Source organism: Streptococcus sp. OMI750, from assembly GCF_047463895.1.
In the GTDB taxonomy this organism is placed as follows: Bacteria; Bacillota; Bacilli; order Lactobacillales; family Streptococcaceae; genus Streptococcus.
This window is the reverse complement of the sequence record NZ_JASHCZ010000003.1, coordinates 1-230,686: the sequence shown is the minus strand read 5'-3', so window position 1 is coordinate 230,686 and position 230,686 is coordinate 1. Positions and strand designations below refer to the sequence as shown.

The 230,686-nt window shown below is 42.6% G+C and carries 223 protein-coding genes, 3 tRNA genes, 1 other RNA gene and 6 pseudogenes (1 of these 233 cut by a window edge); 201 read left to right on the top strand and 32 right to left on the bottom strand.

The features are described from left to right. From QM830_RS07765 to QM830_RS07690, 16 genes are all read left to right on the top strand, one after another. Positions 1 to 209: the 3' portion of a DUF1033 family protein gene (locus QM830_RS07765; protein WP_414326344.1), read on the top strand. The gene continues 184 nt to the left of window position 1, outside the view; only the last 209 of its 393 coding nucleotides appear in the window; its start codon lies off the left edge, out of view; it ends in the stop codon at positions 207 to 209. Positions 210 to 296: 87 nt separating this feature from the next. Continuing rightward, on the top strand, positions 297 to 1,238 hold the full coding sequence (comGA, locus tag QM830_RS07760) for a competence type IV pilus ATPase ComGA (RefSeq protein WP_414326342.1): 942 nt from the start codon (positions 297 to 299) through the stop codon (positions 1,236 to 1,238). Beyond that, positions 1,171 to 2,202: a competence type IV pilus assembly protein ComGB gene (comGB, locus tag QM830_RS07755; protein WP_414326390.1), complete on the top strand. Its 1,032-nt coding sequence runs from the start codon at positions 1,171 to 1,173 to the stop codon at positions 2,200 to 2,202. Before comGA ends, comGB begins: the two co-directional genes overlap by 68 nt. Beyond that, entirely contained in the window at positions 2,199 to 2,516 is a 318-nt protein-coding gene (comGC, locus tag QM830_RS07750; RefSeq protein WP_414326341.1) for a competence type IV pilus major pilin ComGC, read from the top strand. The genes comGB and comGC overlap by 4 nt, the downstream gene beginning before the upstream one ends. Next, the gene (comGD, locus tag QM830_RS07745) at positions 2,506 to 2,910 is read left to right on the top strand and encodes a competence type IV pilus minor pilin ComGD (RefSeq protein WP_037614176.1); all 405 of its coding nucleotides are present in this window, start codon (positions 2,506 to 2,508) and stop codon (positions 2,908 to 2,910) included. The genes comGC and comGD overlap by 11 nt, the downstream gene beginning before the upstream one ends. Continuing rightward, entirely contained in the window at positions 2,876 to 3,163 is a 288-nt protein-coding gene (gene comGE, locus QM830_RS07740) for a competence type IV pilus minor pilin ComGE (protein ID WP_414326339.1), read from the top strand. Before comGD ends, comGE begins: the two co-directional genes overlap by 35 nt. Beyond that, positions 3,153 to 3,605 carry a competence type IV pilus minor pilin ComGF gene (gene comGF / locus QM830_RS07735; RefSeq protein ID WP_414326337.1) on the top strand — a complete coding sequence of 151 codons (453 nt, stop codon included), beginning with the start codon at positions 3,153 to 3,155 and terminating at the stop codon, positions 3,603 to 3,605. Before comGE ends, comGF begins: the two co-directional genes overlap by 11 nt. Next, complete coding sequence (gene comGG, locus QM830_RS07730; protein ID WP_009732074.1) at positions 3,571 to 4,029, top strand: competence type IV pilus minor pilin ComGG; 459 nt, start codon at positions 3,571 to 3,573, stop codon at positions 4,027 to 4,029. The genes comGF and comGG overlap by 35 nt, the downstream gene beginning before the upstream one ends. 30 nt (positions 4,030 to 4,059) lie before the next feature. Continuing rightward, entirely contained in the window at positions 4,060 to 5,013 is a 954-nt protein-coding gene (locus QM830_RS07725; protein ID WP_009732075.1) for a class I SAM-dependent methyltransferase, read from the top strand. Between the two features lie 51 nt (positions 5,014 to 5,064). Further along, positions 5,065 to 6,258, top strand: coding sequence for an acetate kinase (locus tag QM830_RS07720; RefSeq protein WP_009732076.1), 1,194 nt, complete (start codon positions 5,065 to 5,067; stop codon positions 6,256 to 6,258). A gap of 68 nt (positions 6,259 to 6,326) precedes the next feature. Beyond that, the gene (locus tag QM830_RS07715; RefSeq protein ID WP_009732077.1) at positions 6,327 to 7,058 is read left to right on the top strand and encodes a CPBP family intramembrane glutamic endopeptidase; all 732 of its coding nucleotides are present in this window, start codon (positions 6,327 to 6,329) and stop codon (positions 7,056 to 7,058) included. Positions 7,059 to 7,225: 167 nt separating this feature from the next. Next, complete coding sequence (folP, locus tag QM830_RS07710) at positions 7,226 to 8,185, top strand: dihydropteroate synthase (protein ID WP_009732078.1); 960 nt, start codon at positions 7,226 to 7,228, stop codon at positions 8,183 to 8,185. Beyond that, on the top strand, positions 8,186 to 9,496 hold the full coding sequence (locus tag QM830_RS07705; protein WP_414326333.1) for a bifunctional folylpolyglutamate synthase/dihydrofolate synthase: 1,311 nt from the start codon (positions 8,186 to 8,188) through the stop codon (positions 9,494 to 9,496). A gap of 8 nt (positions 9,497 to 9,504) precedes the next feature. Then, positions 9,505 to 10,059 carry a GTP cyclohydrolase I FolE gene (folE, locus tag QM830_RS07700; protein ID WP_009732080.1) on the top strand — a complete coding sequence of 185 codons (555 nt, stop codon included), beginning with the start codon at positions 9,505 to 9,507 and terminating at the stop codon, positions 10,057 to 10,059. 25 nt (positions 10,060 to 10,084) lie between these two features. After that, positions 10,085 to 10,909 (top strand): 2-amino-4-hydroxy-6-hydroxymethyldihydropteridine diphosphokinase, encoded by an 825-nt coding sequence (folK, locus tag QM830_RS07695; protein ID WP_414326332.1) that lies wholly within the window; start codon positions 10,085 to 10,087, stop codon positions 10,907 to 10,909. Between the two features lie 86 nt (positions 10,910 to 10,995). Continuing rightward, entirely contained in the window at positions 10,996 to 11,151 is a 156-nt protein-coding gene (locus QM830_RS07690) for a hypothetical protein (protein ID WP_414326330.1), read from the top strand. A gap of 109 nt (positions 11,152 to 11,260) precedes the next feature. Here QM830_RS07690 and QM830_RS07685 read toward each other — a convergent pair whose 3' ends face one another. Continuing rightward, entirely contained in the window at positions 11,261 to 12,745 is a 1,485-nt protein-coding gene (locus QM830_RS07685; RefSeq protein WP_414326328.1) for a DUF1846 domain-containing protein, read from the bottom strand. 245 nt (positions 12,746 to 12,990) lie between these two features. After that, positions 12,991 to 14,055: a glutamyl aminopeptidase gene (gene pepA / locus QM830_RS07680; RefSeq protein WP_414326327.1), complete on the bottom strand. Its 1,065-nt coding sequence runs from the start codon at positions 14,053 to 14,055 to the stop codon at positions 12,991 to 12,993. Between the two features lie 143 nt (positions 14,056 to 14,198). Here pepA and QM830_RS07675 point away from each other — a divergent pair, with 143 nt between their 5' ends. The 19 genes from QM830_RS07675 (at position 14,199) to QM830_RS07585 (ending at position 30,798) form a co-directional block, all read left to right on the top strand. Beyond that, entirely contained in the window at positions 14,199 to 14,489 is a 291-nt protein-coding gene (locus QM830_RS07675; RefSeq protein ID WP_037614134.1) for a DUF4651 domain-containing protein, read from the top strand. Then, a complete protein-coding gene (locus QM830_RS07670; protein ID WP_414326325.1) occupies positions 14,486 to 14,803 on the top strand; it encodes a thioredoxin family protein in 318 nt (105 codons plus the stop codon). Before QM830_RS07675 ends, QM830_RS07670 begins: the two co-directional genes overlap by 4 nt. Positions 14,804 to 14,812: 9 nt before the next feature. Then, complete coding sequence (ytpR, locus tag QM830_RS07665) at positions 14,813 to 15,439, top strand: YtpR family tRNA-binding protein (protein WP_414326324.1); 627 nt, start codon at positions 14,813 to 14,815, stop codon at positions 15,437 to 15,439. Positions 15,440 to 15,826: 387 nt separating this feature from the next. Then, complete coding sequence (locus QM830_RS07660; RefSeq protein ID WP_003004675.1) at positions 15,827 to 16,222, top strand: single-stranded DNA-binding protein; 396 nt, start codon at positions 15,827 to 15,829, stop codon at positions 16,220 to 16,222. Between the two features lie 188 nt (positions 16,223 to 16,410). Next, positions 16,411 to 17,394 (top strand): substrate-binding domain-containing protein, encoded by a 984-nt coding sequence (locus QM830_RS07655; protein WP_009732088.1) that lies wholly within the window; start codon positions 16,411 to 16,413, stop codon positions 17,392 to 17,394. Further along, entirely contained in the window at positions 17,394 to 18,710 is a 1,317-nt protein-coding gene (locus QM830_RS07650; protein ID WP_414326321.1) for a sensor histidine kinase, read from the top strand. The genes QM830_RS07655 and QM830_RS07650 overlap by 1 nt, the downstream gene beginning before the upstream one ends. Positions 18,711 to 18,715: 5 nt before the next feature. Beyond that, positions 18,716 to 19,399: a response regulator transcription factor gene (locus QM830_RS07645; protein WP_037614177.1), complete on the top strand. Its 684-nt coding sequence runs from the start codon at positions 18,716 to 18,718 to the stop codon at positions 19,397 to 19,399. After that, complete coding sequence (locus QM830_RS07640) at positions 19,396 to 20,694, top strand: ABC transporter substrate-binding protein (protein WP_009732090.1); 1,299 nt, start codon at positions 19,396 to 19,398, stop codon at positions 20,692 to 20,694. Before QM830_RS07645 ends, QM830_RS07640 begins: the two co-directional genes overlap by 4 nt. Before the next feature lie 140 nt (positions 20,695 to 20,834). Next, positions 20,835 to 21,272, top strand: coding sequence for a PTS sugar transporter subunit IIA (locus tag QM830_RS07635; RefSeq protein ID WP_195423857.1), 438 nt, complete (start codon positions 20,835 to 20,837; stop codon positions 21,270 to 21,272). Positions 21,273 to 21,286: 14 nt separating this feature from the next. Then, a complete protein-coding gene (locus QM830_RS07630) occupies positions 21,287 to 21,781 on the top strand; it encodes a PTS system mannose/fructose/N-acetylgalactosamine-transporter subunit IIB (RefSeq protein ID WP_000261775.1) in 495 nt (164 codons plus the stop codon). A gap of 56 nt (positions 21,782 to 21,837) precedes the next feature. Then, complete coding sequence (locus QM830_RS07625; RefSeq protein WP_009732092.1) at positions 21,838 to 22,680, top strand: PTS mannose/fructose/sorbose/N-acetylgalactosamine transporter subunit IIC; 843 nt, start codon at positions 21,838 to 21,840, stop codon at positions 22,678 to 22,680. After that, on the top strand, positions 22,664 to 23,518 hold the full coding sequence (locus QM830_RS07620; RefSeq protein WP_195423977.1) for a PTS system mannose/fructose/sorbose family transporter subunit IID: 855 nt from the start codon (positions 22,664 to 22,666) through the stop codon (positions 23,516 to 23,518). Before QM830_RS07625 ends, QM830_RS07620 begins: the two co-directional genes overlap by 17 nt. 97 nt (positions 23,519 to 23,615) lie before the next feature. Continuing rightward, positions 23,616 to 23,909 carry a DUF202 domain-containing protein gene (locus tag QM830_RS07615; protein ID WP_414326319.1) on the top strand — a complete coding sequence of 98 codons (294 nt, stop codon included), beginning with the start codon at positions 23,616 to 23,618 and terminating at the stop codon, positions 23,907 to 23,909. A 130-nt stretch (positions 23,910 to 24,039) separates the two neighbouring features. Continuing rightward, a complete protein-coding gene (gene groES, locus QM830_RS07610; protein ID WP_414326317.1) occupies positions 24,040 to 24,321 on the top strand; it encodes a co-chaperone GroES in 282 nt (93 codons plus the stop codon). 18 nt (positions 24,322 to 24,339) lie between these two features. Beyond that, positions 24,340 to 25,965 (top strand): chaperonin GroEL, encoded by a 1,626-nt coding sequence (groL, locus tag QM830_RS07605; protein WP_414326315.1) that lies wholly within the window; start codon positions 24,340 to 24,342, stop codon positions 25,963 to 25,965. Between the two features lie 1,048 nt (positions 25,966 to 27,013). After that, positions 27,014 to 27,748: a response regulator transcription factor gene (locus QM830_RS07600; protein ID WP_414326314.1), complete on the top strand. Its 735-nt coding sequence runs from the start codon at positions 27,014 to 27,016 to the stop codon at positions 27,746 to 27,748. Positions 27,749 to 27,779: 31 nt separating this feature from the next. Continuing rightward, the gene (locus tag QM830_RS07595; protein ID WP_414326312.1) at positions 27,780 to 29,066 is read left to right on the top strand and encodes a sensor histidine kinase; all 1,287 of its coding nucleotides are present in this window, start codon (positions 27,780 to 27,782) and stop codon (positions 29,064 to 29,066) included. Between the two features lie 347 nt (positions 29,067 to 29,413). Beyond that, positions 29,414 to 30,094 (top strand): ABC transporter ATP-binding protein, encoded by a 681-nt coding sequence (locus tag QM830_RS07590; RefSeq protein ID WP_414326311.1) that lies wholly within the window; start codon positions 29,414 to 29,416, stop codon positions 30,092 to 30,094. Beyond that, entirely contained in the window at positions 30,091 to 30,798 is a 708-nt protein-coding gene (locus QM830_RS07585) for an ABC transporter (protein WP_414326309.1), read from the top strand. The genes QM830_RS07590 and QM830_RS07585 overlap by 4 nt, the downstream gene beginning before the upstream one ends. Before the next feature lie 486 nt (positions 30,799 to 31,284). Here the strand turns inward: QM830_RS07585 and QM830_RS07580 are convergent, their stop codons facing one another. The 7 genes from QM830_RS07580 to QM830_RS07550 form a co-directional block, all read right to left on the bottom strand. Next, positions 31,285 to 32,295 carry a YeiH family protein gene (locus QM830_RS07580; RefSeq protein ID WP_003009857.1) on the bottom strand — a complete coding sequence of 337 codons (1,011 nt, stop codon included), beginning with the start codon at positions 32,293 to 32,295 and terminating at the stop codon, positions 31,285 to 31,287. Positions 32,296 to 32,608: 313 nt separating this feature from the next. Further along, a complete protein-coding gene (locus QM830_RS07575; protein ID WP_414326389.1) occupies positions 32,609 to 33,010 on the bottom strand; it encodes an XRE family transcriptional regulator in 402 nt (133 codons plus the stop codon). Between the two features lie 456 nt (positions 33,011 to 33,466). Then, positions 33,467 to 33,982: an HdeD family acid-resistance protein gene (locus tag QM830_RS07570; RefSeq protein WP_003004261.1), complete on the bottom strand. Its 516-nt coding sequence runs from the start codon at positions 33,980 to 33,982 to the stop codon at positions 33,467 to 33,469. 217 nt (positions 33,983 to 34,199) lie between these two features. Continuing rightward, positions 34,200 to 34,616, bottom strand: a complete 417-nt coding sequence (locus QM830_RS07565) for a helix-turn-helix domain-containing protein (protein ID WP_225305933.1) — start codon at positions 34,614 to 34,616, stop codon at positions 34,200 to 34,202. 95 nt (positions 34,617 to 34,711) lie between these two features. Then, positions 34,712 to 34,784, bottom strand: a tRNA-Lys gene (locus tag QM830_RS07560). A 5-nt stretch (positions 34,785 to 34,789) separates the two neighbouring features. Further along, positions 34,790 to 34,982, bottom strand: a non-coding RNA gene (gene ssrS / locus QM830_RS07555) — 6S RNA. Positions 34,983 to 35,048: 66 nt separating this feature from the next. Beyond that, positions 35,049 to 36,320: a replication-associated recombination protein A gene (locus tag QM830_RS07550; RefSeq protein WP_368402992.1), complete on the bottom strand. Its 1,272-nt coding sequence runs from the start codon at positions 36,318 to 36,320 to the stop codon at positions 35,049 to 35,051. 114 nt (positions 36,321 to 36,434) lie between these two features. Here QM830_RS07550 and QM830_RS07545 point away from each other — a divergent pair, with 114 nt between their 5' ends. The 6 genes from QM830_RS07545 (at position 36,435) to QM830_RS07520 (ending at position 40,296) form a co-directional block, all read left to right on the top strand. Beyond that, positions 36,435 to 36,905 (top strand): DUF3013 family protein, encoded by a 471-nt coding sequence (locus QM830_RS07545; protein ID WP_414326307.1) that lies wholly within the window; start codon positions 36,435 to 36,437, stop codon positions 36,903 to 36,905. 55 nt (positions 36,906 to 36,960) lie between these two features. Beyond that, the gene (locus QM830_RS07540; RefSeq protein WP_414326306.1) at positions 36,961 to 37,503 is read left to right on the top strand and encodes a hypothetical protein; all 543 of its coding nucleotides are present in this window, start codon (positions 36,961 to 36,963) and stop codon (positions 37,501 to 37,503) included. A gap of 49 nt (positions 37,504 to 37,552) precedes the next feature. Beyond that, positions 37,553 to 37,987: an NUDIX hydrolase gene (locus QM830_RS07535; RefSeq protein WP_031574864.1), complete on the top strand. Its 435-nt coding sequence runs from the start codon at positions 37,553 to 37,555 to the stop codon at positions 37,985 to 37,987. Further along, positions 37,984 to 38,457, top strand: coding sequence for a GNAT family N-acetyltransferase (locus QM830_RS07530; protein ID WP_414326304.1), 474 nt, complete (start codon positions 37,984 to 37,986; stop codon positions 38,455 to 38,457). The genes QM830_RS07535 and QM830_RS07530 overlap by 4 nt, the downstream gene beginning before the upstream one ends. A gap of 137 nt (positions 38,458 to 38,594) precedes the next feature. Next, positions 38,595 to 39,545, top strand: a complete 951-nt coding sequence (gene prmA / locus QM830_RS07525) for a 50S ribosomal protein L11 methyltransferase (RefSeq protein WP_049486462.1) — start codon at positions 38,595 to 38,597, stop codon at positions 39,543 to 39,545. Between the two features lies 1 nt (position 39,546). Beyond that, positions 39,547 to 40,296 carry a 16S rRNA (uracil(1498)-N(3))-methyltransferase gene (locus QM830_RS07520; protein ID WP_414326303.1) on the top strand — a complete coding sequence of 250 codons (750 nt, stop codon included), beginning with the start codon at positions 39,547 to 39,549 and terminating at the stop codon, positions 40,294 to 40,296. A 41-nt stretch (positions 40,297 to 40,337) separates the two neighbouring features. Here QM830_RS07520 and QM830_RS07515 read toward each other — a convergent pair whose 3' ends face one another. Beyond that, positions 40,338 to 42,800, bottom strand: coding sequence for a bifunctional 2',3'-cyclic-nucleotide 2'-phosphodiesterase/3'-nucleotidase (locus tag QM830_RS07515; protein WP_414326301.1), 2,463 nt, complete (start codon positions 42,798 to 42,800; stop codon positions 40,338 to 40,340). A 165-nt stretch (positions 42,801 to 42,965) separates the two neighbouring features. On the opposite strand from QM830_RS07515, the gene QM830_RS07510 reads away from it, so the two are divergent. From QM830_RS07510 to dtd, 7 genes are all read left to right on the top strand, one after another. Further along, entirely contained in the window at positions 42,966 to 43,343 is a 378-nt protein-coding gene (locus QM830_RS07510; protein ID WP_414326299.1) for a DUF1310 family protein, read from the top strand. Between the two features lie 212 nt (positions 43,344 to 43,555). Next, positions 43,556 to 43,948, top strand: a complete 393-nt coding sequence (locus tag QM830_RS07505) for a DUF1310 family protein (protein WP_414326297.1) — start codon at positions 43,556 to 43,558, stop codon at positions 43,946 to 43,948. A 5-nt stretch (positions 43,949 to 43,953) separates the two neighbouring features. Then, a complete protein-coding gene (locus tag QM830_RS07500; protein WP_414326295.1) occupies positions 43,954 to 45,270 on the top strand; it encodes a hypothetical protein in 1,317 nt (438 codons plus the stop codon). Between the two features lie 3 nt (positions 45,271 to 45,273). Next, positions 45,274 to 45,663, top strand: a complete 390-nt coding sequence (locus QM830_RS07495) for a hypothetical protein (RefSeq protein ID WP_414326293.1) — start codon at positions 45,274 to 45,276, stop codon at positions 45,661 to 45,663. After that, positions 45,650 to 45,943, top strand: a complete 294-nt coding sequence (locus tag QM830_RS07490; RefSeq protein ID WP_009732116.1) for a hypothetical protein — start codon at positions 45,650 to 45,652, stop codon at positions 45,941 to 45,943. The genes QM830_RS07495 and QM830_RS07490 overlap by 14 nt, the downstream gene beginning before the upstream one ends. A gap of 83 nt (positions 45,944 to 46,026) precedes the next feature. Then, complete coding sequence (locus QM830_RS07485) at positions 46,027 to 48,246, top strand: RelA/SpoT family protein (protein WP_414326291.1); 2,220 nt, start codon at positions 46,027 to 46,029, stop codon at positions 48,244 to 48,246. A 371-nt stretch (positions 48,247 to 48,617) separates the two neighbouring features. Continuing rightward, positions 48,618 to 49,061 carry a D-aminoacyl-tRNA deacylase gene (dtd, locus tag QM830_RS07480; RefSeq protein ID WP_414326290.1) on the top strand — a complete coding sequence of 148 codons (444 nt, stop codon included), beginning with the start codon at positions 48,618 to 48,620 and terminating at the stop codon, positions 49,059 to 49,061. Between the two features lie 22 nt (positions 49,062 to 49,083). On the opposite strand, the gene QM830_RS07475 is transcribed toward dtd, so the two are convergent. Then, positions 49,084 to 49,737 carry a metal-dependent transcriptional regulator gene (locus QM830_RS07475; protein ID WP_414326289.1) on the bottom strand — a complete coding sequence of 218 codons (654 nt, stop codon included), beginning with the start codon at positions 49,735 to 49,737 and terminating at the stop codon, positions 49,084 to 49,086. A 124-nt stretch (positions 49,738 to 49,861) separates the two neighbouring features. Here QM830_RS07475 and QM830_RS07470 point away from each other — a divergent pair, with 124 nt between their 5' ends. Beyond that, complete coding sequence (locus QM830_RS07470) at positions 49,862 to 50,887, top strand: DUF3114 domain-containing protein (protein ID WP_414326287.1); 1,026 nt, start codon at positions 49,862 to 49,864, stop codon at positions 50,885 to 50,887. A gap of 108 nt (positions 50,888 to 50,995) precedes the next feature. Here the strand turns inward: QM830_RS07470 and tpx are convergent, their stop codons facing one another. From tpx to QM830_RS07450, 4 genes are all read right to left on the bottom strand, one after another. Next, positions 50,996 to 51,490 carry a thiol peroxidase gene (tpx, locus tag QM830_RS07465; RefSeq protein WP_023027611.1) on the bottom strand — a complete coding sequence of 165 codons (495 nt, stop codon included), beginning with the start codon at positions 51,488 to 51,490 and terminating at the stop codon, positions 50,996 to 50,998. A gap of 87 nt (positions 51,491 to 51,577) precedes the next feature. Continuing rightward, positions 51,578 to 52,510: a metal ABC transporter substrate-binding lipoprotein gene (locus tag QM830_RS07460; RefSeq protein WP_414326285.1), complete on the bottom strand. Its 933-nt coding sequence runs from the start codon at positions 52,508 to 52,510 to the stop codon at positions 51,578 to 51,580. A gap of 11 nt (positions 52,511 to 52,521) precedes the next feature. Beyond that, positions 52,522 to 53,364, bottom strand: a complete 843-nt coding sequence (locus QM830_RS07455) for a metal ABC transporter permease subunit (RefSeq protein ID WP_414326283.1) — start codon at positions 53,362 to 53,364, stop codon at positions 52,522 to 52,524. Continuing rightward, entirely contained in the window at positions 53,361 to 54,083 is a 723-nt protein-coding gene (locus QM830_RS07450) for a metal ABC transporter ATP-binding protein (protein WP_414326281.1), read from the bottom strand. The genes QM830_RS07455 and QM830_RS07450 overlap by 4 nt, the downstream gene beginning before the upstream one ends. A 148-nt stretch (positions 54,084 to 54,231) precedes the next feature. Here QM830_RS07450 and QM830_RS07445 point away from each other — a divergent pair, with 148 nt between their 5' ends. Continuing rightward, positions 54,232 to 56,127 (top strand): M13 family metallopeptidase, encoded by a 1,896-nt coding sequence (locus QM830_RS07445; protein WP_414326280.1) that lies wholly within the window; start codon positions 54,232 to 54,234, stop codon positions 56,125 to 56,127. A 271-nt stretch (positions 56,128 to 56,398) separates the two neighbouring features. Here the strand turns inward: QM830_RS07445 and QM830_RS07440 are convergent, their stop codons facing one another. Further along, a complete protein-coding gene (locus tag QM830_RS07440) occupies positions 56,399 to 57,721 on the bottom strand; it encodes a DUF1958 domain-containing protein (protein WP_414326278.1) in 1,323 nt (440 codons plus the stop codon). Between the two features lie 144 nt (positions 57,722 to 57,865). Between QM830_RS07440 and QM830_RS07435 the strand changes: the two genes are divergently transcribed. The 23 genes from QM830_RS07435 (at position 57,866) to QM830_RS07325 (ending at position 85,498) form a co-directional block, all read left to right on the top strand. Continuing rightward, positions 57,866 to 59,842 (top strand): peptide ABC transporter substrate-binding protein, encoded by a 1,977-nt coding sequence (locus QM830_RS07435; protein WP_414326276.1) that lies wholly within the window; start codon positions 57,866 to 57,868, stop codon positions 59,840 to 59,842. A 123-nt stretch (positions 59,843 to 59,965) separates the two neighbouring features. Then, entirely contained in the window at positions 59,966 to 62,467 is a 2,502-nt protein-coding gene (gene leuS, locus QM830_RS07430) for a leucine--tRNA ligase (protein ID WP_414326274.1), read from the top strand. Between the two features lie 313 nt (positions 62,468 to 62,780). Beyond that, positions 62,781 to 63,230, top strand: a complete 450-nt coding sequence (locus QM830_RS07425) for a MarR family winged helix-turn-helix transcriptional regulator (protein ID WP_414326272.1) — start codon at positions 62,781 to 62,783, stop codon at positions 63,228 to 63,230. Between the two features lie 18 nt (positions 63,231 to 63,248). Further along, positions 63,249 to 64,094 (top strand): SDR family oxidoreductase, encoded by an 846-nt coding sequence (locus QM830_RS07420; protein WP_414326270.1) that lies wholly within the window; start codon positions 63,249 to 63,251, stop codon positions 64,092 to 64,094. Position 64,095: 1 nt separating this feature from the next. Beyond that, positions 64,096 to 64,824 carry an ABC transporter ATP-binding protein gene (locus QM830_RS07415; RefSeq protein ID WP_414326268.1) on the top strand — a complete coding sequence of 243 codons (729 nt, stop codon included), beginning with the start codon at positions 64,096 to 64,098 and terminating at the stop codon, positions 64,822 to 64,824. Beyond that, entirely contained in the window at positions 64,817 to 66,337 is a 1,521-nt protein-coding gene (locus tag QM830_RS07410; protein WP_414326267.1) for an ABC transporter permease/substrate-binding protein, read from the top strand. Before QM830_RS07415 ends, QM830_RS07410 begins: the two co-directional genes overlap by 8 nt. A gap of 178 nt (positions 66,338 to 66,515) precedes the next feature. Beyond that, positions 66,516 to 67,211, top strand: coding sequence for a gamma-glutamyl-gamma-aminobutyrate hydrolase family protein (locus QM830_RS07405; protein ID WP_414326265.1), 696 nt, complete (start codon positions 66,516 to 66,518; stop codon positions 67,209 to 67,211). A gap of 134 nt (positions 67,212 to 67,345) precedes the next feature. Next, on the top strand, positions 67,346 to 68,731 hold the full coding sequence (locus QM830_RS07400) for a glycoside hydrolase family 1 protein (protein WP_414326263.1): 1,386 nt from the start codon (positions 67,346 to 67,348) through the stop codon (positions 68,729 to 68,731). A gap of 231 nt (positions 68,732 to 68,962) precedes the next feature. Continuing rightward, entirely contained in the window at positions 68,963 to 70,771 is a 1,809-nt protein-coding gene (gene glmS, locus QM830_RS07395; protein ID WP_414326261.1) for a glutamine--fructose-6-phosphate transaminase (isomerizing), read from the top strand. 427 nt (positions 70,772 to 71,198) lie between these two features. Continuing rightward, on the top strand, positions 71,199 to 72,200 hold the full coding sequence (locus tag QM830_RS07390; RefSeq protein WP_414326260.1) for a uroporphyrinogen decarboxylase family protein: 1,002 nt from the start codon (positions 71,199 to 71,201) through the stop codon (positions 72,198 to 72,200). An 18-nt stretch (positions 72,201 to 72,218) separates the two neighbouring features. Continuing rightward, positions 72,219 to 72,419 carry a hypothetical protein gene (locus QM830_RS07385; RefSeq protein ID WP_254728303.1) on the top strand — a complete coding sequence of 67 codons (201 nt, stop codon included), beginning with the start codon at positions 72,219 to 72,221 and terminating at the stop codon, positions 72,417 to 72,419. Positions 72,420 to 72,518: 99 nt separating this feature from the next. Continuing rightward, positions 72,519 to 73,520 (top strand): uroporphyrinogen decarboxylase family protein, encoded by a 1,002-nt coding sequence (locus QM830_RS07380; RefSeq protein ID WP_009732139.1) that lies wholly within the window; start codon positions 72,519 to 72,521, stop codon positions 73,518 to 73,520. Positions 73,521 to 73,547: 27 nt separating this feature from the next. Next, positions 73,548 to 74,426: a transporter substrate-binding domain-containing protein gene (locus QM830_RS07375; protein ID WP_009732140.1), complete on the top strand. Its 879-nt coding sequence runs from the start codon at positions 73,548 to 73,550 to the stop codon at positions 74,424 to 74,426. Positions 74,427 to 74,492: 66 nt separating this feature from the next. Beyond that, positions 74,493 to 75,185, top strand: a complete 693-nt coding sequence (locus QM830_RS07370; RefSeq protein WP_009732141.1) for an amino acid ABC transporter permease — start codon at positions 74,493 to 74,495, stop codon at positions 75,183 to 75,185. Positions 75,186 to 75,188: 3 nt separating this feature from the next. Further along, positions 75,189 to 75,875, top strand: a complete 687-nt coding sequence (locus tag QM830_RS07365; RefSeq protein WP_009732142.1) for an amino acid ABC transporter permease — start codon at positions 75,189 to 75,191, stop codon at positions 75,873 to 75,875. A gap of 19 nt (positions 75,876 to 75,894) precedes the next feature. After that, complete coding sequence (locus QM830_RS07360; protein WP_009732143.1) at positions 75,895 to 76,659, top strand: amino acid ABC transporter ATP-binding protein; 765 nt, start codon at positions 75,895 to 75,897, stop codon at positions 76,657 to 76,659. 875 nt (positions 76,660 to 77,534) lie between these two features. Next, positions 77,535 to 79,655, top strand: coding sequence for an ATP-dependent Clp protease ATP-binding subunit (locus QM830_RS07355; RefSeq protein WP_414326256.1), 2,121 nt, complete (start codon positions 77,535 to 77,537; stop codon positions 79,653 to 79,655). 235 nt (positions 79,656 to 79,890) lie between these two features. Beyond that, positions 79,891 to 80,136, top strand: a complete 246-nt coding sequence (locus tag QM830_RS07350) for a hypothetical protein (protein ID WP_009732145.1) — start codon at positions 79,891 to 79,893, stop codon at positions 80,134 to 80,136. Positions 80,137 to 80,292: 156 nt separating this feature from the next. Next, a complete protein-coding gene (gene yajC, locus QM830_RS07345) occupies positions 80,293 to 80,619 on the top strand; it encodes a preprotein translocase subunit YajC (protein ID WP_414326254.1) in 327 nt (108 codons plus the stop codon). Positions 80,620 to 80,773: 154 nt separating this feature from the next. Continuing rightward, a complete protein-coding gene (locus QM830_RS07340) occupies positions 80,774 to 81,523 on the top strand; it encodes an isoprenyl transferase (RefSeq protein WP_414326252.1) in 750 nt (249 codons plus the stop codon). A 9-nt stretch (positions 81,524 to 81,532) separates the two neighbouring features. After that, entirely contained in the window at positions 81,533 to 82,336 is an 804-nt protein-coding gene (locus QM830_RS07335; RefSeq protein ID WP_414326250.1) for a phosphatidate cytidylyltransferase, read from the top strand. 36 nt (positions 82,337 to 82,372) lie between these two features. Beyond that, a complete protein-coding gene (gene rseP, locus QM830_RS07330; protein WP_414326248.1) occupies positions 82,373 to 83,632 on the top strand; it encodes an RIP metalloprotease RseP in 1,260 nt (419 codons plus the stop codon). Between the two features lie 15 nt (positions 83,633 to 83,647). After that, a complete protein-coding gene (locus tag QM830_RS07325) occupies positions 83,648 to 85,498 on the top strand; it encodes a proline--tRNA ligase (RefSeq protein WP_414326246.1) in 1,851 nt (616 codons plus the stop codon). Positions 85,499 to 85,550: 52 nt separating this feature from the next. Here QM830_RS07325 and QM830_RS07320 read toward each other — a convergent pair whose 3' ends face one another. Continuing rightward, on the bottom strand, positions 85,551 to 86,111 hold the full coding sequence (locus tag QM830_RS07320) for a hypothetical protein (protein ID WP_414326244.1): 561 nt from the start codon (positions 86,109 to 86,111) through the stop codon (positions 85,551 to 85,553). Positions 86,112 to 86,589: 478 nt separating this feature from the next. Here QM830_RS07320 and QM830_RS07315 point away from each other — a divergent pair, with 478 nt between their 5' ends. From QM830_RS07315 to QM830_RS07235, 17 genes are all read left to right on the top strand, one after another. Continuing rightward, on the top strand, positions 86,590 to 86,877 hold the full coding sequence (locus tag QM830_RS07315) for a WXG100 family type VII secretion target (RefSeq protein ID WP_368403568.1): 288 nt from the start codon (positions 86,590 to 86,592) through the stop codon (positions 86,875 to 86,877). 131 nt (positions 86,878 to 87,008) lie between these two features. Continuing rightward, positions 87,009 to 90,032, top strand: a complete 3,024-nt coding sequence (esaA, locus tag QM830_RS07310; RefSeq protein WP_414326388.1) for a type VII secretion protein EsaA — start codon at positions 87,009 to 87,011, stop codon at positions 90,030 to 90,032. Further along, complete coding sequence (essA, locus tag QM830_RS07305) at positions 90,029 to 90,484, top strand: type VII secretion protein EssA (RefSeq protein ID WP_414326242.1); 456 nt, start codon at positions 90,029 to 90,031, stop codon at positions 90,482 to 90,484. Before esaA ends, essA begins: the two co-directional genes overlap by 4 nt. Beyond that, complete coding sequence (locus QM830_RS07300; protein ID WP_003013697.1) at positions 90,485 to 90,727, top strand: EsaB/YukD family protein; 243 nt, start codon at positions 90,485 to 90,487, stop codon at positions 90,725 to 90,727. It begins immediately after the preceding gene. Position 90,728: 1 nt separating this feature from the next. Beyond that, entirely contained in the window at positions 90,729 to 92,018 is a 1,290-nt protein-coding gene (gene essB, locus QM830_RS07295) for a type VII secretion protein EssB (RefSeq protein ID WP_009732154.1), read from the top strand. A gap of 3 nt (positions 92,019 to 92,021) precedes the next feature. Next, the gene (essC, locus tag QM830_RS07290) at positions 92,022 to 96,422 is read left to right on the top strand and encodes a type VII secretion protein EssC (protein ID WP_414326240.1); all 4,401 of its coding nucleotides are present in this window, start codon (positions 92,022 to 92,024) and stop codon (positions 96,420 to 96,422) included. A gap of 13 nt (positions 96,423 to 96,435) precedes the next feature. Then, a complete protein-coding gene (locus QM830_RS07285; RefSeq protein WP_049515705.1) occupies positions 96,436 to 96,798 on the top strand; it encodes a hypothetical protein in 363 nt (120 codons plus the stop codon). A gap of 13 nt (positions 96,799 to 96,811) precedes the next feature. Further along, the gene (locus QM830_RS07280; protein WP_414326239.1) at positions 96,812 to 98,998 is read left to right on the top strand and encodes a hypothetical protein; all 2,187 of its coding nucleotides are present in this window, start codon (positions 96,812 to 96,814) and stop codon (positions 98,996 to 98,998) included. A gap of 8 nt (positions 98,999 to 99,006) precedes the next feature. Then, complete coding sequence (locus tag QM830_RS07275; RefSeq protein WP_414326237.1) at positions 99,007 to 100,095, top strand: hypothetical protein; 1,089 nt, start codon at positions 99,007 to 99,009, stop codon at positions 100,093 to 100,095. 1 nt (position 100,096) lies between these two features. Further along, complete coding sequence (locus QM830_RS07270) at positions 100,097 to 100,501, top strand: hypothetical protein (protein WP_414326235.1); 405 nt, start codon at positions 100,097 to 100,099, stop codon at positions 100,499 to 100,501. 220 nt (positions 100,502 to 100,721) lie between these two features. Next, positions 100,722 to 101,276 carry a hypothetical protein gene (locus QM830_RS07265; protein ID WP_414326234.1) on the top strand — a complete coding sequence of 185 codons (555 nt, stop codon included), beginning with the start codon at positions 100,722 to 100,724 and terminating at the stop codon, positions 101,274 to 101,276. Positions 101,277 to 101,285: 9 nt separating this feature from the next. Continuing rightward, entirely contained in the window at positions 101,286 to 101,825 is a 540-nt protein-coding gene (locus QM830_RS07260; RefSeq protein WP_414326232.1) for a DUF3592 domain-containing protein, read from the top strand. Positions 101,826 to 102,023: 198 nt separating this feature from the next. Beyond that, positions 102,024 to 106,418, top strand: coding sequence for a PolC-type DNA polymerase III (locus tag QM830_RS07255; protein WP_414326231.1), 4,395 nt, complete (start codon positions 102,024 to 102,026; stop codon positions 106,416 to 106,418). 37 nt (positions 106,419 to 106,455) lie between these two features. After that, positions 106,456 to 107,133: a hypothetical protein gene (locus QM830_RS07250; RefSeq protein ID WP_414326229.1), complete on the top strand. Its 678-nt coding sequence runs from the start codon at positions 106,456 to 106,458 to the stop codon at positions 107,131 to 107,133. A gap of 14 nt (positions 107,134 to 107,147) precedes the next feature. After that, on the top strand, positions 107,148 to 107,297 hold the full coding sequence (locus QM830_RS07245) for a hypothetical protein (protein ID WP_009732168.1): 150 nt from the start codon (positions 107,148 to 107,150) through the stop codon (positions 107,295 to 107,297). A 172-nt stretch (positions 107,298 to 107,469) separates the two neighbouring features. Then, complete coding sequence (locus QM830_RS07240; RefSeq protein WP_414326227.1) at positions 107,470 to 110,322, top strand: AAA family ATPase; 2,853 nt, start codon at positions 107,470 to 107,472, stop codon at positions 110,320 to 110,322. A 98-nt stretch (positions 110,323 to 110,420) separates the two neighbouring features. Further along, a complete protein-coding gene (locus QM830_RS07235) occupies positions 110,421 to 111,662 on the top strand; it encodes an aminopeptidase (RefSeq protein ID WP_414326226.1) in 1,242 nt (413 codons plus the stop codon). A 220-nt stretch (positions 111,663 to 111,882) separates the two neighbouring features. Here the strand turns inward: QM830_RS07235 and def are convergent, their stop codons facing one another. Together def and QM830_RS07225 are read right to left on the bottom strand one after the other, a co-directional pair. Then, positions 111,883 to 112,497, bottom strand: a complete 615-nt coding sequence (def, locus tag QM830_RS07230; RefSeq protein WP_003004253.1) for a peptide deformylase — start codon at positions 112,495 to 112,497, stop codon at positions 111,883 to 111,885. A 60-nt stretch (positions 112,498 to 112,557) separates the two neighbouring features. Further along, on the bottom strand, positions 112,558 to 113,244 hold the full coding sequence (locus QM830_RS07225; protein WP_414326224.1) for a cyclic nucleotide-binding domain-containing protein: 687 nt from the start codon (positions 113,242 to 113,244) through the stop codon (positions 112,558 to 112,560). A 145-nt stretch (positions 113,245 to 113,389) separates the two neighbouring features. On the opposite strand from QM830_RS07225, the gene QM830_RS07220 reads away from it, so the two are divergent. The 8 genes from QM830_RS07220 (at position 113,390) to trxA (ending at position 121,214) form a co-directional block, all read left to right on the top strand. Continuing rightward, positions 113,390 to 114,553: an MFS transporter gene (locus QM830_RS07220; RefSeq protein WP_414326222.1), complete on the top strand. Its 1,164-nt coding sequence runs from the start codon at positions 113,390 to 113,392 to the stop codon at positions 114,551 to 114,553. A 104-nt stretch (positions 114,554 to 114,657) separates the two neighbouring features. After that, complete coding sequence (locus tag QM830_RS07215) at positions 114,658 to 115,821, top strand: MFS transporter (RefSeq protein ID WP_414326220.1); 1,164 nt, start codon at positions 114,658 to 114,660, stop codon at positions 115,819 to 115,821. Next, the gene (locus QM830_RS07210) at positions 115,812 to 116,540 is read left to right on the top strand and encodes a pseudouridine synthase (protein ID WP_414326218.1); all 729 of its coding nucleotides are present in this window, start codon (positions 115,812 to 115,814) and stop codon (positions 116,538 to 116,540) included. Before QM830_RS07215 ends, QM830_RS07210 begins: the two co-directional genes overlap by 10 nt. A gap of 220 nt (positions 116,541 to 116,760) precedes the next feature. Next, complete coding sequence (locus tag QM830_RS07205) at positions 116,761 to 118,842, top strand: Cna B-type domain-containing protein (protein ID WP_414326217.1); 2,082 nt, start codon at positions 116,761 to 116,763, stop codon at positions 118,840 to 118,842. Between the two features lie 296 nt (positions 118,843 to 119,138). After that, a complete protein-coding gene (gene rpsO, locus QM830_RS07200; protein WP_009732177.1) occupies positions 119,139 to 119,408 on the top strand; it encodes a 30S ribosomal protein S15 in 270 nt (89 codons plus the stop codon). 422 nt (positions 119,409 to 119,830) lie between these two features. Continuing rightward, positions 119,831 to 120,475, top strand: a complete 645-nt coding sequence (locus QM830_RS07195) for a CadD family cadmium resistance transporter (RefSeq protein WP_125374551.1) — start codon at positions 119,831 to 119,833, stop codon at positions 120,473 to 120,475. 187 nt (positions 120,476 to 120,662) lie between these two features. Next, positions 120,663 to 120,887, top strand: coding sequence for a DUF4649 family protein (locus QM830_RS07190; RefSeq protein WP_003010037.1), 225 nt, complete (start codon positions 120,663 to 120,665; stop codon positions 120,885 to 120,887). A gap of 12 nt (positions 120,888 to 120,899) precedes the next feature. Further along, positions 120,900 to 121,214: a thioredoxin gene (gene trxA / locus QM830_RS07185; protein WP_009732179.1), complete on the top strand. Its 315-nt coding sequence runs from the start codon at positions 120,900 to 120,902 to the stop codon at positions 121,212 to 121,214. A 68-nt stretch (positions 121,215 to 121,282) separates the two neighbouring features. Here trxA and QM830_RS07180 read toward each other — a convergent pair whose 3' ends face one another. The 3 genes from QM830_RS07180 to pepF all read right to left on the bottom strand — a co-directional run bounded on the left by QM830_RS07180 (position 121,283) and on the right by pepF (position 124,579). Then, entirely contained in the window at positions 121,283 to 121,612 is a 330-nt protein-coding gene (locus QM830_RS07180; protein ID WP_232198440.1) for a thioredoxin domain-containing protein, read from the bottom strand. Between the two features lie 109 nt (positions 121,613 to 121,721). Continuing rightward, on the bottom strand, positions 121,722 to 122,654 hold the full coding sequence (locus tag QM830_RS07175; RefSeq protein ID WP_414326215.1) for an excalibur calcium-binding domain-containing protein: 933 nt from the start codon (positions 122,652 to 122,654) through the stop codon (positions 121,722 to 121,724). Positions 122,655 to 122,782: 128 nt separating this feature from the next. Beyond that, positions 122,783 to 124,579 (bottom strand): oligoendopeptidase F, encoded by a 1,797-nt coding sequence (gene pepF, locus QM830_RS07170; protein WP_041818432.1) that lies wholly within the window; start codon positions 124,577 to 124,579, stop codon positions 122,783 to 122,785. A 155-nt stretch (positions 124,580 to 124,734) separates the two neighbouring features. Here pepF and QM830_RS07165 point away from each other — a divergent pair, with 155 nt between their 5' ends. The 12 genes from QM830_RS07165 to QM830_RS07110 all read left to right on the top strand — a co-directional run bounded on the left by QM830_RS07165 (position 124,735) and on the right by QM830_RS07110 (position 138,458). Then, entirely contained in the window at positions 124,735 to 126,057 is a 1,323-nt protein-coding gene (locus tag QM830_RS07165) for a DUF6287 domain-containing protein (RefSeq protein WP_414326213.1), read from the top strand. Between the two features lie 12 nt (positions 126,058 to 126,069). After that, positions 126,070 to 127,338 (top strand): DUF6287 domain-containing protein, encoded by a 1,269-nt coding sequence (locus QM830_RS07160; RefSeq protein ID WP_414326211.1) that lies wholly within the window; start codon positions 126,070 to 126,072, stop codon positions 127,336 to 127,338. 17 nt (positions 127,339 to 127,355) lie between these two features. Continuing rightward, positions 127,356 to 128,093, top strand: coding sequence for a hypothetical protein (locus QM830_RS07155; RefSeq protein ID WP_414326210.1), 738 nt, complete (start codon positions 127,356 to 127,358; stop codon positions 128,091 to 128,093). Positions 128,094 to 128,573: 480 nt separating this feature from the next. After that, complete coding sequence (gene pnp, locus QM830_RS07150; protein WP_414326208.1) at positions 128,574 to 130,796, top strand: polyribonucleotide nucleotidyltransferase; 2,223 nt, start codon at positions 128,574 to 128,576, stop codon at positions 130,794 to 130,796. A 24-nt stretch (positions 130,797 to 130,820) separates the two neighbouring features. Continuing rightward, the gene (gene cysE / locus QM830_RS07145; RefSeq protein WP_414326206.1) at positions 130,821 to 131,438 is read left to right on the top strand and encodes a serine O-acetyltransferase; all 618 of its coding nucleotides are present in this window, start codon (positions 130,821 to 130,823) and stop codon (positions 131,436 to 131,438) included. Positions 131,439 to 131,450: 12 nt separating this feature from the next. Next, positions 131,451 to 132,317, top strand: a complete 867-nt coding sequence (locus tag QM830_RS07140; RefSeq protein ID WP_414326204.1) for a GNAT family N-acetyltransferase — start codon at positions 131,451 to 131,453, stop codon at positions 132,315 to 132,317. A gap of 22 nt (positions 132,318 to 132,339) precedes the next feature. Continuing rightward, the gene (locus tag QM830_RS07135) at positions 132,340 to 132,861 is read left to right on the top strand and encodes a dihydrofolate reductase family protein (protein ID WP_000301974.1); all 522 of its coding nucleotides are present in this window, start codon (positions 132,340 to 132,342) and stop codon (positions 132,859 to 132,861) included. A gap of 17 nt (positions 132,862 to 132,878) precedes the next feature. Then, the gene (cysS, locus tag QM830_RS07130; RefSeq protein ID WP_195214175.1) at positions 132,879 to 134,222 is read left to right on the top strand and encodes a cysteine--tRNA ligase; all 1,344 of its coding nucleotides are present in this window, start codon (positions 132,879 to 132,881) and stop codon (positions 134,220 to 134,222) included. Further along, positions 134,215 to 134,610, top strand: a complete 396-nt coding sequence (locus tag QM830_RS07125; protein WP_023024384.1) for a Mini-ribonuclease 3 — start codon at positions 134,215 to 134,217, stop codon at positions 134,608 to 134,610. Before cysS ends, QM830_RS07125 begins: the two co-directional genes overlap by 8 nt. Continuing rightward, positions 134,610 to 135,470, top strand: coding sequence for a helix-turn-helix domain-containing protein (locus QM830_RS07120; RefSeq protein ID WP_414326201.1), 861 nt, complete (start codon positions 134,610 to 134,612; stop codon positions 135,468 to 135,470). The genes QM830_RS07125 and QM830_RS07120 overlap by 1 nt, the downstream gene beginning before the upstream one ends. Positions 135,471 to 135,593: 123 nt before the next feature. Then, on the top strand, positions 135,594 to 136,724 hold the full coding sequence (locus QM830_RS07115) for an ABC transporter ATP-binding protein (protein ID WP_009732191.1): 1,131 nt from the start codon (positions 135,594 to 135,596) through the stop codon (positions 136,722 to 136,724). A gap of 66 nt (positions 136,725 to 136,790) precedes the next feature. Next, positions 136,791 to 138,458, top strand: a complete 1,668-nt coding sequence (locus QM830_RS07110; RefSeq protein WP_414326199.1) for an alpha-glucosidase — start codon at positions 136,791 to 136,793, stop codon at positions 138,456 to 138,458. A gap of 478 nt (positions 138,459 to 138,936) precedes the next feature. Here QM830_RS07110 and QM830_RS07105 read toward each other — a convergent pair whose 3' ends face one another. Both QM830_RS07105 and QM830_RS07100 read right to left on the bottom strand, forming a co-directional pair. After that, positions 138,937 to 142,155 (bottom strand): LPXTG-anchored zinc carboxypeptidase, encoded by a 3,219-nt coding sequence (locus tag QM830_RS07105; RefSeq protein WP_414326198.1) that lies wholly within the window; start codon positions 142,153 to 142,155, stop codon positions 138,937 to 138,939. A gap of 114 nt (positions 142,156 to 142,269) precedes the next feature. After that, a complete protein-coding gene (locus QM830_RS07100) occupies positions 142,270 to 143,232 on the bottom strand; it encodes an aromatic acid exporter family protein (protein ID WP_414326197.1) in 963 nt (320 codons plus the stop codon). 96 nt (positions 143,233 to 143,328) lie between these two features. On the opposite strand from QM830_RS07100, the gene rlmB reads away from it, so the two are divergent. From rlmB to rpsI, 5 genes are all read left to right on the top strand, one after another. Next, positions 143,329 to 144,057: a 23S rRNA (guanosine(2251)-2'-O)-methyltransferase RlmB gene (gene rlmB / locus QM830_RS07095; RefSeq protein WP_414326195.1), complete on the top strand. Its 729-nt coding sequence runs from the start codon at positions 143,329 to 143,331 to the stop codon at positions 144,055 to 144,057. Positions 144,058 to 144,075: 18 nt separating this feature from the next. Further along, complete coding sequence (locus tag QM830_RS07090; protein ID WP_003004212.1) at positions 144,076 to 144,588, top strand: NYN domain-containing protein; 513 nt, start codon at positions 144,076 to 144,078, stop codon at positions 144,586 to 144,588. Continuing rightward, positions 144,588 to 145,451 carry a DegV family protein gene (locus tag QM830_RS07085; protein ID WP_298619968.1) on the top strand — a complete coding sequence of 288 codons (864 nt, stop codon included), beginning with the start codon at positions 144,588 to 144,590 and terminating at the stop codon, positions 145,449 to 145,451. Before QM830_RS07090 ends, QM830_RS07085 begins: the two co-directional genes overlap by 1 nt. A 152-nt stretch (positions 145,452 to 145,603) precedes the next feature. Beyond that, entirely contained in the window at positions 145,604 to 146,050 is a 447-nt protein-coding gene (gene rplM / locus QM830_RS07080; RefSeq protein WP_002876943.1) for a 50S ribosomal protein L13, read from the top strand. 18 nt (positions 146,051 to 146,068) lie between these two features. Then, positions 146,069 to 146,461 carry a 30S ribosomal protein S9 gene (gene rpsI, locus QM830_RS07075; protein ID WP_000075973.1) on the top strand — a complete coding sequence of 131 codons (393 nt, stop codon included), beginning with the start codon at positions 146,069 to 146,071 and terminating at the stop codon, positions 146,459 to 146,461. A gap of 109 nt (positions 146,462 to 146,570) precedes the next feature. Here rpsI and QM830_RS07070 read toward each other — a convergent pair whose 3' ends face one another. Together QM830_RS07070 and QM830_RS07065 are read right to left on the bottom strand one after the other, a co-directional pair. Beyond that, the gene (locus QM830_RS07070) at positions 146,571 to 146,792 is read right to left on the bottom strand and encodes a tyrosine-type recombinase/integrase (protein WP_002893762.1); all 222 of its coding nucleotides are present in this window, start codon (positions 146,790 to 146,792) and stop codon (positions 146,571 to 146,573) included. 244 nt (positions 146,793 to 147,036) lie between these two features. Continuing rightward, entirely contained in the window at positions 147,037 to 147,645 is a 609-nt protein-coding gene (locus tag QM830_RS07065; protein WP_238656912.1) for a DUF1269 domain-containing protein, read from the bottom strand. Positions 147,646 to 147,996: 351 nt separating this feature from the next. On the opposite strand from QM830_RS07065, the pseudogene QM830_RS07060 reads away from it, so the two are divergent. The 13 genes and pseudogenes from QM830_RS07060 to QM830_RS07000 all read left to right on the top strand — a co-directional run. Beyond that, positions 147,997 to 148,140, top strand: a pseudogene (locus tag QM830_RS07060) (IS982 family transposase); the annotation flags it as partial. Positions 148,141 to 148,143: 3 nt separating this feature from the next. Next, positions 148,144 to 148,477 (top strand): annotated as a pseudogene (locus QM830_RS07055) (diacylglycerol kinase family lipid kinase); the annotation flags it as partial. 148 nt (positions 148,478 to 148,625) lie between these two features. Further along, positions 148,626 to 149,216, top strand: a pseudogene (locus QM830_RS07050) (transposase); the annotation flags it as partial. A 180-nt stretch (positions 149,217 to 149,396) separates the two neighbouring features. After that, a complete protein-coding gene (locus tag QM830_RS07045) occupies positions 149,397 to 149,675 on the top strand; it encodes a DUF6110 family protein (RefSeq protein ID WP_002893755.1) in 279 nt (92 codons plus the stop codon). Between the two features lies 1 nt (position 149,676). After that, positions 149,677 to 151,740 carry a heavy metal translocating P-type ATPase gene (locus QM830_RS07040; RefSeq protein ID WP_002893754.1) on the top strand — a complete coding sequence of 688 codons (2,064 nt, stop codon included), beginning with the start codon at positions 149,677 to 149,679 and terminating at the stop codon, positions 151,738 to 151,740. A gap of 299 nt (positions 151,741 to 152,039) precedes the next feature. Beyond that, positions 152,040 to 152,654: a CadD family cadmium resistance transporter gene (locus QM830_RS07035; protein ID WP_002911684.1), complete on the top strand. Its 615-nt coding sequence runs from the start codon at positions 152,040 to 152,042 to the stop codon at positions 152,652 to 152,654. An 11-nt stretch (positions 152,655 to 152,665) separates the two neighbouring features. Beyond that, positions 152,666 to 153,004 carry a Cd(II)/Zn(II)-sensing metalloregulatory transcriptional regulator CadX gene (gene cadX / locus QM830_RS07030; RefSeq protein ID WP_000711078.1) on the top strand — a complete coding sequence of 113 codons (339 nt, stop codon included), beginning with the start codon at positions 152,666 to 152,668 and terminating at the stop codon, positions 153,002 to 153,004. 898 nt (positions 153,005 to 153,902) lie between these two features. Beyond that, a complete protein-coding gene (locus QM830_RS07025) occupies positions 153,903 to 154,415 on the top strand; it encodes a GNAT family N-acetyltransferase (RefSeq protein ID WP_049473333.1) in 513 nt (170 codons plus the stop codon). Between the two features lie 183 nt (positions 154,416 to 154,598). Then, positions 154,599 to 155,189, top strand: a complete 591-nt coding sequence (locus QM830_RS07020) for a hypothetical protein (RefSeq protein ID WP_021154426.1) — start codon at positions 154,599 to 154,601, stop codon at positions 155,187 to 155,189. Between the two features lie 559 nt (positions 155,190 to 155,748). Next, positions 155,749 to 156,051 carry a TMEM175 family protein gene (locus QM830_RS07015; RefSeq protein ID WP_004240734.1) on the top strand — a complete coding sequence of 101 codons (303 nt, stop codon included), beginning with the start codon at positions 155,749 to 155,751 and terminating at the stop codon, positions 156,049 to 156,051. Continuing rightward, the gene (locus QM830_RS07010) at positions 155,976 to 156,317 is read left to right on the top strand and encodes a hypothetical protein (protein ID WP_000397556.1); all 342 of its coding nucleotides are present in this window, start codon (positions 155,976 to 155,978) and stop codon (positions 156,315 to 156,317) included. The genes QM830_RS07015 and QM830_RS07010 overlap by 76 nt, the downstream gene beginning before the upstream one ends. Positions 156,318 to 156,330: 13 nt before the next feature. Next, positions 156,331 to 156,654 carry a potassium channel family protein gene (locus QM830_RS07005; RefSeq protein ID WP_001253404.1) on the top strand — a complete coding sequence of 108 codons (324 nt, stop codon included), beginning with the start codon at positions 156,331 to 156,333 and terminating at the stop codon, positions 156,652 to 156,654. Then, positions 156,651 to 157,700, top strand: coding sequence for a DUF389 domain-containing protein (locus QM830_RS07000; protein ID WP_414326185.1), 1,050 nt, complete (start codon positions 156,651 to 156,653; stop codon positions 157,698 to 157,700). Before QM830_RS07005 ends, QM830_RS07000 begins: the two co-directional genes overlap by 4 nt. A gap of 771 nt (positions 157,701 to 158,471) precedes the next feature. On the opposite strand, the gene QM830_RS06995 is transcribed toward QM830_RS07000, so the two are convergent. After that, positions 158,472 to 159,350 (bottom strand): LysR family transcriptional regulator, encoded by an 879-nt coding sequence (locus QM830_RS06995; protein ID WP_414326183.1) that lies wholly within the window; start codon positions 159,348 to 159,350, stop codon positions 158,472 to 158,474. Between the two features lie 125 nt (positions 159,351 to 159,475). Beyond that, the gene (locus QM830_RS06990; RefSeq protein WP_042766682.1) at positions 159,476 to 159,826 is read right to left on the bottom strand and encodes a helix-turn-helix domain-containing protein; all 351 of its coding nucleotides are present in this window, start codon (positions 159,824 to 159,826) and stop codon (positions 159,476 to 159,478) included. A gap of 358 nt (positions 159,827 to 160,184) precedes the next feature. On the opposite strand from QM830_RS06990, the gene QM830_RS06985 reads away from it, so the two are divergent. From QM830_RS06985 to QM830_RS06940, 10 genes and pseudogenes are all read left to right on the top strand, one after another. After that, positions 160,185 to 161,810 carry a malolactic enzyme gene (locus QM830_RS06985; protein ID WP_414297557.1) on the top strand — a complete coding sequence of 542 codons (1,626 nt, stop codon included), beginning with the start codon at positions 160,185 to 160,187 and terminating at the stop codon, positions 161,808 to 161,810. A gap of 77 nt (positions 161,811 to 161,887) precedes the next feature. Next, positions 161,888 to 162,835, top strand: coding sequence for an AEC family transporter (locus QM830_RS06980; RefSeq protein WP_414326182.1), 948 nt, complete (start codon positions 161,888 to 161,890; stop codon positions 162,833 to 162,835). A gap of 352 nt (positions 162,836 to 163,187) precedes the next feature. Continuing rightward, complete coding sequence (locus tag QM830_RS06975; protein WP_155125217.1) at positions 163,188 to 163,778, top strand: hypothetical protein; 591 nt, start codon at positions 163,188 to 163,190, stop codon at positions 163,776 to 163,778. Positions 163,779 to 163,926: 148 nt separating this feature from the next. Then, entirely contained in the window at positions 163,927 to 164,514 is a 588-nt protein-coding gene (locus QM830_RS06970) for an SMI1/KNR4 family protein (RefSeq protein ID WP_414326181.1), read from the top strand. 44 nt (positions 164,515 to 164,558) lie between these two features. After that, positions 164,559 to 164,663 (top strand): annotated as a pseudogene (locus tag QM830_RS06965) (toxin PezT); the annotation flags it as partial. 80 nt (positions 164,664 to 164,743) lie between these two features. After that, entirely contained in the window at positions 164,744 to 166,000 is a 1,257-nt protein-coding gene (locus QM830_RS06960; protein ID WP_414326180.1) for a lantibiotic transporter, read from the top strand. 570 nt (positions 166,001 to 166,570) lie between these two features. Then, the gene (locus QM830_RS06955; RefSeq protein WP_155125239.1) at positions 166,571 to 166,780 is read left to right on the top strand and encodes a helix-turn-helix transcriptional regulator; all 210 of its coding nucleotides are present in this window, start codon (positions 166,571 to 166,573) and stop codon (positions 166,778 to 166,780) included. Continuing rightward, positions 166,777 to 166,959: a hypothetical protein gene (locus QM830_RS06950; protein WP_314068711.1), complete on the top strand. Its 183-nt coding sequence runs from the start codon at positions 166,777 to 166,779 to the stop codon at positions 166,957 to 166,959. The genes QM830_RS06955 and QM830_RS06950 overlap by 4 nt, the downstream gene beginning before the upstream one ends. 13 nt (positions 166,960 to 166,972) lie before the next feature. After that, the gene (locus tag QM830_RS06945) at positions 166,973 to 167,323 is read left to right on the top strand and encodes a PspC domain-containing protein (protein ID WP_414326179.1); all 351 of its coding nucleotides are present in this window, start codon (positions 166,973 to 166,975) and stop codon (positions 167,321 to 167,323) included. Positions 167,324 to 167,337: 14 nt separating this feature from the next. Beyond that, positions 167,338 to 168,039 carry a DUF3169 family protein gene (locus QM830_RS06940; RefSeq protein WP_414326178.1) on the top strand — a complete coding sequence of 234 codons (702 nt, stop codon included), beginning with the start codon at positions 167,338 to 167,340 and terminating at the stop codon, positions 168,037 to 168,039. A gap of 436 nt (positions 168,040 to 168,475) precedes the next feature. Here the strand turns inward: QM830_RS06940 and QM830_RS06935 are convergent, their stop codons facing one another. After that, positions 168,476 to 168,679: a CsbD family protein gene (locus QM830_RS06935; protein ID WP_061564347.1), complete on the bottom strand. Its 204-nt coding sequence runs from the start codon at positions 168,677 to 168,679 to the stop codon at positions 168,476 to 168,478. 325 nt (positions 168,680 to 169,004) lie between these two features. Here QM830_RS06935 and QM830_RS06930 point away from each other — a divergent pair, with 325 nt between their 5' ends. The 49 genes and pseudogenes from QM830_RS06930 (at position 169,005) to QM830_RS06690 (ending at position 209,795) form a co-directional block, all read left to right on the top strand. Then, the gene (locus tag QM830_RS06930; RefSeq protein ID WP_414326176.1) at positions 169,005 to 169,613 is read left to right on the top strand and encodes a rhomboid family intramembrane serine protease; all 609 of its coding nucleotides are present in this window, start codon (positions 169,005 to 169,007) and stop codon (positions 169,611 to 169,613) included. A 124-nt stretch (positions 169,614 to 169,737) separates the two neighbouring features. Continuing rightward, positions 169,738 to 170,850, top strand: a complete 1,113-nt coding sequence (locus QM830_RS06925) for a VanZ family protein (RefSeq protein WP_414326174.1) — start codon at positions 169,738 to 169,740, stop codon at positions 170,848 to 170,850. A 138-nt stretch (positions 170,851 to 170,988) separates the two neighbouring features. Continuing rightward, on the top strand, positions 170,989 to 171,255 hold the full coding sequence (locus QM830_RS06920) for an ACT domain-containing protein (protein WP_003017242.1): 267 nt from the start codon (positions 170,989 to 170,991) through the stop codon (positions 171,253 to 171,255). 17 nt (positions 171,256 to 171,272) lie between these two features. Continuing rightward, a complete protein-coding gene (locus tag QM830_RS06915) occupies positions 171,273 to 172,610 on the top strand; it encodes a PFL family protein (RefSeq protein WP_414326171.1) in 1,338 nt (445 codons plus the stop codon). An 81-nt stretch (positions 172,611 to 172,691) separates the two neighbouring features. Next, complete coding sequence (locus QM830_RS06910; RefSeq protein ID WP_414326169.1) at positions 172,692 to 173,381, top strand: histidine phosphatase family protein; 690 nt, start codon at positions 172,692 to 172,694, stop codon at positions 173,379 to 173,381. A gap of 123 nt (positions 173,382 to 173,504) precedes the next feature. Then, entirely contained in the window at positions 173,505 to 174,206 is a 702-nt protein-coding gene (locus QM830_RS06905; protein WP_414326167.1) for a histidine phosphatase family protein, read from the top strand. Then, positions 174,196 to 174,969 (top strand): M15 family metallopeptidase, encoded by a 774-nt coding sequence (locus QM830_RS06900; RefSeq protein ID WP_009732217.1) that lies wholly within the window; start codon positions 174,196 to 174,198, stop codon positions 174,967 to 174,969. Before QM830_RS06905 ends, QM830_RS06900 begins: the two co-directional genes overlap by 11 nt. 167 nt (positions 174,970 to 175,136) lie before the next feature. Further along, complete coding sequence (hrcA, locus tag QM830_RS06895; protein ID WP_003004578.1) at positions 175,137 to 176,171, top strand: heat-inducible transcriptional repressor HrcA; 1,035 nt, start codon at positions 175,137 to 175,139, stop codon at positions 176,169 to 176,171. Between the two features lie 24 nt (positions 176,172 to 176,195). Next, a complete protein-coding gene (gene grpE, locus QM830_RS06890) occupies positions 176,196 to 176,720 on the top strand; it encodes a nucleotide exchange factor GrpE (protein WP_332251639.1) in 525 nt (174 codons plus the stop codon). A gap of 240 nt (positions 176,721 to 176,960) precedes the next feature. Next, positions 176,961 to 178,784 carry a molecular chaperone DnaK gene (gene dnaK / locus QM830_RS06885; protein WP_009732219.1) on the top strand — a complete coding sequence of 608 codons (1,824 nt, stop codon included), beginning with the start codon at positions 176,961 to 176,963 and terminating at the stop codon, positions 178,782 to 178,784. Positions 178,785 to 179,029: 245 nt separating this feature from the next. Beyond that, positions 179,030 to 179,662 carry a DJ-1/PfpI family protein gene (locus QM830_RS06880; protein ID WP_414326165.1) on the top strand — a complete coding sequence of 211 codons (633 nt, stop codon included), beginning with the start codon at positions 179,030 to 179,032 and terminating at the stop codon, positions 179,660 to 179,662. A gap of 199 nt (positions 179,663 to 179,861) precedes the next feature. Next, positions 179,862 to 180,995, top strand: a complete 1,134-nt coding sequence (dnaJ, locus tag QM830_RS06875) for a molecular chaperone DnaJ (RefSeq protein ID WP_414326163.1) — start codon at positions 179,862 to 179,864, stop codon at positions 180,993 to 180,995. A gap of 142 nt (positions 180,996 to 181,137) precedes the next feature. Further along, positions 181,138 to 181,884, top strand: a complete 747-nt coding sequence (truA, locus tag QM830_RS06870; RefSeq protein ID WP_414326162.1) for a tRNA pseudouridine(38-40) synthase TruA — start codon at positions 181,138 to 181,140, stop codon at positions 181,882 to 181,884. Continuing rightward, the gene (locus tag QM830_RS06865; RefSeq protein WP_414326160.1) at positions 181,877 to 182,638 is read left to right on the top strand and encodes a bifunctional hydroxymethylpyrimidine kinase/phosphomethylpyrimidine kinase; all 762 of its coding nucleotides are present in this window, start codon (positions 181,877 to 181,879) and stop codon (positions 182,636 to 182,638) included. Before truA ends, QM830_RS06865 begins: the two co-directional genes overlap by 8 nt. Next, positions 182,628 to 183,098, top strand: coding sequence for an ECF transporter S component (locus QM830_RS06860; protein WP_414326158.1), 471 nt, complete (start codon positions 182,628 to 182,630; stop codon positions 183,096 to 183,098). Before QM830_RS06865 ends, QM830_RS06860 begins: the two co-directional genes overlap by 11 nt. Before the next feature lie 3 nt (positions 183,099 to 183,101). Continuing rightward, positions 183,102 to 183,665, top strand: coding sequence for a TIGR01440 family protein (locus QM830_RS06855; RefSeq protein ID WP_414326156.1), 564 nt, complete (start codon positions 183,102 to 183,104; stop codon positions 183,663 to 183,665). 128 nt (positions 183,666 to 183,793) lie between these two features. Further along, the gene (gene tig, locus QM830_RS06850) at positions 183,794 to 185,077 is read left to right on the top strand and encodes a trigger factor (RefSeq protein WP_414326154.1); all 1,284 of its coding nucleotides are present in this window, start codon (positions 183,794 to 183,796) and stop codon (positions 185,075 to 185,077) included. 225 nt (positions 185,078 to 185,302) lie between these two features. Next, positions 185,303 to 185,884, top strand: coding sequence for a DNA-directed RNA polymerase subunit delta (gene rpoE / locus QM830_RS06845; RefSeq protein ID WP_414326152.1), 582 nt, complete (start codon positions 185,303 to 185,305; stop codon positions 185,882 to 185,884). Positions 185,885 to 185,994: 110 nt separating this feature from the next. Beyond that, positions 185,995 to 186,690: a B3/4 domain-containing protein gene (locus QM830_RS06840; RefSeq protein WP_414326150.1), complete on the top strand. Its 696-nt coding sequence runs from the start codon at positions 185,995 to 185,997 to the stop codon at positions 186,688 to 186,690. A 172-nt stretch (positions 186,691 to 186,862) separates the two neighbouring features. Then, positions 186,863 to 188,476 (top strand): CTP synthase, encoded by a 1,614-nt coding sequence (locus tag QM830_RS06835; RefSeq protein ID WP_414326148.1) that lies wholly within the window; start codon positions 186,863 to 186,865, stop codon positions 188,474 to 188,476. Between the two features lie 122 nt (positions 188,477 to 188,598). Continuing rightward, positions 188,599 to 188,684: transfer RNA gene (locus QM830_RS06830), tRNA-Leu, on the top strand. 81 nt (positions 188,685 to 188,765) lie between these two features. Next, on the top strand, positions 188,766 to 189,218 hold the full coding sequence (locus tag QM830_RS06825; protein WP_414326147.1) for a hypothetical protein: 453 nt from the start codon (positions 188,766 to 188,768) through the stop codon (positions 189,216 to 189,218). 195 nt (positions 189,219 to 189,413) lie between these two features. Continuing rightward, positions 189,414 to 190,295, top strand: coding sequence for a class II fructose-bisphosphate aldolase (locus QM830_RS06820; RefSeq protein WP_009732231.1), 882 nt, complete (start codon positions 189,414 to 189,416; stop codon positions 190,293 to 190,295). Positions 190,296 to 190,574: 279 nt separating this feature from the next. Continuing rightward, positions 190,575 to 191,567, top strand: a complete 993-nt coding sequence (locus QM830_RS06815) for an ABC transporter ATP-binding protein (protein WP_414326145.1) — start codon at positions 190,575 to 190,577, stop codon at positions 191,565 to 191,567. Position 191,568: 1 nt separating this feature from the next. Then, complete coding sequence (locus tag QM830_RS06810; protein WP_414281170.1) at positions 191,569 to 192,387, top strand: ABC transporter permease; 819 nt, start codon at positions 191,569 to 191,571, stop codon at positions 192,385 to 192,387. A 1-nt stretch (position 192,388) separates the two neighbouring features. Continuing rightward, positions 192,389 to 193,174, top strand: a complete 786-nt coding sequence (locus tag QM830_RS06805; RefSeq protein ID WP_414326142.1) for an ABC transporter permease — start codon at positions 192,389 to 192,391, stop codon at positions 193,172 to 193,174. Positions 193,175 to 193,274: 100 nt separating this feature from the next. Then, positions 193,275 to 193,347, top strand: a tRNA-Thr gene (locus QM830_RS06800). 199 nt (positions 193,348 to 193,546) lie between these two features. Continuing rightward, a complete protein-coding gene (locus QM830_RS06795) occupies positions 193,547 to 193,858 on the top strand; it encodes a LiaF transmembrane domain-containing protein (protein WP_414326385.1) in 312 nt (103 codons plus the stop codon). A gap of 299 nt (positions 193,859 to 194,157) precedes the next feature. Continuing rightward, entirely contained in the window at positions 194,158 to 194,604 is a 447-nt protein-coding gene (locus tag QM830_RS06790) for a LytTR family DNA-binding domain-containing protein (RefSeq protein ID WP_414326141.1), read from the top strand. A 4-nt stretch (positions 194,605 to 194,608) separates the two neighbouring features. Continuing rightward, positions 194,609 to 195,304, top strand: a complete 696-nt coding sequence (locus tag QM830_RS06785; protein WP_414326139.1) for a LiaF transmembrane domain-containing protein — start codon at positions 194,609 to 194,611, stop codon at positions 195,302 to 195,304. A 118-nt stretch (positions 195,305 to 195,422) separates the two neighbouring features. After that, entirely contained in the window at positions 195,423 to 195,611 is a 189-nt protein-coding gene (rpmB, locus tag QM830_RS06780; protein ID WP_001140948.1) for a 50S ribosomal protein L28, read from the top strand. A gap of 290 nt (positions 195,612 to 195,901) precedes the next feature. Continuing rightward, positions 195,902 to 196,267, top strand: a complete 366-nt coding sequence (locus QM830_RS06775) for an Asp23/Gls24 family envelope stress response protein (RefSeq protein ID WP_003004393.1) — start codon at positions 195,902 to 195,904, stop codon at positions 196,265 to 196,267. 2 nt (positions 196,268 to 196,269) lie between these two features. Continuing rightward, positions 196,270 to 197,934 (top strand): DAK2 domain-containing protein, encoded by a 1,665-nt coding sequence (locus QM830_RS06770; RefSeq protein WP_414326131.1) that lies wholly within the window; start codon positions 196,270 to 196,272, stop codon positions 197,932 to 197,934. A 284-nt stretch (positions 197,935 to 198,218) separates the two neighbouring features. Further along, a complete protein-coding gene (locus QM830_RS06765) occupies positions 198,219 to 198,773 on the top strand; it encodes an SP0191 family lipoprotein (protein ID WP_414326129.1) in 555 nt (184 codons plus the stop codon). A gap of 130 nt (positions 198,774 to 198,903) precedes the next feature. Beyond that, positions 198,904 to 199,095 (top strand): hypothetical protein, encoded by a 192-nt coding sequence (locus QM830_RS06760; RefSeq protein WP_414326127.1) that lies wholly within the window; start codon positions 198,904 to 198,906, stop codon positions 199,093 to 199,095. Next, positions 199,092 to 199,289 carry a hypothetical protein gene (locus tag QM830_RS06755; RefSeq protein ID WP_414326126.1) on the top strand — a complete coding sequence of 66 codons (198 nt, stop codon included), beginning with the start codon at positions 199,092 to 199,094 and terminating at the stop codon, positions 199,287 to 199,289. The genes QM830_RS06760 and QM830_RS06755 overlap by 4 nt, the downstream gene beginning before the upstream one ends. Continuing rightward, complete coding sequence (locus QM830_RS06750; RefSeq protein WP_414326124.1) at positions 199,276 to 200,193, top strand: ABC transporter ATP-binding protein; 918 nt, start codon at positions 199,276 to 199,278, stop codon at positions 200,191 to 200,193. The genes QM830_RS06755 and QM830_RS06750 overlap by 14 nt, the downstream gene beginning before the upstream one ends. After that, positions 200,162 to 200,902: an ABC transporter permease gene (locus QM830_RS06745; protein WP_414326122.1), complete on the top strand. Its 741-nt coding sequence runs from the start codon at positions 200,162 to 200,164 to the stop codon at positions 200,900 to 200,902. The genes QM830_RS06750 and QM830_RS06745 overlap by 32 nt, the downstream gene beginning before the upstream one ends. Then, positions 200,899 to 201,996 (top strand): histidine kinase, encoded by a 1,098-nt coding sequence (locus tag QM830_RS06740; protein ID WP_414326120.1) that lies wholly within the window; start codon positions 200,899 to 200,901, stop codon positions 201,994 to 201,996. The genes QM830_RS06745 and QM830_RS06740 overlap by 4 nt, the downstream gene beginning before the upstream one ends. A 1-nt stretch (position 201,997) precedes the next feature. Then, positions 201,998 to 202,597, top strand: coding sequence for a response regulator (locus QM830_RS06735; RefSeq protein ID WP_414326118.1), 600 nt, complete (start codon positions 201,998 to 202,000; stop codon positions 202,595 to 202,597). 175 nt (positions 202,598 to 202,772) lie between these two features. After that, a pseudogene (locus QM830_RS06730) lies at positions 202,773 to 202,817 on the top strand (hypothetical protein); the annotation flags it as partial. A gap of 17 nt (positions 202,818 to 202,834) precedes the next feature. Continuing rightward, positions 202,835 to 202,915, top strand: a pseudogene (locus tag QM830_RS06725) (DNA-3-methyladenine glycosylase I); the annotation flags it as partial. Beyond that, positions 202,916 to 203,599, top strand: coding sequence for a lysostaphin resistance A-like protein (locus tag QM830_RS06720; RefSeq protein ID WP_414326117.1), 684 nt, complete (start codon positions 202,916 to 202,918; stop codon positions 203,597 to 203,599). Positions 203,600 to 203,882: 283 nt separating this feature from the next. Continuing rightward, a complete protein-coding gene (locus QM830_RS06715) occupies positions 203,883 to 205,583 on the top strand; it encodes an acetolactate synthase large subunit (protein ID WP_414326115.1) in 1,701 nt (566 codons plus the stop codon). Continuing rightward, positions 205,576 to 206,052 (top strand): acetolactate synthase small subunit, encoded by a 477-nt coding sequence (gene ilvN, locus QM830_RS06710; RefSeq protein WP_003010242.1) that lies wholly within the window; start codon positions 205,576 to 205,578, stop codon positions 206,050 to 206,052. The genes QM830_RS06715 and ilvN overlap by 8 nt, the downstream gene beginning before the upstream one ends. Positions 206,053 to 206,117: 65 nt before the next feature. Beyond that, positions 206,118 to 207,140 (top strand): ketol-acid reductoisomerase, encoded by a 1,023-nt coding sequence (ilvC, locus tag QM830_RS06705; protein WP_070660840.1) that lies wholly within the window; start codon positions 206,118 to 206,120, stop codon positions 207,138 to 207,140. 76 nt (positions 207,141 to 207,216) lie between these two features. Continuing rightward, a complete protein-coding gene (ilvA, locus tag QM830_RS06700; RefSeq protein WP_414326113.1) occupies positions 207,217 to 208,467 on the top strand; it encodes a threonine ammonia-lyase IlvA in 1,251 nt (416 codons plus the stop codon). Between the two features lie 110 nt (positions 208,468 to 208,577). Then, positions 208,578 to 209,471 (top strand): SPFH domain-containing protein, encoded by an 894-nt coding sequence (locus QM830_RS06695; RefSeq protein WP_414326111.1) that lies wholly within the window; start codon positions 208,578 to 208,580, stop codon positions 209,469 to 209,471. Between the two features lie 108 nt (positions 209,472 to 209,579). Next, positions 209,580 to 209,795 (top strand): hypothetical protein, encoded by a 216-nt coding sequence (locus QM830_RS06690; RefSeq protein ID WP_003004771.1) that lies wholly within the window; start codon positions 209,580 to 209,582, stop codon positions 209,793 to 209,795. A gap of 122 nt (positions 209,796 to 209,917) precedes the next feature. Here the strand turns inward: QM830_RS06690 and QM830_RS06685 are convergent, their stop codons facing one another. Both QM830_RS06685 and QM830_RS06680 read right to left on the bottom strand, forming a co-directional pair. Beyond that, entirely contained in the window at positions 209,918 to 210,658 is a 741-nt protein-coding gene (locus tag QM830_RS06685) for an amino acid ABC transporter ATP-binding protein (RefSeq protein WP_414326109.1), read from the bottom strand. Next, the gene (locus QM830_RS06680) at positions 210,658 to 212,220 is read right to left on the bottom strand and encodes an ABC transporter substrate-binding protein/permease (RefSeq protein WP_414326107.1); all 1,563 of its coding nucleotides are present in this window, start codon (positions 212,218 to 212,220) and stop codon (positions 210,658 to 210,660) included. Before QM830_RS06680 ends, QM830_RS06685 begins: the two co-directional genes overlap by 1 nt. A 117-nt stretch (positions 212,221 to 212,337) precedes the next feature. Here QM830_RS06680 and QM830_RS06675 point away from each other — a divergent pair, with 117 nt between their 5' ends. The 9 genes from QM830_RS06675 (at position 212,338) to sufB (ending at position 222,507) form a co-directional block, all read left to right on the top strand. Beyond that, on the top strand, positions 212,338 to 214,245 hold the full coding sequence (locus tag QM830_RS06675; protein ID WP_414326105.1) for a DUF2207 family protein: 1,908 nt from the start codon (positions 212,338 to 212,340) through the stop codon (positions 214,243 to 214,245). Positions 214,246 to 214,319: 74 nt separating this feature from the next. Beyond that, positions 214,320 to 215,156 carry an undecaprenyl-diphosphate phosphatase gene (locus QM830_RS06670; protein WP_009732261.1) on the top strand — a complete coding sequence of 279 codons (837 nt, stop codon included), beginning with the start codon at positions 214,320 to 214,322 and terminating at the stop codon, positions 215,154 to 215,156. A gap of 125 nt (positions 215,157 to 215,281) precedes the next feature. Beyond that, positions 215,282 to 216,019 carry an adaptor protein MecA gene (mecA, locus tag QM830_RS06665; RefSeq protein ID WP_414326103.1) on the top strand — a complete coding sequence of 246 codons (738 nt, stop codon included), beginning with the start codon at positions 215,282 to 215,284 and terminating at the stop codon, positions 216,017 to 216,019. Further along, a complete protein-coding gene (locus QM830_RS06660; protein WP_414326101.1) occupies positions 216,016 to 217,173 on the top strand; it encodes a glycosyltransferase family 4 protein in 1,158 nt (385 codons plus the stop codon). The genes mecA and QM830_RS06660 overlap by 4 nt, the downstream gene beginning before the upstream one ends. A 133-nt stretch (positions 217,174 to 217,306) precedes the next feature. Further along, on the top strand, positions 217,307 to 218,077 hold the full coding sequence (gene sufC / locus QM830_RS06655; RefSeq protein WP_414326100.1) for a Fe-S cluster assembly ATPase SufC: 771 nt from the start codon (positions 217,307 to 217,309) through the stop codon (positions 218,075 to 218,077). Between the two features lie 65 nt (positions 218,078 to 218,142). Then, complete coding sequence (gene sufD / locus QM830_RS06650; RefSeq protein ID WP_414326098.1) at positions 218,143 to 219,405, top strand: Fe-S cluster assembly protein SufD; 1,263 nt, start codon at positions 218,143 to 218,145, stop codon at positions 219,403 to 219,405. A gap of 9 nt (positions 219,406 to 219,414) precedes the next feature. Further along, positions 219,415 to 220,641, top strand: a complete 1,227-nt coding sequence (locus QM830_RS06645; RefSeq protein ID WP_414326096.1) for a cysteine desulfurase — start codon at positions 219,415 to 219,417, stop codon at positions 220,639 to 220,641. Further along, the gene (gene sufU, locus QM830_RS06640; RefSeq protein ID WP_414326094.1) at positions 220,628 to 221,062 is read left to right on the top strand and encodes a Fe-S cluster assembly sulfur transfer protein SufU; all 435 of its coding nucleotides are present in this window, start codon (positions 220,628 to 220,630) and stop codon (positions 221,060 to 221,062) included. Before QM830_RS06645 ends, sufU begins: the two co-directional genes overlap by 14 nt. Positions 221,063 to 221,094: 32 nt before the next feature. Next, positions 221,095 to 222,507 (top strand): Fe-S cluster assembly protein SufB, encoded by a 1,413-nt coding sequence (gene sufB / locus QM830_RS06635; protein ID WP_414326092.1) that lies wholly within the window; start codon positions 221,095 to 221,097, stop codon positions 222,505 to 222,507. Positions 222,508 to 222,566: 59 nt separating this feature from the next. On the opposite strand, the gene QM830_RS06630 is transcribed toward sufB, so the two are convergent. Beyond that, positions 222,567 to 223,808 (bottom strand): serine hydrolase, encoded by a 1,242-nt coding sequence (locus tag QM830_RS06630; RefSeq protein WP_414326090.1) that lies wholly within the window; start codon positions 223,806 to 223,808, stop codon positions 222,567 to 222,569. A gap of 205 nt (positions 223,809 to 224,013) precedes the next feature. On the opposite strand from QM830_RS06630, the gene QM830_RS06625 reads away from it, so the two are divergent. From QM830_RS06625 to QM830_RS06605, 5 genes are all read left to right on the top strand, one after another. Beyond that, the gene (locus QM830_RS06625; RefSeq protein WP_414326088.1) at positions 224,014 to 226,005 is read left to right on the top strand and encodes a peptide ABC transporter substrate-binding protein; all 1,992 of its coding nucleotides are present in this window, start codon (positions 224,014 to 224,016) and stop codon (positions 226,003 to 226,005) included. 73 nt (positions 226,006 to 226,078) lie between these two features. Continuing rightward, complete coding sequence (locus QM830_RS06620) at positions 226,079 to 227,578, top strand: ABC transporter permease (protein ID WP_414326086.1); 1,500 nt, start codon at positions 226,079 to 226,081, stop codon at positions 227,576 to 227,578. Then, the gene (oppC, locus tag QM830_RS06615; RefSeq protein WP_414326084.1) at positions 227,578 to 228,504 is read left to right on the top strand and encodes an oligopeptide ABC transporter permease OppC; all 927 of its coding nucleotides are present in this window, start codon (positions 227,578 to 227,580) and stop codon (positions 228,502 to 228,504) included. The genes QM830_RS06620 and oppC overlap by 1 nt, the downstream gene beginning before the upstream one ends. 11 nt (positions 228,505 to 228,515) lie before the next feature. After that, a complete protein-coding gene (locus tag QM830_RS06610) occupies positions 228,516 to 229,583 on the top strand; it encodes an ABC transporter ATP-binding protein (protein ID WP_414326082.1) in 1,068 nt (355 codons plus the stop codon). Between the two features lie 10 nt (positions 229,584 to 229,593). Next, the gene (locus tag QM830_RS06605; RefSeq protein ID WP_414326080.1) at positions 229,594 to 230,520 is read left to right on the top strand and encodes an ATP-binding cassette domain-containing protein; all 927 of its coding nucleotides are present in this window, start codon (positions 229,594 to 229,596) and stop codon (positions 230,518 to 230,520) included. The last annotated feature ends 166 nt before the right edge of the window (positions 230,521 to 230,686 follow it).

Below are 230,686 nucleotides of genomic sequence, written 5' to 3'. Positions count from 1 at the left end.
CGATCTTTTGGGATTCCAAAGAACAAGAATGGTGTGAGGACTGCAATGAAGATGTGCAGTTATTCCATTCGATCGTTCTCTTGGAGGATGAACAAAAAATTCCTAAAAGCAAACTCCGTCCTGGTTACGAAAAGGAAAAAGGAAGTCGGAAACACCGTTCTTGCCAATATAGTCCTGATCCCCAAAAAGGTGCAAAAACCCTGTTATAAGTAAAAATTAGAAGATTTTTTAGAGCGATCTAGAAAGTCTTCTTTTTTTCTTTTCTTTTTCGAATAGTATAAGTGAGAGGAGGAATTATGGTTCAAGAAATTGCTAAACAATTGATCCGTATGGGTAGAAATGAAGAGGCCCAGGATCTCTACTTCATCCCTCGGAGGGAAGAGTATCAAGTCTTTATGAGGGTAGGAGATGAACGGCGCTTTGTGCAGGCTTTCCCTTTTGAGGAGATGACGGCTATGATTAGCCATTTTAAGTTCGTGGCAGGGATGAATGTGGGAGAAAAAAGGCGTAGCCAGTTAGGATCGTGCGATTACCCTTTGGAGGATGGAATGGTTTCGATGCGTTTGTCGACGGTGGGGGATTATCGTGGCTATGAAAGCTTAGTTATTCGACTCCTGCATGATGAGGAACGAGAATTGCGTTTTTGGTTTGATCAGTTGCCGGAATTACAGAAAAATTTAGCTGGCCGTGGTCTCTACCTTTTTGCGGGACCAGTTGGTTCGGGGAAAACTACCCTCATGCATGCTTTAGCCCAAGAGTGTTTTGCGGGCCAGCAAGTTATGTCCATTGAAGATCCGGTCGAAATCAAGCAGGACAATATGCTGCAGCTTCAGCTGAATGACCAGATTGGTATGACCTATGACAACTTGATCAAACTCTCTTTACGTCATCGGCCGGATCTTCTCATTATTGGAGAAATCCGAGATAAGGAAACAGCTCGTGCAGTTGTACGAGCTAGTTTGACAGGTGTGACAGTCTTCTCTACTATCCATGCCAAGAGCGTTCGAGGTGTTTATGAACGTCTCTTGGAACTAGGGGTCAGTGAGGAAGAGCTCAAGATTGTTTTACAAGGTATTTGTTACCAACGATTAATTGCAGGAGGAGGGGTTGTTGATTTTGCAACAGAAAACTACCAAGAGCATTCAGCCAGCCGCTGGAACCAACAAATGGATCTCTTGGCTCAATCGGGATATATCCAGCTGGCTCAGGCACAAGCCGAAAAAATTATCTACCGCTAAACAAAAGCAAATCATTGAATTGTTTTTGAATCTTTACTCGAGTGGTTTTCACCTATCTGAAATTGTCGATTTTTTGGACCGTTCCCACCTAGTGGAGAGTCGCTTGGTTTCCCAGATGCGAGAGGATCTCTCTCGAGGGCTGAGTTTTTCAGAGATGATGGCGGGGATCGGTTTTTCAGATGCGGTCACGACACAGCTCTCTCTTTCTGAGCTCCATGGAAATCTTGCCTTGAGCTTGGAGAAAATTAGTGCTTATCTGGAGAATATGCGAAAGGTCAAGAAAAAGCTGATCGAGGTGAGTACCTATCCTCTTATCTTACTTGGGTTTTTAGTTCTGATTATGCTAGGCTTGCGCAATTACTTGCTTCCGCAAATGGATGCTCAAAATATCGGTACCCAACTGATCAGCTCTTTTCCCCAGCTCTTTTTTGCGCTAGTAGCGGGACTGGTAGCTTTCGTCTTACTCGGCTTTCTCTATTATAGACAGTCTAGTAAGATCAAAGTTTTTAGAAGCTTGTCCCATCTGCCTTTCGGGAAAGGCATGATTCAAGCTTACTTGACAGCCTATTATGCCAGAGAATGGGGCAATCTGATTGGACAAGGATTGGAGCTGTCTCAGATTTTTACCATGATGCAGGAGCAAAAATCCCAACTTTTTCAAGAGATTGGGAGGGATTTAGCTCTTTCTTTAGATCGTGGCCAGTCTTTCTCAGATACAGTTGGACGGTATTCCTTTTTCAAAAAAGAATTACCCCTTATGATTGAATATGGTGAGGTTAAATCAAAGCTCGGAAGTGAGTTAGAAATCTACGCTGAAAAAACCTGGGAAGATTTCTTTCGCCGGGTTCACAAGGCTATGAATGTGATACAACCTTTGGTCTTTGTCTTTGTAGCTCTTGTGATTGTCTTACTCTATGCAGCCATGTTGCTGCCGATTTATCAAAATATGGAGGTTCATTTATGAAAAAACTAAAAATATATAAGGTAAAAGCCTTTACCCTTATTGAAATGTTGGTGGTCTTATTGATCATCAGTGTACTCTTATTGCTCTTTGTGCCAAATTTGACCAAACAAAAAGATTCTGTGAAAGAGACAGGAAATGCAGCGGTTGTCAAGGTGGTCGAAAGCCAGGCAGAATTGTATGAACTTAATCATACCAATGATCAAGCCACTTTAGCAAAACTGATTGCTGATGGAAATATTACCAACAAACAAGCAGAATCCTACCGTGCCTATTATGCAAAAAATAGTGGAGAAACTCGTGCGGTTGCAGATTAAGGCCTTCACCTTGGTGGAGACCCTTCTGACCTTGATGATCGTCAGCTTCATCTATTTGGGCTTGTCGGGATCGATCAAGACGAGTTTTCAACAAGTGGAAGAAAAAGTATTTTTTGCAGAGTTTGAACACCTCTATCAAGAAAGCCAGAAGATAGCACTGGCAAGGCAAAAGGAATTGGATGTTGAAGTGACTGCAAGGAAGATTCAAACGCCTTACCAGACGGTGGAAATTCCTGATTCTGTCACGTTGCAAGATCCTAAAACTATTCGCTTGGACCGAGCAGGTGGCAATTCATCCCTGGCCAATGTTCACTTTCAGACACAGAGAGGAGTGGTGACCTATCAACTGTCGCTTGGAAATGGGAAAATTAAAAAGAGCATTCGTTCCCGCTAGTATTCTCTTAGAATCCTTAGTTGCCTTGAGTTTATTTGCCATGATTACAACCTTATTACTAGGGGAGATCCGGCGTTCGCGCAAGGAGCGACTAGCAGATTTCAAGGAAGTAGAAGTCTTGTCTGTCGCCCAAATGGCTCTTCAGGCAGGACAAAATGATCTTGAGGCCAATGGCATTCAGGTTCATGTCGAAAAAGATGCTGATCAAATCACGGTCTATCATCAAGGGAAGGTGGTGCTGCATGTGGAATAAAAGGAGGGTCAAAGCCTTTACCTTGCTCGAAGCCTTGGTTGCTCTCTTAGTGCTGAGTGGAGGTGTGTTGGTCTTTCAAGGCTTGACCAAGCTCCTGCATGCTGAGTTGGACTACCAAGCACAGCAAAAGCAGGAAGAATGGATCTTATTTCAGCAACAATTGCAGGTGGAATTGGATCGGAGTCATTTTGAAAAAGTGGAGAACGACCATATCTACTTGGTTCAGGATCAAAAACCGATTGCCATTGGCCAATCTAAAGGAGATGATATCCGAAAAACAGATGATAAGGGCAGGGGCTATCAGCCTATGATTTCAGGTATTCACTCCAGTCAGATTTGGCAGGAGGGGGAGTTGATTCATCTGCGTTTGAATTTTGAAGAAGGTCTAGAAAGGGAGTACGTCTACCATGTGGTACCAGCGATACAAAATGAAAAAAGTTAAGGCTGGTGTCTTGCTCTACGCCCTCTTGATGGCAGCAATTTTCAGTCTCTTGCTTCAGTTTTACCTTCACCGTCAGGTTGCGGAGAGACGGATCTTAAAGGCGAGTCAAGATCGCCTTCGAGCCTACGCTTTGGTACAGTTGGCTCTTGAAAAAGGAAAGAGTGATGAGAAGGCATCAGAGATTCACTTAAAGTCTGGCACCGTTCAGCTACAGCAGGACACTGGTTTTCTTCATGCTCAGGCCGAGATGGATGGAGAAAACTATGAGTTTGTCCTTCCGGTAAATGAAGAAAGAGAACGTAAGCAAGTCGAAAAAGCAAAGAAGAAGACACAGAAAGATAAAGAGAAGAACAAAACAGAAAAGCCTTTGGAAGAGACGCCCGAAGAGACGAAGGAGCCATCAGAAAATAGCGAAAAAGACTAATTTTTGGTATGATAGGGTGCGGAGGAAATCATGAATTTCGAAAAAATTGAACAAGCCTATACCTATCTATTGGAAAACACTCAAAGTATTCAAAATGAATTGTCGACCAACTTTTATGACGCCTTGATTGAACAAAATGCCATGTATTTAGAGGGCAAGACAGATCTAGACATTGTCAAAAACAATAGCCAAAAATTAAAAGAGCTAGGTTTAAGTAAGGAAGAATGGCGCAGAGCCTACCAATTCCTTTTTATGAAAGCTGCTCAAACAGAGCCTTTGCAAGCGAATCACCAGTTCACCCCAGATGCGATTGGTTTTATCATTACCTTTTTGATCGATCAGCTGTCCTCAAAAGAAGAACTGGATATTTTAGAAGTGGGAAGTGGAACAGGGAATCTCGCTGAGACCATTGTCAACAATAGTCGCCTCAAGATCAATTACTTAGGATTGGAGTTGGATGACCTCTTGATTGATCTATCTGCTAGTATCGCTGATGTAATGGAGTCTAGTGTGGTTTTTGCGCAAGGAGATGCCGTTCGTCCACAAGTTTTGAAAGAAAGTGACTTGATTGTCAGCGATCTTCCAATTGGATATTATCCAGATGATGCCATTGCCCAGCGCTATCAGGTAGCCAGTGCAGAAGAACATACCTATGCCCATCATCTCATGATGGAACAAGCATTGAAATACTTGAAACCTCAAGGGGTAGCCATCTTTTTAGCTCCCAACAACCTCTTGACGAGTCCTCAGAGCGATCTTTTAAAAGCTTGGTTGAAAGACAAGGCTCAGATCCTTGCCATGCTCACCTTGCCGGAATCCCTCTTTTCAAACCCAGCCTATGCGAAGACGGTTTTCGTCCTACGAAAACAAGAAGAAGAGTCTGTTCAACCTTTTGTTTATCCTTTCACGAATCTACAGGATCAAGATCAAGTGCTCCACTTTATGGAAAGTTTCCAAAACTGGTTAATGGATAGTGAAATTTGATCAAAGATCTGATATAATAGAAAAAGTGAAAACGCTTAATGAGGTGAATATATGTCGAAAACAATTTCTATTAATGCAGGAAGCTCTAGTTTGAAATGGCAATTGTACCAAATGCCAGAAGAAACAGTTCTTGCAAAAGGATTGATTGAACGGATTGGTTTGAAAGATTCTATTTCAACTGTTAAATTTGATGGACGTTCAGAAAAACAAGTATTAGATATCCACGACCATACACAAGCTGTAAAAATTTTGTTGGATGATTTGATTCGCTTTGATATTATCAAATCCTACGATGAGATTACAGGGGTGGGTCACCGCGTCGTTGCTGGTGGAGAATATTTCAAGGATTCTGCCTTGGTAGATGATGAAGTTCTTCAAAAAGTGGAAGAGTTATCTTTGCTAGCTCCACTTCATAATCCTGCAAATGCGGCTGGCATTCGTGCCTTCAGAGAGATCTGTCCAGATATTACCAGTGTTGTGGTATTTGATACTTCTTTCCATACAACCATGCCAGAAAAAGCTTATCGTTACCCTCTTCCAACTAAATATTACACAGAAAACAAGGTTCGGAAATACGGTGCCCATGGAACAAGCCATCAGTACGTAGCTGGTGAGGCGGCTAAAGTTCTTGGGAAACCATTGGAAGAGTTGAAATTGATCACCTGCCATGTCGGAAATGGTGTATCTGTCACTGCAGTTGATAAAGGAATCTCTGTCGATACCTCAATGGGCTTCACCCCTCTAGGTGGAGTGATGATGGGAACTCGAACAGGAGATATTGATCCAGCAATAATTGCCTACTTAATGGAACACACAGAGGATTTCAATACGCCTGAAGATATCAGTCGGATCCTCAACCGTGAGTCAGGTCTTCTTGGTGTTTCAGAAACTTCTAGCGATATGCGCGATATCCATACAGCGATGCACAATGGCGATGAAAAGGCTCAGTTAGCTTTTGACATTTTTGTAGATCGTTTGAAAAAATACATTGGTCAGTACTTTGCTGTCTTGAATGGTGCAGACGCTATTATCTTCACAGCTGGAATTGGTGAAAATGCAGCGAATGTTCGCTCTGCGATCATCAATGGTCTCAGCTGGTTTGGTTGCAAGGTCGATCCTGAAAAGAACGTCTTTGGAGCTGTAGGAGATATTTCCACAGCTGATTCGAGTGTGAAAGTCTTGGTAGTACCAACAGATGAAGAGTTGGTCATTGCACGTGATGTTGAACGTTTCAAAAATAAGTAGACTGAAATGAGATAGGTTGGAGGCGAAAGTCCCAACCTTCTTATTTTATGCTAGAAAGAGGTTCTTGATTGAAAAAAATACAGTCTTTTGTTCGAGAGCACCAATTATGGAGGAATGCCCTCTGGCTCCTTCTTTTTGTACCCCTGTTTTTCCTTTCGCAATTGCCACTTGTTTCCATGCTCTTTTCCATACGGAATGGGCTTGATGCAAGGATAGTCACCATTCTCACTGTGTTGGCTACAGTTGTAATACTCTTTGTTTTTTATGTGGTCATTAAAAAGAGTCCTCTAGAGAACCTAGATGTTCGTGTGATTACCTGGCCAGCTTTGGGAAGAAATTTCCTTTTTTTCCTCTTGTTGATAGCCAATAACATGCTAGCCTATCCCCTATTGCAACAAGAGGGGAGTGATACGACGAAAAATCAAATGGCTCTGATGGAACTTCAAGCCCATGCTCCTTTTCTTGCCATGGGGATGGTCGTGATCCTTGTTGCCCCGATTCTAGAAGAGTTGCTCTGTCGAGCCATCATCCCCCGCTTGATTTTTCGAGGGGCAGAACCGATCGGTTACTTAGCTGGAGCCCTCTTTTTCACCTTCTTGCATGGGCCTAGCACCTTAGGAGAATGGGTAGCTTATGGAGGAATGTCCTTGATCATAACTTGGGTGGCTTATCGCTACAAGCGGATCGAGTACAGCATCTGTCTCCATATGACCTTGAATGCGTTGGCTTATTATTCTCCGGCTGTCTTACTCCTCTGTTTATTGCCGGTATCGAGAGTTTTCTTCCCGGATAAATTATGATAAAATGGTAGGTACCAATGAGTTTTAATGCACACCCAAAGTCGATAGGCTAAGGGCAACTAGAAAGCTGATACAGTCCATCAGGAGAGCTAACTCGGAGGTTTGAACTCTTGTTCTAGCCTCTTTCTCATCTCGTTGCTCTCTAGTTCAAGGAAAAGGAGTTGAAAATGGGGAGAAGAGTAGATAGGAAATGGCTGAGTGCCCAAGGGACGCTTCTTTGTGGCATCTTAAATGTCACTCCTGATTCATTTTCTGATGGCGGCAAGTATACAAGTATAGATACAGCCTTGCAGCAGGCTAGAAAACTGATCCAAGAAGGGGCTCAGATCTTGGATATCGGAGGGGAATCAACCAGACCAGGTAGTCATTATGTGGAGATTCAAGAAGAGATTGACCGTGTGGTTCCGGTGATTGAAGCCATTCGGAAAGAAAGTGATGTCTTGATCTCAGTGGATACCTGGAAGTCCCAAGTGGCAGCCGCAGCGCTGGAAGCTGGAGCCGATATTGTCAATGATATTACTGGTCTTCTTGGAGATCCTAAGATGGCCACTGTGGTTGCTCAGCATGAAGCTAGCGCGATTCTCATGTTTAATCCCGTCATGGCTAGACCGAGTCATCCAAGTTCCACTATTTTTCCAAGTTTTGGATTTGAACCGGCTTTTTCAGAGCAAGAGCTTCAAGAGATGGCTCAAGAACCTATTCAAGACTTGATGTGGACCTTCTTAGAACGTTCGCTTGCGGTAGCAAAAGAAGCTGGTATCCAGAAGGATCATATCCTGCTGGATCCTGGGATTGGTTTTGGTTTGACCAAGCGCGAGAACTTACTCTTATTGCAAGAGCTAGAGACGATTCACCAAAAGGGCTATCCAATCTTCCTTGGAGTCTCTCGGAAACGCTTTGTGGTCAATATTATTGAGGAAGCTGGATTTGAGACAGATCCTACTACTGAGACTGGTTTTTGGAACCGGGACTTGGCTTCGAGCCATTTGACGAGCATTGCAGCTAGCCAAGGGGTTGAAGTGGTGCGGGTGCATGATATTCCCCTTCACAAGATGGCAGCTAGTCTGGGCCAAGCTATTTTCCAAGCCCAAGAGGCAGCAGATACGAATTTAAAACAATACAAGTAAATGAAGACAAAAGGACATCAGTTGGATCTTCGTTGGCTAGAAGCCTATCGGTCCCAAGATCCACATTTCGGTTTGGAGCGCATGGAAGCTCTCTTGGCTTTGAGAGGGAATCCTCACCTAGACTGTCGGGTCATTCATGTTGCGGGGACCAATGGCAAAGGGTCTACCATTGCCATTTTATCCCAACTCTTGAGACAGGCAGGTTTACGTGTTGGAGTCTTTACCTCTCCTTATCTGATCCATTACAATGACCAAATGACCATTAATGTCGAAGCCATCTCCGATCAAGACCTGCAAACCTATCTGGATAGCTACCAACAGCTCTTGGAAGCTGAAGAATCAAGAGACATCTTTCAAGGTTTGACGGAATTTGAAGTGATGACGGCGATCGCCTATGATTATTTTGCTCATGAGGAGCTGGATTATGTGATTATGGAAGTCGGTATGGGGGGACGACTAGACAGTACCAACGTCTGCCAGCCGGTGCTGACCGCGATCACGTCGATTGGCTTGGACCATGTTGCTCTTCTTGGGCCAGATTTGGCTTCCATTGCCCGTGAAAAGGCTGGTATCATTAAGCCAGGAATTCCTCTGGTTCTAGGGAAATTAGAAGTAGAAGCTAGCCAAGTCATAGAAGACATTGCGAATAGTCAGCAGGCTCCAATGTTTACCTATGGCAGAGATTATCAGGTTGAACTAGAAGCCTCTTGTCTATCGGGCCAATCCTTTTCTTATCACAGTTTAAAAAGAGAAAAGGCCTCCTATCAAGTGGCGCTCTTAGGTTATCACCAGGCTAGAAATGCAGCTCTTGCTATCAGTATCTGTGATGTACTTTTTGAAAGAGAAGGGCGTGAACTCTTGTCAAGAGAGTTAGTGGATGAGGCCTTGCATCAAGTCGTCTGGCCTGGTCGGATGGAAGTTATCTCTCAAAAACCCATGATCTTGCTAGATGGGGCCCATAACCCCCACGCCGTTGCACCTTTGATTGCAAGTCTTCAGGATCTCTTTCCAAGACAAAAAAAGACCATCCTTTTTACCTGCATCCGAACCAAAGCCTTAGAAGAGATGTTGCGTCAATGGCAGGACCTTGAAAATAGTCGCTTGATCCTCACGACTTTTGAAGATCCAAGAGCTTATTCTCAGGAAGAGATGGCAACTGTTGCTAGAAAACACCAGCTGAAAAAGGTTAACTGGCAAGAGTTTCTACAAAATTGGCAAGCTGAAGGAGATGAGCTCCTTGTTGTAACAGGATCGCTTTACTTTCTCAGCCAAGTTCGACCTTATTTATTAAAAAAAGAAAAATCCAATTAGGAGATGATATGGATACAAAGAAAATTGAAGAAGCAGTAAAAATGATCATCGAGGCAGTCGGTGAAGATGAGAACCGTGAAGGGCTTCAAGAAACCCCGTCCCGCATTGCAAAGATGTACCAAGAAATCTTTTCAGGACTAGGACAGACGGCAGAAGAGCACCTGTCTAAATCATTTGAAATCATTGATAACAATATGGTGGTTGAGAAGGATATTTTCTTCCATTCCATGTGTGAGCATCACTTTTTGCCGTTTTATGGAAAAGTGCACATTGCCTACATCCCAAATGGCCGTGTTGCTGGGCTTTCAAAACTGGCTCGTACGGTTGAAGTTTATGCTAAAAAACCACAGATTCAGGAACGTTTGACGGTAGAAATCGCAGATGCCTTGATTGAATATCTTGGAGCACAAGGAGCACTTGTCTGGGTAGAAGCAGAGCATATGTGTATGAACATGCGTGGTGTCCGTAAACCCGGGACTGCTACAGTGACAACTGCTGCGCGTGGACTGCTTGCGACAGATAAAGACTTGAAAAATGAAGCCTATAAACTCATGGGCCACTAATGGCCGGCTATAAGAGGTGAAGAGAGTGGATCAATTACGGATCAAGGACTTAGAGATATACGCCTATCATGGTGTTTTTCCGGCAGAAAAAGAATTGGGACAACGCTTTGTCCTAGACCTATGGGTGGATTATGAGATGACTCGTGCTGCCCGTACAGGTGATTTGGAAGCTTCGATCCATTATGGGATCTTGGCGGAACAGTTGACCGAGTGGATGCAGGCAGAAAAGATCGATCTGATTGAAACGGTTGCCTTCCAATTGGTGCAAAAGATTTTCGAAAGCTATGCCTTTGTAGAAAAAGTTCGTCTGGAGTTGAAAAAACCTTGGGCTCCTGTTCCCTTGCCCCTCGAGACTTGTTCGGTGACAATCGAACGAGAGAAAAAACGAGCCTTTATTGGCCTTGGTACCAATATGGGAGATAAACAACTGCAGCTAGAGACGGCGCTAGAAAAAATCAAGGATCGAGGCATTCACCTTCTTCAAACGTCCACAAGGATTGAAACGGAACCTTGGGGAGGAGTGGAGCAAGACGCCTTTTTGAATCAGGTGGCAGAGGTTGAAACCTGGATGACCCCAGAGGATTTACTAGAGACCTTACTTGCCATCGAGCAGGAAATGGGGCGTGTCCGTGAGATCAAGTGGGGACCGCGTGTAATTGATTTAGATCTGCTTTATATGAAGGACACGATTTGTTACAGCCCTAGCTTGATCTTGCCACATCCCTATGTGGCAGAACGAGCCTTTGTATTAGAATCTTTAAATGAAATTGCCCCTCATTTTGTGGATCCTGTTCAAAGAAAACAGATCCGACAACTGTGGGAGGCTGTAAAAAAAACAAAAGGTAGTTGATCCAAGGGTCAACTATTTTTTTACCTTGACAGGTTAATTGAGCAGAAGTATACTAAGCTTAATTAGACGAAGAGTAGGAGGGCGTCATGAAATCTTATCTTGTAAAATGGTTGATCGCGATTATTTTGGCTATTCTTTTCCTTTGGTTGAGTTTGGAAACGAACTTACTTCCAAAAGAAGTGTATCCCCTTCTCCTTGTCCCGATGCTGGTTGTGGGTCTCTATCTTTTTAAGGAGAGGTAATTCTCCATCCAACTAAACTATGAAAAATCCCCTGAGTGCTAACTGTTTCAAGAACTCAGGGGATTTTCTGTATATGGAGCTAGAACCAACAGTCTAGCCTTGCTTTTCTTTATTTCCGATACAAGCGATCGTATTGGTAGATGGGGTCCATGGTGACGTTGATGCCGAGTTTGCGAAGGACATTTTTATCTTCGTCTGTCAGCATAACCGTTGAGTGGGCTTCGCTACCTTTCAATTTGCCTAATTCTTGCATGGCAAGGTTAGCATCTTCATTGCTCATAGCCGTAATGGCAAGGGCAATAAGGATCTCGTTCGAGTGAAGGCGAGGATTTCGACTACCCAAATGATTGATCTTCAAGCCTTGGATCGGTTGAACATACTCAGGCTCGATTAATTTGGTTTCTTTGTCAATATGAGCCAATTTCTTGATGGCATTGATCAAGAGGGCTGCCGTTGGGCCAAAAAGGTCAGAAGTTTTCCCTGTTACCATTTCTCCGTTTGGTAATTCAAGCGCCATTGCTGGTTCGCCTGTTTCTTCTTCTTTTTGACGGGCCAGGACGGTTACTTTTCGGTCATTTGGTGTAATGCCAAGATCATTCATCAAGAGTTTTATCTTCTTAACTGCCCCTTCACCGACGCGTTCAGCTTTGACGTCCAAAATAGTTTGGTAATAACGACGGATGATTTCTTGTTGAGAGGCTTCGATCGCAGCATCATTGTCCACAATGGCAAAACCGACCATATTGACACCCATATCTGTTGGGGAAGCGTAAGGAGATTCTCCGAGGATGCGTTCCAACATCCGCTTCAGTACAGGGAAGATTTCGATGTCGCGGTTGTAGTTGACCGTTGTTTTCCCGTAAGTTTGGAGGTGGAAGGGATCGATCATATTGACATCGTCTAGATCTGCAGTCGCTGCCTCATAAGCCAAGTTGACTGGGTGATGCAAAGGAAGATTCCACACAGGGAAGGTTTCAAACTTAGCATAACCAGATTTGATTCCATTCAATTGGTCATGGTACATATTGGACATACAAGTTGCCAGTTTACCAGAACCAGGTCCAGGAGCTGTTACCACAACCAAATTGCGACTGGTCTTGATGTAGTCATTTTTCCCCATCCCCTCAGGAGAGATGATATGGTCCATATCCGTTGGGTAGCCCTTGATCGGATAGTGGAGGTAAGAGGCGATACCACTCTTCTCTAGTTGCTTGCGAAAGGCGTCTGCGGCAGCTTGTCCAGCATATTGGGTGATAACAACGGACCCAACGTAGATTCCTAATTCATTGAATTTGTCGATCAAGCGAAGCACTTCTTGGTCATAAGAAATTCCTAGATCCCCACGAGCTTTTGAGTGTTCAATGTTGTTAGCGTTAATAGCAATGACAATTTCCACTTGTTCGCGTAATTCTTGGAGTAGTTTGATCTTATTGTCTGGTTCGTATCCAGGGAGGACACGAGCGGCATGGAAGTCCTCTAACATCTTACCACCAAATTCAAGGTAGAGCTTGCCATCAAATTGGTTAATTCGCTCAATAATGTGGTCACGTTGCAAGTTCAAATACTGTTCAGAACTAAAAGCTTGTTTTTTCATGTAAAACTCCTGTATATAAGGGAAGTGTCTGTCACACGTACACTTGGCTTTGTACGACAGTCCACTATTATTTCATTCTTTCATATTATATCAGAAAACAGATGGAAGATAAAATATTCTAAGATACTTTCCTTAGATAAGCGTAGATGCCAAGGGGTTCAATGGATACTCATGGTAGAAGGTTTCCAAGAGGACTTTGTTTCCCTCCTAAAAAAGCCTCTTACGAGGCTTCTGATTGGATTTTCTTAATACTGTTTGATCAGATCAACTGTAGAGCGATCCAATTTCTTAACCAATGCTTGCAGAAAGGCTTGCGCTTGCAAGAAATCATCCATAGCATAGAGGGTTTGATGAGAATGAATGTAACGTGCGCAGACACCAATGGTTGTTGATGGCACTCCACCGTTCTTCAAGTGTGCTGCACCTGCATCAGTACCACCTTTAGCACAATAGTATTGGAATTTAATGCCTGCTTCTTCAGCAGTTGTGAGCAAGAAGTCTTTCATATTTGGTAGCATGATGTGACCTGGATCGTAGAAGCGAAGCAAGGTTCCTTCCCCAATCGCGCCCTGATCCCCAAAGACATCGGCTGCTGGCGAACAGTCTACAGCAAGGAAGATCTCAGGATCAAATTTAGTAGTTGAGGTGTGGGCTCCACGAAGTCCCACTTCCTCTTGAACGTTGGCCCCTACATAGAGTTCGTTGTTTAAGGCTTGTCCAGAAAAGCTCTTGGCTAATTCGCTGACCATCAAGACGCCGTAGCGGTTATCCCATGCTTTAGAGATGACGTTTTTACCATTCGCAGTGAGAATCGCAGAGCTATCTGGGACCAAGGTATCCCCAGGACGGATGCCATAACTTTCAGCTTCGGCTTTAGAGCTAAATCCTGCATCAAAGACAATGTCGCTAATAGCAGGTACGGTTGGCCCACCTGTACCACGTGTCAAATGTGGAGGAACAGATCCGGAAATAGCAGGGTATTCACGTCCATCGCGTGTAAAGAGTTTGAAACGTTGGCTGCTGACCACCATCGGGTTCCAACCTCCGATTGGAACAACACGGAAAGTTCCATCAGCTTTGATTTCACTGATCATGAAGCCAACTTCATCCATGTGGGCAGCTACTAAGATACGAGGAGCATCGGCTGCTGTTGAGTGTTTTACCCCGAAGATCCCACCGAGACCATCTGTCACGATTTCGTCCACATGAGGGGTCAATTGTTGGCGCAAATAATCCCGAACAGGGGCTTCATGACCTGAGATGGCAGGGATTTCAGTTACTTCTTTGATTTTCGAAAATAAATCAGTCATAGGATACCTTCTTTCTGATGCTATTTTATCACTTTTTTTACAAGGATGGTAGCGTTATTATAGAAATCGGTCCCGAAAAACTGAAGGAGGAGATCCAGCCTAGACCATTGTCCCTCTGCTTATTTTGTGTTACAATAGGCACTATGAAAGCTAAAAAAATTATTTTGTCTAGTCTGGCTCTAGCAAGTGCAGGAGCTCTTGCGGCCGGTGTTTATAAAATTGCCAAAGATCAAAAGCGTCTCCGTACCCAAGAAGAGTTGGTAGCAGAAGTACGGGAGCAAATGGAAGCCATGGGGACGATTGCGACTCTGTATGTGGAACTCTACGAGTCTAGTGAAGAGCGCTTAGTAGGAGGCGTTATTTTTGAAGATGAGCGCCATTACCGCTTTGTTTATGAGGATAGCCTCTTGCGCTATGAAGAGGAAAAACTATGATCACACCGAGTTCTCTAGAAGAAATTACTTCTTATGTAGAGCAAGAGGGCAAGAAAGTCTTTGTCTTTTCAGCTGACTGGTGTGGGGATTGCCGTTATCTCAAGCCTTTTTTGCCGGAGATTGAGGCTGAAAATCCCGAATTTATCTTTATCTTAATTGACCGAGATGCCTATATGGATCTGGCGAAAGTCTGGGATGTTTATGGGATCCCTAGTTTGGTGGTTCTGGAAAAGGATAAGGAAATCGGACGGTTTGTCAATCGGGATCGGAAAACTAAAGCCCAGATTACAGCATTCTTAGCAGGATTAAAATAGGAGAAGAACATGATTGTAACATACAACAAAGAACAAGTCGGCGATGTATTGATGCTGACCTTGAAAAATAGTGGAGAAGCCAAGCTAGCGGTGGAGAGAAAAGGAAAGATAGCTCGCGTTTACCGTGAGGACAACCAAGAAACGGTTGCCTGGAATATTTTTGATGCCTCATCTTTCTTCGCCATCGAAGGCAAGGGCCAAGTTTTTTTGACAGATGAGCAAGTAGCTCGTTTGAATCAAGAATTGGAAGCAGAAGGCTTCACAGAACGATTGGTCAACGATCAAGAACCAAAATTTGTGGTCGGAGAAATCCTTGAAATGGTGGCCCATCCAGATAGTGACCACTTGAATATCTGCCAAGTAGCAGTTGGGGCAGATAAGACAGTTCAGATCGTAGCAGGGGCTCCAAATGCGCGGGTGGGTCTAAAAACCATTGTTGCTCTTCCAGGTGCCATGATGCCGGATGGCAGCTTGATTTTCCCAGGGGCACTTCGTGGTGAAAAAAGTTATGGCATGATGTGCAGTCCTCGCGAATTGCACTTGCCAAATGCTCCTCAAAAACGAGGCATTATTGAATTGAACGACGCAGAAGTAGCAGGGACACCATTTGATCCAGCTCGTCACTGGTATGAATAAGGAAAGAATCTAGGATGTTTTGAATCCTGGATTCAGATTGAAGACAAAGCCATATAAAAAACTTTCCTTAGGTGAGTACGGACGTCAGCGAACTTCTTCGAAGTTCCAAGACTTAGTTTTGAGCCTAGGGTCTCAAAACTCCCGAGTGCCTGAAACGTTATTGTTTCAGGCACTTTTCTCACAGCGGAAAGTTTCGGTATTTTCTTGAATCGATTTAAAAATTGGAACTAATTTTTATTTTTTTGCAAAATCGCTTAACTTATTTTACTTTAAAGTAGTTTGTCTACATTCTAAATCTAGGATTTTTTGAATCCTAGATTTTTTTGATTTTGGTTTGCCACCTCCATTTTTTGAAATTTTTTCGAATAAATAGATAGGAGGTAAATGATGTATAATAAAGTTATTTTAATCGGTCGCCTAGTAGCGGCTCCAGAATTGCATAAAACCAGCACAGACAAATCCGTTGCCCGAGTGACCGTTGCGGTCAATCGTCGCTACAAGGACCAAAACGGGGAGCGAGAGACTGATTTTGTCAATGTCGTTGTCTGGGGGAAATTGGCTGAAACCATGGCTAGTTATGCCAGTAAAGGGAGCCTGATCTCTTTGGATGGAGAGATTCGGACGCGCCGCTACGAGAAAAATGGGGTCATGCAGTATGTGACAGAGGTCCTCTGCCAAAGTTTTCAGTTGCTAGAGAGCCGCGCTCAGCGAGCAATGCGCGAAAATGGTGGAACAGGAGATTTAGCCGATATTATCTTAGAAGAGGAAGATCTTCCCTTTTAGAAGTAAAAAAGAAAGCTAGTTCGTCCATAGACTAGCTTTTTTGATACTTATGAGGGATTTTATTCGGGAACGACTCTTTTTAAAATGAATCAAATAAATGCATCTGTACAATAAAAACCAGCACTTTTCTTGAAAAAGTAGTAAAATAAAGTAATATATATTCAAAATTTTCAGAAAAGGAACGGAGTTTGAAGGGGAAAGAAGAAAGAAAAGAATTATTGAAATGGCTGATAAAACGGGTTCTACTGCTGATTCCAGTTGCCTGCATCCTCTTGTGGATCTATGCTGCTTGTCAAACCAGTAGCATCAAGGATCAGACCAAGATCGGTGTCACCTATATGACCATGAACAATGAGTTCTATAAAAGTATTCATTCGGAAATAAGTCGAATTGCCGATGAGAAAGGGGCTCTTGTTTATGTCCGAGATCCAGAATTGGACGAAAAAAGGCAGAGCCAGCAGATCGATGATTTTTGTGCCCAAAAAGTAAATGTGATTGTGATTAATCCGGTCAAAGGGGATAGTCAGCCGATTCTAAGGGCTCTTAAAAAAGCTAGAAAACAAGGAATTAAGATCATTGCAGTTGATACCCAGCTGAAGTATTTTAAACCGGACGCCAGTATTGTATCTGATAATTATCAAGCAGGGGTCTTGATTGCAAAAGAGTTGATGAAACGCTCTTCTAGTGCTCGGATCCTTCTCTTGGAACATAAGGGGACTGTTTCAGCAGATACACGGATTCAGGGATTTAAGGATACCATTAAAGGGCATGGAGCTTATCAGATCGTATCGGAACTAGAAACCAAGGGGCAGACGGAGATCGCCATGCCAGCTGTTCGAGACTTCTTGCGATCTGAGACTGACATAGATTCCTTGGTTGCCTTAAACGACCGCTCGGCTATAGGAGCTTTAGCGGCGATCAAGGAGCAAGGAATCACCCATCCTATTGCGATCTATGGGATTGATGGCTCACCAGATATGAAAGCCTTGCTGCACTCGACAGATGATGTCGTGGGAACCGTTGCCCAGTCTCCGTTGAAGATGGGAGATCGCGTGATGGAGGTCATCCAAGATATGACGGCTGGGAAGAGCTACCAAAAAGAAATAACCATTCCGGTTCAAATGATGACAAAGGAAAACATCGATCAATTTGATGTGAATGGGTGGCAGTAATGAGAAAATTTAGAGGTGTGAGGTACAGTTTGGCCATTCTGATGGTCGTGAATTTTATCGCTGTTATGCTCAACAGTATCATCTATCTTCAAGCAACCAACTATATCATTGCCCAACGGCAAGCCTCCTTATTATTGGAGCGTTTGGAGCGTATTCCTTTTGCGCCCTCTACGACTTTTTGGTTGTCTGCGGTCTTATTTGCTGGGATTGCCTTGATTTCCATGAGTCGTTATCGGTCTCAAACGAGTCGATGGTCTATGTTTGATCAGTGGAACATTCTGGAGATCCTCCTGATGTTGCTTTTGATGTGGGTCCAAAATGTAGCTTATAACGGGCTAATTCTCTTGGTTTTTGCGGATATCTTCTATGGTTCCAAAGAGTTGAATACCAAGCGAGACCGCAAGTATTGGTTTGCTTTTATCCTAGTAAGTTTCTTGATGCTCCTTGTGACCAATTCAGACGTCTTTTCGCTTTTCTTTCCGATTCCTTCTCTTGATGTCTATATTCATTTTTACCCTGCCTCCATCCGGATTCTGGCCTTTTTCTTGAAGAATTCCCTCTATGCCTTGAATATGGTGCTCTTTATTATTTCGCTTTTGTTCTATATTATGAATGTTCTTGCGGAAAACCACGAAGTAGAAGAAGAGTTGGCTATGGTTTCGAAGGTCAATACGGAGTTGAACAACTATATGGCCTTGTCTGAGAAGATTGCAGAAGATCGGGAGCGTAAGCGGATTGCTCGGGAAATTCACGATACCTTGGGGCACGCGCTAACAGGGATCTCAGCAGGTTTAGATGCTGTTGGGGTCTTGATTGATATCGATCCCAATCGGGCAAAAGAGCAGGTGAAAAGTGTATCAGAAGTGGTTCGTGAAGGGATCCAGGATGTGAGGGGCTCTCTCAACCGCCTCCGTCCAGGTGCCCTTGAGGGACGAACCCTCAAAGATGCTTTAGAAAAGATGATCCGCGAGTACCAGACGCTTTCCAACTTGCAGGTTGATTTACACTATGAATGGGTCGATGTCGATATGGACGTCATGATTGAAGATACGATTTTTCGTGTGATCCAGGAGTCTATGACCAATGCGGTTCGCCATGGTCATGCCAGCCGGATGACCCTTCATTTTTTTGAGGATGAAGAAGATTACCTGATCGAGTTGCAGGACAATGGGGTTGGGTTTGAAACCTTAACCTATGGCTATGGGCTCAAGCAGATGATGGAGCGTATTTCCATCCTAGGAGGACAGCTTCAATTTGAAAGTCGCGATGGATTTTTCACGCGCGTTAGTTTACCGAAATATAAAGAAGGGAGATAGAAATGGTGATAAAAGTAATGGTGGCAGATGACCAGGCCTTGATTCGAGAATCTCTAAAAATTATTTTGTCGGCCCACCCTGATATCGAAGTGGTGGCCACAGTGGAAGATGGGAATCACGTCTTGTCTAGCATTCCACAGACACATCCTGACCTGATCTTGATGGATATTCGGATGCCAGGCATGGATGGGGTTTTGGCGACAAAAGAAGTAAAAGAACACTATCCGGATATCAAAATTATTATTTTAACGACCTTTGACGATGATGAATTTATCTATAGTGCACTCAAGTATGGTGCTTCAGGTTATCTTTTAAAAGGAGCCTCGACAGAGGAGCTCTATGAAGCGATTAAGGTGGTATACCAGGGAGGAGCCATGATCAACCCGAATATCGCTAGCAAGGTCTTTCAAATTTTCTCTCAAATGGCCAAATCCAACTTCTCTATTGCTGTGGATGAAGACAATGTCAAGGATTTGAGCACGACGGAATGGCGCATTATCCAAGAGGTCGGCTATGGGGAGTCCAATAAAGAAATTGCGGCCAAACTTTTCTTATCAGAAGGAACCGTGCGCAATTACTTATCAACGATTTTGGCGAAATTAAACCTAAGAGATCGAACGCAATTAGCGATCTGGTCTGTCCAAACAGGAGTGACCAGACGTGATTTTTCTAAAGGAAATACAGAATGAAATTGAAGCGAAAGCATCTTTGTTGGGGGCTTGGTCTCCTTTTAGCGCTCTGTGCGAGCGCTGGTTTTTATTGGTGGAAACAGCAACCGACCGTGCTTCATATTGGCGTGTATGCAGGTTCTAGTTGGGACGTGCCGACCAGTCAACGTTCCCATGCCTTGGATCGTGCGATTGAAAAATTTGAAAAATCCCACCCCCATGTCCGTGTAGAGTATGAAAACGGGATTCCGCAGTCAGATTATTCAGACTGGCTCTCTGAAAAGATTGTCTCAGGAAAAACGCCAGATGTGTTTATGGTCTCTGAGCAAGATCTTTCCTTATTAGCGGCGCGGGGGGTACTAGAAAAGTTAAACGGCTATATGGATCGAAAAGACCAAGCTGCCTTTTATCCCGTTGCCTTTGAATCGGGTGTCTATCAGGGCCAAACCTATGCCTTGCCTTATGAAAGCAATCCTATTTTGATGTGTGTCAATAAAGATCTCTTGGATAAAGAAGGCATCGCGGTTCCCAAAGAAGGTTGGACCCTTGAAGAGTTCTATACGATTTGCAAGAAACTAACCAAAGATACCAATGGAGATGGCCAATTGGACCAATTTGGAAGTACAGAATACACCTGGAAAGAAGCCTTAGCAGCAAATGGTGGTCAACTCTTTCAAGGAGGGATGCTTAAGCTGACAGCTCCAGAAGTCAAAGAGTCCTTGACTTTCCTACAAAAATTGGAAGATCTAAATAAAAATTACAAGGTGAGTTCCAAAGATTTTGACCAGGGGAAAGTCGCCTTCTATCCCATGACTTTGGCCCAATATCGGACCTATAAACCTTATCCCTACCACGTTTCTAAATATTCAAACTTTACCTGGACCTGTATCCCGATGCCGGCTAAGTCAAAAACGACCAAGGCGACCTTAGTCACAACGACTTCTTTTGCTATGTCCGCTCGGACTTCTCATTCTAAGTTGGCTTGGGAGTTGATGCAGGTTTTGACAGAGGATCCAGACATTCAACAAACCCTTTTTGCCCAATCTCAAGGGATCTCTGTCATGCCACAGGTCGTCAAGAGTCGCTCCAGTAAAGACCTTCTGCAGGTGGATGATTTTGGGACGGACTCCTTGACCAATCAGACCTTGAACCGCATCATGGAACAAGCTGTTGAAAGCAGCCCTAAAAATGTCTCAAAAGAGGTGCTAGAAAAGCTAGACTATTTGATCGGCAATGCCTTGCGCGATCAGGATGTCGAGAACCGCTTGCCTCAAATTCAGAGGGAGATGGAAAGCAGTCTACAGGTAGGAGCTTAGAGTGAAATAAGATGGCATTTTGTCAAGTGACAGATGTCATTTTTTTATTGCTAAATGTCATATTTGAAATGTGACATTTGACAATGTAAAAGCGCTTTCAAATGATCTACAATAGAGACAAATAAAGGAGGCGCAAAAAAATGAAATACCTCGTTTTGGTCAGTCATGGTGGGCTGGCAGAAGGTCTAAAAACATCACTGGCCATGTTTGCTGGTGACAAGATGGATCAGGTCATCGCAGTTGGACTCAAAGAAGGAAAATCGGTTGATGACTTCGCAGTTGATTTTAGAGAGAGCATTTCAGGATTGACAGCTGATGATTCTGTTTTGGTCTTGGCAGATATTGTAGGGGGGAGTCCATTAACCACTGCAGCCACTGTTCTAGAAGAAGCTGGAAAGCTCGATGGAGCCTTGATCCTTGGGGGAATGAACCTCACAATGGCTTTGACGGCGGTTGTGATGAAGGATGTGTTGGAGGGAGACGATTTGTCAGCCACCATCTTATCAGAAGCACGATCTGCGCTACAGCCTTTTGAAGTTTCAGCCACTAGTGCTGAAGAAGATGATGACGATATTTAATAGGGAGGTACCTTATGGTAGTAACATTTGTACGGATTGATGACCGCATGATTCACGGTCAAACAGTCACACGCTGGGCAAAAGAAAAACCATGTGATGGTTTGATTGCCGTAAACGATGCTGCAGCATCAAACAAGGTTTTGATTCAAGCTTACAAAGGCGCATCAGACAAGAAAACTTTTGTATGGACAAAGGAAGCCTTTAAGGAAAAATCAGCAAAAGTAACGGAATCAGATAGTCGTTACTTCTTGATCACCAAGAATCCAATCGATATGAAGGAAATTTTGGTTGACCAAGGGTTTGTCCCAGGTGATGTCAAAGAAATCATTGTTGGCCCTGCAAATGATCGTCCTGGAGCTGTGAAATTGGGAAATAACCAATCCATCACTCAGGAAGAAGCAGAAGCCTTCCAAGCCATTCAAGCAGCAGGCTACAAGGTGAAATTCCAGTTGTTGCCAGATGTTTCCATCGGTTATTGGGATGATTTCAAATCAAAATTTGGTTTTTAAAACTAACAGTCTTATCTGTTAGGTAAGTAAATTTACAAACAAAAGGAGCGTTTGTTATGACAATTTCATGGATTCAAGCAATCTTGCTTGGTATTTTCGCCAGCTTGTCTTCAATGCCTGGTATGGGAGGTACCAGTATCGGGAACTATACACTCGGTCGTCCCTTGATCGGTGGGTTGATTTCAGGTTTAATTCTTGGAGATGTGACAACTGGTATTATGGTCGGGGTTGCCCTTCAAGTCGTTTATATCGCCTTGGTAACACCTGGTGGTACCGTATCTGCCGATGTGCGTGCCATCTCTTACATCGGTATTCCTCTTGCTATCTTGTTTGTGCATGCCAATCACATCACAGATGAAGCTGGAATCGCTGCAGCTGCAGCTCCAATCGGTGCAGCCGTTGGGACAATCGGTACAGTTCTTTTCTACGGTACCGCTACTATGAACTTGGTATGGCAACATATTGGTTGGAAAGCCGTTGCAGAAGGAAACTTCAAAAAACTCTACGCAGTAGACTGGGTTTACCCTTGGATCTCTCACTTCCTCTTCTCTTTCCTTCCAACAATGATTATCACCAAATATGGTGAAAACATGGTTGATTTGATGAAACAATACCTTCCTATGGATGGTTACTGGATGAAAGCCCTCTTTACAGTTGGTGCTCTCCTCCCATGTGTCGGTATTGCCATCTTGTTGAAACAAATTGTTACAGAAGCAACTGACTTCATTCCATTCTTTGTTGGATTTACCTTGGCGAAATCTCTCGGTTTGAACTTGGTAGCTAGTGCCGTTGTTTCATTAATCTTTGCAGTAATCTACTATGAACTTGAAGTGATCAAATCGATGAAAGCTGCTCCAGCCGGAGTGGTGGACCTAGACGATGATGAGGAGGATATTTAAAATGGCTGATAGAAAGAAAATTTCAAAGAAAACATTAGCAAAAGCATTCCATCATTGGTATTATGGTCATTTGACTTGTTTCTCTCAAGAACATATGCAAACCTTCGGTTACTTGACTTCTATGCTTCCAATCGTAGAAGAAATGTATGACACAAAAGAAGAACAAAAAGATGCGATGCAAACCTATACGGCCTTCTTCAACACTGAACCACAACTTGGATCTCTTGTTGTAGGGATAACAGCTGGTTTGGAAGAAGCGCGTGCAAACGGAGATGCAGTGGATGGCGAAACCATCAACGGTATGCGTGCCGGTTTGATGGGACCAATCGCTGGTATTGGTGACTCATTGGTCGTTGGTACCTTGATTCCCGTTCTTTTAGGGATTGCCCTTGGCCTTTCTAAGGGTGGGAACATCGCTGGTGCTCTCTTCTACATCGTCGTATGGAATCTCTTGGTTTACTTTGGTATGCGCTTTGCCTTCTTCAAAGGTTACCAATTAGGGGATAAAGCCGTTGAATTCCTTGTAGGACCAAAAGGACAAGCTCTTCGTAAAGCGATCAGCGTTGTCGGTGGTATGGTTATAGGTGCCGTAGCAGCTACTTGGGTATCTGTTACAACAGCCCTTCAATTCAAGAATTCTGAAGGAAAAGTCTTCTTGAACATCCAAGAAAAGATCGATGGTGTTTATCCAGGTCTCTTGACAGCAGCCGTCATCACTCTTTGCTGGTGGTTGATGTCTAAGAAAAAAATTTCACCAAACAAAGTTATGTTACTTCTCGTTGTAGTTGCTTTGATCGGTGTTGCCCTTGGTATCTTTGACCCACATCTTAAATACTAAGGTAAAAAAAGAATTTGCTAGTAGGAGTTTTTGAGAATGAAGTGAATGGACCTCCTTTACTTGCACTTCATTCTCAATTTTTATCAGGAGGAATCCCATGGTTACAAAACAAGAACTTGTCAATGGATATGAAACAGAAATCAAGTACCAACGTCACATGCTTGAAAACCTTGGTCGTTGGTTTAGCTTACTCTTTATCATTGCCAGTATTGGTGTGGTATTGATCTATCTCTTTCACAAAAGTTTCCTCCCACTCTTGATCCTCGGGATTTTACTAGCCTTGGTTGGAATTTTAGGCATGATTGTTTTTGGATATGGTATCTACCGCGGGCGGATCAATCTTCAAAAAGTGATCGAAGATTTCAATCAAAAATTGACAATTTTAAATTGAAATTTGAGAAACATCTCATCTATTTTTGAGGTGTTTTTTTCTTGACTATTTCTGACCAAGTGATACAATAGAAACATAGGTTAGCACTTGAGTGACTAGAGTGCTAAAATACAAGTATGGAGGAACGACAATGTTAAAACCATTAGGAGACCGCGTGGTCTTAAAAGTAGAAGAAAAAGAACAGACTGTTGGAGGTTTTGTTCTCGCTGGTGCGAGCAAGTCCGATACAAAAACAGCTGAAGTAGTAGCCGTTGGTGAAGGTGTGCGTACCCTTAGTGGTGAACTCATCGCCCCAGCTGTAAAAGCAGGAGATCAAGTTTTGGTGGAAAGCCATGCAGGGATTGATGTTAAAGATGGGGACGAAAACTACATCATTGTCGGAACTTCAAGTATTCTAGCAATTGTAGACTAAGAGAAGAGAGGTAAAAAAATGGCAAAAGATATTAAATTTTCATCTGATGCACGTTCTGCAATGGTCCGTGGTGTCGATGTCTTAGCAGATACAGTGAAAGTTACTTTGGGCCCTAAAGGACGCAATGTGGTTCTTGAAAAATCATTTGGTTCTCCATTGATCACAAATGACGGGGTGACCATCGCCAAAGAAATCGAATTGGAAGACCATTTCGAAAATATGGGTGCCAAATTGGTATCAGAAGTTGCTTCTAAGACCAATGATATCGCAGGTGACGGTACAACAACTGCAACAGTCTTGACCCAAGCTATCGTCCGTGAAGGGATCAAGAACGTTACAGCAGGGGCGAATCCAATCGGTATCCGTCGTGGGATTGAGACTGCTGTTGCAACAGCAGTAGAAGCTTTGAAAAATACTGCGATTCCAGTATCGAGCAAGGAAGCCATTGCTCAAGTAGCTGCCGTGTCTTCGCGTTCTGAAAAAGTCGGTGAGTACATCTCTGAAGCCATGGAAAAAGTTGGCAAAGATGGGGTGATCACCATTGAAGAGTCTCGTGGAATGGAAACCGAGCTTGAAGTGGTTGAAGGAATGCAGTTTGACCGTGGTTACCTCTCACAATACATGGTTACTGACAATGAAAAAATGGTAGCCGATCTTGAAAATCCATACATTTTGATTACGGACAAGAAGATCTCAAATATCCAAGAAATCTTGCCATTGTTGGAAAGCATTCTTCAAAGCAACCGTCCGCTCTTGATCATCGCAGATGACGTAGATGGGGAAGCACTTCCAACACTTGTCTTGAACAAGATCCGCGGTACCTTTAATGTTGTAGCTGTTAAAGCTCCTGGATTTGGAGATCGTCGTAAAGCTATGCTAGAAGATATCGCCATCTTGACAGGTGGTACAGTCATTACAGATGATCTTGGTTTGGAATTGAAAGATGCAACCATTGAAGCCCTTGGTCAAGCAGCGAAGGTAACAGTAGACAAGGACACTACCGTCATTGTAGAAGGGGCAGGTAACCCAGAAACAATTGCCAACCGTATTGCTATCATCAAGTCACAAATTGAGACATCTACGTCTGAGTTTGACCGTGAAAAAATGCAAGAACGCTTGGCCAAATTATCAGGCGGGGTAGCAGTTATCAAGGTCGGTGCTGCAACAGAAACAGAATTGAAAGAAATGAAACTCCGTATCGAAGATGCCCTCAATGCGACTCGTGCAGCTGTTGAAGAAGGGATCGTTGCCGGAGGTGGTACAGCTCTTGTCAATGTTATCTCTGCAGTCGCAGGCCTTGAATTGGAAGGAGATGAAGCGACAGGACGCAATATCGTTCTTCGTGCCTTGGAAGAGCCAGTACGCCAAATTGCTCACAATGCTGGTTATGAAGGATCTATTGTGATTGATCGCTTGAAACATGCAGAAGTCGGAACAGGTTTCAATGCTGCGACAGGTGAATGGGTAAATATGATTGATGCAGGAATCATCGACCCTGTTAAAGTCAGTCGTTCAGCCCTTCAAAATGCAGCTTCCGTTGCTAGTCTCATTTTGACAACCGAAGCAGTCGTAGCCAACAAACCAGAACCAGCAGCCCCAGCAGGACCAGGAATGGATCCAAGTATGATGGGGGGAATGATGTAACCTGATACCAATGATTGGTGCTAAAGCACCGAATCATTGGACGGTAGCCGCTATATTGCGGTCTACCTAATCATCTTACTAGCTCAAAGGGAGGAAAGTATCGTTCCTCCCTTTTCCGCGTCGTAACTCCTTGGTTAATTTATCAGGTGCATTTATTGTTATGGCAAGCACTATGGTGCCTTGCCGAAGTGTCTTACTAAGAAAACAAAGAAGGCATTATTGGCCTTCTTTATTTTCTGTCGTAACCGGTACATGATTGAGGCTTTGCCTCTCATCATTTGACGCCAACCGCTATTGTGATGTCTGGCTAATCGTCTTACTAGATCAAAGGGAGGAAAGTATCGTTTCTCCCTTTTCACGTCGTAACCTATGTAAAATAAAGAAGGCAAGATCGGCCTTCTTTATTTTCTGTCGTAACTGGTACACGATTGAGGTTTGCCTCTCATCATTTGACGCCAACCGCTATTGTGATGTCTGGCTAATCGTCTGACTAGCTCAAAGGGAGGAAAGTATTGTTCCTCCTTTTTTATCGTACTTAGGGAATTTCATTTGTCATGGAATAATATTTTTATTTTAAATTTTGTAACAGAAATGATAAATACTAGTTAAAGAGGATTTGTGTAAATACCTGGGAATCAAGCGTTTGCGGTATTTTTTTGTGGAGGAGCATTTGCCAACAAATTGCAATACAAATTAACTGATTTTGTAATAATTCTAGTGTATACTATTAAGAGTAGATCACAAGTCTACATTGTTGCAAGGGGAGAACTTCCCACATACATGTCTATTGACAATAAAACTTGATCGTAATATCGCTGTTAGTAAAATGAGAGTTTGAACATAGTGTAGATTTTATCGACCTTTTTCATATTAAAAAATATTTTTCAAATTCCCCTTGCGCAAGCTCTTCCGGATTCCTCCGGGAGAGTTTTTTCTTGTTAAGGAGAAAAAGATAGAATGCCTTTTGAGTCTACTTTGAAAGGGTGGCTCAGCAGCCATCATTTATGGTAAAATAGAACATATTCGTCGAGGGGAAGGAGCGAGGACTTTGTTGAAGATTTTTGTGTTAGAAGATGAATGGATCCAACAATCGCGTATCGAAGCAGTCTTGCAGGATCTCATCCGTCAAAAATCCTTGCAATGCAAAGCGCCAGAAGTGTTTGGAAAGTCCAGTCAGTTGCTGGATGCTATCACAGAGAGAGGCGCTCATCACCTATTCTTTTTAGATATCGAGATTAAAGGTGAGGAGAAAAAGGGTCTAGAGATCGCAAAAGAGATTCGTAAGAAAGATCCCCATGCGACCATTGTCTTTGTCACCACTCACTCTGAATTCATGCCCATTACCTTTCAGTACAAAGTAGCCGCCTTGGATTTTATTGATAAAACGCTGAGCGAAGAAGAGTTCAGAAAAAGAATCAACTCGGCCATCGACTATACCTTGGAGCAAGCTGGGACCACGATTGCGCAAGATGCTTTTACATTTGAGAGTGCGATGGCGCGTGTACAAGTTCCCTTTAATAAGATTTTGTATGTTGAAACGTCTCCAACCATTCACAAGGTTATTTTACACACCCAGGATGAGCGATTAGAATTTTATGCCAGTATTACCGATATCGAAAAAGCAGATCCCCGCTTGTATCGGTGCCACCGCTCCTTTGTGGTGAATCCACAAAATATTACGAAGATTGATAAAGAAGCCAAGAAAGCTTTTTTTGAAAATGGGGACAATTGCTTGATCTCACGGACCAAGTATAGAGGCTTACTAGAAGCTTTGAAAAAATAGAAGGGAGAAGAAATTGCTGTTAGATATTCTAATGTCTTACCTAAAGTTCTTCGTCAGCATGCTGATCTATCGTCATATCAGTAGACAAGAGTTCGCCTTGCGCTGGCTCTTTTTGTGCCCCTTCCTCTTTGCAATTATCTTTACCCTTGTGCCACCGGTAGGCTTTTTTGGCTATTTCTTAGTATTTATTGCCTATAGTTTCTATCGAAATCGTAACATACGACACCTTTTGAATATTTTTTACGGGCTCTATCCGGTTGTCATGGAGAGTCTCATTGGGCGTCTCTTAGCCTTTTATGTCTTTCCAATGCTAGGGATTGTACTTGTTCATGAGGCATCTGTCAGCTGGTACGATGCTCTACTTGAATTGCTGGTCTTTCCTGTCTATTTAGGGCTTACTAAATTGTTAAAACTAGATTTTACAGATTTAAAAGTAGGGTTTCAACGGCAGTTTTTTAATCGTTTCTTACTCCCAATGGATCTTTCTATGTTTGTGTATTTAGTCAGTGTTGTAGGTCTGGTGGTTTTTGAGGATGCTATTCCGCATGCAGATGCTTTACGGGAACATTTAAATAGTATTTATTTGATTTTGTTTTTTGTGATGCTCTTGTATTTCAATGCAGTGTCCAAAGAACGATTGAAACAAGAGATTCTAGAGCAAAAAGATAGGCAACTGCAGGAGTTAGCCACCTATAGTCAACACGTCGAAATGCTCTACGGGGAGATTCGTGCCTTTCGTCATGATTACCTGAATATTTTAACCAGTCTCAAGTTAAGTATTGAGCATGAAGATCTCAATGCGATCAGGGAAGTCTATGAGAATGTTCTTCGAGAGAGTGGCCAACAATTTTACGATAGCAAGTTTGATATTGCCAAACTCAGTCACATCGAGAATCCAGCTGTAAAAAGTGTTCTGTCCGCAAAATTGTTGGAGGCTCAAAACAAAGGGATTGGGATCTCTGTCGAGATCGATGAACCTGTTCGTGATTTATTCATCGAGGTTTTAGATTTCATCACCTTCTTATCCATCCTTTGTGACAATGCTATTGAAGCGAGTCTTGAATCAGATGACCCACAGCTGACTCTTGCCATGCTCCAGGAGGGAAACTCCCTCATCTTAATAGTTGAAAATAGTACAAAAGCTGAAAAAATAGATCTGGCGAGAATTTTTGAAAAGGACTACTCAAGTAAAGGAGATGGTCGCGGTCTTGGCTTGTACAAGATCCAACAATTACTGGAAAAGTATCCCAAAACGATAGTGTCTACCAAGAGTTCAAACTACCGATTTACCCAGAGCCTGACCTTTTGGAAGGAATAATGGAAGAGAGAGTGGGACAGCTTCAACAGTCTGGGAGACTGTTGAAGGTTTGCAGATAAAGGAAACATAGTTTCCGTCAACATAGGGCATCTTTGAAGCTTAAAAAGCGAACAAAGACTTAGGATACTTGCTTCGCAAGATCTATCCGCCACCTCAAAGCAGTGCTTTGAGCACTCAACCACTGCATCTTGCTCGACAATCCAAAAATAATTGAGAGGCTAGGACTTTTGTCCCAGCCTCTTTTTTGACCATTCACGACGATTTTTTGACCGATTCTGACAGAGAGCCTCCAAGGCTTTCTCTTTGACGTATAATGGACACAAGATCAATAAGAAAAGAGGGATCGTATGTTTCAGGTAGCATCTATTACAAAATCATTTAAGGAGAAAGCTGTATTAAAGGGGGTGTCTTTTTCGATAGAAGAAGGAGATAAAATTGCCTTGCTGGGAAATAATGGAGCAGGTAAAAGCACCCTGTTCAACATTATCGCTGGAAAGCTCCAGGCTGATTCGGGGACGATAAAGACTTCGCTTGATTTCCAAAAAGAAATTGGGATGATGCCTCAGGGGGATCTGCTCATCGAGGATCTAACCCTTGCTGAATTCGTCGAATTAAAAAGCCTGATGAATCAGCAGAAGCAGGCTGATATCAATGGACTCTTAGAAATGGTTGAATTGGGAGAATCAAGAGAGCAGATGGTGGGAAGTCTTTCTGGTGGTCAAAAGAGACGCTTGTCCTTGCTGTTAACTATTTTGAATCGTCCAAAGTTGATTTTTTTAGATGAGCCAACGACTGGCATGGACTTGGAAGCAGTGGATAATTTTTGGAAATTACTGGAGCAGCAAGAGTTTACATCTGTTGTGGTGACCCATGATTTTAACCAAATCGATGCCTTTTTTACAAAAGTCCTGATTTTAAAAGAGGGTCGAATTGCTGCAACAAAGGCTGTTGAGGACATTCACCAGGCTGGTCAAACCATTGAGCAGTATTTCCGAGAAGAGATGAATAAAGGAAGGGAACAAGCATGAAAAAGATTCAATTAAAACAAGTTTTACGAAATAAGCGCTTCGTATTATTCACCATTATTTTACCCATAGGCTGGTATATCTTCTTTTATCAGCTTCAAAAAGGGGTTTCGCCAAGTATTTTATTGGGCATTGCCGTATTTATCGGGATCATTGGCAATAGTCTTGCAACTTTTAGTAAGCGAATCGCCTCAGATATCGGGTTTTATTCTTTTGAATCCCACTTTACAAGCTATAGTGTCAAGAACTATTTATGGGATCAAAGCATCGTACAACTGATTCTGAACAGCTTGATCTTTTTAGCAGTACTAGTAGTTGCTGTTCTAGGTTTTCACTTTCCAGTGACGACTAGCCTTTTGGTACAATTTTTCCTCATATCCTTGATGGGGATCTATTTTAGCGTGATTGGCTTTGTACTTGGGGTCAGAGTAGATGCCAAGACGATTGATACCATTGGCTTTCCTGTTATTATTTTGGCAGCCATGACCATTATTCCCTTTGATACGCTTGGCGCAAGTGGAGGATTTATGGACTTGGTTGGCAAGCTACAACGGGTATTCCCAGGCTATTATTATACAAAGTTGATCCAAGATTTGACTGAGAAACAAACAATTGATGCCACCCAATTAGCGCTCTTTGTTGCCGTATTTGGATTGAATTTGCTGTTTTTCTATCTGCTCGTACCCAAAGGGGAAATGGGGAACTAGGAGCAGTTAAAAAAGCCTTGAGTTGTTCTCAAGGCTTTTTGTGCATAAAAAATGCCCCCTACATGGATTTTGGAGGCTTTTTCATCTTGAAAGAAATTAAAAATATTGAAATATAAGTGATTTTCGGAAGATAATTAAAGAGAATTTAAATGCAATTATTTCAAAATGGGGCAAAAGTGGGGCAAAAACGAATAACTCTCATTTGGTTTGAAAACCTATAATATCTAATGATTATGCTATACTAGAAATATAGTGTTGTTATCAATAAATATCAGTGCGAGACTAATCGGAGGATAAAATGGAAAAACAAATTAATGAAAAAATTATCGAAATGGATAGGGAATATCCCTTTTTATTTTGCTTTAAATCAGATTTTTGGATGGAATAGTAGATGATAAGACAAAATATCTTTGAAGATACAAAAAGACAAACGCCAAAAATGACGTTTGTCTACGTTCTGAGGTAGCCTTTAGGCCCCCTTTTTTCTTAGAAAATACCGATGAGTAATTGCATGCCAAGACTAGTCAGGATGATAGCGATCCAGCAAAGGGCTCCAAGAAGAATGGATTTTCCACTGGATTTGATCATAGCAACGAGGTTAGTTTTGAGACCAATAGCACTCATAGCCATGATGATGAGGAATTTGGAGAGCTGTTTGAGAGGTGAAAAGAAGCTATTGCTAACACCAAAAGAAGTAAGGACGGTAGTTAGCAGAGAAGCTAGGATGAAGTAGAGAATGAAAACGGGGAAGATTTTTTTAAGCTTTACTCCTTGGTTGTTGTCTTGTTGACGGCTTTGCCAATAGGAGAGGAAGAGAGTAATAGGGATAATAGCTAAGGTACGAGTCAGTTTGACAATGGTTGCAGATTCTAGAGTATTGGTATGATACAGACTATCCCAGGCGCTAGCTGTGGCTGTTACAGAGGAAGTATCGTTGACCGCAGTACCCGCAAAGAGAGCAAAACCTTCGTTGGAGAGATGGAGCCAAGAACCTAGAGTTGGAAAGATAAGAGCTGCCAAGACATTGAAGAAAAAGATAACAGAAATGGCTTGGGCTACTTCTTTTTCCTTGGCGTGAATAACAGGAGCAGTCGCTGCAATGGCAGAACCGCCACAGATAGAAGAGCCTACCCCAATCAAGGTAGCTAGCTTTGTATCCATGTTAAAAAATCGTTGGAAAAAGAAAGCAATAATTAAAGCGATAGAAATAGTCGAAAGGATGACAGGAAGGGAAGATTTTCCAACTGCGAAAACTTGAGAGATATTGAGTCCAAAACCAAGTAAGATAACAGCATACTGAAGCAATTTTTTGGAGCTATAAGTCAAACCAGCATCCAGTTGTTTATAGGGAGTGAGAAAGGGGTAGAGAATCATTCCGATAAAAATGGCGAAAACAGGTGCTCCCACAACAGGCAGAAAGCCTCCTAAAACCCAAGAGATGATAGAAATGATCAGACAGACTAACAGTCCTGCCCAATTTTTTGATAGAAATGACATAAAAACCTCCGAAAATAAATACTTCTTATTATAATCTTATCTGTCAGAAAAGTAAAATAGAAAGTAGGAATAAGGTTGTAAATTAACGGAATTTTGCGGTCAGAGAGCTTTTGTAGTTTAATAGATATATGTTCTTTGATCAATAAGGATGCAAATGTGGCATATGTTATTGAAAAAAATGAATTTGATGAGCCTGGATATGTGAAGTAATTATGTGAGATAAGAAAATAAATAAGAGAGTTGAAAATGTACTGATCCCAAAAGTTAGACAGAAAAAATCTAACTTTTGGGATCAGTACATATCCTCGCTTTTTTAATCTAATAGCTCCTTATTTTCAATTAAGAGTTCGAGTGGAGATTTCTCTCTTGCTACAATAAAACCAGGTTCATATTGGTTATGAAATGTTCTTTTCTGAGAAGTTGGATCAATATACAACTCATCTCCATCTTCTGTGTATAGTTGTTTGCCTCTTGTTAGGTAAAGTAAATCTTCTAAGTGCTGTCCATTAGTATGTAGGAAATGCTCGATGTATTTGACAGCTTTTAAGATCTCACTTACTTTATCAGAGTATTCATTCGATTCAAGAACACTCTTTTCTAATTCAATCTCTTTACTAGTTCCAAAAAGTTGAGTTGGAGTTGCATTAAAATATTCTGCTATCTTATCCAAATTTGCAAAGGTAGGATAGCTTTTTTGTTTTTCATAATCAGAGATGTCTGGAAAGGCAGTTCATAAAAAAATGGGGGATAAACCTACTTTAGAACAACAAAAAAGCCTTGATTTCAAGGCTTTTTCCTGTTGTTTATATGCCCCCTGCATGGATTTGTAAGAACTTTTCATATTGAAAATAAACAAAAATGTTGAAATATAGCTGATTTTAGGGAAATACTTTTAGGTATTTTCAATGTCAGGATTTAAAAATGGGGCAAAAGCGGGGCAAAAACGAATGACTCGTATTTTGTTTGAAAACCTATAATACCTAATGATTATGCTATTCTAGATATATAGTTTTGTTATAAATAAATGTCAGTGCGAGATCAAATTGGAGAATAAAATGGAAAAACAAATTTCTACGTAGAATGGAATGCGAAAAAGTGATAATTAAAGAGACGAAAAAGCTGAGAATATGATTTCCCAGCTTTTTTGAATGCGATAGAAATAGCAACTAGACTATTTACGAAAGGCCTCAATAATGTAGGTGAAGCCAGTAACTAAAAATGAAAAGGCAATGACATAAACGACAAAGACACCTGTAGCCACTGGATTGAACAGAATCACTAGACCTAGTAAAAATTCAAGCAAGGCTACCCACATGATATTGCTACCAATAATAGGGAAAATCAATCTTAGACGATTGCCTTTAAAGAAAGCAATAATGGCTTCTACAATTAACCAAATTCCTACAATGGTCGGAATGACGACCGGCAGGGTCACAAAGCCATAAGCAACGAGGTAAAGAGCTAAGAGAAGACTAACAAATCCTTGGAAAAGATAAACAGGTGAGCGAAGCTCTTTTGGTGCAGAGAAATAGCCTAAAATAGCTGCTATAGAAGAAACCAGTAAACCAAATGAAATCCACCAGCTGTAAGCAACAAGATTAGCTACTGGGTTTGTAAATAGGAAAAGTCCTAAAAGGACAAAAACAACTCCTGCAAGGAATAGCAGTAAACGATTAGAAAATTTCATTTCAATACCCCCTATATAGTATAGTTTCTAATAAAACTATTGTACTTATTTTTATAGAAAATGTCAATAAAATAAATAAACAATTTGGAAGTTTCAGTCTGACTTACAAAAAGAAAAGGAGTTTTCACTCCTTTTCACAGATTGAAGACAAAGTCCTTATAAAAGTGTCTTCTAAAGATTTTAACTTCAATCTGAAGCGAGGTTATCCTCGCTTTTTCTATTTATCAAACAATTCCTTATTTTCAATTAAGAGTTCTAGTGGAGATTTATCCCTTGCTTCAATAAAACCAGGTTCATATTGGTTATGAAGTGTTCTTTTCTGAGAAGTTGGATCAATATACAACTCATCTCCATCTTCTGTGTATAGTTGGTTGCCTCTTGTTAAGTAAAGTAAATCCTCTAAGTACTGTCCATCAGTTTCTAGAAAATCTTCGATGTATTTGACAGCTTTTAAAATCTCACTTACTTTATCAGAGTATTCATTAGATTCAAGAACACTCTTTTCTAACTCAATCTCTTTACTCGTTCCAAATAGTTGGGTTGGAGTTGCATTAAAATATTCTGCTATCTTATCCAAATTTGCAAAGGTAGGATAGCTTTTTTGTTTTTCGTAATCAGAGATGTCTGGAAAGATTGCTCATAAAAAAATGTGGGGCAAATGATGGGGCAAATGCTCTTAAGACAAGCAAAAAAGCCTTGGTTATCAAGGCTTTTACTGTTGAAGTTTGATGCCCCCTACAGGGCTCGAACCTGTGACCCATAGATTAAGAGTCTACTGCTCTACCAACTGAGCTAAGGAGGCAAATATAAAAAGCTGTATTGGTGCCGAAACTTCACGATTTGTATTGAACCCGCGCAATTAAGCAGGTGGGCAACTCGCTCTGACTTAGCTGCTTCCGCGTGAAACGGCCTGCATACTGCCAGAAGTCTTTTGTTTCCCTAATAATACAAAAAATAGTCGGTCAACACTTAAGTGTGAAGTCGTACACCACAGCGTTTCTATATGTATATGATACCACATTTTGAAAATATTTCAAGGGAAAATCTTAATTTTTTGAAACCGATGTCACTTTTTCTTGAATTGGTCAATCTTCTCCTTGGTAGCTCCGAGAGCACGTTCGTACTTGCCATTTTCATTGGGAATAAAGTAGGATGCGTGTTTGAGCTTGTCTGGCAGGTAGTCTTGATTGACCCAGTTGCCGGGGTAGTTGTGGGGATATTTATAGTTTTGTGCATTTCCCAGTTCCTTGCTTCCAGCATAATGACCATCGCGGAGGTGGCGAGGAATGGGAAGGTTGCCAGATGTCCTCAGATCAGACAGGGCCTTATCCATGGCGACGTAGGCTGAGTTGGACTTCGGCGAAAGGGCTAGATCGATGACAATGTTGGCGATGAGAATGCGTGCCTCAGGAAATCCGATACGCTCAGCTGCTTGCAACGCCGTCACGGTATGAATCTGCGCATCTGGATTGGCCAGGCCGATATCCTCATAAGCAATCACAGTCAAACGACGAGCTAGGCTGGGTAGGTCACCAGCTTCTATCAAGCGAGCAGCATAGTGGAGACTAGCATCGACATCGGATCCACGGATGGATTTTTGCAGGGCAGAGAGCACATCGTAGTGGCCGTCTCCATCTTTGTCCATGGTGATGTAGCTGCGCTGGAGGCTGTTTTCCATGATCTCTAACGAAATATGGCGGATGCCTTCTGCATTTTCAGAGGTCGACAGCACAGCCAGATCGAGAGAGTTAAAGGCGGAACGAAGATCTCCATTGGTCGAAGTAGCGATAAAATCCAAAGCGTCCTCATCGAGAATGACAGGAAAGTCAAAGCCACGATCGGGATCATCTAGCGCCGTTTTTAGAGCTTGCTTGACCTCCTCCGTCGTCAAAGGTTCCAGCTCAAAGATCTGTACGCGGCTACGAATAGCAGGTGTTACAGAGAAAAAGGGATTTTCAGTCGTTGCACCGATCATGATGACCAGACCGCTTTCGAGCAAAGGCAAAAGAAAATCTTGCTTGGTTTTATCAAGGCGATGGATCTCGTCTAAAAGCAGGACCAAGCCACCTGAAAACTTGGCTTCCTCTGCGATTTCTTGGAGGCGTTTTTTACTGTCGACGGTTGCATTAAAGGTCCGAAAGGCATACTTGGTCGTTCCTGCGATGGCAGAAGCAATACTGGTCTTTCCGATCCCCGGAGGTCCATAGAGAATCATGGAAGACAGACGATTGGCCTCGACCATGCGGCGGATGATTTTGCCTTCTCCGACCAGGTGTTGTTGACCAATGACTTGATCGATCGTCCGTGGGCGCATACGGAGTGCGAGATTGTCGGGCATTTCCTTCTCCTTTCTAGCTTTGTCTCCTTTCAAAGAGGCGTTTTTTATGGTAAGATTGTAGTAACTATTGTATCATATTCCGCTCTAAGAGTGGGAAATTAGAAAGAGGACGCTATGTCTAAATATGGATTTTTGGATATTTTAGAAGAGGAGATGGACAAGGTTTTTCCTTTTGATTTTGAGATCAATTGGGATAAGAAAAACCATGCGGTAGAAGTGGCTTTCCTCTTGGAAGCACAGAATACAGGAGGGGTTGCCTTGGTTGATGAAGCGGGTGAAGAGTCTGATGAGGATATTTTCTTTGAAGAAGCCGTGCTCTTTTACAATCCAGCCAAGTCGCATGTGGAAGAAGATGCCTATTTAACGGCGATTCCTTATGAGCCTAAAAAAGGATTGTCTCGTGAATTTCTAGCCTATTTTGCGACTTTCCTTCGGGATACAGCTGAGTTGGCCTTGGATGAGCTCATGGATTTCTTAGCAGACGAAGAAGCAGAGAGCTTTGAGATCATCTGGAACCAAGAAGTATTTGAAGAAGGGAAAGTTGGCTTAGAAGAAAGTACTTTTTACCCTTATCCGAGATATTAGAAAAGATTCTAAGTGGACATTTTTAAATAATGAATTCAAGGAGAAGGGGGAGATTATGCTAGAAAAAGTCAAACAGTTTTTCAGGAGAAGGTCAGCTAAAACTGAGCCGTCAGTTGATATTCTTCCCCGCAATCGCTTTGCGGATCTAGATTTCGAGCGAATATTGAAGTCAGGAACTCGTCGCCTTGTTAATGAGGAAGGACGCTATGCTGAGGATGGGAAAATCACAGAACTTGAATTTCCTGAAGATTTTGCGGAATTTGAATTTCTAGTTGGTTTTAATACGGAAGAGGAAGACCAGTTTCAGCAACTATTAGCTCGTTTAAATAGTATTGATAATGCCATTCAGTCCCATTTGGAAAGCGAGTTGCAACAACCCATCCCTCAGTATGCTAAGGATCTAGGCTATACTCAGAAGAGGTGGGAGAAAACCTTTTACTTCCATCCTTGGATATTAAGTTTTGAGGAAAACCCGCCTAATCTTCGCTATGTTGCCGATTATGTAAATGATGAGTTTACGGTTTATTTTGCTAAAAAACATGGCAGATGGCAAGCATACTGGGATGCAGAGTGCCAAAAAGTAATCGAAGAAAGCTAGCTCGTATTTTCCTAGAGAGTAATTGTTATCATAGAAAAGAGTAAATATCATGGAATTATTGGATAGCAGAATGGATTTCCAAGGTTGCAAGATTGCCTTGATTTGTGGGGATAAGGTCTTGACTATCTTACGTGATGACAAGGACGATATCCCTTGTCCCAACATGTGGGAGTTGCCAGGTGGTGGTCGTGAAGGAAACGAAAGCCCTTTCGAGTGCGCAGCGCGTGAAGTTTATGAGGAATTGGGAATTCATTTAGATGAAGACTGTCTGCTTTGGAGCAAGATTTATCCTAGCGTAATCTTTAAAGACAAGCAATCGGTCTTTATGGTTGGTCAGCTAAGACAAGAACAATTTGACAATATTACCTTTGGGAATGAAGGACAGGCCTATAAACTGATGCCTATTGAGGAATTTTTGAAGTCTAAACAGGCAGTGCCTCAGCTACAGGGGAGATTGAGGGATTATTTGGAGGAAGGTTTATGATAACACTTGTTCGAGCGGGAGCAGAGGATTTAGAAACTATTATTGCCATTCAAAGAGCTAGCTTTAAGGCTGTTTATGACAAATACCAAGATGAATATGACCCTTATCTCGAGGACCGTGAACGAATCAAATGGAAACTAGTCGAACGTCCCAATAGCTATTACTACTTTGTAAAAGAAGATGAAGAAAACATCGGATTTTTACGAGTTCAGACTAATGCCGAGTTAACGAAAGCTTGGTTGGGAACGGCAGCGATTTTGCCCCAGTATCAAGGAAAAGGGTATGGTTCTGAGGGACTGAGATTGCTAGAAGAGGAATTGTCAACCATCACACAATGGGATTTGTGTACGGTGTTACAGGATGCAGGCATGGTCGCGTTCTACGAGAAGAATGGCTACCATCAAACCCATATCGAGCCTGAAAAAGAAGGCATGGATATGGTCTACATGAAAAAATTGATAGAGAAATAGAAAGGACGGTTCGGTTAAATTTCTAAACTGAACCCGCCCTAAACACTATGCCAAAAAGATAAACTTCTCTTAGACAAAAACGTCTTCAGAGAGTTTCCTATTTTGGCTTTGTGTTTTACGGGCTTGGTATCTTAATGATGGAAACATGGCAAGAGTTAAAAGTTACAGTGAAGCGTGAGGGAGAGGAGTTGGTTTCCAATCTCTTGATAGAGTTAGGTGCCCAGGGTGTTGCGATTGAAGACAGCATGGACTATGTGGGCAATGTGGACCGCTTCGGTGAGATTTTTCCTGATGTCGAGCAGCAAGAAGAAATCGTGGTGACGGCCTACTACCCGGAAACGGTTGATGTAGCAGCGGTTGAAGCGGACTTGCAGGCTCGCTTAGCAGAATTGACGGATTTTATGGATTTAGGAGAGGTCAAGATGGGTACGACTGCCTTGGCTGAGGAAGATTGGGCGGACAACTGGAAGAAATACTATGAACCAGCTCGCATTACCCATGATTTGACCATCGTGCCGTCATGGACAGACTATGAGGCGACGGCTGGAGAAAAGATTATCAAGCTAGATCCTGGTATGGCCTTCGGAACTGGAACGCACCCAACAACCAAGATGAGCCTCTTTGCCTTGGAGCAGGTTCTTCGTGGTGGCGAAACAGTGCTAGATGTAGGGACTGGTTCAGGGGTCCTTTCTATTGCCAGCTCACTTCTAGGTGCCAAGGAAATCTTCGCCTATGACTTGGATGATGTGGCCGTTCGTGTCGCTCAGGAAAATATTGAACTCAACCCGGGCATGGAAAACATCCATGTAGCCCCAGGCGATTTGCTTAAAGGGGTGGAGATTGAAGCAGATGTTATCGTGGCCAATATCTTGGCGGATATCCTTATCCATCTGACGGACGATGCTTATCGCTTGGTCAAGGACGAAGGCTACCTCATCATGAGTGGCATTATCAAGGACAAGTGGGACATGGTGCGTGAGTCGGCTGAGTCAGCTGGATTTTTCCTTGAAACTCACATGATCCAAGGGGAGTGGAATGCCTGTGTCTTCAAAAAAACTAAGGATATCTCTGGTGTGATTGGAGGCTAGCATGCAACAGTATTTTGTAAAAAGTTTGGCTAGCTCACCTGTCACTATCGAGGATAAGGAAACCAGCAAGCACATGTTTCAGGTCATGCGCTTGAAAGAAGATGACCAGGTGACCCTAGTCTTTGATGATGGGATCAAGCGTTTGGCACGCGTGCTAGATGTGGAGGCTCGTCAGTTTGAATTGGTTGAAGAACTTGATGACAATGTGGAACTGCCAATCCAAGTGACCATCGCATCAGGCTTTCCCAAGGGAGACAAGCTGGAGTTTATCACTCAAAAGGTGACGGAACTGGGTGCTAGTCATATCTGGGCCTTCCCTGCTGACTGGTCAGTCGCCAAGTGGGACGGCAAGAAATTGGTCAAAAAGGTTGAAAAACTAGAAAAAATTGCCCTTGGAGCAGCAGAGCAAAGCAAGCGGAATCTTGTCCCAGGTATTACCCTTTTTGAGAAAAAGGCAGACTTTCTAGCCCAACTCGACCAGTTTGATCGCATCGTGGTGGCTTACGAAGAGTCAGCCAAAGAAGGCGAAAGCGCTGCTCTTGTACAAGCTGTAAGTGGTCTTGAAAAAGGGAGCAAGGTTCTCTTTATCTTTGGACCGGAGGGTGGTCTTTCACCTTCTGAAATTGAAAGTTTTGAAGCCAAGGGAGCTGTTTTGGCAGGACTTGGTCCTCGGATTCTCCGTGCAGAAACCGCCCCACTCTATGCCCTTAGCGCAGTGAGTGTTGTCACAGAATTAATGAAAAACGCGTGAAGGTAGATCTTCACGCGTTTCTTTATGAGAACAAGAAAGAATTAGTTTTCTTCTTTCTTACGAGATGGGAGAAGGAAGCCAAGTCCGGTCATCACTAAACCGACAAGGGCTAAGATGGAAGCACGTTCTCCTGTTTCAGGCAAGGTTTTTTCGCTGATAGAAGAAGCAACTACTGGCTTAGCAGTTTCTTGGCGAGCTCCTGCAGGGCGAGCTCCTTCTTGACTTGGAGCAGGAAGAGTAACGGTTTGTTGGCTATGAGACAGGGTGATGGTTTCATCTTGTGCCGGTTTCTGATGGTTCGGTACAAAGATAAATGAAGGGTTTCCTGTTTCTGGTTTTGTTGGTTCTTCTGGTTTTGTTTCAGGTTCTACTTTTGGTTCCACATAAACAAAGCGGAATTCTCCAAATCCTTCTTGTTTAGATGGTTCAAGGTAGACAACATCTCCGTCTTTACCAACCAGATCCTTAGCTTTGTCAGCGGTTAAGAAGCGGACATCTACCCCCTTGATGCTGTCTGTAAAGCGCCAGTTACCGTCTGCACTTGGGTTGATATTCTTTTCTTCCAAGATGTAGTTAATGATAGCTTGGCGGTTTTCCAATCCAAGGAGTTGATTCAAGCTAGCATCGCGAACACCTGGGAATTTTCCGTTTGCCCGGTAGTTGTTGGTCACAACGATAAATTCTTGATCCGCAGCTACTTCTTTGCCTTGGTATTTCAAGTTGCGGACACGGCTAGCATCTGGGTTAACCGTTTTTCCTTCGCGGTCGTATTTATTTGGTTGGGTTACGTCGAACTCATAGGTCACCCCGTCGATAACGTCAAAGTTGTAGGTCCGGTAGTTAGGGTTGACAAGCTGTTGAGGCTCTTTGCTCATTGGGTCGATCGTGTTGAATTGTCCGGCAGACATTTCCAACCATTCCTTGAGTTGAGCACCAGTCACCTTAAGGATGGCAGTGACATTATCATATAGATAAAGGTCAGCGACGTTCTTGATGGCGATTGGTCCAGCTGGGATATCTGTGTAGGCAGTAGCATCTCCACGGGTACCTGCCTTAAATGGCGCCGCAGCAGAGAGGATTGGAAGGTTAGCTTCAGGAGTTCCTGCCAATTCCTTCTTAGCATACCAAATTTGTGCGTTGTTCACGATTTGGACAGATGGATCATCTTTCACAAGGGCAAAGTAGCTGGTGATTGGAGCAGAAGTAGTTCCGACTTGTTGGCGGACATATTTAACTGTACCTTCGTGGGATTCCTTCGCGATAGCGGTGATGCGCTCATCGGCTGCTTGTGATTTGGTGTCGATCTTGCGGATAGCAGCCTTGCTTCCAACAACAGACCATTTGCCGTCTGTGTAGCGCAGGTTGAGGTCGATAACCCCAAGGTGGTCGCCGTATTTTCCAGCCATGGTAACCGGTGTTCCGTTGATTTTACCGTTTACCCCGTCAACGCCAGCATATTTTTCGTAGAAGCCAGTTCCATTTCCGCTTGGGAATTCAGCGTGTGAGTGACCAGTTACAACTGCATCAACACCTGGGAGGCTGGCAATTTGGTAACCTTCGTTTTCTTCGCCTTTTTCGTACTTATCGTCTCCGATACCAGAGTGAGAAAGGACGAGGACGACGTCCGCTCCGGCTTTGCGCATTTCTGGGATGATGGCTTGGATGGCTTCGACGGAGTCATTGACCTTGACCTTGCCTTCGAGGTTGGCCTTGTCCCAGCTGAGGATTTGTGGAGGGACGATTCCTGTTACCCCGATATTGACATCGACTGGACGACCGTTTTTGTCAGTATAGGTCTTTTTGATAATCTTATAGGGATCGTAGACAAAGGCACCAGTCTTTGGATCCACGACGTTGGCATTGACGATCGGCATGCCGGCAGTAGAGATGACCTTTTTAAGGTAATCTAGTCCGTAGTTGAATTCGTGGTTTCCAAGGGTTCCTGCATCAAAGCCTAATTTTTGAAGAGCCGCATACATAGGGTGTTGCTCACCATCTTTGATGGGATTGACGATGGCCTTATAGGTACCAAGAGGAGTTCCTTGGATAGTATCTCCGTTATCAACGAGGAGGACGTTGCTATTTTCTTTCTTCGCATCTTCGATCAAGACAGCTGTTTTTGCTAGACCAACGTTTTGCGCTGGTTTGTCTTGGTAGTAGTCATAGTTGACCAAGTTGGTATGAAGGTCCGTTGTCGCAAGGATGCGGACGTCGACTTCTTGCCCCTCAACTGGAGTGTTCGCTTTTGCGTCACTGGCGCTATTTTGAGGTGCTGCTGGAGTCGCTTCGGTTGCTGTAGCAGTGGCTTCTCCGCTAGCAGTCGGAGTGTTATTGCTAGTGGATGCTTCAGAGCTAGTCGCGGGAGACGCAGGAGTTGCGGCCTCTGTGACAGCAGTTGCTGACGAATCAGTTGAGCTCGTCGCTTCATCTGCTTGAGCAGTTGTCGTTGCCAAGAAAGCAGCAGCAAGGCTGAATAGGGCAGCCTGTTTACGGAATGATGACATGGTTGTCCTCCTAAATAAAATGATGTCTTTCTATTATATCTTATTTTGTTCGGAATGGATTCGTTTTCGTATCCTTTCTATATGATAAATTGATAAAAATTTTTCCAAAATAAAGGCTCAGTTTTCAAAAAAATTACGAATGATAAAAGTGAGGAGGCGATACAGATGAACAAAAAAAGAAAAGGATGCCGTTTGATATTTTCTTTGATGATTCTTGGACTCGTAGTATGGATTGGGTTGAAAGTCAAGGACTATCTGGAATTCCAACAAGAAATGGTTCGAATTGTACATAGTCAAGAAGTGAAAAAGTTAATTGTAGATGATTTGAAACAGAAAGACTCGGCTGCGTTTACAGAAACAGGCAAGATCCAATCGTATGAAATTGATGACGAAACGATTGAACACAATCCGATGGGAGGAATTATGTTTGAGGTGATACTAAATGGAAATAAAGAGATAACTGGAAGTATGGGATTAAGGAAATATAGTGAGGATGGGCCGATTGAATCTGTGGGAATGGATGAATCTGAAGGCCTTCAATAACTGATGGAAGAGTAAGCTTTCGGTTTGCTGGTAAACAATCATCAATCTGAGAAAGTAACTCATACGGTTTGATATCTGTTCCAAAATTTTAAAAAAATTTAGAAATTGATGTTACGTTTTCGAAAATTTTTACGAATTATTAAAGTGAGAGTAATAAATTTGAAAACTTAATAGTGTAAAGTGATACTACTAGCACTTTATGGAGGATGAAAATGAAACAAAAAAGAAAAATTGGTCGTTATATATTTGGAGTGTTGCTACTAGGAGTCTTGATATGGGGAGGCATGCTTGTAAAAAACCATCTTGATTTTCAAAATGAAATGGTTCAGATCGTGCATAGTAAGGAAGTGGAAAAGCTGATTGTACATGATCTGAAATTGAAAGATCCTAATGCATTTACAGAAAAAGGAAAGATTCAATCGTATGAAATTGATGACAAAACGATTGAACACAATCCAATGGGGGGAATTATGTTTGATGTGATCATAAATGGAGATAAAGAGATAACTGGTAGCCTAGGCTTGTGGAAGACTAGTAAAGATGGCCCGATTGAGTCGGTGGGAATGGATGCCTCTATAGGTCTTCAAAAACTGATGAAGGAGTAAGAGAGATGTATACTGATCAAGAAAAAAATAGGATTGCGTGGAAAGAGTACTCAAAGTTCAATGTTGGGAAAGAGGTTGATATTGAAAGTGATGGGAAAAAAGAAAAAAGGATAGGCTATGTTTCTGAAATTTTTGGACAGGCACCAGAAAAGGATATGGTCTCCTCTCTCGAAGACTTAGAAGCACGGTTGCAAGGAGCCCTAACTGGTTTAAATGGCTACATTGTGACGGATAAAGAAATCACTCAGGAAACCAGACCAGAGGATGTGCAAAAAGTAACCATTTTGTTTGAGGGCTCGGAAGCAAAATTTGATCAAAATTTCAGGGGAGCTGTAGAAGATTGGGTGCTCACCGATGCTCCAACTGCAATACAAATATCAATGGCCAAGAGACTTGGGATCAAAACGGGAAAAATTTCCCAGCTTGACGCGGCTTCGAAAGAAGTAAAAGCAGCAATGGATAGATATCCGAATGCGCGTTTCAAATTTTATGCTCATTCTTTAGGAGGCTTAAATCTCCAAGCTTCACTTGGATCTTTGGAAGATAAGTATTTAAATAGAGTGGATGGGGCTTATATATATGAAGCACCCAATCTTTATCCACTTTTAAGCGATGAGGAAAAGAAACAGGTCGATAAGATTAAATATAAAATATATAATTATATAGACAAGCGAGACATTGTTACATGGGAACATTCTAAAGAAGGGAACGAGGGTGTTGTTGGGACACTTGTTCGAATTGACAGTAAGGATGTAGGCGATTTAGGAAAACAACACATGTGGGGAGGTTACGACTACAAGGCTGGCTACTTGAACGTCAAAGAAGAAAGTTTAGATGACTATCGATTAGCTCGAGTAAAGCAGGCGAAAGAACAACTGCAGTTAAAGAAACAAGCATTGGAATCTTGGAAAAAGAGAGGGCTTTCCGGACGTGATCTCATTTCCATGGACACAATTCAGGCCATAAGAATAGTGGAATCGTTGAAGGAGTTTGCTCTCATTGCCTCAGATTATATTTTAGCTGTCTGTGATTTCGGTATTGCGGATGTGAAAGGGACTTGGGATACATTATTAGCCTCTTGCCGTTCAACTGTATCCGGAAGCCGATGTACAGAGAGTGATATCGTCAATGCACTTGCTCAAGTTGGTGCAACAAAAGAAACGATTGAGATCAATCGCATCACAGAATTAGAGAAAATTAAAAAAGATACTCTAAAAATAAAGGATAGTATTTTTAGTCTATCAACAGACATAGCGAAAGGGATTGCAACTGTTGCAGCTACAGATATTGCTCTAGCAAGCCAACTTCAATTGCAATGGTAAAGAATGGGAAACAACGAGTTTAAATGTATTAATGCGATTAGAAAAGTGGAAGAAAAATGGAATAGGACTGAAGAAGAATTGAAAATGGAGATGAAAAAACTGGAAAATAGAATGCATCAGATCCATGACCAGTTCTGCTTTACAAAACAGAACATCGAAATGATGGAAGAGGAAGTTACATATTTCTCTAAAACGATGGAAAGTACGGACAGCCTATCGGATTATTTTCAGGAATTATCAGATGTTTATGAGGAATTAAATTCGGACTACTATGGAGAACTAGCTCATATTGAGGAAATACATCAGCTGAAACAAAAGGAACTACAGCTGGTTTCTGAAAAATATGCCAAGGATATTGAAAGATTGAGAAAGGAACTGTATGTCGAAAATTGATGTTTTAAATGATCTTACTTATGAAGATAAGCGTTACATGGCGGCTATCATTAGTGTTAGATTTATGGGGAAATTTGCATTAACCAAGGGAGCAATTGATCAACAAGGTATAAAAAGTAGAATTTCATCGAGTTTAACAGAACTTGAAAGTTCTCTAGATCAGGTCATTGGAAGTATTGATAAGGATTTGGCTGGAAAATTTTCAAACTCTGTTAAAGAAGGCGTTGGAAGAAAGAAAGCTGAGTTACATTCTTTGAAAGAGTTTTGCCAGGCTAAGTAAGATCCGTATATTAAAGTAACTTCATTGGTTCCCATCTGCTTCTAAAAGTGTTAAAATAGTATCCAAGAAACTGGAGAAAACGAATGCCAAAAGAAGAGAATTTAACTGGGGACCAAGTCGTTGCCCTTACAAAAAAATATTTATCACCTGAGGATGTTGCTTTTGTGCAAAAGGCTTTGGTCTATGCATTTGATTGCCATAGTGGTCAATTTCGTCAGTCTGGTGAACCTTACATCATTCATCCCATTCAAGTGGCAGGAATTCTTGCCAAGCTGAAACTGGATGCTGTAACGGTGGCCTGTGGTTTTTTGCATGATGTCGTGGAAGATACGAATGCAAGCTTAGATGATTTAGAACGCGAATTTGGTCATGATGTGCGCGTGATTGTCGATGGGGTGACCAAGCTCGGGAAGGTCAAGTACAAGTCCCACGAAGAGCAATTGGCGGAAAATCATCGCAAGATGCTTATGGCCATGTCTCAAGATATTCGCGTGATTTTGGTTAAATTAGCTGACCGCCTGCATAATATGCGCACCTTGAAGCATTTGCGCAAGGATAAGCAAGAACGCATTTCTCGCGAAACCATGGAGATCTATGCGCCACTAGCCCATCGTCTCGGGATTTCCAGTGTCAAGTGGGAGCTTGAGGATTTGTCTTTCCGTTATTTGAATGAGACAGAATTCTACAAGATTTCTCACATGATGAAGGAAAAGCGTCGTGAGCGAGAAGAGTTGGTGGAAGAAGTCGTCCACAAGATTGAGACCTATGCAGGGGAACGCCATTTGCATGGAAAAATTTATGGCCGACCAAAGCATATCTACTCCATCTACCGCAAGATGCAGGATAAAAAGAAACGCTTTGATGAAATTTACGACTTGATTGCCATTCGCTGTATCCTGGATACTCCAAGTGATGTCTATGCCATGCTGGGTTATATCCATGAACTTTGGAAACCGATGCCGGGGCGTTTTAAGGACTATATTGCCAACCGGAAGGCCAATGGCTACCAGTCCATCCATACGACGGTCTACGGCCCTAAAGGACCGATTGAGTTCCAGATCCGTACCAAGGAGATGCACGAGGTTGCCGAGTACGGGGTTGCCGCTCACTGGGCTTACAAAAAAGGGATCAAAGGTCAGGTTAACGGCAAGGAATCTGCCATTGGGATGAACTGGATCAAAGAGATGATGGAGCTCCAAGACCAATCAGGTGATGCCAAAGAATTTGTTGAAAATGTAAAAGAAGATATTCTAGCGGAAGAAATTTATGTCTTCACACCAGACGGAACCGTGCGCTCGCTTCCCAAAGATTCTGGACCGATCGATTTTGCCTATGAGATCCATACCAAGGTTGGAGAAAAAGCCATAGGTGCCAAGGTCAATGGCCGGATGGTACCTCTTAATACTAAACTTCGGACTGGGGATCAGGTGGAGATTATCACCAATGCCAATTCCTTTGGTCCGAGTCGTGACTGGCTAACTATTGTCAAGACCAGCAAGGCGCGCAACAAGATCCGTCAATTCTTTAAGAACCAAGACAAGGAATTGTCTATTAACCGTGGTCGTGACCTCTTGATGGCACAATTCCACGAGCATGACTTGGTAGCCAACAAGTTCATGGATAAGAAGCACATGGACAAGGTTTTGCAAAAGACCAGCTACAAGACCGAAGAGGCCTTGTTTGCGGCCATCGGTTTTGGAGAAATCGGAGCCATCTCTGTCTTTAATCGTTTGACGGAGGAAGAGCGTCGAGAAGAGGAAAAGGCCAAGGCGCGTGCAGAAGCTGAAGAGCTGGTCAAAGGCGGCGAAGTCAAGGTTGAAAACAAAAAAGACACCCTCAAGGTCCGCCATGAAGGTGGCGTGGTCATCCAAGGGGCTTCTGGTCTCTTGATCCGGATTGCTAAGTGTTGCAATCCCGTCCCAGGAGATACAATTGTCGGTTACATTACCAAAGGACGTGGGGTTGCCATTCACCGTCAAGACTGTATGAATCTGCGGGCCCAAGACAACTACGAGCAACGCTTGATCGACGTCGAGTGGGAAGACAATAACACGACCAAGGATTACATCGCCCATATCGATATCTACGGCCTCAACCGTGCAGGCCTTCTCAATGATGTCCTTCAAGTCCTCTCTAATACGGCTAAGATGATCTCAACTGTCAATGCCCAACCAACCAAAGATATGAAATTTGCCAATATCCACATTTCCTTCGGGATTCCAAACCTGTCTATGTTGACAACGGTTGTGGATAAGATTAAGAGTGTGCCGGAGGTATACTCTGTTAAGCGTACCAACGGCTAGTCGGCTGCTCAGTTATCTTTTATTGCTTCGTTAGCTCGCCTCGCCGTACTTCAGTACTGTCTTCGTCTCGCTGCCTTGCTCTAAAAGTAACTGAATAGCCTCTGTTTTTCAAGATAGTTGCCTGCTTTTCACTGCCTTGTTTGAAGTCGATGTTCTTTGAAGATTGAGGAGCGTGGTCAGAACTCTTTTATTGCTTGGTAGCTCTCCTTGCCGTACTTCAGTGCTGTCTTCGTCTCGCTGCCTTGCCCTAAAAGCAACGGAACAGCCCCTGTTTTTCAAAATAGTTGCCTGCTTTTCATCGCCTTATTTGAAGTCGATGTTCTTTGAAGCTTAGTGGTGAGCCCAATAGATTGTATAAATAGGATAATAAGATGAAATTAGTAATTCAACGGGTCAAAAGGGCCTCGGTTTCTATTGACGGTCAAGTTTATAGTCAGATTCAAGAAGGACTTCTTCTCTTGGTGGGAGTGGGTCCTGAGGATGACCAAAAGGACCTGGAATACGCAGTACGAAAGGTCACGCAAATGCGAATTTTCTCGGATGAAGATGGGAAGATGAATTTATCTGTTAAGGATATTCAAGGAGAAATCCTCTCGATCTCTCAATTTACCCTCTTTGCCCAGACAAAAAAAGGCAATCGTCCAGCCTTTATTGGGGCAGCCAATCCAGAGATGGCCAGCCAGCTCTATGATGATTTTAATGATTTGTTGGAAAAGGAAGTCCCTGTCAAACGAGGGATCTTCGCTGCAGATATGGCAATTGAACTCATCAATGATGGCCCAGTGACCATCATCCTCGATACGAAAAATCCATAGAAAGAAAAAAACATGCCCTTCATCAAAGGGCATGTTTTTCTATGTAAAGTTGTTGGGCAATCAGGTGATTGATTTGGATGTCTTGGTCTTTGATCTGGAGCTGATAGAGGCCGGTGTAATCATCATAGCCTTTGAAGAGAATGTCATCTCCAATGGTCAGCTGGATCTGGTCTAAAAAATTCAGCAATTCAAAGCTATCCTGGACTCTTCGCAAACGATAGGTTCCCGGTTCGCTGACATCACTCAAACGGTCCTGGTAAGCCTCGATGAGAAGTTGTCCTTTGGGTGGAATTGTCCCACCGTGAGGACAGGTTTTAGGATTTCCAAGCATGTAATCAAGCTTGTCAATGAAATGTTCAGAAACGGTATGTTCGAGGACTTCTGCCTCTTCGTGGACTTCCTCGGTGGTATAGTCAAGGTTCTTCAGAAGGAATACTTCGATTAAGCGGTGCTTGCGGTAGAGATCAGAGACCAATTGCGAGCCTAGATCTGTTAGCAAATACCCACGAGACTTGTCCTTCACCAAGAGACCCTCAGAGATCATGCGCTTAATCATCTCGGTCACAGCGGGTGGAGAGACCTGCATGCGACTGGCAATTTCTTTATTACTGATTTTTTCTACTTCTGTGCCAATTTCGTAAATGCACTTGAGGTAATCTTCTTTGTTTGGTGTCATGCTTTCCTCTTTTCTTCGCTCACTTCTAGTATATCAAAAAAATCCTCAAAAACGCTAGCGGAGTAATGAGAATTGTCTCAAGCTCCAAAAGATGGTAGTATAGTAGCATAGAAAGGACGGCATTATGAACAGACAGGACTTGGCGAGACTAGGGTGGAGGGAGAATAGTTTAGCCTATTTAGAGAAATATTTGCAGGAATACAAAGATGTACAAGCCTACCAAGAACAATACCAGTCTGTCTTTTTCTTTGCTAGTCCTCTATTTCAAAAAATGTGGTTTCACGAACTTCAGAATATGGATGAAGCTGTTGCTCAAGACTTGCTGAGGGGAGTCATGAAAATTCTTCTCATGCCAAGTGACTTGTCTGGAACTTGTGAAGAGACAGCTTTTCTTCTAAGTAGAATGGCTCCAGCTTGCCCACCTCATTCACCTTTTTGGTCCTCTTTCTCAAGAGTGGTCCAAGTAGCTTTTGCTCAGGATCCATTAGCTAGCAAAGAGGGAGACCAGCTCTTAAAACGCCAGATCCACCAGTTCCGCTATTTGCTCTCTGCCTACCAGGCCCAGTGGATTCGGGAGCATTATGCCAGAGCGGGGCAGACGGATGAAGAAGCGCTACAAGCTTACTTGCAGGAGACAAAAGGGATCAAAATCGATGCTTATGCAGCGGCTCGTCTCCACAATAAGGTTTATGTGGATCAAGACGGCCAACTCGCCTTCCCATCTCGTGCTCAGGCCCAATTGAATTTTAAGGTCTTGCTCAACTTTCATACAGAGTATATCCTGGATCAGGGTGGCCAGTTTCTCAACGAAGTGGATCCGAATCAGATTTCTGAAAATGGCATTGTCAATGGAGCCAGTTTCAACTATGGCTTAGCTAGAGGACATACCCATAAGGACTTGGATATCGATCCCGTTAAACCGTGGGATCCAGCTTTTCGCAAGAAGGTCCTCTATCAGCAGGGGATTCGCTATCTAGCTCCGAAGAATGACCGCGGAGAGCAGGGCTATTGGAGCCGGAAGGGAACCTTTGCACAAGGTGGTAAGAGCTACAAGCAACAGGTAGCACGGCGCGTGCGGAGTTTCCTCAGAGGCATCCCACGCCTACGCTGGCGAGTCCTCCTCCAGAATGGACTCCATCGGATTTTATAGTAGTCCTCTTTCGGATTGAAGACAAAGGCCTCTTAGAAACTCACCTAAGGAAAGTCTCTGAACAGATTTTATAGATAAAGTAAAAAGAGGTCTAGACCTCTTTTTACTTTATCCAAGTGCTTTGACGGCTTCGATTGCAGCGTCGTAATTTGGTTCACTGTTGATGTTGTCGAGGTATTCAACGTATGTGACCTTGTTATCTGCATCTAGGACCAAGACAGCGCGTGCGAGCAAATGCCATTCATTGATCAAGAGGCCATAAGCCTTCCCAAAGGAATGGTCGAAGTAGTCTGAGAGCATGATGGCATTTTCGATCCCTTCAGCAGCACACCATTTGCCTTGAGCGAAAGGAAGGTCGACAGAGACGGTCAAGACCACAGTGTCTTCCATGTCAGAGAGGGCCTGGTTGAAGTGACGTGTTTGGGTGGAACAGATACCTGTGTCAATAGATGGGATCACGCTGAGGACTTTTTTCTTCCCGGCAAAATCAGCCAAAGATTTTTTCTCCAAGTTTGGTGTAGTCAGTGAAAAGTCGTGAGCAGTATCGCCAACTTGAAGTTGAGATCCAGTGAAGGTAACAGGGTTTCCTAAAAATGTTGTCATAGCAAAGACTCCTTTTTTCTTTTCATTGTACATCAATGAAGGGGGAAGAGCCACTGATTTGTTTGAGAATCTAATGAGTTTGAAACCTTATTTGTTCAAACCTTCTGCGATTTTCTCTAAATTCCATTTCATCATGCTGTAGTAGCTGTCGCCTTCTTCCCCTTCTTTAGCAATCGAGTCAGTAAAGATCTTTGCAAAGATAGGGATATTGGTATCCTTAGACACAGTTTTCATAGGACGCTCATCGACACTGGATTCGACAAAGAGGGACGGTACTTTGGTTTGACGCAATTTCTCCATCAGTGTTTTGATTTGTTCAGGTGTCCCTTCTTCTTCAGTGTTGATTTCCCAGATATAGGCAGATGGGACGCCGTAGGCTTTGGAGAAGTACTTGAAGCAGCCTTCACTGGTTACGATCATCTTCTTATCCTCTGGGATGTTCTTGAATGCTTGCTTGGCTTCTTGGTCTAGCTTACCGAGTTTTTCAGTATAGGCTGCTAGATTTTTTTCGTAGAAGTCCTTGTTTTTTGGATCTTTGGCGATCAATTGTTTGGCAATGTTTTTAGCGTAGATGATTCCATTTTCGAGATTGAGCCAAGCGTGAGGGTCTTCTTTTCCAGCTTGGTTTTGGCCTTCCAGATAGATGATCTCTACGCCATCGCTAGCAGCGAAATAATCCTTGTTTTCTACTTTATTGGCATTTTTGACCAATTTAGTAAACCAAGCATTACCACCCGTTTCGAGGTTGATCCCATTGTAGAAGATCAGGTCTGCTTGTGAAGTTTTTTTGACATCTTCTGGGAGTGGTTCGTACTCGTGGGGATCTTGACCGACAGGGACAATACTGTGTAGCTCGATTTTATCCCCCGCGATATTTTTGGTCATATCGGCAAGGATGGAGTTGGTGGTAACCACCTTCAATTTATCGGATGAGGACTTGGAAGAAGAGTCTTTGCTACAGGCCATAAGACCAAATAAGAGTGCCACAAAGAGGGCGAGGACAGAAGTGATTTTTTTCATGTGTTTCTCCTTTAATGAGGCGAAAGAGCGTGCTTGTTCTTTCTCTGCTTAGGAGCGATAAAGAAGCTGATGAGAAAGAATATTGCAGAAGTGAGGACAATACAAGACCCAACGGCGATGTTGAAGCTATAGCCAATAAAGAGTCCCAGGATGGATGCAAGAGCACCTAATCCCGATGAAAGGAGCATCATGGACCAGAGGCTATTGGCATAGAGATAGGCTGTCGCAGCGGGTGTGATGAGCATGGCGACGATGAGAATGGTCCCGACACTCTGCATAGCAGTGACAGAAACCAAGGTCAAGAGCACCATGAGGAGGTAGTGATAGATCTTGACCCGGACGCCCATGGATTGAGCCAGAACAGGATCAAAAGATGTGAGCAGTAAGGGACGAAAGAGCAGGCAAATCACCAGTAATACGGTTACCCCAACACCAATGGTCATCCACATATCCTGGTCTTGCACGGCCAAGATATTCCCAAAGAGGATGTGGAAGAGGTCGGTGGAACTTTTAGCGACTCCGATCAGAATGACTCCTAAGGCGAGGAAAGAAGAAAAGGTAATCCCAATCGCAGTGTCGCTCTTGATGATGGAGTTGCTCTTGATATAGGTGATCAGGATGGAAGCTAAAAGCCCGAAGGCAATGGCGCCAATAAAGAAATTGATGCCCAGGATAAAGGAAAGGGCCACACCTGGAAGGACCGCGTGTGAGATGGCATCTCCCATGAGAGACATGCCTCGCAAAATAATGAAGCATCCGACAGCGCCAGCGACGATCCCGATGGCAATAGCTGTAATGAGAGCGTTTTGGAGGAAATGAAATTGTTGTAATCCATCGATAAATTCTGCAATCATCTGATTTCACCTCCTATAAAAAGTTCATGACCGTAGGCTGCGTGAAGATTCTCTTTGGTAAAGGTTTCCTCTGTTTTCCCAAAAGCAATCAGTTTGCGATGAAGGAGCAGGATCTGGTCAAAATAAGCTGGGACCTTGCTCAGATCGTGATGGACAATCAGGATGGTCTTGCCTTCCTTTTTCAAGGTTTGGAGTGTCTGCATGATGATGTCTTCGCTAACGGAGTCAATCCCAGCAAAGGGCTCATCCAAAAAGATGACCTCTGCTTCTTGAACCAAGCAGCGGGCGATTAGGACCCGTTGGAATTGCCCTCCTGAAAGTTGGCCAATCTGGCGATCCGCTAGATCAAGAAGATTGACAAGTTTCAAGGCATTTTCCACTTTTTTCAGATCCTCTTTGCTTTTTCGCTTGAAGATCGAAAGATGGGGATAGAGTCCTAGTGAGACACACTCCCGCACCGTGATGGGGAAGTGGAAATCAATAGCTGTCTTTTGTTCGACGTAGGCCACTCGTTGAAGAGCTTGGCCGATATCTTTTTGATTGAGCAGGACCTTTCCCGAATGAGGGAGAAGTCCTAGCATGGCCTTGATCAGGGTTGATTTTCCAGCTCCGTTGGGTCCAAGAATGCCTAGGATGGTTGGACCCTGGATGGTGAGGGAAAGATCCTCCAAGGCCAGTGTTTGCTGGTAAGCAACACTTAGATGTTCAATTTGAATCATGATTTTTCTCCTTTAACATTAATATACATGAATGAAAAAATTAAGTCAAGTTAATTTTTGAAATAATTTAGATTAACTCGCTTGTAATCATTGAAAAATAGACCTATTTTTGATAAGGTTAATAGAAAAGAATGAAAGTGAGAAGATCATGGTACGTTTACAAGATGATTTTTATGATTATGTCAATGGGAAATGGGCTGAGGCAGCTGTGGTTCCAGATGACAAACCGTCAACCGGTGGTTTTATGGACTTGATCCAAGATATCGAAAACTTGATGTTGGATATTACCGGAAAATGGCAAAGAGGAGAAGAATTGCCAGAAGACAGTATTCTGCAAAATTTTGTCAAATACCACAAAATGGTGGCAGATTTTGATGCACGGGAAGTAGCTGGTGTTGCCCCAGTCATGCCCCTGATCAACGAAATCAAGGCCTTATCTTCCTTTGAAGACTATACCAGCAAGTTGGGTACCTATGAGCTAGCTGGCAAACCAAATCTCATGCCATTTAGCGTGTCACCAGACTTTATGAATGCCCAAATGAATGTCTTGTGGGGAGAAGCGCCGGCTCATATCTTGCCAGATACGACCTACTATGAAGAAGGTAACGAAAAAGGCCCAGAATTACTGGCTATCTGGCGCCAAATGATGGAAAAACTTTTACCTAAATTTGAATTCTCAGAGGCAGAAATCAAAGATATCCTGGATAAGGTCATTGCGTCGGATGCAGAATTGGCCAAATATATCTTGTCAAATGAAGAAAGATCCGAGTACAATAAACTCTACCATCCTTATGAGTGGGCAGATTTCAAGGCCTTGGTTCCAGAATTGCCACTCGATACTTTCTTTACAGAAGTGATCGGACAAACTCCGGATAAAATCATCGTTCCAGAAGAGCGTTTCTGGAAGGAATTCGCACCAACATTCTATTCAGCAGCCAACTGGGAAACTATTCATGCAAGATTGAAACTCAGTGCAGCCGTAGATTGGACTTTATTCTTGACCGAAGAAATCCGTGTCTTGGCTGGTGAATATGGTCGTACGATTGCAGGTATTCCAGAACCTCGTCCAAAAGAAAAGGCGGCCTTGTCATTAGCAGAAGTACCATATAGCCAAGCGCTTGGACTCTGGTATGCGGGTGAAAAATTCTCACCAGAAGCGAAAGCAGACGTAGAGCATAAAGTAGCGACCATGATTGAGGTCTACAAGGATCGTCTTGAAAAAGCAGACTGGCTCGCTCCTGAAACTCGCGAAAAAGCTATTGTCAAGCTCAATGTCATCACACCGCATATCGGCTACCCTGAAAAATTACCAGAAACATACGCCAAGAAGATCATCGACGAGAGCAAGACCTTGGTGGAAAATGCTCAAGCCCTTTACGAAATTTCCATTGCCCATACTTGGAGCAAGTGGAACCAACCAGTTGATCGGAGCGAATGGCATATGCCAGCTAATATGGTCAATGCTTACTATGATCCGCAACAAAACCAAATTGTCTTCCCAGCAGCGATTTTACAAGCACCTTTCTATGACCTTCACCAATCATCATCAGCCAACTACGGCGGAATCGGTGCGGTCATTGCCCATGAAATCTCCCACGCCTTTGACACCAATGGTGCTTCCTTTGACGAGCACGGTAGCTTGAAAGACTGGTGGAAGCCAGAAGATTACGAAGCCTTTACCGCTCGCACGCAAAAGGTCATCGATCAGTTTGAAGGGCAAGACTCTTATGGTGCTAAGATTAACGGGAAATTGACCGTTTCTGAAAACGTGGCAGATCTAGGAGGAATTGCTGCAGCCCTTGAAGCCGCTAAGAAAGAAGCAGACTTCTCAGCAGAAGAATTCTTCACCAACTTTGCTCGCATCTGGCGCATGAAAGCTCGGACAGAGTACATGCAACTCCTCGCAAGTGTTGATGTCCACGCACCAGGAAAACTCCGTACCAATGTTCAATTGCCAAACTTTGACGAATTCTTTGAAACCTTTGATGTCAAAGAAGGAGATGGCATGTGGAGAAAACCAGAAGATCGTGTGATTATTTGGTAATGTAAGATAAGAGAGACGATTCGGTTTACCGAAACTTCCTGCAGAAAAATAGGAAATCAATGCCGCATTCCATGAATGCCAGTTGATTTATCTTTTTTCCAAAGGAAGTAGTCTCGACTTCAGTTAAAAACTATTCGAGAATGAAAGTGACTGATTACATGATCAGAGTTGTGAGGATGATATGGAAACCTAGGTTCCCATATCATCTTGTCTGCATTATAAAAGAGTTGAGACTGTTTTTCTGTCTCAACTCTTTTTCATATTAGAATCATTAGTTTCTTCTTTTTGGATCGGTTTGTTTAAAGATCAGGTATAAGATTCCGGCTGGCAAGAAGCAGAAGAGCCACATGGCATCTAGTCCCTTCTGTTTACTGCTAGAGTTCGTTGCTTTAGAATCGCTTACGGCCATTCCCGCCTTAATGCTTGGAGATACCTGTTGCAAGCCGTTCTGGACGACCAGGCGGTTGTTTTCCAGTTTAATGGCTGGATTCGTGCCTTTCTTAACGGTAGCATAGAAGTCTTGCTTCAGTTGAATGGTCTTCCCGTCGATGGTGTGTTGGCCTGCAGAAAGGACTTTTTTATACTGGTAGTCCGCAAACATTTTCTCGGCTAAGGTATTTCCGATTTGATTGCGGTAGCTTTCGGCGATCTCGACATCGTAGTTTCCAACGCCTAGGATGACTTCGATAATCCGCTGTTTACCCCGTTTGGTTGTTGCGGTGTAGTTGTAGTCGGCAGTTGGGCTGGATCCTGTCTTAAGGCCATCTGTCCCCTTGAGGGAGAATTTTCCACCTTCGAGGGAAGTGTTGTAATTATCATAGCTTTGCTCGTAGGGGGTTCCTTCCATGATGGTGGTGTGGGCTTGCTTGGTGTATTCCAACATCTCTGGCAGATCGTTTACGATGTGATAAGCCAGAATAGACATGTCCCGCGCCGTAATTTCGTTGTTGGCATGGACATCATAGCGCTGTGGATTGTAGTGGCCCTGGAGCACCGAAATCATCGCTCCATTTGGATTGTGCCATCTGGTATTGGTCATTCCCATTTCTTGCGCGTACTGATTCATTAGATCCAAAAACTTATCGGGATCATTGTCAGTGACAGCGTTGGCGAGCATAATTACAGCTGCGCTGGAAGAGGGAACAAAGAGCATCTTGATCAATTCCGATACTTTGTAGTCTACGCCAGCCACAATCGGTGAGTTGCTTAACAGATTGTTTTCCGAAATGGCTTGGTCCGACGCAGTTGCTGTAACCACGGTATCGTACTTGATCTTGCCTTCTTTGAGGGCCCGAAAGACCACATAGGCACTCATGAGCTTGGCCATGCTACCTGAGTCCCGGACCGTGTCGATATTGTCTCCGTACAAAATGGCTCCAGTATTGGCATCGATGACGATATCGGCCTTAGGCTTGTAAAAATCATCCAATACCAGTCCAGCATCGGCTGCGATTTTCATGACATCTTCTTGTTGGTAGAGATCGTCCGCAAAAGCAGTAGAGATAGGGCCTAATGTCAAGACTCCTACAAGGAGGGACAAGAGGCAGTGTTTTAGTCGTTTGTGTAAATGTCTCTCGTTATTCATAAATTCCATTATATCATACAGGTCAGGGATTAAAACGGAAAAAATTCTAGAAAAAGAAGAAAGAGAATAATTTCGCAGTAAAAGCGTTTACATTTCCCTAGAAAGTGCTATAATTTAAATTGAGTATAACATTTTTACAATGAGGTGAATCATATGAACAAAGGGAAGGTACTCTTAGCGACCAGCGCTCTGCTTTTATCAGCTGGTGTCCTAGTGGCTTGCTCAGGTGGAAAATCTGGAAGTTCTGGCGAACAGACGTTTAGCTATGTCTATACCACGGATCCAGATACTCTTGACTATTCGATTTCCAATAAAAAATCGACTTCCGAGTTTACAGGAAATGCGGTAGATGGCTTATTGGAAGTGGACAAGTATGGGAATTTGATCCCATCGCTTGCTAAAGACTGGGCTGTTTCCAAGGACGGTTTGACCTATACCTATAAACTCCGCGAAGGGGTCAAATGGATGACTTCTGAAGGGGAAGAATATGGGGAAGTCAAGGCGCAAGACTTTGTGACAGGTCTTCAGCACGCGGCGGATAAGAAATCTTCGGCCCTCTATCTCGTCCAAAAATCTGTCAAAGGCTTGGATGATTATGTCTCAGGAAAAACCAAAGACTTCTCAACGGTTGGTATCAAAGCCATTGATGATTATACCGTTCAATATACCTTGAGCCAGCCTGAAAGCTTCTGGAATTCTAAGACCACGATGGGGATCCTGATGCCGGTCAACGAAGAATTCTTGAAATCCAAGGGAGATGATTACGGTCAAGGAACCTCTCCGTCTAGTATCCTCTACTGCGGACCTTATTTGATCAAATCCATCACTTCGAAATCTTCTGCGATATTAGAAAAAAATCCAACCTACTGGGATGCGGAAAATGTCAAGATCAGTAAAGTCAAACTGACCTATTATGATGGTCAAGACTCCGAGTCTCTGATCCGTGGATTTGATAACGGTGACTATACAGTTGCCCGTGTTTTCCCAAATGGTTCCAACTATAAGAGTGTAGAGAAGAAGCATAAGGACGACATCGTCTATACTGACCAAGGTTCCTCGACCTATAACCTTTCCTTCAACATTGACCGTCAGGCCTATGAAATCACAAAGAAGACCACGGATGCTCAAAAGGCCTCTACCAAGAAAGCAATCTTGAACAAGGACTTCCGTCAAGCTATTATGTTTGCCTTCAACCGCAAGGCTTATGTAGCGCAAACTAACGGGGAAGCGGGTGCCAATAAGGTGATCCGTAATACCTTTACGCCACCAAACTTTGTCCAAATCGATGGCAAACAATTTGGGGATGCAGTAGAAAAAGACTTAGAAGCTTATGGGGATGAATGGAAAGGGGTCTCTGTCGCAGATGGAAAAGACACCCTCTACAATCCAAGCAAGGCCAAAGAAGAGTTTGCCAAAGCTAAGGCAGACTTGCAGGCTCAAGGAGTTGAATTCCCAATTCATTTAGACCTTCCAACTTCTTCGACTTATACGGAAGGAATCAAACAAGCCCAATCCTTCAAACAGTCGATTGAATCTACATTGGGAGCAGAAAATGTTGTCATCGATCTGAATATGGTTTCTGAGGATGATCTTCAACGAGTGACTTACTTTGCTGAAAATGCTTCCCAACAAGACTGGGATCTAAACAATAACTTGGGCTGGGGACCAGACTATACGGACCCATCTTCTTACATCGACATCACCAGTGGTAAATCTGGTGAAAATGCCAATTCTTACTTTGGATTCGATGCTGGTACGGATAATGCGGCCGCAAAAGCAGCCGGCTTTGATGAGTACGATCAATTAATTGAAGACGCTCAAAAAGAAAACACAGATGTCAACAAGCGTTATGAAAAATATGCTGCGGCTCAAGCTTGGTTGACCGATAGTGCCCTCTTGATTCCGATTCATTCGGATGGAGCTTCTCCAGTCGTTCGTAAGACTGTACCATACTCTGCAGCCTTTGCTTGGACCGGCCACAAGGGTCAAACCTTTAACTATAAGTATTTAGAAGTTCAAGACAAGGTCGTAGCGGCGAAAGACTACGAAAAAGCGCGTGAACAATGGAAGAAAGAAAAAGAAAAATCCAATAAAAAAGCGCAAAAAGAACTTGAAAAGCATGTGAAATAGACTTTTCTTAGCGAAAACAGGATGGACAGGTCCCGTATGGGACCTGTCTTTTTCTTTGTCTGATCCTTTAAAAATCCCCTAAAAATGGTATAATAGGAGCATCACGAAAATTGGAGAGACGCTATGAGTTTTTACGATCATAAAGAAATCGAGCCTAAGTGGCAAAAATACTGGGCTGACCATCATACTTTTAAGACAGGAACAGATGCTTCAAAACCGAAGTTTTATGCATTGGACATGTTCCCTTACCCATCTGGAGCGGGTCTACACGTAGGACACCCAGAAGGCTACACAGCGACCGATATCCTCAGCCGTTTCAAACGTGCACAAGGCTACAACGTCCTTCACCCAATGGGATGGGATGCTTTTGGTTTGCCTGCAGAGCAATATGCGATGGATACAGGGAATGACCCAGCGGAATTTACAGCGGAAAACATTGCTAACTTCAAACGTCAAATCAATGCGCTTGGATTCTCTTACGACTGGGACCGTGAAGTCAATACGACAGATCCGAACTACTACAAGTGGACGCAATGGATTTTCACCAAGCTTTACGAAAAAGGCTTGGCCTATGAAGCGGAAGTGCCAGTAAACTGGGTTGAGGAACTCGGAACAGCTATCGCCAACGAAGAAGTCCTTCCTGACGGAACTTCTGAGCGTGGAGGCTATCCAGTTGTCCGCAAACCAATGCGCCAATGGATGCTTAAAATCACGGCCTATGCAGAGCGCTTGCTCAACGATTTGGATGACCTAGATTGGCCAGAGTCTATCAAGGACATGCAACGCAACTGGATTGGGAAATCAACTGGTGCCAATGTCACTTTTAAAGTGAAAGGGACTGATAAGGAATTCACCGTCTTTACCACTCGTCCTGATACCCTTTTTGGGGCGACCTTCACTGTTTTGGCGCCTGAGCATGACTTGGTAGATGCTATCACAAGTCCTGAACAAGCTGAGGCTGTAGCTGATTACAAACAACAAGCTAGCCTCAAATCAGACTTGGCTCGTACTGACCTTGCCAAGGAAAAAACAGGGGTTTGGACGGGTGCTTATGCTATCAACCCTGTCAATGGCAAAGAAATTCCAATCTGGATTGCGGACTATGTTCTTTCTAGCTATGGAACAGGTGCTGTTATGGCCGTACCTGCCCACGACCAACGTGACTGGGAATTTGCTAAACAATTCGGCCTTCCAATCGTAGAAGTGCTGGAAGGTGGAAACGTAGCAGAAGCTGCCTACACAGAAGATGGCCTTCACGTCAACTCTGACTTCTTGAACGGGCTTAACAAAGAAGAAGCGATTGCTAAAATTGTGACTTGGTTGGAAGAAAAAGGTTGTGGTCAAGAGAAGGTGACTTACCGCCTTCGTGACTGGCTCTTTAGCCGTCAACGTTACTGGGGTGAGCCAATCCCAATTATTCATTGGGAAGATGGAACTTCAACAGCTGTTCCTGAAAATGAACTTCCACTTGTCTTGCCAGTGACTAAGGATATCCGCCCTTCAGGTACTGGTGAAAGCCCATTGGCTAACTTGACAGACTGGCTGGAAGTGACTCGTGAAGATGGCGTCAAAGGTCGTCGTGAGACCAATACCATGCCACAATGGGCAGGTTCAAGCTGGTACTACCTCCGCTATATCGATCCACACAATACTGAGAAATTGGCTGACCAGGATCTCCTCAAACAATGGTTACCAGTCGATATCTACGTGGGTGGGGCAGAACACGCCGTGCTCCACTTGCTTTACGCTCGTTTCTGGCATAAATTCCTTTATGATATCGGTGTTGTTCCAACCAAAGAACCATTCCAAAAACTCTTTAACCAAGGAATGATCTTGGGAACCAGCTACCGTGACCACCGTGGTGCTCTTGTGGCGACTGACAAGGTTGAAAAACGTGACGGTTCCTTCTTCCATGTGGAAACAGGGGAAGAATTGGAGCAAGCACCAGCTAAAATGTCGAAATCCCTCAAGAACGTGGTCAACCCAGACGATGTGGTGGAACAATACGGTGCAGATACCCTTCGTGTCTATGAAATGTTCATGGGACCACTCGATGCTTCTATCGCTTGGTCTGAAGAAGGCTTGGAAGGAAGCCGTAAATTCCTTGACCGTGTGTACCGTTTGATTACAAGTAAAGAAATCGTTGCAGACAACAATGGTGCTCTTGACAAGGTTTATAACGAAACCGTTAAGGCTGTCACAGAGCAAATCGAGTCGATGAAATTCAACACAGCCATTGCCCAACTCATGGTCTTTGTTAACGCTGCTAATAAGGAAGACAAACTCTATGCGGACTACGCCAAAGGATTTATCCAATTGATTGCCCCATTTGCCCCTCACTTGGCTGAAGAACTCTGGCAAACAGTCGCAGCAACAGGTGAGTCTATCTCTTACGTAGCTTGGCCAACATGGGACGAAAGCAAATTGGTTGAAGACGAAATTGAAATCGTCGTTCAAATCAAAGGAAAAGTCCGTGCTAAACTCATGGTCGCTAAAGATCTTTCACGCGAAGAATTGCAAGAAGTCGCTCTAGCTGATGACAAAGTCAAAGCAGAGATTGATGGCAAGGACATCGTGAAAGTGATTAGTGTACCTAACAAGCTTGTCAACATTGTTGTGAAATAAGAAATGAGTCCTTCGGAGCTAAGCTCTGGAGGATTTTTGTATAAAATCGAAAGAATCAGTTTTAAGATAGATGTTGATTGTCTTTACGATATTAAAAAAGCTTCGGTAGGAAGAAACTATCGAGGCTTTTTAATAAATTTCATTCTGCATGATAGTGAACAGATGTAAAACTCAGTGTTGTTTTACAAGGTGTTTAAATGTTGCTCTTCTTCCAAGGAAAATGGTATTTCGATATCGAAATAGTTGACAGATGTAATTAAAAATATTACAATAAACGATAGAAAGTTCGATATAGAAGAAAAAAGGAGACGAAATGGACAAGATGCAAGGGGGCTACCAAGCTTTACAAATACGCTTGTTAAATGGGCGTATCTTTCAAAAACTGCTGAGCAAGGAACCAGATGCCCAATACCGAAGTGAACAGGGGAAAATTTTAACAGTCTTATGGCAAAAAGAGCAAGGAAGGGCAACTGCAACAGATATCGCTCTTGCGACGGGTCTAGCCAATAATACATTGACCAGTATGGTTAAGAAATTGGAAGCACAAGGCTTGGTTACGATTCAACCTTGCACGCAGGATAAAAGGAGAAAATATATTTCTTTGACAGACCTCGGTTGGGCGCAAAAAGAAATTGGAGATCGTGTCAGCAAGGAACTGGGAGAGATTTTCTATCAAGGCTTTTCGGATCAAGAAATCCGAGAATTTGAGGAGTATCAAGAGCGCATTATCTCAAATCTAAAAGCTAAAGAGAATGACATCTAGGAAAAGGAAGTAGCAGTTATGATTGGTATTACAGGGGTAACAGGGAAATTAGGTTCTTATGTGGCTAATCTTGTCGATAAGAAGGGAATTGCTTCAGTCCATCTAGCACGAAGCCCAGAGCGTGCAAAACTCTATGCGTCAGCGGAAATTCGTAAAATAGTGTATGCCAATACACCAGAGGTGGTTGAGGCCTTGAAGGGAATCGATATCTTGTTGATGGTTTCTGCTCGGGAGAATCCAGAGCGTGTTAAGGAACACAAGGGCTTTTTAGATGCTGCAAAGCTAGCAGGAGTAGAGCATATTGTCTATACCTCCTTTTATGGGGCAGATGAGAAGGCAACGTTCACCTTGTCTCGAGATCATGCCCAGACGGAAGCCTATATCAAGGAGTTAGGGTTCACCTACACTTTTTTGAGAGATAATTTTTACTTGGACTTCCTGATTGATATGGCGCTTGAAAACGGAGAGATTCGTGGTCCGGCAGGCAGTGGTCTTGTGTCAGCTGTTGCCCGTAAGGACACATCTAGGGTTGCAGCAGAGATTCTTTTAAATCCTAAGGAGTGGGAAAATCAAACCTTGAATTTGACAGGGCCAGAGGATCTTTCCATGGAAGAAATCGTAGCGCTTCTCTCAAAAGAGACCGGTGACTCCATCGTGTATGTGGATGAATCAGTAGAAGAAGCCTATGAGTCACGTAAAAAATGGCCAGCACAAACTTGGGAGTACGATGCCTGGGTCAGCACCTATACAGCGATTAAAGCTGGGGAACAAGCTGGGGTTTCTACAGATGTCGAAAAAGTCCTAGGTCATCCAGCAAGTAGCCTATTGGATATTCTTAGAGACAGAAAACTCATTGAGGAATAATATGATTGAATACAAACATGTAGCCTTGCGCTACACGGATAAGGACATTTTAAAAGATGTCAATCTCAGTATTGAAGATGGAGAATTTATGGTCTTGGTAGGCCCTTCAGGATCTGGAAAAACCACCATGCTCAAGATGATCAATCGTCTTTTGGAGCCGACAGATGGCAATATTTATATGGACGGAAAACGCATCAAGGACTATGATGAACGAGAGTTACGTCTTTCTACTGGTTATGTTTTGCAGGCCATTGCTCTCTTTCCAAATCTGACTGTCGCTGAGAATATTGCTTTAATTCCAGAGATGAAAGGGTGGACTAAAAGCCAAATAGCCTCTAAAACCGAAGAACTCTTGGACAAGGTAGGTCTGCCTGCTGCAGAGTATGCAAATCGCAAGCCAAGTGAGTTATCTGGTGGGGAGCAACAACGGATTGGGATTGTGCGGGCCATCATTGCAGAGCCAAAGATTCTATTGATGGACGAGCCCTTTTCAGCCTTGGATGCCATTTCCCGCAAACAGTTGCAGGCTCTCACCAAAGACTTGCACAAAGAATTTGGTATGACGACTATTTTCGTGACTCATGATACGGACGAGGCCTTGAAATTAGGCGATCGGATTGCGGTGCTACAAGAAGGAGAGATTGTGCAGGTGGCGGATTCTGAGACCATTCTAGCCCAACCAGCCAACGACTTTGTTGCGGATTTATTTGGAGGTGCTCACCATGTCTAAACTACTTGCAACCTTTCAAGAACGCTTTGGAGACTGGCTCACTGCACTGGGGCAACATGTGCAACTGTCATTACTGACCTTGCTCCTTGCGATTTTTCTGGCGGTCCCTCTGGCTATTTATTTAAGTACACGCAAGAGAGCCAGCAACTGGGTTTTACAGATAGCTGGGATCTTCCAGACTATTCCTTCCATGGCCCTTTTGGGGCTCTTCATTCCCATCATGGGAATCGGGACGCTTCCGGCCTTGACAGCTCTCGTCATCTATGCCATTTTCCCCATCCTTCAAAATACCATCACCGGTTTACAAGGGATTGATCCAAGCCTTGAAGAAGCGGGAACCGCCTTTGGGATGACCAAGTGGGAGCGCTTGAAGAAGTTTGAGATTCCCTTGGCCATGCCCGTCATCATGTCTGGAATTCGGACAGCAGCTGTGATGATTATCGGGACGGCTACCCTAGCTGCCTTGATTGGAGCAGGGGGACTCGGTTCCTTTATCCTTCTAGGAATTGACCGCAATAATGCCAGTCTGATTTTAATCGGTGCCCTGTCTTCTGCCTTCTTAGCCATCGCCTTTAACCTTCTTCTCAAATGGATGGAAAAGGCCAAATTGCGGACCATCTTTGCGGCTTTTGCGGTAATGGTTATCGGATTGGGAGCTAGCTATACACCAAGTCTTCTTCCCAAACCGGAAAAAGAAAACCTGATCATCGCTGGGAAGTTGGGTCCTGAACCGGAAATTCTAGCCAATATGTATAAGATTTTGATCGAAGAAAACACGGACATGACAGTGACCGTCAAACCGAATTTTGGCAAGACCACCTTCCTCTATGAAGCTCTGAAAAAAGGGGATATTGCTATCTATCCAGAGTTTACAGGGACCGTGACTGAAAGTCTCCTCAAGCCGGCGCCGCAAGTCGACCATGATCCAGAAGCAGTCTATCAAGCGGCTCGAGATGGGATCAAGAAACAAGACAACCTGGCCTTGCTCAAACCCATGGCTTATCAGAATACCTATGCTGTTGCAGTCCCTAAGAAAATTGCCCAAGAGTATGGTCTCAAGACCATTTCAGATTTGAAAAAGGTGGAAGGACAACTCAAGGCAGGCTTTACCTTGGAGTTTAATGACCGAGAGGATGGGAACAAGGGCTTGCAGAAGGTTTACGGACTCCATCTACAAGTCTCCACCATGGAGCCAGCCCTTCGTTACCAAGCCATCCAGTCCGGTGACATCCAGATCACAGATGCTTACTCAACGGATGCCGAGCTGGCTCGCTATGACCTGGTGGTCCTTGAAGATGATAAGCAACTCTTCCCACCTTATCAAGGGGCTCCCCTCATGAAAGCTGCATTACTCGAAAAACATCCGGAGTTGGAAGCTATTCTAAATAAACTAGCTGGAAAAATCACAGCAGAGCAAATGAGCCAGATGAACTACCAAGTCGGAGTAGAAGGTAAGTCAGCTAATCAAGTGGCGCGTGACTTTTTGGCAAAAGAAGGGGTTATCAAAAATTAACAAAAAATTCTCAAGTCTTCGCACTTGAGGATTTTTTGATAAAAAGCAATTTTAACTCCTTTCAGCAAGCTTTTGTTATAGAGGGAGTGACCTTCTCTTCAAAAACTCTCCATTGAGTCTGGCTTAAAAATGTGTTACAATAAGCCTTGAAAACGAATGAAAGTATATGGAAACAAGTATGAAAAAAAGACCAGTGATTGGAATTACAGGAAATGAGAGACCCTTCCCAGATGATCCAGACGCGAACATGAGTTATGCGGCGACTGGTTTTGTCGAAGCGGTCAAAGAGGCGGGAGGAATTCCCTTGATCTTGCCAATTGGAGATGCGGACATGGCCAAAGACTATATATCGATGATTGATAAGCTCATCATTACTGGTGGTCAAAATGTCTTGCCCAAGTTTTATGGAGAAGAAATCGCCATTGATAGCGATGACTACCTCTTAAAACGTGATCTTTTTGAGTTGGCCTTGATTGAGGAAGCGCGTGCGGCTAAAAAAGCTATCTTTACCGTCTGTCGTGGGACCCAACTCTACAATGTTGCATTGGGTGGAACTTTGCATCAAGATATTGAGGATCATTGGCAGGACAATCCAGGTCAGTACACCAGCCAAGAGCTGGTGACCAAGGATCAGACGATCTTGCAAGAAATCTATGGCAAGACCAGTCGCATCAATTCCTTTCACCATCAAAGTATCAAAGACTTGGCAGATGGCTTAGAAGTAATCGCGCAGGATCCCAAAGACGACGTCATAGAGGCGGTTCAATCCACAGATGAGAGTCGTTTTCTCGGCGTTCAATGGCATCCGGAACTGCGTTTTGACAAGAGTCCAGCAGACCATAAACTCTTTGAATATGTTGTGAATGACTTATAATGAGGACCAGCTCCCTTAGGAATTTTTCTAAGGGAGCTTTTTCTTTAATCTGCGTAAGAAAGACTGTAAATTGTGCCTAGGTTTTGGGGGAGGATTCGCTACAATAGAGCTAGTAGAATGAGGAGGATTAGGACATGTTTCAATTTCCAAAGGATTTTTTATGGGGGAGTTCGACCTCGGGTCCACAGACAGAAGGGCGTCTAGATCAGGATGGAAAAGGTGACAATCTCTGGGATTACTGGTATAGGATCGAACCCAATCGCTTTTATCAAGGGCAGGGACCGGAGAAAACATCGACTTTTTATGAACACTGGGAAGACGATCTGGATCTCTTGTTAGAAACGGGCCACACCGCCTTTCGGACGTCTATTCAGTGGTCCCGCATTTTCCCGGAAGGTCGAGGGGAGATCAATCAAGCGGGTGTCGATTTCTACCGTCGTGTCTTTGAAAAGATTAAGGAAAAAGGGATTCACCTCTTGGTCAACCTCTATCATTTTGATTTGCCGATGGCTCTCCAAGAGCAGGGCGATGGTTGGGAAAACAAGGAAACCGCCTATGCTTATCAAGAATATGCGCGTTTTTGTTTCAAGACCTATGGAGATCTGGTCGACCAGTGGATCACCTTTAATGAACCCATTGTCCCTGTGGAGTTTGGTTATTTTTATGATGCCCATTTTCCTCATAAGGTAGATGCAGCTGCAGCTGTAAAAGTAGCCTACCACACCCAGTTAGCAAGCTCTCTAGCGGTCAAGGCCTGTCACGAGGTGGATCCTAACTATCGTATTGGGATTGTGCTCAATCTAACACCAGCCTACCCTCGGAGCCAGCATCCAGAAGATGTTAAAGCCGCCCGTATCGCCGAGCTCTTTCAAGCTAAATCTTTTTTAGATCCTTCTGTTCTTGGCTATTATCCTCAAGAATTAGTGGAGATCTTGAGGGAGCGTGATCTCTTGCCAGATTATGATCCATTTGAGTTGCGCTTGATGGAGGAAAATACCGTCGACTATCTAGGTGTTAACTATTACCAACCACTCCGTGTGGCAGCTCCTCGTTATGCTCCAAATCCAGCTTCTCCCCTACTCTTTGAGCAATTTTATGAACCCTATGTCATGCCAGGCCGCAAGATTAATCCCCACCGTGGTTGGGAAATCTATGAGCAAGGTCTGTATGACATTGCTCAAAATATTAAGGAAAATTATGGCAATATCGAGTGGATTTTGACAGAAAATGGGATGGGAGTCGAAGGTGAGGAAAAATTCCGTGAAGATGGGGTGATCCAAGATGACTACCGGATTGACTTTGTCAAAGACCATCTCCGTGAGCTCCACCGGGCTATTCAAGATGGCGCCAACTGTAAAGGCTATTTGATCTGGACCTTTATTGACTGCTGGTCTTGGCTCAATGGTTACAAGAATCGCTATGGTTTAGTTGAGTTGGATCTCGAAAGTCAAGAACGCACCCTCAAAAAATCCGGTCATTGGTTCCGTGAGTTGAGCCAGCAGAATGGATTTGAAGAGTAGAAAAAGCAACCTATCAACCAAGATGTTGATAGGTTTTTCTTAACTCTCCCTTAACTAGACCAATTTTCTTATATTTCCTAGTTGACAAACTGGAAGAAGCATTGTATACTGACTCCGCTGGTTACTTTTTTGGTAAATTAGACTAGACCAATTTACAGTAACTGAGAAATTGACCATAGGTCGTTTGACTAAGTAAAGGGGAAAGTATAGCAAGGCTATATCGTAAAGACTATGTGTGGAATCGTTGGTGTTGTAGGAAATACAAATGCTACGGATATTTTGATTCAAGGACTTGAAAAACTCGAATACCGAGGCTATGACTCTGCGGGTGTTTTTCTGGCTAGTGAAGGCAAGAGCCAATTGGTGAAGGCCGTCGGTCGTATTGCAGAATTATCAGCTAAGGCAGAAGGTGTCGAAGGGGATGCCGGAATTGGACATACCCGTTGGGCCACTCATGGAAAACCAACTGAGGACAATGCCCACCCACACCATTCGGAGACAGGTCGCTTTGTTTTGGTCCACAATGGAGTGATTGAAAACTATCTTGAAATCAAGGAAGAATACCTAGCCGGTCACCATTTCAAGGGGCAAACCGATACAGAAATCGCAGCCCACTTGATCGGAAAATTCGCTGAAGAAGAGGGCTTGTCTACGCTTGAAGCCTTCAAAAAAGCTCTCCACATCATCCGTGGGGCCTATGCTTTTGCTTTGATGGACGCGGAAGATCCAAGCACCATCTATGTGGCAAAAAATAAATCACCACTCTTGATCGGTCTTGGAGATGGTTACAATATGGTCTGCTCTGATGCCATGGCCATGATTCGTGAGACCAACCAATATATGGAAATCCATGACAAAGAGTTGGTCATCGTCAAAGCAGACAGCGTTGAAGTCCAAGACTACGACGGAAATCGTCGTGAGCGCGCTAGCTACACGGCTGAACTCGATCTTTCTGATATCGGCAAGGGAACTTATCCTTACTACATGCTCAAGGAAATTGACGAGCAACCAACCGTGATGCGTAAACTCATCCAAGCCTATACAGATGAGGCAGGTCAAGTAGTGGTAGAGCCAGCTATCATCAAAGCGGTTCAAGAAGCAGACCGCATCTATATCCTTGCGGCTGGTACCTCTTACCACGCAGGATTTGCTTCTAAGAAGATGTTGGAAGAATTGACAGATACCCCAGTAGAACTCGGTATCTCCTCTGAGTGGGGCTACGGCATGCCACTTCTCAGCAAGAAACCACTCTTCATCTTTATCAGTCAATCTGGTGAAACAGCTGATAGTCGCCAGGTATTGGTCAAAGCCAATGAAATGGGCATTCCAAGCTTGACAGTGACTAATGTGCCAGGTTCAACTCTTTCACGTGAAGCAGACATGACTATGTTGCTCTATGCAGGTCCTGAAATTGCGGTCGCTTCTACTAAGGCTTATACGGCTCAAATCGCAGCCCTTGCTTTTCTTGCCAAAGCTGTTGGGGAAGCCAATGGCAATGAAAAGGCCAAAGCCTTTGATTTGGTGCACGAATTGTCTATCGTTGCCCAATCGATCGAATCAACCCTTTCAGAAAAAGAAGTGATCGACGAAAAAGTTCGTGGCTTATTGGAAACAACCCGCAATGCTTTCTATATTGGACGTGGCCAAGATTACTATGTTGCCATGGAAGCCAGTCTGAAACTAAAAGAAATTTCTTACATCCAATGTGAAGGCTTCGCAGCGGGTGAGTTGAAACACGGGACCATTGCTTTGATTGAAGATGGTACACCAGTCATTGCCCTCTTGTCGGATCCAGTCCTAGCTAGCCACACTCGTGGGAACATCCAAGAAGTCGCAGCACGTGGGGCTCATGTCTTAACCATTGCAGAAGAAAATGTTGCGAAAGAGACAGATGATTTAGTCTTGACAGCGGTTCACCCTTACCTCTCTCCAATCTCAATGGTGGTGCCAACCCAATTGATTGCTTACTTTGCAACCCTTCATCGTGGGCTCGATGTTGATAAACCACGGAACCTTGCTAAGTCTGTAACGGTTGAATAAATTTGTCTATAGAAAAAAATATCCTCGTTAGGTTTCTCCTAACGAGGATGTTTGCTTTTAAGAGGCAAAGACGAATCCACAGCCCATGATTGGTTAGAGGATGGGGAAAAAGTGATTATTGGCCTCAAAATAAGCCAATCTTCCCCTAAAAGGAAGGGGTATAGTTGATTTTTATAACAGGGTCAAGAAAAGATCAAAGGGATCCATTTCTTCTAAAATGAAAGAATAGATAAGAATGCACGCAAGTCTTTGTTTTCAAGGACTTGCGTGTTTTTTGATACCTGCCTCCATAAAGAAATGTTAAGGCTTTGATAGGGAAAATATATTAGTCAGCTAGTTTTCGAGGTGATATCATGGTTACAAATTTCAGAAAGGAAGCGGTCAGTCAGTCTTCCTTTTGGAGAAGATATTGAGGAGGTTTCACGGTATGAGTAAAAAAGAATTGGTTCTTCGTGCCATTCGAGGTGAAAAAGTTGAGCGAATCCCTGTAGGATTTTGGCTCCATTATGTGACCCAAGAAGAAAAAGAATTGGGGCTAGACAATCCAGCTGTACTTGAAAAGAGTATCAAAGGACACCAACACTATGTTGAAGAAAGTTCCCCTGATTTTGTCAAGATCATGAGCGATGGCTTCTTCCGCTATCCGAGTGCTCTTTATTCGAGAGAGATCACATCGATCCGAGAACTGAAGGATATTCAACCCATTGGAGAGCATCATCCTTGGATTGAAAAACAAATTGAAGTGGTCAAGGGGATTCGTTCCCATTTCCATGAAGAGATTGCTTCTTTCTACAATATCTTCTCGCCCATTTCTTATTTGAAACGCTGGTTCCGTACGGATCAATCCCGTGGAGACCAAGTGATTGCAGACTTTATCAAGGAAGATCCAGAAACTTTGGCTCATGTCCTTGAGGTCATTGCAGGAGACATTTCTACTTTAAGTCGCCGGTTGATCCAAGAAGCGGGTGTTGAAGGGATTTACTTCTCAACCCAGCAGGTCCAAGATGAGCGTGTGACAGAGGAAGAATACCGCAAGTTCATTGAGCCAAGCAACATTGCTGTCCTAGAAGCTGCCAATGAAGCGGGGGGCATCAATATCCTTCATATTTGTGGTTTTGAAGGAGCCAGCAATGAAGTGGAACTCTTCAAGGATTATCCAGCTCAAGTCATTAACTGGGCGACCCATCATGAAGGTCTGAGCCTAGCAGCAGGGCGCAAACTCTTTGGTGATCGTGCTGTCTTGGGTGGCTTTGTCAATGGTAAGAAAGGATTACTCTACCAAGGGGAACGAGCAGCGATTGAGCAAGAAACTCGCCGCTTGGTGGCAGAAGCTGGAAGTCGCGGTTTGATCCTTGGGGCAGACTGTACCGTACCAGACGATTTCCAATTGGAACGCTTAGACTGGGTGCGTCAAGCAGCCGTCTTGTAAAAAAGAAAGGAGAGGGAGATGAAAAAGATCAATGTATGGTGTATCGTAGTAACCGTTTTGTTTTTGCTTCTAGGGCTAAGTAAAGTCGCTTTAGCAAGCAGTCATGGGATTGCACGGAAAGATCCGGACATCGAAAAATTGGAGAAAATTCCAGCCCATAGTCTCTCCCTCATGCGCCCATCTGATCTAGCTGGACTTCTACTTCTAGACGGACAGTGATAAAAAAAGATGAAGAACTTGATAAAAAATATATATTAGTCAAAGAATGATTGAAGTGTTAAGATAACAAACAAGAAAAGAATAGAACGAGGTAAGAACATGTCAGCAAAAAGAGAATTAGTCTTAAAAGCATTCAAAGGAGAAAAAGTTGACCGTGTGCCAGTTGGATTTTGGCACCATTTTACAACAGAAGAAGAATGGTTGAAAGGATTTTCCAATCCGGAAATTATTGAAAAAAACCTGAAGGGTCATCAAAACTTCCTTCACAAGGTTCAACCAGACTTTGTTAAACTTATGAGCGATGGTTACTTTGCTTATCCAAACCCATCCATTCACAAAGGCCTTGAAAACATCTCTGACTTAGCAGGGATTGAACCGCTCGGAGCCGATCATCCATGGATCACAGAGCAGGTAGAGCTTGTGAAAAAAATCCGTGCCGGTTTTGAAGAGGACATTGTAGCCATCTACAACATCTTTGCTCCGGTGACCTACTTCAAATGGTTGGTCGGAGAAGTGTCAGGTGGAGATGACTTGATCGCAAACTTTATCGATCAAGATGCAGCAACTCTTAAAAAAGTTTTGGATACCATTGGGCAAGATATTGCAAGTTTGAGCCAACGAATTATTAAGGAAGCTGGAGCAGACGGGATCTACCTCAGTGTTCAAAGCATCCAAGATGCGCGTGTCAGTCAGGAAGTTTACAAACAAGTCATCGCACCGAGTGAACTCCATGTCTTAGAGACAGCTAAGGAAGCCGGTGGGGTAAATATCCTTCATATCTGTGGCTACGAAGGAGCTCGCAATGATATCCATCTCTTCACAGACTACCCAGCTCAAGTCATTAACTGGGCAGTCGGACCAGAAGGGATTAGCCTGGCAGAAGGACGTGAAATATTCGGCGGGCGCACGGTTCTGGGTGGTTTTGAAAATGGTAAAAATGGTCTTCTCTACACAGGAGACAAGGCAGCTATCCAAGCAGAAACCAAACGCATCATCGCAGAAACAGGAACCACAGGCTTGGTCATCGGTGCGGATTGTACCATCCCAAGTGACATTGATGAAGAACGAATCGAATGGGTTCGTGAAGCTGCAGCAGAATAAGGAAAAGAGAAAGAGAGAAAAGAGAGTATGAGTAAAAAAACATGGATTATCGGTGGGGTAGCCGTTCTTGCCCTTGCAGGTGCAACGATTATTGGTCGAAGCTTGAACCACGCAAACGACAGCAAAGGATCAACAGGATCTAATAAAGTAACAACCTTGAAAGTAGCCCACACGCAAAACTATGTGCCGTATGATTTCGTTGATGAAAAAGGAGAATCAGACGGCTATGAAGTAGCTGTGCTCAAAGCCATTGACGAAAAATTACCAGACTACAAGTTTGAGTACACTGGAACAAGTGATGACGACCTTTTGATCGGTCTAGAATCTGGTAAGTATGATATCGGAACTAAAGGAGCTTGGTATACCGAAGAACGCGCCAAGAAATTTATCATTCCAAAAGAACCAATCGGAGCAAGTATCATCGGATTTACCGTACGAAAAGAAGATGCGGATAAATACAAGAACATCGATGACTTTGCGAAAGAAAAAGGAAAATTGGTTCCAATTTCACCACAAAATGCGCAATGGAATGTTATTAAAGAATACAATGAAAAGCATAAGGACCAACCAATCGAATTAACAGCTGCCGAATCGTTCAAAGTCGCAGATGCTTATGCTTGGGTACTTGAAGGTCGTTACGATGCCTTCTTTGACATCAAACTTTCCTTTGAAAAAGCTGTCACAGATAAAGATGGTTCTTACCACCAATATGCAGACAAACTCAGCTGGTTTGCCTACAAAGGAATTCCAACTTATCCATTGATCCATAAGGATAAGAAAAACGAAAAATTTGCGGAAGCCTACAGCAAGGCTATCAAAGAATTGGAAAAAGATGGAACGCTTGCCAAACTATCCGAAAAATATTTCGGTGAAGATGTCTTCAGTTATGTAGATAAAGAGAAATAAGATGGAACTGGGTGCGTATTGCCCCAGCTTCCTTATTTCTATCCGGATACAGAAAGGAAAAGAAACATGGTCTCATACGACATTTCCAAGGTCTGGTCATTTCTTCCAACCTTGGTCCAAGCTCTACCAGCGACCCTAGCTTTGATGGTGTTAACGACGCTTCTCGGTTCTGCATTTGGCTTGGTTTTGACCTGGGCACAAGTATCAGAAGATAAGGTAGGAGCAGGTCTGGCAAAAGGCTATGTCTTTACTTTGCGTTGTACCCCTCCGATTGTCTTGCTCTTCTTGGTCTTTTATGGACTGCCACAATTTTTGAACTGGTGGTTGGGCATTGACATTGACCACTGGTCCAAGTTTGTCTTTGTCCTGGTTGCCATGTTTCTTCTCTTTGCCGCGATGATTTCTGAGGTCTTTAAGGCAGCCTATTTGGCCATTCCCAAAGGTCAGATGGAGGCTGGCTTGAGTATCGGCTTGACGCCAGCTCAAACCATTTGGCGGATTGTCCTTCCCCAAGCCTTTCGCGTGGCTCTTCCAAATATGACGACGGCTATCTTGAACCTCATGCGCGACGCCGCTTTGGCTTATACTATTGGCTTTATCGATATCATGGGAGCAGGAAATAACTTGATCAGCCGCAATCTCGGAAATTATTCCCTTGAGACTTATACAGCCGTAGCAGTGATTTACTGGGGCATTGCCCTTGTGATCTCCTTCTCCGCTCAATTCCTTGAAAAACGACTCAGCGTAACAGAAAGGTAGCTTATGGATTTCAATTTTATTAGTAAAACATTTCTAGCCACCTTGGGTGGTGTTCCAGTAACCCTTCTGATCATGGTCGTATCCATCCTCTTGAGTTTTTTTCCAGCCCTCTTTTTGGCGCTCGGTCAGATCTATAAGGTCAAAGGGGTTCGCAGTTTCTCAGTGGTTTACTTGGCCTTTATCCGGGCGACGCCTCCGATTCTCTTGATTCTCTTCTTTTATAGTCTCTTTCCTAGTCTCTTAAATAGCTTTTTTAAGAGCATGGGCAGTCACTTTAATGTCTTTGAGATCAATCCCATTTACTATGCCTTTATCATCTTTAGCTTGATGACAACAGGAAGTCTAGCTGAAATTCTCCGGTCAGCTATTCTGACGGTGGATAAGGGTCAACTAGAAGCAGCGCAAGCCATCGGTTTGACCAATCGCCAAGCCTATATCCGCATTGTTTTTCCCCAAGCCCTACGTGCAGCCCTGCCCAATCTATGTAACCTGGTCATCAACTTGGTCAAAGGAACTTCCCTTGTCTTTGTCATGACCATCAAGGATATCACTGCCATTGCCAAGGTCGAAGCCTCTTATGGCTATCAATATTTTGAATCCTATCTCGTGATTTTTATTCTTTATATTGTCATTTGTGGGGTGATTCAGTGGGGATTCAATCGCTTAGAAAAACGCCTGACACTCGCATAGAAGAAGGAGAATTGAAAAGATGTTAGAAGTAGAACACGTATCGAAAAAATTTAAGGACCACCAAGTCCTGGTAGATGTTAATCTCAAGGTCAACCAAGGGGATGTCGTCGTTATTTTGGGTCCATCTGGATCAGGAAAAACAACCTTCCTTCGCTGCCTTAATCACTTGGAAAAGGCGGATACAGGCCGTTTGACTTTGGGTGGAAAAGAGTATGACCTCTCAAAGCTCAGTAAAAAAGAAATTCTAGAAATCCGCCAAAAGACAGCCTTTGTCTTCCAGCATTACAATCTCTTTGCCAATAAAACAGCCCTTGAAAATATCTTGGAAGGCCTGATTGTAGCCCGCAAGATTCCAAAAGAAGAAGCTCTTCAACGGGCAGAGTCCGCCCTTGAAAAAGTCGGTCTCCTCGCTTATAAGGATTACTATCCTTCTCAATTGTCAGGGGGTCAGCAGCAGCGGATCGGAATCGCACGTGCTATCGCAGTAAAACCCGACGTGATCTTGCTGGATGAGCCGACCTCAGCGCTGGACCCAGAGTTGGTCGGGGATGTACTAGCTGTTATGAAGCAACTAGCCCAAGAAGGAGTGACCATGGTTGTGGTAACCCATGAGATGAGCTTTGCGCGTGATGTAGCCAACCACGTCATCTTTATGGATGGTGGACACATCATCGAAGAAAACGAACCCCATGAATTCTTCAACAGTCCAAAAGAAGAACGAACCAAACAATTCCTTTCACGGATTCTATCCGACGCCACCTACAGCGTCGAATACATGATTTGATAAGAGGCACACCCTGGTAAGGGTGTAGCAGATTAAAGACAAAGTCATCTTAGAAACTTTCCTTAGGTGAGTACGGACGTCAGCGAACTTCGAAGAAGTTCCATGACTAAATTAAGATACAAAGGGCGTCTGCGGATAAAGTCAAAATAGGGAGCAGGACAGAAGCACTTTTGTATGGAATTACTTCGTTGTCCTGCCCCCACAAGGCTGATTAGGATTCTTCCGAGCTAAAAGGTGAGAGAAGAATTCAATCAGCTACTGTGTCTTGGATTTAGTACTAATGTATTTTATGCTTTTGACACAATCCGCAGCCCGTGTTCAATTCGTTTTGAGCCCCTTCGCTTTTCAATTTTAGGCTCAGGCTAAAACAGTTCCCCGAACTGTTTTACTCTCAAAACTCCCGAGTGCTAGAAACAACAGTGTTTCTAGCACTTTTCTCACGGCGGAAAGTTTCAGTGTATGCTTGAATGAGCCTAACGAACTCAGTGTTTATCATTTTTTTAGCATCACTGAGGTTGCTGGATATAATACAGTTTGTCTACATTCTAACCTCCAGTTTTTTTAGCTTGGAATTTTTTTAAAAAATTATGTAAAAAACTGTTGACAAAAAAATCATCTTGCTTTATAATAATTTATGTAAACAAAAAGAGGTTGGAAAATCTCAAGAGTTTACAGGATCAATAGTGGAAAGGAGATGGTGAGATGCTATTTCCAAAATATAGAAAACTAATTGATAAAAGAAGGAATATAAGATCTTAGCCCTCGAGGCTATTCATTTAAAAGAAAAATAAAATTATGTAAACAAACGTTAAGTAGCCAATTCGGCTACTCATTTTCAAGAATGAATTAAAATTATGTAAAACGAGGTAATAACTATGAACAACAACTTTAACAATATGGATGATCTTTTCAATCAACTAATGGGAAATATGGGTGGTTTTCGTTCTGAAAGCCGTCGCTACATGATCAATGGTCGTGAAGTAACACCTGAAGAATTCGCTATTTACCGTCAAACGGGTCAACTTCCAACCGAAGGAAGTGAGCCAGTGCAACACCAACAAGGCAAAGGCATGAAACAAGATGGAATTCTTGCGAAGCTGGGTCGTAACTTGACTGAAGAAGCTCGTGAAGGAAAATTGGATCCGGTCATCGGACGCAATAAAGAAATTCAAGAAACAGCTGAAATCTTGTCTCGTCGTACCAAGAACAATCCGGTCCTTGTAGGGGATGCAGGTGTTGGTAAGACAGCTGTTGTAGAAGGCTTGGCCCAAGCTATCGTGAATGGTGATGTTCCAGCAGCCATCAAGAACAAAGAAATCATCTCCATCGATATTTCTGGTCTAGAAGCTGGTACGCAATACCGTGGTAGCTTTGAAGAAAATATCCAAAATATGATCCAAGAAGTCAAAGCGATGGGCAATGTCATCCTTTTCTTTGACGAAATTCACCAAATCCTTGGTGCGGGTAGCACAGGGGATGGTCAAGGATCTAAAGGTCTTGCGGATATCTTGAAACCAGCTCTTTCTCGTGGTGAATTGACCGTGATTGGGGCAACCACTCAAGATGAATACCGCAATACCATCTTGAAAAACGCAGCTCTTGCACGTCGTTTCAACGAAGTCAAGGTCAATGCTCCATCTGCTGAAGATACTTTCAAGATTCTTCAAGGGATCCGTGATCTTTACGAAAAACACCACAATGTTGTCTTGCCAGATGAAGTCTTGAAAGCAGCCGTTGATTACTCTGTTCAATACATTCCACAACGTAGCTTGCCTGATAAGGCCATTGACTTGGTCGATGTGACAGCTGCTCACTTGGCAGCTCAACACCCTGTAACAGATGTCCATGCGGTTGAGCACGAAATTCAAGCGGAAAAAACTAAACAAGAAGAAGCTGCGGCTAAAGAAGATTACGAAGCAGCTCTAAATGCAAAAGTCCGTATCGAAGAGCTTGAAAAGAAAATTGCTAACCATACAGAGGATCACAAGGTAACTGCAACTGTCAATGACGTAGCTGAGTCTGTCGAACGGATGACTGGTATTCCAGTATCTCAAATGGGGGCTACGGACATCGAACGCTTGAAAGATATGGGTCACCGTTTGCAGACGAAAGTTATCGGTCAAGACAAAGCCGTTGAAGCTGTTTCAAAAGCGATCCGTCGGAACCGTGCAGGCTTTGACGAAGGAAACCGTCCAATCGGTAGCTTCCTCTTTGTAGGTCCTACTGGTGTTGGTAAGACTGAGTTGGCAAAACAATTAGCCCTTGATATGTTCGGAACTAAAGATGCTATCATCCGTTTGGACATGTCAGAATACAGCGACCGCACAGCCGTATCTAAATTGATCGGTACCACTGCCGGTTATGTTGGTTATGATGACAACAACAATACCTTGACAGAACGCGTCCGTCGTAATCCATACTCAATCGTACTTTTGGACGAGATTGAAAAGGCAGATCCTCAAGTGATTACCCTTCTCCTTCAAGTATTGGATGATGGTCGTTTGACAGACGGTCAAGGAAACACTGTTAACTTCAAGAATACCGTAATTATTGCTACTTCAAATGCTGGCTTTGGTTACGAAGCCAACTTGACAGAAGATGCGGACAAACCAGAACTCATGGATCGTTTGAAACCATTCTTCCGTCCGGAATTCTTGAACCGCTTTAATGCAGTGATCGAGTTCTCACACTTGAGCAAGGAAGACCTTTCTAAGATTGTTGACTTGATGTTAGAAGAAGTGAACAAAACTCTTGCTAAGAAAGATATCGACTTGACAGTGAGCGATGCTGCCAAAGAATACATGACTGAAGAAGGATATGATGAAGTTATGGGTGTTCGTCCACTCCGTCGTGTGGTTGAACAACAAATCCGAGATAAAGTGACAGATTTCCACTTGGATAATCTTGATGCTAAACACTTGCTAGCAGATATGGAAGATGGAGAATTGGTCATCAGAGAAAAAGACACAAAGAAAGAAGAAAACATTGATAAATAAGGTAGATAAGAAGTGATCACTTTGTGAAAAATGGAGGCTGCTATAATATAGCAGTCTTTATTTTTTCTTCCCACCCAGGGGAAATTATTCGCCGGATAAGGCCAAAATCCCCCTATTTGGGCTAAAAAAACATCAATAATTAGTGAAATTAATCCAATTTGAGCAAAATTATTAATAAATAAAGAAAATAAGTATATAATTTATACAAGAAAAAAATATGAGGAATGGAAGTACGATGAACAATACAATTGATATCTACTCGACTCCCGAATACAGAAAGGTTGAAGCCGTTGTTCAGCTGATGGTCGATGGTCGCTTGACAAGCTACCGTGTTGCAACTGAAACCAACATTAGCAAAATGAGCTTGGCAACTTTGACCAAGGGAACGAGTAAAATAAAAAATATTACCTATCAAACGGCCTTGGCCTTGATTGATTGGTATGATGAGAATCATGAAAAGTATGGCATTACGATTGACTAGTTAGTAGCCCACTTTTCGTGGTTTTTTTCTTTTTTCTGGGAAGGCGCTAGCCCCTTAGGAAGGAAGTCCGATTTTGCTTGAAAAGGATGGAGAAACTTGAAAAGACGGGCGAAATTTGATATAGTATAGCATATATGAAATTTAAAGGAGAAACATATGCCAAATGCAAGTTTTTTAATTGTATTAGCTGCTATGGTCGGTTTGATGTTCTTCACCAGCCGTAACCAAAAGAAACAGTACCAAAAACGGATGGAAAGTTTGAATAAACTTCAAAAAGGAAATGAAGTCATTACATATGGTGGCTTGTACGGAACCATCGATGAAGTCGATAAAGAACGCAAGATTGTTGTCTTGGATGTTGATGGTGTCTACCTGACCTTTGAATTGGGAGCGATCAAAACAGTTCTTCCTGTATCAGAAGGGATCACAGCAGCTGCAACAGAAGGTGTTAGCTCAGAAGTCGATTCAGCCATCGAAGAATAATCATCAGGAAAGAGGCGAAGGCCTCTTTTTTAGTGGGAAAAAGGGACAGTAGGGTCAAGGAAAGCTCTGCTAGTTCAAAAAAGAGGCCAGCGTCCCTATTTTATGGGGATTTATGGTATAATGAAGCGATAAATATTGAAATAGGTAGAAAAACATGTTTCGTTTTAAGAAAAAAGAAAACATCGAGACTCCTTTAGAAGTCCCAAAACATATTGGCATCATTATGGATGGCAATGGTCGCTGGGCTAAGAAGAGGATGCAACCGCGTGTCTTTGGCCATAAGGCAGGGATGGAAGCTCTCCAAGAAGTGACGATTGCGGCAAAAAATATGGGTGTTCAGGTCTTGACGGTCTATGCCTTTTCGACGGAAAACTGGACACGCCCTGAAGATGAAGTCAAGTTTATCATGCACTTGCCAGTTGAGTTTTATGACCGCTTCGTCCCCGAGTTGCATCGCAATAATGTCAAGATTCAAATGATCGGTGATACCAAGAAATTACCCAAAGAAACGCTAGAGGCTTTGGAACGAGCAGAAGAGATGACCCAGCTCAATACGGGCCTGATCCTGAATTTCGCACTCAACTACGGGGGACGTGCAGAAATTACCCAGGCTGTGAAGCAGATTGCGCAAGAAGTCTTGGATGCTGACTTGAGCCCTGAAGATATCACTGAAGAGATGATTGCAGGTCATCTCTATACCGAAAGTTTGCCACGCGATCTAAGGGATCCGGATTTGATTATCCGTACCAGCGGAGAAATTCGTTTGAGTAACTTCCTTCCTTGGCAGGCCGCCTACAGTGAGTTGTATTTCACAGATGTCATGTGGCCAGATTTTGGAGAAGAGGCACTAAGAAGTGCCGTAGTAGAATATAGCCATCGCCACCGGAGATTTGGCGGTGTTTAGGAGAAGATGATGACGAAAGATTTACAAAAACGTGTAATTTTTGGAGGAATTGCCCTGCTCTTTTTCATTCCAACAGTAATGGTTGGAGGGATGTTCTTCCAGATTGTGATTGGTTTGATCGCCATGTTAGGGGTACATGAACTGCTCAAGATGAAGGGGCTTGAAACAGCGACCTTTGAAGGAGCGCTAGCCATGTTGGCGGCCTTTGTCTTAACCTTGCCGATTGAGGACTATCTGCCTTACCTTCCAGCAGATGGCAACATGATTGCCTATGGTTTGGTTGTCTTGATCCTCATGGGAACAACGGTTCTTGCTCAGAATTACAATTATGAAGATGTGGTTTACCCCATTGCTTCTAGCTTCTATGTGGGACTCGGTTTCCACTCCCTAGTAGATGCACGAATCGCTGGTATTGACAAGGTTTTATTAGCTCTCTTTATTGTCTGGGCTACGGATTCCGGTGCTTATCTGGTAGGAAGTCAGTTTGGAAAACGCAAGCTCATGCCTACGGTCTCTCCCAATAAAACGATTGAAGGCAGCCTTGGAGGCATCTTATCTGCAGTTGCAGTAACCGTGATCTATATGATCGTGGATCGCTCTGTGGCCAGTGGACATGGGTTGATCGCCATGATCTTCTTTACCATCCTTTTTAGTATTGCAGGTCAGTTTGGAGACCTGGTAGAGAGTGCGATCAAACGCCACTTTGGTGTCAAGGATTCAGGGAAATTTATCCCAGGACATGGTGGTGTCTTAGACCGCTTTGATAGTTTGATTTTTGTTTTCCCCTTGATGCATTTCTTGGGCTTGTTCTAAGACAGAAGAGATAGAAAGGAAACTACGTATAAAACGATGCAGTTAGTTGCTTTTATTGTTATTTTTGGAGTGATCGTACTCGTCCACGAGTTTGGTCATTTCTATTTTGCGAAAAAATCGGGCATCTTGGTGCGAGAATTCTCGATCGGGATGGGGCCGAAAATCTTTGCCCATATTGGGCAGGATGGGACAGCTTATACCATTCGGATCCTACCTTTAGGTGGTTATGTCCGTATGGCTGGTTGGGGTGAGGATACCACGGAGATTAAGACCGGGACTCCTGTCAGCTTGACGCTCAATGAGGCTGGTAAGGTCGTCCGGATTAATCTTTCTGGAAAGAATCTGGATCAGACAGCCCTTCCCATGAATGTCACCCAGTTTGACTTTGAAGACAAACTGGAAATTACCGGCTTGGTTCTTGACGAGGCAAAGACCTATGCTGTCGATCATGATGCGACCATCGTTGAAGAAGATGGAACCGAAGTGCGGATTGCACCGAGAGATGTTCAATACCAAAATGCCAGCATTTGGGGACGCTTGATCACCAACTTTGCAGGTCCGATGAACAACTTTATTCTCAGTATTGTGGTCTATTCCCTCTTAGCCTTTATGCGCGGTGGTGCGATTGACTACTACAGTAACAATGTTCAAGTGGCACCCGATGGGGCCCTTGCCAAGGTCGGTGTCAAAAGCAATGTTCAGATCCTTCAGGTCAATAACGACACCGTTAGCAACTGGGATGAGTTGACAGACGCTGTAGAAAAAGCAACAAAGGACAGCAAGACTGCTCCGGAGTTGACCCTGAAAGTCAAGACAGATGGTCAAGAAAAAGAAGTCAAAGTGAAGCCAACCAAATCAGGCGATCGTTACTATCTGGGTGTGACAAATGGGATCAAGACTGGATTTATGGACAAGCTCTTGTCTGGTTTTACAGATACCTGGAATACAGCGACCCGGATCCTGGGAGCCCTGAAAGATATCATTTTCCACTTTAGTCTCAATAAACTGGGTGGTCCGGTTGCCATCTATAATGCCAGCTCACAAGCTGCTCAATTAGGGATTCCAGCTGTGCTATCTCTTATGGCCATGCTTTCCATCAATATTGGGATTTTCAATTTGATCCCGATTCCGGCCCTGGATGGTGGAAAAATCTTGATCAATTTGATTGAAGTGGTCCGGAGAAAACCGCTAAAACAAGAAGTAGAAACTTATATGACACTTGCAGGTGTAGCCCTAATGGTGATTTTAATGATTGCTGTCACCTGGAATGATATTATGAAATTATTTTTGAAATAGAAAAGGATGTTGTCCATGAAACAAAGTAAAATGTTGATTCCAACCCTTCGTGAAATGCCAAGCGATGCTCAAGTGATTAGCCATGCTTTGATGTTGCGTGCGGGTTATGTTCGCCAAGTATCAGCTGGTGTCTATTCTTATCTGCCACTTGCTAATCGTGTGATTGAAAAAGCAAAAGGCATCATGCGCCAAGAATTTGAAAAAATCGGAGCAGTAGAAATGTTGGCTCCAGCCCTTTTGAGTGCGGATCTCTGGCGTGAATCTGGCCGTTATGAAACCTACGGGGAAGACTTGTACAAATTGAAAAACCGTGAAGGTTCTGACTTTATCTTGGGTCCAACTCACGAAGAAACCTTTACAGCTATTGTGCGTGATTCTGTCAAGTCTTACAAGCAATTGCCACTGAACTTGTACCAAATCCAACCGAAGTACCGCGATGAAAAACGCCCACGGAACGGTCTTCTACGGACCCGTGAGTTCATCATGAAAGACGGTTACAGTTTCCATGCTAACTATGATAGCTTGGATGAAACGTATGATGAGTACAAGGCAGCTTATGAGCGGATCTTCACCCGCAGTGGTATCGACTACAAGGCAATCATTGGCGATGGTGGTGCCATGGGTGGAAAAGATAGCCAAGAGTTTATGGCTGTTACACCTGCTCGTACTGACTTGGATCGTTGGGTTGTTCTAGACAAATCAGTAGCATCATTTGACGAAATTCCTGCAGAAGTTCAAGAAGAAATCAAGGCAGAATTGCTCAAATGGATGGTCTCTGGAGAAGATACCATTGCCTATTCAAGTGAATCAAGCTATGCAGCCAACTTGGAAATGGCTACCAATGAATACAAGCCAAGCAACCGTGTGGTTGCTGAAGAAGAATTGAAACGCGTGGAAACACCAGGTGTCAAATCGATTGATGAAGTGGCAGCCTTCTTGAATGTTCCGGAAGAAGCAACGATCAAGACTTTGGTGTATATTGCGGACGATGAGCCAGTTGTGGCCCTTCTCGTTGGCAATGATCAACTCAATGAAGTGAAATTGAAAAACCACCTCGGAGCAGACTTCTTTGAACCTGCAACCGAAGTGGAAGTGAAAGAATTGTTGGGAGCGGACTTTGGTTCTCTTGGACCAGTTAATCTTCCAGAAAATGTCAAAATCATTGCAGACCGTAAGGTCCAAGATAGTCGCAATGCAGTTGTAGGGGCAAATGAAACAGGCTACCACTTGACTGGCGTCAACCCAGGTCGTGACTTCACTGCAGAATTTGTGGATATCCGTGAAGTTCGGGAAGGCGAAATTTCACCGGATGGAAAAGGTGTCTTGAACTTTGCACGCGGGATCGAAATCGGTCATATTTTCAAACTGGGCACACGTTATTCAGCTAGCATGGGAGCGGATGTCTTGGACGAAAACGGACGTGCTGTGCCGATTATCATGGGTTGCTACGGGATCGGTGTTAGTCGCCTTCTCTCAGCTGTCATGGAGCAGCATGCTCGCCTCTTTGTCAATAAGACGCCAAAAGGGGAATACCGCTATGCTTGGGGCGTTAACTTCCCTAAAGAATTAGCTCCATTTGATGTGCATTTGATTCCAGTCAATGTTAAGGATGAAGCCAGCCTTGCTTTGACCGATCGGATCGAAGAAGCCTTGGTGAATAAAGGTTACGAAGTTCTGGTCGATGATCGAAACGAACGTGCTGGTGTGAAATTCAGCGATAGTGATTTGATTGGCCTTCCAATCCGTGTCACAGTTGGTAAAAAAGCAGCTGAAGGCATCGTTGAAGTGAAAATCAAAGCGACAGGAGATACCATCGAAGTGCATGCGGATAATCTCCTTGAAACCCTATCAATCTTGAACAAATAAGAAAAAAGCTTTCTGAGCCTTAACCAGGTGTTAAGGAACTCAGAGAGCTCTTTTATTTTTCTTCTTTGAGGCCTTGATTTTCTAGATAGGTGAAGAAATCTTGAGGCTTACCATTGAGGTATTTCTTAAATTCGGCAGTTTCTTCCTCCCCTTGATCTCCGTAGATGGTGGCAAACTCATCTTTCTTGATCTTTGAGAAGTCAGCCTGAAGGACCTTGGCATAGGCTTGTTTATCGTTTGAAATTTGAATCCGAAAGCTAAGTCCAGGTTTGTCATTTAAGGCTTTATAGATATCGCTGTGCTCCAATTCTTCTTGGTAGAGTTCCTTCAATTCAGCAAGATCCATTTTTTGTGAATCTGGCGAAATAGGTTCAAAACTTAGGAAGGTAAAAGATACAATTTCATCTTTTTTGTAACCGATTTGAATTTTATTTTGATGGTGATCACTCAATTCTGTAGCGAAGGTTTTGGTTCGAACCTTTTCTTCTTTTTCTTTTTTCACTTGGGAAGTGCTTTGGCTGGATGTTGTTTCTGTTTTTCCTTTTTCTGCTTGGCCTTGGCTACAAGCGGTAAGGGCTAGTAGGCAGAGAGAGGTGAATACTATTTTTTTCATAGAGTCTCCTTTTAGGGGTTAGTAGTGTTCGATCTTGCCTTAAACAAGTTCTATACAGTCTTTATTATATCATAAACCTCAGAAATATGAAAAAATATACAGTAAATATACAGAAAAGCCACTAAGGAGATATAAAATCAACAATTTTTATTTATGTGTTCAGTTAATATAGAAGGATAAACTCCTTCCATTTCGTTCTAGAATTAATACTAAATAAAGACTACTGGGGCAAGGATTTTCAAAAATATATTACAATTTTATGACAAAATATTTCAACATTGTAACAAAGTTACAATGTTTTATCAGTTGGGGCTCAAAACTTGACTTTCTTGCGATATTTCATTAAGATATCTTTAAGTAAATAATACAAATAGGGAGTAAAAAGGTAAATATACAGTTTTTTGGATTTTTACTAATTCGTACTAAATGTATTGTTTATGAAAAAAATATAAGGGTATCAGCCCAAAAGGAGAAACATATGGCTCAAATTAAATTAACTCCAGAAGAACTACGTCAATCAGCACAACGCTATGCACAAGGTTCTCAAGAAATCGATCAAATCCTTAACACTTTGACTCACGAACAACAAGTCATCGATGCAAACTGGGATGGATCTGCATTTGATAGCTTTGAAGCACAATTTAACGAATTGTCTCCAAAAATCAAACAGTTCGCTCAATTGTTGGAAGACATCAACGCTCAATTGATCAAAGTAGCTGATATCGTTGAACAAACTGACCAAGATATCGCTTCACAAATCCACTAAGATGGTCTCGAAGGTGATCTTACTTCTTGTAGGTAGATCACCCTTTTGTCTTTTGATATATAGAAAATAGGGGTTAGGTAGATAATTCCTAACTCCTATTTTGTATCTATGAATTAGAAAAAGGAAAAGGTATAGAAGTGAAAAAGAAAAAATGGTTAAAATACATCGGTCAGAGTGCAGTTGTGCTCCTTTTGATGGGATCTGTAGTGGGTCTTTATACAAGTGTTCAAAAGGACCAAAAACAAAATGAAGCCAAGACCGTGCAAACGACGGAAAACACCAAGCTGAATATTGCGGTGGTTAATGAAGATAAGGCAGTTAAGCTGAATGACAAAGAATACAACCTCGGTGCCAGCTATGTAAAGAACATCGAGCGGGACAATTCGCAAAACTGGTCTGTCCTCCCACGTGGAGCTGCTGAATCAGGACTTGCCGATGGCAAGTACCAGTTGATGATCGTGATTCCAAGTGACTTCTCAGAAAAAGTTCTGGAAGTGAATGCTGTGAATGCAGAGAAGACAACTATTACCTATAAGGTCAATGCTGCAGGGAATTCTCAAGTGGAAAATGAGGCCAATAAGGTAGCGAAAGATATTGTTTCAGACTTGAATAGTCAACTGGTTGATATGTATATGGTCAGCATTTTGAGCAACCTCTATACGGCGCAGAAAAATGTGGAGACCAGTAACAAAATCCAATCGACCAATATCGGTTCTTATCGAAGCAATTTGCTGGAGTCAGCCTTAGATTCCAAGAATATCTTCCCAGGTCTCTATAGCTTGTCTACCTCATCTGTTGAGTCCAACAATGCCCTGAAGACGCTTCTTGAGTCTTATACACAGGCCTTTGACCAATTGTCTCAAACTCAGGATCAGTATGGTCAAAACTTTGACTTGCTGATCAAGCAACGCTCAGCAGATAAGATCAGTCATGAAGAATTCATGAGCCAATTGATGGCCATGAACCAATCTGTAGTCAACGAAAAAACTCAAGACTTGTACAAGAGATTGCAACAAAACCAAGAAGCAATCACCAAACAATTGAGCCAGCCAGCTGAAAGTGAAGGAGATCCTTCAGCTACCAAGACGTATGCAGGCTTGACCAAGGATGTAAATGATCGTATTGCGGAGCTTGAAAAAGGGATCAAAGCAGAACGCGATAAATTAGATGAACATGAGAAGAACATTGATGCTTCTGTAAAATCCAAGGTCTTGGACTATTATGGTCTCAAAGAAGGAGACAAGGTGACCCTTCGTACCCTACTTGGAAAGACAAGTATCACGACGCTAAGTGAGGCACGTGCTAAAGCAGATGCTGAAATTCATCAAGCGATTGAAAAATTGCCGTCTCTCGATCCAAGTAGTCTTAATCTCAATAAATATGGCAACCTCAATACAGCAATTCATTTTGATAGTACGTTTGCTGGGACGATGGCGAAAGCAAATGGAAATGCCGATGACTTGAAAGGCTTGGCTGCAGAAGTAGATGCCAAATTAACTGCAGTTGCCGATGTCCTCAATGCTAGATCTGGAAAACAGAAGGTTAGCATCCAAGTACCAGCAGGAGTCAAGGTTGATACTTGGACCTATGATGGACAGACTTATGCAGGAAGCGGCGAGCAGGAAGTCGAACTGAAAGATGGTAAACAAATCCAAATTCACCTGGCTGAAGATGGGGGTACCATGCCAAGTACGATTGATGTTGAAGTTCTTGTGAATGGGGTTTCTTCAACCAGTGTGACGGTATCAGCAGAAGATTTGAAAACAGCTGTCGCTAACTATGCATCGAAAGCCAGTGAAATTGCTTTGGATTATCAACGCGCAGGGGCTTTGATCGATGCTTACTATCCAAAAGATGACAAGGGAGATCGTCATTCGCTCTATGATCCAATCGAGGATATGGATTTGACGGTTGCCTTGGTGGATATCGTGAAGGCTGCAGTTGAAAGTAACATTAAAGACTACCGTAAGAGTATTGAAACAGATGAAAAAGGCGATGCAACGAATAGTGTGAAAGCTAAGCTAGATGACACGCTCAAACAGTTGCAAGTCTTGGGGCCAGAATTACAGGCCAACCTTACAGCCATCGAAAATACCAACAAAGACCTAACTCAGAATATCAATGATCAATTGACACAGTATGCAGACCTTCAAAAACGCTTAGAAGAGATCTCAACTGCACAAGCAACCGTTACCGAAGCTCAAACTAAGACGGATGCAGACTTGTCAGCTCTTGGTTCTGAATACACGTCCTTGTTGACTTCGACAGAAGGCGTTAAGAGTTCATCTCGTAGCAATGTGGACGCTGCCAACTCTACCAACGAAATCTTTAACCAATTGAACAAAGAATTGGAAAGAGCCCAAAGCAATACAGAGAAATTGTCTAGCAATGCAGAAAGCTTGATGGGTGAATTCGATAAGGAATTGTCTGAAAACGGGAACTTCGTTGAAGCCTTCCGCAAAGTCTTCAACAATGCCTATGAAAATGGTGTGCCAAATGAAGTCTTGCTCGACTTCTTGTCAAATCCAGTTGCAGAGAAATCTTCTTCTGTGAAAGCGACCATCAACGTTTACCGTCCATTTATCTGGATCTTTATGTTGGAAGTCTTGAGCCTCTTTACCGCTTATCTCTTTGCGACGCAACCAATCATCTGCAAGGTCAAAAACCGCTTTAAACTGAATCGTTTGCAAGAATCAGATTTCTTATCTGTTGGTGTCCTTGTGGGACTCTCTCTTGTCCTTGGATTGGTGATCGGAATGATTTCAAGTATCCAACTCTCTGTTGGTCGTGAATATGTTCCTTCATGGGTATTCCTAGCAGTGCTAGCAAGCTTTGTCTTGGTACAATTGCAATACCTCCTCTTAAAATACTTCCGTGTCCTTGGAATGGGACTGGCCTTCTTCATGTTGATCAGCTATGTCTACCTTTCAAGCGCGATCGGGACAACAGCAACCTTATCAGGTCTTCCAGCACATGTGAAAAATGTTAACCTTCTTTCTATTTTAGAAGGACAGTTTGCGGGTTACTTTGATGGACAAACAGCCGGCATCGGCCTTATCTTTGGATTGTTGGTCTTCTTCGGACTGTTGGTGCTTGCCAATACCTTCATTCCAAAGAAGTATACTCAAACAAAGGAAATTGAATCAAGCTTATGAAAAAAATGATGTATCTTCTCTTTGTCTTTAGTCTCTTACCAGTGGTTGTTGTGTCTGCAGATGATTTTATCGATAATCGTCTGCAGGTCAACAACTCACGCCTGGAGACAGAAGAGGAAAAGACACTCGGTGGGCAATTGGATGCCACTGAGTCTCTTTTCAATGAGAAGGATCAGAAAAAAATAGCAGATGAAAAACGCAAGCAAGAGAAACAATTGACCGATTCAGACGGCCAGTTGTTTTCTGCTATAAAGGGAAAGAAAAAAACAGGGCCGGAAGCAGACCTATTCCAACAAAAAAATCAAAAATTATCCAAATTTGAGTCCAATGTAGAGGACAATTCGGCTAGTTTGTCGGATTTTATTCCAGCTTTGCAAATGCTGGCTTGGAGTGCTCTGCTCTTTGGAATTGCTGGCTATATTTCCTATCGAATCTACAGAAAAGAGGCCTAAATGGACCAACATATCAATGTCACCTTCCGCATGAATGGGGCAAGCCATGACCTCCGGATTCCGACGCGGATGGAGGTGCGACGCTTGATTCGGGAATTGGATCAGATCTTTGGGTCTGCCATGGAGCCTAGAAGCAAGTATCAGTTGCGCGTGGTAAATAAAGGCATCTTGCTGGATGAAGGCAAGGTGGTACAAGAGTATCCGATCACGAGTGGTGATTTGATCGAGATTGAGGAGTGGTAAGGTGAAAGAAGAACAATTTACACTGGAAGAACAAGTCTTCCGTTTTGAAAAAGAAGAAACCAGCTGGCGACTGGACCTCAAGCGTTCAGAAGTGGATAGCCAGGATTTACGCAATTTATGGATTTTGGATCTCCATCATCCCCTGTTTTTAGAGCAAAGTATGACGGCTGATCAAGACCAGATTCATCTGACCTATCAGACAGATGCTCTGGGCTTGAGTGCAGAAGAAATCAAGGAATTACCCGTATCAGACCGTCTGCGTTTGGCTATGAATGTCTTAGATTTGGCGCCTGCCTTGGAGCTTCCTGTGACCTTCATGGTGCATCCTGTTAATTTGTTTGTCACTAAGGATGCGCAAGTCAAGATTGCCTACCGCGGGGTTCCAGGGATGATGGTGCCGCGCAAGTGGGATCAGGTAGAATTCTTGCGCCAGGCTAAGTGTTATGCAGTCACTCTTTTTGGTGACTGGGACTTCATGGAGCTCTATCAAGGCACACTTGAATTAGAAGATCTACCAGATTTCTTGGTGGAAATTCGTGATGCAGCTAGCCTAGAAGAAATGAAGATGCTCTTAGAAAAAGCCTATCAAGAGCGTAAGGAAGAAGAAGAAAAGACCTTGACCTTGGTATCAAGCCGTCAACATCGCATCTTTAAGTTGGCAACCGTCTGGCTTTCAGCTGTGGTCGCTCTCTTACTCTTGCCGTTGATCTATTTGGTCTTTTTCCAAGCACCCTTTAAAGAAAGGTTGCTCCAAGCAGATACTGCCTTTCTCAAGGTGGACTACACTGGCGTCATCGATGAGTTGGATGGGGTCGCACCAAGCAGTCTTCCGATGACGCAGAAATATGAGTTGGCGACTTCTTATTTGCAAGGCTTGAATTTTTCAGAGGACCAAAAGAAGGTCATCCTTAACAACGTCACGCTCAAGTCAGACAGTCTCTATCTCCACTACTGGATTTATATCGGCCGTCATGACTTTACCCAAGCCTTGGATACAGCTAAGCGGATCGACGATTCAGACTTGATCATCTATGCTCTTCGCAAAGAAATCAAGGCGACACGTGATAGCGAAAAACTCTCTGGTGAACAACGCGAGAAGAAACTCTCTGAGTTAGAAGGCGAATATAAGAAATACTGGGATGCTCGCTCAGAACTCTTGGAAGCAGAAACGGATGAAACCAAAGCATCCACTAGCCACTCAGGAACTCCTGCGTCTACAGAAAGCTCCTCTACAGAGACCTCGTCTTCTACAACCGCAAGCTCAAGTGAGTCTGGCGAACACAAGGAGTAGTCTATGAAAAAACGTATCATACTCTATAAAAAAGGTTTTCGCTATGAGCTAGCGCTAGAAGAGGGTAAAACAGCGACCGTATCGAATCAAGAAACGGCTCAGTTGACCATTTCTTCTCAAGAAAATCCCCTTCATTTCCAATGGAGTCAGGGAGAAATCTTCTACCAATATGGGGAAGACAAGGGCGTGCTAGAAAATAGCAAGATCCTTGGAGATGTGGTCTGCTACTTGGCGACAGGGGAAGTCCATACCTATGAGCTGCTCGACAAGGAAGAGATCCTCGTAGCAGATGAACAGGGTGCGGATGTGCGCGTGCATTATCCAGTGCGCTTTCTCCTTGTAAAAAAAGACCAGACCTGGACTTGCCAGCTCTTATCTGGAAACCTCTACCATAACCACAAACTCATTACTGAAGCGACTGTTCCACTGACTTTTGGAGATGAGCTGGCAATTGGAGATGTGACCTTTAAGCTCTACCCGGAAGAATTTGGCGTGGAAGGATCGGTCGAAGTGAGTCCTTATCTGGTGCCGCGCTTGCATTCGCGCTATGACTTCTACAAGGACTACCCAGAGTACCACCGGTCTCCTCGGATCATCTATCGGAGCTCGGAAGACAAGATCCTGATCAATCCTCCAGGAGCGGAGCCTCAAAAACCATCCGATGAACTCTTGAAGTTGATCATGCCACCCCTTATCATGGTTGGGGTGACCCTCTTGATCACCATTTTCCAACCGCGGGGACTCTATATCATCGCGACGGTATCCATGTCTGTGGTCAGTGTGATCTTTTCGGTACAAGGATTTTTCAAGAATCGTAAGAAATACAAAGAAGATAAGAAAGAGCGCGTGGAGCTCTACCATCTCTATCTCAAGGACAAGGCTAAGGACTTGGAACAGCTCTCTAGTAAGCAGCGAGAAGGAATGTTTTACCATTTCCCAGCCATCGAAGACTTGACCAAGATGGTCAAACGCTATGACTCACGGATCTACGAAAAAACACCGCTTCATTTTGACTTTTTGGCCTATCGCTTGGGCTTGGGCAAGGTTCCAACCAGTTATGAGCTCAAATATGGTCAGGAAGAACGCAGTGGGAAGAAAGATGCCTTGGAAGAAGAAGGCTATGCCCTTTTCCAAGCACATCAGAAGATCGACAATCTTCCAATTGTAGCCAGCCTCAATCGGGGACCGGTCGGATATGTCGGCCCTCGTCCCATCGTGCTCGAGCAGTTGCAGCTTCTGGTTGCCCAATTGGCTGTCTTTCACTCTTACCATGATCTGACCATTATTCCGATCATTCCAGAAGAGGAAAAAGAAAGCTGGGATTGGATGCGCTGGTTACCTCATGCGACCTTGCAAGACATGAATGTCCGTAGTTTTGTTTACAATCAGCGGACACGCGATCAGGTCTTGAACAGTCTCAACCAAATCCTCAAGCTCCGCAAGGCGCAAAAAGAGGAAGAAAAAGCCAATGACACCAAGATCTTCCACCCTCATTATGTGGTCCTCATCACCGATGAAACCTTGATTTTAGACCATGTCATCATGGAGTTCTTCCGTGAGGATCCGACAGAGCTGGGCTGCTCCATCATCTATGTGGCAGATGTGCTCTCATCTCTTTCTGAAAATATCCAAACGGTTATCTCCATCAAGGACCGCAACCAAGGGCAATTGCTCTTGCAAGAAGGGATTCTTCGGGAGCTCGACTTCCAATTGGACCACTTCCCTGAAGGCTATGACAAGGAAGCTATCTCGCGTGGCCTTGCCCCCCTCAAGCATATTCAACAACTCAAGAGCTCAATTCCAGACTCGGTAACCTTCCTTGAAATGTATCAGGCGGAAACGTTCAATGACCTCAAGGTTTTGAGTCGTTGGGAGAATCATGCCCCTTACCAAAGTTTGGCCGTACCGATCGGTCTGCGCGGGAAGGACGATTTGGTCTACCTCAATCTCCATGAAAAAGCTCATGGACCACACGGTTTGATCGCAGGGACGACAGGATCTGGTAAGTCTGAAACCATTCAGTCTTATATCCTGAGCCTTGCCGTCAACTTCCACCCACATGATGTGGCTTTCCTCCTCATCGACTACAAGGGTGGGGGAATGGCCAACCTCTTCAAGGATCTGCCTCACTTGCTGGGGACCATCACCAACTTAGATGGTGCTCAGTCCATGCGGGCCCTAGCCTCTATCAATGCGGAGATCCATCGTCGGGAGCGGCTCTTTGGCCAATATGGGGTCAACCATATCAACCAATACCAAAAGAAATTTAAACTCGGTGAAGCGACCGAACCGCTGCCTCACCTCTTCTTGATCAGTGATGAGTTCGCCGAGCTCAAGGTCAACCAACCAGACTTCATCAAGGAGCTGGTCTCTATCGCGCGTGTTGGGCGTTCCCTCGGGGTGCACTTGATCCTTGCGACGCAGAAACCTTCTGGGGTCGTGGATGACCAGATCTGGTCCAACTCCCGCTTCAAGCTAGCCCTCAAGGTGGCAGACCGTGGTGACTCCATGGAGATGCTGCGGACAGCAGATGCGGCTGAGATCACGCAAACCGGTCGGGCTTATCTCCAAGTCGGAAACAACGAAGTCTATGAACTCTTCCAAACCGCCTGGTCTGGAGCAGACTACCAGCCTGAGAAGGACCAGCTAGGGATCGAAGACCATACCATCTACTTGATCAATGAACTGGGCCAATACGAAGTCCTCAACCAGGATCTATCCGGTCTGGATATGGCAGAAGAAATCAAGGAAGTGCCAACAGAACTGGATGTCATCGTGCAGGAAATCAACCACTTGCACCAAGAAGAAGGCATCGCAGCTGTGGCCCAACCATGGTTGCCACCACTCAAAGAGCGGATCACGCTGGATGAGTTGGACAAGGTCGTGCCGATCGAGGCTTGGCAAAAACGGACAGCTCCAAGCGTCCTAATCGGGGTCGCCGATATCCCGCAAGCGCAAAAGCAAGAAGCTGTCGCTATTGATCTATCAAAAGACGGGAACATCCTCCTTTACGGAAGTCCAGGGACAGGAAAGACGACTTTCCTTCAGACAGTCGCAATGGATCTGGCTCGCAAGCAGAGTCCAGAAAATTTGACCATGTACCTGCTTGATTTCGGAACCAATGGTCTAGCACCCTTGACGCAACTGCCACATGTGGCCGATAGCCTCTTGCTCGATCAGACGGAGAAAATCCAGAAATTCATCCGGATTATCAACCGAGAGTTGGATCGTCGCAAGAAGCTCCTCTCTGAGCATGGAGTCGGCACCATCGCCCTCTACCGTGAAGTGACAGGTAAGCAAGAGCCAACCATGGTCATCCTCATGGATAGCTATGAGTCCATGAAGGACGAGCCTTATGAGACAGACCTCTTCAAGCTCTTCATGCGGATCTCTCGTGAAGGTCTCAGCATCGGAGTGCACTTGATTATCACAGCTAGCCGTCAGAACAACCTACGGGCTCAGCTCTATTCAAACTTCAAGCACCAGCTGACCTTGCCACAAAATGATATCTCTGAAGTCCGCGGTATCGTGGGAGCAACCCCACTGGCGTCTACCATGGAAGACATCAAGGGACGGGCCCTCATGAAGCGTGATGAAGTCGATGTCGTCCAGTTCGCCCTACCAGTCGCAGGGGACAATGATATCCAAATCATCAACAACCTCCGCGACCAAGTCCAAAGTCTCAAAGAGATGTGGACAGGCCGCACCCCAGCAGGCATCCCAATGGTGCCAGATGAGTTGACAGAAGCAGCCTTCTATGGCCGTGAGGATGTAGCAACTTTGCTGGATGAAGGAAAAGTGCCACTCGGATTGGATCTGGAGACAGTTGAACCGGTAACATGGGATCTCAAGAAAGGCAACCTTCTCTATCTGACAGACAAAGAAGAGCAGATGACACAATTCGTCAAACAAATCGCTCGTAGCAAGCAAAAGGTAATTGTATTGGCACCAGCCTACAATGAATTGCCAGAGATGGAAGGTGTGACGATTCTCTCTACGAAGGAAGACTATGTAGCTGGAATCAAGAAAATGGAAGAAAATATCCAATTGAGATTGGAACAGCAGAAATCACAACATGAAGCAACGATTGTACTATACAATCAACTAGAACTTATGAATGATCTAGGTATGGATCTTCAATCTAGTCTGAATTATGTCCTTGAAAAAGGAGCGCGTGCAGGCTATGCTACAGTAGCCATGAGTGGTAGTCAGTTGAATCGAAAAATTGACGAAGTATCAAAATCTATCAAACTCTATAAACAAGCGATCGTGGCCATGCGGATTACAGACCAAAGTGTCCTAAATGTTATCAATCGACCAGTCCGTGAAGAACCACTTAATAGCCAGGTGAACTACTATGTAGAAGATGGATTTGTAAGAAAAGTGAAAGTATTAATGAAATAGAAGGGGATGAATTATGGCTAATCAAGCGACATTAAATGCCTTAACAAGAGCATCTATTGAAGCAAGTATTGAAGTTACTAGATTATCAGGGGAAGTTTCAAAGTTGAGGGCTATTCATACAAAATTGAACAAACAGTCAACAACTATAAAGTATGAGGTGACACTTTCTGAAAATATTGCAGGTGATAAGTACGACGATGAAGAGCACCAAGAAAAAGCAGATTTAACCGCCTTAGAAAAAGTATTAGTGACAAAAAAAGAGGAAATTCTAGGATTACTGAGTGCCAAAATTAAACAGGTAGAAGCAGATTTAGCAACAGCTAATACGAAGGCGGCGAATGCTCAGAGTGCTTTGATAGCAGCTATGAACTCATAAAGGAAGTGAATGTATGACAGTAAAAGTAAAGAATATTTCTGGTTTAGAGAATTATGCAACTAGCATCCAGGGGTTCGCTGGTAAATTCGAACTAGCTGCTAACGATACAGTTCGTGAATTCAATACGAGTCTAGAAGGTGAAAAAGCAGAGGCTATTAATGCATTCTTTAGTGTATTAAATAATATCCAAACGACCATATTTTCTACAGCTCCTGAGGCTATTCGAACTTACGGGCGTCATATATCCACTTTCACAGATGCGATTAAGGGGTTGGGGTTCTCAAGTTTAGCATACACAGATGATGATGCAATGACTACTCTATTGAATTCTCTTACTACACCTCAACGTAATGAGATTACAATTGTTAAGGATAATTTAGTTACTGTGCTGGATGAAGCTGTTGAAGCTATGGGAGAAGGAGATTCTAGTTTAGGAAGCTTTGATCTTGTAGCAGACATGTATATAACAACTGAGGTTCTTGCCCGATCAGGGACTCATACTGGAATTATACTGGCAGATTCGGCACTATCAGATAACGTTAACGGTTCGGCCGATTTGTTTACATCTTTGACAGCGCAAACTCAGAATGCAAAAGCTGTGACAAAAGTATCTATTCCAGATCTTTTAGGAGCGATCAAGAGTGGTAATCTCAATAAAGATAAAATGGTTTACCTTTATAGAGTTAGTACAGATGCCGATGTTAAGATTCTAAATGCACAATTAAATGGGAATATAGCAGAAATTGCTAATATAATGGCGCAAGATCCGGCTAAAGTTTCTGATGGGGCATATAAAAATGTAGCAGAAGATATGACTTCTTGGCTGGATAGAAGCGAGTCAGGAATTAACAAAATGCAGTCATTTTTATATGCACTTGAAAAAGCTGATCAATCCAAAGTAAAAGACATTGTAACGAATCTTGGGAATATTCATGCTGTTTTGAAAAAGATTCATGTTGCAGAAATGAAAAAATTTGAAAAATCCTCTGATTATAATGAAGTACAATGGAACCAATATACAAAAGAACTACAACAAATGAATGATTTATCAGGTTTATTGGCTTCAATACGAGTGTTAAAAATTGGGACAGAGCATAAGAGAGACAGCATAATAGAGAGTACTCCTTCCCACAAAGTAAGGGATAGTTATGTTCGTCGTGGACTACGTATTGGATTGAATAATGCTGCTGATGCGGAATGGTACCTATCTGTTTCAACAGCCAGCAAGGTGGTTATCAGAAATGAAAGTGCTCCTATTCAGAGATATGACAAGGTCGAAGGAGATATTGTAACAACTTATAATAACTATACTTCTCACTTTGAGAATGGAATTGTTGGTTCGCTTGACTCTCAGTTCCAGGTAGAACTAGAGCAAATTGCTCAGGAACAACGGAAAGCTGAAGAAGACTTTTATTTATCTGTAGCAAAAAATGGTATGAAAGCTGTTATAGAATTTGTTGGGGGTCCAGTAGCATCAGGTACGTTTAGTATACTGACTAATTCAATAAAACCTGATGTTGGAGAAGGTGTAGAAAATACACAGAATATTTTAGAAGAGATGACATCGGGACGTATAAAAACAATTGTTAAAAATACAGGGAATGTACTTTCTCCTATTGCTGATAGTTTACAGGAGTTTATAGAATTGGATGAACAAGTTGAAGGTGTTAAAGCGAAAAAAGATAAATTAGAAAAGAAAATATATAATCTTCTTGTTGGTCAGGGAGGATGGGCTTTATATAGTAGAGATAGTAAAAACCTAAGGGGATCAAAACCAATTACAGAGAGTTCAGATATCTATACGGATTATGGGGCTTATAAACGAATAGAGGAGCTGAATCAAAAAGGGATAATGGGATTTGTAGAAGATCAGCAGTTAAAACATCCAGAAAAAGTATCGGTTACGACGGTTAAGGAGACGATAAATGAAGCATATCATGATGATCCTCGTATGAGAGATTTTCTTTTAGGAGAACATTCTGATGAAGATAGTTTCAATGCGGAAAACGCATCTCCAGAAGAACGTGTCTTTCATACAATGACAGGAGCAATAGGTGAATTATTTAATGATAAACCATTAACCGTACAGGATATGACTCCAGAACAAATTTCCCAAATACATGCTGTATTAATAGATACTGTAGGTGAAGGTGCTGTCACAAATTTTGATAAATATTTTAGCGAAAAGTATGGTTCTTAGGAGGAGAAATGAAAAGAAAATTAATTTTATGTGGTTCCTTGCTTCTAGCTATTGCAGTCGCTGTTTTTGGCTTACTTACCTTTCTGGATCACCAAAAACAAGAAAAAGCTAAGCAGGAACGTGAAAAATATGAGAATTATTTTTATTATACCGGACAATGGGAAATTGATTCCTATCAATTTTTAGAGGATGATCGAGGAGTTGTTGTCCATTGGAAGTCTTTAACTCCTGAGGAAGATAAGTTATTTGCAAAGTACTACCCACATTCAAGTGAGAACCTTTTAAATGCCCATGGTGCATCAAATCAGAAATATATTGTTAGAAAATTTCTCAAAAAATTAAAGGATGTTCCTGACTATCAGTGGCCAAAAGATGAATCAGAGGGATATTATAAACTTTCGATTAATACAATTCAAAATAAGCATATAAAAAAGGAGGAAGTAGACCTTTATCGGCTTGTAAAAAATTATAATAAAAATTATTTTCCGGTAGAGACAGGTGGTATCCAAGAAATCAATGGGAAAGATTATTTCCCAATAAAGATCTATACAACTACTGATAACAAACGTGTTAGTAAAAATTTATGGCTCAATCTTGAAACGAAGAAAATCGAATGGGAGGACTCAAAAGAACAGAGAGGAGTGGAAACTCCTTTAGTTGATTTAGGGAAATTAAAAGTTATTCTTGAAAATCATGGCCCAGTAGGAATCACTAATATATATGATGATATGAATCAGAATCAAATAACTTTCTTTCCTAATAATTTAAAGGGAAGTGTTCTAGAAAAGTCTGATCCAAAAGCCTATCAATTACTTCGTAAAAAAGATTCCCAATTATATATTTTGCTTGATGCCGAATTATATTACAATGTTGTCTTCGGCAATGTCCAAGAGTTTATCAACTTGTACCAACTATTTGTCCCAGCGAACACCAATCTTTATGAAGGAATTACAATTCCGGCAGAATTGAGTAAGGATGGACAGGTCCATCAAGTGAATACTAAAGAAGAGTTTGAAGCTTATTTTGATGTAGAAAAAGGTATCGCCTTAAATAAAGGAAGCCAAGTATTGGTTGAAGAAGATAACAAGGGGGGATAAAATGGATAAGAATCTAAAGAATATTAATCCTGATAATTTAAACAGGGTGAATGGTGCTTTTCGGGATTTGAGCTCTGAATTAGAAAATAATGCTTCTGATTACATTGAGTCTAGTGCCACAGAACAAATTCAAAATGCAACAGATAGTTTAAAAAAATTATCTTCTGAAATGAAGGAGACAATTGGATCTTTGGATGAATTCTTGTGTAATGTTGGTGAATCTTTCAGAGTAGCAGATGACTCTATGGCTAATTCAATTGGTCAGACTATGTATACGAAAGCGCCAGAGACTGGATTGCAACGTCAAGAACGTTTTATCCAAGAAGGGAAAACGACCTCTGATCAGCATTTTCGTCGAAAAATGGTGGAGAATACCAATTCACAATTCAACGATTTCCCTGCGTAGCGCATTCTTTTAATGAAAGTAGCTATACCAACTCTTAAATGAACTAGCTGAAAAAGAAGAGAAGCAAAATAGATTTTAGAGAGGATCACCTGATTCTCTCTTTTTCATCCCCTCAACTCTCTCCACCTAGTGACGAACTTGCTCTTCATACTAATTTCCGATATGATAGTAGAAACTGTTTTTTTAATTCAACTCAATCATAAAAGAAGGAAAATAATCCATGAAAAAGATGCTACTATTACTGGCGAGTGTACTTGTTTTAACAGCCTGCACTCAGCCGAAAAAAGAGGCCAAGGAGGCGACCGCAAACAAAACGGAACAAACTACAAAAGCAACCTCGTCTGCTCAAGAGGAAAAGAGTTTGAAATTTGTAGTGGCACCTCAATATGAAGGAAAAACATCTGATTTGATAGAGCAGGGTAAGAAGTTGGTTAAGGAGCATCCAGAGGCTGGTAAGCAAGGTGAGATCACTTTGTATTATACAGGGAGTACCTATACTTTGAACCAACAAGAATATGTAGTATTTATGTTGGTCAACAAAACGACAACGAATATTGATCATGATGCAGAGTTTAAGCTCAATTGGAGTTATGATGGGCAATCGATATATCAAAATCAGTTAGTAGAGTATAGTATTTCTGAAAATGGCACATTACCAACGCAATCGGCAACGATCTTTTTGCTTCCTTTGACTAAGGAGCAACAATCAATTGTTGAAAGTATAACAGATGGAACGAAGATGAGTCTGAGTATGTCAGATTTGATGATGAAGTAGGTGTTGGACATGACTGATATCAGCATACTTATAGTAATTGGTATGGTCGCTATTGGATTTCCTTTGTTTGCTGTACTCTTTTTTGGACATTTTTATAAAAGAGAAATTAGGATTAAAAACCTCTCTTCAAAGAGTGTTGAGGGAGTGGTAGTTGGTTATAAGCGAACACAAATTGTAGATGCTCCAATTGTAGAATATAGAGTGGATGGTCAGACCTATCGAAATAGCCTGAAATATTATTGGGTGGTGCGGGCAACACTTCCTTGGAAAACGAATCAAGCGGCTAGTGACATCGATTTGATGGCGCAAAGGATAACTATCTACACCAATTCTACAGTCTCAAAGGGAAATCTTTTTCAAGATGCTTTTCCACTGGGATCGAGCATGACGGTTTGGTATAATCCAGCCTGTCCTAAAGAATCATACGTCGAACGCTATAGTGGACTAGACAAATCTTATAAGCGGGAAATGTGGATTGGAATCTGGATGTTAATTTTATTGCCTATTTTAGCAGCTGTGGCCATCGTCATGGGGATGCATTATAAGTGATGGATCAGCCCTAACTGAATAAATGAAAGATGAAAAGAAATCACCGTCATATCGGTGATTTTTTCGTTTCTACTTCTCCCTCGAATTAATCCTTAAATTGTGATAAAATAAGGGTTACGAATGTTTTTGAATGGTCTGTTTTGCTTAGAATAAGGCTAGTCAAAAGCGAGCAAAAGAATCAAGATCAAGGGAGAAACAATGTCCAACACCTTTGAAATTTTAATGGATCAGCTGGATATGCCGCTGGAGATGCGATCTTCCAGTGCCTTTTTGCATGCGGAGATTCAAGAAGTCGTGGTGCACAAGGTCAGCCGGGTCTGGGAGTTCCGCTTTGCCTTTGCGGAAGTCTTGCCGATTGCTTTGTTTAAGGAATTGCGCCAGCGCTTGAAGGATGAATTTTCAAAGACGGGAAACCAGGCGACCTTTACCATCCAAGTGGCCAATCAGGACTTTTCTGATGATTTATTGCAGGCCTACTATCGTGAGGTCTTTGAGGATGGCCCTTGCGCGAGTCAAGGCTTTAAGGGGCTTTACCAAGACTTGCAGGTGCGTGCACAAGGGCAGGAATTGATCATCTCAGGGCCTTCTTCGGTTGATACGGAGCATTTTCGTAAAAATCATTTGCCCAACCTTGCCAAGCAGTTAGAAGCCTTTGGTTTTCCCCATTTCACCTGTCGGGTGGAGTCTGATGATACGCTGACAGAGCAAGAAGTGGCGCGCTTTGAGGAGGAAAATGAAAAGATCTTCCAAGCGGCCAATGAAGAGACCTTGCGGGCTATGGAATCCTTGGTCCAGATGGCTCCGCCACCAGCGATTGACGAAAAGCCAGCCTTTGACTTCAAGGCTAAGAAAGCAGCGGCTAAACCTAAGCTAGACAAGGCTGAGATCACTCCGATGATCGAGATCACAACAGAAGAGAACCGGATTGTCTTTGAGGGAGTGGTCTTTGATGTGGAGCACAAGGTGACGCGGACCGGTCGGGTCTTGATCAGCTTTAAGATGACCGACTATACTTCTAGTTTTTCCATTCAGAAATGGGTCAAAAATGAGGAAGAAGCCCAGAAGTTCGACATGATCAAGAAGAACAGCTGGCTACGGGTACGGGGAAATATCGAAATGAACAATTTCACCCGCGATTTGACCATGAATGTCCAAGACATCCAAGAAGTCGTCCATTATACACGCAAGGACCTGATGCCAGAAGGTGAGCGTCGGGTGGAATTCCACGCCCATACCAATATGTCGACCATGGATGCCCTGCCGGAAGTCGAAGAGCTGGTTGCCAAGGCAGCTGAGTGGGGCCACAAGGCGGTGGCCATCACCGACCATGGCAATGTGCAGAGCTTCCCACATGGCTTTAAAGCAGCCAAGAAAGCTGGGATCCAGCTGATCTATGGGATGGAAGCCAATATCGTAGAGGACAAGGTGCCGATCACCTATAATGAGGTGGATCTAGACCTCAATGAAGCGACTTATGTAGTCTTTGACGTGGAAACGACGGGACTTTCAGCTATTTACAATGACTTGATCCAGGTCGCTGCTTCTAAGATGTACAAGGGCAATGTCATTGAGGAGTTTGACGAGTTTATCGATCCGGGCCATCCTCTGTCGGCCTTTACGACCCAATTAACAGGCATCACCAACGAACATGTCCGGGGAGCCAAACCCTTGGTGCAGGTCTTGAAGGAATTTCAGGCCTTCTGTGAGGGGACGGTTCTCGTCGCCCACAATGCCACCTTTGACGTGGGCTTCATGAATGCTAACTATGAACGTCATGGTTTACCGAAGATTACCCAGCCAGTCATCGATACGCTGGAATTTGCCCGCAACCTCTACCCAGATTTTAAACGGCATGGCTTGGGACCTTTGACCAAACGCTTTGGGGTCGCTTTGGAGCACCACCACATGGCCAACTACGATGCGGAAGCGACGGGGCGCCTGCTCTTTATCTTTATCAAAGAAGTCGCTGAAAAGCATGGGGTGACCAATCTCAAGGATCTGAATATCGATTTGATCGATGAGAATTCTTATAAGAAGGCGCGGGTCAAGCATGCCACGATCTATGTCAAGAACCAGACCGGCCTTAAGAATATGTTTAAACTGGTTTCGCTTTCTGGGACCAAGTATTTCGAAGGAGTTCCACGGATTCCCAAGACCGTGCTGGATGCCCACCGCGAGGGCTTGATCCTTGGATCGGCCTGCTCAGAAGGGGAAGTCTTTGATGCGGTGATGTCGCAAGGTGTGGATGCGGCAGTCGAAGTGGCCAAGTACTACGACTTTATCGAGGTCATGCCACCGGCTATCTATGCGCCTCTCATTGCCAAGGAGCAGGTCAAGGACATGGACGAGCTCCAGACCATTATCAAGAGCTTGATCGAAGTGGGAGATCGCCTAGGTAAGCCCGTTCTTGCCACAGGGAATGTCCACTATCTGGAACCGGAAGATGAGATCTATCGGGAGATCATTGTCCGCAGTCTCGGCCAAGGGGCCATGATCAACTGGACCATCGGGCATGGAGAAGATGCCCAGCCAGCGCCGCTTCCTAAAGCGCATTTCAGAACCACCAATGAAATGCTGGATGAATTTGCCTTTTTGGGAGAAGACTTGGCGCGCAAGATTGTTATTGAAAATACCAATGCGCTTGCAGAGACCTTTGAGCCGGTCGAAGTGGTCAAGGGCGACCTCTATACGCCATTTATCGACAAGGCCGAAGAGACGGTTGCGGAATTGACCTATCAGCGAGCCTTTGAGATCTATGGTAATCCACTCCCTGATATTGTCGATCTGCGGATTGAAAAGGAATTGACCTCCATCTTGGGGAATGGGTTTGCCGTGATTTATCTGGCCTCGCAAATGCTGGTGCACCGTTCCAATGAGCGGGGCTACCTGGTTGGATCGCGTGGATCCGTTGGATCCAGCTTTGTGGCGACCATGATTGGGATCACCGAGGTTAATCCGCTCTCGCCTCACTATGTCTGCAGCCAGTGCCAATACAGTGAGTTCATTACCGATGGTTCTTACGGTTCAGGCTTTGATATGCCAAATAAAGACTGTCCAAACTGTGGCCATAAGCTCAGCAAAAACGGCCAAGACATTCCCTTTGAGACCTTCCTTGGTTTCGATGGGGATAAGGTACCCGATATCGATTTGAACTTCTCTGGGGAAGACCAGCCGAGCGCCCACTTGGATGTTCGGGATATCTTTGGGGAAGAATATGCCTTCCGGGCAGGAACGGTAGGTACCGTCGCAGCCAAGACTGCCTATGGTTTTGTCAAGGGTTATGAGCGTGATTTTGGCAAGTACTATCGAGATGCCGAGGTCGAACGCTTAGCTCTCGGTGCCGCTGGGGTGAAGCGGACGACCGGTCAGCACCCGGGGGGGATCGTTGTTATTCCAAACTATATGGATGTCTATGACTTTACTCCGGTCCAGTATCCAGCAGATGATGTGACAGCTGAATGGCAGACCACCCACTTTAACTTCCACGATATCGATGAGAACGTCCTCAAGCTCGATGTGCTGGGACACGATGACCCGACCATGATTCGGAAACTTCAAGACTTGTCAGGCATTGATCCAAATGATATTCCTATGGATGACCCAGGTGTCATGGCCCTCTTCTCAGGAACCGATATCCTAGGGGTCACACCGGAGCAAATCGGGACTTCAACTGGTATGCTGGGGATCCCAGAGTTTGGGACCAACTTCGTTCGGGGCATGGTGGATGAAACCCATCCGACGACTTTTGCGGAGCTCTTGCAGCTCTCTGGTCTGTCTCATGGTACCGACGTGTGGTTGGGAAATGCCCAAGACTTGATCAAGGCGGGGATTGCCGACCTATCGACCGTTATCGGCTGTCGGGACGACATCATGGTTTACCTCATGCACGCAGGACTCGAGCCTAAGACGGCCTTTACCATCATGGAGCGCGTGCGGAAAGGCATGTGGCTCAAGATCTCAGAAGAAGAGCGCAATGGCTACATCCAAGCCATGAAGGAAAACAATGTTCCTGAGTGGTACATCGAGTCCTGTGGGAAGATCAAGTACATGTTCCCCAAAGCCCATGCGGCTGCCTACGTTATGATGGCCCTTCGTGTGGCCTACTTTAAGGTGCATCATCCTCTCTATTATTACTGTGCCTACTTCTCGATTCGGGCCAAAGCCTTTGACATCAAGACCATGGGGGCTGGCCTTGAGGCCGTGAAAGCTCGGATGAAGGAGATTGCTGAGAAACGCAAGAACAACGAAGCTTCCAATGTGGAGATCGATCTCTACACCACCCTTGAGATTGTCAACGAGATGTGGGAGCGTGGCTTCAAGTTTGGCAAGCTAGACCTCTATCGCAGTCAGGCGACAGAATTCTTGATTGATGGGGACACCCTGATTCCACCATTTGTCGCCATGGATGGTCTGGGAGAGAACGTTGCCAAGCAAATCGTGCGGGCGCGTGAAGAAGGAGAATTCCTTTCTAAGACTGAGCTCCGCAAGCGCGGCGGTGTCTCCTCAACCCTGGTTGAAAAGATGGATGAGATGGGGATTCTTGGCAATATGCCAGAAGACAACCAGCTCAGTCTCTTTGATGATTTGTTTTGATAGATTCAACGATTCTCGCTAAGTTTGAGGTTGGCTAATGATAGAAAAGAAAAAAAGAGCAATACCCTGGAAGTCAGGGAAGATCATTTCCATTCGCTTACGAAATGGTGTCTATGTCTTAGCACAAATGGTGCGAGAGCCCTATCTGGTATTTTTTAACCATTTCAAGCAGGAAAATAGCTGGAAGGGAGTGACCTTGAAAGAGGAGAATATTCTCTTTTGTAAAGCAGTCACTCGTCAGTTTCTACGCTCTAGTCCTGTAGCGATTGTCAAAGACCTTGAGCCCCTGTTAGATTATCAGTTACCCAAAGAATGGATTTATAGCCATTTGGGTGGGCATTCGATTACGGTTTCGGTGAAGGGATGGGAGCGCCAAGTAGCTGGTTTTGGCCAACGGCTTTCCTTGGTTCAGGCGGATAAGGAAAGTGGCCAACCAGAGGATAATCCTCTGCTGGGACTCTTCCAAGCCTATATCCTACCAGATATCCAAGAGCAGGATTGGGAGCGAGTCGGGCAGGCTGAGCTCATGTCTCTCGAAGTTTTTCCAACGCTCAATGAACGTCTCTATCTCTGCTTCCTCTATGGGAAAAATGTGAATCCAGAGCTAGATATCTCATTAGGAAAGCCCCTGCCAGATGAGTATGAAACCTATCTCGATATTCTTAGCAACAGCCCAGAAGCACGACGTCTCTATCTGGGTGAGGAGGATGACTAAGAAAGGAATAGAACATGACGGTTGTCATTTTTGCGGAAGACAAACCTGCTGAAAAAGTCTTTGTCGATAAGCTAGAAGTAGCTGACAAGGTGCTGCTCCTTTCCACCACTATGCTCTTAGGAGCGATTGCTCTAGTCAGCTTATATTCAGCCTTGAAAGATTAGATGATAGCCTCTATTTTCTTTTTGAAAATAGAGGTTTTTAAGTCCGTTCAGACCGGATAAGTGTTTTCTTTGGATCTGGATTGTGTTACAATTTTTAGTGACAAGTGTTTGTAACAAGGAAACAGAAATACAATGGATGTTCTTCCAAAAAAATGAAACAGAGGAGAAGCGCGTGGCAAGATATTTAGTAGGGCCTTACAACAATAGTTGGAACTTTATGGATGCGATTGAAAAAGCGCAGGATGGGGATACCATCGAGTTTGAAAATGGGTATGTCTTTCAATGGCCGACAAATAAAGTGATCGAGATCGACAAGAACCTTCATTTTGTGGGGCATGTAGTCCCAAATCCAAATGGCAATGGGCGCATGTTTAACAACATCATTGAGGCTTCCTTCCGATTTGTAGAAGGAGTTCAGGTGACGTTTGAAGACTTGTGGTTTAAAGTTGGTGGAAATTATACTACTTTGAGTTTATGGAATGGCTCAGACATCACCTGTAAACAGGTCTATTTTGAAGCAACCACTCCAACAAATAATGAATTTTTTATCTATATGGATACGAATTCGAAAATGACTTTGGAAGGAGTCGGAATGAAGGTTCCGGAAAAACACCAAAGTGCCATCGGTATGTCCGCTTCGGAATTGTCCATTCGCAATTCAACGATTTTTTCTAAGATAGAACTATCAGAAGGTTCCAAGTTGACCTTAGAAAATGTCCAAATTGAAAAATTTGAGAATAATACGATCCATGCCAAGGACTCAGAAGTGATCGCAAAAAATTCAACGATTACAGGCGGGGATCTGGAAAATGATTTTCCACCAGTTTGGTTGAGGAATGTCATTTGGGAGTCTGAAAACTGTAAAATTGAGCTACCTACGGGGACTGGGGTCTGTCTTGACAATAATGTTCAATTCAATTCGGATTCGGATCGTATGACCTCCATCAATTCATACAATAGTATGATCCGAGCTCACCAGGCTACATTTTCAGAATGTTTATGCGTCTATGAAGCATCATTTGCTTCTTTGACTGGAGAAACGACTTTCTTGAATGAGAATACCCAAACCATTTCATTTGGAGTTTTTGATGAGAGTGTGTTGATGGCTGAGCATCTGATTTGCCATAAGATTGCGGATCCCAATATCCGACTCCAAAGTGGGGCCTTTGTGAAGGCAGGCACCATAACCTATAGGCAGGGCGATGCGCGTGATCTGACCAAGGAAATCGAGGATGGTTGTGACTATCTTGTCGGTAGAGAAGTGGCCAAGGGCAATGCGCAAGTCGTTCCTACGGGACAGGCGACGGATGCAACGGTGGCTCCAACCACCGCAAGAGACTCTGGACCAGAGAAGAAACAAGATGCTCTTCAAGAACTCAATAGCCTGATTGGTCTTGAAAAAGTCAAACATGAGATCAAGAAAATGATCAACATGGTGGAATTTAACAAGAAACGAATCGCCAGTGGTAAGGCTCCTGAAAAGCAAACCTTACACGCGGCCTTTATGGGAAACCCTGGTACAGGGAAGACCACGGTAGCCCGTCTGTTGGGACAAGTGCTCTTTGATGCAGGTGTCCTCTCAGGGGAGGAATTCCGTTTTGTGGAAGCAACGGAGTCCGATCTGATCTCTTCGAATATTGGAGGAACGGCTGAACAGACCCAGGCCCTGCTTGAAAAAGCGCGTGGGGGGATTCTCTTTATTGATGAGGCCTATAGCTTGGATAAGAAGGACAGCGGCGCAGATTTTGGGATCGAGGCGATCAATACCATCCTCAAATTTATGGAGGATAATCGCGATGACATTATGATCATCTTTGCCGGCTATACCAAGGAAATGGAAGAGTTCTTAAAGACCAATCCAGGCCTTCGTTCTCGGGTGCCAAATAATTTCATCTTTGAAGATTTCACGGGAGATGAGATTGTCCAACTGGGCGAAATGATCCTAAGGAAAGGAGACTACAAGCTCGAAGACCGGGATTACTATGCGCGGCATGTTAAGCGGGCTTATGATGGCTCGCTAGATAAGAGCAATGGTCGCTGGATCCGTAACCTGGATGAGCAATTGACCAAGACCATGGCAGATCGGGTGGTGGCCCAAGGTTCCGATGATATTGAGACCATCCTCAATAGCGATATCGATGCTGTCCTTAACCAAGGTAAGTACCAGGCAGGAGCCGATAAGGAAGAAGATGGAATGGCTGCCCTCAACCGTCTGGTTGGAATTGCTAAGGTGAAAGAGCAAGTCGAACAATTCGTGGCCATGGCTGAGTTCAATCAAAAACGGGCTGAACAAGGTGGCATCGTCGAAGATACGACTTTGCACTCCCTCTTTCTTGGAAATCCCGGTACAGGGAAGACCACCGTGGCCCGCATTTTGGGCAATATCCTCTTCCAAAAAGGGGTTATCAAGCAGAAGAAATTCATCGAAGTTTCGCGGAGCAATCTAGTTGGAGGCTACCAAGGTCAAACGGCCTTGAAGACGCGCGAAGTCCTAGAAAGTGCACTAGGTGGCGTCCTCTTTATCGATGAGGCCTATACGCTCTTTACCGGTTCAACAGATGATTTCGGGAAGGAAGCCTTGGACGAAGTCCTTAAATTTATGGAGGACCACCGTCGCGATATCGTTATTATCTTTGCTGGCTATACAAAAGAGATGCACGACTTCCTGCAGGTCAATTCAGGGCTGCAAAGCCGGATTCCAAGTGTCTTTGACTTTGAAGACTACAGTCCAGATGAGATCGTCGAGATCGGTCTGTTGGGATTGCGCAAGCAAGGCTACCAAGTCAATGAAGCTCTTTATGGAGAGATCGTCAGAGAAAATTATATGCGTGCCAATGATCATAGTAATGGTCGCTGGGTTCGCAATCTTAATGAAAAACTCTTGCGCCAAGTATCGACGCGAGTAACCCGTGAAGGTAGTACGGATTACAATTCGATTTTGGATCAAGATTTGGAAGCCTTGAGGGAGAATGGCAATTCTGGACATCCCCATACCGTGGATGATCAAGGCTATGTTCTTCCTTGATCGAGAAAGAAGAATCAGGATTCTGCAGGAGCGGAATCCTTTTTGCATGGACTTGTGGTATACTAGGAGAAGATCATTCACTTATGAAGGAGAAAAAAATGGTTTTACCAAATTTTAAAGAAAACTTAGAAAAATACGCAAAATTGTTGGTGGCAAACGGCATCAACGTGCAACCTGGCCATACCTTGGCTTTGAACATCGATGTGGAGCAAAGAGAATTGACCCACTTGATTGTGAAGGAAGCCTATGCCTTGGGTGCGCACGAAGTGATTGTCCAATGGGCAGATGATTTTACGACCCGGGAAAAATTCCTCCATGCACCGATGGATCGCTTGGACAACGTGCCTGACTACAAGATTGCAGAGATGAACTACCTTCTTGAAAACAAAGCGAGTCGTCTTGGTGTCCGTTCTTCTGATCCAGGTGCCTTAAATGGTGTCGATGCAGAGAAATTGTCTGCTTCTGCCAAGGCTTTGGGAATGGCTATGAAACCAATGCGCATCGCTACTCAATCCAACAAGGTCAGCTGGACAGTGGCTGCAGCAGCTGGTTTAGAGTGGGCGAAAAAGGTCTTCCCAAATGCGGCGAGCGATGAAGAAGCAGTGGATCTCCTATGGGATCAAATCTTCAAGACCTGCCGGGTTTACGAAGAAGATCCAGTCAAGGCTTGGGAAGAGCATGCTGCTACTCTCAAGAGCAAGGCGGAGATGCTTAATAAAGAACAATTCTCAGCCCTTCATTACACAGCACCAGGAACCGATTTGACCCTTGGCTTGCCGAAAAACCATGTTTGGGAATCTGCTGGAGCTATCAATGCCCAAGGCGAAGGCTTCTTGCCAAATATGCCGACAGAAGAGGTCTTTACAGCTCCTGACTTCCGTCGTGCAGAAGGTTATGTCACTTCCACAAAACCGCTTAGCTACAATGGGAACATCATCGAAGGCATCAAAGTGACCTTTGAAAATGGAGAAATTGTGGATATCACAGCAGAAAAAGGCGATCAAGTCATGAAAGATTTGGTCTTCAAAAACAAGGGAGCGCGTGCCTTGGGGGAATGTGCCCTCGTACCAGATCCAAGTCCAATTTCCCAATCAGGCATTACCTTCTTTAATACCCTCTTTGATGAAAATGCCTCTAACCACTTGGCCATCGGGGCAGCCTATGCCACCAGCGTAGAAGGTGGCGCAGAATTCACAGAAGAAGAACTCGAAGCAGCCGGCCTCAACCGCTCAGACGTCCACGTCGACTTCATGATCGGCTCAAGCCAAATGGATATCGATGGCATCCGAGAAGACGGTACCCGCGTTCCAGTCTTCCGCAACGGAGATTGGGCAATATAGGGAGCAGGACAGAAATCGGTAGACGCAGTCTCGATTTCGTAGTCCTGCCCCCACACAGTTGATTAGACTGGACGAAGAACCGAAAGGTTCAAGTACCGTCAATCAACCGCTGTGCTAAGAGACAGAAATCGGTAGATGAAGTCTCGTAAATAAAAAACGTAAGGTAGGAGTGAATTCATCACTTCTACCTTACGTTTTTGTCAGTTATGCCCTTAGTATCTTATTCTAAAATCAAGAGTCCTTCTTTGATTTCAAATGGGTTGTTTGGATTGATGCGGTCATAGAACATGATGCCGTTGGTGTGGTCGATTTCATGTTGAACGACGATGGAGTTGTAGCCTTTGAGTTTGATGCGTTTCTTTTCCCCATCTTTTGTGAAATACTCCACGGTCACGCGGGCATGGCGAACCACATAGCCTGGGACGTTGCGGTCTACAGAGAGACAGCCTTCCCCGTCACCAAGAGCCGCATCTTGCACAGAATGGGCAACAACCTTTGGATTGTACATGACTTCTTGAAGGCTATAGGCTTCTTTTGGTGGGTTGCCATCGGCATCTTCTGGATTGGGCACTAAAACAGCGATAATGCGTTTCGAGATGTCCAGCTGAGGGGCAGCGAGTCCCACTCCTCCACGGAGGCCAAGTTTTTCAGCCATAACAGGGTCTTGAGAATGGTGCAAGAATTGCATCATTTTTTCACCTAGGATAATTTCCTGATCAGACAAAGGGAAGGTCACATCTTCCGCAACAGCTCGAAGTGTTGGATTTCCTTCGCGAATGATGTCATCCATATCAATCAAATGGGATGCTCTTGTAACTTTTTCAATTGCTTTCATCGTTTTACTCTCACTTTCTTTCTAACCTCCATGATAACACAAAAGAGCCTAAAATTAAAGTTATCTGTCGGCGGTTTCCGCATGTTTGATGGACAAATCATTCATCCTTTTTGCATCTAAAATCGTATAGACTCGCCCTTCTCTTTGGACTAAGCCCTCGTCGATCATCTGCTTGATGACACGGCTAAGGTGGCGGTAGCTGATCCCAAAACGCAGGGCCAGCTGATTCATCTTGGGCTTGAGGGTCCCATTTTCATCACAATGCTCCAAAAAATGCGTAGCTAGGCGTTCCTTGACCGAATAATGAAAGTTGGCAGGAGCCAAATAGTTGATCTGGTGCAATTTCTCAGCCAAGGTCTTGGCAGTAGAGCGCAAAAAGGTTGGATCAAGTAGGAGTCGGTCCTTGAAATGCCGAGCAGAGAGCTGAACGACTAGTGAGTCTTGGTCTGCAATGACCGATGTGATACAGACCCGATCGAGCAGGAGTTCAATCTCTCCTAAGAGTCCAGGTTTTTCTTGGATTTCAAGGATGGTGTCGCTACCATTTTCAAGACTGTGGACGATCTTGAGCCGGCCTTTGAGAAAATAAGGAATGACATCTTGGTCAGAACCCTGGCGGCAGATATACTCTCCAGCCTGATAGAGAACGAGGTCCAGCTGACTAAGACAGTCATCTGGAAAGATCTGATCCAATTGGTAGTCAGTGATGATCTCCATGAGTTTCGTAGAAGGGGAAACTTTTTTCATCTTAATCTCCTAAAATAGGACAAATGTCCTGTTTTTCTCTTTCTAAATTGATTATACTAGGATTCTATTGAAAATACTAGTTTAAATCTTTTCTGAAAAAGTTAGTGAAATCAAAAAATTACCAGTAAAGTGTAGGAAATAAAAAATGAAAAAAACAATGGAAAGAATCAGTCTCTTGAGTTTGTCGCTCATGCTGATCTCATCCTTTTCAATTACAGCCGGTTTGCCAGCTATGAAGGCCTATTTTAGCCAATTCGGATATTCAGCAGGCCGGGTGGAACTCTTGGTTTCCCTGCCGGCCTTTGCGGTTGTGGGCATGCTCTTTTTAAATAGCCTGATCGAGCGGTGGATGAGTGAGCGCCAGATGATTGTCGCAGGGCTCTTGCTCTTTTCAACTAGCGGCCTTGTGCCTTTGGTCGTGCAGGACTATCCTCTCATCTTTCTGAGTCGTTTTCTCTTTGGTTTGGGGACAGGAATGATCAATGCCAAGGCTATTTCGATTATCAGTGAACGCTACTCAGGGAATGACAAGACTCGAATGCTGGGCTATCGGGGGTCTGCTGAAGTGGTGGGCTCAGCCATCTTGACTTTTATTGTTGGACAACTCTTACCCCTAGGCTGGCCAGCGATCTTTGCTGTATATGGAGGTGGTTACTTGATTTTACTCCTCTATATCCTTTTTGTCCCTTATCCTAAGGGGAAAAAACAGGCTAGCTTGAAGGAGAAAAAGAAAAGTTCCGCACGCCTTCGCTCCCCTCAATGGCGTTTTAGTCTGATGCTAGCCGTGATTGCTGGTATCATCATTTGTTTCAATTCCATCATTAGCCTGCGCGTGCCGGATATCATTGTTGACGCTCGTATGGGAACAGCGACAACAGCTGGAACAGTCCTAAGTCTGATGCAATTGACAGGGATTGTAGCGGGAGTGGGATTTGCTAGTTTGACACATGTTTTCAAAAAGAACTTGCTCATGATTATGTGCTTTGGTTTCGGTCTAGCTTTAGCCTTGATTGGCTTGTCTGGACAGCTGTGGAGCCTGATTCTAGGAACCCTCTTGGCAGGATTTACCTACAGTACGGGGGTCACCAGTATCTTCTATCACTTATCTGAAAAAATCCCGACCAATCTCCTGAACCTTGCGACCTCGCTTGTCTTGATTGGCTGCAATCTCGGATCAGCCCTCTCTTCTTTCTTCATCCAGTTGGTGACGCCACTAGCTCCTTCCAATCACCTGCTCTTTGTCTTGATTGGCGTTTTGATGGTTGGAACAGGAGTCTTCGCCTCACAATTACTAGCACGAACGAAATGATGGAGAAATCATTTCGTTTTTTTAATTCAATCTATTGCGTCCTGTCACTAGCTCGTGTTATTATAGGAGGAGTGTGAAAAAAGATTAGTTTAAAGGATAATATAATGAAAAGAATCATGGAGAAAGTGAGTATTCTCGCGCTTTCATTCATTTTGACGACCTCGTTTTCGATTTCGAGTGCGCAGTCGGCCATGTTTGCCTATTACAAGGGAATTCCTCATAGCATGATTGAGCTCTTGGTCTCGCTTCCTTCGGCAGGGATCATGGTCTCGCTTATCTTCAATAAGTGGATTGGGCGCCTGTTTTCAGAGCGTCAAATGATTGTGACCGGTCTAGTTGCGTACGCCCTGTGTGGCTTTATTCCCTTGATCAGTCCAGCCTATCCGGTTGTCTTTTTATCTCGGATTATTTTTGGGATGGCGGTCGGTTTGCTCAATGTATCTGCCATCGCTATTATCAGTGAGCGTTACAAGGGGAAAGAACGTGTCCAAACCCTTGGCATTCGTGGCTCTGCAGAAGTTGTCGGGACAGCAGTTCTGACCTTTGGGGTTAGCCTTTTGATCCGCTTTGGCTGGCAGGCTGCCTTTCTCGTCTATGGAATCAGTATTCCTATCTTGCTCTTGTATCTCTTATTTGTCTCTTATGATTCGAAAACAGTGGATGCAGAGGAGAAACATCGGAATGATCAGATGACAGCTAGTCAATGGCGGACGGCACTAGGCTTAGCTGTTGTTGCGGCGTCGATCGTCTTATCTAATGTCATGATTACTGTTCGGATTCCAAGTGTGGTGGAGCAAGTTGGGCATGGCACTGCCCAAACTGCAGGGCTTATTTTAGCAGCTATGCAATTTGTCGGGATTCTTGCAGGATTAGCCTTCTCCCCATTAACCCAGCTCTTCCGCGATCGCTTGTTGCTCGTTTCGGGAGTGGCCTATGGCTTGACCCAAATGTTGATCGGGCTTTCTACCAATCTCTGGATGCTTGCCATTGTGACCGTCCTTGCAGGCTTTGCCTATAGTGTAGCTCTCACAACTGTTTTTAATGTCATATCTGATCAGATGCCTGCTGGAGTACTAAGTCAGGCAACTTCCATTGCGATTTTGGGGTGTAGTGCAGGTTCGATCGCGACGACCTTTGTTCTCAGCCTCTTAGGAACTGTTTCCTCAGCTCCTGCCTTTATTTTTGGATTTTCTGGTATCCTCATGATCCTGGTTTCCTTTTTTGGCCTTTGGATTGTGCGAAAGGGTGGGAAGAGATCATGCGCTTAGATAAATTTTTAGTAGATTGTGGTGTGGGGAGTAGGACCGAGGTTAAGCAACTCCACAAGCAAAAGAAAATTGCAGTGAATGGCAAAAAAGAGACAGCAGGGAAACTACAGATTGATCCAGCTAAGGACCAGGTGACCTTTATGGGGGGAGACTTGGTCCATGAAACCTTCGTGTATTATCTGCTCAATAAACCAGCTGGTGTCATCTCCGCTACAGAGGATGACCATCACCAAACTGTGCTGGATCTATTGGATGAGACAGCTCGTCATAAGGAAGTCTTTCCTGTCGGACGGCTAGATATCGATACCCATGGCTTGCTACTTTTGACCAATAATGGGAAGTTGGCTCATGCTATGTTGTCCCCAAAGAAGCATGTGGATAAGCTCTACCGCGCCCATGTGGCTGGAATCATGACCCGGGAAGATGTCGTCCGCTTCAAAGCAGGAATAGAGTTGAAAGATTTCACGACTCTGCCAGCTGAGTTGGAGATTCTGGAAGTTGATCAAGAAGCCAAAACTTGCTTGGTTCAGATCCGCATCGCAGAAGGAAAATTTCACCAGGTCAAGCGCATGGTCGCAGCCTGTGGCAAGGAAGTGGTTGATCTTGAGCGGATCTCTATGGGACCTCTGAGCCTGGATCCCACTCTTGAATTGGGGGAGTGGCGACGGCTCAAGCCCTCTGAACTGGCCTCCTTAGAGGCGTTTGGAGTTCCTTTATAAGCAAAAATATAAGCAGTCTGCTTCGAACAGACTGCTATTTTTTATTTGTATCAAGAAAATGTACTTAAAATACAAAAAGCATATATATTAGCTTGTCTTCTCAAAGTAAATCGATTATAATGAAAAAAGATAGGTTGTGCGTAAATTCACAATATGTAGTGATAATTTTTTTTCGCCTATACCTTATCTAGTAAACGTAGAAAAAGGAGAAAAATCGTTTATGAAAAAGAGGCTTTATTCTGTTGTAACAACAGTTGTCCTATTTTTGGTAGCGGCTTTAGGATTTGCCAAACCCAATAGTCTCGCTAAAGTTCATGCAGATACGATCAATGATGTCGTGTCATCTGTCACTATCTCCAAATCAACTGGTGGGGCCATTACAGAACCACTCGGTGTTTGGGAAAGTTTTCAAGTTGAAGCGAACTTTGTCCTGCCTAATGGGCGTGTGAAAGCGGGAGATCAGACCGTCATTCAACTTGGAGATGACTTCAAGGTCTTTGAAACGGATACCATTGACCTGCTCGATCCAAGTGGTCAAAAAGTTGCGACAGCAACGGTAGATGATCAAAGAAAAATCATCACAGTAACCTATACAGACTATCCTGAAAGAATGGCCAATGTAACAGGGAAACTGCGATTTTTCGCGCGTGTGGATCACCAAGTTGTCAAAGGACAAAAGACGCTTGATTTCACTCTTACGGTCGATAAGAACGTCATTTCAGGTGGAAAGATCGATTATAAAGGAGTGAATCCAGGTGAGTATCCTCCAACTCCAGAAGTCTTTAGCAAATGGGGCTGGACTAACTCAGATGATAAATTAAAATTGACCTATACCTTGAACATCAATCAAGGTCACACTGCCCTTCATAATATTGATATTAAAGACCAATTGGCCTTTACAGATGGAAAAATCAAAGCAGATTCTATCAATATCCATACTGGAACTTGGCAGATCGATAACGAAGATGGGGCTTATCATTTACGAGATACCACAAATGTCACTAAAAATTATTCCCCTGTTGTCAGTGCCGATGGTCAATCTCTAACGGTTCATATCGGAGATCTAGCTCCAGAACAAGGAATGACCATTCGCTATGATGTTTATTTGGACAAGGTCCCAGCCATCAATACTTCCTACAAAAATAATGCGAAGATGACAGCGACAGAAGTCCAGGAGCAAAATAAGGTTGCAGACATTCTGTATCAATTTCTTGATGGAGATTTTAATGGTGAGAAATATTCCTTCACCATCCACAAAAAAGGAGAAAATGGTCAGGCTCTTGCAGGTGCTGTCTTTGCGGTGATTGCAGATGACACTAGTGTGCAAGTCGGAACCATTACCACAGATGAGAAAGGGACAGGAACCATTACTGGCTTGATCAAGCAAGCTTATACGGTGCAAGAGATTCAAGCTCCGACAGGATATGTCCTATCAGAAGAGCCTATCAAGATCAGCAAGGACGATTTCGGAAATGACCTCGCAATTTCTCGTGATGTCGTAAACCAAAAAGAAAAAACCAGCGTTGCTGGTCAAAAGACATGGAACGACAATGACAATCATGATGGCAAACGACCATCAAAAATCACCGTAAATCTTTTAGCGAATGGGACCAAAGTTGCTTCTAAAGAAGTGAAACCAGATGCAGAAGGAAATTGGCTCTACCAGTTTGACAATCTTGATGTTGTTGACGATGCTGGTAATCTTATTGCCTACACAGTTTCAGAAGAACCTGTTGCAGGCTATGAAACAAGTGTTGAAGGAACGAATATTACCAATAGTCGTACACCAGAAGTGACAGAAGTAGCTGTCAAGAAAATCTGGGATGATAAGGAAAATAAAGATGGTCTTCGTCCAGATAAGGTAACAGTCCGTCTGCTTGCAGATGGTCAAGAAGTAGCTGTAAAAGAAATTACTGCTACTGACAATTGGCGGGCAAGCTTTACGGATCTACCAGTATACAAGGAAGGCAAGAAGATTGCCTACACCATTACAGAGGATCCAGTGGCAGGCTACACAGCAACTATTGATGGTTTCACGGTAACCAACCATCATACACCACCGGCAACCCCGCCAGGTACGCCCCCACCACCACCGTCTACGACTACACCGTCTACGACTCCATCGACAACCACACCAAGCACATCGGAGAAACCAGAAACTCCAACCACACCAAGAGAAGGAAAGAAAAAAATTCTTCCATCAACTGGTGAAGTCGTTGCTTATGGGTTGACGATACTCGGTGCACTCTTAGCAGTTTTTGCTTTGGCTTTGCTCTTGCGTGGTAAACGAAAAGAAAAATAAGATTCATACAGTTAAAAGGCAAATATTCTAAAAGATATTTGTCTTTTAAAATCTCTTTGTTCGAGGAATAATAGGGTTAAATCGTTCAACTTCCTGAGGTTCAACGTAGAGTAAAGGAATGGGCTTTTGTAAAATGGATCTGTCCTTAAAAATTCATCTGGAAGGAAACATAAGTGTTTGACAGAAAGATGAAATCTTGGTAGAATGAATAGGTCGAATAGACAACTAACTCTTTCTTGGTAGCAGGCTATGCCAAACCTGCCACTCGGATAGAGCATAAAGAAAAGGAGCTTATCATGGCAATCTCAAAAGAGAAAAAAAATGAAATCATTGCACAATACGCACGTCACGAAGGTGACACTGGTTCAGTAGAAGTACAAGTTGCTGTCCTTACTTGGGAAATCAACCACTTGAACGACCACATCAAACAACATAAAAAAGACCACGCTACTTACCGTGGTTTGATGAAGAAAATCGGTCGCCGTCGTAACTTGTTGGCTTACCTTCGTACCAACGACGTTAACCGTTACCGTGAGTTGATCAACTCTCTTGGACTTCGTCGTTAATCTTGCGTCTAAAACGTTTCTACACTTCGTTGACTTCGCCTCGATGTACCATCAGTACAATCTTCGGCTCGGCGCCTTGTCTAGAAACGTTTCATCCAGCAAGAATGGAGCCTTCTGAATTCAGAGGGTTTTTTTATTGGGGTTTTATCGGCCACAATTTTGGAGACTACAAAAATCTCAAATGGTAGCAGTCTGCAAGCCCCCTCGGAGAGCCCAGACTTTACGAAGTAAAGTATAGTGGGTTATACTTTACATGGAAGTAGTCACCGAATTCCAGTTAGAAATTACTTTGTAACTACGTTTTGAGGAGGAGTAAAATGCTTTCCTACGTTCGACATTACCCACTAGCGATAGCTAAATTAATGTGTCTGTGCTTCCCTAAAATCTGCTGATTTATTACTGACTAATACAGGAGTTTTTTTATGGGACAGACAATCATATCTGCTATTGGTGTTTATATTTCCACCAGTATCGATTATTTAATTATTTTAATTATTTTATTTGCACAGCTATCACAGAATAAACAGAAATGGCATATTTATGCGGGGCAATATCTAGGCACAGGCTTACTTGTAGGGGCGAGTTTAGTTGCTGCTTATGTCGTCAATTTCGTGCCTGAAGCATGGATGGTTGGATTGCTTGGTTTAATCCCTATCTATTTAGGGATTCGCTTTGCAATTGTTGGAGAAGGTGAGGAAGAAGAGGAGGAAATTATTGAAAGATTTGAACAAAGCAAGGCAAATCAACTGTTTTGGACAGTTACATTGCTGACAATTGCGTCTGGCGGAGATAATTTAGGTATCTATATACCTTATTTTGCTTCGTTAGATTGGTCACAGACACTCGTGGCATTGCTTGTGTTTGCAATCGGCATAATTATCTTTTGCGAGCTTAGTCGTGTGCTATCCTCTATGCCGTTAATATCCGAGACAATTGAAAAATATGAGCGAATCGTTGTGCCCTTAGTATTCATTACACTTGGACTATACATCATGTATGAAAATGGCACGATAGAGCCTACAATCTTCGGTTCGTCGCCTTTTCTAGAACGGTTTTATCCAGTATAATCTTCGGCTACGGTTCCTAGCATCGTAAGGTAAAATAGACCAGATCGATCTCCCTTCGGGGAGATTTTTTGTTTTGTTGTCTTTTCCTTATCGCACAAGATCCATCATTCTGAGGAAGTCGTTTTGTTTGACAGATGTAATGAAGAGAGTTACAATAGATATATCTTAAGAAATAGAGGTTATCGCTATGATTGATATTACATATCTAGATGGTGCAAAGCAAGAAAGAGTCATGCATTTTGATTCCTATGAAGAGTTTGAACGCTCCCAACAGACTTGCTTGATTGGTGTAGCGGATTACTATCCTGTACAAAAATTGACCTATAATGGGCACGAACTCGATTACCATGGAACTTACGGAGATGTCTTCTTCTATTTGATGAAGCAAGATCTCGATCAATACAAAAACTAAAGGAGAAAAACAATGGTAAAAGCAATTACAGACGCAACATTTGAAGCAGAAACGAAAGAAGGATTGGTCTTGGTAGACTTTTGGGCAACCTGGTGTGGTCCATGTCGCATGCAAGCTCCTATCCTAGAAAAATTATCGGAAGAACTTTCGGAAGATGAGTTGAAGATCGTTAAAATGGACGTGGATGAGAATCCAGAAACCGCGCGTGCTTTCGGCATTATGTCCATCCCAACCTTACTCTTTAAAAAAGATGGGCAAGTTGTCAAACAAGTAGCAGGTGTGCATACTGCAGCACAAATTAAGGCAATTATTGCTGAGTTGAATTAAGTTAAAAAGGAAAAAAGCTAAAGAAAATGATTCTTTAGCTTTTTTTGTATAGATGTTTTTAAATTGGATTATTGAGTCAAGAGTTCTATGATTTCATCAATGCTTGATTTACTACCTTTTGTTAAATAGTTTTCTTTACTACCTTTTTTAAAAGATGATAAATTTGGTACTGTTTTGACATTCATATCATGAGCAAAGGAGGTGATCTCTTTTCGTTCTTTAGAATCGTTATCAAGGTAATAAACGGTCTGATTCGTTTTCTGAATAGCAACTGCTAATTTGGGAGCAAATTTTTGGCAGTATGGGCAGGATTCGCGACCGATAAAGAGGATGAAATCTTCTTTGTTGTTGATTTTCTCTTGTACTTCAGATAGCGGAATCTTTTTGACGTAAGTCATTGCTTCCTTGTAAGAACCTGGGATAATAATTTCTCTCTTTTTGAAATTCAAGTATAAAATAGCAAGCAGAGAGATTGTACAAATGGAAAAAAGGAGGCTCAGAATTTTCTTATTCACAAGCAACACCGTCACCATCTCTATCTAAACGAGGGCTATAACCAGCTTGTCCTCTGTAAAGTGGTGCAGCTCCTGCAGCGCGTGCTTCACCACAATTTCGATAGCCCCCTTGTTGAGGTTGTGTGACAAATGCTTGTTGTTGCTGCGCTTGTTGGGCAGCTGCAGCTTGTCTGGATTGTTCAGCGGCTGCGGCCTGTCGAGCTCGTTCAGCTTCAGCAGCTTGTTGTGCCCTGACGTTAATGTCATTTTGTACTAATCCAACACGATGAGTTAAGCGGTCTTTTGTTCCTTGGTCCGCTACATTTGCGATGGCAGCTTGAGCTGGAGCAACGTTATCTTGAATTTGATTATTTTCTAGTTGTTGTACGGCAGCTTCAGCTTGAGCAGCAAGTTGTTTTGCTTCGGCCTCTTTCTTATCTCGTTCTTCTTTTTCCCTTCGTTCCTGTTCTTCCTTCGTTTTTTTGTCGCGATCTTCTTTTTCTTTTCGTTCTTGCTCTTCTTTCGCCTTTTTCTCGCGTTCTTCTTTTGCTTTTTTCTCTTTTTCTGCTTTTTCTTTCTCAGATTTCTCTTTTTCTTCTGCTTCCTTTTCACGTTTTGCTTCAGCTTCTTTTTTTGTATTTTCGTCTTTTTTAGACGGAGTGGATGCAAAATGAGTAGCTTGAGTTTGCTCTTCTTGCTTAGTGGAAGCTATATTGGGATTGATTAAGTAGGTGCCTCCGACTGCAAGAACGGAAGCAATAGCAGCGATATTTCTTTTAGTAGCGTTGGGTTTCTTTTTAGCAAAATACCATGCAAATCCTATACCACCAAAAAAGAGGAGTGGGAGAATGATCTTGGGATTAAAAATCATAAAGAGGATTCCGAGACCACAAAGAAGGACTTTCCAAACTGGTTGAGTCATGATATAATCGACAAACTTTTTCATTTTTTTCTCCAAACTTAGTAATATTTTTCACAATAATCATACCACAATATAAGAGCGTTTTCAATCACTAACTGGTGATATTTAATTAAAAAATCAGACTTAGAATAAACTAAGTCTGAAAATTGTACTTATTCTCCCAATTCTGCACTGTAGGCAATGATTTGATCCACAGTGTCTGAAAGGAATTGAATCGTATCGCGAAGTGGTTTGTCAGTTGAGATATCTGCTCCGATAATCATAGCAGACTCCAGTGGGGTCTTGCTACCGCCTGATTTAAGGAGATCTAGCCAATCTTTAGCTCCGTTTTCGGAGTTCTTCAAATGCAGGTAACCAGCTGTTGAGATAACTAGGCCAGCTGAGTAGGTGTAGCTGTAAAGCCCCATATAGTAGTGGCTTTGGCGCATCCATGTTAGAGCTGCATCGTCATCGATTTCAACAGCGTCTCCCCAGAATTCGGTCAAGACTTCCTTCATGATGCTGTTGAGCTTGCTAGCGCCGAAGGTACCACCTTCTTCAATCAGGGTGTAGACCTTGCGTTGGAAAGCCGCTTCCAGCAAGTGGGTGATGAAGTTGTGGAAGTAGGTATCTGTCAAGCGGTGAGCTAGGGCAAAGCGTTTTTGACGAGGATCGTCAAACTGGTGTTCCAAGTAGTCGCTGAGGAGGAGCTCGTTAAAGGTAGAAGGAGCTTCCACATAGTAGGTCGACATGTGGGCGTTGAAGTAGCTTTGGTTATTATCTGAGAAGATGAATTGACCAGAGTGTCCAATCTCATGGATCAGGGTATAAACATCGCTCATCCGACCTGTCCAACTCATGAGGACATAAGGATGGACGCGATAAGGGTCAGCTGCATACCCACCTGAATCCTTGCCTTCATTAGCAGCAAAGTCGACCCAACGTTCGGTTTGGTAGCGGGCAATTTCGCGAGAATATTCTTCCCCAAGAGGTGCCACAGATTTCATGACCAAGTCATAAGCGTCATCAATGGTGACATCTGGGTTGAGCGCACTGTCCAAGTCCAACTTCCAATCAGCAAAGGTCATTTTCTCAAGACCGTTGACCTTGGCCACGTGTTTGAGGAATTTTTGAGCTACTGGAGCGAAGTCCTTCATGATTAGGTCAATCTGACGATCAAACATGGCACGATCCACTTCCTGCTCAGCTAAGAGATAGTCAAAGACGGAGTCGTAGCCCCGCATATCGGCGATCAGCTTTTCAGACTTGACTTGGGCTAGATAGGTAGCAGCAGCCGTGTTTTGGTGCTTGCGGAGACCTTCTGAGAAGGAACGAAAGGCTTTTTCACGGACTTCTGCATTTTCATGGTTTTGGTAGAAGTTTTCATAGGTGACAAAGCTATTCTTGTAAACTTTTCCATCTACTTCAAAATCAGCCATTTCAAAGTCACCTGCCCGCATCTTGGTATAGATGTCTTGCGGTCCGTAGAAGACTTCACCAAGGTTGGTCAAAGTTTTTTCCACATCAGCTCCCAAGTAGTGAGCCTTTTTGATTTTAGCCTGACGAATGGCGAAAGTGAGGTGAGGGAGTTGTCCCAGGCGTTCGAGGACTTCTTCATCCGCTTCTACCAAAGCATCATCAAAGAAGGAAAGTTCGACGCTTGCCCAAGTTTCGAAATCCATCCCCGCTTGAGCAATCTCTGCAAAAGCTTCGTCGCCAAAGTCAGTGGTTTGTGGCATAAAGCTGTAGTTACCAATGTGGCTGAGTTGGATCTGAATTTGTTCAAAGACCGCAAAGGCAGCCTCAAAGTCTTCAAAAGTGTGGAGATTGCCCTTGTAGTTACGGACAAATTCATTGATTTCTTCGCGCGTTTTTTCAATGGCACGCAAGAAGTCTTCCTGGTCTTGATAGAGGGCTGTGAGGTCCCAGAGTTCGTTCTCAGGAAATTCAGAACGTTTTTTTAATTCCATAGTGTTCTCCTTTTGATCAAATAACTATACTAAGTATATCAGAAAAAGGAGCAGAAACATAGAGGGAGAGGGGAAAATGCTTGTGTAAAAATCTTGAAAAGAGCTGGAAAAATTGACCATTTTTGATATACTAGGATAGATATGAGGAGGTTTTTATGAAAAAGGTCATGATTTCACTACTGGCAGGTGCATCCGTTTTATCTTTAGTGGCTTGTGCACCCAAACGTTATGAACGCCAAAGCAAGCCAAAAACGGCCACATCATCGTCGGTCAAAAAAGAGAAGAAGGATACAGGTCAGAAGTATTATCAAGAGGTTTTGGAGCAGTATGCTAAGTATGATGCAGCTCTTAAAAATGGGGATAAAACAGGCCTCTTTGAGGAATTAGGCAAATTACAATCGGGTTCTGAAGAAAATATCTATCTGGATGCCTTGGAACGCTTGGAAACTCCGGTCACCTTCCAATATGCATTTACAGACTTGAACCAAGATGGAGTGGATGAGCTCTTGGTGTCTAATCAATACACGGGAAACAAACAGTATGTTTCTGTTATCTATTACCTTAAAGGTCAAAAAGCTGAATTGCTCCATACAGCTTATACAGCTGCGGTGGGTGGCTATCGCTCCAGCTTAGATGTTTTTGACAATGGACAAATCGTCTATGCTACTTGGCAATCTGTGAATCCAGAAATGGAATTGACCCTTTATTCGCTAGGAAAAGGGGAGGCTAAGGAAGAAAAGAAAGCGACGATTCAAATTGGAGGCAAGGAAACGGCAGAGCAAGCTCTTGGGATTTCTGCTAAGAAGTTAGACCTCACTAAGCTCGATTGGAAAAATTTTGACGGTACAGGGGATTCCAAATCAACAGCGAAAGCAGAAGAGAAAAAATCGGGAAGCTTCCAAGTACAAGTTAGCGTAGCTGATCTTCGTATTCGGAAAGAACCGTCTACCTCCGCCCCATCTGCAGGAATGATCGCAAAAGGAACTCACACCATTACGGAAACTGTAGACGCGGATGGTCATACTTGGGGCAAATTGGAATCTGGACAAGGCTGGATCGCCCTTGACTATACAACGCGCGTGGATGGTTCTAAAGCAGCGAGCTCAAGTAAGAAAAGCAGCGGAATGAACATTCAAGAAATTCAGAACGGTGATTTTTCAAGTATTGCAGGGACCTGGAGAAATGGGAAAGGTTGGACACTGGTGTTTGATGGAGCTGGATCGGCAGATCAGGTTTTCCTGAATGGTGAAAGTATGGTGGTTAATCGAATTCAACCAACGGATAATCACCTTAGTGGAGGTTTCGCCAATCCTAAGTATAAGGTTGGTGGTGCAATTATAAGATTTATTCCGGGGGGAACATCCCTACCAGTATATGTTGAACAGATAGCAGATCCCTCTGATATTGGGAAAGACCGGATTTGGACAGGTCAATCTGCATGGTGGGAAGCAAGCGACTTCTTCTACCGTGTGGACTAAAGGAGTGCTACTATGAGAAAACTGATAATTTCATTCCTAACAGGTGCTTCAATTCTTTCTTTAGTCGCCTGTGCACCCAAACGTTATGAGCGTCAAAGTAAGCCGAAGACAGCAACGTCATCAACTGTCAAAAAAGAAAAGAAGGATACAGGAAAAAAGAACTATCAAGAAGTGTTAGACCGCTACAAGGCTTATGCAGTTGCGATTACTGCTCAGGATCAAACGACTTTACAAAATGAACTGAAGAAGATCGATGCGACTTCAGAGGAATATGCCTATGTCTTTAACCTTCAAACACTTGGGAGCACCAATGAGTGGCACTATGCTTTTTGGGATCTCAATCAAGATGGTAGTGACGAACTGCTGATTGGGGATGTCAAAACGATTGCTGCAGTCTATTATTTGAAAGACAAGCAACCAACCCTACTCCATGTAGCCTATGTGGCTTCTGCAGGTGGCTATCGTTCTAGCTTAGAAGCCTATGACAATGGTCAGCTTGCCTACGCTAGTTGGCAATCAACTCAGCCGGAGATGGAATTGATCCTTTATTCGCTAGAAAAAGGGGAAGCTAAGGAAGAAAAGAAAGCGACGATTCAAATTGGAGGCAAGGAAACTGTAGAGCAAGCTCTTGGTATTTCTGCTAAGAAATTGGAACTCACGAAGCTTGATTGGAAGAAGATTGCTAGTGAAGACAAGGCCCAAACAACAGCGAAAACGGAAGAGAAAAAGTTTGGAAGCTTCCAAGTGCAAGTTAGCGTAGCTGATCTTCGCATTCGAAAAGAACCCTCGACCTCAGCTCCCTCTGCAGGAATGATCGCAAAAGGTATTCACACCATTACGGAAACTGTAGAGGCAGATGGCCATACCTGGGGTAAATTGGAATCCGGACAAGGCTGGATCGCCCTTGAATTTACATCGCGCGTGAGTGGCAATGCTGAATCAGCTTCAGCGCCTGCCGCTACAAAGACTGGAATGAATCTAGAAGAAATTAAAGCTGGAAATTTCTCAAGTGTAGCAGGAGTATGGAAAAATAAGCACGGAACTAGTATTGAGTTTGATGCGCAAGGAATTGTTAAGGTCAATGGTAGTGCTCTCACTGGCGTTCAATTTTCTGAGTTTTACTTCAAAGAAGGTAATTTACATGGGCTTAGTCGCATGCCTGGAGCAACGAACGAAACGCCAATTCTCTTCATTCCTTCAAGAGAAGGTGGAAGTGAATCCATATACTGGAGTAAGAGTGATGTGACGAATGGCAACGACTTGTACTACCGTGTGAACTAAGAAAAAAAGAGACAAACATGAAAAAAATTGGAACCTATTTACTAGCTGTAACCCTCTTGCTTTCTTTAGCAGCTTGTGCTCCGAAACGGTATGAGCGTAAGCATGCTCCAGTAGGATCTTCATCCATCAAAAAATCATCTGACAAGGCTCAAGAAAAAGAGCAGACGGAAGAAGCTAAGTCAGATGAAAATGACAAAGAAGCCATTGGGACCTTGTCAAAAGCGGACCAAGCGGATATCTATTCGATCATTGAAAACAGTGCGTCTTTGACCTATTCTCTTCAGGTGCAACCGACTCGTTTGCTAGAGTTGAACAATGACCACAGTGCAGTTGAGGGCTACTCGCAAGACATGTTCATTGATTACTACAATACCTACACGCCGGGAACCTATAATCTGCAAGATATCATTGATAAATTAGATGCAGAATTGACATCGGACTCAATTCGCAGTCTTTCACAAGACAAGCTGATCCAGCTTACAAATGAAAAGAAAGACGGCTGGATCTATTCGACAAAAGACAAGGCCTTCTACGAAGTTGTTCCTGGTGGTCGTGGGGGAGCGATGCCACCGATGGAAATCCCTTCACCGGATGACTGGGTGATCAATGAAGATTCAGTTGAAGTGACAACGACTATCCAAGGAACTTCCGACCCATACAGACGTTTTGTCTTGAAACGAAACAATAAGGACTACAAGGGTGGAACCCATAAAACACGCTTTTATGTCGACAGCACTGAGTTCGCAAAATCCTAAAAATAAATGAAGGCTATATCTAGCTCTAAAATTTTTATATAGGACACATTAAAGATTCGCAGAAAAAGGCTCTCAAAGCCTTTTTCTTTTGGTCTTGAATATGTTAAAATAAAAGGTATACGTGCTTGGATACAAAGATGAGGATATAATATACAGAAAGGCTGTTGCAATCTATATCTTTTTAAGTTGCTTAACGGCTTGGTATCTTGAGTAATTGAACCCGGCCGAAAAGCCGTGTAAAAAAGATAAACTGTCTTGTCTTCATCGAAGACTTCGTCAGTTTCCTATTTTTACTTTGCTTTTGACGGCCTTAGTATCTTGATAATTGAACACGGGCTAAATCCCTAGTGAAAAAGATAGATTTCTTAGTGTGCGTGGCACACTGCGTCAGTTTCCTATTTTTACTTTGCCTTTGACGGCCTTAATATCTTGATCTTTGTAGGCAAGTCGTATAATTTTATCAATCCAAAGGGGATTACAATGACAAAACAAGTGTTTCAAACGACTTTTGCGGGTCGTGAGTTAATCGTAGAGACTGGCCAGGTTGCGAAGCAAGCAAATGGCGCTGTTGTCGTACGTTACGGTGAGTCAACTGTCTTGACGGCTGCCGTTATGTCTAAGAAGATGGCAACTGGGGATTTCTTCCCCCTTCAAGTCAACTACGAAGAAAAAATGTATGCAGCTGGGAAGTTTCCTGGTGGCTTTATGAAACGGGAAGGACGTCCTTCAACAGACGCTACTTTGACAGCGCGTTTGATCGACCGTCCAATCCGTCCAATGTTTGCGGAAGGCTTCCGTAACGAAGTGCAAGTCATCAATACGGTCCTTTCTTACGATGAAAATGCATCTGCACCAATGGCAGCCATGTTTGGTTCATCATTGGCCTTGTCTATCTCAGACATTCCATTTGACGGACCAATCGCTGGGGTACAAGTGGGGTATGTGGATGGGGAAATCATCATTAACCCAACTCAAGAACAAGCAGAGCGCTCGCTTCTTGAATTGACAGTAGCAGGTACTAAGCACGCGATCAACATGGTAGAGTCTGGTGCCAAAGAATTGTCAGAAGAAATCATGTTGGAAGCTCTTCTCAAAGGACATGAAGCTGTCAAAGAATTGATTGCCTTCCAAGAAGAAATCGTTGCAGCAGTTGGGAAAGAAAAAGCAGAAGTAGAATTACTTCACGTGGACGCTGAATTGCAGGCTGAAATCATCGCAGCCTACAACAGAGACCTTCAAAAAGCGGTCCAAGTTGAAGAAAAATTGGCGCGTGAAGCTGCGACTCAAGCAGTGAAAGATCAAGTAACAGCTGTTTACGAAGAAAAATATGCCGACCACGAAGAATTTGACCGCATCATGCGGGATGTGGCTGAAATCTTGGAACAAATGGAACACGCAGAAGTGCGCCGTTTGATCACAGAAGACAAGGTTCGTCCTGACGGCCGTAAGGTTGATGAAATCCGTCCGTTGGATGCAGTTGTTGACTTCCTTCCTCGCGTACACGGTTCAGGTCTCTTTACTCGTGGACAAACTCAGGCTCTTTCTATCTTGACCTTGGCGCCAATGGGTGAAACGCAAATCATCGATGGTTTGGATCCAGAGTACAAGAAACGCTTTATGCACCACTATAACTTCCCACAATACTCTGTAGGGGAAACAGGACGTTACGGTGCGCCTGGTCGTCGTGAAATTGGTCACGGTGCTCTTGGTGAGCGTGCTCTTGCTCAAGTCTTGCCAAGCTTGGAAGAATTCCCATACGCTATCCGTCTAGTAGCAGAAGTCTTGGAATCAAACGGATCTTCTTCTCAAGCATCTATCTGTGCGGGAACGCTTGCCCTTATGGCTGGTGGTGTGCCAATCAAGGCCCCAGTAGCAGGGATTGCTATGGGTCTCATTTCAGATGGTAACAACTATACAGTATTGACAGATATCCAAGGTTTGGAAGACCACTTTGGAGATATGGATTTCAAGGTTGCAGGTACGCGTGACGGTATTACAGCCCTTCAAATGGATATCAAGATTCAAGGGATTACTGCAGAAATCTTGACGGAAGCTCTTGCTCAAGCCAAGAAAGCCCGTTTTGAAATCCTTGATGTGATCGAAGCAACCATTCCAGAAGTTCGTCCAGAATTGGCTCCAACTGCTCCGAAAATTGATACCATCAAGATTGATGTGGACAAGATTAAGATTGTTATCGGTAAGGGTGGAGAAACGATTGATAAAATCATCGCTGAAACAGGCGTTAAGATTGACATCGACGAAGAAGGTAACGTATCTATCTACTCTAGCGACCAAGCTGCCATCAACCGTGCCAAAGAGATCATTGCTGGTTTGGTGCGTGAGGCCAAAGTGGATGAAGTCTACCATGCCAAAGTGGTTCGGATCGAGAAATTTGGTGCCTTTGTCAACCTCTTTGACAAGACGGATGCCCTCGTTCACATCTCTGAAATGGCTTGGACACGCACCAACCGTGTGGAAGATCTAGTGGAAATTGGAGACGAAGTCGATGTCAAGATTATCAAGATTGATGAAAAAGGTCGTGTCGATGCTTCGATGAAGGCTCTTCTTCCTCGTCCGCCAAAAACAGAAAACAGTGAAGAAAACGGTGAAAAGACTCATCGCCATAGCGATCGTCCTCGTCACCACAACAAAGACCACAAACCTAAAAAAGACTTTACCATTACACAAAAAGATTCAGAATAATCATTAGAAAAGGAGGAGCACGGTATGGGATGGTGGCGTGAAACCATCGATATTGTAAAAGAAAATGACCCAGCAGCGCGTACCTCGCTGGAGGTCCTTTTGACCTATCCGGGCGTCAAAGCACTGGTAGCTCACCGTGTTTCCCACTTTTTGTGGAACCATGGATTTAAGCTTCTAGCGCGGATGCACAGCCAATTCTGGCGTTTTTGGACCCAGATTGAGATCCATCCAGGTGCGACCATTGCCTCTGGTGTCTTTATTGACCATGGAGCGGGCCTTGTTATCGGGGAAACGGCCATTGTTGAAAAAGGCGTCATGCTCTACCACGGGGTGACCCTTGGAGGAACAGGGAAGGATGTCGGCAAACGCCATCCAACGGTTCGTGAAGGAGCCTTGGTCTCCGCTCATGCCCAAGTCATCGGTCCAATTGAGATTGGAGCCAAGGCCAAAGTCGGAGCGGGAGCGGTCGTGGTCTCCGATGTACCGAGTGATGTGACCGTTGTCGGAATCCCTGCTAAGATTGTACGGGTGCACGGCAAAAAGGATGAGCCAATCATTCACCAGGAAGAAGAAAAACGCGAATACTACGTGAATAAGATGGAGCACGCCAAGGAAGCCAGTCATCGGTCTTCTAGCTTGTAAGGAGATAGCTACATGATTCAAGCAACCAATACATTGAATGACCACCAACTATTGGAAGCAAAGGCTCTGATTGCTATCTGTCAGAACTATGACGGTACCTATCGTGATCCCTATCTCTCCAATATGCTCAATTTTGACCCAAACATGCCTGCCTTTTTCCTTTATTATGAAAAAGGCGAGCTTGTTGGCCTATTAACAGTCTATGCAGATGACCAAGATGTGGAAGTGGCAATATTGGTTCACCCCAATCATCGTCGTCAAGGCATTGCGCGTGCTTTATATAGAAGTTTTGAGAAAGAAACGGCCTCTTATCCAATTGAGTCTGTTACCTTTCAGACTGAGCGTATTTTTCTAGAGCGCCATCCTGATTTCGCCAGCAACTGGGGACTGGTTGAGGATGAAGAGACAGAAACTTGGTTAGGTAAGGATAGAAGACCTTATCCGTTAGCAAATGTTTCCAATCTGGAAGTTTTGTTAGCAGATCGTTCGTATCAGGATCAAATTAGTCAGTTAAAATTTCAGGCATTCTCAGAGGACCATGAATCTAGAGAAGTTGTGGATAGATATGTCACTAAAGCTCTGAAGGATCCAGAAAGTCTCCTATATATTTTATTAAAAAACGGTCAGGTTATTGGAACTTGCACGGTTGATTTGTCGAGTAATACGAATTACCTCTTTGGCTTGGCAATAGCTGAACTTGAACGTGGAAAAGGCTATGGAACTTATCTAGCAAAATCCCTTATCAACCAACTGATTGAGCAAAATGACAAGGCATTTCAGATTGCCGTAGAAGACAGCAACCTAGGTGCAAAACGCTTGTATGAAAAGATTGGCTTTGTCAAACGGACCCAGGTGGTTTATCTGAAACCAAAAGTGTAGAACTGGAAAGGAAACTACAAGAATGGCAGTATATTTTTACGGCTGTATCACCATGGATGGCTACTTGGCAGACAGCCAGCACAGGATAGACTGGCTGCATCAGCTTGGTTCTGTAGAGGATACAGGCTATGATGACTTTTACAGGCAAATGGATATCACCATCATGGGCAAGCGGACCTTTGAGGAAATCCAAGATTTGCAAGATGTAGAAAGTTTTTATCAAGCTACGGAAAACTATGTCTTTACGCATGATAGGCATCTGCCTGTCAGCAATTACCAGCCAGTAGCTGGGGATGTGGTGGACTTTGTTCACCAGATTGACAAAGGCAAAAATGTCTTTGTGATTGGTGGTAATTCCTTGGTAGGACCGCTCTTGGATGCGGATCTTTTCGACCACCTCATTATTCAGATAGCGCCCCTTATCCTAGGAAAGGGGGTTCCCCTCTTTACCCAAGAGGAAGGGCAGCGCTTTTACCAACTGGATAGCCTCAGACAATTTGGTCCTTTTGCAGAGCTGGTTTTCAGCCGAAAAAGTCAGAAATAGAGAAGGGAGTGGACCGCATGATTAAAATTTACGACACCATGACCCGCAGCTTGCGAGAATTTGTCCCCATCGAGGAAGGAAAGGTCCGCATGTATGTTTGTGGGCCAACGGTTTACAACTATATCCACGTGGGGAATGCCCGTTCAACGGTAGCCTTTGACACCATTCGTCGCTACTTTGAGTATCGTGGCTACGAAGTTGCCTACATTTCCAACTTTACCGATGTGGATGATAAGATTATCAACCGCGCCAAAGAAGAAGGCATCACGCCTCAGGAAGTGGCAGACAAGTACATTGTGGCTTTTCGTGAGGATGTGACGGCTCTGGGGGTCAAGCCTGCTACCCGTCACCCTCGTGTGGTTGAATTTATGGATGATATTATTCGTTTTGTCACCGACTTGATCGAAAAAGGCTATGCCTACGAGAGTCAAGGGGATGTTTATTTCCGTGTGGAAAAATCCCATAACTATGCCAAATTGGCGAATAAAACTTTGGAAGACTTGGAGTTAGGAGCTTCAGGTCGGACAGATGAAGAGACGGCTCGTAAGGAAAATCCAGTTGACTTTGCTCTTTGGAAAGCTGCCAAGCCAGGTGAAGTTTCTTGGGAAAGCCCTTGGGGGCCTGGTCGTCCGGGATGGCACATCGAATGTTCGGTCATGTCAACGGGGATTTTAGGGGATACCATTGATATTCATGGGGGTGGAGCCGATCTCGAATTCCCGCACCATACCAATGAAATCGCTCAGTCAGAGGCTAAAACAGGCAAGACCTTTGCCAACTACTGGATGCACAATGGCTTTGTCAATATTGACAATGTCAAGATGTCCAAGTCCTTGGGCAACTTTATCACTGTGCATGATGCTCTCAAGACCATCGATGGCCAAGTGCTTCGCTTCTTCTTTGCGACCCAGCACTACCGCAAACCCATCAACTTCACAGAAAAAGCTGTGCGCGATGCGGAGACCAACCTCAAGTATTTGAAAAATACCTACGAGCAACCGTTCACAGGAGAAGTGGATCCAGCAGACTTGCAAAGCTTTGTGGACAAGTTTGTAGCGGCTATGGATGAAGATATCAATGCGGCAAACGGAATCACCGTCGTCTTTGAATTGGCCAAATGGATCAACTCAGGACATTACAACCAAGATGTCAAGGAGGCCTTGGCAAAGATGTTAGAAGTCTTTGGAGTGGTCTTTGTCGAAGAAGTCTTGGATGCGGATATTGAAGCCTTGATCGCTGAACGCCAAGAAGCGCGGGCTAAGAAAGATTTTGCGCGAGCAGATGAAATTCGCGATGAATTGGCTGCGCAAGGAATCAAGCTCTTGGATACAAAAGAAGGTGTAAGGTGGACACGTGATTGATGTCAATCTGATTAATGGGATTGCCCTAGCCTTTGAGGGAGATGCGGTTTATTCCATGTATATCCGTAAGCATTTGATTTTGCAAGGGATGACCAAGCCTAACAAACTCCACCAGACTGCGACTAGGTATGTCTCTGCCAAGGCGCAAGCTAATCTGATTGCGACCATGCTTGAGGAAGATGTTTTGACAGAGAAAGAAGTTGAAATTTATAAGCGCGGCCGTAACACCAATAGTCACACCAAGGCAAAAAATGCCGACGTCGTAACCTATCGCATGTCGACAGGTTTTGAAGCGGTCATGGGTTACTTGCACTTGACAGATGAAATCAACCGCTTAGAGGAATTGGTGGCTTGGTGTATTCAAAAAGTGGAAGAAGGGACAAAGTAGTGAAAGATATCAGAGAGTGGTTCCCTCAGGCAGAGGTAACGGATCAACCCAATCCACCAGCTGGTTTTGTAGCCATTCCCCTGCAGGCTCAGCAATGGTTGCAACTGAAGGAAGAAGAGCTGACCGAGAGAGAAAAACATTTGATTGCCTGGTTGGCTAGTGAGGAAGATCTTGCTCCCAATCCTTGGTACCAATACCTGATAGATGGGAAAGGGGAGGCCCCTCAAGTCATCAAAAAGATGCAACTCGTCTATTGTCACCTCTCACATTCGACAGCGGAAGGTATTGCTTCTTGGCTAGAGATGATGCAGACGCTCTTGCCAAACTTTCAAGCAACCTTGCAACTGAGTGGACAAGATTATGTACTCATTCTGGATCAAGAGCAGTCGCTAACTGTGGCTGATATCTTAAAAGATACTGTCTCTGCCATGGAGTATGACTTTAATATTCGCTTATCCATTATGGTCGGGCAGGTATGGACAGAGTCAAAAGATGGAAAAGTGTCTTCTGTCATCCGAGCAGAATGGACAGCCTTTAGAGCCTGGATCCGAGCAGGGCACCAAGGCGTCTACCGCTTTTCTCAACTCTATCTGTGGGGAATCGAGCAGGCAGATTTGGATCTCCATCCTATCAAAGAAGGCTTGCATCAGTTGATCGGGAGTCAAGACCAGTTGCAGGATATCATTGTTGCACTGTGGGACAACGGGGCAGTTGTGACCAAGGCGGCTCAGCAACTCTATCTCCATCGGAATTCCCTTCAATACAAGATTGACAAATGGGAAGAGCTAACGGGTCTCCAACTGAAAAACCTGACAGATCTAGCTCTTTGTTACCATTTGCTTCTACAGGATGTGATGTAACGGAATAAATAGAGGGTTTTGTGCAACTTGCACAAAACTCTTTTTCTTTTTTGTGAGACTTGCCATAGCTTTGTAAAACGTTTTCATTTACAATAGAATTATAAAAATCAAAGGAGTACCATCATGGTAGAATTAAATCTTAAAAATATTTACAAAAAATATCCAAACAGCGAACACTATTCAGTTGAAGATTTCAACTTGGACATCAAAGACAAAGAGTTTATCGTTTTCGTAGGTCCTTCAGGATGTGGTAAATCAACAACTCTTCGTATGATCGCTGGTCTTGAAGACATCACAGAAGGTGAATGTTCGATCGATGGTACTGTTGTAAACAACGTGGCACCTAAAGACCGTGATATCGCCATGGTATTCCAAAACTACGCTCTTTACCCACACATGACTGTTTATGACAACATGGCCTTTGGTTTGAAATTGCGTAAATACAGCAAGGAAGATATCGATAAACGTGTACAAGAAGCAGCTGAAATCCTTGGCTTGAAAGAATTCTTGGATCGTAAACCAGCTGACCTTTCTGGTGGTCAACGTCAACGTGTGGCCATGGGACGTGCCATTGTCCGTGACGCAAAAGTGTTCTTGATGGACGAACCTTTGTCAAACTTGGATGCTAAACTTCGTGTATCGATGCGTGCTGAAATCGCGAAAATCCACCGTCGTATCGGTGCTACAACGATCTACGTAACTCACGACCAAACAGAAGCGATGACATTGGCTGACCGTATCGTTATCATGTCAGCTACTAAAAACCCAGCTGGTACTGGTACGATTGGACGTGTAGAGCAAATTGGTTCTCCGCAAGAAGTGTACAAAAACCCAGTGAACAAATTCGTAGCTGGATTTATCGGAAGCCCTGCGATGAACTTCATCAATGTAAAATTGGAAGGTGGACACATCGTTGCCAATGGATTGAATTTGAAAGTTCCAGAAGGTGCTTTGAAAGTCTTGAAAGAAAAAGGCTATGAAGGTAAAGAATTGATCTTTGGTATCCGTCCAGAAGACGTGAATACAGAAGCTGCTTTCCTTGAAACTTTCCCAGAATCAGTCGTGAAAGCAACCATCTCAGTGTCTGAGTTGCTCGGTTCTGAATCTCACTTGTACTGCCAAGTTGGTGACAACGAATTTATCGCAAAAGTAGATGCGCGTGACTACCTTGGAACTGGTGAAACAATCGAACTTGGATTTGACTTGAATAAAGCTCACTTCTTCGATAAAGAAACTGAAAAAACAGTATACTAATACCTACTGACACTATAGAGACTGAGACGATTTGTCTCGGTCTCTTTCATTTTAAGGAGACAAGACATGGAAAAAGACTGGTGGAAGGGGAAGGTCGCTTACCAGATTTACCCAAAAAGCTTTAAGGACAGCAATGGCGATGGTGTTGGTGATTTAAAAGGAATTACGGAAAAACTCGATTATCTTCAACAGTTGGGGATTGATATTCTCTGGTTATCGCCTGTTTACAAGAGCCCTTTTATTGATCAGGGATATGATATTTCCGATTATTATGCCATTGACCCCCTTTTTGGGAGCATGGAAGATATGGAAGAGTTGATTGCGGAAGGTAAGAAGCGAGGGATTTCTATCATTATGGACTTGGTGGTTAACCATTGCTCCAGTCATCACGAGTGGTTCCAAAAGGCTTTAGCGGATCCAGATGGCCCTTATGCGGATTACTTTTATTTCATCGAAAGTGACAAGGAACCCAACAACTGGGAAAGTTACTTTGGGGGCAGTGTTTGGGAGCCGGTTCCTGGCACCAACAAATACTATCTTCATTCTTTCCACAAGGATCAGCCAGATCTCAATTGGCAAAATCCTGTCTTGCGCGAAGAAATTTACAGGATGATCAATTGGTGGTTGGACAAGGGAATTGCGGGCTTCCGGATTGATGCCATCATCAATATTAAAAAGGATTTAGAATGGCGTTCGCTTCCGTCTGATCGCGAAAATGGCTTGGTCCCAGTACCGGAGTCTTTAGTGAATGCCCAATCGATTGAACCCTTCTTGCAAGAGTTAAATGAGCGAACCTTCGCCAAGTACAATGCCTTCACAGTTGGGGAAGTGTTCAATGAAACCGATGAAGAATTGCATTTCTTCATTGGAAAAGACGGTGTCTTTTCTTCTATCTTTGACTTCAAGCAAACCTGCTTAGGTCAGGAAGGAAAGGGCTGGTTTGACCATACTCTTCCAACAGCGGAAGAACTCAAGGAAAGTATTTTCCAAGCGCATGAGCGCGCAGATAGGATTGGTGTTCTCTCGACCATCATCGAAAACCACGACGAACCTCGTGGGGTGTCCCATTATATCGCAGAAGGTCCAGTAAATGATACCAGTAAAAAAGCCCTGGGAACCATTCAGGTTTTGCGCAAGGGAATTCCATTTATCTATCAAGGTCAAGAAATTGGAATGGAGAACCAAGTCTTTGAATCAGTGGAGGACTTTGATGATATCGCGACCATCAATGGCTACCACGTTGCTAAAGAAGCTGGTTTGAGTGAGGAAGAAGCCTTAGCAGCGATTGCCAACTATAGCCGAGACAATGCGCGGACACCGATGCAGTGGTCAGCGGAGCCAGGTCTGGGCTTTAGCGATGGACCAGCCTGGCTGATCAGTCCCAAACCAGATTATTCCATTAATGTGGAAGACCAGGAAAAAGATCCAGATTCTATTTTGAATTATTACCGTCAGCTGACGGCCTTGTATCGCCATCCCCTCTATGGAAATACCATCCGGTTTGGAGATATGATCCTAGCTTATCGGGAACGTGAGAATATCATCGCCTTCGAACGTCGTGGGGACAAGCGTCTCTGGGTAATCAGCAATTTCCAAAATCGTGAGGCCACTTTGGAGTTGACAGCTCCGATTAAAACGGTCGTTTTAAATAATACCGCAGGGTTGTTCCAAGAAGGAGACCAGGTATTAGAATTGGCCCCTTACCAAACTGTTGTGTTGGAATTGGTGGAATAGAAAGAACCTTCGCAAACGCGAAGGTTCTTTTTGAAGATATATCTTTCGAAACTTTCCTTAGGTGAGTACGGACGTCAGCGAACTTCGAAGAAGTTCCATGACTAATTAAGATACAAAGGGCGTCTACGGATAAAGTCAAAATAGGAAGTTTGACGCAGAATCTTTCGATTCTAGGAGAACTTAACTTTTTGACACAATCCGTAGCCAGTGTTCAATTAGTTTTGAACCCCTTCGCTTTTCAATTTTTAGGCTCAGGCTAAAACAGTTCCCCGAACTGTTTTACTTTCAAAACTCCCGAGTGCTTGAAACATTATTGTTTCAAGCACTTTTCTCACGGCGGAAAATTTCAGTATAAGACTGAATGATGCTAAATATTAGAGCGAGTTTTATAATTTCTGTCTAATTTTTAGATTATTTTATATGAAAAATTGATTTTCTATGAAAAGATGAACTTGAAATTCATAGCTAGTCTAAAATCTTATTCGACTTCCTTCTTTTTCAAGAGGAGGAAGCCTCCACTAATGGCTAGCAAGAATCCTGAAAGAATGAAGTGCGCTGTTGTGTCTTCTCCAGTTTGTGGCAATTGTGCCTTGGATGGACTTTCTTGGAAGCTTTGTCCCACTTGGTAAGTCAAGGCTTGCACACTTTCTCCATTTTCAGTTGTCATTTCTTTTTGTGGAAGGAGAACTTTAGGAGTCTCCTTCTTGGTCAAGATTGGCTGTGGAGAGGTTGTCTGCTTATGAATTGGAACCACCACCTGATCTGGTTCTTTGGCTGGTACGTAATCCATCAAGCTAGCCAACTTGCTGCCAAAGATCGCGTTGGTTACCCAGCGGAAGAAGTGGACAGGGTGTTGGCGATTGGTTGGATTTCCAGCATAGACAAAGAGTGGTTGGCCCAGAAGTTCTCCAGAGATGGCCATGACCTTATTGGCTAGGGCTTCATTTTTTGGCCACCAACCAGCAATGTAGTAGTCGCTTGAAGCGATGCTCATCAAGGTCTTGAAGTTGCTTGGAACTTTTTCAATCCAGTTTCCTGAGTTGGAGTAGAAGAGGGTATTCTTCTTGTAACCGCTGGTCAGTGGATCCTGATCATCAATGATCGCTTTCATCAAGCCTTCGTAGTCGCTACCGCCTTTTAATTTTTCAGCGTCAAATCCTGCAAGAACTCCCAATTTTTCCAGTTTCTGCATGGCTTCCCCACCGATGACGAGAGTTGGTTTCTTGCCAAAGATGGAAGCATCAAAACGATTGCTTTCCAAAATAACAACATCCGCTTCTTCTGGAGTATTGACGATTTGGAAGCCTAATTTTTCAAGGACCAGACTTGTATGAGCAGGCGCATCGACTCCAGCCCAATTATAGTGGTAGTTTGGAGAGTAGACCTTCATCGGTTTCAAGGTTGGCCCGCTTGGCACCTTGTAGAGGGCATCACCATAGATGGCATAGTTTGGCAGGAGTGAAGCAAAGGTATCACGGTCAACGATGTAGCCATCATCTGTTAGGTAGACAGATTTTCCTTGGGAAATGGCCTGGTTGATAGCTTTAACGGCACTGGCTGAGGTATTTGCGATCACATAGTAAGGAGCTTTTGGATCGATCTCAGAAGTACGAGTCGCACGGGTAGTGGTGACTTCGCCTAATTTTCCATTGAAAAGACCATCCGCAAAGACAGGTTCGGACTTGAACCCTCTCATATCCGGGAAGTTAACCAGCAACTCTGCGTACATCGCAGCCCAGGCAGATTCGTTGGAGCCCTTGTAGAGAATGTGGTTGGCATAGCCGCGTTTGGCTTGGGCCATATCAATGACTAAGTCTCCTTTTTTATAGTTGCCAATATCTTCTTTGAGTTCTTTGACGAGGACACCATTGCGTTTGAAGTAGTCGATCATATTGAAGGCTTCTTGGGCATCGTTGTCTTTGTCGAGGCTCATTGGGATGACGTAGTAGTCTGGGAAGAATTTTGGACGACCGTTTTTTACACGTCCAACGATTTCCCCATTTGGGCCGACCAGTTCATTTTCAGCTTTTGGATCTTCCGTTTTATTGAGACCACGTAAGTAGAAGTTGAGCCGCATCTCAAGGAGTTTGTCTGGATCTTGGTTGAGGAAGTCAATTCCGCCTAGGACAGCATTGCGACCTGCTTTGTAGGATTCTTCATTTCCTTCCGGAATTTCGATGGTATGGCCTAAGATACCATGGTAGACAGCATAAACCCCTGTATAACCTGAGAAGGAATCATCCCAGCCATCTCCCCAATCCAGTTTTGGAATGATGTAGCTGTCGTATTTGGAATTGGCAACTCCAGCCCGGCCCATATGATGGGCATTTTCCAGCATGAGGTTGGACATGAGGTCGTATTCAAAGTTGGGATCATGTGGAGGTGTTGCAGGCTCGATCAAGAATTCTTTGACAAATCCATGGATATCATAGAGAGCGATTGGATTCCACTTGTTGATCATTTGGATGACGGTACGCACTTCTGGGTTGGTTTGGTAGCTAGCATCCCGGTTTGGATCCAGTCCATTGGCCAAAGCACGCAAGTTGAGAGCATCCCCGTCTGGGTTTTCCGTGAAGTCAAACAAGAAGATAAATTTATTTAAGAGAGTTGGGATGTCTAGAGTCACATTCTTGACGTTACCAGCTTCGTCTGTCGTTTTAAAAGTGACTTGATTTTCTGTTGCAAAGGTACGGAAGAGACCAGTGATGATATCAATACCAGGTTGTTCATCCGCGTGGGTGTTATGGACTAAGACAGGTAGTTTGTAATCCAAGGTCTTGTCCTTCAGAGCGGCCAGCATTTCGCTTGGTTTGGTCAAAGCTGTTGGATTGGTAGATGAGAGGTAGTGGTCAATACTTGCTTGGTCCTTACTCACGATACCCATCTTCATATCCCGGCCTTGAGCACTCTTACCAAGGGTTTCTAGCTGTACCAAACGATCGGGTTTCGCTTCTTCCTTGGATTTTTCGATAGCAGCTAGCATCTCGTCATGTGTATGGTAGTCTTGGTAAGGTCGAAAAACAAGAGTTTTATTGATCGTAACACCTAAGTCCGCATTGGTTCCGACCAACTCATGGTTGCCGATGTAGTTGCGGTAAGTTCGGCGGATATTATTTGGGCTACGAAGGCTAAGATCTTCCCCAAAGAGATCACGCACTTCAATATGGAGATCCAAATCATTTCCGTTTGCGGTCTCTGTGATAGTAACGAATGGATCCTTGCTCAATGTCCCTGTCTCCATATCCCAGGTTTTCCACTCAGAGAGAGGCTTGTTGTCCAAGGTCCAGTTGATCTTGCCAGCAGCTTGAGCTTTTTCTTGGACTTTGTCATCGATCGTGCTCTTTTCTGAGAGATAAATGGTACTATTCTCCAATCGTGTCGTTTGGTCAGCGGTCGTTGCGGCACGGTTGGATGTTGGAGCAGCTACTGTAGCAGGAGTTGCTTCAGAGGTCGCTGTTGTTTCCGCAGGAGTGGCAGGGGCTGCAGTGTCTTCTTTTTCAGCTGTAGAAGGACTGGTCGTCTCAGAAGTCACAGCTGGCTCAGAAGCAGGTGTTGTTTCAAGAACCGTGCTGGGTTCTGTTTGAGGCGCTTCTAAGCTATCGGCTGATACTTGGCCATGTCCGATAACAGAAAGCAAGACAGCTGCTGAGAGACTGAGTGTTGTAGTGTACAAATGTTTCTTATACGAAGACTTCATATAGAAGACCCTCCTTAAAAAGTTATTTTCCAGTTCTAGTATACCATTTTAGGAAAGCGTTTACAACAATTACCTGAATAAAGAAGCCTTTGCATGTCGCAAGGGCTTCTCTGTCTATTCTGTCTTCTGATGAAATTGTTGGTAAAAATCAACCTTGACCTGGATGAAAGTTTCGAGATCTCTTAACAATTGGAGCAAGGTGGCCCGTGTCTCAAATTCTTCACGGGTCTTGGGCAATGGCCGTTCACGAAAGATTGCCAAATACTGAGTGATATCGTTGAGGAGTTCCTGAGCAGGATTCTCCTGACTTAACTGTTGAGCGGTCTTCTTAAAAAGTTGAGCTAGAATCATACTTTCACTCGCTGCTAACTGACAGCGGTTGACGTTTTCTGCCATATCCCGCAGGATGTCGTTTTGGCGCTTGCGCATTTCAAAGTAGTGAATATGGTAGTTGGTTTGATGAAAAAGGTGGTTGGAATGGTCCAGATAGACCAGATTCAAAGCGTCCTTTAGGATATCATCCAACTCCTTGATCAAGCGAGCATCATTTCGACCATCCCCCTTACCGAGTAATTCCGCAAAACGGCCAAGAATCTTCTTTAGTTGGTCTTCGACAACATCATGATAGTGATCGATCGCTGCCTGGTTAGAGGGCATATAGAGATTGGCCAGCAAGGCAAAGCTGGTCCCAATTAAAAAGAGGGCCAGTTCATTGAGCAAGAGTCCCCAGGAAGTAGACTGCTCAATCAAGAGATGGGTGACCAGGACCGTGCTAGGGGTGATGCCGATCTGCCAACCCAATAGAAAGGCACAAGGAGCATAGAGAGCGATAAAGACGCCCAGTGCCCAAAGGTTGAATCCAAAAAAGGAAAAAGCGAGACTTCCGATTGCAAGGGCTAGCAAGGTCGACATAAAGCGCTGATAGGCTTGCTTGATGGTACTGCGCCGTGTATCAGAGATGCTCAAGATGGCAATGACGCCAGCTGAGATGGCATAGGTCAAGCCCAGAGCATAAGCAAGGGCAGCTGCTAAACAGGTGGCCAAGGTGAGCTTGATGGTTCGTTGAAAAAGAGGCATGGCTTCCTTTCTATTTTGCTGGTTTCGACGAGATAGATCCCAATTCATTATATCATGAATTGGCCTCATCCTCCTTTCTTATGGTATACTAGTTCTATGGAAAATAACGATATCGTATACGGTGTCCACGCAGTCACCGAGGCTTTACAAGCTAATACAGGCAATAAATTATATATTCAAGAAGACCTCCGAGGAAAAAATGTCGACAAGATCAAGGCCTTAGCAGCTGAAAAGAAGGTGTCGATTTCTTGGACGCCAAAGAAAACCCTGCAGGAAATGACAGAAGGAGCTGTTCACCAAGGCTTCGTTCTTCGTGTGGCAGCCTTTGCTTACACAGACTTGGCAGCGATTCTGAAACGGACAGCCCAAGAAGAGAACCCGCTTTTGTTGATTCTCGATGGCTTGACCGATCCGCACAATCTTGGATCCATCTTGCGGACAGCTGATGCGACCAATGTCTCAGGGGTCATCATTCCTAAGCACCGGGCAGTCGGGGTAACCCCGGTGGTGTCGAAAACGTCTACCGGAGCAGTGGAACACATTCCCATTGCCCGAGTGACCAATCTTAGCCAAACCATAGACAAGCTAAAGGAAGAGGGCTTCTGGATCTTTGGAACCGACATGAACGGCACGCCGTCTCACCAGTGGAATACGGCTGGCAAGTTAGCCTTGATTATTGGCAATGAAGGAAAAGGGATCTCAGCCAACATCAAAAAGCAAGTCGATGAGATGATCACCATTCCCATGAATGGTCATGTGCAAAGCCTCAATGCCAGTGTGGCAGCAGCCATCCTTATGTATGAGGTCTTTCGCAACCGATTATAATCCTAGAAAGGCAATGATATGAAACGAAAAATCTTATTGGTTGACGGCTATAATATGATTGCCTTTTGGCAGGAGACCCGCCAGCTCTTTCAAAAAAGTGAGCTGGATGCAGCCCGCAATATCCTCCTGCAAAAACTGAGCCACTATGCTAGCTTTGAAGGGATCGAAGTCATCTGTGTCTTTGATGCCCAGTATATGCCAGGAGTGCGGCAGACCTATGAGGAGTTCAATGTTCAGGTGGTCTTTACCGGTGAGGATGAGACGGCAGATGACTATATCGAGCGCTTGGCGGCAGAGCTCAATACACCCCTCCACCAAGTATCAGTAGCGACTAGTGACTTAAATGAGCAATGGACCGTCTTTGCTCAAGGAGCTCTTCGGGTATCTGCCAGAGAGTTAGAAAAACGAGTCGCAGTCGTCAAAGGGAACCTCAATCAAGCGCAGCGAGTGGTCAACGATCAAAAACCGCCCATGCGACCGCTCGATCACGAAGTATTGCGACAATTACAAGAAATGATGGGAGACAAGTAATGACATTTGCTATTTTAACCGATTCGACCGCAGATTTAGACCAAAACTGGGCCAAGGAACATCAGGTGACCATTCTTGGCTTGACCATTGAGTTAGATGGGACGGTTTACCAGACAGTAGGCGAAGCTCAATTGACCAGCCCTGAGCTTTTAGAAGCCATGAAAAATGGGGCCAAACCGACAACCAGTCAGGTCAATGTGGGCCAATTTCAGGAAACCTTTAAACAATTTGCCAAAGAAGGAAAAGATCTGCTTTATGTGGCCTTTTCATCGGTCTTATCTGGGACCTATCAGAGTGCAGTCATGGCACGAGACCTGGTTTTAGAAGACTACCCGGAAGCCGTGATCGAGATTGTCGATCCGAAGGCTGCTGGGATTGGAGAGGGTTATCTGGTCATGCGAGCAGTAGCTGCGCGTGATGCAGGTCGTTCATTAGCAGAAGCCAAAGAAGAAATCATGGACCTAGCGCCAAAACTGCGGACTTATTTCCTCGTCGATGATCTATATCACCTCATGCGTGGCGGCCGTCTCTCAAAAAGTGCCGCGATCATGGGAAGTTTGGCCAGCATCAAACCCATTCTCTGGATAGATGCGGAAGGGAAATTAGTCCCTATTAGCAAGGTTCGGGGGCGCAAAAAAGCTGTCCGGGAATTACTGGAGCTGATCAAAGCAGATATCGGTGAAAGCACAGCCTTGGTATCTTATACCAACGATCTAGAAGGAGCCGAAGCACTGAAGCAAGAAATGCTTGCACTTGAAGGCATCGATGAAGTTCTCGTGATGCCTCTTGGACCGGTTATTTCAGCCCACGTCGGCCCGAATTCCTTGATCGGATTTGTCATTGGAAAAGAAAATCGCAAATAATTTTCCAAATCGGTTGACTTTTATCTTAGAATTTTGATACAATAGTAGGCGGTATTGTTTACCCCATTTGTAAGGCCCCGGAACCTTTCAAATAACTTGCGGACCGGAACATCCGCCCTGTAAACAAAAACGACATTCATATAGGAGAAATCATGAACAAAACTACATTCATGGCTAAACCAGGCCAAGTAGAACGCAAATGGTACGTTGTTGACGCAACTGATGTACCTCTTGGACGCCTTTCAGCAGTTGTTGCTAGCGTGCTTCGCGGAAAAAACAAACCAACATTCACACCTCACACTGATACAGGTGACTTCGTAATTGTTATCAATGCTGAAAAAGTTAAATTGACTGGTAAAAAAGCAACTGATAAGATCTACTACACTCACTCAAACCACCCAGGTGGATTGAAATCAATCTCTGCTGGTGAACTTCGTTCTAAAAATGCAGTACGTTTGATCGAGAAATCAGTTAAAGGTATGCTTCCACACAATACTCTTGGCCGCGCTCAAGGTATGAAATTGAAAGTATTTGTTGGAGCTGAGCACACTCACGCTGCACAACAACCAGAAGTTCTTGATATTTCAGGACTTATCTAAGGAAAGGAACAATAAAGTATGTCACAAGCACAATATGCAGGTACTGGACGTCGTAAAAACGCTGTTGCACGCGTTCGCCTTGTTCCAGGAACTGGTAAAATCACTGTTAACAAAAAAGATGTTGAAGAGTACATCCCACACGCTGACCTTCGTTTGGTCATCAACCAACCATTCGCAGTTACTTCAACTGTAGGTTCATACGACGTTTTCGTTAACGTTGTAGGTGGTGGATATGCTGGTCAATCAGGAGCTATCCGTCACGGTATCGCTCGTGCCCTTCTTCAAGTAGACCCAGACTTCCGCGATTCATTGAAACGCGCAGGACTTCTTACACGTGACTCACGTAAAGTTGAGCGTAAGAAACCAGGCTTGAAAAAAGCTCGTAAAGCTTCACAATTCTCAAAACGTTAATCAATACGATTATATCAACGTTTACAGACATTCAAGAATTATTTCTTGGATGTCTTTTTTGTTTCAAAAAATCAAAGTTCACCCCAAAATTCACCCCATATTCACCCCATCAATTTTTTAAACTACGAAAAGCAATATCACCTACAGTCTGATTGACTTTATCTTTGATATTAACGTAAGTTTTTGTAATCTCTTTATCACTATGAGTAAGAGCTTCTGAGAAGGCTTCAAGAGAAACACCTGCTTGTTTAGCAAGAGTAGCACCAGTATGTCTTAGTTTGTGTGGTGATGCTGGTGCTAATTCGGGATGTCTTCGTCTGACTGATTTCATCTTGATAAAACTTAAAATTTTTCTAATTATAACGAAGCATAGTCAAAAAGCTATGACCTCTATATTCACAAAAAAATCCAGACCAATACTAGTCCAGATTTCTTGTCTATTAAACATTCTTTTCAAAGAATGGAAGAACGGCTGTAACGGCTTTGTCAACGCAATTATTTAACTGTGAGAATCCGACGCACATAAATTTTAAATGGTGTCTCAGTCACATTTAAATTTATGAGACGCTTAGACGTTAGGCTTTCAATTTGTCAAATTTTGCTTTGACATTTGCCTTGAATTCTTCAAGTTTATCCTTGCGTTCGGCTTTACGTTCAGCCTTCATTTGTGCACGTGCCTGGTTGTAGAGGTCTTCTTGGACTTGCAGAGCTGCTTCGATTTCGGCTACGACGGTTGCTACATCCCAACGCATGATTTGGGTGTCGTACTTGGTGAAGTAAGCATCGATGACTGCTTCGTTGTCTTCTTGCACCAAGGCAACAACGGCTGTTTCACCGTTAGTCAATTTCTGAGAAACAACGTCAATCAGGCCAGTTTCTGCCGTATCAATGGCATCACCAGCAGCCAAACCATAGAGGCTACCCATACCATAACCAAACAAGACGCCGATAGGACCACCCAAAAGCCCGATAACTGCACCGAGCAAGCCACCTTTTAGGGCTGCATCCGTCGTTGAATCTTCAAAGTCATAGCGTTCTTTTTCAACGATATGACCGTTTTCATTTTTGACCAAGGCGATTTGAGCAACCTTGGTCGTCTGAGTTTGGCGGAAAGCCTTCAAATCCGCAAAGGACTGATAAGCTTCGCTTTCAGTGTTAAAGATTGAAACTACTAGGTTTTCCATAGTTAGTACCTCTTTTCTAAAAATTACACATACATTATAACACATTTTTCTTTTTTTGAAACTACTTTTATGCGACAATTTACATGATATGTCGCAATTTGTCAGCGTCGAAGGACTGGTGCAGGCAGCGGTATATCCTTGCCATATCTCGGGCCAGACACTCTGGCGACTCTGAGTGATTATCAAGAAAGGCGTCCAGCAACATCTTAAAGCCACCCGTGCAAAAAGTCAATAAATGGTGTTTTTCCTGTATGCCTGTCACACGGCTAAAAGACCGCTTGACCAAATCTTCCAGAAAATTATAGCAGATATTATGTACCAGCTCTGTGTAGCGAGTCTGATGAGCGTGCCGAATCACATCGACACTTTTATAGAATCTGCCAACTGTTTCCTTATGGTCGAATCCTTGAAAGAAGTCGCTTTATTCGTCGGTCAAGACAATTAATTTGGCTGGTGCAACTGATTCGCCAAGCTATGAACAAGCAATTATTACCTTTTGAAAGCAAAAATGGCAATTATGAAGGTGAAGCTACTCAGGTCTTAGTTCTTCTATCCAATTACTATGCAGACAAAAAACTATTTGATGAAAATACAGATGAATATGGAAATATCTTGATTTTAAAGGATTCATCCATCATTTCTAAATTATCGGCTATCCCAGATTTATTAAAAAGGGGATCTAGTAGGTAACAATAATATCGAATATATCAAAGTACGCAATATTAGGATTTCTTCAGAGGTTGAGTTAGAGTCAGATGTTGATGGGGATAAGTCGGATAATCTGCCAATAGATATAAAAATACTAGAAAACAGGCTTGAAAAAGGCTCGTAAAGCTAGCCAGTTCTCTAAACGTTAATTCGTTGCTGGACAGCAGAATACAAACGAAAACACTTTGCATCTTGCAAGGTGTTTTTTTCTATGAGAACTGGCGGTGCGCAATTAGGATAGCTCTAGCGACTTTAGTCGCATAGAGATATGCTATGCACAGTTGCCTCAAGAAAACAATGCTTCTTGGTCCACCCTGTTAGACAAGCTTCAAAACCAAGGAATCCAACAGATTTCTCTTGTAGTTACAGATGGCTTTAAGGGGCTTGAGCAGATTATCAGTCAGGCTCACCCATTAGCTAAACAACAATGTTGCTTAATTCATATTAGTCGAAATCTAGCTAGTAAAGTGAAACGAGCAGATAGAGCGGTTATTCTGGGGCAATTTATAATGATTTATCGTGCTGAAAATTTAGAAATGGCAGGACAAGCTTTAGAGGACTTTCTCGCCGAATGGAAACCAAAGTATAGGAAAGTCATGGAAAGTCTGGAGAAGACGGATAATCTTTTAACTTTTTATCAGTTTCCCTACCAGATTTGGCACAGCATGTATTCGACAAACCTCATTGAGTCTCTTAACAAAGAAATCAAACATCAAACGAAAAAGAAGGTTCTTTTTCCTAATGAGGAGGCTCTGGAACGTTACTTAGTTACGTTGTTTGAAGATTATAATTTCAAGCAAAGTCAACGAATCCATAAAGGGTTTGGTCAATGTTCTGATACACTTGAAAGCTTATTTAATTAACACTCCGTAACTCTACTTAAGTGTTTACACATAATTATTTACAGTATCAAAAAATAAAGTATATTGTTTTCATCATAATATAATTAAATATCAGTATAGAGAATTTTATCTATATATCAGATATCAGCAATTGCTTTTGCTGTCATTTTTCGCTACAATAGTTACAAGGAGGAAATAAACATGTTAAAAGAAGTATTAAACGTCGCAAAAGTTGCGAAAAAATCATCTCTCTTCTTAGGAGGGGTAGCATTTGGGACGCTTGGCTTGAAAGTCTTAGCAAGTAAAGAAGCTAAGAAAGGCTATTCTAAGGCCTTGGCTAAAGCTTACAAATTGAAAGATGGACTGGATGCATCTGTTTCTGTTGTAAAACAACACGGTGATGATGTTTTACAAGACGCTAAATATTTATACGAACAGGAAAAGAAAGAAGAACAATTAGATAGCCTGACAGGTGAATAATATGTCTTTTAAAGTGCTACACAGAGGATATCAACATATCCGATTATCGTCCTCGTTTTCACTGACCTTGGATATTCAAGATTATCTTCGTTCCTTGGCTAAAGATGAAAAAGGGATCGACTCTATTCAGTTTTATATGGATCAGCAGCACTTTACTCTACGTATGAAAGAAGGCTTCTCTGTATTAGAAAATGCAGAGGCCTTTTTAAAAAAAATTGACAAGGGGAAAGTTTCGGACTTGATGACTCTTCCCATTCGTAGAGAAGAGAGTGCTTATTCAATTGTATCGGGTGCAGCGATTAAGCGTTTGCTGTTTCGAAGTTTTGTACCCTACCCTATTCGTTATATTTGGACTTGTTATCAGGCTTTGGGTTATGTCAAAGAAGCCTATCAAACTTTAGCGCGCAAGGAACTAACCATGGAGGTCTTGGACTGTTCGGCCATTTTGTTGTCCTTGTTTATGAACCAATCCAAGACAGCTAGCAACATCATGTTTATGCTTGATTTGGGTAATCATCTGGATCAGTGGTCTTTAAAAAAAACAGCAACAGATTTGGAACAAAGCCTTCTTGCTAAAGAAAGTGATGTTTTCTTAGTGCGGGGAGACATGGTCATCAGCATCAAGAGTTCTGATGTTCAAGTAGGTGATGTATTAGTTGTCTCCCAAGGTAATGAAATCTTGTTTGACGGCCAAGTGGTTTCAGGATTAGGCATGGTCAATGAGAGTTCCTTGACTGGAGAGAGCTTCCCTGTTGAAAAGAAAGAGGGAGATTCTGTATGTGCGAATACTGTTTTGGAAACAGGAGAGTTAAGAATTCGTGTGACTGATAATCAGATAAACAGTCGTATTTTGCAACTCATCAATCTGATGAAAAAATCTGAAGAGAGTAAGAAGACAAAACAACGTCATTTTATTAGGATGGCAGACAAGGTTGTAAAATATAACTTCTTAGGTGCTGGTTTGACTTATCTGTTAACAGGTTCGTTTTCAAAAGCCATTTCCTTTTTATTGGTGGATTTTTCATGTGCTCTAAAAATATCCACACCTGTAGCCTACCTTACGGCCATAAAGGAAGGTCTAAATCGAGAAATGGTTATTAAAGATGGTGATGTATTAGAAAAATATCTGGAAGTGGATACTTTCTTGTTTGATAAAACGGGTACCATCACGACGAGTTATCCTTTGGTTGAAAAGGTTCTTCCTTTCGGAGATTATACTGAGAAAGATATTTTAAGAATAAGTGCATGTTTGGAGGAACATATCTATCATCCTATTGCCAATGCAATTGTTAAACAAGCTGAAATTGAAGGCATTGAACACGAAGAAATGCATGGCAAGCTTCAGTATGTTGCAAGCAAAGGGATTAAATCGCAAATTGATGGTCAATCGGTTGTCATTGGAAATTATGTACTAATGCAAGACGAACAGGTAAGAATTAGTTCTGAGCAGCTGGCCTTGATTGAGCAATATAAGACTCATTACAATTTATTGTTTTTGGCTTATAAGAAAGAATTAATTGGGATGTTTTGTATCCACACTCCCTTGAGAAGCGAGGCGAAAGTTGCATTGAAAAAGCTAAAGCGCCAAGGGAAAAAACTGATTCTGGCAACTGGTGATACGTTGGCTAGAACAGAAGAGTTGGTTAAAGATCTGCCATTTGACAACGTTTATACTGATTTAAAACCAGATGGTAAGTTTCAGTTGGTTCAGGAATTACAGAAAGCTGGCCGAACTATTTTGATGGTTGGAGACGGGTTAAACGACTCTGCTGCCTTGACGCTTGCAGATATTGGGGTTGTGATGAATGAAAGTGCTGATATTTCTAAGCAGATGAGTGATATTTTATTATTAGATAATCGTTTAGATTTCTTCGAGGAATTGAATTCTTTATCTGAATCGTTGCAGAAATTAATTCAAAGAAATATTCAAGAAACAGTTGTAATAAATGGAAGTTTAATTGGATTTGGGTTGTTAAATTGGTTAAGCCCATCTAATCTTTCGATATTGCACAATCTGACTACTTTAAGAATCGTCCTTCGTAGTCTTTCTATTAAAAGTAGGTAAGAGACCGAGAAGCTGAGGTTATAAAAACTAAAAGGAGTTGTCTCATTTGAGAATAACGGCTCTTTGTCAACTGTAGTGGGTTGGTGGAAAATTATACCCTGGAGAGGACCAAATTGGTTCTCTCCTTTTAAATATTGAAAAAACCATTGGCAGTGGACATACTTTAAGACTATATATTTCTGAAACTAGTTTCACAATACAAATATTGACATGCAATTATTAATTGGTGGATTTTAAGTTGACATCTACAAAGGTTAATGTTAGAATACATTCAAAAATATATTTGAATGAGGTGTTTTATGATTCAAAATATTGTTACTTCAATAATCCTGTATTCTGGGACAGCCGTAGACTTACTTATTATCCTAATGTTATTTTTTGCCAAAAGAAAAAGCAGAAAGGACATCATTAACATCTATTTAGGACAATTTCTAGGCTCTGTTAGTCTAATATTCCTAAGTTTGCTTTTTGCATTTGTCTTAAATTATATTCCTAGTAAAGAGATTTTAGGTTTACTCGGTTTGATTCCAATTTTCCTAGGCCTCAAAGTTTTGCTTTTAGGAGATTCTGATGGAGAAGCTATTGCAAAAGATGGTTTGCGAAAAGACAATAAAAACCTGATTTTTCTAGTCGCTATGATTACTTTTGCAAGTTGTGGCGCTGACAATATTGGTGTCTTTGTCCCATATTTTACCACCTTAAATTTAGCGAATTTGATAGTGACTTTACTTACTTTTCTAGTCATGATTTATCTCTTGGTTTTTTCTGCCCAAAAATTAGCACAAGTCCCTTCTGTTGGAGAAACTTTGGAAAAATATAGCAGATGGTTTATTGCCGTTGTCTATTTAGGATTGGGGATGTATATCCTGATTGAAAACAACAGCTTTGACATGCTATGGGCTGTGTTAGGCTAGGAGAAAAAATTATGAAAAAAGATAGTATCTGTCAAGTGGATGTTATAAATCAACAAAATGTTACAACCGCAACGAACTACCTTGAAAAGGAAAAAGTCCAAAAATCACTTCGCATTTTATCAAAATTTACCGATAATAAACAGATAAATATCATCTTTTATCTCCTTGCCGTCGAAGAACTCTGTGTCTGCGATATAGCCTGTTTATTAAATCTCAGTATGGCATCTGCCTCCCACCATCTTCGTAAACTAGCCAATCAAAATATCTTGGACACTAGAAGAGAGGGGAAAATTATATATTATTTTATAAAGGATGAGGAAATCAGAGATTTTTTTAATCAACTAGGATAACAACTATTTTTACTACTTTTCCATGATTATAGGGAGATTATAATCGTTGTTGTTTCAACGGTAGCAAACTGGTTTTTACATAAAGTAATTGATAAACCCAATATAGATCAGAAAGAATTACTTGAAGCTACCGCACAATATAGAAAGTTATTGATACCTGACCAAATAATTAAAGGAGTGGGATTGATTCTATACTTAATTGTCTATCCTCCGATTATGATGTATAGTGTTTTAATTGCGGCATTTTACATCATAACTTTAAAAACACTATCTGAAAAAAGAGTGAATAACTAAAAAATGGTGATCAAAGTTAGGTGTATTATTTTAATGCTTACAGACCTAAACTATTCCCCTATTTATAATCTATTGATTCATATTTTATGAAATTAATCAGTAGATATCGTTCTGAAAAGCCTTGATAATACGCTGTTTTTAGTCCAACTGAAACCCATACTTTCCAAACCAGGCTTGAAAAAAGCTCGTAAAGCATCACAATTCTCAAAACGTTAATCAACACGATTATATCAACGTTTACAGACATTCAAGAATTTTCTCTTGGATGTCTTTTTTTGTTCAAAAAACTAAAGTTCACCCTATTGCTTTTTGAGACTTCTAAAGGCTATTTCTCCTGCTGTTTGATTTACTGTTTCAGTAGTATTGACATAAGTCTTCGTTATTTGGATGTCACTATGAGTAAGTGCTTCTGAAATAGCTTTGATAGATATTCTAGCCTGTTTGGCTGGTGTGGCGCCTTGAATATTATGCTTATCCATAGTATTTTGTGTTATAATGTAGAAACAATACAGAAAATAAAAGAATCTTTTTAAATTCTGTAAATTTCACTTTGTGTAAACATGAGAAAATGTTGAATGTAGATAATGATGGGGGAGGCTTTGAAATGATCAGTTTAGAGTTGTTGTCTGAAGCAAATAGTTTAGATGTCTATTCTTTTGAAAAAGAAAATCGAGAGTATTTTGAACGAAATTTACCTCCTAGACCAGCTAACTATTTTGATTTAGAAGGTTTTAAAGAAATTACAAGGGAGTTGTTAACGGAACAAAGGAATCGTGATGTCTATATGCATCTTATTAGAGATTCGCAAGGCGTTATGGTCGGGAGAATCAATTTAAGTGTCTTAGATGGTGATCGGAAAACAGCAGAACTTGGGTATAGAATTGGGGAAAATGTTACCAATTTAGGTTATGCAAGCGAAGCGGTTAGACTCGTTTTAGACAAAGCGTTTACTACTTATGGTTTTAATAGAATCATTGCAGGAACAGCAAGAGATAATCTAGCTTCTCAGAGAGTGCTTTTAAAAAATGGCTTCACCTTTAGTAGAATGATAGAAAATGACTTACAAATTCATAATGAGTGGGTTCATACAGCAGTATTTGAGGTAAGGAGACCATAATATCATCATTTCCAGTCTATTAACAAGGTTAATGGAGTTATATTCTTTCCAGACATTCAATAATTTTCTCTTGGATGTCTTTTTTTGTCTATCTTAATTTTACAAAATGGGAACTATGTTATAATTAAGTAATATGATTACAGACTGAAAATTGTAGATTATCACTTGGAACGGAGGCAACTAATGAGAAATAAGGTTGCTAAAATAATTGCTATTGTACTCATTCTTATATTTGGAGGAACATATATATATAACAAGCTGACTAAACCAAATCTAGGCCCGAAAACAACCAAACTCTATCAGCATGGCTTTCGTTTGCTAGAAGAGCAAATAGGAACCTACATCAAAGAACACTATAGAGGTATTGAAAAGATTGAATTTTCCCCAATATACATTACTGAGGAAGGGTCAACATTCTCAAATGCGTACGTGCGTCCAACTATTTATGATAAGTATGGAAATAAGGCTACTCTAGGAACTCCAATTAATAACTTTAATCCAAGCAGTTTTGGTATCGTTTCTGATGTTCTTCTCAATTTTGATGGAGGCGGGAATGAAGCTATAGATTTAAAGGACTCCAATGGAAATAATATCGATGTTTCTAAAGCACAGCACTTGCCAGATGAAGCAAAACTCACGAAGGCTAGAAGTACAGATGAAAATATTTCTTTATTGGTTCAAGACAATCAGCTAAAGGATGTTGTTAAGGATGAAAAAGGAAGTCCTGAAGCTGAAATCATTTATAATGTTGAGCTAAGCAAAGGAAAAGAATGATATGACATTATCTGATCAGGAAGTTCGAAGATTACAATAACTATTCCCCTATTTAAAAAATATTGATTCAAATTTTATGAAATAAATCAGTAGATATCGTTCTGAAAAGCCTTGATATGTCGTTGTTTTTAGTCCAACTGAAATTCATACTTTCCAAACCAGGCTTGAAAAAAGCTCGTAAAGCATCACAATTTAGTAAACGTTAAAACTTATTTAAACTTATTGAAAGCATTTCGTATCAAAAATACGGGATGCTTTTTCTGTTCACCCCAAATTTTTGTAACTAGGTGATACTTGAAATTAATACAAATTTGGTTGTTTTTGATAAATCTAAGCAACACTAAATGATGAAGTGAAAGGGGATGAATCTTTGATAGTATTCATTTATTGTGAAATATGATATATTTATTAATTAGATGGATGAATACTTCTAGAGTTAAATATAGCATAATAGGGACAGACTTTTTGGTTTATTTTTGTTTGTAGTCGGATTATGAAAGAATATCCAATATTATGCGATAAGATAGAATGTTACAAAAAAGAAAGGGGATGCAATCCGATGAAGAAAGACAGATTAATTGTATTGACAGATGCTGTTCTAGCAATTATTATGACCATCTTGATTTTAGAGTTAGAAAAACCAACAACACCAAGTCTTGAAGCTTTTTGGGATTTACGGCAAAATTTCTTTGCTTGTTTTCTTTCCTTTTTCTGGTTGGGATCGTTATGGATGGCACTAAACACATTATGGGAAAAGGTTGAGAAAATTTCCTCAGAAATTATTTGGTGGAATTTGTTTCTACTCTTGGAGCGGCAGGAGTTCTCTTTGGAGAATTTCATGCCATCCAAGATACCAGTCTGAATGATGTGGTGGACCGGATCTATATAAATGTCAAGGATTTACCGTTTCAGTCCTTGGGAGCTTTAGCTAATATCCTGTCTGATGTTAAGAAGGGACTGATTCAAGACAGTCATATCTGGTCTTTCTTCCAGTCATTTTTCAAACAATATCAGTTGATAATCAGCTTAAATCAGATCTATCAGTTTGTCTATCTTTCTCTGATGGAGATCATGTCCTATCTTCACTTTGATTATTGGAAAAAACGGCTCGGTCAGGAGCTAGTATGAATAAGGAGAACAAATGAGACGTTTAAAAATGTTATGGCATATTATACAGGTTACGGGTTTTACTCGGTTTGCTCTGAGTTTTGTGACCTTTGTTTTTGGGTCAGGAGGCGTGCTTTTCCTAGTTGAACCTGCTATCACAAATTACGGAGACGGTCTTTGGTATGCTTTTGTGACTTCGACGACTGTCGGCTACGGGGATCTCCTAGCTGTGACCTTGATTGGAAGGATTACCAGTGTCTTCTTGACGATTTATGGGCTCATATTTTTTGGCTGTTTATCAGCTGTTATTATTAATTATTATACCGATTTAAATAAGGAAAGAGGAGAGGACAAATGACTGCCAATTATTCAACACGGGAATTCCGTGAGAAATTATATGATGACCTTCATGTTCGATTAAGAGATACAGTGATTTTGATGTGTGCGATTTTTATTGCCTCTATAGGTCTAAATACGAATTCAACAGCTGTCATTATTGGAGCCATGCTGATTTCCCCTCTTATGACACCGATTGTTGGACTGGGGTTTGGTTTAGCTATTTTTGATACGCGTTTAATCAAGCAATCTCTAGAGGTTTTATTTACTCAAGTATTGGTCAGTTTGCTTGTCTCGACTCTATATTTCTGGATTTCTCCCTTATCTTATGCAAGTAGCGAATTGATTGCACGAACCTCTCCAACCATTTGGGATGTTCTCATTGCTATTGCGGGTGGGATAGCAGGTGTCATTGGTTCAAGAAAAAAAGAAGCAAACAATATCGTGCCAGGAGTAGCCATTGCAACTGCTCTAATGCCACCTATCTGTACTGCAGGTTATGGTTTAGCTAATGGAAATGTACGATTCTTATTTGGAGCTCTCTATCTTTTCTTGATCAACTGTGTCTTTATCATGCTAATCAATATTGTTGGAACAAGAATTATGATGAGACAATCTCCCTTAAGTTCATTCAATGAGCTAAACATTAAAATGAAAATTGGGTTGATATCCTTGATTGTATTATTGATCCTTCCAGCCAGCTATTCAGCAGTCACTCTGACGATGGATCAAGCGCGAAAAGAAGGGATCAAACAGTTTGTAGGAAAAGAGTTCGCCAATCATACGGTCATTAATCAAGTCTACAAGTCAAGGAATAATGAATTGGTCTTGACGGTTGTTGGAGATCCGATTTCAGAAGAAGAATTAGAAACCATTCGCCAAAAACAAGCCTCTTACGGTATTCAATCTGTTCAATTGAAAGTCAATCAAGTCCATAATTCGACAAAATTAGATAGTGAGGCGACCAAGGAATTTTACGAAAACATTGACAAGTATATCGATCAAAAACTCTCTGAAAAAGATTCACAAAACGATCTCGTAAAAGAAAATGAGGCAGACAAGGATTGAGGACAATGAACTGAATCGGTTTTTACGCCGTGTTTTTCTTGTATCTTCCTCTTTCTTACTTATAGCAGGTTGTTTTTGCTTGAATAAGAAATAAATTAGAAGTTCTATCATCTAAGAAAAATGATGAAAAAAATCATTTAACTAATGGTGTGAACGTTTAGTGTTTATCAGCTCCATTCTCTGTAATTTTGGGGGTAAAATCCACACCATTTAGATAAAATTAGTTGAATTTGATTGGAAAAACGCTTTTATAAAAGCGGAGAAAAGTCTTGATATTACGCTGTTTTTAGTCCAACTGAAATTCATACTTTCCAAACCAGGTCTTAAGAAAGCTCGTAAAGCTAGCCAGTTCTCTAAACGTTAATTCGTTGCTGGACAGCAGAATACAAACGAAAACACTTTGCATCTTGCAAGGTGTTTTTTCTATGAGAACTGGCGGTGCGCAATTAGGATAGCTCTAGCGACTATAGTCGCGTAGAGATATGCTATGCACAGTTGCCCCAAGAAAACAAGCGAAGTGATGTTTGATTGGATGGCAACCACTGCACTCAAAACGTTCTTCGAAAGAATGACTATACTTACAAAGAGCACCTTTCGGGGTGTTCTTTTTTTTATTGACACCTTGTGGATTTATAATTAGGAATCTCCTTGAAGGGTATCAGGTAAATGAAAAGATTCGGCAATCATATCCTATTTCTTCGTACTTTAGTCTAATACCTATAATGTAAAAAAAACTCTAGCTATCAGGTAGTTGATAGTTAGAGTTTTTTTCTATTCATATGATTTAATGAGATCAAATAAGGCTTCTACTTCTGATGACAGTGTAGCTGATTTGAGATAAGCGTAATAAACTGTAAATGTTATCTGGTCCTCCGGTATTAGAGGGATTTTTATTAAATCATCATCTTCATCAGAAAGTGCGATATCAGCCAGTAAACTAACGCCAATCCCTTTCTTTAAAAGTTCTTTAATGATGACAATGTCGTCAGTCTTAAAGAATATTTCTGCCTTGTTTTGATACTTTTGATTAAGTAGTTCAAAAGCTTTCAGGTGCACAAAGTGTTCGTCTAAAAGTATAAAGGATTGATCTACTAAATCTTCAAAAGCGAGGGAAGGAGCAGTAGCAAGAGGATGGTTCTTAGATAAAACGACATACAGTTCTTTATGAAAGAGTTCATGTGTCTCTATTGAAGGATGATTGAGTGGTTCAATCAAGCCGAGTAGGCTGGCATCAAGGTCTCCCTTGAGGAGAAGATTTAATAACTCTACGGAGCCACCACGGATAGGGCGTACCTTTTTTAAAAAATCGAATTTATCTTTTTCGTTTAAGGCAGCAAAGAGATACTGAATGATAATAGGAGGGAATCCTACAGTAGAGTATTGTGCCAAGGAGCGATTAATTTCTTTGCGAGTAGAAATAACCTCAGATAAGATCTTTTCTGTATGCTTTAGAAGAATTTGTCCTTGAGGAGTGAGTTTGAAGGAACGATGCGAGGGATCGTGGTGAATCAATTTGCAATTAAAAGATTCCTCTAAGCGCTTGATGGCATAAGAAATAGATGGTTGGCTGACTTTGTGCAGTTTTGCTACTTCCGTATAGGATTGGAGCTGGCAGAGGTCATAAAAATATTGTAGATCTTTTAAATTCATAGGGGCTCACTTTCATTAATTGGAGAAAAAATAAGTGGAAATCACCAGATAAATAAAATTTATCCGTATCCTATAATTTGACTATACGAGTATTCGCTGGTTAAAATGTAAGTGAGTCAGGAATCTTAAAGATTATCTAAGATGCTTTCAAAAATGACCAACATCTTTTCTCGTTTATCAATAGGGAGCTGTTTAATCTTCATGTTGATTCTTTTGAGTGCAAGATTGTCGGTCTTATCAGAGGTTGATTCAAGGCTATCAAAATTGAAAAATTCCTCTGGGGTCATCTCTAGGGCGTCAATCACTTTTTCAAGACTGTGAATGGTCAGATTCACATTTTGGTTTTCGAGTTGGTTGATATACTTAAGCCCAAGTCCCGCTTGTTCCGAAAGTTCTTCCTGGCTCATTTTGTTTTGTGTTCGAAAATATTTCACTTTTTGGGAAATATAGTGTTGTAAATAGTTTTTAGTTGTCATATAAATAGAATACAAGTTTTGCATGACAAAAAAACACATTAAAAAGCACAAAGTATTGTTTAAGGAACTTATGTGATATTAATTTTAATCAGGGTTGCCAATTTGTATGATTATTTTGCTATACTTGAAACTTTTAGGAAAGGGTGATCATCGAGAGTTTCATGAGTTCAGGACTTTATAAAATTTAACAACTTGAAGTATCATCAATAATAGTGTTTTAAGTAAAAAAGAGCTTATTAGAAAATTGTTCTCGTAGACTCATTATAACATATACGTACATAATCGTATTTTTTAAACGACAAAGTTTTCCAAACAATTCATTTAAGTAGTATAATAGAAGTAAAAAGGAGGTTGCACTATGACTGCACATGATATTTTAAACAATCCTTTCCTGAATAAGGGAACTGCCTTTACCTTAGAGGAGCGAAAGGAACTAGGCCTTATTGGTTTACTGCCACCGTATGTTCAAACGATCGAAGAACAAGCGGCGCAAACTTATGCACAAATGCAAACAAAAGCCAATGATTTGGAAAAGCGTCTTTTCCTAATGGAAATTTTTAATACCAACCGGACTCTTTTCTATTACCTCTTTTCTCAACATTTGGAGGAATTCAATCCAATTGTATACGATCCAACCATTGCAGATACCATTGAAGGCTATAGTGACCTCTTTGTAGATCCCCAATATGCGGGATATCTTGATATCAATCATCCTGAAAATATTGAAGCCACTTTGAAAAATGCTGCTGGGGATCGCGAGATTCGTCTCATTGTTGTAACAGATGCAGAAGGAATCCTTGGAATCGGTGACTGGGGAACAAATGGTGTCGATATTTCTGTCGGGAAATTGATGGTCTACACAGGTGCTGCTGGAATCGATCCTTCTATGGTTCTTCCTTTAGTCATTGATGCAGGGACTAACCGTGAAGAACTTCGTAACAACCCTAATTACTTAGGAAATCGTCACGAACGGGTTCGCGGTGATCGTTACTACGACTTCATTGACCAATTTGTTCAAACAGCAGAACGTCTCTTTCCTAAACTCTACCTTCACTGGGAAGACTTCGGCCGCTCGAATGCTGCCAATATTCTTGAGAAATACCGGAAACAAATTCCAACTTTTAATGATGACATTCAAGGTACAGGAATCGTTACCTTAGGTGGTATCTTTGGTTCACTGGATATTAGTGGTGAAAAATTAACAGATCAAGTTTATCTCTGCTATGGTGGTGGTACTGCGGGCGCAGGAATTGCCTCTCGTGTTCTTCGTGAAATGGTGAGTGAAGGTCTTTCTGAAGAAGAAGCCTATAAACGTTTCTTTATGGTTGATAAACAAGGTCTTCTCTTTGATGACATGGATGACCTAACTCCTGAACAAAAACCGTTTGCTAAGAAACGTGCTGACTTTAGTAACGCAGACAAGTTGACTGACCTGCTTGAAGTAGTGAAGACTGTGAAGCCAACCATTCTTGTAGGAACTTCAACACAACCTAATACCTTCACTAAAGAAATAGTAGAAGCTATGTGTGAAAATACAGATCGTCCGATGATTTTCCCTTTGTCAAATCCAACCAAACTAGCAGAAGCTAGTGCCAAAGATTTGATTGAATGGTCAGATGGCAAAGCTTTTGTCGCAACAGGAATTCCTGCTGATACAGTTTCTTATAAAGGTGTCGACTATGTGATTGGTCAAGCCAATAATGCCTTGATTTACCCAGGTCTTGGTCTAGGGATGCTGGCTTCTGAAGCAAGTCTTTTGACTGATGAAATGATTGGAGCAGCGGCTCATTCATTGAGTGGTATTGTCAATCCAGGCCAACCAGGAGCTCCTGTCTTGCCACCATTCAAGTATGTAGCGGATGTTTCTATTAAAGTAGCAGAAGCAGTCGCTAAAAAAGCACAAGAGCAAGGTCTTGCGTGTGCTAAGGAAACAGATATGGCCAAAGCAGTTCGTGATTTGAAGTGGTATCCAGAGTATAAATAATTCACTGCTGCTGCCTATCCTTCTATAGCGACAGATTTGTATGGGCTGTGGACTTAAGTAATTTAGAAAGGATACCTATGTCACTCTTTTTAACCTCGATTACGAGTATCATTCCGATTATCGCTATCATTGTTTTGGGGTATATTCTTCAGGTGAAGGGATGGTTTGGAGATGACTTTGGACCTAACCTGTCTCGTTTAATCATGAATGTAGCCTTGCCAGCGTCAATCTTTGTGTCGGTGATGAAATACCTAACGCTAGACAAGCTAATCAGTCTTTCTGGAGGCCTCCTTTATACTTTTGTAGCCTTTATCTTGGGCTATATCGTAGCTTATATTGCAGTTGTGGTTTTCAAGGTTCGTCCAGGACGGCGAGGAACCATGATGAATACCTTTGTGAATGCCAACACTATTTTTATTGGTTTACCTTTAAACGTTGCTCTTTTTGGGGATCAGGCTCTTCCTTATTTCTTAATTTACTATATCACCAACACGATTTCCACCTGGACATTGGGCGTGTATTTGATGACGAGCGACAGTAAATCGGGTCAAAGTAAGGAGACAAGTAAATTTGACTGGAAGAAATTGCTACCAGCTCCGCTTGTAGGTTTTCTTGTGGCTCTACTGTTTTTGATTCTTCGAATCTCTATTCCAGATTTCGCAACGAATACCTTAACCTATGTTGGAAATATCGTCACTCCTCTATCTCTGATTTATATTGGTATCGTTCTTGCAAAGGCAGGTTTGAAAACTATTACTTTTGATAAAGATACAATTGTTACTTTAGTTGGACGCTTTATCCTAGCTCCTCTAATCATGCTTCTTGTATTGAAGTTCTTTGCACCAAATATGGCGACAGTAGAATTTAAGACCTTTATGATTCAGTCCGCTACACCAGCCCTTGCTGTTCTTCCGATCCTTGCTAATCAGGGAAAAGGAGATGTAGAATTCTCTACGAATGTGGTGACTCTAAGTACGGTTCTATTTATCGTTGTTATTCCAATATTACAAACTTTATTAGGATAAGAAGGAAGAGGATAGGATTGAAAGTTTTGTGTTAAGAAATTGCACTATTATAGATACATCTATTCCTATTTCTTGAAATCAAAATCAGAAGAAACTCTTCTGACGGTTGCTATTGAGCGCTTTTGAGCTGTCCTAAAAGTCAGACTGTTCAAATCAGGTCTTAAGTAAGCTCGTAAAGCATCACAATTTAGTAAACGTTAAAACTTATTTATACTTATTGAAAGCATTTCGTATCAAAAATACGGGATGCTTTTCTGTTTGGCTTAAAGTTACAAATTGGCAATTATGTTATAATCATTAATATGGTTGCATGCCAAAAATGGTGGATAATCACTTGGAACGGAGGCAACTAATGAGAAATAAGGTTGCTAAAATAATTGCTATTGTAATAGTTTTTATATTTGGAGGTGCTTATATATATAATAAACTAACTAAGCCGAGTCTAGGCCCCAAAACAGCCAAACTCTATCAGCATGGCTTTCAACTTCTAGAAGAGCAACTAGGAACTTATATAAAAGAGTATTACTCAGGGGTTGAAAAGATTGAATTTTCCCCAATCTACGTTACTGAGGAAGGGTCGACTTTCTCAAATGTCTATATCCGTCCAACTATTTATGATAAGCATGGAAATAAAGCCACTCTTGGTACTGAAGTTAAAAATGTAATTTCAAGTGACATTGGTATCGTCTCACATATAATAGTTGATTTTGATGGAGATGGGAATGAAGTTATAGAATTAAAGGACTCAAATGGGAAATTTATTGATGTTTCCAATGAACAACACTTACCTAATGAAGTTAAACTGACTAGACAGCCTTTTATCGATGGAAATATAGAATTATTAGTTGAGGATGGTCAATTAAAAGGAGTCGTGAAGGATGGTAAGGGGAGTCCGAATGCAGAAATTGTTTATAATGTTAACTTGAGTAAAGCGAACGGATGAAATGACTTTATCTGATCAAGAAATAAAAAAATCCAATTCCATACTAAAAATAATATTAGAAAAAGTAAAGATGCAAGTCTGTCAATATTTTGCACACATTTTGAGATGAAAATTCGAAGGGGAAGAGAAAACAAAAAAGGAGGTTCTTATGTGTATAGTTGACCAAGTTAAGAAAATAGCAACTTATATTTGTGAAGCTTTTGAAGACTGGGGTTTGGATGATCCTGTAGAAGAAGGATACCTGGAAGATTATCAGGAAATTTCTGGAGCACCTGAGGAGGAAATTCAGGAGTTTGAGAAGAGACTTGGAATTTCTCTCCCCGATGAACTGAAGGAAGTCTATCGCTACAAAAACGGCAGTAAATTCTTAGCAGTCTTACCCTGTGTGATTGACCAAAGAGAAATGGCTTTTTCTCTGATGAGTTTGCAGGAAATAGAAGCTGGGAAAAGATATTTTCAAAATAGGGATGCTCTGTTAACGGAATTTCCCGACTATTTTTCGAGCGAAGAAGTTGAAGAGATGCGTGATAGTAGAGTTAAACCCTATCTTTTTAATAAAAAATGGCTTCCTTTTGCGGAATATTGCGATTCTTGTTATCTCATGCTCGATTTTGATCCAGACCAGGAGGGGCAAGAAGGGCAGATCATCTGCTACATTCATGATCCTGATGAAATTATCTATGTGGCAAAAAGTTTTACGGAGCTGATTGAAGAGATAATGGAAGTGATCGTATAAAAGAGGGTAGTATATTCCCCTATTTAGAATCTGTTGATTCATAAGTTTATGATTCGCAAGTAGATGAAACCTCAGCAGCAGAAGTTTTACAAGAATGCCTCTTTGGAAAATGGAGTAAGGTGGAGAAAGAAATGTTGAAAATGGGATAGGAACATTTGAAGGGAGTTAAACACGGAACCCAAAAAGTAAGAAAGAATTTTTTTATGCAGTGAGGATTTAAGGGAGACGTATGAGAAAAATTTTAAAGAATCAGCTATATTTGAAAGTTCTACTTTCAGATCTGATATCAAATTTGGGAGATACCTTATATTTTATAGCTCTCATGACCTATGTGACGGAGCTGAAAGACAGTAATTTGGCTGTTTCAATCATCAATCTATCAGAGACGATCCCGATCTTATTTACAGTATTTTTTGGAATCATTGCAGATAAAACGCTGAATAAAGTTGAGACCATTATTAAAACATTGTGGATACGGGTAGGTTTGTATTTAGTAGTGGCTATGGTGATGAATTTTAAGGCATCTATTATGGTAGTTATACTGGCTAGTATGGTTAATCTTATCTCAGATACATTGGGACAATTTGAAAATGGTCTTTTCTACCCAATTTCGAATCGGATTGTGGAAAAATCAGATAGAGAAGAGGCGATGGCCTTTAGGCAGACGGTAACGTCAACCATGAATATTGTCAATCAATCATTGGGAGCGTTTTTGATCACGATTCTTAGTTTCTTTCACTTAGCTCTTATCAATTCTCTGACCTTTGCAATTAGTTTGTTTATTATGCTAGTGATCAAACATCAAATTGATGATGATTATGACGATCAAACCTCGTCTAGCACGGGCTCTACATTTCAGTTCAAAACTTTGTTTTCCGAGATCATGTCAAACTTAAAACTCTCCATCAAGCATCTATTTAGTATTAGTCATATGAAGGCTGCCCTACTTGTGATACCGATTCTTAATGGAAGCTTAGCTATTCTCACACCATTAGTTGTCGTTAATCTTTCTAAAGGTTCTGCTCTGACCATTATGAATACAGCAACCACCATCTCACTTTTAGGCATTAGTACAGTTGCTGGAGGGATTTTAGGAGGTGCTTTCATTCTTATTAGTAAAAGATTTAAAAGCCTCTCCATAGGAGCTTTGCTAAAAATGAATTTAATGACTGTTTTGCTTTCATTTGTTGCATTTTACTACCAAAATATTTATTTCATGCTATTTGCATCCTTTCTTTCGAGTGTATTCGTTAGTGCATTAAACCCTAAAATGGGAGCGGTCATATTTAATCATATAGATGAAACGAAATTGGCGACTATATTTGGAGGAATGGTAACCTACTTCCAAATGGGAGATGTTGTCTCGAGGTTATTGTTTTCGATCTTAGTCATCTATCTACCTTCTAATTACATAGCAGTAGTGTATATGGTGTTAGTTTTGCTGGCATTCTTATATACATTTAAAAAAGTAGAGATAACGGCATAAGAAAATTTTAATTGGCCCAACTCTATCTATCTGTTCGATAGATGGTCCAGTATGTTACCATATAAGCAAAAATGGACTTCGAAATGTTAGAGTCCTACGTCCATTCAAAAAAATGACACTACTTACAAATACGGCTGCAACCTGACAAAGTCAGTTGCCTATAAACCTTAATCAACAAGATACTATCAATCTATACAGACATTCAAGAATTTTCTCTTGCCTGTCTTTTTTTGTCTAAAAAACTAAAATTTATCCCGTTATTTTTTGATTTTAAGTATCCATTTCACCTCTATTTAGAAAAATATTAAATCAATCCTTATTCAGAATAATAATTTTGATCGCTATTATTTAAAAAATGACAAAAATAATGATATTTTTGACTAATATCGTTGTCAAAAATAAAAAGATGTGTTACAATGTAATTAAGTTAAAGAAAGAAGACCTTAGATAGGGAGAAACTATGTGGGTATCGGTAATACTATCTTATTTAATGGCAAAGGAGGAAATATCAAATTCTACTGTTTTTAGGTTATCTAAGCCAAGTGGTTGAGTTTGATGACAATGGTAAATATGAAGCTAAAAAATCGTTTAAAAGAGCTTCGCGCTCGTGATGGTTTAAACCAAACCGAGCTTGCAAAGCTAGCAGGTATATCGAGGCAGACCGTTAGTTTGCTAGAGCGTGATGAGTATACCCCCTCTATTATTATCGCCTTGAAAATCTCTCAGATATTTCATGAGCCAGTAGAGTCGGTATTTCGCTTAGAGGAGGAAGAATCATGAACAAATATAGAGTAATGTATTATCTTTGTATCATTGCCTTTGTAGCAAATGTTTCGATGATGATCGGGACCTTGCTGGGATGGATTCACATTTTAGACAGTAACTATTTTTTCTGGACTAGCTTGATTTTTAGTTTCGTCTTTGAGCGGGTGGAAAAGAAAGTAAAAGAAAGAGTATAAAAGGAGTAAGATTATGAAAGAGTTTTTGGCAGAATTTCAAGTGGATACCGAACACAAAGAAATTGCAGGGGTTTGTGCCGGTATAGCTAATTATTTCAAGGTAGACCCTCTGATGATTCGTGCACTGGCTTGTTTGCTTTTTCTATCTTCGATAGAAATTAGTCTTCTCACCGTTATAAGCTATGCTCTTTTAGCTGGCTGGATGGGGAGTGGATCTCTTGAAGAGGTCATCAAAAAATCAGGGTACAAGATCCTATTTTTCTATCTAGTTGCCATTCTCCTGAATAGCTTTGGTGATCAAGTGTTAACAGCTACCTTTGGATTTGGTCATGCTCTGGTTCAAGGGCTACTTGGTTTATTTTAGAAAGAAGATGGAAAATGAAAAAGAAACATTTATTACTATTGTTAGGAAGTTTATTGTTGGGTTGTTTAATCGGAATGTTTGGTGCTGCCTTCACAAATCTTCATTTAAACATTTCTCAAGAGCAAGTACAGTTTGTTTTGACGACCTTCTTTTTCTGTCTGGGAATACTATCGACCATAGTAGCTCTTTATTTTATTATGAATAGTAGGAAAGCTTATGATAGCTACCTAGCAGAAGAAGATGATGAATTAAATGAGCTGGCTTATATCAAGATGTATCGCTCTCTAGATTATGGGACAGTTGCTTACAATGTTTTGCAAGTTAGTATGTTTTTCAGTTTGGTTACCGTGTTACCTAGTCATGATCTTCCGTTATCAGTTTTTCTCTTAGCGGTATTAACCATTCTTGTTGGAAGTTTCTGCGTCAAAACAACGAGCAAAATTCGTAATTACCAGATCCCTATTTTAGCCACACCAAAAGAGGTATTAGACTATCTAGAAACGTATGATGAGGGAGAAAAACAGGCGGAAATGGCAGAGGCTTATTTAATCTTGTTCAAACTCAATCAGCTAATCTTACCATCGGTCTATATCATCTTATTTGCCTTATCCATCATTCTTGGTGAAGTGCAGTTAGTTGGTGTCCTTATAACGGCTCTAATCCATCTCTATATCAATATTGCACAATTAAGAAAAACAAAACGATACTTTAAATAGCGTGGATTTATATGAATGGTGTTGAAAATGGAGGTGACGATGTTGAAAGGGATGAGTCAATCAAAATTTATTCTGTTTCAAGATAAAGCGATCACATAAAAAACTGAAAAGCTCGTAAAGCAGCACCATTTAGTAAACCTTTCTTTAAAAGAAAGACAATCGTTATAAGAGAGTGGGACAGAAATCGTTAATTCGTTAGAATTCGATTTCGTCGTCCCACCTCCGCACAGTTGAGTAGGGCTGTAAAAGCTGATGAAATCAGCGTAGTAGAGCCCACTCAACCACTGCGTCTTGCTCGACAATCCAAAGACAATTGAGAGGCTAGGACTTTTGTCCCAGCCTCTTTTTTCTATACCCAAGATGAATGAAAAAAACACCCTATCTTCCACAGTCAAACGTGACGGTAGAAAATAGAGTGATTCCAGAATGTTAAAAATTAGTTATCGTCTTTGTGAAGGATATTCTTCACGCCCTTGATAGCTCCTTCAACAGCTTCTTTTGCATCTTCAGCAACTTCTTTAGCTTTTGATGCAACTTTTTCAGCAACGCCTTCAGCTTCTGTTTTTGTGTCGCCGGTTACTTTACCGAGACCTTCCTTAACAGAACCTTTAACTTGGTTTAATTTATCTTCTAATGACATAGCGCCACCTCCGTTAAGTAAATAGTTTTTTAATCTGAATTGAAGACAGTTCATTTAAAAAATGAAAACTATTTAGTTCAGATTAATATAAGTATATACCCTCTGAAATGGAAAGTCAAATTTTCGCTACGGTATTCTAAATACAGGATCGCCTCCTGATCCGATTGCGAATGATGAGGAACCAATCAGTCAAGACATTCAGTTTTTAGATCAAAGATTTGAAATGAAAAGAGTAAAAAATAGGGCTGTCTCCATTGAAATAAGTGGTATAATGGTCATGAATGGACAGATTGCCAAGTTGTTTTTTGAAAAAGAGAAGATGAACATGAAAAGAATCCTCAAAACCTACCCCGTTGTCAGTACTTTGTCTTTAACTTGTTTGTTGCTAGGTCTTTTGACTTCCTTTTATGGGGATGCTATGTATGACCTGTTGGCCTTTCATTCGAAGCCAGTCTATGCTTGGCAATATGTCAGTGGGACCTTGATGCATGGCAGTAAAGGAGCCCCTGTCTGGTTTTTATGGGTCCATTTGATTTTAAATGGACTCATGGTCCTTCCTTTTGGTGGACTGTTAGAAAGGAAGAGAGGACCCAGGCAAGTCTTGATCGTTTTTGTGACGGCGACAACTCTCTCTTCCATCGTTTTTCATCTTTTAACGCAAGGGCAGGACATTCAGGCAACAGGGATCTCTGCTGTAGGCTATGCCTTTGTAATGGGAGGAATCCTGATCCTACCAAATATGTGGAAAGAGTATTCACTCTTCGTAAAACTGTTTTATCTATTCTTAGTTTTTCTATCTGGCCTCATGCTCTTACCGGCCATCACCGGCTGGATCTCGACTTGGCTGCACCTTTCAGGGATTGCCAGTTATCTATTGGTCTTTTTCGGAAGTAAAAGTCTGAAGAAGGCTCCTACCAATGAAGCTCGCTCTTAAGCGAGATTTTCATCCTGCTTCCTTGACTCTTCCTTCATTGCGCCGTATAATACTCTATATCAATGAAAAATCACCTTTTGTCATTGCGCAAAGGGTGATTTTATAAGTGTAAAAAGGAGACACAATGGGCTATATTTCTACAATTAAAACAGCTGTTCAGCTCTTTCCTTTCCTGGCCTTTTTGCTGACCTTGCCCTACATGATTTTGAATTACCGAAAATATGGCTCGGTCAATAAATTACGGGTGCTGATTTTCTATTCTTTTATGCTTTACTTGATGACGGTCTATCTCTTGGTGGTCTTGCCCCTGCCAGATCCAAGTAAGATCCATACCAGCTACTCGGAAATGATCAATCTGTATCCCTTTGCCTTTGTGGTGGATTTTTTCAAGGAGAGTCCCTTTGATCTGGCGCAGACAAGCACTTGGATTCAAGCCCTTAAGCATCCGACTTTTTATGTGCCCGCCTTTAATGTCCTGATGTTGATTCCTTTTGGGATGTATCTGCGCTATTATTTCAAGTGTGGTTTTAAGAAGACGATTTTCCTGACGGCCCTCTTTAGTCTTTTTTTGGAGCTGACCCAGTTGTCAGGTCTCTACTTTCTATATCCGGGCCCCTACCGCCTAGCAGATGTCGATGATATCATTCAAAATACCACTGGTGGTGGAGTGGGCTACCTGCTCGGTTGGTTTCTGGTTTGGTTACTGCCAACACGAGATGAAATAGACCAGCATTCTTTCCGAGTGGGGACGAGAGTATCTGGCTTTCGGATTGGACTTGCTTTCTTGATCGACTTTGTGATGGTATCGATTCTCTACGCATTGATTGGGGGTTTAGGGACGATTCCTTATGTAGCGGTTTTGGCTCTTTACTTTAGCTTGCTTCCTTTGTGGCGGGGCAAAACCTTGGGAATGGCTTTGTTGAAATGCCGCTTGCATTTTGATAAGCAAAGATGGCTTCGCACCATTTGGAGGGGGATTCTAGTGGCGGGCTATTTCTACTTGATACCCCAAGGATTGTTCTATTTGATTTCACTCTTGAATCAGGATTTGACGGACAATTCCCTCTTAACCTTATCCCTGATCTTGTTGCTCTTCTTTGTGCTTTTATTGTACCTCATTCTCACCCTTGCCATCATCTTGCTCAATCGTCGCTTTCTGTTTGACCGCCTGGCTGGAGCAACATATGAAAGTACGGTGCGCGTGAAGAAAGAGTTCTTAAGAGATGAAACTGAATAGTCGATAGAGAGGTTGGATGTAGATCCAGCCTTTATTTTTTAGATACGCGGAAAATATCCGAACGTTCCCAGTTGAGAAGGGTGATTTTTAAGGGGAATGTGCTACAATGGAAGCAAATAGGTAGAATGGAGCAGTGAAATGAAAGCAATTATTACAGTCGTTGGAAAAGACCAAAAAGGAATCGTAGCGGGTGTCGCAACAAAAATAGCAGAATTGGGACTTAATATTGATGATATCTCTCAAACGGTATTGGATGAGTACTTTACTATGATGGCGGTCGTGACATCAGATGAGAAAAAAGATTTCACCCAGCTTCGTTCAGAATTAGAAGAATTTGGTCAGTCTCTTCATGTCAAAATCAATATCCAGAGCGCAGCGATTTTTGATGCCATGCACAATTTGTAAGATAGGGGTGAGGATTTATGGACATTAAACAGGTAACAGAAACCATTGCTATGATTGAGGAGCAGAACTTTGATGTTCGAACCATCACCATGGGCATCTCCCTTCTGGATTGTATTGATCCAGATATTGATAAGGCGGCAGAAAAGGTCTACCAGAAGATTGTGACAAAGGCCAAGGACTTAGTAGCTGTTGGGGATGAGATTGCGGCAGAACTGGGAATTCCGATTGTGAATAAGCGGGTTTCAGTCACTCCGATTTCTATTATTGGGGCAGCAACCAATGCGACAGATTATGTGCCCTTTGCCAAGGCGTTGGATCGTGCGGCCAAAGAAGTTGGAGTCAACTTTATCGGAGGCTACTCAGCCCTTGTTCAAAAAGGCTACCAAAAAGGGGATGAAATCCTGATCAATTCCATTCCTCGTGCCCTTGCGGAGACAGATTTTGTCTGCTCTTCAGTCAATATCGGGTCGACCAAGTCAGGGATCAATATGACCGCTGTCCGAGACATGGGTCGTATTATTAAAGAAGCCTCCCAAGCGGATCCAATGGGACCAGGGAAACTGGTGGTCTTTGCCAATGCAGTAGAGGACAATCCTTTTATGGCGGGTGCCTTCCACGGTGTTGGTGAAGCGGATGTTGTCATCAACGTTGGGGTTTCCGGACCTGGTGTCGTCCAACGGGCGATTGAAAAAGTTCATGGTGCAAGCTTTGATGTCTTGGCTGAAACCGTTAAGAAGACAGCCTTCAAGATTACTCGTGTCGGGCAACTGGTTGGTCAAATGGCTAGTGAACGTCTCGGTGTTGAGTTTGGAATTGTGGACTTGTCTCTCGCGCCAACACCAGCTGTTGGGGATTCGGTTGCCCGTGTCCTTGAAGCCATGGGGCTTGAAGTAGTAGGAACCCACGGGACAACAGCAGCGCTAGCTCTGCTCAATGACCAAGTGAAAAAAGGCGGCATCATGGCTTGTAACCAAGTCGGTGGTTTGTCAGGTGCCTTTATTCCGGTCTCAGAAGATGAGGGAATGATTGCGGCGGTTCAATCAGGTCATATCAATTTGGAAAAATTGGAAGCCATGACAGCTATCTGTTCCGTCGGTCTGGATATGATTGCCATCCCAGCTGATACTCCAGCTACGACGATTGCGGCTATGATTGCCGATGAAGCAGCTATCGGAGTGATCAACCAAAAGACAACAGCCGTTCGGATCATTCCTTATGGAAAAGAAGGTGATATGTTAGAGCTCGGAGGACTTCTTGGGTCTGCTCCGGTAATGAAGGTCAACAAGGCTTCGTCAGCTGATTTCATTGCCCGTGGTGGCCAAATTCCAGCTCCGGTTCATAGCTTTAAAAACTAAGAGAAATCTAGTATAATAGTAGAAAATAGAAAAGTCTGTGATGATGAAACTCCAGACTTTTTTCTTGCAAAAGGAGACAAGGTGGCTAAAACAAGATTATTTGTGATTCGTCATGGGAGAACCATGTTTAATACCATTGGCCGTGCTCAAGGCTGGTCCGATACCCCTTTGACAGCAGAAGGAGAACGAGGGATTCAGGCTCTAGGAATCGGCTTGCGTGAGTCTGGTTTAGAGTTTACTCGAGCCTACTCCAGTGATTCAGGTCGTGCCATTCAGACCATGGGGATCATTCTCGATGAATTGGGCTTGAAAGACCAGATCCCTTATCGCTTTGACAAACGGATCCGCGAGTGGTCTTTTGGTAGCTTTGATGGGGCCTACGGTGGGGAGCTCTTTCATGGTGTCGTGCCGCGCGTGCTAGATGTAGAAGATTATAAGACCTTGAGCTTGAAAGACTTGGCGGAAGGGATCTGCCAGGTCGATACAGCTGGCTGGGCGGAACCTTGGGAAGTCTTGAAAGGACGGATCCTAGAAGGTTTTGAATCCATTGCCAAAGAAGTAGAAGAAAATGGTGGAGGCAATGCCTTGGTGGTCAGCCATAGTTGGACCATTCAGACCGTGGTCTGCTTAATTGAAGGTAAACCAAATCTCAATCTGCCTCTTTCAAACGGTAGTGTTACCCTTGTAGAATATGAAGATGGAGAATTGACGGTTAAGATTTTTGGAGATAGCAGTTACCGTGAAGTCGGTGAAGGCTTGCAAGAATCCTAGTCCATCCTGAAAGGCTGACCTTTTGGTCATGGCCTTTTCTTTCTCTCAAAACTTGTAAGAGCTTTCCTACTTTCTTTTTGCAAAAAATGATATAATGAAAGAGATACATACGGAGGTAATACAATGACAAAAACCAGATTATATATTGCTCGTCATGGAAAAACCATGTTTAATACCATCGGACGAGCACAGGGCTGGTCAGACACTCCGCTGACAGAAGCAGGAGAGCGTGGAATTAAAGAATTAGGACTTGGCCTTAAGGAAGCAGGTCTTTCTTTTAAGCAGGCTGTGTCGAGTGATTCTGGACGCACCATTCAAACCATGGGAATTGTTCTTCAGGAGCTTGGTTTGACAGGTCAGATTCCTTATCGCTATGATAAACGCATTCGTGAGTGGTGTTTTGGTAGCTTCGACGGTGCCTATGATGGCGAGCTCTTTATGGGGGTTTTACCCCGTGTTTTTAAGGTCGAGGATTTTCATCAGTTGAGCTTGATGGAGTTGGCAGAAGGGATTGTTGAAGTCGACACCACGGGTTGGGCTGAATCCTGGAGCGCCTTGAGTGGTCGGATCAAAGAAGGGTTTGAAGCTATCGCAAAAGAGGTGGAAGCAGCTGGTGGTGGCAATGCTATGGTGGTCAGTCATGGCATGACCATCAGTACCTTGATTTACCTGATTGATCCAAAAGCCTTTAAAGAATTGGTCTTAGATAATGGAAGTGTAACTGTTTTGGCTTATGAAGATGGAGCCTTTACTATCGAAAAAGTTGGGGATATGTCCTATCGTAAAGTTGGAGCAAAACTTCTAGAGGAAGGCCATGACGAATAAGTACAGACGCGCAAGAAAAAAACGCAAGAAATGGTGGCCCTATCTAGTGAGTTGCTTTCTTCTTGCGGCCCTTGGATCGGGGATTGGCGCCTATTTGGCGAAACCAAACCTGTTTTCAGGGCTCCAGTTTTGGAAGGCCAAAAAAACTGTCGTGACGACTCCGTCTTCTTCTAAGAAAAAGGAAGAAAAATCAGATCTGCCAGCCGTCTCGACAAAAGATTGGCAGTTGATCTTGGTCAATCGTGACAATGTGAAGCCTGAGCTGAACCCACAATTGACAGATGTGGATGCCATAAAAGTCGATAGTCGGATTGGAGATCCAACGCGTCAATTTTTGGAAGCAGCCCGAAAAATTGCCCCAGAAGAAACCTTGATATCGGGTTATCGGAGTGTAGCCGAACAAACCGAGCTCTATAATGAGCGTGTTGCTGAGTTAGAAGCGAGTGGTCTTTCACACGAAGAAGCTGAAAAACAGGTGCAGACTCAGGTGCAGGTCCCTGGTGCTAGTGAGCATCAGACAGGTCTTGCAATTGATATGAGCGTCGAAGCAGGTCAAAGTGATGAGTTGGGCTTGCAGCTGGCTGCCATTGCACCTCAATATGGTTTTGTTCTTCGCTATCCAGATGGCAAGAGCGATATTACAGGTGTGACTTTTGAAAATTGGCATTTCCGTTATGTTGGTGTAGAAAGTGCTCAGTATATGGCCAAACATCAGCTAGTATTAGAAGAATACATTCAATTACTGAAAAAGGCCGGGAAATAGTAGGACATACACTTTTCTAGGCCTTAAGAATGATTTTTAGCACTCTTGGAAAAAGAGTGCTAATTTTTTGGATTTTTTTCTTGACTTTCTCTTGAGAGGGTGTATAATAGAATCATAGTTTAGCACTCGGATGTGTAGAGTGCTAAAGATGAAAGAGAGGTGAGGTCATGGTTACAGAACGTCAAAATGAGATTCTCAATCTTGTCGTCGATATCTTTACCAAGACCCACGAACCGGTCGGTTCAAAAGCCCTGCAAGATGTCATTCAATCCAGTAGTGCCACCATCCGAAACGACATGGCTGCCCTCGAAAAGCAGGGCTTATTAGAAAAAGCCCACACTTCGAGTGGTCGAATGCCTAGCCGGGCTGGTTTTCAATATTTTGTTCAGAACTCGCTCGATCTGGAGCTGATTGATGAGCAAGATGTCTACCAGGTGGTGAAAGCCTTCGATTTCGAAGCCTTTAAGCTAGACGATATCTTGGATGCTACGGCCAAGTTACTAGCCCAGATGACGGGCTACACCGCAGTCATTCAGGATGTGGAACCGACACGACAGCGCTTGACGGGTTTTGAGATCGTTCCCTTGTCCAACCACGATGCTTTGGCGGTATTGACCTTGGATGAATCAAAGCCTGTTACCGTACAATTTGCCATTCCAAAGAATTTCTTAACCAGTGACTTGGAAATCTTCCATCAGCTAGTTCAAGAACGCTTCATTGGAAATACAGTCTTGGATATTCACTACCGCTTGCGGACAGAGATTCCACAGATTGTACAGCGCTATTTTAAGACGACAGACAATGTCTTGGATCTGTTTGATTACGTCTTCTCGCAACTGTTTCAAGAACTGGTCTTTGTAGAAGGAAAGGTTTCATCTTTAACCTACGCCGATCTTCAGACCTATCAGTTCTTGGATAATCCCCAACACGTAGCTCTCGAGTTGCGAGGGGGAATGCCAGAGGACCAAATGACCCAGATCCTGGTTGCGGAGTCCCAAGAGAAGGCCTTGAAAAATGTGACCGTGATTAGTCACAAGTTCTTAGTTCCTTATCGTGGGATGGCCCTCATGCATGTAATCGGTCCCGTAGAGATGGATTACAGGCGTGTGATTAGTCTGGTCAATGTTATCGGCCGAGTGCTGGTCATGAAGTTGACGGATTACTACCGTTACCTCAACAGCAACCATTATGAAGTAAATTAAGACCAAATGAAAGGGGTGTATGCCTTGACAGAAGATATCAAAAAAGAAGACGTGAAAGAAGAGGAAGTTGCCCAACCAACTGAAGAAGTTGTAGAGGAAAGCAAGCAACCTTCTGAATTAGAAGAAGCACAAGCGCGTGCCGAAGAATTTGAAAACAAATACCTTCGCGCTCATGCAGAAATGCAAAACATTCAGCGTCGTGCCAACGAAGAACGCCAACTTTTGCAACGCTATCGCAGCCAAGATTTGGCAAAAGCGATCTTACCATCACTTGACAACCTCGAACGTGCCCTTGCCGTTGAAGGGTTGACAGATGATGTCAAAAAAGGACTAGAAATGGTACAAGAAAGCTTGATTCATGCTCTGAAAGAAGAAGGAATTGAAGAAATTCCAGCGGACGGAGAATTTGACCATAACTACCACATGGCCATCCAAACCCTCCCAGCGGATGACGAACATCCAGCAGACACCATCGCACAAGTCTTCCAAAAAGGCTACAAACTCCACGACCGCATCCTACGCCCAGCAATGGTAGTTGTATACAACTAGGATACCTTGTCCGAAACGACACTAAACTATGAAAGAAAGATAAACAATGGTTCAGCTTCACCAATAGTAAGCGAAGCGAACCAAAGGCGATACTCTTCGCCGTGGCGCTATTTGCACAAACTTTGAGACCTTAGGCTCAAAGTTTAGTCAAAGAGATTGACGAAGTCAAGCTCTGACGGCGTCGCCACTTAAGAAGAGTATCAAAAAGAAAAAAGAAGATAAATTTAAGGAGAAAAACATATGTCTAAAATTATCGGTATTGACTTAGGTACAACAAACTCAGCAGTGGCAGTTCTTGAAGGAACTGAATCAAAAATCATCGCAAACCCAGAAGGAAACCGTACAACTCCATCTGTAGTTTCTTTCAAAAACGGTGAAATCATCGTTGGTGACGCTGCAAAACGTCAAGCAGTAACAAACCCAGATACAGTTATCTCTATCAAATCTAAGATGGGAACTTCTGAAAAAGTTTCTGCTAACGGGAAAGAATACACTCCACAAGAAATCTCAGCTATGATTCTTCAATACTTGAAAGGTTATGCTGAAGAATACCTTGGTGAAAAAGTAACCAAGGCTGTTATCACAGTTCCAGCTTACTTTAACGATGCTCAACGTCAAGCAACTAAAGACGCTGGTAAAATCGCTGGCCTTGAAGTAGAACGTATCGTCAACGAACCAACTGCAGCAGCTCTTGCTTACGGTTTGGATAAGACTGACAAAGAAGAAAAAATCTTGGTATTCGACCTTGGTGGTGGTACATTCGACGTATCTATCCTTGAATTGGGTGATGGTGTCTTTGATGTATTGGCAACTGCAGGGGATAACAAACTCGGTGGTGACGACTTTGACCAAAAAATCATCGACCACTTGGTTGCAGAATTCAAGAAAGAAAATGGCATTGACTTGTCAGCTGACAAGATGGCTCTTCAACGTTTGAAAGACGCAGCTGAAAAAGCGAAGAAAGACCTTTCTGGTGTGACTTCAACACAAATCAGCTTGCCGTTCATCACTGCTGGTGAGGCTGGACCTCTTCACTTGGAAATGACCTTGACTCGTGCTAAATTCGATGATTTGACTCGCGACCTTGTAGAACGTACAAAAGTTCCAGTTCGTCAAGCCCTTTCAGATGCAGGTTTGAGCTTGTCAGAAATCGACGAAGTCATCCTTGTCGGTGGTTCAACTCGTATCCCTGCGGTTGTTGAAGCTGTTAAAGCTGAAACTGGTAAAGAACCAAACAAATCAGTGAACCCTGATGAAGTAGTGGCTATGGGAGCTGCCATCCAAGGTGGTGTCATCACTGGTGATGTGAAAGACGTTGTCCTTCTTGACGTAACACCATTGTCACTTGGTATCGAAACAATGGGTGGAGTCTTTACAAAACTTATCGATCGCAACACTACAATTCCAACTTCTAAATCACAAGTCTTCTCAACTGCAGCAGACAACCAACCAGCCGTTGATATCCACGTTCTTCAAGGGGAACGCCCAATGGCAGCAGATAACAAGACTCTTGGACGCTTCCAATTGACAGATATCCCAGCTGCACCTCGTGGTATCCCACAAATCGAAGTAACATTTGACATCGACAAGAACGGTATCGTATCTGTTAAAGCCAAAGACCTTGGAACTCAAAAAGAACAAACTATTGTGATCCAATCTAACTCAGGTTTGACAGACGAAGAAATCGACCGCATGATGAAAGATGCAGAAGCAAACGCTGAAGCAGATAAGAAACGTAAGGAAGAAGTAGACCTTCGTAACGAAGTAGACCAAGCTATCTTTGCGACTGAAAAGACAATCAAGGAAACTGAAGGCAAAGGCTTCGATGCAGAACGTGATGCTGCACAAGCCGCTCTTGACGATCTTAAGAAAGCCCAAGAAGACAACAACTTGGAAGAAATGAAAGCAAAACTTGAAGCCTTGAACGAAAAAGCTCAAGGACTTGCGGTTAAACTCTACGAACAAGCCGCAGCAGCGCAACAAGCTCAAGCAGGAGCAGAAGGCGCACAAGCAACAGGAAACGCAGGCGATGACGTCGTAGACGGAGAGTTTACGGAAAAATAAGATGCAAAGCCCGTTAAAACCTCACAGTGAAAATAGGAAATCTGACGCAGAAACTTTAGTTTCTAGAAAGATTTGTCTTTTTCACCAAGAGGTTAGGGCGTGCTCGATTTAATCCGAAACTCAATTCAGCCTTACTAGTTCTAAAAAAGTATAATCGACTTTGTCTTAGAATGTCGTAATGATAGGAAGAAATCCAGAGGTTGCAACCCAGCCTCTGTTTTTCGGCAAAATAGAGGATGTTGCGTATGAAAAAAGTACTTTGTTTGATTTATCCTAATTTTTCTCTTTATGAGATAACCACTTTAACCAGTACTTTAGCTCTGTCTTTTGACGTCACGATTGATTATGTCGCTTCAGATGATTCGATAGTAGTCTCTGAGGATGGTTTGCCCTGTCAACCGACGAAAACATTGGATCAAATCCGTATAGAAGAGTATTCTTGTGTGATTTTGCCAGGAATGATAAACATAGGATCTGCCCTACAGGATGAGAAATTGATTTCGTTTTTGAGGGCTCTTGGTGAGCAAGAAGTCCTAATTGCAGCCATTTCTTCAGCTCCTCTTTTATTAGCGAAAGCAGGCTTGTTGAACGATACGAAATTTACAGGTGGAATTTGGCAAAACTTCTTTGATTATTTTGAATTTCTTCCACGTGAAAATTTCCAACCCAAACTGGTTGTGCAAGATAAACAAATCATTACGGCTATCGGTTTTGCACATCAAGAGTTTGCAAGAAAAGTGATTTTCGGTTTAGGGTTGGCAGAGAATACGGACAACTATTTTAAAGAACAGAACGACTATGCAACAGAGGATTTGATATTTACTCTATCAGACCAAGAGTTTGATCAAGTGAAGCAAAGTATAGAAAACATCCTCTAAAGATGTAGGTAAAAATTACAGAAAGGAACAAAGAGTGTTCGGGGAATTGAACTCGAGCTCTGAAGTTTCTTACTCAATATGAAAGAAAGGAACTGAACCCGACCTAAATTCTCGGAAAAAAGATAAATCTGTCTAGGAGCATCGCTCCTGCGTCAGATTTCCTATTTTTCAGTCGAATTTTACGGTCTTGGTATCTTAAATGAACAATACTGAATTTTATGACCGTTTGGGCGTTTCAAAGAATGCATCTCAAGATGAGATCAAGAAAGCCTATCGGAAATTATCTAAAAAATATCACCCAGATATCAACAAGGAGCCTGGTGCTGAGGAAAAGTACAAGGAAGTTCAAGAAGCTTATGAGACGTTAAGCGACGAACAAAAGCGGGCGGCCTATGACCAATATGGTGCTGCGGGTGCCAATGGTGGCTTCGGTGGTGGAGCAGGTGGCTTTGGTGGCTTTAACGGTGGTGGCTTTGGTGGTTTTGAAGATATCTTCTCCAGCTTCTTTGGTGGCGGTGCAAGCCGTAATCCCAATGCCCCTCGTCAAGGAGACGACCTCCAATACCGTGTTAATCTCAAGTTTGAAGAAGCGATTTTTGGTGCTGAAAAAGAAGTTAAGTACCATCGTGAAGCAAGCTGCCATACCTGTCACGGTTCAGGTGCAAAGCCAGGGACTAGTCCGGTAACCTGTGGACGCTGTCACGGTTCTGGGGTCATCAATGTCGATACCCAAACCCCTCTTGGAATGATGCGTCGTCAAGTAACCTGTGATGTCTGCCATGGTCGTGGTCAAGAAATTAAAGATCCATGTAGCACTTGTCGTGGAACAGGTCATGAAAAACAAGCCCACAGCGTGAATGTCAAGATTCCTGCCGGAGTTGAAACAGGGCAACAAATCCGCTTGGCAGGTCAAGGGGAAGCCGGCTTTAACGGCGGACCATACGGAGACTTGTATGTTGTTGTCAATGTTGAGCCGAGCGATCGCTTCGAACGGGATGGCTCGACCATCTACTACAAGCTGGATTTGAACATTGTCCAGGCAGCACTCGGTGATACAGTTCATGTTCCTACGGTTCATGGTGATGTTGATTTAGTGATTCCTGAAGGGACCCAAACCGGTAAGAAATTCCGCCTTCGCGGAAAAGGGGCTCCGAGCTTACGTGGTGGTGCCATGGGAGACCAATATGTGTCTGTCAATGTTGTCACCCCAACTGGCTTAAATGACAAGCAAAAACAAGCCCTTCAAGCCTTTGCGGAAGCAAGTGATTTGAAGGTCAATCCAAAGAAAAAAGGCTTTTTTGATAAGGTCAAAGATGCTTTAGATGACTTATAAGAATAAACGAGTTTCCTTTTGAGTAAGGAGCTCGTTTTATTTTTGGATGGCCTTCAAGAACCTTCTTTCTTTAAAAACTGTACCCGGACAGAATGCCATTTTCTCTCTTGTATCCCCTTCTATATCCTGCTAAAATAAAACCATGACACGATACAAAGCAACTATTTCTTATGATGGGACTCTATTTGCGGGTTTTCAACGACAACCGCATGCCCGTAGTGTGCAAGAAGAAATCGAGAAGACCTTGATGCGTCTCAATCAGGGAAATCCTGTGACCATCCATGGATCAGGACGGACGGATGCAGGTGTCCATGCCCTTGGGCAGGTCATCCATTTTGATCTCCCCCAGCCACGGGACGAGGAGAAGCTCCGCTTTGCTCTGGATACCCAGACCCCAGAGGATATTGATTTTATCCGGGTGGAGCAAGTAGCAGATGACTTTCACTCACGCTACAAGAAGCACAGCAAAACCTATGAATTCATCGTGGATTATGGTCGTCCCAAGAACCCCATGATGCGCCACTATGCCACCCACTATCCCTACCCCTTGGATGTGGCCAAGATGCAAGCAGCCATCCAAAAGTTGGAGGGAACCCATGATTTCACCGGTTTCACAGCTTCGGGTACCAGTGTGGAAGATAAGGTGCGTACGATCACAGAAGCTCGCTTGGTCGAGGATGCAGAACATCATCGCCTTCTCTTCACCTTTTCGGGCAATGGCTTTCTCTACAAGCAAATCCGCAATATGGTAGGGACCTTGCTAAAGATTGGAAATGATCGGATGCCGATAGAGCAGATCGATCTGATTTTAGAAAAAAAGGACCGCAATCTAGCAGGTCCTACAGCAGCGCCAAATGGCTTATATTTAAAGGAGATACGCTATGAGTAATGAATTAATTCTCGCAATTTCAGGAAATGATATTTTTAGTGGAGGAGGTCTTCACGCAGACCTTGCTACCTATACAACTAACAAACAGCATGGCTTTGTAGCGGTGACTTGTTTGACAGCCATGACTGAGCACGGATTTGAAGTCATTCCAGTGGATCCGACGACCTTTGCTCAGCAGCTCAGCTCTCTCAAGGATGTTCCTTTTTCTGCTATTAAACTCGGCCTCTTGCCAAATGTCCAAGTGGCAGATTTAGCCTTGGACTATGTCAAAGCCCATGCGGAGATCCCTGTGGTGTTGGATCCTGTCTTGGTCTGCAAGGAAACCCATGATGTAGAAGTGTCAGCCCTTCGAGACGAATTGATCAAGTTCTTCCCTTATGTGACCATCATCACACCAAACTTACCAGAGGCTGAGATCTTGACCCAAAGCAAGATTCAATCGCTCGATGATATGAAGGCTGCCGCTCGTAAGCTCCATGAATTGGGAGCAGCGAATGTCGTGGTCAAAGGAGGCAATCGTCTCAATAAAGAAAAGGCCATCGATGTCTTTTATGACGGACAAGATTTTACGATCTTTGAAGAGCCAGTCCTAGAAAAGAACAATACAGGAGCTGGTTGTACCTTTGCGTCTAGCATTTCCAGCCAGTTGGTGAAAGGGAAATCACCGCTTGAAGCTGTTAAAGCCTCTAAAGACTTTGTCTTCCAAGCGATTCAACATTCAGACCAGTATGGAGTAGTACAATATGACATCTAATCGAACTCAACTCATTGCCCGCCTTTCCATTTTGACAGCCTTGACAGTTGTACTTGGCTACTATACCAAACTCCCAACTCCCACAGGGATTGTCACCCTGTTAGATCTTGGAGTGTATTTTACAGCCTTCTATTTTGGACGCAAGGAAGGTGCGATTGTAGGTGGTGTCGGAGCCTTCCTACTCGATCTGATTTCAGGCTATCCTCAGTGGATGTTCTTTAGCCTCCTCTTTCACGGGGGCCAAGGCTATTTTGCTGGCTTCAAGGGAAAAGCCCGTTACCTAGGCTTGCTTCTTGCGACAGTCGTCATGGTAGGCGGTTACGCACTAGCTTCTGCCCTCCTTTTAGGCAATGGCTGGGGAGCTGCTATCTCGGACATTCCAAATAACCTTGCTCAGAATTTTGTCGGAATGGCTTTAGGCTATGTGGTCTATTATGCCTTCCAAAAGAAAGGGAGCTAATTCATGGATCTGGAGCAACTGAAGAAAGATGTAAAAGAAATCCTAGCCGATGTACTAACTAAGAGTCGACTCCGTCAAGGGCAGATTCTAGTCCTAGGCTTGTCTTCAAGTGAAGTTGCAGGAGGGCAAATTGGAAAAGCTTCCAATATTGACATTGCGGAGGCCATTGTCAAAACCTTGCTGGATGAGTTAAATGCTAAAGGAATTTATCTAGCTGTACAAGGCTGCGAGCATCTCAATCGGGCCCTAGTGGTCGAGCGGGAATTAGCAGACAAGAAGGATCTAGAAATCGTCAATGTCCTTCCAAGTCTCCATGCGGGAGGAGCTGGACAACTCGCTGCTTTTAAGTATTTTAAGGATCCTGTTGAAGTGGAGTTTATCACAGCCCAAGCGGGACTAGACATCGGAGATACCTCGGTTGGGATGCATGTCAAACATGTACAAGTTCCGATTCGTCCTGTCTTGCGTGAACTAGGGGAAGCCCATGTCACAGCCCTGGCCAGTCGGCCAAAATTGATCGGTGGCGCCCGTGCTCTATACCAAGACGATCCTATTCGGAAATCCTAATTTAAACTAGCTTTTAGGGGCTAGTTTTTTTGGATGAAAAGAGAGGCAAACACGTTTTAAAACTTGCTTTTTCAAAGTTTTGTGGTAAAATTATAAGGAATGACTATATTATTTTAAGGAGAGACAGAATGTCTGTATCATTTGAAAACAAAGAAACTAACCACGGTGTGTTGACTTTCACCATCAGCCAAGAGCAAATCAAACCTGCTTTGGACCGTGTGTTTGAATCAGTTAAGAAAACTTTGAACGTACCTGGATTCCGTAAAGGTCATATTCCACGTCCAATCTTCAACCAACGTTTTGGTGAAGAAGCTCTTTACCAAGATGCTTTGAACGATCTTCTTCCAGCAGCATACGAAGCAGCTGTTAAAGAAGCTGGAATCGAAGTTGTAGCACAACCAACTTTTGATGTTGTTTCTATGGAAAAAGGCCAAGACTGGACGTTGACAGCCACTGTTGTAACAAAACCTGAAGTAAAATTAGGTGCTTACAAAGATCTTGAAGTATCAGTAGAAGTTTCTAAAGAAGTAACAGATGCTGATGTGGATGCTCGTATCGAACGCGAACGCAACAACTTGGCTGAATTGGTTGTTAAAGAAGGTGCTGCTGCAGAAGGCGACACAGTTGTGATCGACTTCGTAGGTTCTATCGATGGTGTTGAATTTGACGGTGGTAAAGGTGAGAACTTCTCACTTGGACTTGGTTCAGGTCAATTCATCCCAGGTTTCGAAGACCAATTGGTTGGACACTCTGCTGGTGAAACAGTTGACGTGATCGTAACCTTCCCAGAAGACTACCAAGCGGCTGACCTTGCAGGTAAAGAAGCGAAATTCGTGACAACAATCCACGAAGTGAAAGCAAAAGAAGTACCAGCTCTTGACGATGAATTGGCAAAAGATATCGATGAAGAAGTTGAAACTCTTGCTGAATTAAAAGAAAAATACCGCAAAGAATTGGCAGAAGCTAAAGAAGAAGCATACAACGATGCAGTAGAAGCAGCAGCGATCGATCTTGCAGTTGAAAATGCTGAAATCGTTGAACTTCCAGAAGAAATGATCCACGAAGAAGTACACCGTTCAATCAACGAATTCCTTGGAAATATGCAACGTCAAGGAATCTCACCTGACATGTACTTCCAAATCACTGGAACAACTCAAGATGATCTTCACAAACAATACGAAGCAGAAGCTGAAAGCCGCACGAAGACAAACCTTGTGGTTGAAGCAGTAGCCAAAGCAGAAGGCTTTGAAGCAACTGAAGAAGAAATCAACGCTGAAATCGAACAATTGGCAGCAGATTACAACATGCCAGTTGAACAAGTTCGCAACCTTCTTTCACCAGAAATGTTGAAACATGACATTACAGTGAAGAAAGCAGTGAACGTGATCACAAGCACAGCAAAAGTAAAATAATTTAGAATAAAAAGAAGAGTCGTGAGACTCTTCTTTTTCTGATTTCATGGAGAATCCTGGAATTTTCCTTTGACGAAAGGGGAAATTTATCGTACAATAGAGTGTAACGATAAAATTTGTGATAGATTTGGCTGCTAGAAGTTTTCAATCTATCATTTAGGATGGGATGAGGTTTGAGACCGGATCCTTCTCCATTTAGGAAATGAAACATAAGGAGATTTACCCTTGGAATTAGAAGTATTTGCTGGACAAGAAAAAAGTGAACTTTCTATGATTGAAGTGGCGCGTGCGATTTTGGAATTGCGCGGACGTGACCATGAAATGTACTTTAGCGATCTTGTAAATGAAATTCAAAATTACCTTGAAAAATCAAATAGCGAGATCCGTGAAGCTCTTCCATTGTTCTACACTGAATTGAATGTGGATGGAAGCTTTATCCCACTTGGGGATAACAAATGGGGTCTTCGTTCTTGGTATGCGATCGATGAAGTCGACGAAGAAATCATCGCCCTTGAAGAAACGGATGAAGATGAAGCTCCTAAGAAACGCAAGAAAAAACGGGTTAACGCCTTCATGGATGGAGATGACGATGCGATCGATTACAACGATGATGATCCAGAAGACGAAGAAGTTTACGAAGCAGATCCGGCTCTTTCATACGATGAAGAAAATCCAGATGATGAAAAGAGTGAAGTCGAAGCTTACGATGCTGAAATCAATGAAATCGTACCAGATGATTTGGGCGAAGAAGTTGAATTGAGCGAAGAAGACGACGAAGAAGAGGATCCTGAAGAAGAGGAAGAATAAATCATACGAAACAAGGAAGCCCTTCCTTGTTTCTTTTTGTTTGTATTGAAAAAGGTGGTAAAATAGAGTATGATGAACGTGTAAGTATTCCCAAATAGGAGGTGTTCCAAATGGACTTTCGTTTAGATGACAGTTTAGTAGATGTCGGCATTGACACGGTTGTGGTCGGCATAGCTAAACATGTGGATCCTCAAGCTGTTTTACCTGTCGCTTTTCTGGAAAAAAAGCAAGCAATGGAAGAATGGGCGCTCCAGTGTCAGCTGGAAGAAGTCTCAGACTCAGCGGTTGTTACAGGCTATACAGATTTGTTGCAAAAGGTAGGGCGCAGTACCAAGAAAAATCCGCCAACGATTCTTGCCCTTATCCGAAACATCCAACATCGAGGTTCTCTGCCTCAGATCAATAGCATCATTGACATTTATAATGTTGAATGTCTGAGATCTTATCTCGCTATTGGAGGACACGATCTGGATAAGATTGAAGGTCCGATTGAATTTACAATCAGTCAAAGAGAAGATCTCTTCTTCCCCATCCTTTCTAGCGAAAAGCATGTGGCATCGACAGATCCCGTCTATAGAGATCAAAAAGGAGTTTTGGCTTGGTTGGATGTGCGTGATAGCGACCTTTATAAATTTGAGGAGACAACAAAAAACGCCCTCTTTGTCATCCAAGGAAACCAAGAGACCTCAGTAGAGATGCGCATAGAAGCTCTGGAACGAATCCACAAGGATCTTGCTTCCTGTATGCCGGATCTTCAATTTGAGAAATTTCTCGTCACACAAAATGGCGTGGAGCCAGTCTCTTAAGTATATGAAAATTATTTTCATGAAAGTTTCAGTTTGACAAAGAAGAGCATTTGCGGTAAGATACTGTTCGGGCACCTCATTTTGAGGTCGGAGCTCCCTAATGATTAGGGGGCTATTTTTGTTTTTCCGAAAAGGGGATGGCCTCTACCATATTAGAAGAAGAGGAAAGCATATGTCAACAAAATATATTTTTGTCACTGGTGGTGTCGTATCATCCATCGGAAAAGGGATTGTCGCAGCGAGTCTCGGTCGCCTGCTTAAGAATCGTGGATTGAAAGTGACCATTCAAAAATTTGACCCGTATATCAATATCGACCCAGGGACGATGAGTCCTTACCAACACGGGGAAGTCTTTGTCACAGACGATGGTGCAGAGACAGACTTAGACCTTGGCCACTATGAACGCTTCATCGATATCAATCTGAATAAGTACTCAAATGTGACAACAGGGAAAATTTATAGTGAAGTCCTTCGAAAAGAACGTCGTGGAGAATACTTGGGAGCGACTGTTCAGGTCATTCCCCATATTACTGATGCCTTGAAAGAAAAGATCAAACGAGCAGCGACAACGACGGATTCAGATGTTATCATCACAGAAGTCGGGGGAACCGTTGGAGACATTGAGTCTCTACCTTTCCTTGAAGCCCTTCGCCAAATGAAGGCAGATGTTGGGGCTGAAAATGTCATGTACATCCACACGACTCTTCTTCCTTACTTGAAGGCTGCTGGTGAAATGAAAACCAAGCCGACCCAACACTCAGTGAAAGAATTACGTGGTCTTGGGATTCAACCAAATATGTTGGTCATCCGTACAGAAAAACCAGCTGGTCAAGGGATTAAGAACAAGCTGGCCCAATTCTGTGACGTTGCCCCAGAAGCTGTCATCGAGTCTCTTGATGTGGAACACTTGTACCAAATTCCATTGAACTTGCAGGCTCAAAATATGGACCAAATCGTTTGTGACCATTTGAAACTAGATGTTCCTGCAGCGGATATGACAGAATGGTCTGCTATGGTCAATAAGGTCATGAACCTCAAGAAGGAGGTCAAGATTTCCTTGGTTGGGAAATACGTAGAATTAAAAGATGCCTACATTTCTGTTGTTGAGGCCTTGAAGCACTCTGGTTTTGCCAATGATGCCGAAGTGAAGATTGATTGGGTCAATGCCAAAGATGTCACAGCTGATAATGTGGCAGAACTCCTTGGAGATGCTGATGGGATCATCGTACCAGGTGGTTTTGGTCAACGGGGAACAGAAGGGAAAATTCAAGCCATCAAGTATGCGCGTGAACAGGATGTGCCAATGTTAGGGGTCTGTCTCGGTATGCAGTTGACCTGTATCGAGTTTGCCCGTCATGTCTTAGGCTTGGAGGGGGCTAATTCATCTGAATTGGATCCAGAAACCAAGTACCCGATTATCGATATCATGCGGGACCAAATCAATGTGGAAGACATGGGAGGAACCCTTCGTTTAGGACTCTACCCATCGAAGCTCAAGCGAGGATCGAAAGCAGCAGCAGCCTATGACCATCAAGAAGTAGTGCAACGTCGCCACCGTCACCGCTATGAGTTTAACAATGCCTTCCGTGAGCAGTTCGAAGCAGCAGGATTTGTCTTCTCAGGCGTTTCACCAGACAACCGTTTGGTCGAAATTGTTGAAATACCAGACAACAAATTCTTTGTCGCTTGCCAATACCACCCAGAATTGTCAAGCCGACCAAATCGCCCCGAAGGTCTGTACACAGCCTTCATTACAGCGGCTGTTGAGAATCACGATAGCAAATAAGAATCAAGGGTCAGGTTTCGTGACCTGATCCCTTTTGTGAAGAAATAACAAACATTGAAAAAAGTTTGAAAAAAATATTGACAAACATGTGGATGATTGATATACTAGTAAAGTACTCAATCGCGGGGATGGCGGAATTGGCAGACGCGCAGGACTAAGGATCCTGTGACCGCTTTAGGTCGTGAGGGTTCAAGTCCCTCTCTCCGCATCGGATAATCAAGACAGCTTCGGCTGTCTTTTTTGTTTTTCAAAACTTTATGATAGAATAGGTGTGAGATGAGGTGTGAATATGAAGAAGAACTATCTGGTTTTGATCAATGGGCTCCTAGCGCTCGTAGGAAGTGCCATTAATTTTTTTGCTCCAGTCATGATTTTGGCCATGGGGCTTGCTGCTCATGAAGATTTCGGAAGTGCCTTGATGGCTTTAATTAGCTGGAACTTCTTTGTCTGTATTCTAGCCATCGCTTCTAGGTGGCTCCTAAAAGATGAAAAGAGGATTCATAAGTGGATTCCCAATCTTTTTCTGGTAGCGGGTCTCATTCTTTTACTTGCGAATCTCCTTATTTTGTCTTGGAGCTTTCCGTATCTTGAAAGCCCTTTGATGTGGCTATTTGGAAACATCTTTGGGAAAGTTCATGAATTTACTTATTTCTTCTATTCTCAATGGGTCGCAGGAGGATTCCTAGTGATTTCCGGGATTGCATTTTTAGTTTCATTAAAAAATTTTAAAGCAGAGGATTAAAAAGAGGGAGCTTGGGCTCCCTTCTTTTGCGTTTCTATGGGCTGTAGAAGTCTTGGGAAAGTAAGCATTCCTCCTCATTTATCATAAGAAAGTGCTTAAAGCTACAGGAAAAGCTAGCATTTTCAATGAAAAAGTGATAAAATAAACAATGTAAGTGGAATCAACCCCACAAAAATTTATAGGAGGCCTATCCAAATGGCAATCGTTTCAGCAGAAAAATTTGTCCAAGCAGCTCGTGACAATGGTTATGCAGTTGGTGGATTTAACACAAACAACCTTGAGTGGACTCAAGCTATCTTGCGTGCAGCAGAAGCTAAGAAAGCTCCAGTACTTATCCAAACTTCTATGGGTGCTGCTAAATACATGGGTGGTTACAAAGTTGCTCGCAACATGATCGCTAACCTTGTAGAATCAATGGGTATCACTGTACCAGTTGCTATTCACCTTGACCATGGTCACTACGACGATGCTCTTGAATGTATCGAAGCTGGTTACACTTCAATCATGTTTGACGGTTCACACCTTCCAGTTGAAGAAAACCTTAAATTGGCAAAAGAAGTGGTAGAAAAAGCTCACGCTAAAGGTATCTCAGTAGAAGCTGAAGTTGGTACTATCGGTGGTGAAGAAGACGGTATCATCGGTGATGGTGAATTGGCACCAATCGACGATGCTAAAGCAATGGTTGCTACAGGAATCGACTTCTTGGCTGCAGGTATCGGTAACATCCACGGTCCTTACCCAGCAAACTGGAAAGGTCTTGACCTTGATCACTTGAAGAAATTGACTGAAGCTGTACCAGGATTCCCAATCGTATTGCACGGTGGATCAGGTATCCCTGATGATCAAATCCAAGCAGCGATCAAACTTGGTGTTGCGAAAGTTAACGTGAACACTGAATGCCAAATCGCATTTGCAAATGCTACTCGTCAATTCGTACGTGAATACGATGCAAACGAAGCAGAATACGACAAGAAGAAACTCTTCGACCCACGTAAATTCTTGAAACCAGGTTTCGATGCAATTACAGTAGCTGTTGAAGAACGTATCGACGTATTCGGTTCAGAAGGCAAAGCTTAATTTAGCTGAACAAAACAAAGTAGAAGCCTGCCCCTAAGGGCAGGTTTTTTTGTGTCTTAAGGAAACTATTTAACAGAATTTTTGATTAAAAGCTTCATTTTAAGAGAGAAATCTCTAATTTCATAATTAATAAGCAAACGCTTGCATTCCTTTTTTTATTAGATTATAATAGGTTGGTATAAAGCCTTCTGTAATAATATTGAGTAAGTGTAGAAAGTAAGGATTTAGAATATTTGTAGTCAAAAATACAAAGTTGCTTCTTACGATAGGGAGATAGATATGGCAATGATAGAAGTGCAACATCTTCGGAAAAATTTTGTGAAGACAGTTAAGGAGCCGGGGTTAAAGGGAGCCTTGCGCTCCTTTATTCATCCTGAAAAGCAGACCTTTGAAGCGGTCAAGGATTTAACTTTTGAAGTTCCAAAAGGGCAGATTTTAGGATTTATCGGGGCAAATGGTGCTGGGAAGTCAACCACCATCAAAATGCTGACAGGGATTTTAAAGCCGACATCTGGCTATTGTCGGATTAACGGCAAGATTCCCCAGGATAATCGCCAAGATTATGTCAAGGATATTGGAGTCGTTTTCGGACAACGCACCCAGCTATGGTGGGATTTGGCACTGCAAGAGACCTACACGGTTTTGAAAGAGATCTATGATGTACCGGACTCGCTTTTCCATAAACGCATGGACTTTTTGAATGAAGTTTTGGATTTGAAGGAATTTATCAAGGATCCTGTGCGGACTCTTTCACTAGGTCAACGGATGCGGGCGGATATTGCGGCTTCCTTGCTTCACAATCCCAAAGTTCTCTTTTTAGATGAACCGACAATTGGTTTGGATGTGTCGGTCAAGGATAATATTCGACGTGCTATCACTCAGATTAATCAGGAGGAAGAGACAACTATTCTCTTGACTACTCATGATTTGAGCGATATTGAGCAACTTTGTGATCGGATTTTTATGATTGACAAGGGGCAGGAGATTTTTGATGGGACGGTTAGCCAGCTCAAGGAGACCTTTGGCAAGATGAAGACTCTCTCCTTTGAACTGGTACCAGGTCAAGGTCATCTTGTCTCTCATTATGAGGGCTTGCCTGATATGTCCATTGATAGACAAGGAAATACTCTCAATATTGAATTCGATAGTTCCCGCTACCAGTCAGCTGATATTATCAAACAAACCCTGTCTGATTTTGAAGTCCGTGATTTGAAGATGGTAGATACAGATATTGAAGATATTATCCGTCGCTTCTATCGAAAGGAGCTCTAAGATGGTCAAATTGTGGAGACGTTATAAACCCTTTATCAATGCAGGGATTCAGGAGTTGATTAGCTATCGAGTCAACTTTATTCTCTATCGGATTGGTGATGTCATGGGGGCTTTTGTCGCTTTCTATCTCTGGAAGGCTGTCTTTGACTCCTCCCAGGAGCCTTTGATTCAGGGCTTCAGTATGGCAGATATCACTCTCTACATCATCATGAGTTTTGTGACCAATCTTTTGACCAGGTCTGATAGCTCCTTTATGATAGGAGATGAGGTCAAGGATGGCTCCATTATCATGCGCTTGCTGAGACCAGTGCATTTTGCGGCCTCTTACCTTTTCACCGAACTTGGCTCCAAGTGGTTGATTTTTATCTCTGTTGGACTGCCATTTTTAAGTGTCATTGTTTTGATGAAAATCTTATCTGGGCAAGGTATTGTAGAAGTGTTGGGATTAACTGTCCTTTATCTCTTTAGCTTAACTCTGGCTTATCTGATTAACTTTTTCTTTAATATCTGCTTCGGATTTTCAGCCTTTGTATTTAAAAATTTATGGGGTTCCAATCTACTCAAGACTTCAATAGTGGCCTTTATGTCTGGCAGTTTGATTCCCTTGACGTTTTTTCCAAAGGTGGTTTCAGATATTCTCTCCTTATTGCCATTTTCATCCTTAATTTACACTCCGGTTATGATCATTATTGGGAAATACGATGCCAGTCAGATTCTTCAAGCACTTTTGCTTCAGTTTTTCTGGCTTATAGTGATGGTGGGCTTGTCTCAGTTGATTTGGAAACGAGTCCAGTCATTTATCACCATTCAGGGAGGTTAGGATGAAAAAATATCAACGCATGCATCTGATTTTTATCAGACAATACATCAAGCAAATCATGGAATACAAGGTGGATTTTGTGGTAGGTGTGTTGGGAGTCTTTCTGACTCAAGGCCTAAACCTCTTGTTTCTCAATGTCATCTTTCAACACATCCCCTCGCTAGAAGGTTGGACCTTTCAAGAGATTGCCTTTATCTATGGATTTTCCTTAATTCCAAAGGGATTAGATCATCTCTTTTTTGACAATCTCTGGGCTTTAGGTCAACGACTAGTTCGAAAAGGGGAGTTTGACAAGTATCTGACTCGTCCTATCAATCCTCTCTTTCACATCCTCGTTGAGACCTTTCAGATTGATGCCTTGGGTGAACTCTTGGTCGGTGGTATTCTATTAGGAACAACAGTAACTAGCATCTCTTGGACTCTTCCAAAATTCCTGCTTTTCCTAGTTTGTATTCCTTTTGCGACCTTGATTTACACTTCTTTAAAAATCGCGACATCCAGCATCGCTTTTTGGACCAAGCAGTCAGGTGCCATGATTTACATTTTCTATATGTTCAATGATTTTGCCAAGTACCCGATTTCCATTTACAATTCGCTCCTTCGTTGGTTAATTAGCTTTATCGTTCCTTTCGCCTTTACGGCCTACTATCCTGCCAGTTATTTCTTGCAGGGTAAGAATGGGCTCTTTAATATCGGTGGTTTGATTCTGATTTCCCTTGTCTTCTTTTTCATTTCCCTCAAACTCTGGGATAGGGGCTTGGATGCCTACGAAAGTGCTGGCTCGTAAAAGGAAGAATCTCAAAGCCTTGTCTCAGGAAAGGCTTTTTCTAATGGAGATGAAAATTTCTTGACATCTATTCTCAGAGTGCTATACTAAGAAGGTAATCGCCGATTTAGCTCAGTTGGTAGAGCAACGCACTCGTAACGCGTAGGTCACAGGTTCGATCCCTGCAATCGGCATAGGAAAAAACGGCTTTGAAGGAGCGAGACGACGAATGATGGTGATCACATCTTCGTTCTGTCTCGTTCCTTTTTTGACCGCATAGGTGCTAATTTTGACCACTTAGTCAAAAGTCCTTGTCTCCATAGGGGCTCTCTGCTATCATAGAATCATCAAAGGAAGGCCCCCTTCCAACTATTGAAAACGAGGTATACGATGATGAAAAAACTACTTGGACTTGGATTTATTCTGGCAGCTCTTGCGGTTGTCACAATGGGAATGGTTGGCTTTCCAAAGATCGATGTGAATATCTGGCCTTTATTTCCCGTTCTCTTATTTGCTTTCTTTACTCTTGAAAATCTGATGAAACAGGACTACAAAGCAAGTGTCATCTGTGCTTTAATTGCTCTGATGATTGCAAACGCGATCTACGATCTCTTGCCGGTTTCAAATGGCTTAGTGATTACAGCGGGTGTCCTTGCTTGCGTGGGTCTTAGTTTTCTTTTACCGGATAAGAATAGCAACAAATAAAGGAAGGAGGCTGGGACAAAAGTCCTAGCCTCTCAATTGTCTTTGGATTGTCGAGCAAGACGCAGTGGTTGAGTGGGCTCTACTACGCTGATTTCATCAGCTTTTACAGCCCTACTCAACTGTGCGGAGGTGGGACGACGAAATCGAATTCTAACGAATTACCGATTTCTGTCCCACTCTCTCTTTACTTCTCAAAAACTACCTCTTGATGGGGAAAACGTGCCACTTACTGAAAAGGCCTTGTTTTGTTTTCAACAGCTGTTATAATGGTACTATCAAAACGTTGGGAAAGGAGTTTTATGAAAGTTAGAATCGAATTGGATCCATCAATGGACGAGCCTGAGATCTTGATTCGAGCTCCTCGCTTGACCCCGGAGTTGACACAGCTACAAGAGAGCATCCTCGAACAAAAGATCGCTCCACTAGCCTTCTACAAGGATCGAAGCGAGTATTTTCTAGATGTAGCATCCATTCTATTTTTTGAGACGGATGGGGAGAAGATCTATGGGCATACCAAGGACGAGGCCTATGAGGTCAAGCAGAAGCTCTATGAGTTGGAGGAGTTGCTTCCTATCGCCTTTTGTCGGATTTCCAAATCCACTATTGTCAACGCAAAGCAGATCTACTCTCTGGAAAAGTCTTTTTCTGGAACCAGCACGGTCAATTTCTACCAGACCCACAAGCAGGTCCACGTATCTAGACGCTACTATCAACTCTTAAAAGAACGACTAAATGAAATGAGGTAATATTATGAGAAAAAAATTAATCGGAGTATTCTTAATCCTATTAGCAGCCTTACTCCTCTTACAAGGCTATTTTGTAAAATGGGATATCAGCATCTGGACCTTAGCTTGGGTCACCTTGCTTGCAGTCCTGTCCCTATCTAGTTTCTTGAAACGCCATTTTGGTTGGGGCTTCATCTATGGACTTTTAGCCCTCTTTTGTCTCAATGGGCAATACCATTTTCTTCCGGTGTCCAATTCGGTGGTTATCCTTTCTTCAATACTAGCAGTGATCGGTCTCAATATTTTATTCAGCCCCTCTAAGAAGATAAAGGAACGTTTTGGATCTTATTCCACTGGCTCGATGAGCAGGGCGGATGGCAACAACATTGATGTCACTTTTTCCACAGTAACCAAGTATCTCAATGATCAACACTTTACTCACGGAAGTGCTGATGTGAGTATGGGCGAAGCATCGGTTTATTTTGACAATTGCCGCATTGAAGGGCCGTCTGCCCAGTTTGTTGTCGATGTTTCCCTTGGGAGTCTGAGCCTCTATGTACCAAGCGATTGGCGAGTTCATGTCAATGTAGAGAGTTCTTTGTCAGCTATCCAACATCAGGAAAATCCAAGTGCTCTTACTAGCAAGGATTTCTACATTACGGGCGATGTTTCCTTAGGAAATCTGGAAATTATCTATGTAGGAGCGAATTCGTTTTCTTAAGTCTGAAATGAAAAACTTTTGCCAAAAGCTTGCCAAGAGAGATTTTTTTTGGTAATATAGTACGGTATGTGGTGCTAGCACATCCGTTATATTAGATCTAATAGGAGGAAACACAGAAATGGCTAAAGTATGTTATTTCACAGGTCGTAAGACTGTATCAGGTAACAACCGTTCACACGCTATGAACCAAACAAAACGTGCCGTAAAACCAAACCTTCAAAAAGTAACTGTCCTTATCGATGGTAAACCTAAAAAAGTTTGGGCTTCAGCTCGTGCATTGAAATCTGGTAAAGTAGAACGCGTTTAATAAAGAAAGAAGGCTGGGCATAAAGTGTTCAGTCTTCGCTTTTTGATAGGAATAGTAGTATGACGCAGTGGTTGATTGGAACTACTCATGTTTGAAACATTCGTACTTCCTAATCAATTTGTGCGGGGGTGGGAATACGGACTCTTTTGAACAAATCGGAGTCCTTTCCCGCTCCCTTTTCTTTTTCTCTAGAGACAGCTGTCACAGCGGGAGAAGAATAGTCCCTACCCTTTTACAGTTGACCTCTTTTATGGTAAAATAGAATATAAAATACTTTTGAGGTAGAAATTATGACAGTAAAAATCAATACAAAGGACGGTCAAATTGAATTGACTGATGAGGTTATCGCAACTGTTGTAGGCGGTGCTGCTACTGAAATTTTCGGTGTGGTTGGAATGGCCAGCAAAAATGCGATCAAAGATAATTTCCAAGCCCTCCTAGGGAAAGAAAACTTCTCTAAAGGTGTTGTTGTCAAAACAACGGAAGCAGGAACTATCGCAGTTGATGTTTACACTGTTTTGAGCTATGGAACAAAAATTAGCGAAGTCTCAAAAAATATTCAAGAACGTGTGAAATTTAGTTTGGAAAATCAACTTGGAATCACTACGGATACTGTGAATGTCTATATTCAAAATATCAAGATTGTGGGAGAATAATCGTGGCTAATATTACTACAAGTTTATTTCAAGAAATGGTTCAAGCGGGGGCTACGCGCTTAAATAAACAAGCGGAATATGTAAACTCTTTGAACGTCTTTCCTGTACCAGATGGGGACACAGGAACCAATATGGGAATGACCATTGAAAATGGGGCCAAAGAAGTATCGGACCGCTCTGCTTCGACTGTTGGAGAAGCAGCGGGGATCTTCGCTAAAGGACTATTGATGGGGGCGCGTGGGAACTCAGGAGTCATCACTTCTCAATTGTTCCGTGGATTTTCTCAAAGTGTCAAAGACAAAGAAGAATTGGATGGAGCAGCACTTGCAGCAGCCTTCCAGTCTGGTGTAGAAGTCGCTTATAAAGCGGTTATGAAACCTGTTGAAGGAACCATTTTGACGGTTTCTCGTGGGGCTGCCATCGGTGCCAAGAAAAAAGCAGAATCGACTAATGATGCGGTAGAAGTCATGCGTGCAGCTCTTGAGGGAGCTAAAACAGCTCTTGCTAAGACTCCAGATATGTTACCGGTCTTAAAAGAAGTTGGTGTGGTAGACTCTGGTGGTCAAGGTTTGGTCTTCATCTATGAAGGATTCTTGTCAGCCTTGACAGGTGAATTCATCGCTTCTGAAGACTTCCAAGCAACGCCTGCAACTATGTCAGAAATGATCAATGCAGAACACCACAAGTCAGTTGCTGGTCATGTCGCAACGGAAGACATCACCTTTGGTTACTGTACAGAGATTATGGTGGCTTTGAAGCAAGGTCCAACCTATGTCAAAGACTTTGACTACGACGAATTCCGTAACTATTTGAACAATCTTGGAGATTCTCTATTAGTCGTCAACGATGATGAAATCGTCAAAGTCCACGTCCATACTGAAGATCCAGGTCTTGTCATGCAAGAAGGATTGAAATATGGTAGCTTGGTCAAGGTAAAAGTCGACAACATGCGCAACCAGCACGAAGCACAAGTTGAAAAAGAAGAGCGCCAAGCCAAACCAGCTGAAGCAAAAGAATATGCCATCATTGCAGTCGTTGCGGGTGACGGATTAGCGGATATCTTCAAAGCGCAAGGAGTGGATTACATCATCTCTGGTGGTCAAACCATGAACCCATCAACAGAAGACTTTGTCAAAGCTGTTGAAGAGTTGAATGCGCGCAACATCATTATCTTGCCAAACAATAAAAATATCTTGATGGCCGCTCAATCTGCAGCAGAAGTCATTGAGCAACCAGCAGCAGTCGTAGAGACGAAGACCATCCCTCAAGGATTGACCAGCCTTCTTGCCTTTGATGAAAGCAAGTCCATCGAAGAAAACTATGAACGCATGAGTGCTTCATTGGGCGATGTTGTATCTGGTAGTGTGACGACAGCGGTTCGGGATACCACGATTGATGGCCTTGAAATTCATGAAAATGATAATCTTGGAATGGTCGATGGTAAGATCGTTGTTTCAAATCCAGATATGATGGAAACCTTGGAAGAAACATTCGCTCATATGTTGGACGAAGATAGTGAAATTGTGACCATCTATGTCGGTGAAGACGGTAGTGAGGAGTTGGCAAATGAATTAGCCCAAGCCCTTGCTGAGAAGTATGAGGATGTAGAAGTGGAAATCCACCAAGGTGGCCAACCAGTCTATCCATACTTGTTTAGTGTAGAATAATTGAACAGAAGGTTCCTTTCGGAACCTTTTTTTGTATATAGAAAAATGAGGAGATTTCTGATGAAATCGGCATAAATCTAAGTGTCCGAGCCGGAAGTGAACTCTCCACGGAGGCTTTATTAGTGAAGAAAAGGAGATTTTGCAAAAAGTCTCACATTCATCAGTTTTTTATTCAAATTGAAGAGCTTGAAATGAGGGGGAAATGGTTTGAAAAGTGGAGTTTTTAGACAAGAAAGACGCGATATGTTATACTGATAACAGTATGTGAAAGGAGAGTTATAAAAATGAAGAAATTTTTTGTAACCCTTGGGCTAGCCATTTTGGTATTGACTGGTTGTTCGCAATCCCAAACAAAGAAAACAACACCCGCTAGCTCTTCTAGCAGTTCCTCTGTTAAAAAAGAAGTAAAAATTGAAGAAAAAACCACAACCTTAGTTGGAGATATCAATGGGACAAAACACCGGGATATCATCAAGTCTAAGGGAGATAAGGTTGAAAACCTTCGTATCGAAGTGATAGCTGATCTCCCCCAACACCTTAGAACAATTGCTACAGAAAAGTCACCTGAAGATCTTACAGCAGCTATTCAAGCTTTGTTGGAGCAAAATGAAGACTATAAAAAGTTGAAAACCGTTCCTGGTTTTAGTTTGGAGTATAGTGTCACACCAGAGAAGAAATTGCTCTCAACTAGTGTGATTGACCTGAACCAAATTGATGCCAAGTCTCTAGAAGAAATTTCTTACTTCAAAGATGCTGGTCTCAATGACTTGAAGAATATGAAGGCGGATGCCTTGATCAAGGCTTTGAAGTTGCATGGTATGAAAGAAGAAGGCCAGTAAGAAGAAAAAAGTCGAGTGAAGTCACTCGGCTTTTTTTAGTGACTTTTGTCATGTGAGCCAGTGACAAAATCATCTAGTGGCAATTTTTACCTTTGGCTATAATAGAGTCAGAAAGTGAGAGGGTTAAAAAATGAAACAGTGGTTCTATAAAGTATTTACGTTAACAGTGGTTGGGATGGTCGTCTATTTGATCTTTTCAAAGGATGACAGCCTCTATTACCATTTTCCTTGGGAATTATTTGCGGGGATTGGCATCATGAGCTGGGCGGTTCAAGAAGGATTGAAAATGATCAAGGCTGTCAAAAAGGAGATAGAGCAATGAACAAGAAACTAGAAATTGGCTGGATGTTTGCTTCATGTATGGTCCTCTGGGTAACTGAGCAGATGACGGGCTGGTTTTCTGCCCATTTTCCTAGCTGGTTTTTCCAAACGGTTTGGGGAGTGACCTTGGTCGTCTTTGTCATCATTCCAGCTGGCCAAATCTGGTTGAAAGGAGAGCATCATGAGTGTCATTAGAGTAGAGAACTTGAAGAAAAGTATTAAAGGAAAGGTGATTTTAGAAGATCTTTCTTTCACAGTTGAGAGAGGAGATTGCCTGGCCTTGATTGGGCCAAATGGAGCAGGGAAGACAACCTTGATGAACTGCCTCCTAGGAGATATAAAGAAGACGGCTGGAACCATTGAAGTAGAGGGAAAAGTCCCTGGTCATCCACAGTTAAAGGCTAGTGTCTCTTATCTCCCTCAAGAGAATGCCATCGTGCAAAAGTTAACTGTTCAGGAACTGATCAACTTCTTTCGCTCCATTTATCCCAATCCCTTAACGGTCAATGACATCGATGATTTATTGCGTTTTACTCCAGAACAAAAGAAGCAATTGGCCAGTAAGCTGTCTGGTGGGCAAAAACGTCTCCTATCCTTTGTGTTGACCTTGATTGGTTCTCCTAGTCTTCTGTTTTTGGATGAGCCAACGGCCGCTATGGATACGTCCACTCGCCAACGCTTTTGGGAGATCGTCGGGGATTTAAAGGAAGAAGGTGTGACCATCGTCTATTCTTCCCATTATATTGAGGAAGTAGAGCATACAGCCGATCGGATTTTGGTCTTGCATCAGGGACATTTGCTTCGGGATACGACGCCACTCGCTATGAGAAGTGAAGAGGTAGAAAAACATTTTATTCTACCTTTGCGCTACCAAGCTCTAGTGGCAGGGATGGACGGAATAGGTCAAGTGACGGTCAAACCCGATGCCCTCCAAGTTGTGACAGGAGATGCCAATCGCTTGTGGGCTCGATTGCAAGAAGAAGGCTGTTCGATCCAAGAGATCGAAGTGACCAATCGAAGTTTATTGGATTCTATTTTTGAAAATACAAAGGAAGTAGGTAGAGAAGATGAAACGAATGAAAGCTCTCGGCGTGGTTGAGTGGCATTTGACCAGACGCCAAGCCATTTATTACTTGTTATCAATTGGGATGCCCACGGCCTTCTATCTCTTCTTTTCAGGGATGTACCAGGACACACCAGGGGCACCGGCTCATTTTATGAGAGATTATCTCCTCTCCATGACGGCTTTTTCCATGATGTCTACAGCCCTATTTTCCTTTCCAACGGTTCTTGAAACCGATCGACTCAACAATTGGCAAAAAGTCTTGCGCCATACCCCGGTATCTATGGTAGAATATTATTTAATAAAGGTTGCGGGTCTCTTTGTCGACTTTCTCCTCTCTATTGGGGTCGTCTTTACCGTGGGTCATGTGGTGCGCCATGTGAACATGTCCTTACAGGATTGGGTCTTAGCAGCCTTCCTTCTCATCCTAGGGAGTCTAGCCTTTGTAGCAATCGGTTTGGTCTTGACCTTGCTTCCTTCCAGTCAATTAATGTCAGTTGCGGGCAATCTTCTCTATATGGGACTAGCTGTCATGGGTGGCCTATGGATGCCGATTAGTGTCTTTCCAGAATGGATGCAAGCTATTGGCAAATGCCTGCCAACCTATCAATTGATGGAACTGATTAAGACCTTTTTAAACAAGGGACAGGTTAATGTCTCTGCTAGTCTTTATTTAAGCTTGTTTACCTTGGTCTTGTTTGCTCTTGTCATCGTCTATCGTCGTCATTCTGAGGTTCGTTCATGATCGAAAAACTCAAACATATTCATCATATGTTTTACGTGGGCCTAATCTTTATGGCCTTCCCTTTTGCTACTATTTTCTTTGGGCAAATTCCCTGGTGGCATTTCTTTTTGGCCCTCTTCTTTATGGTGAGCTATTTAGGAATCCTCATTACGGAAAATAAGAAACTGACCTGGCTTTTTTGGCTCTATCTTTTGGCTTATATAGGCGGAAATACCTTTTATATTGGTACTGGCTTTTGTTGGTTTTACTATTATCTAAGTAATATTTTAGTCTATTGTTTTGAAGTCAGCAATTTTCGTTCCCCCTTTCTTTGGACGGCCTTTGGATCACAACTGATCCTTTTGGGAGCCTTGTTATTTAATAGAGATATGAGAGAAAATGATTGGCTTTTTGTACTGATTATCTGCTTGTTCATCGCGATAATGACCTTTAGTATGGTTCGGGATCGGATGATGGAAGAGTTGAAAGCTGATCATGCCAAGCAAAACGCCCAGATCAATCTCTTGCTGGCGGAAAATGAACGCCATCGGATTGGCCGTGATTTGCATGATAGTCTAGGACACACCTTTGCCATGCTCAGTGTCAAGGCAGATCTGGCCGATCAATTCTTAGCATTCGGACAGCTTGAGAAGGCTCGGGAGCAGGTGCAAGAGATTCAAGCCATTAGCCAAGAGTCCATGCACCAAGTCCGAGAGATTGTGGAGAACTTGAAGCAACGAACGCTGGCAAGAGAGTTAGAAACTGTCCAGCAAATGCTAGAAGTGGCGCAAGTAAAAGTGGAGATCCAAAATGAGCTCGACACAGCTAGTATCTCGCCGATCCTAGAGTCTGCTCTGGCTATGGTGTCTCTGGAATTAGCCACTAATATGATCAAGCATGCCAAAGCAACGCAAGCCCTTCTCTCTTATCGATCCACCGAAACAGGGGTGGAAATGGTGGCAGAAGACAATGGTATCGGCTTTGATAAGGTCTCCGATAAGGATCTACACTCGATCCGCGAACGGATTGCCTTATTGGGAGGAGAGCTAGAGATCAGTCATCGTCACAAGCCCACCCGCATAGAAATACGGATCCCCTATCAAGAAAGGAAATAAGATGCGCTTATTAGTTGCTGAAGACCAAAGTATGTTACGAGATGCTCTTTGCCAGCTCTTGCTTTTGCAAGAGGACGTGGAAGAAGTCTTGCAGGCTGGAGACGGGCAAGAAGCCATTCACTTACTCGAAACACAACCAGTCGATATTGCTATTGTAGATATCGAGATGCCTATCAAAACAGGGTTAGAAGTCTTGGAATGGGCTAAAAGTCAACAACCTCAGCTCAAGGTCGTCATCGTTACCACCTTTAAGCGACCGGGTTATTTTGAGCGGGCCCTCAAGGCCGGAGTCGATGCCTATGTTTTAAAAGAGCGTCGCATTACGGACTTGATGGCCACCCTGCATACAGTTTTGGCAGGGCAAAAAGAATATTCTCCTGAATTGATGGAGGGAATCCTAACCCATCCCAATCCTCTAAGCTCTCAGGAGCAAGCAGTCCTAAAAGAAGTTGCCAAAGGAGCATCTAACCAAGAAATTGCCGATCGCTTATTTCTTTCAAACGGAACCATCCGTAATTACATGTCGGCTATTTTGACCAAGTTGGATGCGGAAAATCGGACGGAGGCAGCAAGGATTGCCCAAGAAAAGGGTTGGTTATAAGGAAGAAAAGAGAGTGGGACAGAAATCGGTAATTTCGTTAGAATTCGATTTCGTCGTCCCACCTCCGCACAGTTGAGTAGGGCTGTAAAAGCTGATGGAATCAGCTTAGTAGAGCCCACTCAACCACTGCGTCTTGCTCGACAATCCAAAGACAATTGAGAGTAGCTGGGTCAAAATGAACAACCCGCTATATGTATCCTACCATGATGAGGAGTGGGAACAGCCCCTCCACGATGACCAGTCGCTGTTTTGTCCTTTATGCAGGCTGCAGGTCTGGTTGATGACCATGAGAATGATTGTGAATGGAAAGGAAATTAAATGATGTCTAATAAAAATAAGGGAATCCTTGGTTTTGGTATTCTCTATACAGTTTTCTTTGAGTTTGATGGCCATAAATTGCTGGCTTCTTTGATGCCATCTGCCATTGAGAATTATCTACAATATCTACTCTATGTAGTATTAGCTCTATATGGCTCTTTCTTGTTCAAGGATGGATTGATTCAACAATGGAAGGAGATTAGAAAGACGAAAAGAAAATTCTTCTTTGGCGTTTTAAAAGGCGGGCTCTTTTTCATTCTGATGACTGTTATCTTTGAATTTGTATCAGAGATGTTGAGGCAGTTTTTTGGGCTAGTCGGACAAGGTCTAAATCAGTCGAATATTCAAAGCACCTTTCAAGAGCAACCGCTACTGATAGCTGTTTTTGCTTGTGTCATTGGACCTTTGGTAGAAGAATTGTTTTTCCGTCACACTCTATTGAAATATTTGAGAAAAAGTCTGCCAACTTGGCTGAGTATCTTTATAGTCGGCCTTGCTTTTGCCTTAACTCATATGCACAGCTTGGATTTATCCGAGTGGGTTGGTGTAGTCGGTTACCTAGGTAGCGGTCTTGCTTTTTCTATTATTTATGTGAAAGAAAAGGAGAATATCTACTATCCCCTACTTGTTCACATGTTAAGCAACAGCTTTTTCATCATCGTTTTAGCTATCGGTAGTATGTGATGAAAATGCTAGTAACGATACTGAAAAAGAGGCTGGGGCAAAAGTCCCTTATCTCCAAAAAAAGCAACGGTTCCGCAATTGGGAATCTCTAGCTTTTTTGTGACTGGGAACTTTTTGTCCCAGCTTTTTTTTGATTGGATTTGTCATTGTTTTAGGAGAGCTCTCATTATTCGGATTTGGATAGAAAATTCAGAAAATTTACTATTTTTCCTTGAAATATTTCCCAAAAATGGTATGATAGTAGCATGCTAATTTGAGAAACAAAGTACTGGAAAGGAGAGACATGGAGAAAATTACCTTAGAAACTGCGAAAACCGGTTCAGAACTTGTCCTTGAAACCCTGCGTGATTTGGGAATCGATACGATTTTTGGTTATCCTGGTGGAGCGGTTTTGCCTTTATACGATGCTATCTATAGCTTTGAGGGTATCAAGCATATTCTTGGACGACACGAACAAGGGTGCTTGCATGAAGCTGAAGGCTATGCCAAATCGACTGGAAAGCTGGGTGTAGCAGTCGTCACGAGTGGACCAGGGGCTACCAATGCTATTACAGGGATTGCAGATGCCATGAGCGACAGTGTTCCTTTATTGGTCTTCACTGGACAAGTTAATCGCGCTGGAATCGGAAAAGACGCCTTCCAAGAGGCGGATATTGTGGGAATCACCATGCCGATTACCAAGTACAACTATCAAGTACGTGAGACGGCAGATCTTCCGCGGATTATCACAGAAGCTGTCCACATCGCGACAACTGGTCGTCCAGGTCCTGTCGTCATTGACCTTCCAAAAGATGTCTCAGCTATAGAGACAGATTTCATCTATGAGCCAAGCGTGAATCTTCCGAGCTACCAGCCGACCATTGAGCCCAATGAATTGCAAATCAAAAAGATTTTGAAGCAATTAAGCAAGGCTAAAAAACCAGTGCTCCTCGCTGGTGGTGGTGTTAGTTATGCTGGTGCATCAGAAGAGTTAATTGCTCTAGCTGAGCGCTATCAGATTCCAGTAGTGACCAGTCTCTTAGGTCAAGGAACGATCCCAACCAGTCATCCTCTTTTCCTTGGAATGGGGGGAATGCATGGGTCCTTCGCAGCCAATATCGCTATGACCGAAACAGATTTCATGATCAGTGTTGGTTGTCGCTTTGATGACCGTTTGACAGGGAATCCAAAGACCTTTGCGAAGAATGCTAAAGTGGCTCACATCGATATTGACCCTGCAGAGATTGGTAAGATCATTGCAGTTGACATTCCAGTTGTTGGTGATGCGAAAAAAGCCTTGCAACAATTGCTGACAGAACCAGTGGTTCATCTGAACACTGAAAAATGGATCGAAAAGGTTACCCAAGATAAGAACCGAGTCCGTTCATATGATAAGAAAGAGCGAGTTGTTCAGCCACAAGCTGTGATTGAACGAATTGGAGAGTTGACCAAGGGAGATGCCATTGTCGTAACGGACGTTGGACAACACCAAATGTGGGCAGCTCAATACTATCCTTATCAAAATGAGCGCCAATTGGTTACTTCAGGAGGCTTAGGAACCATGGGCTTTGGTGTTCCAGCAGCTATTGGAGCAAAAATTGCCAATCCAGATAAAGAAGTCGTTCTCTTTGTCGGAGATGGAGGCTTCCAGATGACCAATCAAGAGTTGGCTATCTTAAATATCTATAAGGTTCCGATTAAGGTCATCATGCTTAACAACCATTCGCTTGGAATGGTCCGTCAATGGCAAGAAGCCTTCTATGATGGTCGGACATCAGAGTCAGTCTTTGATAGCCTTCCGGATTTCCAATTGATGGCGCAAGCCTATGGCATTAAGAATTATAAATTTGATAATCCTGAAACCCTAGAGAAGGATTTGGAAGTCATCACAGAAGATGTCCCAATGTTCATCGAAGTAGATATTTCTCGTAAAGAGCACGTTCTACCGATGGTACCTGCTGGTAAGAGTAATCATGAGATGTTGGGGGTGAAGTTTAATGCGTAGAATGTTAACAGCCAAACTTCAAAACCGCTCAGGTGTTCTGAACCGCTTTACAGGAGTCCTATCTAGACGTCAAGTCAATATCGAAAGCATTTCTGTTGGTGCAACAGAAAACCCTAATGTATCGCGGATTACCATTATCATTGATGTTGCCTCACATGATGAAGTGGAGCAAATTATTAAACAGCTCAACCGTCAGGTCGATGTCATTCGTGTCAGGGATATCACTGATAAACCGCACTTGGAACGCGAAGTGATCTTGGTGAAAGTTTCTGCACCTGCTGAGAAGCGGGCAGAGATCTTGGCCATCATCCAACCTTTCCGTGCCACCGTGGTCGATGTAGCTCCAAGCTCTATCACCGTTCAAATGACGGGAAATGCTGAAAAGAGTGAAGCCCTTATCCGGGTCATTCGTCCTTACGGCATCAAAAATATCGCCCGCACCGGTGCAACCGGATTTACTCGAGATTAATTTTCGACTGAAAATTGTTACCCTCGCCTAAAAAGGCAAAATAAAATAGAAAAGAGATTTTACTTATGGCAGTTCAAATGGAATACGAAAAAGATGTTAAAGTTGCAGCATTAAATGGTAAGAAAATTGCTGTAATCGGTTATGGCTCACAAGGACATGCACATGCACAAAACTTGCGTGATTCAGGTCATGATGTCATTATCGGTGTGCGTCCAGGTAAATCATTCGATAAAGCAAAAGAAGATGGTTTTGATACCTATACAGTAGCAGAAGCGACTAAATTGGCAGACGTGATCATGATTTTGGCTCCGGATGAAATCCAACAAGAATTGTATGAAACTGAAATTGCGCCAAATCTTGAAGCGGGTAATGCTGTTGGTTTTGCACACGGATTCAATATCCACTTTGAATTCATCAAAGTTCCAGCGGATGTCGATGTCTTTATGTGTGCACCGAAAGGACCAGGTCACTTGGTTCGTCGTACTTATACTGAAGGATTTGGTGTACCAGCACTTTACGCAGTCTATCAAGATGCTACAGGTAACGCCAAAGACATCGCTATGGACTGGTGTAAAGGGGTTGGATCAGCACGTGTTGGTCTTTTGGAAACAACCTATAAAGAAGAAACGGAAGAAGATTTGTTCGGAGAACAAGCTGTACTTTGTGGTGGTTTGACTGCCCTTATCGAAGCTGGTTTTGAAGTATTGACTGAAGCAGGTTATGCTCCAGAATTGGCCTACTTTGAAGTTCTTCACGAAATGAAATTGATTGTAGACTTGATCTACGAAGGTGGCTTCAAGAAAATGCGTCAATCAATCTCTAACACTGCTGAATACGGTGACTACGTATCAGGCCCACGTGTCATAACTGAACAAGTGAAAGAAAATATGAAAGCTGTTCTTGCTGACATTCAAAATGGTAACTTCGCTAACGACTTTGTGAACGACTACAAAGCTGGACGTCCAAAATTAACTGCTTACCGTGAACAAGCTGCTAACCTTGAAATTGAAAAAGTTGGTGCTGAATTGCGTAAAGCAATGCCGTTCGTTGGTCAAAACGACGATGACGCCTTCAAAATCTACAACTAATTGTCTGTAGAAGACTAAGCAAGTTGGGACACCCTGGCTTGCTTTTTTCATCAAAACACAGCAACAGAGGTATGAAATGATAACAGCAAAAGATGTGGCTAAGGCCCATAAAATATTAAGAGGAGTCGTTGTTAATACGCCCCTTGAATACGACCACTATTTATCTGAAAAATATGGCGCAAAGATTTATTTGAAAAAAGAAAATGCCCAACGCGTTCGTTCTTTCAAAATTCGTGGTGCTTACTTTGCGATCTCTCAATTATCAAAAGAAGAACGGGAACGTGGGGTAGTGTGTGCATCTGCGGGAAACCATGCGCAAGGAGTTGCTTATACATGTAAGGAGATGAAAATTCCAGCGACCATTTTTATGCCCATTACAACACCGCAACAAAAGATTGGACAAGTCCGCTTCTTTGGTGGGGATTATGTAACAATCAAGTTGGTCGGAGATACGTTCGATGCTTCAGCGAAGGCAGCACAAGAATTTACTCTTGCAGAAAAACGGACCTTTATTGACCCATTTGATAATCCATACGTACAGGCTGGTCAAGGGACAGTTGCCTACGAAATCCTTGAAGATGCTCGGAAAGAGTCGATTGCCTTTGATGCTGTCCTTGTTCCTGTCGGTGGCGGAGGTCTCATTTCAGGTGTTTCTGCCTATATCAAAGAAACGGATCCTCAGATTGAGGTCATTGGGGTAGAGGCCGAGGGAGCACGCTCTATGAAGGCTGCTTTTGAAGCAGGTGGCCCAGTCAAATTACCAGAAATTGATAAGTTTGCGGATGGAATTGCCGTGCAAAAGGTAGGGCAATTGACTTATGAAGTAACTCGTCAGCATGTTGAAACGCTAGTCGGTGTGGATGAAGGATTGATTTCAGAGACCTTGATTGATCTCTATTCTAAGCAAGGAATTGTTGCCGAACCAGCGGGAGCTGCCAGTGTGGCTTCCCTAGAAGTTTTGCGCGAATACATCAAGGGAAAAACGATCTGTTGTATTATCTCCGGTGGGAATAATGACATCAACCGTATGCCTGAAATGGAAGAGCGTGCCTTGATCTACGATGGAGTCAAACACTACTTTATCGTCAACTTCCCACAACGTCCAGGGGCCCTTCGCGAATTCGTAAATGATATCTTAGGACCAAATGATGATATCACTCGTTTTGAATACATTAAGCGCGCTAGCAAGGGGACAGGCCCAGTCTTAATCGGGATTACTTTAGATAATAAACATGACTATGCAGGCTTGATTAATCGGATTGAGCGTTTTGACCCTTCCTTCATTAATTTGAACGGGAACGAAACTCTTTATAATATGCTAGTCTGATTATAGTCGAGAAAGAACCGATAAGGAAGGCAATATATTTTTATGGAATATATTGCTTTTTTAGGAAGAACTGTGATATGATATGCATAAATTAAAAGGAGGAACTTATTATGCCTGGATTTTTTATATTTCTTTTATTCATACTGTTAGTTGCAGGAGGAATTGTGATTAGCTCACTCTATGTGGTCAAGCAACAATCCGTTGCCATCATCGAGCGATTCGGTCGCTATCAAAAAATTAGTGATAGCGGCATTCATATGCGGGCACCTTTTGGAATTGACAAGATTGCGGCACGAGTTCAATTGCGCGTCTTGCAGAGTGAGATCGTGGTTGAAACAAAAACTCAGGATAACGTATTCGTTACCATGAATGTGGCGACGCAATACCGAGTGAACGAGAGCAACGTAAAGGATGCCTACTACAAACTCATGCGTCCAGAATCACAGATTAAATCATACATTGAAGATGCTTTGCGTTCTTCTGTGCCTAAGTTGACCTTGGATGAATTGTTTGAGAAAAAAGATGAAATCGCTCTTGAAGTTCAAAAACAAGTAGCAGAAGAAATGTCAACTTATGGATATATTATTGTTAAAACCTTGATTACCAAAGTTGAGCCAGATGCCGAAGTGAAACAATCCATGAACGAGATCAATGCAGCGCAAAGAAAACGTGTGGCAGCTCAGGAATTGGCAGAAGCAGACAAGATCAAGATCGTTACTGCTGCCGAAGCTGAGGCGGAAAAAGACCGCTTGCACGGGGTCGGTATTGCCGAGCAACGGAAGGCCATTGTCGATGGATTGGCAGACTCTATTAAAGAGTTAAAAGGTGCGAATGTAGACTTGACCGAAGAACAAATCATGTCTATTCTCTTAACCAATCAGTACTTAGATACCTTAAATAATTTTGCAGATAAGGAAGGGAATAATACGATTTTCCTACCAGCTAACCCAGATGGCGTCGAAAACATTCGTACACAAATATTATCAGCCTTGAAAGCAAAATAAACTTTTTCTCATTTTTTAAAAAAGGTTCGTATTTTCAGCGATTTTAGTTGACAAAATGTGCAAAACAATTTATATTAGTATTGGAAATAATAATATAGGAGAAAGATCATGGCTAAATCGAACTTTGAAAAAGTAGAATCAGTTGTTGGATGGGTACGCGATAAGAAAATTACGGGATATCGTATCAGTAAAGAAACAAATGCCCGTGAAATGTCTATCATTGCCTTGGCTCAAGGACGTGCAAAAGTGAAGAATATCTCCTTCGAAACTGCACTCGGATTGATTGATTTTTATGACAAAAATCATCAAAAATTTGAAGATTAATTTGTTGTTCCAATTAAAAGTCAGAGAGAAAAATCTCTGACTTTTTTCTATGTCCGAAAAAGATAAAGCAAGCACAAAAAAACAGTTTGCTGACACAAAGGCCAGCAAGCTGTTTTAGGGTCTTAATTTAAGAAGCGTTGAAGGAATTCTTTGGTCCGTTCTTCTTTTGGATTGGTAAAGATTTCTTTTGGATCGCCTTGTTCAGCGATAACCCCTTTGTCCATAAAGATCACGCGACTTGAAACGTCTCGGGCAAATTCCATTTCGTGAGTCACCACAATCATGGTTAGGCCTTCTTTGGCTAAGTCTTGCATAATTTTAAGAACTTCTCCGACCATTTCAGGGTCCAGAGCAGAAGTTGGCTCATCAAAGAGAATCGCATCAGGGTCCATTGAGAGAGCACGCGCGATCGCCACCCGTTGCTTTTGTCCTCCTGAAAGTTGTTTGGGACGGGCAGCCCAATATTGGGACCCCATACCAACTTTTTCAAGGTTTTCTTTGGCTACTTTTTCTGCAGTTTCACGATCACGCTTGAGGACGGTTGTTTGCGCCACAATGGTATTTTCCAAGACATTTAAATTTTCAAAGAGATTAAAGCTTTGGAAAACCATCCCCAATTTTTCCCGATAATGGGTCAAATCATAGTCAGGATCAAGAACGTTTTGTCCACGATAGAGAATTTCGCCAGCAGTAGGAGTCTCCAAAAGATTAATGGAGCGTAGGAAAGTCGATTTCCCGCTACCGGAGCTTCCGATGATGGAGATCACCTCTCCTTTTTCAACGGTGAGCGAAATATCTTTCAAAACTTCATTTTGACCATAAGATTTTTTTAAATGGTTGATTTCAAGTATTTTTTCTGCCATTATTTCACCTCCTTGACTTGCATTTGATTGGCACCCGTAGTATAAGTATCAGAGTCTAAACGACGTTCGATGTAGCGAAGGATACGGGTGATGGTAAAGGTGAGAACGAAGTAAATCACCGCGATGATAGTAAAGGTTGGGAAGTATTGGTAGTTCTGAGTTGCTACCGTATTTCCTGTGAAATAAAGCTCAACAACAGAGATAACGTTCAAGACAGAAGTATCCTTGATATTGATGACAAACTCATTTCCTGTTGCTGGCAAGATATTGCGCACGACCTGAGGAAGGACGACCTTGCGCATGGTTTGTCCATGGGTCATTCCTAGAGCAGTAGCCGCTTCAAACTGACCGGGATCTACTGCCAAGATTCCTCCACGAACAATCTCACTCATATAAGCCCCTGTATTGATGGAAACAATAAAGATGGCGGCCCAAGTGCGATCCAAGGAAATGTTAAAGGCTTGGGCGGAACCGTAGAAAATAACCATAGATTGAACAATCATCGGAGTCCCGCGGAAGATTTCAATGTAGACATTGAGGAACCAACCGAAGAATGTTTGCAAGGCGGCGAGGGCCTTGTTCTTAGACATAGGCGCAGTCCGGAAGACACCGATTAACAAACCGATGATCAAACCAGCAATGGTTCCCGTCATGGAGATGAGGAGGGTCATTCCAGTTCCGCGTAAGAACTGTGGGCCATTATCTTTCAAAATCTTCATCATTTGACTGAAGAAAGTCTGCTCATCATCGCTAGCATCACTGGAAGCTGGTTGCTTCTCAATCATATCATCCATGAGTTTGACTTGCTCTTCTGACGAAATTTTAGCTAGTGCCGCATTGACTTGGTCAAGTCTAGTATCACCCTTCTTCATCCCGATAGCGATGGTCGCATCTTCTTCTCCAACTTCAAATCCTTTTTTGAATTGGATCATCTTAAATTTTGAATTAGCGGACTCAGCGGTTAGGGCTTCTGGTCGTTCGGAAACATAAGCATCGATGACGCCAGATTCAAGCGCTTGACGCATTTGAGCAAAGTCTCCCATGGCGGTTTCTTGTTTTGCCCCTTTGAGTTGAGAAATGAGCGAGTAGAGGTAGACCCCTTGTTGAGAGGTAACCTTTGCATCTTTAAAGTCATCTAGACTAGTGGCATTCGCATAGTTCCCGTCTTTGCGGACCAGCATGACCGGCTCGCTGGTATAGTAGCTATTAGAGAAGGCCACCTCTTTTTTACGTTCAGCAGTGGGACTCATCCCGGCGATAATCATATCGATTTTACCAGATGTGAGAGCTGGAATTAAACCGTTCCAAGATGTTTTCACGATCAAAGGTTTTTTACCTAAATCCTCAGCAACTTTTTTAGCGATTTGGACATCGTACCCATTGGCATATTGGTTGGTGCCATCAATCTTCACGGCTCCATTTGAATCATCTTCTTGGGTCCAGTTGAAAGGAGCGTATGCAGCTTCCATCCCAATTCGTAAATATTCATCTGCATGAGCAACCTGTGTGATCCCTAAGCAAATGAAAAGCCCTGTTAAGAGCGCAAATAATGTTTTTCTCATTTTTTCTCCTCTTCCTTATTTTAACTCTTCCTATTGTACAGTAAAATAGGTTGCATTTCAAACAAGGTCCTCTTTTTATTTAAAAAATGCTATAATAATACAAAGGAGCGTGAGCAAATGAAAAAGTATTTGTATATAATTTTCACTTTTCTGGCCTGCCTGTTTGTGAGTCAGAATGTGCAAGCATCAGGTCCATCTTATGAGGTGCTCTACTATGGTGGGACCTTGACCTTGGACACCTGGGACGACGCTACCTATGAGGAAGAATTAACCTATTATTTTAAAGATTCTTACAGAGGACAGTATGTTAGTCTAGGAACTGCGGGGAACATGCCACAAGGCTTTGAGATTGAGACCCCACCAAAGGTTGAGGTGGAAGGTCGAGAGCTTCAAATGGAGCCTGAGGTTCGTAATCTAGGCGATGGTTACCGAGTGAAAATTTATAACAGCGGTTATGCAGGAGATACAGTTAAAATAAAGGTCACTTGGAAATTGAAAAATCTCCTCTATTCGCACAGAGATATCCTACTATTGAACTGGAAACCCATCACGGATGGCGACAAGAAAGTTGAAAAGGTTCAGTTTCGTGTTATTCCTAAGTTTGCATCAGCAAATGCGCAGTCGGAACTATATATCCATACAGCCTATATGGGGCCGGATGTGACAGTTAAGAAAGAAGATGGATATTATGATGCCACCTTCTATAATCTAGGTAAAAACCAAGCTGTAGAGCTGTATGGTTATTGGTTGAAGTCAGACCTTTCTCCCTTGTATGCTTCTGATCGAGATACAGGATTGACCAAATTGGATGAATTTCATCAGACCCAAGCCAAAATTGAACAGGAAAAATACTGGACACGCATGTTTTGGCATTGGATCTTGCCGGCGCTCATTATCAGTCTCTGGCTTTTGGCTCTTTTAGGTCGCAATCGTTTTAAAAAAATGATTTGGCCTGGTGTCACTTATCCAACCAATACGCGTCTTTATGAAATTCCACAGGATATCGCGCCTCTGGTGATGAGTTCGGTTGTGTATTCAGCTGAATTGGACGAAGTTTCCCCTACCAATAAAGCGAAGATGACTCCTCCTCCTTTTACCTTTGAAAAAATGCTCCAAGCTACCTTACTTGATTTGATGGATCGCGGAGTGATTGTCTACGAGCAAAAAGGAAATGAAGTGGTTTTGACCAGGAAGTCTCATGGACACGTGGATGATTTTGAGCGCTCCTTTATGGACATGGCTTTTGGGGATCAGGTGACTTGCCCTGTCAATCGTCTCTTTGAAAATTATGAGTTCAGTGGAGATTTATACAAACATGCGAAAAAAGAAGATCAAGATGCCATTCGTTCAATTGGAAGAAAGGCTCAGTCTCATTTTGATGCAGCTGTCAACCAAGTAGCCCGAGATGTCCATCGTAAGGTAGAAGATCTCCATTTACCAAGCTATTATCGACCTTTAGAAGCGCATGAAGAAGCACAAGCTAGACGCAGTCTCTTCTTTGGTTGGACGGCTTGGTTCTTAGCTCTTGGAGCAGAGATTTTTGCTATCTTTGTACTGAATTGGTTCTCTATTCCTTGTTTGATCGGGGTTTTGACCCTTTGGTATTTGCCAGCGCGCTTCAATGCTATGTTTAAAGCCAGCCTAAGAGATGGGGTTGTTAATAGCGCAGGTGCGGAACAACGCTATTACTGGGATAGTTTCGGCCGGATGTTGAAAGAGATTGCTCATCTTAACGATACAGAGCTACAGTCTCTGGTTCTATGGAACCGCTTATTGGTCTATGCGGCCTTATATGGTGTAGCAGATAAGGTCACAAAGGTCATGAAGCTTCGAAATATTCATTTACAAAACCAAGCCTTGGATGCTTTCGTTTATACACCGTTCTATCATGACGTGACACGTACGAGTCATGCCATGTCTACCTATGGATCAACAGCATCCACGGCCAGTCATTTCACTGTTTCCTCTGGTAGTGGTGGAGGATTCTCTGGTGGAGGCGGCGGCGGAGGCTTTGGAGCCTTCTAATTCTGGCAAGAGAGGTCTAGTCCAGTCTGTAGAATTATGATATAATAAAGCAAATGTAAGTTTAGGAGAAAAAGATGTTTCTGTTCGAATTAATCAAAGCGATTCTTTTTGGAATTGTCGAGGGGATTACAGAGTGGTTGCCGATCTCAAGTACAGGTCACTTGATTTTGTTGCAGGATTTTGTTCAATTTAAAAATCAAGATCCGGCCTTCATGGAGATGTTCAATGTTGTCATCCAATTGGGAGCCATCCTTGCGGTTGTGGTAATTTATTTTGATAAATTATATCCGTTTAAACCAGGGAAATCAGCAGTAGAAGTGCGTCGGACCTGGCAGTTATGGGCAAAAGTTGCAGTTGCAACTCTCCCGCTTGTCTTTGTTTTCAAACTCGATGATTGGTTTGAGGCACATTTTCACAACTCCATTTCTGTTGCGATTATGCTGATTACCTACGGGGTTGCCTTCATCTATTTGGAAAGACGGGAACAAATCAAGCCAGAAGTAACAGAGCTGCATAAGTTGCCTTATCGAACAGCCTTGTATATCGGACTTTTCCAAGTCCTATCGCTTTTTCCAGGTACGAGCCGTTCAGGTGCTACGATTGTGGGAGGTTTGATCAATGGTGTTAGCCGTCCGGTCGTGACAGAATTCACCTTTTATCTGGGAATTCCAGCTATGTTTGGCGCCAGCCTGTTAAAAGTTGCAAAATTTGTGCTTGGAGGCCATTCACTGGCCCTGGGGCAACTCTTTATTCTACTGGTTGCTATGGGAGTAGCTTTTGTGGTCAGCATGTATGCCATCCGCTTCTTGACAGATTATGTGAAAAAACATGACTTTACAGTCTTTGGGAAATACCGGATCGTGCTTGGTTCCATCTTGCTATTGTATGGATTGTTCCGTATCATTTTCTAAGAACATCATGGATGTCATTTCTGAGGTCGGTGACTTTTGTCCCGGCCTCTTTTCTCTGCATCCTTTTTTTGAATTCTATCCAATTTTTTAGTATAATAGTAAGACTAGAAGTATGAGGTTATACTATGAAGATGAAGCAAATTAGTGATTCGACAATTAAAATCACAATCCAACTAGAAGACTTAGAAGAACGTGGAATGGAAATTGCTGATTTCCTTGTCCCACAGGAAAAAACAGAAGAATTTTTCTATGCCATTTTGGATGAGCTTGAAATGCCGGAAAGTTTCCTGGATAGCGGGATGCTTAGTTTTCGTGTGACACCGAAACCAGATAAATTAGATGTTTTTGTTACCAAATCAAAAATTGACCAACAATTGGATTTTGAGGATTTGTCCGATCTTCCCGATATGGAAGAATTATCGCGCATGACGCCAGATGAGTTTATCAAGACCTTGGAAAAAACCATCTCTGAAAAGACAAAAGGGGATGCGGAAGCTATCCACCATTTGGAGCAAGAAGAGTTGCGTGAGGATCAAGAACCCTCAGAAGCGGTTGAACTACCTGTGACTCAGTATATCTATTATATTTTGCGGTTTAAAAGTCTCCAGCAAGTGGTGGCCTTTTCGAAAACAGTGACCTATCCAGTAGATACCTCTGAATTATACAAAATGGGGTCTGAGTATTATTTGACTATCTTAATCGACACAGAGGATCAACCAAGCCAATATCCAACCTGGTTACTTGCCATTATCCGTGAATATGCTGATGATTCAGATGTGACACGAGCAGTTCTGCAAGAGCATGGGCATTTACTGATGGTATCAGGTGCGATTGAGAATTTGAAGAAAGTTGCTAGCTTATGATGCCTTTTTCACTGCAATTTGTTTTGGTGCTGATTGGGACCTTCGTGATTGCTTTGCTTTTGACGCCTTTGGTTCGCTTGTTCTCCTTTAAGATCGATGCAGTGGATTATCCCAATGCTCGTCGGATCAACACCAAGCCCATGCCAAGTGCTGGTGGACTGTCTATTGTGATCGCTTTTTCGATTGCAACCTTGGTCTTTATTCCTATGCTGACCTTCACTACCACACCGATCAAAAGTTACCTCTCCTACACGTTACCAGTTGTAGGAGCAGGATGGATGATTGCTCTCACGGGCTTGATCGATGATGTAAAAGAGTTGTCTGCTAAGAAAAAGATGATCGGCATTCTTCTTGCAGCCAGTTTAGTCTGGTTCTACACAGACTTTCGGCTGAATGATTTTAAGATTCCTTTCGGTGGTCCCTTGCTTCATTTTGAACCATGGCTATCGTATCTTTTGACGGTGATTTGGATTGTCTCCATTACCAATGCGGTTAATCTCATTGATGGATTAGATGGTTTGGTGAGCGGGGTCTCCATTATTTCTCTTGTAACAATGGGGATTGTATCCTATTTCTTTTTGCCAGTTCCTAATCTCTTTTTGACCATGACTATCTTTGTCTTGGTTGCAGCCATCGCTGGATTCTTTCCTTTTAATTACCATCCAGCCATTCTCTATCTGGGAGACACCGGTGCTCTGTTTATAGGATTTATGATTTCTGTTTTATCCTTGCAAGGTTTGAAAAATGCGACGGCAGTTGCAGTAGTCACTCCTATGATTATCCTTGGAGTTCCGATTACAGATACCTTTTTGGCGATTATCCGGCGGACCCTATCTGGTCAAAAATTTTACAAACCGGATCGCAATCATTTGCATCATCGTCTGCTCTCCTTGGGGTTAACCCATCGAGGAACCGTATTGGTAATCTATGGAATTTCGATGATCTTTTCGATGATCTCTTTACTGCTTAATATCTCTACTCGTATCGGGGGGGTCTTGCTTGTGATTGGGCTCTTGTTTGGAGTGGAGCTGTTAGCAGAATTAATCGGGGTTCTAGGGCCTAGTCATAGTCCGCTATTAAATGTCCTTCGTTATATTGGCAATTCCTCCTACCGTGAGGAAGTCCGTCAAAAACGGAAAGATAAAACTAAATAAGAATTGTTCTAATCAAAAGAAAAGCCAATTAGGCTTTTTTTTGATATACTTGAAAGGTAAAAAAAATACTTTGTGATCAAGGTGCCTTGATTTTGAGGTCTTTGATGGGGCAAGGTAAAAGAAAGGGAATGCAATGTCGACATTAGAAATTAAAGACCTTCACGTTGAAATTGAAGGCAAAGAAATTTTAAAAGGTGTAAATCTTACCCTAAAAACTGGTGAAATCGCAGCGATTATGGGACCAAATGGTACAGGTAAATCAACTCTGTCAGCAGCCATTATGGGAAATCCAAATTATGAAGTGACCAAAGGTGAGGTTCTGTTTGACGGTATCAACATCTTGGAATTGGAAGTAGACGAACGTGCGCGAATGGGCTTGTTCCTTGCAATGCAATACCCTTCAGAAATCCCAGGAATTACCAATGCAGAATTTCTACGTGCTTCCATGAATGCTGGTAAAGAAGATGATGAAAAGATTTCGGTTCGTGATTTCATTAAAAAATTAGATGAAAAGATGGAATTACTCAACATGAAAGAAGAAATGGCAGAACGTTATTTGAATGAAGGCTTCTCAGGTGGTGAGAAAAAACGAAATGAAATTCTTCAATTATTGATGTTGGAACCAACTTTTGCGCTTTTGGACGAAATCGACTCCGGTTTGGATATCGATGCTCTTAAAGTCGTATCTAAAGGTGTCAATGCTATGCGTGGTGAAGGCTTCGGAGCTATGATCATCACCCACTACCAACGTTTGTTGAACTACATTACTCCTGACGTAGTCCATGTGATGATGGATGGTCGGGTTGTGCTTTCAGGTGGACCAGAATTGGCTGCTCGTTTGGAACGAGAAGGATACGCCCAACTTGCGGAAGAACTCGGTTACGACTATAAAGAAGAACTATAACTTGAGGACAAGTAACCTTATTTGTCAGAAAATCAAACAGATAGTATCTTTATTAGGAGAAAAAAATGAGTATTGAAAATATTACCCTCTTTTCGGAAATGCATGCTGAGCCAAGCTGGTTGCAAGATTTACGAAAAAAAGCTTTTGACAAGATCGATCAGTTGGAATTACCAGCCATTGAACGGGTCAAATTCCACCGTTGGAATCTTGGGGATGGAACAATCACGGAAAGTGAGGCTTCTGCAGATGTACCTGATTTCACGGCCCTTGATTCGAATTTAAAATTGGTTCAATTTGGAACCCAGACCGTTTTTGAGCAAGTCCCACAGGCCCTAGCGGACCAGGGCGTCCTCTTCACAGATTTCCATTCTGCCTTAGAAGAAATTCCGCAGCTCGTGGAAGACTATTTTATGTCTTCTGTTAAATACGATGATGACAAGCTAGCAGCCTATCATACGGCTTACTTTAACAGTGGGGCTGTCCTTTATATCCCAGATAATGTTGAGATTGAAGAAGCAATCGAAGGCATTTTCTACCAAGATAGTGATAGTGATGTACCTTTTAACAAACACATTTTGATTATTGCCGGCAAAAATAGCAAGTTCAGCTATTTGGAGCGCTTGGAATCAAAAGGTAGTGGCTCAGAAAAAGCAACTGCTAATGTGACGGTTGAGGTAATTGCCCGCTCAGGTGCCCAAGTGAAATTTGCGGCCATTGACCGCCTTGGAGAAAACGTTACAGCCTATATCAGTCGTCGTGGGAAACTAGGTCAGAATGCTAGCATTGATTGGGCCATCGGTGTCATGAATGAGGGCAATGTGGTGGCAGACTTTGACAGTGACTTGGTTGGAAATGGAAGTCATGCCGATCTGAAGGTGGTTGCCTTATCAAGTGGACGTCAGGTGCAAGGAATTGATACGCGCGTGACCAACTTTGGTTGCAACTCGATTGGAAATATCTTGCAACACGGTGTCATTCTTGAAAAAGGAACTCTGACCTTCAATGGAATTGGTCACATTATCAAGGGTGCCAAAGGAGCAGATGCCCAGCAAGAAAGTCGTGTCTTGATGCTTTCTGACCAAGCGCGTTCAGATGCCAATCCGATTCTTTTGATTGAAGAAAATGACGTGACAGCAGGCCATGCTGCATCTATCGGCCAAGTAGACCCAGAAGATATGTATTATCTCATGAGTCGTGGTCTTGACAAACACACAGCCGAACGTTTGGTAGTACGCGGTTTCTTGGGTTCTGTCATTGTTGAAATTCCAGTCAAAGAAGTACGCGATGAAATGATTGCCACTATTGAAGAAAAGTTATCTCAACGCTAAGGAGAAACGATGCTAGATAGAAATACGATTGCTCAAGATTTCCCAATTCTCGATCAATTCGTCCATGATGAACCCTTGGTTTATCTAGACAATGCAGCAACAACACAAAAACCTAAACGTGTTCTTGAAGCAGTCAACCACTATTATTTGCAAGATAACGCTAATGTCCATCGTGGCGTTCATACCTTGGCTGAGCGAGCTACCGCAGCCTATGAGGCAGCGCGCGAAAAAGTCAGGAAGTTCATCAACGCCCCATCAACCAAGGAAGTCCTCTTTACAAGAGGAACGACAACGGGACTGAACTGGGTGGCTCGCTACGCGGAAGAAGTCTTAAAGGAAGGAGACGAAGTTCTGATTTCCATTATGGAACACCACTCCAACATCATTCCTTGGCAGCAAGCCTGTAAAAAGACAGGAGCAAAACTGGTCTATGTCTATCTAAAAGATGGCCTATTGGACATGCAGGACCTAAAAAGTAAACTCAGTGAGAAGACGAAATTTGTCTCTATCACCCATGCTTCTAACGTTCTAGGCGTGGTCAATCCGATCAAGGAAATTGCCCGATTGTCTCATGAAGTTGGAGCTATCATGGTTGTTGACGGAGCTCAATCAACTCCTCATATGGCTATTGATGTGCAGGATTTAGATGCGGATTTCTTTGCTTTTTCTGGTCATAAGATGGCTGCACCGACAGGGATTGGTGTCCTCTACGGGAAAGAAGAGCTCTTACATCAAATGTCTCCGGTGGAATTTGGAGGCGAAATGATTGACTTTGTCTATGAACAATCTGCTTCCTGGAAGGAATTGCCTTGGAAATTTGAAGCTGGAACGCCCAATATGGCTGGGGCGATTGGACTTGGAGCGGCGATCGACTACTTAGAAGAGTTGGGGATGGACCAGGTAGAAGCGCATGAGCAAGAGTTAATTGCCTATGTGTTTCCAAAATTACAGGCTATCGAAGGTCTGGCTATTTATGGTTCCCAAGACTTGGCTCAACGTTCCGGTGTGATTTCCTTTAATTTAGGCGATCTCCATCCGCATGATTTGGCGACAGCCTTAGATTATGAAGGAATTGCTGTTCGTGCAGGACACCACTGTGCCCAACCTCTCCTTCAATACCTGCAGGTCCCTGCAACCACAAGAGCAAGTTTCTATATCTACAACACCAAGGCGGACTGTGATAAATTGATTGAGGCATTGATCAAAGCAAAGGAGTTTTTCAATGGCACTTTCTAAATTAGATTCACTTTACATGGCGGTCGTAGCCGACCACTCAAAGCACCCCCACCATCAAGGGCGGATTGAAGATGGAGACCAAATCCAACTGAATAATCCAACTTGTGGAGACGTGATCCAGTTGAGTGTGAAATTTGATGAAAATGACAGGGTCCAAGATATTGCCTTTGTGAATTCAGGTTGCACCATCTCAACAGCTTCAGCTAGTATGATGACAGATGCTGTAATGGGAAAAACGAAAGCGGAAGTAGAAGAATTGGCAGAGGTCTTTTCAGAAATGGTCCAAGGTCAATCGGATCCTCGGCAAGAGGAATTGGGAGACGCAGCCTTCTTATCAGGAGTTTCAAAATTCCCGCAACGGATTAAATGTGCGACCCTCTCCTGGAATGCCCTTAAAAAAGCGATCGAACGTAACAATTAATTAAAAGAAGAAACAGAGAAAGAAAGGAAATTATGGCTGAAGAAAGAGTCGAACCGAAACCAATTGATCTCGGTGAATATAAATTTGGATTTCACGATGACGTTCAACCAATTCTCTCTACAGGAAAAGGCTTGAACGAAGCCGTTATTCGTGAATTATCTGCAGCAAAAAATGAACCAGAATGGATGCTTGAATTCCGCTTGAAATCTTTTGAAACCTTCAAAAAGATGCCTATGCAAACCTGGGGTGCGGACCTATCAGAGATTGACTTTGATGATTTGATCTATTATCAAAAGCCTTCAGATAAACCTGCCCGTTCTTGGGATGAAGTTCCAGAGAAAATCAAGGAGACCTTTGAGAGAATTGGGATTCCTGAAGCGGAACGTGCTTACCTAGCAGGAGCTTCAGCTCAGTATGAATCGGAAGTGGTTTACCACAATATGAAAGAAGAGTTTGAAAAGTTGGGGATTATCTTTACCGATACGGATTCTGCCCTAAAAGAATATCCTGACCTTTTCAAACAGTATTTTGCGAAGTTAGTACCACCAACGGATAACAAATTGGCTGCCCTCAACTCAGCAGTCTGGTCTGGGGGAACCTTCATTTATGTACCAAAAGGCGTAAAAGTAGATGTACCGCTTCAAACTTACTTCCGTATCAACAATGAAAACACAGGTCAGTTTGAACGAACCTTGATTATTGTGGATGAAGGCGCAAGTGTACACTACGTAGAAGGATGTACGGCTCCGACCTATTCAAGCAATAGCCTCCATGCAGCCATTGTCGAGATCTTTGCCTTGGATGGTGCATACATGCGTTACACGACCATCCAAAACTGGTCAGACAATGTTTACAACTTGGTAACCAAGCGGGCCAAAGCTCAAAAAGATGCGACAGTTGAGTGGATCGATGGAAACCTAGGTGCCAAGACAACCATGAAATACCCATCTGTTTATCTGGATGGGGAAGGTGCACGTGGGACGATGTTGTCCATTGCCTTTGCCAATGCTGGGCAACACCAGGATACAGGGGCAAAAATGATTCACAATGCTCCTCATACAAGCTCGTCTATCGTTTCTAAATCGATCGCTAAAGGTGGTGGTAAAGTAGACTATCGTGGACAAGTGACCTTTAATAAGAATTCCAAGAAATCCGTCTCTCACATTGAGTGTGATACCATCATTATGGATGATATCTCAGCATCGGATACGATTCCTTTTAATGAGATCCATAATTCTCAAGTCGCCTTGGAACACGAAGCGAAGGTTTCAAAAATCTCAGAGGAACAATTGTATTACTTGATGAGTCGTGGTCTGACTGAAACAGAAGCGACAGAAATGATTGTCATGGGATTTGTGGAGCCCTTCACTAAAGAGCTTCCAATGGAGTATGCTGTTGAGCTTAACCGCTTGATTAGCTACGAAATGGAAGGATCAGTAGGCTAACTTAGTTTAATAGAGTTATAAAAAATCACAATGGAGTAAAATCCATTGTGATTTTTTGTTTATAATTTTTCATTGACATAGCGGACGAATTCATTCCACCAAACCTTCAGGAAAAAGCTCTTCTCAATATTTTTTTCAGCCACCATTTCGACTGTTGGTTCCTGGTCTTCTAGATAACCACGACCAATTTTTTCTGGGTCGGAGTATTGGAGAAGTCCTACATCAGTACCAGACTTCACAGGGGCCTTGAATTGGTTCTGATTGCTTTTGAAACGAATCTTGGCTTCTGTTTGATTACCTTGCTTTTCAACGACATAAAAGTCTTTTTTGGCAACAGCTGAAACGGATTCGGATTTTCCATCCATAATGGAAACCTTACTGTTTCCATAGGGATCGCCTTCCTTCACAACTATTGAAGAGTAGAAAGTTCGTACCACATAGTTCATCAGAGAAGAAGTGGTCACAAAGCGTGCATAAGGATCACCATCAACAGCTTCAACTCCTAGGACAACTGTAATCATGTGGATTCCATTTTGCGTGGTGGATGCGGCAAAGGTAATCCCGCCCTTGCTAGAGTTGCTGACCCGAAGACCATCGACTCCAGTACGGTAATTCGGCATCCCCTCTAGCATCAGGTTGGGATTTTCAATCTGTGTTTGTGAAAACAGAGCAGTTGGTTTAGATGTATATTGCGTCACTTCAGGGAAATCTTGGAGCAAGTGCTTAGCAATGACAGCAATATCATAAGCGCTCAATTGATTTTCATCCTCTTTCCCCTCAGGATCACCGCTGATTGTTTGTGTATTTAAACCTGTCGCGTTGATCAAGTGGGGAGATCGAATGCCCCAAGTAGACAATTTTTGCTTCATCTTTTCAACGAAGTCTTTTTCGGAGCCACCGACCTTCTCAGCTAAGGCTAGGGCAGCAGTACTAGAGTTTCCAACTAGCAAAGCCGTCAGTAGCTGATCGACAGTATATTGATTCGACTCCATGGGAATAGTGCCGGCACCTTCGATATCATTTAAGGCCAAGGCCTCTTCAGATAAATTGACGGACTCTTTTAACGAAAGCTTCTTATCATGAATCGCTTCAAAGATCAGATAAGTGGTCAGAAGGGTAGATAAACCGCCCACATCGCGCTTTTTCTCTGAGTCTTTTTCGTACAAAATTTTACCAGTATCTGCTTCGACAGCAATGGCACTTTTAGCAGGAAGATCCAGCTCGTCTGCAAGAATCATTTGGGTTGGGAAACTGCATAAAAGCAGGATGCAGGTTAAAAAAGAAAGAAAGAATTTTTTCACAGTTATTTCCTCATTACTTAGTCTTCTCTATTGTATCATAGAAAATCAGAATGGAAAATCGCAAAATCAACATTCAAGTCACAAAGTCAATTCTATCAAGCTTTTCAAGCTGTGACGAGGCGAATATTCAGAAAATTTAGTTTACTTTTTTTTCTATTTGTGATATAATCTTAAACAAATCTAAAAAAACTATTGGAGAATTCCTATGAAAAAAGGTAAAGTATTCGCAGTTGCCGGAGTAACTCTCCTTGCAGCAGGATTGTTGGCTGCATGTTCAGGATCAAACACAAGTAAATCAAGCTCTGGTTCAAACGAAGACAAGAACTATGGCTATGTATACACTTCAGATCCAACAACTTTGGACTATACAATTTCCTCTAAGGCTGCAACCCATGACATCACTACAAATGTGGTAGACGGTTTGTTAGAAAACGACAAATACGGTAACCTTGTTCCTTCACTTGCGGAAGACTGGTCTGTATCAAAAGATGGTTTGACCTATACTTACAAGATTCGTAAAGGGGTCAAATGGTATGATGCGGATGGTGAAGAACACGGCGAAGTAACTGCTCAAGACTTCGTGACTGGTTTGAAACACGCGGCTGATAAGAAATCAGAATCTCTTCCACTCGTTCAAGGCTCTGTCAAAGGATTGGATGATTATGTCCAAGGAAAAATCACAGATTTCAGCCAAGTAGGTGTCAAGGCGGTTGATGATTACACACTTGAGTACACATTGAACAAACCGGAAACTTTCTGGAATTCTAAAACGACTAACGGAATCTTGTTCCCAATTAGCACAGAATTCTTGAAGAGCAAGGGAGAAGATTTTGGTCAACCAAACGACGTGAAATCCATCCTTTCAAATGGACCATTTCTTTTGAAATCCATTACGTCAAAATCATCTGTTGTATTTGAAAAAAATGACAACTACTGGGATAAGAAAAACGTTCACCTGAAAGAAGTGAAACTTACTTATTACGATGGATCAGACCAAGATTCATTGGCTCGTGGATTCTCTGATGGTGCTTATACAAAAGCTCGCCTTTTCCCTGCAAGTTCTAACTTTGCAACAATAGAGAAAAAATATAAAGATGATATCTTTACTACACCAGCAGGATCAGGTGTAGCCGTGCTCGGATTTAATTTGGATCGCCAATCTTATAACCACACAGCTAAAAAATCAGATGCTGAAAAAACAGCTACTAAGAAAGCGATTTTGAACAAAGATTTCCGTCAAGCCATTACTTTTGCCTTGAACCGTGAAAGCTACTCAGCACAATTAAATAGCAAACAGTTTGCAAAACCAGCTATCCGTAATACCTACACAGCACCAGCCTTTGTCCAAGTAGATGGAAAAGATTTTGGAGATGTCGTAGCAGATAAATTGACCACTTATGGAGATCAATGGAAAGGTGTGAACCTTGCTGATGGTCAAGATGGTCTTTACAACAAGGATAAAGCCAAAGCACAACTTGAAAAAGCGAAAGCAGAACTTCAAAAAGATGGCGTTCAATTCCCAATTCATATTGACGTGCCAGTAGCTCAAAGCTCAACAGGTTTTGTTGCTCGTATGCAATCTCTGAAACAAACAGTGGAAGAGACTCTTGGGAAAGACAATGTCGTTCTGGATCTTCAAATGCTTGACATGGATGAAGTTCAGAATATCACTTTGAATGTGCCATCAGCTGCAGATGCAGACTGGGATCTTCAAGGATTGGTGGGATGGAACCCAGACTATGATGATCCATCAACTTACCTTGATACTCTTCAACCGGCTTCTGAAGACCAAACAAAAGTTTACCTTGGTTTTGCAGGTGGTGTAGAAAATCCAGCAGCGAAAGCAGTTGGTTTAGATGAATTCGCTAAACTTCTTGATGACGCAAGTAATGAAACACAAGATGTTGTGAAACGTTACGAAAAATACGCAGTTGCTCAAGCTTGGTTGACAGATAGTGCAATTGTTATTCCAACGATGTCAAGTACAGGTGCTGCAACAGTTGTTTCTAAGGTGGTTCCATTCTCTGAACCTTCCTCACAAACAGGGAACAAAGGTTCAACCTACTTCAAATACGTAGAAGTTCAAGATGAGCCAGTAACTAAGAAACAATACGATGAAGCTCTTAAGAAATGGCAAAAAGAAAAAGCTGAGTCAAACAAAAAAGCTCAACAAGACCTTGAAAAACACGTTAAATAATTAAATTATTGCTTTTCATCAGAACTTTCTCTTCTAGGGGAGAAAGTTCTTTTGAACATTAAAGGAATGAAATATGAAAAAATATGTTTTTATGCGTATTTTACGTTCGTTAGTGTCTATTTTTCTAGTCACGACATTAACTTACACGATTATCTATACGCTAACACCGAGAAATCTCATTTTTAAAAATGATCCCAACTACAATAAAGTAGCGAAGACGAAAGATTCAAAGATCAACTACGAAAACACGGTCTATGATCGCATGGGTTATTTGGAATACATGGATTCAAAAAGCTTGCAACAAAAAGCAAGTGAAGAAGATTCATCTGTAACAGTTGATCCAACAACTGCCAATGAAAAAATCTATAAGAAATACATCAACAAATTAGGTCACGGTTGGCAGTTGAAACGATTCCCAGAAAGTAATTCCTTCTATGCAGTACGGGAAATCCCGGTTTTTGAACGTGTCGTTAGCTTCTATGCGAATTTGATTCAGTTTGATCATCCGGGTTGGGTGAAAGATGCTTCAAACCCAAACCTCAAACGCTACATTCGAATTGAAAATGATCCATCAATTGGTTGGTCTGTAGTAGGTTCTGGTACAAAACACAAATATCTCTTGTACTTTAATGGACAATTCCCATTTGTCCATCAAAACTTTGTGACATTAAACCTTGGAAATTCATATCCAACTTACTCTAATACCCCAGTTCTTCAAGTGATTACGCAAGGACAAGGAACAACTAAGAAGAGTGAAGTGAACTTCCCTACAGGTAAAAAGACATCTTCCATTGATATCTACTCACGTACCTACAAATCTCCAAGCAAGGCAGACTCACAAGATATTAGTCGATTTGGTAAAGGAGATGCCTATACGGCAACCTTGAGCAACTATGAAAATCCTTCTATGATTGCAAGTTCTGCTATCATTGGTTTGATTGGTATTGCAATTGCCTATTTGATTGCGATCCCATTAGGCTCTTATATGGCGCTGTTCAAAAACTCATGGTTTGATAGTATCTCAACAGCTACCTTGACATTTATGATGTCTCTACCAACAATCGCTTTGGTTTATATCGTTCGTTTGATTGGATCGTTCTTCTCGCTTCCTGATTCATTCCCAGTGCTTGGAGCACAGGATTGGCGTTCATATGTATTGCCATCTCTGATTCTAGGTTTATTAAGTGCGCCATTTATCGCTGTTTGGATTCGTCGTTACATGATCGATATCCATTCTCAAGATTTTGTGCGTTTTGCTCGCTCAAAAGGTTTGTCAGAACGAGAAATCTCGAGAAAACATATCTTCAAGAATGCGATGGTTCCATTGGTATCTGGGATTCCGGCGGCTATTATTGGTGTCATCTCAGGTGCTACCCTTACGGAAACAGTCTTCGCCTTTCCTGGTATGGGTAAAATGTTGATTGACTCTATTAAAGCATCAAACAACACCATGGTTATCGGACTTGTCTTCATCTTCACTTCACTTGGTATCTTTGCTGCCATGTTGGGTGATATCTTGATGACAGTACTTGACCCACGGATTAAATTAACGAATACGAAAGGAGGCAAATAATGGCTACAATCGATAAAAATAAATTTCAGTTTGTAAAACGTGATGACTTTGCCTCTGAAGTAATCGATGCCCCAGCATACTCTTACTGGAGATCAGTGTTCAGACAATTCTTGAAGAAAAGAACAACCCTCATTATGCTTGCGATTTTGATTGGGATTCTATTGATGAGTTTTGTCTATCCCATGTTTTCAAATTTTGATTACAACGATGTCAGTAAGGTAAATGACTTTACTGCCCGTTTGAACCCACCAAGTGGGAAGGCCCTCTTTGGTACAGATAACAATGGTAAATCCCTTTTTGATGGGGTTTGGTTTGGTGCTCGGAACTCTATTATTATTTCCTTCATCGCAACTGTTATTAACGTAGTTGTCGGAGTCATTGTTGGTGGAATTTGGGGAATTTCAAAATCTATCGACCGGGTCATGATGGAAGTGTATAATGTTATTTCAAATATTCCGTTCATGCTGATCGTTATCGTCTTGACTTACTCAATGGGATCTGGTTTCTGGAACTTGATTCTTGCCATGTCCTTAACAGGATGGATTGGGATTGCCTATACCATTCGTGTTCAAATTATGCGTTACCGTGACTTGGAATACAACCTGGCCAGCCGAACTTTGGGGACACCAACTTTGAAAATTGTTACGAAAAACATTTTGCCGCAATTGGTATCAGTTATCGTAACTCAAACATCACAGTTGCTCCCAAGCTTTATTTCATATGAAGCCTTCCTTTCCTTCTTTGGTCTTGGTCTTCCAATTACAGTTCCAAGTTTGGGACGTTTAATCTCTGACTATTCTCAAAACGTAACAACAAATGCGTACCTATTCTGGATTCCATTAACTGTTTTGATTTTAGTCTCCTTGTCATTCTTTATCGTCGGACAAAACTTGGCCGATGCCAGCGACCCACGTACACATAGATAGGAGGAGTAGATATGACATCAAATAACAATATTATTTTATCTGCTCAAGATATCGTAGTGGAATTTGACGTGCGCGATCGCGTGCTGACAGCCATTCGCAGCGTATCACTTGAGCTAGTTGAAGGTGAAGTGCTTGCTTTAGTTGGTGAGTCAGGGTCAGGGAAATCAGTTTTGACCAAAACCTTTACAGGTATGCTTGAAGACAATGGTCGTGTGGCCCAAGGTACGATTAAATACCGCGGTCAAGAATTGACTGATTTAAAATCCAATAAAGATTGGGAAAATATTCGTGGTTCTAAAATCGCTACGATTTTCCAGGATCCGATGACAAGTTTGGATCCCATCAATACAATTGGTTCTCAAATTACAGAGGTCATTATTAAACACCAAGGGAAGACAGCAAAAGAAGCTAAAGAAATGGCTTTGGACTATATGGCCAAAGTTGGAATCCCAGATGCTGAGCGTCGTTTTGATGAGTATCCCTTCCAATATTCGGGTGGGATGCGTCAGCGGATCGTTATTGCGATTGCTTTGGCCTGCCGTCCAGATATCTTGATCTGTGATGAACCAACAACTGCCCTTGACGTAACGATTCAAGCACAAATCATCGATTTGTTGAAATCCTTACAAAAGGAATACCAATTTACTGTTATCTTTATCACCCATGACCTAGGTGTGGTTGCAAGTATTGCTGATAAAGTAGCCGTTATGTATGCTGGCGAAATCGTTGAGTTTGGTAAAGTAGAAGAAATTTTCTATGATCCAAAACATCCATACACATGGAGTTTGCTTTCAAGTTTACCACAATTATCAACCTCAGATGGGGATCTTTACTCTATCCCTGGGACACCGCCTTCATTGTATGCTCCGATCAAAGGAGACGCCTTTGCTCTTCGTTCTGATTATGCGATGCAGATAGATTTCGAAGAAGCAGCACCGGCCTTTAAAGTAACAGATACTCACTGGGCGAAAACATGGTTGCTCCATCCAGACGCTCCAAGAGTTCATAAACCAGAAGTAATCGAAAACCTTCACGAAAAGATTGGCTCAAAAATGGGCTTCACTAACATTACAGAATAGGAGGAAGGAAATGACTGAAAAATTAGTTGAAATTAAAGATTTAGAAATTTCCTTCGGTGAAGGAAGTAAGAAATTCGTTGCTGTAAAAAACGCAAACTTCTTCATTAATAAGGGAGAAACCTTCTCTCTAGTAGGTGAATCTGGAAGTGGTAAGACAACAATTGGACGTGCTATCATTGGTTTGAATGATACAAGCGCTGGAGAAATTATTTATGACGGTCGCAAGATCAATGGTAGAAATTCTCACAGTGAAAAATCAGAGTTGATTCGTAAAATTCAAATGATCTTCCAAGACCCAGCAGCAAGTTTGAATGAACGTGCAACAGTTGATTATATTATCTCTGAAGGTTTGATCAATCACCATTTGTTTAACAGTGAAGAAGAACGTCAGGAAAAAGTGAAAAATATTATGCATGAAGTTGGGCTTCTTGCAGAACATTTGACACGTTACCCTCACGAATTCTCAGGTGGACAACGTCAACGGATCGGTATTGCCCGTGCACTTGTTATGGAACCAGAATTTGTTATTGCGGATGAGCCAATCTCAGCCCTAGACGTTTCAGTTCGTGCGCAAGTCTTAAACTTATTGAAAAAATTCCAAAGAGAATTAGGTTTGACTTACCTCTTTATCGCCCATGATTTATCAGTTGTGCGATTCATTTCTGATCGTATTGCTGTTATCTATAAAGGAGTAATCGTAGAAGTAGCAGAAACGGAAGAGCTATTTAACCATCCAATCCATCCATATACACAATCACTGCTTTCAGCTGTTCCAATTCCAGATCCGATTCTAGAACGTAAAAAAGTTCTGAAAATTTATGATCCTGAACAACATGATTATTCTGAAGATAAACCACAAATGGTTGAAATCAAACCAGGTCATTATGTTTGGGCTAATAAAGCAGAAGTAGAAAAATATAGACAAGAATATAAATAGAGAGGAAATCCTCTCTATTTTTTGTTATATTAAAAAAACTTTCAAAAAAGTAAACTTTTTTAAAAAAAGTTATTGACAATTAAAAGTGTACGTGATATACTAATATAGTTGTCGCGAGAGAGCGACAAAGACCTTTGAAAACTGAACAAGACGAACCAATGTGCAG

Coding starts and splice junctions, on each gene's coding strand:
- comGA (WP_414326342.1), top strand. CDS start 297: ATGGTTCAAGAAATTGCTAAACAATTGATCCGTATGGGTAGAAATGAA.
- comGC (WP_414326341.1), top strand. CDS start 2,199: ATGAAAAAACTAAAAATATATAAGGTAAAAGCCTTTACCCTTATTGAA.
- comGE (WP_414326339.1), top strand. CDS start 2,876: ATGGGAAAATTAAAAAGAGCATTCGTTCCCGCTAGTATTCTCTTAGAA.
- comGF (WP_414326337.1), top strand. CDS start 3,153: ATGTGGAATAAAAGGAGGGTCAAAGCCTTTACCTTGCTCGAAGCCTTG.
- comGG (WP_009732074.1), top strand. CDS start 3,571: ATGTGGTACCAGCGATACAAAATGAAAAAAGTTAAGGCTGGTGTCTTG.
- QM830_RS07725 (WP_009732075.1), top strand. CDS start 4,060: ATGAATTTCGAAAAAATTGAACAAGCCTATACCTATCTATTGGAAAAC.
- QM830_RS07720 (WP_009732076.1), top strand. CDS start 5,065: ATGTCGAAAACAATTTCTATTAATGCAGGAAGCTCTAGTTTGAAATGG.
- folP (WP_009732078.1), top strand. CDS start 7,226: ATGGGGAGAAGAGTAGATAGGAAATGGCTGAGTGCCCAAGGGACGCTT.
- QM830_RS07705 (WP_414326333.1), top strand. CDS start 8,186: ATGAAGACAAAAGGACATCAGTTGGATCTTCGTTGGCTAGAAGCCTAT.
- folE (WP_009732080.1), top strand. CDS start 9,505: ATGGATACAAAGAAAATTGAAGAAGCAGTAAAAATGATCATCGAGGCA.
- QM830_RS07690 (WP_414326330.1), top strand. CDS start 10,996: ATGAAATCTTATCTTGTAAAATGGTTGATCGCGATTATTTTGGCTATT.
- QM830_RS07685 (WP_414326328.1), bottom strand. CDS start 12,745: ATGAAAAAACAAGCTTTTAGTTCTGAACAGTATTTGAACTTGCAACGT.
- pepA (WP_414326327.1), bottom strand. CDS start 14,055: ATGACTGATTTATTTTCGAAAATCAAAGAAGTAACTGAAATCCCTGCC.
- QM830_RS07675 (WP_037614134.1), top strand. CDS start 14,199: ATGAAAGCTAAAAAAATTATTTTGTCTAGTCTGGCTCTAGCAAGTGCA.
- QM830_RS07670 (WP_414326325.1), top strand. CDS start 14,486: ATGATCACACCGAGTTCTCTAGAAGAAATTACTTCTTATGTAGAGCAA.
- ytpR (WP_414326324.1), top strand. CDS start 14,813: ATGATTGTAACATACAACAAAGAACAAGTCGGCGATGTATTGATGCTG.
- QM830_RS07660 (WP_003004675.1), top strand. CDS start 15,827: ATGTATAATAAAGTTATTTTAATCGGTCGCCTAGTAGCGGCTCCAGAA.
- QM830_RS07650 (WP_414326321.1), top strand. CDS start 17,394: ATGAGAAAATTTAGAGGTGTGAGGTACAGTTTGGCCATTCTGATGGTC.
- QM830_RS07640 (WP_009732090.1), top strand. CDS start 19,396: ATGAAATTGAAGCGAAAGCATCTTTGTTGGGGGCTTGGTCTCCTTTTA.
- QM830_RS07635 (WP_195423857.1), top strand. CDS start 20,835: ATGAAATACCTCGTTTTGGTCAGTCATGGTGGGCTGGCAGAAGGTCTA.
- QM830_RS07630 (WP_000261775.1), top strand. CDS start 21,287: ATGGTAGTAACATTTGTACGGATTGATGACCGCATGATTCACGGTCAA.
- QM830_RS07625 (WP_009732092.1), top strand. CDS start 21,838: ATGACAATTTCATGGATTCAAGCAATCTTGCTTGGTATTTTCGCCAGC.
- QM830_RS07620 (WP_195423977.1), top strand. CDS start 22,664: ATGAGGAGGATATTTAAAATGGCTGATAGAAAGAAAATTTCAAAGAAA.
- QM830_RS07615 (WP_414326319.1), top strand. CDS start 23,616: ATGGTTACAAAACAAGAACTTGTCAATGGATATGAAACAGAAATCAAG.
- groES (WP_414326317.1), top strand. CDS start 24,040: ATGTTAAAACCATTAGGAGACCGCGTGGTCTTAAAAGTAGAAGAAAAA.
- groL (WP_414326315.1), top strand. CDS start 24,340: ATGGCAAAAGATATTAAATTTTCATCTGATGCACGTTCTGCAATGGTC.
- QM830_RS07595 (WP_414326312.1), top strand. CDS start 27,780: ATGTCTTACCTAAAGTTCTTCGTCAGCATGCTGATCTATCGTCATATC.
- QM830_RS07590 (WP_414326311.1), top strand. CDS start 29,414: ATGTTTCAGGTAGCATCTATTACAAAATCATTTAAGGAGAAAGCTGTA.
- QM830_RS07585 (WP_414326309.1), top strand. CDS start 30,091: ATGAAAAAGATTCAATTAAAACAAGTTTTACGAAATAAGCGCTTCGTA.
- QM830_RS07580 (WP_003009857.1), bottom strand. CDS start 32,295: ATGTCATTTCTATCAAAAAATTGGGCAGGACTGTTAGTCTGTCTGATC.
- QM830_RS07570 (WP_003004261.1), bottom strand. CDS start 33,982: ATGAAATTTTCTAATCGTTTACTGCTATTCCTTGCAGGAGTTGTTTTT.
- QM830_RS07550 (WP_368402992.1), bottom strand. CDS start 36,320: ATGCCCGACAATCTCGCACTCCGTATGCGCCCACGGACGATCGATCAA.
- QM830_RS07545 (WP_414326307.1), top strand. CDS start 36,435: ATGTCTAAATATGGATTTTTGGATATTTTAGAAGAGGAGATGGACAAG.
- QM830_RS07540 (WP_414326306.1), top strand. CDS start 36,961: ATGCTAGAAAAAGTCAAACAGTTTTTCAGGAGAAGGTCAGCTAAAACT.
- QM830_RS07535 (WP_031574864.1), top strand. CDS start 37,553: ATGGAATTATTGGATAGCAGAATGGATTTCCAAGGTTGCAAGATTGCC.
- QM830_RS07530 (WP_414326304.1), top strand. CDS start 37,984: ATGATAACACTTGTTCGAGCGGGAGCAGAGGATTTAGAAACTATTATT.
- prmA (WP_049486462.1), top strand. CDS start 38,595: ATGGAAACATGGCAAGAGTTAAAAGTTACAGTGAAGCGTGAGGGAGAG.
- QM830_RS07520 (WP_414326303.1), top strand. CDS start 39,547: ATGCAACAGTATTTTGTAAAAAGTTTGGCTAGCTCACCTGTCACTATC.
- QM830_RS07515 (WP_414326301.1), bottom strand. CDS start 42,800: ATGTCATCATTCCGTAAACAGGCTGCCCTATTCAGCCTTGCTGCTGCT.
- QM830_RS07510 (WP_414326299.1), top strand. CDS start 42,966: ATGAACAAAAAAAGAAAAGGATGCCGTTTGATATTTTCTTTGATGATT.
- QM830_RS07505 (WP_414326297.1), top strand. CDS start 43,556: ATGAAACAAAAAAGAAAAATTGGTCGTTATATATTTGGAGTGTTGCTA.
- QM830_RS07500 (WP_414326295.1), top strand. CDS start 43,954: ATGTATACTGATCAAGAAAAAAATAGGATTGCGTGGAAAGAGTACTCA.
- QM830_RS07495 (WP_414326293.1), top strand. CDS start 45,274: ATGGGAAACAACGAGTTTAAATGTATTAATGCGATTAGAAAAGTGGAA.
- QM830_RS07490 (WP_009732116.1), top strand. CDS start 45,650: ATGTCGAAAATTGATGTTTTAAATGATCTTACTTATGAAGATAAGCGT.
- QM830_RS07485 (WP_414326291.1), top strand. CDS start 46,027: ATGCCAAAAGAAGAGAATTTAACTGGGGACCAAGTCGTTGCCCTTACA.
- dtd (WP_414326290.1), top strand. CDS start 48,618: ATGAAATTAGTAATTCAACGGGTCAAAAGGGCCTCGGTTTCTATTGAC.
- QM830_RS07475 (WP_414326289.1), bottom strand. CDS start 49,737: ATGACACCAAACAAAGAAGATTACCTCAAGTGCATTTACGAAATTGGC.
- QM830_RS07470 (WP_414326287.1), top strand. CDS start 49,862: ATGAACAGACAGGACTTGGCGAGACTAGGGTGGAGGGAGAATAGTTTA.
- tpx (WP_023027611.1), bottom strand. CDS start 51,490: ATGACAACATTTTTAGGAAACCCTGTTACCTTCACTGGATCTCAACTT.
- QM830_RS07460 (WP_414326285.1), bottom strand. CDS start 52,510: ATGAAAAAAATCACTTCTGTCCTCGCCCTCTTTGTGGCACTCTTATTT.
- QM830_RS07455 (WP_414326283.1), bottom strand. CDS start 53,364: ATGATTGCAGAATTTATCGATGGATTACAACAATTTCATTTCCTCCAA.
- QM830_RS07450 (WP_414326281.1), bottom strand. CDS start 54,083: ATGATTCAAATTGAACATCTAAGTGTTGCTTACCAGCAAACACTGGCC.
- QM830_RS07445 (WP_414326280.1), top strand. CDS start 54,232: ATGGTACGTTTACAAGATGATTTTTATGATTATGTCAATGGGAAATGG.
- QM830_RS07440 (WP_414326278.1), bottom strand. CDS start 57,721: ATGGAATTTATGAATAACGAGAGACATTTACACAAACGACTAAAACAC.
- QM830_RS07435 (WP_414326276.1), top strand. CDS start 57,866: ATGAACAAAGGGAAGGTACTCTTAGCGACCAGCGCTCTGCTTTTATCA.
- leuS (WP_414326274.1), top strand. CDS start 59,966: ATGAGTTTTTACGATCATAAAGAAATCGAGCCTAAGTGGCAAAAATAC.
- QM830_RS07425 (WP_414326272.1), top strand. CDS start 62,781: ATGGACAAGATGCAAGGGGGCTACCAAGCTTTACAAATACGCTTGTTA.
- QM830_RS07420 (WP_414326270.1), top strand. CDS start 63,249: ATGATTGGTATTACAGGGGTAACAGGGAAATTAGGTTCTTATGTGGCT.
- QM830_RS07415 (WP_414326268.1), top strand. CDS start 64,096: ATGATTGAATACAAACATGTAGCCTTGCGCTACACGGATAAGGACATT.
- QM830_RS07410 (WP_414326267.1), top strand. CDS start 64,817: ATGTCTAAACTACTTGCAACCTTTCAAGAACGCTTTGGAGACTGGCTC.
- QM830_RS07405 (WP_414326265.1), top strand. CDS start 66,516: ATGAAAAAAAGACCAGTGATTGGAATTACAGGAAATGAGAGACCCTTC.
- QM830_RS07400 (WP_414326263.1), top strand. CDS start 67,346: ATGTTTCAATTTCCAAAGGATTTTTTATGGGGGAGTTCGACCTCGGGT.
- glmS (WP_414326261.1), top strand. CDS start 68,963: ATGTGTGGAATCGTTGGTGTTGTAGGAAATACAAATGCTACGGATATT.
- QM830_RS07390 (WP_414326260.1), top strand. CDS start 71,199: ATGAGTAAAAAAGAATTGGTTCTTCGTGCCATTCGAGGTGAAAAAGTT.
- QM830_RS07385 (WP_254728303.1), top strand. CDS start 72,219: ATGAAAAAGATCAATGTATGGTGTATCGTAGTAACCGTTTTGTTTTTG.
- QM830_RS07380 (WP_009732139.1), top strand. CDS start 72,519: ATGTCAGCAAAAAGAGAATTAGTCTTAAAAGCATTCAAAGGAGAAAAA.
- QM830_RS07375 (WP_009732140.1), top strand. CDS start 73,548: ATGAGTAAAAAAACATGGATTATCGGTGGGGTAGCCGTTCTTGCCCTT.
- QM830_RS07370 (WP_009732141.1), top strand. CDS start 74,493: ATGGTCTCATACGACATTTCCAAGGTCTGGTCATTTCTTCCAACCTTG.
- QM830_RS07365 (WP_009732142.1), top strand. CDS start 75,189: ATGGATTTCAATTTTATTAGTAAAACATTTCTAGCCACCTTGGGTGGT.
- QM830_RS07360 (WP_009732143.1), top strand. CDS start 75,895: ATGTTAGAAGTAGAACACGTATCGAAAAAATTTAAGGACCACCAAGTC.
- QM830_RS07355 (WP_414326256.1), top strand. CDS start 77,535: ATGAACAACAACTTTAACAATATGGATGATCTTTTCAATCAACTAATG.
- QM830_RS07350 (WP_009732145.1), top strand. CDS start 79,891: ATGAACAATACAATTGATATCTACTCGACTCCCGAATACAGAAAGGTT.
- yajC (WP_414326254.1), top strand. CDS start 80,293: ATGCCAAATGCAAGTTTTTTAATTGTATTAGCTGCTATGGTCGGTTTG.
- QM830_RS07340 (WP_414326252.1), top strand. CDS start 80,774: ATGTTTCGTTTTAAGAAAAAAGAAAACATCGAGACTCCTTTAGAAGTC.
- QM830_RS07335 (WP_414326250.1), top strand. CDS start 81,533: ATGACGAAAGATTTACAAAAACGTGTAATTTTTGGAGGAATTGCCCTG.
- rseP (WP_414326248.1), top strand. CDS start 82,373: ATGCAGTTAGTTGCTTTTATTGTTATTTTTGGAGTGATCGTACTCGTC.
- QM830_RS07325 (WP_414326246.1), top strand. CDS start 83,648: ATGAAACAAAGTAAAATGTTGATTCCAACCCTTCGTGAAATGCCAAGC.
- QM830_RS07320 (WP_414326244.1), bottom strand. CDS start 86,111: ATGAAAAAAATAGTATTCACCTCTCTCTGCCTACTAGCCCTTACCGCT.
- QM830_RS07315 (WP_368403568.1), top strand. CDS start 86,590: ATGGCTCAAATTAAATTAACTCCAGAAGAACTACGTCAATCAGCACAA.
- essA (WP_414326242.1), top strand. CDS start 90,029: ATGAAAAAAATGATGTATCTTCTCTTTGTCTTTAGTCTCTTACCAGTG.
- QM830_RS07300 (WP_003013697.1), top strand. CDS start 90,485: ATGGACCAACATATCAATGTCACCTTCCGCATGAATGGGGCAAGCCAT.
- essC (WP_414326240.1), top strand. CDS start 92,022: ATGAAAAAACGTATCATACTCTATAAAAAAGGTTTTCGCTATGAGCTA.
- QM830_RS07285 (WP_049515705.1), top strand. CDS start 96,436: ATGGCTAATCAAGCGACATTAAATGCCTTAACAAGAGCATCTATTGAA.
- QM830_RS07280 (WP_414326239.1), top strand. CDS start 96,812: ATGACAGTAAAAGTAAAGAATATTTCTGGTTTAGAGAATTATGCAACT.
- QM830_RS07275 (WP_414326237.1), top strand. CDS start 99,007: ATGAAAAGAAAATTAATTTTATGTGGTTCCTTGCTTCTAGCTATTGCA.
- QM830_RS07270 (WP_414326235.1), top strand. CDS start 100,097: ATGGATAAGAATCTAAAGAATATTAATCCTGATAATTTAAACAGGGTG.
- QM830_RS07265 (WP_414326234.1), top strand. CDS start 100,722: ATGAAAAAGATGCTACTATTACTGGCGAGTGTACTTGTTTTAACAGCC.
- QM830_RS07260 (WP_414326232.1), top strand. CDS start 101,286: ATGACTGATATCAGCATACTTATAGTAATTGGTATGGTCGCTATTGGA.
- QM830_RS07255 (WP_414326231.1), top strand. CDS start 102,024: ATGTCCAACACCTTTGAAATTTTAATGGATCAGCTGGATATGCCGCTG.
- QM830_RS07250 (WP_414326229.1), top strand. CDS start 106,456: ATGATAGAAAAGAAAAAAAGAGCAATACCCTGGAAGTCAGGGAAGATC.
- QM830_RS07245 (WP_009732168.1), top strand. CDS start 107,148: ATGACGGTTGTCATTTTTGCGGAAGACAAACCTGCTGAAAAAGTCTTT.
- QM830_RS07235 (WP_414326226.1), top strand. CDS start 110,421: ATGGTTTTACCAAATTTTAAAGAAAACTTAGAAAAATACGCAAAATTG.
- def (WP_003004253.1), bottom strand. CDS start 112,497: ATGAAAGCAATTGAAAAAGTTACAAGAGCATCCCATTTGATTGATATG.
- QM830_RS07225 (WP_414326224.1), bottom strand. CDS start 113,244: ATGAAAAAAGTTTCCCCTTCTACGAAACTCATGGAGATCATCACTGAC.
- QM830_RS07220 (WP_414326222.1), top strand. CDS start 113,390: ATGAAAAAAACAATGGAAAGAATCAGTCTCTTGAGTTTGTCGCTCATG.
- QM830_RS07215 (WP_414326220.1), top strand. CDS start 114,658: ATGAAAAGAATCATGGAGAAAGTGAGTATTCTCGCGCTTTCATTCATT.
- QM830_RS07210 (WP_414326218.1), top strand. CDS start 115,812: ATGCGCTTAGATAAATTTTTAGTAGATTGTGGTGTGGGGAGTAGGACC.
- QM830_RS07205 (WP_414326217.1), top strand. CDS start 116,761: ATGAAAAAGAGGCTTTATTCTGTTGTAACAACAGTTGTCCTATTTTTG.
- rpsO (WP_009732177.1), top strand. CDS start 119,139: ATGGCAATCTCAAAAGAGAAAAAAAATGAAATCATTGCACAATACGCA.
- QM830_RS07195 (WP_125374551.1), top strand. CDS start 119,831: ATGGGACAGACAATCATATCTGCTATTGGTGTTTATATTTCCACCAGT.
- QM830_RS07190 (WP_003010037.1), top strand. CDS start 120,663: ATGATTGATATTACATATCTAGATGGTGCAAAGCAAGAAAGAGTCATG.
- trxA (WP_009732179.1), top strand. CDS start 120,900: ATGGTAAAAGCAATTACAGACGCAACATTTGAAGCAGAAACGAAAGAA.
- QM830_RS07180 (WP_232198440.1), bottom strand. CDS start 121,612: ATGACTTACGTCAAAAAGATTCCGCTATCTGAAGTACAAGAGAAAATC.
- QM830_RS07175 (WP_414326215.1), bottom strand. CDS start 122,654: ATGAAAAAGTTTGTCGATTATATCATGACTCAACCAGTTTGGAAAGTC.
- pepF (WP_041818432.1), bottom strand. CDS start 124,579: ATGGAATTAAAAAAACGTTCTGAATTTCCTGAGAACGAACTCTGGGAC.
- QM830_RS07165 (WP_414326213.1), top strand. CDS start 124,735: ATGAAAAAGGTCATGATTTCACTACTGGCAGGTGCATCCGTTTTATCT.
- QM830_RS07160 (WP_414326211.1), top strand. CDS start 126,070: ATGAGAAAACTGATAATTTCATTCCTAACAGGTGCTTCAATTCTTTCT.
- QM830_RS07155 (WP_414326210.1), top strand. CDS start 127,356: ATGAAAAAAATTGGAACCTATTTACTAGCTGTAACCCTCTTGCTTTCT.
- pnp (WP_414326208.1), top strand. CDS start 128,574: ATGACAAAACAAGTGTTTCAAACGACTTTTGCGGGTCGTGAGTTAATC.
- cysE (WP_414326206.1), top strand. CDS start 130,821: ATGGGATGGTGGCGTGAAACCATCGATATTGTAAAAGAAAATGACCCA.
- QM830_RS07140 (WP_414326204.1), top strand. CDS start 131,451: ATGATTCAAGCAACCAATACATTGAATGACCACCAACTATTGGAAGCA.
- QM830_RS07135 (WP_000301974.1), top strand. CDS start 132,340: ATGGCAGTATATTTTTACGGCTGTATCACCATGGATGGCTACTTGGCA.
- cysS (WP_195214175.1), top strand. CDS start 132,879: ATGATTAAAATTTACGACACCATGACCCGCAGCTTGCGAGAATTTGTC.
- QM830_RS07115 (WP_009732191.1), top strand. CDS start 135,594: ATGGTAGAATTAAATCTTAAAAATATTTACAAAAAATATCCAAACAGC.
- QM830_RS07110 (WP_414326199.1), top strand. CDS start 136,791: ATGGAAAAAGACTGGTGGAAGGGGAAGGTCGCTTACCAGATTTACCCA.
- QM830_RS07105 (WP_414326198.1), bottom strand. CDS start 142,155: ATGAAGTCTTCGTATAAGAAACATTTGTACACTACAACACTCAGTCTC.
- QM830_RS07100 (WP_414326197.1), bottom strand. CDS start 143,232: ATGCCTCTTTTTCAACGAACCATCAAGCTCACCTTGGCCACCTGTTTA.
- rlmB (WP_414326195.1), top strand. CDS start 143,329: ATGGAAAATAACGATATCGTATACGGTGTCCACGCAGTCACCGAGGCT.
- QM830_RS07090 (WP_003004212.1), top strand. CDS start 144,076: ATGAAACGAAAAATCTTATTGGTTGACGGCTATAATATGATTGCCTTT.
- QM830_RS07085 (WP_298619968.1), top strand. CDS start 144,588: ATGACATTTGCTATTTTAACCGATTCGACCGCAGATTTAGACCAAAAC.
- rplM (WP_002876943.1), top strand. CDS start 145,604: ATGAACAAAACTACATTCATGGCTAAACCAGGCCAAGTAGAACGCAAA.
- rpsI (WP_000075973.1), top strand. CDS start 146,069: ATGTCACAAGCACAATATGCAGGTACTGGACGTCGTAAAAACGCTGTT.
- QM830_RS07070 (WP_002893762.1), bottom strand. CDS start 146,792: ATGAAATCAGTCAGACGAAGACATCCCGAATTAGCACCAGCATCACCA.
- QM830_RS07065 (WP_238656912.1), bottom strand. CDS start 147,645: ATGGAAAACCTAGTAGTTTCAATCTTTAACACTGAAAGCGAAGCTTAT.
- QM830_RS07045 (WP_002893755.1), top strand. CDS start 149,397: ATGTTAAAAGAAGTATTAAACGTCGCAAAAGTTGCGAAAAAATCATCT.
- QM830_RS07040 (WP_002893754.1), top strand. CDS start 149,677: ATGTCTTTTAAAGTGCTACACAGAGGATATCAACATATCCGATTATCG.
- QM830_RS07035 (WP_002911684.1), top strand. CDS start 152,040: ATGATTCAAAATATTGTTACTTCAATAATCCTGTATTCTGGGACAGCC.
- cadX (WP_000711078.1), top strand. CDS start 152,666: ATGAAAAAAGATAGTATCTGTCAAGTGGATGTTATAAATCAACAAAAT.
- QM830_RS07025 (WP_049473333.1), top strand. CDS start 153,903: ATGATCAGTTTAGAGTTGTTGTCTGAAGCAAATAGTTTAGATGTCTAT.
- QM830_RS07020 (WP_021154426.1), top strand. CDS start 154,599: ATGAGAAATAAGGTTGCTAAAATAATTGCTATTGTACTCATTCTTATA.
- QM830_RS07015 (WP_004240734.1), top strand. CDS start 155,749: ATGAAGAAAGACAGATTAATTGTATTGACAGATGCTGTTCTAGCAATT.
- QM830_RS07005 (WP_001253404.1), top strand. CDS start 156,331: ATGAGACGTTTAAAAATGTTATGGCATATTATACAGGTTACGGGTTTT.
- QM830_RS07000 (WP_414326185.1), top strand. CDS start 156,651: ATGACTGCCAATTATTCAACACGGGAATTCCGTGAGAAATTATATGAT.
- QM830_RS06995 (WP_414326183.1), bottom strand. CDS start 159,350: ATGAATTTAAAAGATCTACAATATTTTTATGACCTCTGCCAGCTCCAA.
- QM830_RS06990 (WP_042766682.1), bottom strand. CDS start 159,826: ATGACAACTAAAAACTATTTACAACACTATATTTCCCAAAAAGTGAAA.
- QM830_RS06985 (WP_414297557.1), top strand. CDS start 160,185: ATGACTGCACATGATATTTTAAACAATCCTTTCCTGAATAAGGGAACT.
- QM830_RS06980 (WP_414326182.1), top strand. CDS start 161,888: ATGTCACTCTTTTTAACCTCGATTACGAGTATCATTCCGATTATCGCT.
- QM830_RS06975 (WP_155125217.1), top strand. CDS start 163,188: ATGAGAAATAAGGTTGCTAAAATAATTGCTATTGTAATAGTTTTTATA.
- QM830_RS06970 (WP_414326181.1), top strand. CDS start 163,927: ATGTGTATAGTTGACCAAGTTAAGAAAATAGCAACTTATATTTGTGAA.
- QM830_RS06960 (WP_414326180.1), top strand. CDS start 164,744: ATGAGAAAAATTTTAAAGAATCAGCTATATTTGAAAGTTCTACTTTCA.
- QM830_RS06955 (WP_155125239.1), top strand. CDS start 166,571: ATGAAGCTAAAAAATCGTTTAAAAGAGCTTCGCGCTCGTGATGGTTTA.
- QM830_RS06950 (WP_314068711.1), top strand. CDS start 166,777: ATGAACAAATATAGAGTAATGTATTATCTTTGTATCATTGCCTTTGTA.
- QM830_RS06945 (WP_414326179.1), top strand. CDS start 166,973: ATGAAAGAGTTTTTGGCAGAATTTCAAGTGGATACCGAACACAAAGAA.
- QM830_RS06940 (WP_414326178.1), top strand. CDS start 167,338: ATGAAAAAGAAACATTTATTACTATTGTTAGGAAGTTTATTGTTGGGT.
- QM830_RS06935 (WP_061564347.1), bottom strand. CDS start 168,679: ATGTCATTAGAAGATAAATTAAACCAAGTTAAAGGTTCTGTTAAGGAA.
- QM830_RS06930 (WP_414326176.1), top strand. CDS start 169,005: ATGAAAAGAATCCTCAAAACCTACCCCGTTGTCAGTACTTTGTCTTTA.
- QM830_RS06925 (WP_414326174.1), top strand. CDS start 169,738: ATGGGCTATATTTCTACAATTAAAACAGCTGTTCAGCTCTTTCCTTTC.
- QM830_RS06920 (WP_003017242.1), top strand. CDS start 170,989: ATGAAAGCAATTATTACAGTCGTTGGAAAAGACCAAAAAGGAATCGTA.
- QM830_RS06915 (WP_414326171.1), top strand. CDS start 171,273: ATGGACATTAAACAGGTAACAGAAACCATTGCTATGATTGAGGAGCAG.
- QM830_RS06905 (WP_414326167.1), top strand. CDS start 173,505: ATGACAAAAACCAGATTATATATTGCTCGTCATGGAAAAACCATGTTT.
- QM830_RS06900 (WP_009732217.1), top strand. CDS start 174,196: ATGACGAATAAGTACAGACGCGCAAGAAAAAAACGCAAGAAATGGTGG.
- hrcA (WP_003004578.1), top strand. CDS start 175,137: ATGGTTACAGAACGTCAAAATGAGATTCTCAATCTTGTCGTCGATATC.
- dnaK (WP_009732219.1), top strand. CDS start 176,961: ATGTCTAAAATTATCGGTATTGACTTAGGTACAACAAACTCAGCAGTG.
- QM830_RS06880 (WP_414326165.1), top strand. CDS start 179,030: ATGAAAAAAGTACTTTGTTTGATTTATCCTAATTTTTCTCTTTATGAG.
- dnaJ (WP_414326163.1), top strand. CDS start 179,862: ATGAACAATACTGAATTTTATGACCGTTTGGGCGTTTCAAAGAATGCA.
- truA (WP_414326162.1), top strand. CDS start 181,138: ATGACACGATACAAAGCAACTATTTCTTATGATGGGACTCTATTTGCG.
- QM830_RS06865 (WP_414326160.1), top strand. CDS start 181,877: ATGAGTAATGAATTAATTCTCGCAATTTCAGGAAATGATATTTTTAGT.
- QM830_RS06860 (WP_414326158.1), top strand. CDS start 182,628: ATGACATCTAATCGAACTCAACTCATTGCCCGCCTTTCCATTTTGACA.
- QM830_RS06855 (WP_414326156.1), top strand. CDS start 183,102: ATGGATCTGGAGCAACTGAAGAAAGATGTAAAAGAAATCCTAGCCGAT.
- tig (WP_414326154.1), top strand. CDS start 183,794: ATGTCTGTATCATTTGAAAACAAAGAAACTAACCACGGTGTGTTGACT.
- QM830_RS06840 (WP_414326150.1), top strand. CDS start 185,995: ATGGACTTTCGTTTAGATGACAGTTTAGTAGATGTCGGCATTGACACG.
- QM830_RS06835 (WP_414326148.1), top strand. CDS start 186,863: ATGTCAACAAAATATATTTTTGTCACTGGTGGTGTCGTATCATCCATC.
- QM830_RS06825 (WP_414326147.1), top strand. CDS start 188,766: ATGAAGAAGAACTATCTGGTTTTGATCAATGGGCTCCTAGCGCTCGTA.
- QM830_RS06820 (WP_009732231.1), top strand. CDS start 189,414: ATGGCAATCGTTTCAGCAGAAAAATTTGTCCAAGCAGCTCGTGACAAT.
- QM830_RS06815 (WP_414326145.1), top strand. CDS start 190,575: ATGGCAATGATAGAAGTGCAACATCTTCGGAAAAATTTTGTGAAGACA.
- QM830_RS06810 (WP_414281170.1), top strand. CDS start 191,569: ATGGTCAAATTGTGGAGACGTTATAAACCCTTTATCAATGCAGGGATT.
- QM830_RS06805 (WP_414326142.1), top strand. CDS start 192,389: ATGAAAAAATATCAACGCATGCATCTGATTTTTATCAGACAATACATC.
- QM830_RS06795 (WP_414326385.1), top strand. CDS start 193,547: ATGAAAAAACTACTTGGACTTGGATTTATTCTGGCAGCTCTTGCGGTT.
- QM830_RS06790 (WP_414326141.1), top strand. CDS start 194,158: ATGAAAGTTAGAATCGAATTGGATCCATCAATGGACGAGCCTGAGATC.
- QM830_RS06785 (WP_414326139.1), top strand. CDS start 194,609: ATGAGAAAAAAATTAATCGGAGTATTCTTAATCCTATTAGCAGCCTTA.
- rpmB (WP_001140948.1), top strand. CDS start 195,423: ATGGCTAAAGTATGTTATTTCACAGGTCGTAAGACTGTATCAGGTAAC.
- QM830_RS06775 (WP_003004393.1), top strand. CDS start 195,902: ATGACAGTAAAAATCAATACAAAGGACGGTCAAATTGAATTGACTGAT.
- QM830_RS06765 (WP_414326129.1), top strand. CDS start 198,219: ATGAAGAAATTTTTTGTAACCCTTGGGCTAGCCATTTTGGTATTGACT.
- QM830_RS06760 (WP_414326127.1), top strand. CDS start 198,904: ATGAAACAGTGGTTCTATAAAGTATTTACGTTAACAGTGGTTGGGATG.
- QM830_RS06755 (WP_414326126.1), top strand. CDS start 199,092: ATGAACAAGAAACTAGAAATTGGCTGGATGTTTGCTTCATGTATGGTC.
- QM830_RS06750 (WP_414326124.1), top strand. CDS start 199,276: ATGAGTGTCATTAGAGTAGAGAACTTGAAGAAAAGTATTAAAGGAAAG.
- QM830_RS06745 (WP_414326122.1), top strand. CDS start 200,162: ATGAAACGAATGAAAGCTCTCGGCGTGGTTGAGTGGCATTTGACCAGA.
- QM830_RS06740 (WP_414326120.1), top strand. CDS start 200,899: ATGATCGAAAAACTCAAACATATTCATCATATGTTTTACGTGGGCCTA.
- QM830_RS06735 (WP_414326118.1), top strand. CDS start 201,998: ATGCGCTTATTAGTTGCTGAAGACCAAAGTATGTTACGAGATGCTCTT.
- QM830_RS06720 (WP_414326117.1), top strand. CDS start 202,916: ATGATGTCTAATAAAAATAAGGGAATCCTTGGTTTTGGTATTCTCTAT.
- QM830_RS06715 (WP_414326115.1), top strand. CDS start 203,883: ATGGAGAAAATTACCTTAGAAACTGCGAAAACCGGTTCAGAACTTGTC.
- ilvN (WP_003010242.1), top strand. CDS start 205,576: ATGCGTAGAATGTTAACAGCCAAACTTCAAAACCGCTCAGGTGTTCTG.
- ilvC (WP_070660840.1), top strand. CDS start 206,118: ATGGCAGTTCAAATGGAATACGAAAAAGATGTTAAAGTTGCAGCATTA.
- ilvA (WP_414326113.1), top strand. CDS start 207,217: ATGATAACAGCAAAAGATGTGGCTAAGGCCCATAAAATATTAAGAGGA.
- QM830_RS06695 (WP_414326111.1), top strand. CDS start 208,578: ATGCCTGGATTTTTTATATTTCTTTTATTCATACTGTTAGTTGCAGGA.
- QM830_RS06690 (WP_003004771.1), top strand. CDS start 209,580: ATGGCTAAATCGAACTTTGAAAAAGTAGAATCAGTTGTTGGATGGGTA.
- QM830_RS06685 (WP_414326109.1), bottom strand. CDS start 210,658: ATGGCAGAAAAAATACTTGAAATCAACCATTTAAAAAAATCTTATGGT.
- QM830_RS06680 (WP_414326107.1), bottom strand. CDS start 212,220: ATGAGAAAAACATTATTTGCGCTCTTAACAGGGCTTTTCATTTGCTTA.
- QM830_RS06675 (WP_414326105.1), top strand. CDS start 212,338: ATGAAAAAGTATTTGTATATAATTTTCACTTTTCTGGCCTGCCTGTTT.
- QM830_RS06670 (WP_009732261.1), top strand. CDS start 214,320: ATGTTTCTGTTCGAATTAATCAAAGCGATTCTTTTTGGAATTGTCGAG.
- mecA (WP_414326103.1), top strand. CDS start 215,282: ATGAAGATGAAGCAAATTAGTGATTCGACAATTAAAATCACAATCCAA.
- QM830_RS06660 (WP_414326101.1), top strand. CDS start 216,016: ATGATGCCTTTTTCACTGCAATTTGTTTTGGTGCTGATTGGGACCTTC.
- sufC (WP_414326100.1), top strand. CDS start 217,307: ATGTCGACATTAGAAATTAAAGACCTTCACGTTGAAATTGAAGGCAAA.
- sufD (WP_414326098.1), top strand. CDS start 218,143: ATGAGTATTGAAAATATTACCCTCTTTTCGGAAATGCATGCTGAGCCA.
- QM830_RS06645 (WP_414326096.1), top strand. CDS start 219,415: ATGCTAGATAGAAATACGATTGCTCAAGATTTCCCAATTCTCGATCAA.
- sufU (WP_414326094.1), top strand. CDS start 220,628: ATGGCACTTTCTAAATTAGATTCACTTTACATGGCGGTCGTAGCCGAC.
- sufB (WP_414326092.1), top strand. CDS start 221,095: ATGGCTGAAGAAAGAGTCGAACCGAAACCAATTGATCTCGGTGAATAT.
- QM830_RS06625 (WP_414326088.1), top strand. CDS start 224,014: ATGAAAAAAGGTAAAGTATTCGCAGTTGCCGGAGTAACTCTCCTTGCA.
- QM830_RS06620 (WP_414326086.1), top strand. CDS start 226,079: ATGAAAAAATATGTTTTTATGCGTATTTTACGTTCGTTAGTGTCTATT.
- oppC (WP_414326084.1), top strand. CDS start 227,578: ATGGCTACAATCGATAAAAATAAATTTCAGTTTGTAAAACGTGATGAC.
- QM830_RS06610 (WP_414326082.1), top strand. CDS start 228,516: ATGACATCAAATAACAATATTATTTTATCTGCTCAAGATATCGTAGTG.
- QM830_RS06605 (WP_414326080.1), top strand. CDS start 229,594: ATGACTGAAAAATTAGTTGAAATTAAAGATTTAGAAATTTCCTTCGGT.